Annotated in this window: 172 protein-coding genes, 1 tRNA gene and 5 pseudogenes (2 of these 178 running past the window's edge); 76 read left to right on the plus strand and 102 right to left on the minus strand. The window is 73.3% G+C overall.

The features are described 5' to 3' along the window. Positions 1-668 carry the 5' portion of a tyrosine-type recombinase/integrase gene (locus ACIQFX_RS16260; protein ID WP_402463837.1) on the minus strand. The gene continues 502 nt to the left of window position 1, outside the view, so 668 of the gene's 1,170 nt are visible here — the first part of the coding sequence; its start codon is at positions 666-668; the stop codon falls past the left edge of the window. A gap of 287 nt (positions 669-955) precedes the next feature. Between ACIQFX_RS16260 and ACIQFX_RS16265 the strand changes: the two genes are divergently transcribed. After that, positions 956-1,165 (plus strand): M23 family metallopeptidase, encoded by a 210-nt coding sequence (locus ACIQFX_RS16265; RefSeq protein WP_402463425.1) that lies wholly within the window; start codon positions 956-958, stop codon positions 1,163-1,165. On the opposite strand, the gene ACIQFX_RS16270 is transcribed toward ACIQFX_RS16265, so the two are convergent. The 3 genes from ACIQFX_RS16270 to ACIQFX_RS16280 all read right to left on the minus strand — a co-directional run bounded on the left by ACIQFX_RS16270 (position 1,134) and on the right by ACIQFX_RS16280 (position 4,402). Beyond that, positions 1,134-2,015 (minus strand): alpha/beta fold hydrolase, encoded by an 882-nt coding sequence (locus ACIQFX_RS16270; RefSeq protein WP_402463428.1) that lies wholly within the window; start codon positions 2,013-2,015, stop codon positions 1,134-1,136. The genes ACIQFX_RS16265 and ACIQFX_RS16270 overlap by 32 nt on opposite strands. Positions 2,016-2,141: 126 nt before the next feature. Then, positions 2,142-2,849, minus strand: a complete 708-nt coding sequence (locus ACIQFX_RS16275; RefSeq protein WP_402463431.1) for an ABC transporter ATP-binding protein — start codon at positions 2,847-2,849, stop codon at positions 2,142-2,144. 77 nt (positions 2,850-2,926) lie between these two features. Continuing rightward, positions 2,927-4,402 (minus strand): ABC transporter permease, encoded by a 1,476-nt coding sequence (locus tag ACIQFX_RS16280; RefSeq protein ID WP_402463434.1) that lies wholly within the window; start codon positions 4,400-4,402, stop codon positions 2,927-2,929. Positions 4,403-4,509: 107 nt separating this feature from the next. Between ACIQFX_RS16280 and ACIQFX_RS16285 the strand changes: the two genes are divergently transcribed. Next, positions 4,510-5,331, plus strand: coding sequence for an MBL fold metallo-hydrolase (locus tag ACIQFX_RS16285; protein WP_402463437.1), 822 nt, complete (start codon positions 4,510-4,512; stop codon positions 5,329-5,331). A 192-nt stretch (positions 5,332-5,523) separates the two neighbouring features. Here the strand turns inward: ACIQFX_RS16285 and ACIQFX_RS16290 are convergent, their stop codons facing one another. Beyond that, complete coding sequence (locus ACIQFX_RS16290) at positions 5,524-6,732, minus strand: ROK family protein (RefSeq protein ID WP_402463440.1); 1,209 nt, start codon at positions 6,730-6,732, stop codon at positions 5,524-5,526. Between the two features lie 80 nt (positions 6,733-6,812). Here ACIQFX_RS16290 and ACIQFX_RS16295 point away from each other — a divergent pair, with 80 nt between their 5' ends. Continuing rightward, positions 6,813-7,385, plus strand: a complete 573-nt coding sequence (locus ACIQFX_RS16295) for a winged helix-turn-helix transcriptional regulator (RefSeq protein WP_402463443.1) — start codon at positions 6,813-6,815, stop codon at positions 7,383-7,385. Further along, positions 7,382-8,326: a ketopantoate reductase family protein gene (locus ACIQFX_RS16300; protein ID WP_402463446.1), complete on the plus strand. Its 945-nt coding sequence runs from the start codon at positions 7,382-7,384 to the stop codon at positions 8,324-8,326. The genes ACIQFX_RS16295 and ACIQFX_RS16300 overlap by 4 nt, the downstream gene beginning before the upstream one ends. A gap of 108 nt (positions 8,327-8,434) precedes the next feature. Here ACIQFX_RS16300 and ACIQFX_RS16305 read toward each other — a convergent pair whose 3' ends face one another. From ACIQFX_RS16305 to ACIQFX_RS16320, 4 genes are all read right to left on the minus strand, one after another. Next, positions 8,435-9,688, minus strand: a complete 1,254-nt coding sequence (locus tag ACIQFX_RS16305) for a serine hydrolase domain-containing protein (RefSeq protein WP_402463449.1) — start codon at positions 9,686-9,688, stop codon at positions 8,435-8,437. 120 nt (positions 9,689-9,808) lie between these two features. After that, on the minus strand, positions 9,809-10,039 hold the full coding sequence (locus ACIQFX_RS16310; protein WP_402463452.1) for a hypothetical protein: 231 nt from the start codon (positions 10,037-10,039) through the stop codon (positions 9,809-9,811). A 139-nt stretch (positions 10,040-10,178) separates the two neighbouring features. Continuing rightward, a complete protein-coding gene (locus ACIQFX_RS16315) occupies positions 10,179-10,763 on the minus strand; it encodes a hypothetical protein (protein ID WP_402463455.1) in 585 nt (194 codons plus the stop codon). 137 nt (positions 10,764-10,900) lie between these two features. Continuing rightward, on the minus strand, positions 10,901-12,718 hold the full coding sequence (locus tag ACIQFX_RS16320; protein ID WP_402463457.1) for an FGGY family carbohydrate kinase: 1,818 nt from the start codon (positions 12,716-12,718) through the stop codon (positions 10,901-10,903). Positions 12,719-12,829: 111 nt separating this feature from the next. On the opposite strand from ACIQFX_RS16320, the gene xylA reads away from it, so the two are divergent. The 4 genes from xylA (at position 12,830) to ACIQFX_RS16340 (ending at position 17,255) form a co-directional block, all read left to right on the plus strand. Beyond that, on the plus strand, positions 12,830-13,999 hold the full coding sequence (gene xylA, locus ACIQFX_RS16325) for a xylose isomerase (protein ID WP_402463460.1): 1,170 nt from the start codon (positions 12,830-12,832) through the stop codon (positions 13,997-13,999). Positions 14,000-14,326: 327 nt separating this feature from the next. Continuing rightward, positions 14,327-15,043, plus strand: a complete 717-nt coding sequence (locus ACIQFX_RS16330; protein WP_402463839.1) for a (Fe-S)-binding protein — start codon at positions 14,327-14,329, stop codon at positions 15,041-15,043. Between the two features lie 71 nt (positions 15,044-15,114). Beyond that, complete coding sequence (locus tag ACIQFX_RS16335) at positions 15,115-16,518, plus strand: LutB/LldF family L-lactate oxidation iron-sulfur protein (protein WP_402463841.1); 1,404 nt, start codon at positions 15,115-15,117, stop codon at positions 16,516-16,518. Beyond that, positions 16,515-17,255, plus strand: coding sequence for a lactate utilization protein C (locus ACIQFX_RS16340; RefSeq protein ID WP_402463463.1), 741 nt, complete (start codon positions 16,515-16,517; stop codon positions 17,253-17,255). Before ACIQFX_RS16335 ends, ACIQFX_RS16340 begins: the two co-directional genes overlap by 4 nt. Before the next feature lie 70 nt (positions 17,256-17,325). Here ACIQFX_RS16340 and ACIQFX_RS16345 read toward each other — a convergent pair whose 3' ends face one another. The 4 genes from ACIQFX_RS16345 to ACIQFX_RS16360 are packed head-to-tail and all read right to left on the minus strand — an operon-like array spanning position 17,326 to position 21,558. After that, positions 17,326-18,351 carry a LacI family DNA-binding transcriptional regulator gene (locus ACIQFX_RS16345; protein WP_402463466.1) on the minus strand — a complete coding sequence of 342 codons (1,026 nt, stop codon included), beginning with the start codon at positions 18,349-18,351 and terminating at the stop codon, positions 17,326-17,328. Positions 18,352-18,380: 29 nt separating this feature from the next. Then, positions 18,381-19,319 carry a carbohydrate ABC transporter permease gene (locus ACIQFX_RS16350; RefSeq protein ID WP_402463469.1) on the minus strand — a complete coding sequence of 313 codons (939 nt, stop codon included), beginning with the start codon at positions 19,317-19,319 and terminating at the stop codon, positions 18,381-18,383. After that, on the minus strand, positions 19,316-20,248 hold the full coding sequence (locus tag ACIQFX_RS16355; protein WP_402463472.1) for a carbohydrate ABC transporter permease: 933 nt from the start codon (positions 20,246-20,248) through the stop codon (positions 19,316-19,318). Before ACIQFX_RS16355 ends, ACIQFX_RS16350 begins: the two co-directional genes overlap by 4 nt. Then, complete coding sequence (locus tag ACIQFX_RS16360; protein ID WP_402463475.1) at positions 20,245-21,558, minus strand: ABC transporter substrate-binding protein; 1,314 nt, start codon at positions 21,556-21,558, stop codon at positions 20,245-20,247. The genes ACIQFX_RS16355 and ACIQFX_RS16360 overlap by 4 nt, the downstream gene beginning before the upstream one ends. A 209-nt stretch (positions 21,559-21,767) precedes the next feature. On the opposite strand from ACIQFX_RS16360, the gene ACIQFX_RS16365 reads away from it, so the two are divergent. Together ACIQFX_RS16365 and ACIQFX_RS16370 are read left to right on the plus strand one after the other, a co-directional pair. Then, positions 21,768-23,792 carry a beta-galactosidase gene (locus ACIQFX_RS16365; RefSeq protein WP_402463478.1) on the plus strand — a complete coding sequence of 675 codons (2,025 nt, stop codon included), beginning with the start codon at positions 21,768-21,770 and terminating at the stop codon, positions 23,790-23,792. Between the two features lie 226 nt (positions 23,793-24,018). Beyond that, on the plus strand, positions 24,019-25,596 hold the full coding sequence (locus ACIQFX_RS16370) for an arabinogalactan endo-beta-1,4-galactanase (protein WP_402463481.1): 1,578 nt from the start codon (positions 24,019-24,021) through the stop codon (positions 25,594-25,596). Positions 25,597-25,657: 61 nt separating this feature from the next. Here the strand turns inward: ACIQFX_RS16370 and dgoD are convergent, their stop codons facing one another. From dgoD to ACIQFX_RS16395, 5 genes are all read right to left on the minus strand, one after another. Further along, positions 25,658-26,803 carry a galactonate dehydratase gene (gene dgoD / locus ACIQFX_RS16375; RefSeq protein ID WP_402463484.1) on the minus strand — a complete coding sequence of 382 codons (1,146 nt, stop codon included), beginning with the start codon at positions 26,801-26,803 and terminating at the stop codon, positions 25,658-25,660. Beyond that, a complete protein-coding gene (locus tag ACIQFX_RS16380; protein WP_402463487.1) occupies positions 26,800-27,552 on the minus strand; it encodes an SDR family NAD(P)-dependent oxidoreductase in 753 nt (250 codons plus the stop codon). Before ACIQFX_RS16380 ends, dgoD begins: the two co-directional genes overlap by 4 nt. Positions 27,553-27,599: 47 nt before the next feature. Further along, positions 27,600-28,610 (minus strand): sugar kinase, encoded by a 1,011-nt coding sequence (locus ACIQFX_RS16385; RefSeq protein ID WP_402463490.1) that lies wholly within the window; start codon positions 28,608-28,610, stop codon positions 27,600-27,602. 68 nt (positions 28,611-28,678) lie between these two features. Then, the gene (locus ACIQFX_RS16390) at positions 28,679-29,317 is read right to left on the minus strand and encodes a bifunctional 4-hydroxy-2-oxoglutarate aldolase/2-dehydro-3-deoxy-phosphogluconate aldolase (RefSeq protein ID WP_402463492.1); all 639 of its coding nucleotides are present in this window, start codon (positions 29,315-29,317) and stop codon (positions 28,679-28,681) included. Positions 29,318-29,343: 26 nt separating this feature from the next. Continuing rightward, positions 29,344-30,330 carry an SMP-30/gluconolactonase/LRE family protein gene (locus ACIQFX_RS16395; protein WP_402463495.1) on the minus strand — a complete coding sequence of 329 codons (987 nt, stop codon included), beginning with the start codon at positions 30,328-30,330 and terminating at the stop codon, positions 29,344-29,346. Positions 30,331-30,484: 154 nt separating this feature from the next. On the opposite strand from ACIQFX_RS16395, the gene ACIQFX_RS16400 reads away from it, so the two are divergent. Next, on the plus strand, positions 30,485-31,762 hold the full coding sequence (locus ACIQFX_RS16400; protein WP_402463498.1) for an ROK family protein: 1,278 nt from the start codon (positions 30,485-30,487) through the stop codon (positions 31,760-31,762). A 133-nt stretch (positions 31,763-31,895) separates the two neighbouring features. On the opposite strand, the gene ACIQFX_RS16405 is transcribed toward ACIQFX_RS16400, so the two are convergent. Beyond that, positions 31,896-32,669, minus strand: a complete 774-nt coding sequence (locus ACIQFX_RS16405) for an IclR family transcriptional regulator (protein WP_402463501.1) — start codon at positions 32,667-32,669, stop codon at positions 31,896-31,898. Between the two features lie 118 nt (positions 32,670-32,787). On the opposite strand from ACIQFX_RS16405, the gene ACIQFX_RS16410 reads away from it, so the two are divergent. Next, a complete protein-coding gene (locus ACIQFX_RS16410; RefSeq protein WP_402463504.1) occupies positions 32,788-32,961 on the plus strand; it encodes a hypothetical protein in 174 nt (57 codons plus the stop codon). 232 nt (positions 32,962-33,193) lie between these two features. Here the strand turns inward: ACIQFX_RS16410 and ACIQFX_RS16415 are convergent, their stop codons facing one another. Then, entirely contained in the window at positions 33,194-33,496 is a 303-nt protein-coding gene (locus ACIQFX_RS16415; protein WP_402463507.1) for a hypothetical protein, read from the minus strand. A gap of 259 nt (positions 33,497-33,755) precedes the next feature. On the opposite strand from ACIQFX_RS16415, the gene ACIQFX_RS16420 reads away from it, so the two are divergent. Continuing rightward, positions 33,756-34,814: a LacI family DNA-binding transcriptional regulator gene (locus ACIQFX_RS16420; protein WP_402463510.1), complete on the plus strand. Its 1,059-nt coding sequence runs from the start codon at positions 33,756-33,758 to the stop codon at positions 34,812-34,814. Between the two features lie 94 nt (positions 34,815-34,908). Here ACIQFX_RS16420 and ACIQFX_RS16425 read toward each other — a convergent pair whose 3' ends face one another. The 5 genes from ACIQFX_RS16425 to ACIQFX_RS16445 are packed head-to-tail and all read right to left on the minus strand — an operon-like array spanning position 34,909 to position 43,198. Then, a complete protein-coding gene (locus ACIQFX_RS16425; RefSeq protein ID WP_402463513.1) occupies positions 34,909-37,116 on the minus strand; it encodes a glycosyl hydrolase family 95 catalytic domain-containing protein in 2,208 nt (735 codons plus the stop codon). After that, complete coding sequence (locus tag ACIQFX_RS16430) at positions 37,113-39,284, minus strand: beta-galactosidase (RefSeq protein ID WP_402463516.1); 2,172 nt, start codon at positions 39,282-39,284, stop codon at positions 37,113-37,115. Before ACIQFX_RS16430 ends, ACIQFX_RS16425 begins: the two co-directional genes overlap by 4 nt. Positions 39,285-39,318: 34 nt before the next feature. Beyond that, on the minus strand, positions 39,319-40,347 hold the full coding sequence (locus ACIQFX_RS16435) for a carbohydrate ABC transporter permease (RefSeq protein ID WP_402463519.1): 1,029 nt from the start codon (positions 40,345-40,347) through the stop codon (positions 39,319-39,321). After that, positions 40,344-41,498 carry an ABC transporter permease gene (locus tag ACIQFX_RS16440; protein ID WP_402463521.1) on the minus strand — a complete coding sequence of 385 codons (1,155 nt, stop codon included), beginning with the start codon at positions 41,496-41,498 and terminating at the stop codon, positions 40,344-40,346. The genes ACIQFX_RS16435 and ACIQFX_RS16440 overlap by 4 nt, the downstream gene beginning before the upstream one ends. A gap of 2 nt (positions 41,499-41,500) precedes the next feature. Then, positions 41,501-43,198: an extracellular solute-binding protein gene (locus tag ACIQFX_RS16445; protein ID WP_402463524.1), complete on the minus strand. Its 1,698-nt coding sequence runs from the start codon at positions 43,196-43,198 to the stop codon at positions 41,501-41,503. A 341-nt stretch (positions 43,199-43,539) separates the two neighbouring features. Between ACIQFX_RS16445 and ACIQFX_RS16450 the strand changes: the two genes are divergently transcribed. Next, positions 43,540-46,515, plus strand: a complete 2,976-nt coding sequence (locus ACIQFX_RS16450) for a glycoside hydrolase family 3 C-terminal domain-containing protein (RefSeq protein ID WP_402463527.1) — start codon at positions 43,540-43,542, stop codon at positions 46,513-46,515. Positions 46,516-46,674: 159 nt separating this feature from the next. On the opposite strand, the gene ACIQFX_RS16455 is transcribed toward ACIQFX_RS16450, so the two are convergent. Further along, complete coding sequence (locus ACIQFX_RS16455; RefSeq protein ID WP_402463530.1) at positions 46,675-47,346, minus strand: response regulator; 672 nt, start codon at positions 47,344-47,346, stop codon at positions 46,675-46,677. Then, on the minus strand, positions 47,343-48,536 hold the full coding sequence (locus ACIQFX_RS16460; RefSeq protein WP_402463533.1) for a sensor histidine kinase: 1,194 nt from the start codon (positions 48,534-48,536) through the stop codon (positions 47,343-47,345). The genes ACIQFX_RS16455 and ACIQFX_RS16460 overlap by 4 nt, the downstream gene beginning before the upstream one ends. Before the next feature lie 133 nt (positions 48,537-48,669). Between ACIQFX_RS16460 and ACIQFX_RS16465 the strand changes: the two genes are divergently transcribed. Beyond that, positions 48,670-49,581: an ABC transporter ATP-binding protein gene (locus tag ACIQFX_RS16465; protein ID WP_402463536.1), complete on the plus strand. Its 912-nt coding sequence runs from the start codon at positions 48,670-48,672 to the stop codon at positions 49,579-49,581. After that, positions 49,578-50,459, plus strand: coding sequence for an ABC transporter permease (locus ACIQFX_RS16470; RefSeq protein ID WP_402463539.1), 882 nt, complete (start codon positions 49,578-49,580; stop codon positions 50,457-50,459). The genes ACIQFX_RS16465 and ACIQFX_RS16470 overlap by 4 nt, the downstream gene beginning before the upstream one ends. Positions 50,460-50,709: 250 nt before the next feature. Here the strand turns inward: ACIQFX_RS16470 and ACIQFX_RS16475 are convergent, their stop codons facing one another. The 3 genes from ACIQFX_RS16475 to yicI form a co-directional block, all read right to left on the minus strand. Continuing rightward, positions 50,710-51,144 (minus strand): YdeI/OmpD-associated family protein, encoded by a 435-nt coding sequence (locus ACIQFX_RS16475; RefSeq protein WP_402463542.1) that lies wholly within the window; start codon positions 51,142-51,144, stop codon positions 50,710-50,712. A 558-nt stretch (positions 51,145-51,702) separates the two neighbouring features. Continuing rightward, a complete protein-coding gene (locus ACIQFX_RS16480; protein WP_402463544.1) occupies positions 51,703-51,981 on the minus strand; it encodes a hypothetical protein in 279 nt (92 codons plus the stop codon). A 43-nt stretch (positions 51,982-52,024) separates the two neighbouring features. After that, a complete protein-coding gene (gene yicI, locus ACIQFX_RS16485) occupies positions 52,025-54,274 on the minus strand; it encodes an alpha-xylosidase (protein ID WP_402463547.1) in 2,250 nt (749 codons plus the stop codon). Between the two features lie 230 nt (positions 54,275-54,504). Between yicI and ACIQFX_RS16490 the strand changes: the two genes are divergently transcribed. The 12 genes from ACIQFX_RS16490 to ACIQFX_RS16545 all read left to right on the plus strand — a co-directional run bounded on the left by ACIQFX_RS16490 (position 54,505) and on the right by ACIQFX_RS16545 (position 68,457). Continuing rightward, entirely contained in the window at positions 54,505-55,134 is a 630-nt protein-coding gene (locus ACIQFX_RS16490; protein WP_402463550.1) for a GntR family transcriptional regulator, read from the plus strand. A gap of 120 nt (positions 55,135-55,254) precedes the next feature. Next, entirely contained in the window at positions 55,255-56,157 is a 903-nt protein-coding gene (locus tag ACIQFX_RS16495) for a dihydrodipicolinate synthase family protein (RefSeq protein ID WP_402463553.1), read from the plus strand. Continuing rightward, positions 56,154-58,037 carry an L-arabinonate dehydratase gene (araD, locus tag ACIQFX_RS16500; protein WP_402463843.1) on the plus strand — a complete coding sequence of 628 codons (1,884 nt, stop codon included), beginning with the start codon at positions 56,154-56,156 and terminating at the stop codon, positions 58,035-58,037. Before ACIQFX_RS16495 ends, araD begins: the two co-directional genes overlap by 4 nt. A gap of 118 nt (positions 58,038-58,155) precedes the next feature. Continuing rightward, entirely contained in the window at positions 58,156-59,094 is a 939-nt protein-coding gene (locus ACIQFX_RS16505; protein WP_402463556.1) for a carbohydrate ABC transporter permease, read from the plus strand. A gap of 14 nt (positions 59,095-59,108) precedes the next feature. Then, complete coding sequence (locus ACIQFX_RS16510; RefSeq protein ID WP_402463845.1) at positions 59,109-60,020, plus strand: carbohydrate ABC transporter permease; 912 nt, start codon at positions 59,109-59,111, stop codon at positions 60,018-60,020. 26 nt (positions 60,021-60,046) lie between these two features. Then, positions 60,047-61,210, plus strand: coding sequence for a Gfo/Idh/MocA family protein (locus tag ACIQFX_RS16515; RefSeq protein WP_402463559.1), 1,164 nt, complete (start codon positions 60,047-60,049; stop codon positions 61,208-61,210). Next, on the plus strand, positions 61,207-62,154 hold the full coding sequence (locus ACIQFX_RS16520) for a PmoA family protein (protein ID WP_402463561.1): 948 nt from the start codon (positions 61,207-61,209) through the stop codon (positions 62,152-62,154). Before ACIQFX_RS16515 ends, ACIQFX_RS16520 begins: the two co-directional genes overlap by 4 nt. Before the next feature lie 41 nt (positions 62,155-62,195). Beyond that, a complete protein-coding gene (locus ACIQFX_RS16525; protein ID WP_402463847.1) occupies positions 62,196-63,821 on the plus strand; it encodes a family 43 glycosylhydrolase in 1,626 nt (541 codons plus the stop codon). Between the two features lie 50 nt (positions 63,822-63,871). Beyond that, a complete protein-coding gene (locus tag ACIQFX_RS16530; protein ID WP_402463564.1) occupies positions 63,872-65,212 on the plus strand; it encodes an ABC transporter substrate-binding protein in 1,341 nt (446 codons plus the stop codon). Beyond that, entirely contained in the window at positions 65,209-66,009 is an 801-nt protein-coding gene (locus tag ACIQFX_RS16535; RefSeq protein ID WP_402463567.1) for a rhamnogalacturonan acetylesterase, read from the plus strand. The genes ACIQFX_RS16530 and ACIQFX_RS16535 overlap by 4 nt, the downstream gene beginning before the upstream one ends. Positions 66,010-66,011: 2 nt before the next feature. Continuing rightward, complete coding sequence (locus ACIQFX_RS16540) at positions 66,012-67,307, plus strand: polysaccharide lyase family 1 protein (RefSeq protein WP_402463570.1); 1,296 nt, start codon at positions 66,012-66,014, stop codon at positions 67,305-67,307. A gap of 19 nt (positions 67,308-67,326) precedes the next feature. Further along, on the plus strand, positions 67,327-68,457 hold the full coding sequence (locus tag ACIQFX_RS16545; protein WP_402463573.1) for a pectinesterase family protein: 1,131 nt from the start codon (positions 67,327-67,329) through the stop codon (positions 68,455-68,457). Positions 68,458-68,513: 56 nt separating this feature from the next. Here ACIQFX_RS16545 and ACIQFX_RS16550 read toward each other — a convergent pair whose 3' ends face one another. The 7 genes and pseudogenes from ACIQFX_RS16550 to ACIQFX_RS16580 form a co-directional block, all read right to left on the minus strand. Next, positions 68,514-70,079: a carboxylesterase/lipase family protein gene (locus ACIQFX_RS16550; RefSeq protein ID WP_402463576.1), complete on the minus strand. Its 1,566-nt coding sequence runs from the start codon at positions 70,077-70,079 to the stop codon at positions 68,514-68,516. A gap of 267 nt (positions 70,080-70,346) precedes the next feature. Next, a pseudogene (locus ACIQFX_RS16555) lies at positions 70,347-70,445 on the minus strand (hypothetical protein); the annotation flags it as partial. Between the two features lie 38 nt (positions 70,446-70,483). After that, positions 70,484-70,876, minus strand: a pseudogene (locus tag ACIQFX_RS16560) (MerR family transcriptional regulator); the annotation flags it as partial. 86 nt (positions 70,877-70,962) lie between these two features. Continuing rightward, the gene (locus ACIQFX_RS16565; protein WP_402463579.1) at positions 70,963-71,634 is read right to left on the minus strand and encodes a hypothetical protein; all 672 of its coding nucleotides are present in this window, start codon (positions 71,632-71,634) and stop codon (positions 70,963-70,965) included. Then, on the minus strand, positions 71,634-72,173 hold the full coding sequence (locus tag ACIQFX_RS16570) for a SigE family RNA polymerase sigma factor (protein WP_402463582.1): 540 nt from the start codon (positions 72,171-72,173) through the stop codon (positions 71,634-71,636). The genes ACIQFX_RS16565 and ACIQFX_RS16570 overlap by 1 nt, the downstream gene beginning before the upstream one ends. Continuing rightward, the gene (locus tag ACIQFX_RS16575; protein WP_402463584.1) at positions 72,154-73,209 is read right to left on the minus strand and encodes a LacI family DNA-binding transcriptional regulator; all 1,056 of its coding nucleotides are present in this window, start codon (positions 73,207-73,209) and stop codon (positions 72,154-72,156) included. The genes ACIQFX_RS16570 and ACIQFX_RS16575 overlap by 20 nt, the downstream gene beginning before the upstream one ends. 212 nt (positions 73,210-73,421) lie before the next feature. Further along, complete coding sequence (locus ACIQFX_RS16580; RefSeq protein ID WP_402463587.1) at positions 73,422-76,331, minus strand: glycoside hydrolase family 48 protein; 2,910 nt, start codon at positions 76,329-76,331, stop codon at positions 73,422-73,424. Positions 76,332-76,605: 274 nt separating this feature from the next. On the opposite strand from ACIQFX_RS16580, the gene ACIQFX_RS16585 reads away from it, so the two are divergent. Together ACIQFX_RS16585 and ACIQFX_RS16590 are read left to right on the plus strand one after the other, a co-directional pair. Continuing rightward, positions 76,606-78,159: a cellulase family glycosylhydrolase gene (locus ACIQFX_RS16585; protein WP_402463590.1), complete on the plus strand. Its 1,554-nt coding sequence runs from the start codon at positions 76,606-76,608 to the stop codon at positions 78,157-78,159. 17 nt (positions 78,160-78,176) lie between these two features. Next, on the plus strand, positions 78,177-79,931 hold the full coding sequence (locus ACIQFX_RS16590; protein WP_402463593.1) for a glycoside hydrolase family 6 protein: 1,755 nt from the start codon (positions 78,177-78,179) through the stop codon (positions 79,929-79,931). Between the two features lie 95 nt (positions 79,932-80,026). On the opposite strand, the gene ACIQFX_RS16595 is transcribed toward ACIQFX_RS16590, so the two are convergent. Beyond that, a complete protein-coding gene (locus tag ACIQFX_RS16595) occupies positions 80,027-81,058 on the minus strand; it encodes a LacI family DNA-binding transcriptional regulator (protein ID WP_402463595.1) in 1,032 nt (343 codons plus the stop codon). Positions 81,059-81,415: 357 nt separating this feature from the next. Here ACIQFX_RS16595 and ACIQFX_RS16600 point away from each other — a divergent pair, with 357 nt between their 5' ends. The 4 genes from ACIQFX_RS16600 (at position 81,416) to ACIQFX_RS16615 (ending at position 86,289) form a co-directional block, all read left to right on the plus strand. Next, positions 81,416-82,765 (plus strand): ABC transporter substrate-binding protein, encoded by a 1,350-nt coding sequence (locus ACIQFX_RS16600; protein WP_402463597.1) that lies wholly within the window; start codon positions 81,416-81,418, stop codon positions 82,763-82,765. A gap of 91 nt (positions 82,766-82,856) precedes the next feature. Beyond that, positions 82,857-83,861: a carbohydrate ABC transporter permease gene (locus ACIQFX_RS16605; RefSeq protein ID WP_402463599.1), complete on the plus strand. Its 1,005-nt coding sequence runs from the start codon at positions 82,857-82,859 to the stop codon at positions 83,859-83,861. A gap of 4 nt (positions 83,862-83,865) precedes the next feature. Beyond that, positions 83,866-84,777, plus strand: coding sequence for a carbohydrate ABC transporter permease (locus ACIQFX_RS16610; RefSeq protein ID WP_402463601.1), 912 nt, complete (start codon positions 83,866-83,868; stop codon positions 84,775-84,777). A 69-nt stretch (positions 84,778-84,846) separates the two neighbouring features. Beyond that, entirely contained in the window at positions 84,847-86,289 is a 1,443-nt protein-coding gene (locus tag ACIQFX_RS16615; protein ID WP_402463603.1) for a GH1 family beta-glucosidase, read from the plus strand. A 65-nt stretch (positions 86,290-86,354) separates the two neighbouring features. Here ACIQFX_RS16615 and ACIQFX_RS16620 read toward each other — a convergent pair whose 3' ends face one another. Continuing rightward, entirely contained in the window at positions 86,355-86,825 is a 471-nt protein-coding gene (locus ACIQFX_RS16620; RefSeq protein ID WP_234439527.1) for a hypothetical protein, read from the minus strand. Between the two features lie 179 nt (positions 86,826-87,004). Next, complete coding sequence (locus ACIQFX_RS16625) at positions 87,005-87,715, minus strand: IclR family transcriptional regulator (protein ID WP_402463606.1); 711 nt, start codon at positions 87,713-87,715, stop codon at positions 87,005-87,007. Between the two features lie 253 nt (positions 87,716-87,968). Between ACIQFX_RS16625 and ACIQFX_RS16630 the strand changes: the two genes are divergently transcribed. After that, complete coding sequence (locus ACIQFX_RS16630) at positions 87,969-88,898, plus strand: glycerophosphodiester phosphodiesterase (RefSeq protein WP_402463608.1); 930 nt, start codon at positions 87,969-87,971, stop codon at positions 88,896-88,898. Positions 88,899-88,902: 4 nt separating this feature from the next. Here ACIQFX_RS16630 and ACIQFX_RS16635 read toward each other — a convergent pair whose 3' ends face one another. The 5 genes from ACIQFX_RS16635 to ACIQFX_RS16655 all read right to left on the minus strand — a co-directional run bounded on the left by ACIQFX_RS16635 (position 88,903) and on the right by ACIQFX_RS16655 (position 94,309). Then, on the minus strand, positions 88,903-89,967 hold the full coding sequence (locus tag ACIQFX_RS16635) for a CU044_5270 family protein (RefSeq protein ID WP_402463610.1): 1,065 nt from the start codon (positions 89,965-89,967) through the stop codon (positions 88,903-88,905). Then, positions 89,964-90,608 (minus strand): RNA polymerase sigma factor, encoded by a 645-nt coding sequence (locus ACIQFX_RS16640; RefSeq protein WP_402463612.1) that lies wholly within the window; start codon positions 90,606-90,608, stop codon positions 89,964-89,966. Before ACIQFX_RS16640 ends, ACIQFX_RS16635 begins: the two co-directional genes overlap by 4 nt. 50 nt (positions 90,609-90,658) lie before the next feature. After that, complete coding sequence (locus ACIQFX_RS16645; RefSeq protein ID WP_402463614.1) at positions 90,659-91,159, minus strand: HD domain-containing protein; 501 nt, start codon at positions 91,157-91,159, stop codon at positions 90,659-90,661. Between the two features lie 30 nt (positions 91,160-91,189). Continuing rightward, the gene (locus ACIQFX_RS16650) at positions 91,190-93,466 is read right to left on the minus strand and encodes an MMPL family transporter (RefSeq protein ID WP_402463616.1); all 2,277 of its coding nucleotides are present in this window, start codon (positions 93,464-93,466) and stop codon (positions 91,190-91,192) included. A 138-nt stretch (positions 93,467-93,604) separates the two neighbouring features. After that, complete coding sequence (locus ACIQFX_RS16655) at positions 93,605-94,309, minus strand: DUF2470 domain-containing protein (protein WP_402463618.1); 705 nt, start codon at positions 94,307-94,309, stop codon at positions 93,605-93,607. Between the two features lie 138 nt (positions 94,310-94,447). Between ACIQFX_RS16655 and ACIQFX_RS16660 the strand changes: the two genes are divergently transcribed. The 3 genes from ACIQFX_RS16660 to meaB are packed head-to-tail and all read left to right on the plus strand — an operon-like array spanning position 94,448 to position 99,413. Further along, complete coding sequence (locus ACIQFX_RS16660) at positions 94,448-96,259, plus strand: methylmalonyl-CoA mutase family protein (protein WP_402463620.1); 1,812 nt, start codon at positions 94,448-94,450, stop codon at positions 96,257-96,259. After that, entirely contained in the window at positions 96,259-98,433 is a 2,175-nt protein-coding gene (gene scpA, locus ACIQFX_RS16665; protein ID WP_402463622.1) for a methylmalonyl-CoA mutase, read from the plus strand. The genes ACIQFX_RS16660 and scpA overlap by 1 nt, the downstream gene beginning before the upstream one ends. Next, a complete protein-coding gene (gene meaB, locus ACIQFX_RS16670) occupies positions 98,430-99,413 on the plus strand; it encodes a methylmalonyl Co-A mutase-associated GTPase MeaB (RefSeq protein WP_402463624.1) in 984 nt (327 codons plus the stop codon). Before scpA ends, meaB begins: the two co-directional genes overlap by 4 nt. Positions 99,414-99,518: 105 nt before the next feature. Here the strand turns inward: meaB and ACIQFX_RS16675 are convergent, their stop codons facing one another. Beyond that, entirely contained in the window at positions 99,519-99,959 is a 441-nt protein-coding gene (locus ACIQFX_RS16675) for a MarR family winged helix-turn-helix transcriptional regulator (RefSeq protein ID WP_402463626.1), read from the minus strand. A gap of 134 nt (positions 99,960-100,093) precedes the next feature. Here ACIQFX_RS16675 and ACIQFX_RS16680 point away from each other — a divergent pair, with 134 nt between their 5' ends. Continuing rightward, entirely contained in the window at positions 100,094-101,593 is a 1,500-nt protein-coding gene (locus tag ACIQFX_RS16680) for an MFS transporter (RefSeq protein ID WP_402463628.1), read from the plus strand. Between the two features lie 59 nt (positions 101,594-101,652). On the opposite strand, the gene ACIQFX_RS16685 is transcribed toward ACIQFX_RS16680, so the two are convergent. The 6 genes from ACIQFX_RS16685 to ACIQFX_RS16710 form a co-directional block, all read right to left on the minus strand. Beyond that, positions 101,653-102,537, minus strand: a complete 885-nt coding sequence (locus tag ACIQFX_RS16685) for a geranyl diphosphate 2-C-methyltransferase (RefSeq protein ID WP_402463630.1) — start codon at positions 102,535-102,537, stop codon at positions 101,653-101,655. A 14-nt stretch (positions 102,538-102,551) separates the two neighbouring features. Next, a complete protein-coding gene (locus tag ACIQFX_RS16690; RefSeq protein ID WP_402463632.1) occupies positions 102,552-103,859 on the minus strand; it encodes a family 2 encapsulin nanocompartment cargo protein terpene cyclase in 1,308 nt (435 codons plus the stop codon). Between the two features lie 302 nt (positions 103,860-104,161). Beyond that, the gene (locus ACIQFX_RS16695; RefSeq protein WP_402463634.1) at positions 104,162-105,574 is read right to left on the minus strand and encodes a family 2B encapsulin nanocompartment shell protein; all 1,413 of its coding nucleotides are present in this window, start codon (positions 105,572-105,574) and stop codon (positions 104,162-104,164) included. A gap of 334 nt (positions 105,575-105,908) precedes the next feature. Continuing rightward, on the minus strand, positions 105,909-106,205 hold the full coding sequence (locus ACIQFX_RS16700; RefSeq protein ID WP_402463636.1) for a hypothetical protein: 297 nt from the start codon (positions 106,203-106,205) through the stop codon (positions 105,909-105,911). Between the two features lie 189 nt (positions 106,206-106,394). Beyond that, positions 106,395-108,602, minus strand: a complete 2,208-nt coding sequence (locus tag ACIQFX_RS16705) for a hypothetical protein (protein WP_402463638.1) — start codon at positions 108,600-108,602, stop codon at positions 106,395-106,397. Between the two features lie 117 nt (positions 108,603-108,719). Beyond that, a complete protein-coding gene (locus tag ACIQFX_RS16710) occupies positions 108,720-109,952 on the minus strand; it encodes a serine hydrolase domain-containing protein (protein WP_402463640.1) in 1,233 nt (410 codons plus the stop codon). Between the two features lie 268 nt (positions 109,953-110,220). Here ACIQFX_RS16710 and ACIQFX_RS16715 point away from each other — a divergent pair, with 268 nt between their 5' ends. Then, a complete protein-coding gene (locus ACIQFX_RS16715) occupies positions 110,221-113,040 on the plus strand; it encodes an alpha/beta hydrolase family protein (RefSeq protein WP_402463643.1) in 2,820 nt (939 codons plus the stop codon). A gap of 92 nt (positions 113,041-113,132) precedes the next feature. On the opposite strand, the gene ACIQFX_RS16720 is transcribed toward ACIQFX_RS16715, so the two are convergent. The 8 genes from ACIQFX_RS16720 to ACIQFX_RS16755 all read right to left on the minus strand — a co-directional run bounded on the left by ACIQFX_RS16720 (position 113,133) and on the right by ACIQFX_RS16755 (position 121,375). Further along, the gene (locus ACIQFX_RS16720; protein WP_402463645.1) at positions 113,133-114,344 is read right to left on the minus strand and encodes a glycoside hydrolase family 6 protein; all 1,212 of its coding nucleotides are present in this window, start codon (positions 114,342-114,344) and stop codon (positions 113,133-113,135) included. 222 nt (positions 114,345-114,566) lie between these two features. Next, the gene (locus ACIQFX_RS16725) at positions 114,567-115,115 is read right to left on the minus strand and encodes an MOSC domain-containing protein (protein ID WP_402463647.1); all 549 of its coding nucleotides are present in this window, start codon (positions 115,113-115,115) and stop codon (positions 114,567-114,569) included. Beyond that, complete coding sequence (locus ACIQFX_RS16730; protein ID WP_402463649.1) at positions 115,112-115,660, minus strand: Clp protease N-terminal domain-containing protein; 549 nt, start codon at positions 115,658-115,660, stop codon at positions 115,112-115,114. The genes ACIQFX_RS16725 and ACIQFX_RS16730 overlap by 4 nt, the downstream gene beginning before the upstream one ends. A gap of 2 nt (positions 115,661-115,662) precedes the next feature. Further along, positions 115,663-115,905, minus strand: coding sequence for a hypothetical protein (locus ACIQFX_RS16735; RefSeq protein WP_402463651.1), 243 nt, complete (start codon positions 115,903-115,905; stop codon positions 115,663-115,665). A gap of 106 nt (positions 115,906-116,011) precedes the next feature. Further along, positions 116,012-117,286 (minus strand): FAD-dependent oxidoreductase, encoded by a 1,275-nt coding sequence (locus ACIQFX_RS16740; RefSeq protein ID WP_402463653.1) that lies wholly within the window; start codon positions 117,284-117,286, stop codon positions 116,012-116,014. A 216-nt stretch (positions 117,287-117,502) separates the two neighbouring features. Beyond that, positions 117,503-118,921 carry a Re/Si-specific NAD(P)(+) transhydrogenase subunit beta gene (gene pntB / locus ACIQFX_RS16745; RefSeq protein ID WP_402463655.1) on the minus strand — a complete coding sequence of 473 codons (1,419 nt, stop codon included), beginning with the start codon at positions 118,919-118,921 and terminating at the stop codon, positions 117,503-117,505. Between the two features lies 1 nt (position 118,922). Beyond that, positions 118,923-120,449 (minus strand): Re/Si-specific NAD(P)(+) transhydrogenase subunit alpha, encoded by a 1,527-nt coding sequence (locus tag ACIQFX_RS16750; protein ID WP_402463657.1) that lies wholly within the window; start codon positions 120,447-120,449, stop codon positions 118,923-118,925. A 347-nt stretch (positions 120,450-120,796) separates the two neighbouring features. Then, entirely contained in the window at positions 120,797-121,375 is a 579-nt protein-coding gene (locus ACIQFX_RS16755) for a TetR/AcrR family transcriptional regulator (RefSeq protein WP_402463659.1), read from the minus strand. A 247-nt stretch (positions 121,376-121,622) separates the two neighbouring features. Here ACIQFX_RS16755 and ACIQFX_RS16760 point away from each other — a divergent pair, with 247 nt between their 5' ends. Together ACIQFX_RS16760 and ACIQFX_RS16765 are read left to right on the plus strand one after the other, a co-directional pair. Beyond that, positions 121,623-126,506, plus strand: a complete 4,884-nt coding sequence (locus ACIQFX_RS16760; protein WP_402463661.1) for an RHS repeat-associated core domain-containing protein — start codon at positions 121,623-121,625, stop codon at positions 126,504-126,506. Between the two features lie 10 nt (positions 126,507-126,516). Further along, the gene (locus ACIQFX_RS16765) at positions 126,517-126,891 is read left to right on the plus strand and encodes a DUF6193 family natural product biosynthesis protein (RefSeq protein ID WP_402463663.1); all 375 of its coding nucleotides are present in this window, start codon (positions 126,517-126,519) and stop codon (positions 126,889-126,891) included. Between the two features lie 120 nt (positions 126,892-127,011). Here the strand turns inward: ACIQFX_RS16765 and ACIQFX_RS16770 are convergent, their stop codons facing one another. The 6 genes from ACIQFX_RS16770 to ACIQFX_RS16795 all read right to left on the minus strand — a co-directional run bounded on the left by ACIQFX_RS16770 (position 127,012) and on the right by ACIQFX_RS16795 (position 134,472). Beyond that, a complete protein-coding gene (locus ACIQFX_RS16770) occupies positions 127,012-129,564 on the minus strand; it encodes a discoidin domain-containing protein (RefSeq protein WP_402463665.1) in 2,553 nt (850 codons plus the stop codon). Positions 129,565-129,750: 186 nt separating this feature from the next. Beyond that, a complete protein-coding gene (locus ACIQFX_RS16775; RefSeq protein WP_402463667.1) occupies positions 129,751-130,416 on the minus strand; it encodes a potassium-transporting ATPase subunit C in 666 nt (221 codons plus the stop codon). A 6-nt stretch (positions 130,417-130,422) separates the two neighbouring features. After that, entirely contained in the window at positions 130,423-132,561 is a 2,139-nt protein-coding gene (gene kdpB / locus ACIQFX_RS16780; protein ID WP_402463669.1) for a potassium-transporting ATPase subunit KdpB, read from the minus strand. Further along, the gene (kdpA, locus tag ACIQFX_RS16785; protein WP_402463671.1) at positions 132,558-134,222 is read right to left on the minus strand and encodes a potassium-transporting ATPase subunit KdpA; all 1,665 of its coding nucleotides are present in this window, start codon (positions 134,220-134,222) and stop codon (positions 132,558-132,560) included. The genes kdpB and kdpA overlap by 4 nt, the downstream gene beginning before the upstream one ends. 8 nt (positions 134,223-134,230) lie before the next feature. Then, on the minus strand, positions 134,231-134,320 hold the full coding sequence (gene kdpF / locus ACIQFX_RS16790) for a K(+)-transporting ATPase subunit F (RefSeq protein WP_402463673.1): 90 nt from the start codon (positions 134,318-134,320) through the stop codon (positions 134,231-134,233). Then, positions 134,317-134,472, minus strand: a complete 156-nt coding sequence (locus tag ACIQFX_RS16795; RefSeq protein WP_402463675.1) for a hypothetical protein — start codon at positions 134,470-134,472, stop codon at positions 134,317-134,319. Before ACIQFX_RS16795 ends, kdpF (ACIQFX_RS16790) begins: the two co-directional genes overlap by 4 nt. Positions 134,473-134,876: 404 nt before the next feature. Between ACIQFX_RS16795 and ACIQFX_RS16800 the strand changes: the two genes are divergently transcribed. The 4 genes from ACIQFX_RS16800 to ACIQFX_RS16815 all read left to right on the plus strand — a co-directional run bounded on the left by ACIQFX_RS16800 (position 134,877) and on the right by ACIQFX_RS16815 (position 137,433). Continuing rightward, a complete protein-coding gene (locus tag ACIQFX_RS16800; protein ID WP_402463677.1) occupies positions 134,877-135,596 on the plus strand; it encodes a hypothetical protein in 720 nt (239 codons plus the stop codon). Between the two features lie 82 nt (positions 135,597-135,678). Next, positions 135,679-136,308: a hypothetical protein gene (locus ACIQFX_RS16805; RefSeq protein ID WP_402463679.1), complete on the plus strand. Its 630-nt coding sequence runs from the start codon at positions 135,679-135,681 to the stop codon at positions 136,306-136,308. Then, the gene (locus ACIQFX_RS16810) at positions 136,305-136,964 is read left to right on the plus strand and encodes a polymorphic toxin-type HINT domain-containing protein (RefSeq protein WP_402463850.1); all 660 of its coding nucleotides are present in this window, start codon (positions 136,305-136,307) and stop codon (positions 136,962-136,964) included. The genes ACIQFX_RS16805 and ACIQFX_RS16810 overlap by 4 nt, the downstream gene beginning before the upstream one ends. A 1-nt stretch (position 136,965) precedes the next feature. After that, on the plus strand, positions 136,966-137,433 hold the full coding sequence (locus tag ACIQFX_RS16815; protein WP_402463864.1) for a hypothetical protein: 468 nt from the start codon (positions 136,966-136,968) through the stop codon (positions 137,431-137,433). 39 nt (positions 137,434-137,472) lie between these two features. Here ACIQFX_RS16815 and ACIQFX_RS16820 read toward each other — a convergent pair. Then, positions 137,473-137,649: pseudogene (locus ACIQFX_RS16820) on the minus strand (IS5/IS1182 family transposase); the annotation flags it as partial. 235 nt (positions 137,650-137,884) lie between these two features. On the opposite strand from ACIQFX_RS16820, the gene ACIQFX_RS16825 reads away from it, so the two are divergent. Then, a complete protein-coding gene (locus ACIQFX_RS16825; protein ID WP_402463681.1) occupies positions 137,885-138,370 on the plus strand; it encodes a DUF1877 family protein in 486 nt (161 codons plus the stop codon). A 129-nt stretch (positions 138,371-138,499) separates the two neighbouring features. Here ACIQFX_RS16825 and ACIQFX_RS16830 read toward each other — a convergent pair whose 3' ends face one another. The 3 genes from ACIQFX_RS16830 to ACIQFX_RS16840 all read right to left on the minus strand — a co-directional run bounded on the left by ACIQFX_RS16830 (position 138,500) and on the right by ACIQFX_RS16840 (position 139,788). Next, positions 138,500-138,793, minus strand: a complete 294-nt coding sequence (locus tag ACIQFX_RS16830; protein WP_402463866.1) for a hypothetical protein — start codon at positions 138,791-138,793, stop codon at positions 138,500-138,502. 96 nt (positions 138,794-138,889) lie between these two features. Beyond that, positions 138,890-138,979 (minus strand): K(+)-transporting ATPase subunit F, encoded by a 90-nt coding sequence (gene kdpF, locus ACIQFX_RS16835; protein ID WP_402463683.1) that lies wholly within the window; start codon positions 138,977-138,979, stop codon positions 138,890-138,892. A 380-nt stretch (positions 138,980-139,359) separates the two neighbouring features. Further along, entirely contained in the window at positions 139,360-139,788 is a 429-nt protein-coding gene (locus ACIQFX_RS16840; RefSeq protein ID WP_402463685.1) for an SAV_915 family protein, read from the minus strand. A gap of 568 nt (positions 139,789-140,356) precedes the next feature. On the opposite strand from ACIQFX_RS16840, the gene ACIQFX_RS16845 reads away from it, so the two are divergent. Beyond that, positions 140,357-140,773 carry a VOC family protein gene (locus ACIQFX_RS16845; RefSeq protein ID WP_402463687.1) on the plus strand — a complete coding sequence of 139 codons (417 nt, stop codon included), beginning with the start codon at positions 140,357-140,359 and terminating at the stop codon, positions 140,771-140,773. A gap of 336 nt (positions 140,774-141,109) precedes the next feature. Further along, a pseudogene (locus ACIQFX_RS16850) lies at positions 141,110-142,080 on the plus strand (MFS transporter); the annotation flags it as partial. A gap of 196 nt (positions 142,081-142,276) precedes the next feature. On the opposite strand, the gene ACIQFX_RS16855 reads toward ACIQFX_RS16850, so the two are convergent. The 3 genes from ACIQFX_RS16855 to ACIQFX_RS16865 all read right to left on the minus strand — a co-directional run bounded on the left by ACIQFX_RS16855 (position 142,277) and on the right by ACIQFX_RS16865 (position 146,084). Beyond that, positions 142,277-143,536: an acyltransferase gene (locus tag ACIQFX_RS16855; RefSeq protein WP_402463689.1), complete on the minus strand. Its 1,260-nt coding sequence runs from the start codon at positions 143,534-143,536 to the stop codon at positions 142,277-142,279. A gap of 2 nt (positions 143,537-143,538) precedes the next feature. Next, entirely contained in the window at positions 143,539-145,689 is a 2,151-nt protein-coding gene (locus ACIQFX_RS16860; RefSeq protein ID WP_402463691.1) for a bifunctional polysaccharide deacetylase/glycosyltransferase family 2 protein, read from the minus strand. A gap of 158 nt (positions 145,690-145,847) precedes the next feature. Continuing rightward, the gene (locus ACIQFX_RS16865) at positions 145,848-146,084 is read right to left on the minus strand and encodes a hypothetical protein (protein WP_402463693.1); all 237 of its coding nucleotides are present in this window, start codon (positions 146,082-146,084) and stop codon (positions 145,848-145,850) included. A gap of 353 nt (positions 146,085-146,437) precedes the next feature. Between ACIQFX_RS16865 and ACIQFX_RS16870 the strand changes: the two genes are divergently transcribed. Then, on the plus strand, positions 146,438-147,400 hold the full coding sequence (locus tag ACIQFX_RS16870; protein ID WP_402463695.1) for a glycoside hydrolase family 16 protein: 963 nt from the start codon (positions 146,438-146,440) through the stop codon (positions 147,398-147,400). Between the two features lie 270 nt (positions 147,401-147,670). Further along, positions 147,671-148,468: a hypothetical protein gene (locus ACIQFX_RS16875; RefSeq protein ID WP_402463697.1), complete on the plus strand. Its 798-nt coding sequence runs from the start codon at positions 147,671-147,673 to the stop codon at positions 148,466-148,468. On the opposite strand, the gene ACIQFX_RS16880 is transcribed toward ACIQFX_RS16875, so the two are convergent. Further along, positions 148,427-149,317, minus strand: a complete 891-nt coding sequence (locus ACIQFX_RS16880) for an IS5 family transposase (protein WP_402463699.1) — start codon at positions 149,315-149,317, stop codon at positions 148,427-148,429. The genes ACIQFX_RS16875 and ACIQFX_RS16880 overlap by 42 nt on opposite strands. A gap of 64 nt (positions 149,318-149,381) precedes the next feature. Here ACIQFX_RS16880 and xerC point away from each other — a divergent pair, with 64 nt between their 5' ends. Beyond that, positions 149,382-150,506, plus strand: coding sequence for a tyrosine recombinase XerC (gene xerC, locus ACIQFX_RS16885; protein WP_402463852.1), 1,125 nt, complete (start codon positions 149,382-149,384; stop codon positions 150,504-150,506). A gap of 198 nt (positions 150,507-150,704) precedes the next feature. Continuing rightward, entirely contained in the window at positions 150,705-150,983 is a 279-nt protein-coding gene (locus ACIQFX_RS16890; RefSeq protein ID WP_402463701.1) for an FAD-dependent oxidoreductase, read from the plus strand. Positions 150,984-151,063: 80 nt separating this feature from the next. Here the strand turns inward: ACIQFX_RS16890 and ACIQFX_RS16895 are convergent, their stop codons facing one another. The 9 genes from ACIQFX_RS16895 to ACIQFX_RS16935 all read right to left on the minus strand — a co-directional run bounded on the left by ACIQFX_RS16895 (position 151,064) and on the right by ACIQFX_RS16935 (position 176,199). Continuing rightward, the gene (locus ACIQFX_RS16895; protein ID WP_402463703.1) at positions 151,064-152,755 is read right to left on the minus strand and encodes a hypothetical protein; all 1,692 of its coding nucleotides are present in this window, start codon (positions 152,753-152,755) and stop codon (positions 151,064-151,066) included. Between the two features lie 4 nt (positions 152,756-152,759). Then, on the minus strand, positions 152,760-157,529 hold the full coding sequence (locus ACIQFX_RS16900) for a hypothetical protein (RefSeq protein WP_402463705.1): 4,770 nt from the start codon (positions 157,527-157,529) through the stop codon (positions 152,760-152,762). A gap of 106 nt (positions 157,530-157,635) precedes the next feature. Beyond that, entirely contained in the window at positions 157,636-162,882 is a 5,247-nt protein-coding gene (locus tag ACIQFX_RS16905) for a DUF3892 domain-containing protein (protein WP_402463707.1), read from the minus strand. 175 nt (positions 162,883-163,057) lie between these two features. Beyond that, a complete protein-coding gene (locus ACIQFX_RS16910; RefSeq protein ID WP_402463709.1) occupies positions 163,058-166,633 on the minus strand; it encodes a DUF6603 domain-containing protein in 3,576 nt (1,191 codons plus the stop codon). Then, positions 166,630-171,201, minus strand: coding sequence for a peptidoglycan-binding protein (locus ACIQFX_RS16915; protein ID WP_402463711.1), 4,572 nt, complete (start codon positions 171,199-171,201; stop codon positions 166,630-166,632). Before ACIQFX_RS16915 ends, ACIQFX_RS16910 begins: the two co-directional genes overlap by 4 nt. A gap of 192 nt (positions 171,202-171,393) precedes the next feature. After that, on the minus strand, positions 171,394-172,098 hold the full coding sequence (locus ACIQFX_RS16920; protein WP_402463713.1) for an IclR family transcriptional regulator: 705 nt from the start codon (positions 172,096-172,098) through the stop codon (positions 171,394-171,396). A 478-nt stretch (positions 172,099-172,576) separates the two neighbouring features. Then, positions 172,577-172,849, minus strand: a complete 273-nt coding sequence (locus ACIQFX_RS16925) for a hypothetical protein (protein ID WP_402463715.1) — start codon at positions 172,847-172,849, stop codon at positions 172,577-172,579. A 476-nt stretch (positions 172,850-173,325) separates the two neighbouring features. Next, positions 173,326-173,399: transfer RNA gene (locus ACIQFX_RS16930), tRNA-Pro, on the minus strand. A gap of 85 nt (positions 173,400-173,484) precedes the next feature. Continuing rightward, complete coding sequence (locus ACIQFX_RS16935; RefSeq protein WP_402463854.1) at positions 173,485-176,199, minus strand: AAA family ATPase; 2,715 nt, start codon at positions 176,197-176,199, stop codon at positions 173,485-173,487. A gap of 261 nt (positions 176,200-176,460) precedes the next feature. On the opposite strand from ACIQFX_RS16935, the gene ACIQFX_RS16940 reads away from it, so the two are divergent. Continuing rightward, positions 176,461-177,063, plus strand: coding sequence for a DUF309 domain-containing protein (locus tag ACIQFX_RS16940; protein WP_402463717.1), 603 nt, complete (start codon positions 176,461-176,463; stop codon positions 177,061-177,063). 214 nt (positions 177,064-177,277) lie between these two features. Here the strand turns inward: ACIQFX_RS16940 and ACIQFX_RS16945 are convergent, their stop codons facing one another. Both ACIQFX_RS16945 and ACIQFX_RS16950 read right to left on the minus strand, forming a co-directional pair. Then, positions 177,278-177,652, minus strand: a complete 375-nt coding sequence (locus ACIQFX_RS16945; protein WP_402463719.1) for a DUF488 domain-containing protein — start codon at positions 177,650-177,652, stop codon at positions 177,278-177,280. A gap of 29 nt (positions 177,653-177,681) precedes the next feature. Next, the gene (locus tag ACIQFX_RS16950) at positions 177,682-178,284 is read right to left on the minus strand and encodes a TetR/AcrR family transcriptional regulator (RefSeq protein ID WP_402463721.1); all 603 of its coding nucleotides are present in this window, start codon (positions 178,282-178,284) and stop codon (positions 177,682-177,684) included. 150 nt (positions 178,285-178,434) lie between these two features. On the opposite strand from ACIQFX_RS16950, the gene ACIQFX_RS16955 reads away from it, so the two are divergent. The 7 genes from ACIQFX_RS16955 (at position 178,435) to ACIQFX_RS16985 (ending at position 189,237) form a co-directional block, all read left to right on the plus strand. Then, entirely contained in the window at positions 178,435-179,259 is an 825-nt protein-coding gene (locus ACIQFX_RS16955) for a phosphatase PAP2 family protein (RefSeq protein WP_402463723.1), read from the plus strand. Beyond that, positions 179,256-180,509, plus strand: coding sequence for a DMT family transporter (locus ACIQFX_RS16960; protein ID WP_402463725.1), 1,254 nt, complete (start codon positions 179,256-179,258; stop codon positions 180,507-180,509). Before ACIQFX_RS16955 ends, ACIQFX_RS16960 begins: the two co-directional genes overlap by 4 nt. 107 nt (positions 180,510-180,616) lie before the next feature. Beyond that, complete coding sequence (locus ACIQFX_RS16965) at positions 180,617-181,636, plus strand: SPFH domain-containing protein (RefSeq protein WP_402463727.1); 1,020 nt, start codon at positions 180,617-180,619, stop codon at positions 181,634-181,636. Further along, positions 181,633-182,532 (plus strand): hypothetical protein, encoded by a 900-nt coding sequence (locus ACIQFX_RS16970; protein WP_376485016.1) that lies wholly within the window; start codon positions 181,633-181,635, stop codon positions 182,530-182,532. Before ACIQFX_RS16965 ends, ACIQFX_RS16970 begins: the two co-directional genes overlap by 4 nt. A gap of 218 nt (positions 182,533-182,750) precedes the next feature. Further along, a complete protein-coding gene (locus tag ACIQFX_RS16975; protein WP_402463729.1) occupies positions 182,751-183,617 on the plus strand; it encodes a GNAT family N-acetyltransferase in 867 nt (288 codons plus the stop codon). A 715-nt stretch (positions 183,618-184,332) separates the two neighbouring features. Continuing rightward, a complete protein-coding gene (locus tag ACIQFX_RS16980; RefSeq protein WP_402463731.1) occupies positions 184,333-186,132 on the plus strand; it encodes a S8 family serine peptidase in 1,800 nt (599 codons plus the stop codon). A 225-nt stretch (positions 186,133-186,357) separates the two neighbouring features. Next, complete coding sequence (locus ACIQFX_RS16985; RefSeq protein WP_402463733.1) at positions 186,358-189,237, plus strand: AAA family ATPase; 2,880 nt, start codon at positions 186,358-186,360, stop codon at positions 189,235-189,237. A 36-nt stretch (positions 189,238-189,273) separates the two neighbouring features. Here ACIQFX_RS16985 and ACIQFX_RS16990 read toward each other — a convergent pair whose 3' ends face one another. Next, on the minus strand, positions 189,274-189,732 hold the full coding sequence (locus ACIQFX_RS16990) for a hypothetical protein (RefSeq protein ID WP_402463735.1): 459 nt from the start codon (positions 189,730-189,732) through the stop codon (positions 189,274-189,276). A gap of 104 nt (positions 189,733-189,836) precedes the next feature. Between ACIQFX_RS16990 and ACIQFX_RS16995 the strand changes: the two genes are divergently transcribed. The 3 genes from ACIQFX_RS16995 (at position 189,837) to ACIQFX_RS17005 (ending at position 197,287) form a co-directional block, all read left to right on the plus strand. Beyond that, positions 189,837-190,739 carry a DNA/RNA non-specific endonuclease gene (locus ACIQFX_RS16995; RefSeq protein ID WP_402463737.1) on the plus strand — a complete coding sequence of 301 codons (903 nt, stop codon included), beginning with the start codon at positions 189,837-189,839 and terminating at the stop codon, positions 190,737-190,739. Positions 190,740-190,867: 128 nt separating this feature from the next. Continuing rightward, the gene (locus ACIQFX_RS17000) at positions 190,868-196,201 is read left to right on the plus strand and encodes a trypsin-like peptidase domain-containing protein (protein WP_402463739.1); all 5,334 of its coding nucleotides are present in this window, start codon (positions 190,868-190,870) and stop codon (positions 196,199-196,201) included. Between the two features lie 6 nt (positions 196,202-196,207). Continuing rightward, positions 196,208-197,287, plus strand: coding sequence for a trypsin-like serine peptidase (locus tag ACIQFX_RS17005; protein WP_402463741.1), 1,080 nt, complete (start codon positions 196,208-196,210; stop codon positions 197,285-197,287). Here ACIQFX_RS17005 and ACIQFX_RS17010 read toward each other — a convergent pair. Then, positions 197,284-197,955, minus strand: coding sequence for a 1,4-alpha-glucan branching protein (locus ACIQFX_RS17010; RefSeq protein ID WP_402463743.1), 672 nt, complete (start codon positions 197,953-197,955; stop codon positions 197,284-197,286). The two genes, ACIQFX_RS17005 and ACIQFX_RS17010, sit on opposite strands and share 4 nt — an antisense overlap. 306 nt (positions 197,956-198,261) lie before the next feature. On the opposite strand from ACIQFX_RS17010, the pseudogene ACIQFX_RS17015 reads away from it, so the two are divergent. The 3 genes and pseudogenes from ACIQFX_RS17015 to ACIQFX_RS17025 form a co-directional block, all read left to right on the plus strand. Beyond that, a pseudogene (locus tag ACIQFX_RS17015) lies at positions 198,262-198,738 on the plus strand (serine hydrolase); the annotation flags it as partial. 184 nt (positions 198,739-198,922) lie between these two features. Beyond that, entirely contained in the window at positions 198,923-199,384 is a 462-nt protein-coding gene (locus tag ACIQFX_RS17020; protein WP_402463745.1) for a GreA/GreB family elongation factor, read from the plus strand. A 5-nt stretch (positions 199,385-199,389) separates the two neighbouring features. Beyond that, positions 199,390-200,214 (plus strand): hypothetical protein, encoded by an 825-nt coding sequence (locus tag ACIQFX_RS17025; protein ID WP_402463747.1) that lies wholly within the window; start codon positions 199,390-199,392, stop codon positions 200,212-200,214. Between the two features lie 24 nt (positions 200,215-200,238). On the opposite strand, the gene ACIQFX_RS17030 is transcribed toward ACIQFX_RS17025, so the two are convergent. From ACIQFX_RS17030 to ACIQFX_RS17040, 3 genes are read right to left on the minus strand one after another with little or no spacing between them, the layout of a single operon-like run. Beyond that, the gene (locus ACIQFX_RS17030) at positions 200,239-200,874 is read right to left on the minus strand and encodes a DUF1345 domain-containing protein (protein WP_402463749.1); all 636 of its coding nucleotides are present in this window, start codon (positions 200,872-200,874) and stop codon (positions 200,239-200,241) included. A 3-nt stretch (positions 200,875-200,877) separates the two neighbouring features. Next, entirely contained in the window at positions 200,878-201,693 is an 816-nt protein-coding gene (locus ACIQFX_RS17035) for a family 1 encapsulin nanocompartment shell protein (RefSeq protein ID WP_402463751.1), read from the minus strand. Positions 201,694-201,697: 4 nt separating this feature from the next. Beyond that, entirely contained in the window at positions 201,698-202,684 is a 987-nt protein-coding gene (locus ACIQFX_RS17040) for a Dyp-type peroxidase (RefSeq protein ID WP_402463753.1), read from the minus strand. Positions 202,685-202,896: 212 nt separating this feature from the next. On the opposite strand from ACIQFX_RS17040, the gene ACIQFX_RS17045 reads away from it, so the two are divergent. Continuing rightward, positions 202,897-205,227 carry an FdhF/YdeP family oxidoreductase gene (locus ACIQFX_RS17045; protein WP_402463755.1) on the plus strand — a complete coding sequence of 777 codons (2,331 nt, stop codon included), beginning with the start codon at positions 202,897-202,899 and terminating at the stop codon, positions 205,225-205,227. 31 nt (positions 205,228-205,258) lie between these two features. Here ACIQFX_RS17045 and ACIQFX_RS17050 read toward each other — a convergent pair whose 3' ends face one another. Together ACIQFX_RS17050 and ACIQFX_RS17055 are read right to left on the minus strand one after the other, a co-directional pair. Beyond that, positions 205,259-206,977, minus strand: coding sequence for an FUSC family protein (locus ACIQFX_RS17050; RefSeq protein ID WP_402463757.1), 1,719 nt, complete (start codon positions 206,975-206,977; stop codon positions 205,259-205,261). A gap of 20 nt (positions 206,978-206,997) precedes the next feature. Continuing rightward, entirely contained in the window at positions 206,998-209,541 is a 2,544-nt protein-coding gene (locus ACIQFX_RS17055; protein WP_402463759.1) for an ATP-dependent Clp protease ATP-binding subunit, read from the minus strand. A 140-nt stretch (positions 209,542-209,681) separates the two neighbouring features. On the opposite strand from ACIQFX_RS17055, the gene ACIQFX_RS17060 reads away from it, so the two are divergent. Next, positions 209,682-210,977 carry a YhgE/Pip domain-containing protein gene (locus ACIQFX_RS17060; RefSeq protein WP_402463761.1) on the plus strand — a complete coding sequence of 432 codons (1,296 nt, stop codon included), beginning with the start codon at positions 209,682-209,684 and terminating at the stop codon, positions 210,975-210,977. Between the two features lie 36 nt (positions 210,978-211,013). On the opposite strand, the gene recQ is transcribed toward ACIQFX_RS17060, so the two are convergent. Continuing rightward, positions 211,014-213,116: a DNA helicase RecQ gene (gene recQ, locus ACIQFX_RS17065; RefSeq protein WP_402463763.1), complete on the minus strand. Its 2,103-nt coding sequence runs from the start codon at positions 213,114-213,116 to the stop codon at positions 211,014-211,016. A gap of 222 nt (positions 213,117-213,338) precedes the next feature. Here recQ and ACIQFX_RS17070 point away from each other — a divergent pair, with 222 nt between their 5' ends. Further along, positions 213,339-213,590 carry an EF-hand domain-containing protein gene (locus ACIQFX_RS17070; RefSeq protein WP_402463765.1) on the plus strand — a complete coding sequence of 84 codons (252 nt, stop codon included), beginning with the start codon at positions 213,339-213,341 and terminating at the stop codon, positions 213,588-213,590. 161 nt (positions 213,591-213,751) lie between these two features. Here the strand turns inward: ACIQFX_RS17070 and ACIQFX_RS17075 are convergent, their stop codons facing one another. From ACIQFX_RS17075 to ACIQFX_RS17085, 3 genes are all read right to left on the minus strand, one after another. After that, positions 213,752-214,288, minus strand: a complete 537-nt coding sequence (locus ACIQFX_RS17075) for a hypothetical protein (protein ID WP_402463767.1) — start codon at positions 214,286-214,288, stop codon at positions 213,752-213,754. A 209-nt stretch (positions 214,289-214,497) separates the two neighbouring features. Next, entirely contained in the window at positions 214,498-214,677 is a 180-nt protein-coding gene (locus tag ACIQFX_RS17080) for a hypothetical protein (protein WP_402463769.1), read from the minus strand. A 740-nt stretch (positions 214,678-215,417) separates the two neighbouring features. Beyond that, a complete protein-coding gene (locus ACIQFX_RS17085) occupies positions 215,418-218,777 on the minus strand; it encodes an AfsR/SARP family transcriptional regulator (RefSeq protein ID WP_402463772.1) in 3,360 nt (1,119 codons plus the stop codon). A gap of 141 nt (positions 218,778-218,918) precedes the next feature. On the opposite strand from ACIQFX_RS17085, the gene ACIQFX_RS17090 reads away from it, so the two are divergent. Continuing rightward, positions 218,919-220,205 (plus strand): alkene reductase, encoded by a 1,287-nt coding sequence (locus ACIQFX_RS17090; protein WP_402463774.1) that lies wholly within the window; start codon positions 218,919-218,921, stop codon positions 220,203-220,205. Here the strand turns inward: ACIQFX_RS17090 and ACIQFX_RS17095 are convergent. From ACIQFX_RS17095 to ACIQFX_RS17115, 5 genes are all read right to left on the minus strand, one after another. Next, on the minus strand, positions 220,198-221,694 hold the full coding sequence (locus tag ACIQFX_RS17095; protein ID WP_402463856.1) for a TerD family protein: 1,497 nt from the start codon (positions 221,692-221,694) through the stop codon (positions 220,198-220,200). The genes ACIQFX_RS17090 and ACIQFX_RS17095 overlap by 8 nt on opposite strands. Before the next feature lie 188 nt (positions 221,695-221,882). Continuing rightward, entirely contained in the window at positions 221,883-223,280 is a 1,398-nt protein-coding gene (locus ACIQFX_RS17100) for an APC family permease (protein ID WP_402463776.1), read from the minus strand. A gap of 552 nt (positions 223,281-223,832) precedes the next feature. Beyond that, positions 223,833-225,005: an oxygenase MpaB family protein gene (locus tag ACIQFX_RS17105; protein WP_402463778.1), complete on the minus strand. Its 1,173-nt coding sequence runs from the start codon at positions 225,003-225,005 to the stop codon at positions 223,833-223,835. Between the two features lie 20 nt (positions 225,006-225,025). Beyond that, positions 225,026-226,072 (minus strand): polyprenyl synthetase family protein, encoded by a 1,047-nt coding sequence (locus ACIQFX_RS17110; RefSeq protein ID WP_402463780.1) that lies wholly within the window; start codon positions 226,070-226,072, stop codon positions 225,026-225,028. Continuing rightward, on the minus strand, positions 226,065-226,343 hold the full coding sequence (locus ACIQFX_RS17115; RefSeq protein WP_402463782.1) for a polyprenyl synthetase: 279 nt from the start codon (positions 226,341-226,343) through the stop codon (positions 226,065-226,067). Before ACIQFX_RS17115 ends, ACIQFX_RS17110 begins: the two co-directional genes overlap by 8 nt. A gap of 252 nt (positions 226,344-226,595) precedes the next feature. Here ACIQFX_RS17115 and ACIQFX_RS17120 point away from each other — a divergent pair, with 252 nt between their 5' ends. From ACIQFX_RS17120 to ACIQFX_RS17135, 4 genes are all read left to right on the plus strand, one after another. Next, positions 226,596-227,492 carry a serine protease gene (locus ACIQFX_RS17120; protein ID WP_402463784.1) on the plus strand — a complete coding sequence of 299 codons (897 nt, stop codon included), beginning with the start codon at positions 226,596-226,598 and terminating at the stop codon, positions 227,490-227,492. A gap of 154 nt (positions 227,493-227,646) precedes the next feature. Beyond that, positions 227,647-227,991 (plus strand): SCO0607 family lipoprotein, encoded by a 345-nt coding sequence (locus tag ACIQFX_RS17125; protein ID WP_402463786.1) that lies wholly within the window; start codon positions 227,647-227,649, stop codon positions 227,989-227,991. A gap of 311 nt (positions 227,992-228,302) precedes the next feature. Beyond that, on the plus strand, positions 228,303-228,911 hold the full coding sequence (locus ACIQFX_RS17130; RefSeq protein ID WP_402463788.1) for an RNA polymerase sigma factor: 609 nt from the start codon (positions 228,303-228,305) through the stop codon (positions 228,909-228,911). 50 nt (positions 228,912-228,961) lie between these two features. Beyond that, a complete protein-coding gene (locus ACIQFX_RS17135) occupies positions 228,962-229,273 on the plus strand; it encodes a hypothetical protein (protein ID WP_402463858.1) in 312 nt (103 codons plus the stop codon). A 7-nt stretch (positions 229,274-229,280) separates the two neighbouring features. Here the strand turns inward: ACIQFX_RS17135 and ACIQFX_RS17140 are convergent, their stop codons facing one another. Further along, a complete protein-coding gene (locus ACIQFX_RS17140; RefSeq protein WP_402463790.1) occupies positions 229,281-229,850 on the minus strand; it encodes a HutD family protein in 570 nt (189 codons plus the stop codon). A gap of 455 nt (positions 229,851-230,305) precedes the next feature. Here ACIQFX_RS17140 and ACIQFX_RS17145 point away from each other — a divergent pair, with 455 nt between their 5' ends. Next, positions 230,306-230,686: the start of a S8 family peptidase gene (locus ACIQFX_RS17145; RefSeq protein WP_402463792.1), read on the plus strand. Its footprint extends 2,976 nt past the window's final position; the window shows 381 of its 3,357 coding nt (coding positions 1-381); its start codon is at positions 230,306-230,308; the stop codon falls past the right edge of the window.

A 230,686-nucleotide genomic window follows, 5' to 3' on the forward strand; every position in this document is an offset into this window, starting at 1 on the left:
TCCTCCCGGCGCAGACCGACCGCTTCCCCGCGGCGCAGACCCGCGCGCGCCATCAGCAGCACGATCAGCCGATCCCGTGCCGTCCGGCAGGCCCGCAGCAGGGCCACCACCTCGTCGTCGCTGGCCCGGTCGACCGGTGCGTCCGGGACCGCGGCCCGATGCCGGGCCCGGGCGTAGTAGCGGGGACCACTCGCCTCACCTCGAACCTCGACAGGAAGGTCACGATCATCAGCGACTTCGTAGAGCATGCCCAGCACCGCCACCGGAGCGTTGCCCACGGCGACCTGGTGCTTCAAAAACTCTCGCACCCCGGCCAGGATCGTGTTCACCCGGCGGGGGCCTCGAACCGGCTGTTGCCCCGGGCCGGGGACCACCGGGTCCCCATCCAGCCGGGCGTGCCGCAGCCAGAACATGAACGACCCGAGACGACCCGCGCACTCCCGCCAGTGGAGACCTGACCGGGCACACCAGGTCAGGAACAGCTTTATTGCGCCCGCGTACGTTGCGGTCGTCGACTCGGCCTGGTCCCGGCCGAACCGCACGTGCCGCAGGAACTCATCCACCTCGGCAATCGGCGCGAGCTCGTCTTCGTCCAGCACCGTCCAGTACCGGTCACCCGACGGCATCCGCACCACGAACGGCCGCAACCGCACTTTCTCGTTCTCCATCACGGGCGCATCTCAGCAACACCTGCGACGTCCGCGACACCGGTTCAGGAACTGTCGGCCACAGGTTCACCGTCCAGGGTGACGCGACAGTGCACGACACCTACTGGAACCAAAGGGAACCGGGCGACGTACCTCCGGCGCACGACCGCCGCGGCCACCACGGCGGCCCCCGGCGGCGGGCGCGCGACCGACGGGAGCCGGCAGGTCGCGGCCACCGGGGGCGGCCGGCCGCCGGCGGCCGCCAAGGGACGCGCCGAGAACCCGGTGTTCCGTTCTCCCGGATCGACGTGGCACGGGGGCAGAGCGTGTCGGGCGGGCAGCGGATCGCGCGGTCGGGGGCGACGGGCCGGGTGACGGGTCCGCAGCTGCACTTCGAGGTGCGGACCACGCCGTACTTCGGCTCGGACGTGAACCCGCTCGCCCATCTGCACGGGCACGGCGTGCCCGCGCAGGGACGGAGGGGGCTCAGCCCGTCACGCGCTCGATCCAGTCGGTGAGGTCGGCGACGACCTCGTCCCGGTTGGTCTCGTTGAGGATCTCGTGGCGGGCGCCTTCGTAGGTGCGGTAGGTCAGGTCGGTGAGGCCGGCCTGGCGGTACCGGGAGACCAGCAGGTCGGAGAGGGTGAGCCGGGTGTTGAGGGGGTCGTGGTCGCCGACGAGGACGCAGACCGGCAGGTCCGCGGGGATGCCGTGCGGGGCGGCGAGGCGGGCCGCCGCCGCCCCCATGTCGGCCATTCCCCGGTCGTCGGCGCCGAAGCCGCAGAGCGGGTCGGCGAGGTAGGCGTCGACCTGCCGCTCGTCGCGGCTGAGCCAGTCCGCTTCGGTGCGGTGGGGTGCGAAGGCGGCGTTGAAGGCGTCGAAGACCCCGCCGCCCTCGACGTTCCCGCCGCCCTCCTCCGCGGCCCGGCGGGCGGCGTCCGCGAGTCCGGCGAGGAAGCCGTCGAGGGCCGTGGTGCCGGAGAGCGCGACGCCGTCGACGAGGGAGGCGTGGTCGAGCAGGTACTGCTGGGCGGCGAAGGAGCCCATGCTGTGGCCCACGAGGACCACGGGGGCGCCGGGGTGGCGCTCGCGGGCGATCCGGGTGAGCGCGGCGACGTCCTCGACGAGGAGGTTCCAGCCGTTCTTCCCGAAGTGGCCGGGGCCCGCGTGCATGGAGAGGCCGTGGCCGCGGTGGTCGGCGGCGTAGACGGCGTAGCCGAGCCCGGCGAGGTGCCCGGCGAGCGGGGCGTAGCGGGCGGCGTGCTCGCCCATGCCGTGCGCGATCTGGACGACGCCGCGCGCCTCCCCTTCGGGGAGCCACGTGTGGACGTGGAGGACGACGCCGTCCTGGGAGGTGAAGGTGAACATGGCGGCTCCTGACTCCTGACTGCCGGCTCGACGCCACCGGGTCCGTGGTGCCGGCCCGATGGCGCCGCGGCCACCGTAGTGACGTTCGGTACGGCCGAGCACGGCGGGAGCGGAGTGATCCCCGTCTCACCCCACCGGGGACCCCGGCACGGTCGAGGGGCGGTTCTCCCGGATCGTGATGCGGCCCTTGCGCAGGGTGGCCAGGCGGGGTGCCCGGCGGGCGACGGCGCTGTCGTGGGTGACCATGACGAAGGTCAGGCCGTGCTCCTTCCAGAGGCCTTCGAGCAGGTCGACGATCTCGTCGCGCATCGACTCGTCGAGGTTGCCGGTGGGCTCGTCGGCGAGCAGCACCTTGGGGCGCTTCACGAGTGCGCGGGCGATGGCCACGCGCTGCTGCTGACCGCCGGAGAGTTCGGAGGGCAGGTGTCCGAGGCGTTCGCCGAGACCCACGGACTCCAGCGCCTCGGCGGCCCGGCTCCGCCGCTCGGCGGTCCTGACGCCGAGCGGGACGAGCGCGGTCTCCACGTTCTCCTGGGCGGTGAGGGTGGGGATGAGGTTGAAGCTCTGGAAGACGAAGCCGATGTTCTCGCCGCGGACGGCGGTCAGCCGGCGTTCGGAGAGCCCGGCCAGGTCGGTTCCGTCGAGCAGGACCCGGCCGGAGGTGGGGCGGTCGAGGCCGCCGAGCATCTGGAGGAGCGTCGACTTGCCGCCGCCGGTGGGGCCCTGGATGACGAGGCGGTCGCCCTGCTCCAGGGTGAGGTCGATGCCGGCGAGGGCGTCGACTCTCGTCTGTCCCCGCCGGTACTGCTTGGTGACGCCGATGAGTTCGTACATGCTGCGACTCCTGTGGTGCGTGAAGGGGTTCGGGCGCGTCCGGCGGCTCGGGGCCGGACGCGCCCCGGGGCGGTCCGCTACTCGACGCGGCGCAACGCGTCCGCGGGGCGCAGCCGCGAGGCGCGCCAGGCGCCGAAGGCTCCCGCGACGAGGCCGCCGCCGAGGGCGAGGAGGACGGCGAGGCCCACGGTGGTGGCGCTCACCGGCGCGGTGAGCGCGATGTCGACGGTCCTGCCGACGGCCGTACGGGCTCCGCCGGCCGGGCCGCCGAAGGCCATGCCGCCGCCCCGGCCGCCGAACCCGCCGGCGCTCGCGCCGAGTTCGGCGGTGAGGGTGGGGCTGACGGCGGTGACGGCGTACGCGCCGGCCAGACCGATCGCGATGCCGAGGGCGCCGCCGATGACGCCGTTGACGAGTGCTTCGCCGACGACCTGGCGGGTGACCCGGCCGCTCTTCCAGCCGAGTGCCTTGAGCGTGCCGAACTCGCGGACGCGGCGGCCGACGGCGGCGGAGGTGAGCAGCCCGGCGACCAGGACCGCGGCGAGCAGGACCGCGTACGAGAGCCACTTGCCGACGTTCGACGCGAGGCCGGCGGCGGTGTCGAGGGAGCCGGAGACCGTCTGGGCGAGGTCGGCGGAGGTGGTGACGGTGGTGCCGGAGACGTTCTTCTGGATGGCGGTCTTGACCGCGTCGATCCGGGTGGAGTCGGTCGCCTTCACGTAGATCGTGGTGATCTTGGCGGCGGAGGCGGAGAGCGTCTGCGCCTGCTTCAGGGGCAGGTAGACCTGGGCGGCGGACTGGCCGCTGTCGGCGGTGGCGATGCCGATGATGTCGAACTTCACTCCCTTGACGGTGAGTTGCCCGCCGACGGCCAGGCCCTGCTGCTGGGCGTAGGCGCTGTCGAGGACGACGGCCTTCGCGTCGGTCTCGGTGGTCTTGAAGGTGCGGCCCTGGGAGATCGTGGAGGTGGTGAGGGGGCCGAGGCCGGGGGTGGTGACGTCGGTGCCGTAGAGGGTGAAGGAGTCGACGTCGAAGGCCGCGCCGCCGCCGGTGACCGAGTCGCCGGGACCCGAGCCGCCGGTCCCGCCGCCGCCCGGGCCGCCGGGCTGGGCCTGCTGCCCCTCGCCGCGCTGGATCTGACCGCGCTTGAACTCGCCGTTGATCTTCAGGTTGACGAGGCTCAGGCCGCCCACGGCCTGCTCGACGCCCGGCTGCTTCGCGACCGTGGCGACGGTGGAGTCCGCGAGGGTCTGGAAGCCCTGGACCATCAGCCGGTCGCTGCTCTGCTCCTCCCCGTCCTCCCTGCCCTGGAACTCGAAACGGGGCCGCTGGGCCTGCCCGCCGCTCCCGGGCCGCTCCTGGGCCTTGGTCACCGTCAGGTCCGTGCCGAGGCCGTAGAGCGATTCCAGGACCTTGCCCTGCGCCCGGCTCATGCCGGAGGAGACGGAGTTGACGACGATGACCAGCGCGATGCCGAGGGCGAGCCCGGAGGCGACGACGAGCGCCGCCTTTCTGCGGCGGCGCAGTTCGCGCCGGAGGTAGGTGAAGAACATGAGCGCGAAGGTAGGGGCGGCGCGTGATGACGGGATAAGGCCCGCGTGAGAGCCGGATGAGAGCGGAAGCTCGCCTACCGCCCGCCCGTGGTGGGAGAGTCGGCGGCATGACCGACCGTACGCCGTTCGCCCGGATGGATCCCGTGACCGCGCTGGTCGACGCCACCGGGACGTTCTTCACGTCGGCGCGGGACGCGTTCCCCGGGGCCGTCGCCGCGGACTGGGAGCGGGCCGCCGCGCTGGACCCGGGCGCGTTCGGGCCGGAGGGGGCGTGGCGGCTGGACTTCCGGTGCTTCGCCGTCGCCGACCCGGACGGTGCGGGCTGGACGCTGGTCGACGCCGGGGTGGGCCCCGCCGAAGGACCGGGGGCGCCCTGGTGCCCCGTGCCCGGCCGGCTGCCGGGCCTGCTCGCGGAGGCCGGGATCGACCGGGACGACGTGCACACCGTGGTCCTGACGCACCTGCACGAGGACCACACCGGCTGGGCGACCGGCGCCGACCGCCTGCCGTTCTTCCCGCGCGCCCGGTACGTCGTCCAGCGCGCGGAGACCGCCGCGCTCGACCGAGAGGACCCGGTGTGGTCCTGGGTGGTGGAACCCCTGCGCGCCGGCGGGCAGTTGTGGGAGGTCGAGGGAGAGCGGCGGCTGCGCCCGGGCGTCACCCTGCTGCCCACGCCCGGGCACACCCCCGGCCACCAGTCGGTGCTCGTCGAACGGCCGGACGGTCGCGACGTGCTGGTCACCGGCGACCTGCTCGTGCACGCCGTCCAGCTCGCCGACCCCTCCGTGGCCTACGCCCACGAACGGGACCCCGCCGCCGCCCGGGCCTCCCGCGAGGAGTGGCTCGCGCGGGCCGCCGCACGCGGCGCGGTCCTGGCCACCGCGCACCTGACGAGGCCGTTCGTGGAACCGCCGACGGCGGCGCCGTAGCGCGGCCGGGGGCGGCGTAGCGGGGGCGGGGGCCGGAGCGCGGGCAGCGGCCGGAGCGCGGGCAGCGGCCGGAGCGGCGGACCCGGAATCCCGGAGGGCGGCGCCGTCGGTGGGACTCCCGTGAGGCGAGGCCGCGCGGCGAGGAGCTCGTACGGGCGCCGCCGCGCGGGCGGTCGACCGTCACCGTGCCGGTCAGCCGGCCGCCGCCGGGGCGTAGGCCAGGGGGTCGGCGAGGACGTCGTGGAGGACGAGGGCGGCGGCGCCGCGGGACGCGTCGGTGGCGGGAGAGGCGGGGCGCAGGCGGCCGGCGTCGGGGTTCCAGAGGCCGGAGACGACGCGGGCGGAGAGTTCGGCCGCGAGGGCGGGCGCGAGCCACGGCATCAACTGCGGGTAGATGCCGCCGAGGACGACGGCCTCGGGGTCGAGGAGGTTCACGGCGCCGGAGAGGGCGCGGCCGAGCATGCGGCCCGCGGCACCGAGGGCCGCCAGGGCCCGCGGGTCCGCCGCCTCGGCGCGCCGTACGAGGTCGGGGACGCCGGTCGCCCCGGCCGCGCCGACGAGGGCGGCCTGGCCCGCGTACTGCTCCAGGCAGCCGCGGGAGCCGCAGCGGCAGCGGGGGCCTTCGGCGTCGACGACCAGGTGTCCGATCTCGCCGGCGAACCCGTGGGCGCCGCGCAGGAGTTCGCCGTGGACGACGATCGCGCCGCCGACGCCGATCTCGCCCGTCAGGTGCAGGAAGGTGCGGAGGTCGCCGTGCGTGCCGAAGCGCAGCTCGGCCAGGGCCGCCATGTTGGCCTCGTTGTCGGAGGTGAGGGCGAGGCCCTTCGTGGCGGGGCGGAGCGCAGTGAGGGCGTCGCCGAAGAGGCGTTCGGCGTCGACCTCGTTCCAGCCGAGGTTGGGGGCCTGCCGGACGGTGCCGCCGGAGACGAGGCCCGGCAGCGCGAGTCCGGCGCCCGCCGGGGCGAGCCGCAGCCCCGCGGCCGTGTCGAGGACCTCCGCGGCGATCCGGGCGGCGCGGGAGAGGACGTCGGCGGCGGAGGCGCGGTTGTCGAGGCGTTCGGTCCGGCGGACGCGGTCGGCGCCGGTGAGGTCGACGACGCAGACGGTGACGTAGTCGACGTTGATCTCGACGCCGAGTCCGGCGCAGCCGGTGTCGGCCGGCTTCAGGACGGTGCCGGGCCGGCCCGCCTGCCCGCTGAACGTCTTCCCCGACTCGACGAGGAAGCCCAGGTCGAGGAGCTGCTCGACGAGGGACGAGACGGCGGGCCGGGTGAGCCCGACGCGGGCCGCGACGGCCGCGCGGGTCGTCTCGCCGGCCTCGTGGACGGTCCGCAGGACGAGGCTCAGGTTGTGCCGGCGCACTCCCGACTTGTCGGCCTTGGGTTCCGTGGGCTGGTTCATGGTGAGCGAGAGCCTAGTCGCCCGTTTCGCTCGCGCGAAAACAGTTCGGTCACCGAACTCTTGTCAGCTAGGCTCCGGCCATGACGCTTCCGCGTGACTACCGCGGCCAGGCCTGCGCACTCGCCCGCTCGATGGAGATCGTCGGTGAGCGCTGGACCCTGCTGATCCTGCGCGACGCGTTCCACGGGGTACGCCGGTTCGGGGAGTTCGCCGCGCACCTGGCCGTGCCCAGGGCCGTCCTGACCGACCGGCTCACCACCCTCACCGAGGCGGGCGTCATGGAGCGCCGACCCGAACCGGGAACCGGCCGCCGCGAGGTGTACGCGCTCACGCCCAAGGGCGTCGCCCTCTGGCCCGCCGTCCGCGCGCTCACCGCCTGGGGCGAGGAGTTCTACGCGGCGGACGGCGGCCCGCGCCGCGTCTTCCGCCACGCCGCCGACGAGGCCCCGCTCACCCCCGAGGGCCGCTGCACCGGCTGCGGCGACACCGTCCCGGTCGCAGACGTCCTGGTCACCCCCGGCCCCGGGCTCGCCCCGCCGGGCCCGGACGCCGACCCCGTCACGGCGGCGCTCGCCCGCCCGCACCGGCTGCTCCACCCCCTGATCGCCACCACCGCGCCCGCGGGGCGCCCCACGAGAGGTCCACAGCCATGAAGATCCTGGTCGTCGGCGCCGGTGCCACCGGAGGCTACTTCGGCGCCTTCCTCGCCCGCGCGGGCGAGGACGTCACCTTCCTGGTGCGGCCGGCCCGCGCGGCCGCGCTCCGCGCACGCGGGCTGCGGGTCGTGGGCCGCGACGAGGAGTGGGTGCTGACGCCCCGCCTGGTCACGGCCGACGAGCTGGACAGCCCGTACGACCTCGTCCTGCTCTCGGTGAAGTCCACGGGGCTCGACCGGGCCGTCGAGGACGTCGCCCCCGCCGTCGGACCGGACACGGCCGTCGTACCCCTCCTCAACGGCCTCGCCCACCTCGACGCCCTCAACGCCCGCTTCGGCGGCTCGGCCGTCCTCGGCGGCGTCGCGAAGGTCGTCACCACCCTCGACGACGAAGGCGACATCCGGCGCCTCGCCCCGCTCGCCCACCTGGCGTTCGGCGAGCAGGACGGCACGGTCTCCCCGCGGGTGGAGAAGATCCGGGCCGTCCTCGAAGGCGCCGGGATCGACGCGCCGGTGCCGGAGCGGGTCCTCACGGCGATGTGGCACAAGTGGGTGTTCATCACGACCTTCGGCGCCGTCACCAGCCTGATGCGCGGCACCGTCGGCGACGTGTACGACGCCCCGGGCGGACCCGCCCTCGGCCCCGCGGTCCTCGACGAGGCCTCCGCGGTCGCCGCCGCGGCCGGCCACCCCGTGCCGGAGGCCGAGCGCGCTGCCACCCTCGCCGTCGTCTCCGCCCCCGGCTCGCCGCTGGTGCCGTCGCTCTACCGCGACCTCGTCGCCGGCCGCCCCACCGAGGTCGAGCACCTCTTCGGCGACCTGACGTCCCGGGCCCGCACCCTCGGCGTCGCGACCCCCCTCCTCGACCTGGCGACGCTGCACCTGCGGATCCACCAGCGCAGGGTCACGGCGGTGGCCGACGCCGGGCCCGGAGCCTGACGCCGGGCCCGGATTCCGGGCCCGGCGTCGGATTCCGGCGGGGGCCCGGGAGACGAGCCGGGCCCCGGTGGGCCGCGGGTCGGACGCCGGCCCGGCCCGGGGGCTTCCTCAGGTGATGGACAGCGGGACGCCCGGGGCGAGTTCGGCCGCGATGCGCTGGGCGACGACCTCGGCGGTGTTGCCGTCGGGCGTCGTCGCGGTCTTCGTCGTCGAGACCGCGATGGCGAGGCGCTTCGACGGCAGGTACGCCTGGATCGCCGCGTACCCCGAGAACGACGGGTTCTGGAGCACCCAGCCGTTCACGACGATGACGCCGAGGCCGAAGTGCTTGGCGGGGGTCTGCTTCAGGCAGATCGACGCGGGGCAGGTGGGGCTCTGGCCGCCCAGGCCGACCGTGCCCGGGTTCAGCAGGGTGCGGTAGGCGCGGTGCGAGAGGAGCTCCCCGCTGCCGATGGCCTCGGCGGAGCGGGCCAGGTCGCAGATGTGCGTGGTGATGACCGCACCCGGCGCGGTGGTCCACGACGGGTTCCAGAAGGTCGACTCCTCGTAGAACCCGCGGTCGGAGGTGAACGCGTGGAGGACCGGGCGCGGGATGTCGGGCGTGAAGTTGTTCCGGGTGTCGTGCAGCCCGAGCGGTCCCGTGACCCGCTCCTCGACGAACTCTTCGATCGGGACGCCGGTGATCTTCTCCAGCGCGGCGACCAGGAGGAGGTAGTTCGCGTGCGAGTAGCTCCAGCTGGTGCCCGGGTCGTACCAGAAGGAGTGGCGGAGCGGGTACGCGAGCAGCTCCTGCGGGGTCCACGCGCGGAAGGGGTGGGACCCCAGCACGGCCCCGAAGGCCGGGTCGGTGACGTAGTCGTGCAGACCGCTGGTGTTGGACGCGAGCATCCGCAGCGTGATCTCGTCGGCCCTGGGCAGGTCGGGGAGCCAGCGCTCCACGGTGTCGTCGAGGCCGACCTTCCGCTCCTGGACCAGCTGCAGCAGGGCCGTACCGATGTGGGCGAAGGCCACCGAGCCCGCCCGGAAGTGCATGTCCGGCTCGGCGGGGACGCCGGTCATGGACTGGCCGAGCGCGTCGGTGACGACCTCCCGCCCGTCGACCGTGACCCGCAGCTCCACGGCGTTCAGCCGCAGGTCCTCCTTCGCCTTGCGAGTGATGTCCAGGACCTTGCGCGCCTGCCCGTCGAGCGGGCGTTCGGTCCGCACGCAGTCACGTCGGCCGTGGCCGCCCGGCCCGGCGGCGAACGCCGGTGCGACGGTGGTGGTCTGCGCCGTGACGGCGAGCAGCGCGGCGCACAGGAGCGCCCTGCGGGTGCCCGTACGGACGCGTGGTCGTCTACTGAGGAAGGAGGTGCGTGTCATGGCCGCACTATGTCCGCAGGCGCGCGCCGTCCCGTCCGAACACTCCGCACGACGGGTCGGACCCGCCCGTGCGGGGCAGCCCGGAGTGGCGTTCGGCGGTACCCGCGGGCGGATCCCCCGCTACGGTCGGACGTCGCGGCGGCGGTACGAGTCGCTCGCCGTCGGGGTGGAGTTGTGGACGGCGGTCGTACCGAACGACACGCGGTCGTGGCGGGCCCGGCGCAGGGCCTCCTGCTCGACGAGGAGGCCGTCGGCCGTCTCCGTGCGGCCGGTGCCACGACGCAGCAGCACGACCATCAGCAGGACGCCGATGCCACCGAGCACCCCGAACGCGATCAGTAGAGCAACCACTGTGCCTCCCCCGTCGATACCTCCGCCACGATAGCCCGGACTCCCCGCCACCGCCCCGGGAACCGGGCAACGGACTCTCGGTGGGTCAGCGGTAGCCCGCTCCCGGTCCCGTGCGGCAGGCGAGCAGACTCCCCGCGGGTCAGCGGTAGTCCTCGGGATGCCCCTGCATCCACGCGTTGATCTGATCGCGGGTTCCGATCAGCAGGCTCCGGTGCTTCTCGAGGTTCCCCGGGGAGCGGTCGCCTCGGAGCTCGCCGTCGAGCTGCCCGATCCGGGCGATCGGCTCGGCGAAGTGGCCGGGCCCCTGCGGGTCGGCCTTCATGGCCCGGTCCAGGGACTTGAGCTCGTCGTAGACACGTGCGAGGACGTGCGAGCAGTCCGCGGAGGCGTCGCACGACTCGAACCGGGTCGCCTGGAGCCCGGCGAAGGCGTCGCGGACCAGCTCGGGCGGCCCCGAATCGGACGCCGGGGCCGAGCTCGGCGCCGTGCCCGCCTCGCCCGTGCCGCCCGCGTCGGCGGCCGGTCCGCCGGTCTCCTGGGCGGTCGGCGACGTCTGGGCGGGTACGGCGGTCGGGGCGGGCGCGTTCGTCGTCGCGGTCGTGCCGGCCGGGGAGCTCGCCGTCGGCCCGCCCGCGTCGTTCTTGTCGGCCGTGCCGCAGGACACGCTCAGCGCGGCCAGGGCGACGGCGACGACCACCGCGCCCGGCATCGCGGACTTGGACATGGGACTCCCCCCTCGCACGGAACTCCCCCTGGCCCCCTGCTTCCTGATGACTGATCAGTCGACCCTAGAGCAACGGGGCCCGGCCGAGGCAGGAGGTCGGGGTTCTGGCCTGATACCGACGCGGGGCGGGCCGGACGTCAGCGCAGCAGGGTCGGCGCCGCGGCGGTCAGCACGTCGTCGATGCGCTGCCAGGCGACGTCGTCGCGGGCGAGCGGAGGCAGGACCTCGCCCGCCCCGGCGCCCCAGGCGGCGGCCACGGCGACGGGGTCGGCACCGGTCACGGCGCCGTGGGCGAGGGCCGCGGCGCCGAGGGCGACGAGTTCGTCGGCGGCCGGGACGACGACGGGGCGCCCGGAGAGTCGGCGGACGGTCTCGGTCCAGGCCAGGCCGCGCGCACCGCCGCCGACGAGGCGCAGCGGGCGGGCGCGCACCTCGGGGTCCGAGGGGTCGAGGCCGCAGGCGGCGAGGAGTCCGTCGAGGGCGCGGAGCACGGTGAAGGCCGCGCCCTCGTAGGCGGCCCCGAGGATCGCGCGGGGGTCCGTGCCGTGCCGGAGGCCGGTGACGAGCCCGGCCGCGTGGGGCAGGTCGGGCGTGCGCTCGCCGTCGAGGTACGGCAGGACGACGACTCCCTCGCCGGGCAGGGCGTCCTCCCGGTCCAGACCGAGCAGGGTGGCGAACCGGTCGACGGCGAGGGTGCAGTTGAGCGTGCACCCGAGCGGCAGGTACGTGCCGTCGGTGGCCGCGAACCCGGCAAGTCCGGGGTCCGTCGGGCGGGTCCGGGTCGCGGCGAAGACCGTGCCCGACGTGCCGAGGCTGACGACCGGGTGGTCGAGCAGCCCCGCCCCGCCGAGCCCGAGGCCCACGGCGGCCGCCATGTTGTCCCCGGTCCCGGCGGCCACGACGACGCCGCGCGGCAGACCGAGGGCGTCCGCGGCCGCCGCGGTGAGCGTGCCGACGCGGGTCGCGCCGGACGGGGCCACGGCGGGGAGCAGGGCCGGGTCGAGGCCGAGGAGGTCGAGGATCTCGGGGTCGTAGGCGCCGGGGGCGGCGGCGGGGGCGGATCCGCCGGACGCGGCGCCTGAGGCAGGGGCGGCGGCGGACGCGGCGCCTGAGGCAGGCACGGCGGCGGATGCGGCACCGGAGGCAAGGGCGGCGGCGGGTGCGGTGGCGTCTCCCGCCCCGGATCCGTAGGCGCCGGTTGCGCCGGGGGCGGGCGCGGTGCCGGTGCCGGCCTCGCCGGCGAGGCCGGGCGCGCCAGGGAAGCCGGGCGGGGCTCCCCCGCCGGAAGCGCTCCCGGGGCGGGAGCCACTACCCGGGCCGCCCGAGCCGCCCGCCCCTCCCCCCGCGCCGTCCGCTCCGTCCGTGCCGCCCGCGCCCCCTCCCCCCACCCCGTACCAGCAGGTGCCCGAGGCGTCGCCGGGGTCGGTGACGGCGAGGCCGGTGAGGCGTTCGGTGAGGTGGTCGTGGGGGAGGCGGACGGCGGTGGTGGCGGCGGCCTGGGTGGGTTCGTGTTCGCGGAGCCACTGCCATTTGGCGGCGGTCATGGAGGCGACGGGGACGGAGCCGGTGCGCGCGGACCAGGAGGCGGGGCCGCCGAGGCGGGCGGCGAGGGCGGCGGCCTGGGGGGCGGAGCGGGTGTCGTTCCAGAGGAGGGCGGGGCGCAGGGGGCGGCCGTCGGGGCCGAGGGTGACGAGGCCGTGCTGCTGGCCGGCGACGGCGATGCCGGTGACGGAGGCGGCGGGGACGCCGGCTTGCCGTACGGCCGCGCGGACGGCCGTGACGAGGGCGGTCCACCACTCGTCGGGGTCGCTCTCGCGGGCACCCCCGGTGCCGGTGACGGTGTGCGGGGCGCGGCCCACGGCGAGGAGTTCGCCGGTCTCCGCGTCGACCGCGGCGGCCTTGGTGGACTGTGTGGAGCTGTCCACGCCGATCACGACAGAGCGGCTCACGGGCACGCCCTCACCTCATCTCTCTGCTCGTCGGGGCTGGCGCCGAGCGGCCCCGTCCCGTATTAGTTATCTCAGAAAACAAATCCGGCGGCCAGAGCAAGGATGCAAGGAGAGACCATGACGGAGCCCTTCTCCCCCACCCCCGAGGACCGGTTCACCTTCGGTCTGTGGACCGTCGGCTGGCAGGGACGCGACCCGTTCGGCGAGGCCACCCGCCCCGCCCTCGACCCGGTGGAGGCGGTCGAGCGGCTCGCCGGACTGGGCGCGTACGGCATCACCTTCCACGACGACGACCTCATTCCCTTCGGCGCCGCGGAGGCCGAGCGCGACACGGCCGTCAAGCGCTTCCGGGCCGCCCTGGACCGCACCGGGCTCGCGGTGCCGATGGCGACCACGAACCTCTTCACCCACCCCGTCTTCAAGGACGGCGCCTTCACCGCCAACGACCGGGACGTGCGCCGCTTCGCGCTGCGCAAGACGCTGCGGAACATCGACCTGGCCGTCGAGCTGGGCGCCACCGTCTACGTGGCGTGGGGCGGCCGGGAGGGCGCCGAGTCCGGCGCGGCGAAGGACGTCCGGGTCGCGCTCGACCGCATGAAGGAGGCCTTCGACCTGCTCGGCCAGTACGTCACCGAGCAGGGCTACGACCTGCGCTTCGCGATCGAGCCGAAGCCGAACGAGCCGCGCGGCGACATCCTGCTGCCCACCGTCGGGCACGCGCTCGCCTTCATCGAGCGGCTCGACCGCCCCGACCTGGTCGGCGTGAACCCGGAGACCGGTCACGAGCAGATGGCCGGCCTCAACTTCCCGCACGGCATCGCGCAGGCGCTGTGGGCGGGCAAGCTCTTCCACATCGACCTCAACGGCCAGTCGGGCATCAAGTACGACCAGGACTTCCGCTTCGGGGCGGGCGATCTGCGGCAGGCGTTCTGGCTGGTGGACCTGCTCGAGTCGGCCGGGTACGAGGGGCCGCGCCACTTCGACTTCAAGCCGGCGCGCACGGACGGCTTCGACGGGGTGTGGGAGTCCGCGCGGAACTGCATGCGCAACTACCTGGTCCTCAAGGAGCGCGCGGCGGCCTTCCGCGCCGACCCCGACGTCGTGGCGGCGCTCGCCGCCTCCCGGCTGCCCGAGCTCGCCGTCCCCACGGCGGCCGACGGTCTCGCGGGGCTGCTCGCCGACCCCACCGCGTACGAGACGTTCGACCCGGACGCGGCCGCGGCGCGCTCGATGGCCTTCGAGCACCTCGACCAACTGGCCCTGGAGCACCTGCTCGGGGTGCGCTGAGGGGCCTCGCGCCGAGGGTCGGCAGAGGGCAGGCGGCGGCCGGCGGGCGCGGACGGCCGGTTCCGGCCGGAGCACCACGTGCCGGTGCCGGTGCCGGCGCCCGGTGGTCGGCCGCCCGGCCGCCCGGTCGCCCGCCCCGTGGCGGCCACCGCGCTGGGCACCGTCCTCGTCCGGGCGCGCGCCGCCGGCCCGGTCGGCGGCCTCGTCGCGATGCGCGCGCCCGTGGCGCGTACCCGGCCGACGCGCCGTCGCGTACCGCAGAATGGCCCTGCCGCCCGTGCCGCCCGGGACGCGGGCGCCGCCCGAGCCGTCCGCGAGGAACCCGTGATGCGCGTCGCCCTCTTCGTCACCTGCGTCAACGACGCCGTCTTCCCGACGACGGGCGTGGCCACGGTCCGGCTCCTCGAACGGCTGGGCGTGGACGTCGACTTCCCCGCCGCGCAGAGCTGCTGCGGGCAGCCCCAGTTCAACACCGGCTACCGTGCCGAGACCGCGCCGCTGGTACGCCGCACGGTCCGGGCCTTCGAGGGGTACGACCACGTGGTCACCCCGTCCGGCTCGTGCGCGGCGATGGTCCGCCACCACTACCCGGGGTTCGGGGCGGAGGCGGCGGGACTGGGCCCGCGGACGTACGAGCTGACGGAGTTCCTCGTGGACGTCCTGGGGGTGACGGACGTCGGCGCGTACTTCCCGCACAAGGTCACCTACCACCCGTCCTGTCACGGACTGCGGATGCTCGGGCTCGGGGAGCGGCCGCGGCGGCTCCTCGGAGCGGTGAAGGGCCTGGAGCTCGTGGAGCTGCCCGGTGCCGAGGAGTGCTGCGGCTTCGGCGGCACCTTCGCGGTGAAGAACCCGGACGTCTCGGCGGCGATGGGCTCCGACAAGATCGCGAACGCGCTGTCCACCGGCGCCGAGGTGCTGTGCGGCGCGGACAACTCCTGTCTGCTGCACGTGGGCGGGATGCTGAGGCGGCGGGCGGCGCCGCTGCGGGCGCTGCACCTGGCGGAGATCCTGGCGAGCACCGAAGAGGAGCCCTGGCGATGAGCGACGGGAAGGGGCGCGCGTCGGCCCACAATGAGGGGCGGTGGTCGGGCGACGGGCGGGCCTTCGTCGGCATGCCGTCCTTCCCGGAGGCGGCGCGCACGGCGGTCGGCGACCCGACCCTGCGGGCGAACCTCCGGCACGCCACGCACACCATCCGGGACAAGCGTGCGCGCGCGGTGGCCGAGCTGGACGACTGGGCCGCGCTGCGTCGGGCGGGGAAGGAGATCAAGGACCGGACGCTCCGTCACCTCGACACGTACCTGCTCCAGTTGGAGGAGGCGGTGACGGCCGCCGGCGGCACCGTGCACTGGGCGGCGGACGCCGCCGAGGCGAACCGGATCGTCACGGAGCTGGTGAGGGCCACCGGCGAGACGGAGGTCGTCAAGGTCAAGTCGATGGCCACCCAGGAGATCGGGCTCAACGAGCACCTGGAGGCCGAGGGCATCGCCGCGTACGAGACGGACCTCGCGGAGCTCATCGTGCAGCTCGGCGACGACCGCCCGTCACACATCCTGGTGCCCGCGATCCACCGCAACCGCGGCGAGATCCGCGACATCTTCCGCGAGAAGATGGGGAGTTGGGGACGTCCCGCGCCGGAGGGACTGACCGACGCCCCGGCCGAACTCGCCGAGGCCGCGCGGCTGCACCTGCGGGAGAAGTTCCTGCGGGCCAAGGTCGGGATCTCCGGGGCGAACTTCATGGTCGCCGAGACCGGCACCCTCGTCGTCGTCGAGTCCGAGGGCAACGGCCGCATGTGCCTGACGCTTCCCGAGACCCTCGTCTCCGTCGTCGGCATCGAGAAGGTGGTGCCGACCTGGCGCGACCTGGAGGTGTTCCTCCAGACGCTCCCCCGCTCCTCGACGGCCGAGCGCATGAACCCGTACACCAGCATGTGGACCGGCACGACGGACGGCGACGGGCCGCGCGCCTTCCACCTGGTCCTCCTCGACAACGGCCGCACCGACGCCCTCGCCGACGAGGTGGGACGGCAGGCCCTGCGCTGCATCCGCTGCTCGGCCTGCCTCAACGTCTGCCCGGTGTACGAGCGGGCCGGCGGACACGCGTACGGCTCCGTCTACCCCGGACCCATCGGCGCCATCCTCACCCCGCAGCTCCGGGGCACGACGAGCGCGGTCGACGCCTCCCTCCCCTACGCCTCCTCGCTCTGCGGCGCCTGCTACGAGGTGTGCCCGGTCGCCATCGACATCCCCGAGGTCCTGGTCCACCTGCGCGAGCGGGTCGCCGACCAGGGCGGCCGCGGCCACCGACCGGAGAAGGCCGCCGTCAAGGCCTCCACCTGGCTCCTCGACCACCCGAACGCGCTCGCGGCGGCCGAGCGCCTCGCCTCCGCCACCCGCGCCCTCCACCCCAAGCGGCTGCCGGGCCCCGGCGTCGGCCCGTGGTCAAACCACCGCGACCTGCCCGACGTACCCGCCGCACCGTTCCGCGACTGGTGGAAGAGGAACCGCACATGACGGATCCGCGCACGAACGAGGCGCGCACGAACGAGACACCCGTGAAGGAACCGCGCACGGACGAACCGCCCGTGGAGGAACCGCCAGTAAACGAACCTCGTGCGGCCGACTCCCGCGCGCGGATCCTGGCGCGGATCCGCGCCGCCGTCGCCGACGCCCCGGAGGCGCCCGAGGTGGTCCGCGCCTACCGCACCGAGCACGTCGCGGACGACCCGGACGCCGTCCTCGACCTGCTCCACGAGAACCTCGCGGACTACCGGGCCCGTGTGCACCGGACGGCGCCGGACGGACTGGCCGGGCTCGTCGCCCGGCTGCTCGCGGAGCACGGCGCGCGCAGTGTCGTCGTCCCGCCGGGGCTGCCCGACGCGTGGCTCGCGGCGACGGAGGCGGAGCGGCGGACCGACGGGCCCGAGCTGAGCCCGTACGAGCTCGACGCCGCCGACGCCGTGGTGACGGGCTGCGCGCTGGCGGTCGCGGAGACGGGGACGATCGTCCTCGACGGCGGTGCGGGGCAGGGGCGGCGGGCCCTCACGCTCGTGCCCGATCTGCACGTGTGCGTGGTGCGGGCGCCCGCGCAGGTGGTGGCGTCGGTGCCACGGGCGCTTCCCCGGCTCGACCCGGGGCGTGCGCTGACGTGGATCTCGGGGCCGTCGGCGACGAGCGACATCGAGCTGGACCGGGTGGAGGGGGTGCACGGGCCCCGCACGCTGGAAGTGGTCCTGGTGGTCGGCGGATGACGGCGCACGGCCGGGCTCCGTGAGGAGTCCGGCCGTGCGCCGCGCGGGTGCGCCGGGGGCGGCCCGCCGGTCAGGCGGACTCGCGGCGGACGAGTTCCGTCGGGAGGATGACGGCCGCCGGTTCCTCGCCCGCTATGCGGGCCAGGAGGGTGCGGACCATCTCGGTGCTGATCCGGTCCCAGGGCTGGCGGATGGTGGTCAGCGAGGGGCGGGACGAGACGGCGGCCGGGGAGTCGTCGAAGCCGCCGACGGCGATGTCCTCGGGGACGCGCCGGCCGGCGCGGGCGAGGGTGTCGAGGACGCCCTGCGCCATGAGGTCGGAGGCGACGAAGACGGCGTCGATGTCCGGGGCGCGCTCCAGGAGGTCGCGGGCCGCGTCCTCGCCGCTGGCGCGGCTGTAGTCGCCGGTGGCGACGAGGGTCTCGTCGACGGGCAGGCCGACCTCGGCGAGGGTCTCGCGGTAGCCGGCGAGGCGCTCGACGCCGCCGGGCGTGTCGAGGGGGCCGGTGACGGTGGCGATGCGGCGCCGGCCGGAGGCGTACAGGTGGCGGACCATGTCGCGGGCGCCGTCGCGGTCGTCGGCGGCGACGTAGCCGATCTTGGCGGTCTGGCCGAGCGGTTTGCCGCAGGCGACGACGGGGACGCCGGCCTCGTGCAGCCGGGCCACCACCGGGTCGCCGGAGTGGCTGGAGACGAGGAGGACGCCGTCGACGTGGCCGGCCTCGATGTAGCGGAGGTTGCGGCGGCGCTCGTCCTCGGTGCCCGCGATCATCAGGAGGAGCGGGATGTCCTGGGCGGCGAGGGCCTGGGTGCAGGCGCGGAGGAGGACGTTGAAGTTGGGGTCCTCGAAGAACCGCTCCTGCGGCTCGGTCAGGAGGAAGGCGACCGAGTCGGACTTGCCGGTGATCAGCGAGCGGGCGTGCCGGTTGACGACGTATCCCGTTCTTCGGATCGCGGCGTCGACGGCCGCCTTGGCGGTCGGGCTGACGTAGTGGCCGCCGTTGAGGACACGGGAGACGGTGCCGCGCGAGACTCCTGCCTCGCGGGCCACGTCGTGGATGGTCGCCGGTCGGCGCCTTCCCGCTGGTGTGCTCATGCTGTGTGTTTCCCCTCGATCCCCTGTGGTCAGGACTTTACGGCGCCGGAGAGCAGATCGAGGCTCCAGAAGCGCTGGATGACGAGGAAGAGCGCGATGAGCGGGACGACGGCGAGGAGGGCTCCGGTGATGACGAGGGTGTACAGGGCGGGCTGGCTGGCGCCCTGCTTGAGGAGGGTGAACAGGCCCACCGTCATGGGGAACTTCCCGTCGTCGCCGAGCATGATGAACGGCAGCAGGAAGTTGTTCCAGATGGCGACGAACTGGAAGAGGAAGACCGTCACCAGGCCCGGGGACATCATGGGGACGGCGATCCTCAGGAAGATCCGCCATTCGCCCGCGCCGTCCATGCGTCCGGCCTCGACCAGTTCCCCGGGGATGGCGGCCTCGGCGTAGACGCGGGCGAGGTAGACGCCGTACGGGGAGAGGATCAGCGGCAGCAGCACCGACGCGTAGGAGTCGGTGAGGTCGGCCTCGGCCATCAGCAGGTACTGCGGGATGGCGAGGATGACGGGCGGCATGAGGACGCCGGTGAGGATCACGTTGAAGAACGTCTCGCGGCCGGGGAAGCGGTACGTCGCGAAGGCGTAGCCGGCGAACGCGGAGACGACGGTGGAGAGGACGGCGCCGAGGCCCGCGTAGAAGACGGAGTTGGCCATCCAGCGCCAGTAGATGCCGTCGCGGTACGTGTTCAGGTCGGCGACGTTGTCGGCGAGGCCGTCGCCGGGCAGGAACGTGAAGGTGGAGAAGAGGTCCTGGCCCGACTTGGTGGCGGCGACCACGACCCAGGCGACGGGCAGCAGGCAGTACAGCGCGCCGAGGACGAGGGCGGCCGTGGGCAGTAGGGCCGTGCGGCGGGGGCCGGGGGTGCGCCCGGCCGGGGCGGGGGGCGGGCCCTGGGAGGTGCCGGGGGTGGTGCCGGCGGCCGGGGCCGTCGCGCGGCGGGACGGGGAGGCGAGCCCGGTCATCGGCCTGCTCCTTGTGTGGTGCGGCGGTTGGACGCCCTCAGGAGGGCGAAGGAGAGCGCGAAGGTCGCGAGGGCGAGCACGACGGCGGTGGCCGAGGCGGCGTGGATGTTCCCGCCGGTGAAGGCGTCGCTGTAGACCTTCATCAGCGGGCTCCAGTCGGAGGGGATGCCGTTGGTGAGCGGCTTGAGCGTCATGGGCTCGTTGAAGACCTGGAGGGTCGCGATGATCGAGAAGAAGAAGGTGAGCACCAGCGAGGGCGCCACCATCGGGATCTTGATCCGGAGCGCGATCCGGAGTTCCGAGCAGCCGTCGAGCTTCGCCGCCTCGTAGACCTCGGCGGGCAGCGAGCGCAGCGCCGTGTAGATGACGATCATGTTGAAGCCGGTGCCGCCCCAGACGGCGATGTTGGACATCGCGAGGTAGAGCGGGCCGCCGTCCATGAGGTCGGGCTGCGGCAGCCCGAAGGCGTCGAGGAGGTAGTGGAAGGGGCTGACGGCCGGGAGGTAGAGGAAGCCCCACAGGACGGCCGCGATGACGCCGGGGACGGCGTACGGCAGGAAGATCGCGAGGCGGGCGAAGGAGCGGGCCCGGACGCGGTCCGAGTCGAGCAGCAGCGCGAAGAGCAGGGCGAGGCCGAGCATGACCGGGACGACGACGGCGCCGTACCCGAGGACGCGCAGGGCGCTGTGCAGGAACGCGGAGTCGGTGAGGGCGGAGGTGTAGTTCTCCAGGCCGGCCCACACCTCGCTCCTGGCGCCCTTGCCGAGGCCGAGACCCTTGATCTCGACCTTGTGGAAGCTGAGCCAGACGGCGTAGCCGATGGGCAGCGCGAAGAAGAGGGCGAAGAGGACGGCGGCGGGGAGGAGGAAGCCGTACGGGGCCGCCTTGACCCCGTACGACCGGCGCGCGCCCGGGGAGGGCTGGGTCACTTGGCGACCTCGAAGCCCTGCTTCTTCAGGTCCGCGACGGTGGTGGCGTGCAGGGCGGTGAGGGCCGTGTCGAAGCCGGACCTGGCCTTGGCGGCCTTGCCGAACTCGTCCTTGAAGGCGGTGTAGGCGACGTTGACGTTGGGGCCCCAGGCGCCCGGGGCGGTGGTCTTCGCTATCTCGGCGGCGCGGGTGTAGAAGTCCGGCTGGTTGGTGAAGTAGTCGGGGGCCTTGGCGAGGGCGCCGCTGGTCTGGGCGGCGGTGGCGGCCGGGTAGATGCCGCTCTCCTTGACGAGGGCTTCGAGGGCCTTCGGGTCGGTGTTCAGCCAGACGGCGAACTTCGCGGCGGCCGCCTTGTGCTTCGAGTCGGAGGTGACGGCGGTGGAGGAGCCGCCCCAGCTGCCGGTGGTGTTCTCGCCCTCGGTCCACTGCGGGAGCGGGGCCATGGCCCACTTGCCCTTGCCGTCGGGGGCGGCGGTGGTCAGGACGCCGGGGGCCCAGACGGCGCTGACCCAGGCGAGCTGGTCGCCGGAGTTCATGGCCTTGTTCCAGGCGGGGGTGTACATGGGCTGGTTGTCGACGGCGCCTTCGGCGACGAGGCCGCCCCAGAAGTCGGTGACCTTGCGGGTGGCGGCGTCGTCGATGCCGACCTTCCAGGTGTCGCCCTCGAAGCTCCACCACTTGGCGCCGGCCTGCTGGGAGAGGCCGGCGAAGAGGCCGGAGTCGTTGGCGGAGAAGGTGGTGAGGGACTTGCCGGGGGCCTTCTTCTTGAGGGTGCGGGCCGTGGCGGCGAACTCGTCCCAGGTGGTGGGGACGGTGAGGCCGTACTGCTCGAACAGGTCCTTGCGGTAGAAGAACATCAGCGGGCCGGAGTCCTGGGGCAGGGCGTAGACGGCTTCGCCGCCGAAGGTGGTCTGCTGCCAGATGCCGGGGGCGAACCTGTCCTTGACACCGGGGACCTCGGAGGCGATGTCGGCGAGGGAGTCGTTGCTGACCAGGGTCGGCAGGGCCTGGTACTCGGCCTGGACGAGGTCCGGGCCCTTGTGTGCCTTCGTCGCGGTGATGATCTTGGTGACCAGGTCGTCCCCGGAGGCCTGCTTCTGCACGGTGACCTTGATGTCGGGGTGCTCGGCGTTCCAGAGGGCCGCGACCTTGTCCATGCCGGGCGCCCAGGCCCAGTAGGTGAGCGAGACGGGGCCGGAGTCGGCGCCGGCCTTGTCGTCCGGGTCGGCGGATCCGCAGGCGGTGAGCGCGGTGGCGCCGAGGAGGACGGCGGTGGCGGCGGCGAGTCCGCGGCGCGTGATGTGAGGCATGGGGTGCTTCTCCCTGACCGAAAGAGGGGCCTCTCCCTCGAACGGGGAGGCCGGTCATGCGTCTGTGAGCGTTCACAGTAGAGAAACGTTCCAGACACTTGTCAATGGTTGTTCCTGTGCGGTTATGTTGCGTTGCCACATCGAGATCGAGTGTGTGCACGTTCCCAATCGACCACGACTTCCCTCGTTCGAGGTTTCAGGAGAGACTCATGCCGCAGACCACTCCCAAGGGCCTGCACCGGCTCGCGTTCGGCGGGGACTACAACCCCGAACAGTGGCCGGAAAGCGTCTGGCAGGAGGACGTCCGGCTGATGCGGGAGGCCGGCGTCACCCTGGTGAGCGTCGGCATCTTCTCCTGGGCCCTCCTGGAGCCCGAACCGGGCCGCCACGACTTCGGCTGGCTCGACCGCCTCCTCGACCTGCTCCACGAGCACGGCATCCGGGTCGACCTGGGCACGCCCACCGTCGCCCCGCCCGCCTGGTTCTACCGCGCCCACCCCGAGGCCCTGCCCGTCACCGCCGAGGGCGTGCGCTTCTCGTACGGCTCACGCGGGGCGATCTGCCACAGCTCCCCCGCCTACCGCGCCGCCGCCGCCGACATCACCACCGCACTCGCCCGGCGCTACGGCAGCCACCCCGCGCTCGCCCTCTGGCACGTCCACAACGAGTACGGCGTCCCCGTCAGCGCCTGCTACTGCGACCACTGCGCCGCCCACTTCCGCCGCTGGCTCCGGCGGACCCACGGCTCCGTGGAAGCGGTGAACGAGGCGTGGGGCACCGCCTTCTGGGGGCAGCGCTACTCCTCGTACGACGAGATCGACCCGCCCCGCGCCACCCCCACCGTCGGCAACCCGGCACAGCAGCTCGACTACCGCCGCTTCGCCGACGCCACCCTCCGGGAGAACTTCCGCAGGGAACGGGACATCCTGCACGAACTCGCTCCCGGCATCCCCGTCACCACCAACTTCATGACCGCGCTCAGCCAGTGCGACTCCCTCGACTACTGGGCCTGGGGCCGCGAGGTCGACCTCGTCACCAACGACCACTACCTGATCACCGACGGCCGCCGCACCCACGTCAACCTCGCCATGGCCGCCGACCTCACCCGCTCCGTCGCCGGCGGCGCGCCCTGGCTGCTCCTGGAGCACTCCACGTCCGGGGTGAACTGGCAGGCCCGCAACCCGGCCAAGCGCCCCGGCGAGATGGCCCGCAACTCGCTCGCCCACGTCGCCCGCGGCTCCGAGGGCGCCATGTTCTTCCAGTGGCGCCAGTCCCGGAGGGGCGCCGAGAAGTTCCACTCCGCGATGCTCCCGCACGGCGGCACCGACACCCGGGTCTGGCGCGAGGTCGTCGCCCTCGGGGCCGACCTCGACGCGCTGGCCGAGATCCGCGGCACCCGGACCGTCCCCGACGCCGCCGTGCTGTGGGACTGGCACTCCTGGTGGGCGCAGAACCTGGAGTGGCGGCCGACCGAGGCCCACGAGGCCCGCGAGCGCGCCGACAGCTTCTACGAGACCCTCTACGACCGGCACCTCACCGTCGACTTCGCCCACCCCGAGGCGGACCTCTCCGCCTACCCCCTGGTCGTCGTCCCCGCGCTCTACCTCACCACCGAGGCCGCCGGGCGGAACCTGCGCGAGTACGTCGAGAACGGCGGCACGCTCGTCGTCTCGTACTTCTCCGGCATCGTCGACGAGCACGACGCCGTGCACCCCGGCGCCTACCCGGGCGCGCTGCGGGACGTCCTCGGGCTCACCGTCGAGGAGTGGTCCCCGCTCCTCGACGACCAGCGCGTGACGGTCTCCGGGCCGGACGGCGCCACGCTCACCGGCGACGTCTGGACGGAGTTCGTCCGGCCGCGCGGGGCCGAGACCGTGTGGACGTACGCCGACGGGCCGGCCGCCGGCGGCCCCGCCGTCACCCGGCACCGGCTCGGCCGGGGCACCGCCTGGTACGTCTCCACCCGCCTGGACGCGGCCTCGCTGGACCCGATCGTCGCCGCCGCCTGCGCGGACGCCGGTGTCGCCGCGCACACCACGCTCCCGCACGACGTGGAGGTCGTGCGGCGCGCCGGGGACGACGGGCGGCGGTACCTCTTCGCGCTCAACCACTCCACCGAGGACGCCGTGGTGCCGCTCGACGGCGCCGGGACGGAACTCCTCTCCGGCACGCCGGTCGACGGGAGGCTCACCGTCCCGGCCGGTGCCGTCGGCGTCGTCCGCCTGGACGCCTGAGTCCGTCCGGACGTCCGAGTACGACCCGGCCGCCCGGCCGCGTCCCTCACCCGCCGGCCCGTCACCCCTCGGTGACCGGCCGGTCACCGGCCCCTGCCCCCGGCCGGACCTCCTGATCTCCCCGGGGGCGGCGGTACCCGCTGCGCCGCCCCCGGGTGAGCCGTACCACCCGTAAGGAACCACCCGCACCACATTCCTCGTTGGCCACCGTCGAAGGGACTCGACGATGCATCCCGTACGAAGCCGCATCCGCCTGCGAGCAGCGGCCGTCGCCGCGGCGCTCGCCGCTCTGCTGCTGGCCCCGCTGCCCGGGGCCCAGCGGGCCGAGGCAGCCGCCGCGCTCACCAACACCGGGTTCGAGAGCGACGCCACCGGCACCGCCGCCCCGGCCGGCTGGTCCACCTACTCCGCCGCCGGGCAGAACGCCGCCTCGTTCACCGAGGCCGGCGGCCACAGCGGCGGCTACCGCCTGAGCCACTGGGCGTCCACCGCGTACAAGGTGGAGACGTACCAGTACCTGTCCGGGCTCGCCGACGGCGCGTACACGCTGAGCGCCTGGGTCCGCTCGGGCGGCGGGCAGAACTCCGCCTACCTGGCGCTGCGCAACTGCGGCTCCGCCGAACAGCGCACCGACCTGCCGGTGACGTCGACGTGGATACGGATCGTCACGCCGATCAAGGTGACGGGCGGCGCCTGCACGATCAGCGTCAACTCCGACGCGAACGCCGGGAACTGGATCAACGTCGACGACCTGACGTTCACCAGCGGCACCACCGGGCTCACGGTCAAGGGCGTCGACCTCTCCGCGCTCAAGAAGAGCGAGGACCTCGGCGGGACCTACCGGTCGAGCACCGGCACCACCGGTGACGCGGTCGCGCTCCTCAAGGGGGCGGGCGCCAACTACGGGCGCCTCAAGGTGTGGGTGAACCCGGCCGACGGCTACAACGACAAGGCCCGCGTCCTCGCCACCGCCCGGAAGATCAAGGCGCAGGGCATGAAGCTCCTCGTCGACTTCCACTACTCCGACATATGGGCCGACCCCGGCGCCCAGACCAAGCCCGCCGCCTGGTCGGGCCACTCGTACGGCCAGCTCAAGACGGACGTCTACGACCACACGTACGACGTCCTCAACGCCCTCAAGGCGCAGGGCACCACGGCCGACATGGTGCAGATCGGCAACGAGATCAACACCGGCATGCTCTGGCCCGAGGGCTCGACGTCCAACTGGTCGCAGCTCGCCGGGCTGCTGAAGTCCGGCATCTCCGCCGCCAAGACCGTCTCGTCCAGCACCCAGATCGCGCTGCACCTCGCCCACGGCGGCGACAACGCCCTCTACCGCACCTGGTTCGACAACGCGACTGCGCAGGGCGTCAGTTACGACGTGATCGCCCTGTCCTTCTACGGCTACTGGCACGGCGCCCTGTCCTCGCTCCAGGCCAACCTGGACGACATCTCCGCCCGCTACGGCAAGAAGGTGCTGGTCGCGGAGACCGCCTACCCGTTCCGCCTGGACAGCGAGGACGGCCACGAGAACATCATCGACCTGGCGGGCGAACTCGTCGCCGGCTACCCGGCGAGCAGCGCCGGCCAGTCGGCGTGGCTGCGGGACGTCATGAACGTCGTCGAGGCGGTGCCGAACGGCCGCGGCCTCGGCGTCGTCTACTGGGAGCCGGCGTGGACGGCCGTGACGGGCAACGGCTGGGACCCGGCCGACCCCGCGTCCGGCAACGGCTGGGAGAACCAGGCCCTCTTCGACTACGACAGCAGGCTGCTCCCGGCGGCGGCCTGGCTGGCCCACCGCTGATCCGCATCACCGAGAGAAGGGGCGGGCTCCTCCCGGAGCCCGCCCCTTCCGTACGTCCTGGTTACCACTCCGCCAGCGAGCCGTCGTCCCGGCGCCAGGCCGGGTTCCGCCAGCGGTGCCCCGTCTCGGCGGCCCGCTCGACGGCCTTCGCGTCGACCTCGATGCCGAGACCCGGGCCGGTGGGCAGGCCCACGTGCCCGTCCTCGTACCGGAAGACCGACGGGTCGACGAGGTAGTCCAGCAGGTCGGAGCCGGTGTTGTAGTGGATGCCGAGGCTCTGCTCCTGGATCAGCAGGTTCGGCGCGGCGAAGCCGACCTGGAGGCAGGAGGCGAGCGCGATCGGTCCGAGCGGGCAGTGCGGGGCGAGGGAGACGTCGTACGCCTCCGCCATGGCGGCGATCCTGCGCACCTCCGAGATGCCGCCGGCGTGCGACAGGTCCGGCTGCGCGACCGCGATGCCCTGGTCGAGGACCTTCTTGAAGTCCCAGCGGGAGTAGAGGCGTTCGCCGGTCGCGATGGGTATGGAGGTGGAGCGCACGATGTCGCCGATGCGGTCGCTCAGCTCCGGGACGACCGGCTCCTCCACGAAGAAGGGCAGGTACGGCTCCAGGAGCGGCAGGACCCGGCGGGCCATCGGCGCGGTGAGGCGGCCGTGGAAGTCGATGGCGATGTCGAACTCGTCGCCGACGGCCTCGCGGATGGAGGCGACCCGGTCGACGATGCCGTGGACGGCCGCCGGGGTGTCGATGAGCCGCAGCTGCGCGGAGGCGTTCATCTTGATCGCGGTGAAGCCCTCGTTCTTCCGGGCCAGGGCCTCCGAGGCGACCTCGTCGGGCCGGTCGCCGCCGATCCAGCTGTAGACCCGCGCGCGGTCGCGGACGTTGCCGCCGAGCAGCTGCCAGACCGGGACGCCGAGGGCCTTGCCGGTGATGTCCCAGAGGGCCTGGTCGATGCCGGCGACGGCGCTGGAGAGGACGGGGCCGCCACGGTAGAAACCGCCCTTGGTGAGGACCTGCCAGTGGTCCTCGATCTTCATCGGGTCCTGGCCGATCAGGTAGTCGGAGAGCTCCTCGACGGCCGCGGCGACGGTGTGGGCGCGGCCCTCGACGACGGGCTCGCCCCAGCCGGTGATGCCCTCGTCGGTGTCGATGCGCAGGAAGCACCAGCGGGGGGCGACGAGGTAGGTGCGCAGGGAGGTGATCTTCACTTGGAGTCCTTCTTCACGGTCCAGCCGCCGTCGACGACCAGGTTCGTTCCGGTGATGTAGGCGGCGTCGGAGGAGGCCAGGAAGGCGACGGCCGAGGCCACTTCCCCGGGGAGGCCGAGCCGGGCGAGCGCGGTCGCGTCGGCGGAGAGCCGGCGCCCCTCCTCGTCGACGTCGTTCCAGACGTCGGTCAGGATCGGGCCCGGCAGCACGGAGTTGAAGCGCACCTCGGGTCCGTACTCGACGGCGAACTGGCGGACGAGCGCGCACATGCCGCCCTTGGCGGCTGCGTACGCGGGATAGCCCGGCAGGCCGAAGTCGGCGTGGACGCTCGACGTGGCGACGACGCTGCCCCCCTCGGCGCGCAGGTCGTCGAGGAAGGTGCGGGTGGCGAGGTACAGGGCCCGCAGGTTGACCGCCATCTCCCGGTCCCAGACGGCGACGGGGAGTTCGTGGGCGGCGCCCGGCGTGTGGATGAAGGCGTTGCTGTGGAGGACGGCGACCGGCCCGAAGCGGGTGTGCGCCGCCTCGCGCAGGGCTGTCCAGTCGTCCTCGGAGGCGACGTCGCAGCGTACGTACGCCGCTCGGCCTCCGGCGGCGCGGATCGCCGCGGCGACGGCCTCACCGGCCTCGTCGGCGATGTCGGAGACGACCACCGAGGCGCCCTCGGCGGCGAGGCGGACGGCGCTGGCCGCGCCGATGCCGGAGGCCGCGCCGGTGACGACGGCTGTCCGACCGGAGAATCGGTTCATGGGTTCGGGTTCCTGTGTGCGGGGACGAAGGGGCCGGGAGCGACGGCTCAGCGGCTGATGTCCTGGGCGGCGAGAAGGTCGAGTTCGGCGCGGCGCGGGAGGCCTTCCCAGTCACCGGGGACGGAGACGGCGAACGCTCCGCAGAGGGCGGCGAGGTGGAGGCGTTCCTGGACCGGGGCGCCGTCGAGGACGGCGGCGAGGTAGCCGGAGACGAAGGCGTCGCCCGCGCCGACGGGGTCCACGGCGCTGACGGGCACGGCGCCCTGGACGTGCAGCTCGTCGCCGGCGGCCGCGAGGGCTCCCCTGGCGCCGAGTTTGAGGACCGCCTGCCCGGGGCCGAACCGGGTCAGGGCCCGGGCCATCCGGTCGGGCTGGTCCTCCGGGACGAAGAGGGTGGCCTCCTCGGGTCCGGCGAAGACGATGTCGGCGTACGGCAGGAGGCGGCCCAGCACGTCGGCCGCCTCGGCCCGGCTCCAGAGCCGCTCCCGGTGGTTGACGTCGAACGAGACGGTGACCCCGGCGGCCCTGGCGACCACGACCGCGCGCTCGACGGCGGCGCGGGCGGTGGGGCCCAGCGCCGGGGTGATGCCGGTGACGTGCAGGATCCGGGCGCCGGCGAGGCGGGCCTCGTCGAGGTCGCCCGGGGCGAGCCGGGAGCCCGCGAGACCGGCCCGGTAGTACGCGACGCGCAGCCGGTCGGCGGTGCGCCGCTCGCGGAGCATCAGCCCGGTGGGCACCGCCGGTTCCGTGCGGGCGCCGGAGACGTCGACGCCCTCGGCGCGGAGTCCGGCGAGGACCATCGCGCCCACCGCGTCCTCGCCGACCCGGCCGGTCCACGCGGCCCGGTGGCCCAGGCGGGCGACCCCGATGGCGACCGTCGCCTCCGCGCCCGCCCAGCCGAGGCGGAGCGGCGCGCCGCTGGCGAGCGGGCCGGGCTGGAGCGCCGCGGCGACGGCCATGGCCTCGCCGAGGGTGAAGAGGGCGGGTGGGGGTGCTGCCGGGACGGGGGCGGCGGCCGGGGTGGCGTGGGGGGCGGACTGGGTGGTGTGGGCGGCCACCGGTGCGGGATCGGCGGCCGGTGCGGGAGGTGCTGCCGGCGAAGGTGTCGCGGGCTCGGGCGGGCGCGTCACCGGCGTATCCCGTCGAGGAAGGCGGCGGCGCGGTCGGCCAGCGCGGCGAGGGAGCCGCCTTCGCAGGCGTCGCCGACGAGGGGGCTGCCGATGCCGAGGGCGGCGGCGCCGGCGGCGAGGTAGGCGGGGGCCTCGGTGGTGCCGATGCCCCCGGTCGGGACGAGGGGGACGTCGGGCAGGGGGGCGCGGACGGCGCGGAGGTACTCGGGTCCGCCGGTGGCGGCCGGGAAGAGCTTCACCATCGTGGCGCCGGCCCGCCAGGCCGTGAGGATCTCGGTGGGTGTGTACGCGCCGGGGAGCACCGGCACGTCGAGGCGGGCGGCCTCGGCGATGACCTCGGTGGAGGTGGTCGGGGTGATGAGGTAGGAGGCGCCTGCTTCGACGGCGGCCTGGGCCTCGGCGGGGGTGGTGACCGTGCCGGCGCCGAGCGCGAGGCCGGGCGGGGCGTCGGCGGCGTACTCGCGGAGCGCGTCGAGCACGCCCGGGGTGGTGAGGGTGAACTCGGCGGCGCGGACGCCGGACGCCACGAGGGTGTCGGTGACCTCGGCGAAGCGGTCGGCGGAGGTGGAGCGGAGGATCGCGATGACGGGGGCGGCCGCCAGGGCGGCGAACAGCCCCTCGTGCGGGGTGGTCATGGGGAGGTTCCTTGTCGGGGTGGGGCTCAGTGGTCGGCGTACGGGGTGGTGGGCAGGCCGGTGGCACCGGGGCGGCAGACGAAGAGGCGGCCGGCGTCGGGTTCGGCGCGCAGGCGTTCCTCGTCGAGGCCCTCGGTGGCCGTGGTGATGACCAGGACGTCGAGCCCGGGTCCGGCGAAGGCGCAGCTGGTCACGTGGGAGGCGGCGACCTCGATGCGCGCGTGGAGGGTGGCGTCGGGCTCGAAGGCGAGGACTTCGCCGCCTCCCCAGACGGCGACCCAGACGCGGCCCTCGCTGTCGACGGTGAGGCCGTCGGGGACGCCGCGGTCGAGGACGGCGAAGGGCCTGCGGTCGCTCAGGGCTCCGGTGCCGGGGTCGTAGGCGAAGACGTCGACGCGGCCGGTGGGGCTGTCGGCGTAGTAGAGGCGGGTGCCGTCGGGGCTCCAGGCGAGGCCGTTGGAGATGGTGACGGAGTCGAGGAGGGTGACCAGGCCGTCGCCGTCGAGGCGGTAGAGGGCGCCGGCGCCGGGGCTCTCGTCGTACGCCATGGTGCCGGCGAGGAGGCGGCCGGCGGGGTCCACGGCGGCGTCGTTCATCCGTCGGGGCAGGCCGTCGTCGGGGAGGACGGGTGCGGCGAGTTCGACGGCTTCGGCGACCGGGCGGTCCTCGGCCAGGTGCAGGAAGGAGGTCCCGGCGGCGGCGAGCAGGGCTCCGGACGCGCAGGGCACGACGGCGCCGACGGGGCGGTCGAGCCGGAGCGTCGCGACGGGCGCGAGGTCGGGCAGGTCGCCGCCGGTGTCGCCGGGTCGGCCGGGTCCGCCGGAGCTACCGGGGCCGCTGGGCCCACCGGAGCTACCGGGGCCGCTGGGGCCGCCGGGCGTCAGGGCGGCCCGGTGGACGAGCCCGTCGGGGATGTCCACCCAGAGCAGTTCGCGGCGCCGGGGGTCCCAGACGGGTCCTTCCGTCAGACGTCCGGGCGGGGGGGAACAGGGCACGGCCCTGAGGTGCTGCATCTGGCCTCCTCGGTCGACCACGGGTGCGGTGCGGGTGCGGCGAGAGAAAAGCTACGGGTTCGTCTAACGGTTGTAAATAATCCCCGCCCGCTTCTTCCAACCCTTTGAATAAGATCGTCACGGACGGGACGGCCTAGCGGAGGACACAGCACAGATGATCAAGCGGACATCACAGGACATCCGCCGCCTCAACCGCTTCGAGGTGCTCCGGCGCTTCTACGCCGGGACCGGCGCGATGAGCCGCCAGGACCTCGCGGCGGCCACCGGCCTCTCCTTCGCCACCGTCGCCAACCTCACCGCCGAGCTCCTGGAGGCCGGCGTCCTCGTCGAGGCCGGCCACGAGGACTCCAGCGGCGGCCGCCCCCGGGCCCGGCTCGCCGTCAACGCCGAGCGGGGCGCGCTCATCGGCATCGACATCGCCGAGACCTCGGTCCACGCCGAGCTCTTCGACCTCGCCCTGGAGGTCCGGCACTCCGTCGAGCGCCCGCTGCCGCCGGGCGACGTCCGGCCCTCCGACGTCGTCGACCAGCTCGCCGCCTGCGTCGAGGAACTGCTCGGCGCCTCCGGGGTGCCCCGCGAGCGGGTGCTCGGGGCCGGCGTCAGCGTGCCCGGCATGGTGGAACGCGAGGGCGGCGTCTCGTCGTTCTCCCCGTACTGGTCCTGGCACGAGGTGCCGCTGCGGGCGCTCCTCGACGAACGCCTCGGACTGCCCCTCCGGCTCGACAACCCGCTGCGGGCCAGCACGGTCGCGGAGTTGTGGTTCGGCGCCGGCCGGGAGGTGGACGACCTGGTGGTGCTGACGCTGCGCGCCGGCGTCGGCGCCGGGATCGCGATCGGCGGGCAGCTCTACCGCGGGTTCACCAACAGCGCGGGCGAGTGGGGCCACACCTGCCTCGCCCTCGACGGTCGGCCCTGCACCTGCGGCAACCGCGGCTGCGTGGAGGCGTACGTCAGCACCCGCGGGATCGCCCAGACCTGGCGCGAACTCGCCCCCGGCGACGAGCGGGCCACCGGACCGGACGACGCGGCCACGGTCGCGGCCCTGGCACGCGCGGCGGCGGAGCAGGACCCGGTGGCCGCCGCCGTGATCGACCGGACCGGACGCTACCTGGGCGCCGCCGTGGCCAATCTCCTCAACCTGCTCAACCCCCGGGTCCTCGTCCTCGGCAACCAGGTCGTCGACCTGCTCGGCGAGCGCCTGCTGACCGCCACCCTCGACGCCGTCACCGGGCACGCCCTTCCCCTGCCCCACCGGGCCGCGACACTGCGGCGCAGCGCCGTCCCCCACAACGCCGTCACCCGGGGCGCCGCGGCCTTCGCCCTGGAAGGGTTCCTCGACGACCGCGAGGTCTTCGGCCCCGTCAGCCGCATGCGCCAGCCCCGCGAACGCCGGGACGGCCGGCGCGCGGGGCAGACCGACGCGGGGTCCTGAGACCCACACACACGACCGGGTCAGCGTGCGGCGGGCCGACGGCCGGGCCGGGCCCCGAGAACTCCGCGACCGCGTCAGCGTGCGGCGGGACGGTGGCCGACCGAGGCCGGGCCCCGAGAACCCCGCGACCGCGTCAGCGTGCGGCGGGACGGTGGCCGAGGCGGGCCGAGAGTTCGCCGGCGCCCCGCACGGCGAGCGCGGTGAGCTCCTCCTCGCGGTCCTCCGTCCAGCGGTGCACCGGCACCGAGACGGACAGGGCCGCGACGACGCGGCCGGACCGGTCCCGGACCGGGGCGGCGACACAGCTGACGTCGGGATGGGACTCCTGCCGCTCCAGGGCGACTCCGAGCGCGCGGACCTCTGCGAGCGCGGCGCGCAGGAGGTTCGGGCCGGTGAGGCTGCGGGGCGTCATGGCGACCAACTCGCGGTCTTCCAGGCGCTCGTCGAGCTCCGCCTCGGGGAGGGAGGCGAGGAGCATCTTGCCGACGGCGGTGCAGTGGGCGGGAAGCCGACGCCCCGCGGCCGACACCATCCGCACCGCGTGAGTGGAGTCGACCTCGGCGACATAGATGACGTCCACGCCCTCCAGGAGCGCCACATGAACGGTCTCACCGCAGCTCTCGGCCACCTCGTGCGCGACCCGTCGACCCTCGGCCGCGAGGTCGAGCTGCTCGGCGTAACGACTGCCCAACTCGTACGTCCGCACACCGAGGCGGTAGCGCCCGGGCCGTTCGGGCACCGCGACGAGGTAGTTGCGGGCGGCCAGGGTGCTGACCAGTTCGTGGGTGGTGGTGCGCGGTAGTCCGAGCCTGCGGGTGATCTCGGGGGCGGACAGGGTGCCGTCACCTTGGAGGAACAGCTCCAGTACATCGAATGCCCTGCTCACCGCGGGTACGAGTCGCCCCATGCCCCCACCTCACCCTCACGCCGTTCGACATGCCGCACCACGACCGAAATCGCGGACAGAGACTAACGCGGGCACCACGCCGTCCCGTTGACGCCCCCGCGGATCGCTGCCTACGGTCATGCACGCCGCCGCACCGAACGGCGCTCGGCCCGGCGAGCGGATCGCCGTCGTCGATGCGGGGACCCTCGACCTGCTCGCAGCCCCTCGGCTCGCCGCCGCCTCCCCGCCGAGCCGAGCGTCGTCGACCCGAGGTCCGCAGCTTCTCTGGCGCGCCCTCCGCCGCCTGGGCTGACGCGGTCCACGCGTTCGCCCTGGGACTGCTCGCGCCCGCTCGTCAGCCGCACCTTCCCGCTGGAGCGGTTCGGCGAGGTGCTCGCTCTCGTGGGCGGCGGCCCGGTGACGGGCAAGGGCCTCCTCCCGCCCCGAGCGGGGCACTCGCTCCGACACCCGGGCCCGTACGGGGTCGGGGCGCGCCGCGGGTCCCGGCGCCGTGCTCCTCGGTCGACAGCCGGCCGGCTCGCGGCTCAGTCCGTGACCGGTTCGGCCAGGAGGTCGTCGACGAGGGTGAGGCGGGTCTCGGGGAAGTACTCCGCGATGGCCTCGCGCATCATCGCCTCGCCCTCCGGGTCGGGGGTGCCGCACTTCTCCCGGGTCTCACGGTCGGGCCAGCGCGCGTAGGCGACCCAGGTGCCGTCGTCGGCGCGGTGGAGGCGGGAGCCGTAGCTGCCGCACTCCTGATGGATCGCCAGGGTCACACGGTGCCAGCCGTCGAGGAGCAGCTGCTCCCGGTCCGGGCGCACGCGCCACCGGTACACCACAGCGAACATCTCTCCGCCTCCCTCGTCCGAGCGGGGCGGTCCGCGCCGCCTCAGGGAGGAGAGGACTACACCGACCAGTTCATTGTCAAGACTGAACGGTTCGGTCCACACGTGTCACCGACCCACCGTCGAAGCGCTTCGACTTTCCCTCGTCACCGGTATGGACACGTCAACTCCCCCGCGTTACGGTCGACTCGGGCCGCCGCGACGATCGAGCGGCGCACCGCGTCGAAGCGATTCACCCCGTCACGGCCCGCAGGGAGAGCGGATGGTCACCCTTGCCGAGGTCGCCCGGCACGCCGGAGTGTCGGCCAGCACGGTGAGCTACGTCCTCAGCGGCAAGCGGCCCATCTCCGCCGTCACCCGGCAGCGGGTGCGGGCGAGCATCGAGCATCTCGGCTACCAACCCCACGCGGGTGCAAGGGCGTTGGCCAGCAGCCGGTCGCGGATCATCGCGCTGATGGTGCCGCTGCGCACCGACATGTATGTGCCGGTGATGCTGGAGATCGCGGTCTCCGTCGCCACCGCCGCCCGCGCCCACGGCTACGACGTCCTGCTGCTCACCGGCGAGGAGGGCCCCTCGGCGCTCCGCCGGGTCACCGGCAGCGGGCTCGCCGAGGCGGTGATCCTGATGGACGTCCAGCTCGACGACGAACGACTGCCCTTGCTGCGTGCGGCAGGCCCGCCCGCCGTCCTGGTCGGGCTCCCCGCCGACCCGGCGGGGCTGAACTGCGTCGACCTGGATTTCGAGGCGGCCGGCGCCCTGTGCGTGGACCACCTGGCCGGGCTCGGCCACCGCGAGATCGCGGTGGTCGGCGAGTCCCCCGGGGTGTACGCCCGGCACACGGGCTTCGCCGAACGGACCCTGCGCGGACTGCGCTCCCGGGCGGCCGAGCGCGACGTCCGGCTGCTGCACCGGCCCTGCGAGGGCAGCCACGACGCCGTGGCGGGGGTACTCGCCCGCGTCTCCGACGAACGCCCCGGCGTCAGCGCCTTCGTCGTGCAGAACGAGACCGCCGTGGAACCCCTGCTCGCCCTGCTGCGGCGGACCGGCCGCGCCGTCCCGGAGGACGTGTCGGTGGTCGCGGTCTGCGCCGACCAGATCGCGGCCCAGGCATCGGTCGCCCTCACCTCCGTCGCGATCCCCGCGCACGAGCTGGGCCGCCGGGCCGTCGAACGGCTGATCGCCCGCCTCGTCGGCCGACCCGACGGCGACTGCGACTGCGACTGCGACTGCGACGGAGTAGCGGGCGTCGAGCTCCTCACCCCCGCGCTCACCGTGCGGGACAGCTCCGGCCCTCCGCCGCCTCGCGCGCCCGGGAACTGACGGCGCACCGCAAAGGGCGGCGGACGGGGCTCCCGGGTAAGGGCGCTCCGATCCTCGCGCGGGTCGTCCCGCCCGCCGGGGCACGGGGTTCGGTTCAGCCGCCGACCACGCTCTCCTCTCCCCGGCGCAGTACGAGTCGGGACGCCCCCACGGGGCTCCGCACCTCGATGTCGGCGTCGCGGTCGGGTCGGAGGACGGCACGGTACGCCCCCGGGGACCAGGTCAGGTCCAGGCGGGCACCGAACCGGGTCCGTACGCCGGTGACGCGGCCGCGCGGGCAGTGGGCCGGCGGGGCGGGCAGCAGGACGAGTCGCCCGGGCGTCGACTGCACGAGGCACTCGATCAGCAGGGCCGGCAGGGCGTGCGCGGCGTCGGCGTTGTAGACGTCACGGGCCGGATAGTGCGCGCTCATCAGGGAGTCGTGGAAGTAGTCCCCGGTGAGGACCTGCCGGAGGGCGTCCCCGGTGCGGGCCGAGTCCCCCAACCGGGCGGCGACCAGGCCGTGGTGGAGGTGGCCGTGGGCCGAGTCGTTCTCGCTGCGGCGCAGTTCGAGGGCGCGGCGGGCGGCACGGGCCAGGTCGGGGGTGTCGTACGGGTTGATCTCGTCCAGCGGCCAGACGGGGTAGAGGTGGCTGAGGTGCCGGTGGCGGTAGTGGTCGCCGAGGCCGGGCCGGGCCCATTCGGCGAGCGCCCCGTCGTCGTTGACCCGGTACGGCGGGAGGCGGTCGGCGAGCGCCCGCCAGCGTGCCGCGTCGGGGGTCGGCGCGCGGTCGGCGGCGGCGTGCAGGGCGTGCCGGGCGGCGGCGATGTCCATCGTGGCGTTGACCGCGCCCCAGCTTCCGCCGTCCGGCCGGTTCTCCGGGGAGTAGGAGGGGACGATCGCGATCCGCCCGTCGGGGTCCGTGCGGGTGAGGAAGTCCTCGTAGAAGAGGGCGAGTTCGGCCAGCAGCGCGGAGGTGCGCGCGGTGGGCCGGCCGGTGGCCTCCTCGTGATCGAGGAGGGGTTTGAGCAGCCAGTCCGCGCCGGCCGTCCACAGGTGGAGGGGGTACTCGCGGCTGAAGTGGTACGTGTGCCCCGACGTGCCGTCCGTGTGGGAGGGCGCGACGACCCCCTGGGTCCCGAAGATCGCCCGCGCGTTCTCCCGCCACCCGTCCACCTGCCCCTCCACCAGGGCCGCGTGGGCCCGCGTCGTCTCGGGCAGGTCGGCGGCGACGGCGGAGGCGGTCTGGAGGTTCAGGTTGGCGTTGGTGGTGAACGCCCCGGACCAGGCGGTGTCCCAGTCCCCGGTCCACAGCCCGGGCAGCCGGGGCGGCAGCATCCCGGAGGAGGAGAGGAGGTGGTAGCGCCCGGCGGCGAAGAGGCGTTCCAGCAGGGCGGGGCTCTCGGGGCGCGCGAGCAGCGCCGAACCGGGGAGGGACCGTTCGGTCGCGTCGGCCCCGAGGTCGAGGGTGACCCGCCGGTAGGCCGGCTCGTGCAGGGCGGTGTGCCGGGCGAGCAGCCGGGTGTGGACGGCGGCGGGGTCCGTGACTCCGGCTCCGGCAGCCAGTGAGCGCAGCGCCGCCACCTCCCCGTCCCTGTCCCTGTCGAAGTCCCCCTCGTCACGGCGGACGCGGGTGAGGAGGAGCAGCCGGCCGGCGCCCTCGATCCGCACGCCGGAGGCGGTGAGGGTGGTGCGGCCGGTGTCGGTGACCAGGAGGGTGAGGCCGGTGTAGCCGAGGGGGCTGTCGGGGTAGCGGGCGCACAGGGTGAGGACGGTCTCGCGGCGGGCGGTGGCGACGCCCCGGCCTGTCGTCAGGCCGGCGGGAGCGCCGGGCAGCCGGTGGTCGAGGTCGATCTCGACCACCGGACCGGGCGCGGTCACGTACTGCACGACGACGTCGTCGGCGCGGGAGACGAAGACCTCCGAGCGCCGCTCCCCGCACACGCCGGTCACGACCCCGGTGGCGAAGTCCACGGACCGGCGGACCGGGAGCACCCCTGCCGCGGGCGCCCGCCGGACGCGGGTGGCGAAGCCGGGGTGGAAGGGCTGGACCCAGCGCAGCGGCCGTCCGTCCGTGAACGACTCGGCCGCGGTGGCGTCCCCGGCGAGCAGGGCGTCCTGGAGGGCGGGGAGCCGGGCGGCGAGTCGGGGCGGAGCGGTGTCGGCGGGTGGGTTGTTCGGCCGGACGAGGGTGTGGTGGGTGACGGTCACCCGGTCGTCCTCGGGGTCGCCGCCGACCAGGGCGCCGTGCCGGCCGTTCCCGGCGAGGAAGGCGTCCTCCCAGCGGGTGGCGGGCCCGGGTTCCCAGGTGCCGTGGATCACGGGTGCTCCTCGGGGACGGTGACGGCGCGCTCCTCGGTGGCGGTGTGTCCTTCGGTGCCGGCGTGCTCTTCGGGGAGGTCGGCCGGGTGCTCCTCCGGGACACCGCCCGGGTGGTCCTCCAGGACCGCGGCGAGCCGGGCCTCCGGGACGTCGACAGCGCGGGCTTCCGCGACACCGCCCGGGTGCTCCTCCAGGACCGCGACCCCGTACCGGTCCAGCTTCAGCGTTCCCTCGACCGGGGTGTCGGTGAGGAGGTCGCGGTGGCGGCCGGGCAGCGGCACCGTGACCGGGTCGCGGCCGTGGTGGAGGAGGAAGAGCAGTTCGCCGCGGCGGACGGCCTCGACGTCCGCAGGGAGGTCGTCGAGGACGGGGTGGACCCCCGCCTCACGGGCGGCGGTGGCGAGCAGCCCGCTCAGGGCGGCGGGTTCGGGGAGGGTGGAGAGGTACCGGGCGCGGCCGTTGCGGAGGACGGCGGGCAGGCCGTCGAGTTCTCCGCCCCGGTAGGCGGCTTCGGTCTCGGCGCCGTCGGCGGGGGCGAGTTCCTCGGACCACAGGGTGCCGCGGAAGGAGCCGCAGTCGACGTGCTGGTCCTCGTCGAGCGGCCACCACTCGTGGACGAGGTCGATGCCGAGGAGGGCGCGGAGCCGGGCGTCCATGCCGCCGGGCCTGACGCGGTCGTCGCGGTCGGCGACGCCGGTGAGGAAGCCGCAGACGAGGGTGCCTCCGCCGTGGACGTACGCGACGAGGTTCTCGATCGCGGTGTCGTCGAGGAGGTAGAGGTGCGGGACGAGGACGAGTCGGTGGCCGGTGAGGTCGTGGTGGGGGTGGGCGAAGGAGGCGGGGAGGTGGGCGTCGAAGAGGGCGCTGTGCCAGGCGCGGACGAGGCCGGCGTGGTCGACGCGCCGCGAGGGGGCGCCTTCCTGGTCGCCGGCCCACCAGGAGTCCCAGTCGTGGAGGAGGACGACGTCGGTGGTGACGCGGCTGCCGGCGACCCGGGGGCCGAGCCGGGCGAGGTCCTCGCCGATGCGGACGGTCTCCTGGAAGACGCGGCCGCGTTCGCCGGCGTGGCCGAGCATGCCGGAGTGGAACTTCTCGGCGCCCTGGCGGGACTGGCGCCATTGGAAGTAGCAGACGGCGTCGGCGCCGTGGGCGACGGACTGGAGCGCCCAGAGCCGGTTGAGGCCGTACGGCTTGGGGTGGTTGACGCCCCGCCAGTTGACGGCGCCGGCTGCCTGTTCCATCACCATCCACGGCCGGCCGTCGGCCTGGGAGCGGGTGAGGTCTCCGATCATCGCGTTGTACCGGCCGCCGTCCGGGTCGCGGGGGTCGGGGTAGACGTCGACGGAGACGACGTCCTCCTCCGCCGCCCAGGCCCAGCCGTCCTGGCCGGACCAGAAGGGCATGAAGTTGGTGGTGACGGGGAGGTGCGGGGTGTGGCGCCGGACGATGTCGCGTTCCGCGCGGTAGCACTCCAGGAGCAGGTCGGAGGTGTAGCGGCGGAAGTCGAGGACGTGTGCCGGGTTCCTCAGGTAGTGGGCGCGGCGCGGTGGCAGGACCTCGTCCCAGTCGCCGTACCGCTGGCCCCAGAAGTCGTTGCCCCAGGCGGTGTTGAGGGCGTCGAGGGTGCCGTGGCGGTTCCGGAGCCAGCGGCGGAAGGTGCGGGCGGCCTCGTCGCCCCAGTCGTGGGTGCAGTACTCGTTGTTGATGTGCCACATGGTCAGGGCGGGGTGCTCGGCGTAGCGGGCGGCGAGGTCCTCGGTGATCGCGGCCGCGTGCCGCCGGTAGACCTCGCTGGAGTGGGAGAAGTGCTGGCGCGAGCCCCACCACTCGGTGCGGCCGTCCTCGTCGCGGGGCAGGGTCTCGGGGTGGAGCCGCCCCATCCACGGCGGGGGCGAGGAGGTGGGGGTGGCCAGGACGACCCCGACGCCGTGGGCGTGCGCGAGGTCCATCAGCCGGTCGAGCCATCCGAACTCCCTCGCTCCTGGCGCTGGTTCGAGGCGCGACCAGGAGAAGACGCCGAGCGTGACGGTGCCGACGCCGGCGCGGCGCATGAGCCGCAGGTCGTCGGTCCAGGTGTCCTCGGGCCACTGCTCGGGGTTCCAGTCGCCGCCGTACAGGATGCGGGGCGGTCGGCCGGGCGGCCGGGTCACGTCGTCGAGGCTCGGCATCTGACTCTCCGTAGGGGGGTGGGGACTTGGGGGTTCAGCCCTTGACGGCGCCGGTGAGCACGCCCTTCCTGAAGTGCTTCTGGACGAAGGGCGAGAGGACGGCGACCGGCAGCAGGGCGAGGACCATGACGGCCATCTGCACGGCGAGTCCGGACAGGTTCCCGGCCTTGACGGCCTGGCCGAGGCCGACCGGGATCTCCTGTTTCTGGACGAGCTGGATGAGGACGTTCTGCAGCGGCATCATGTTCTGGTCGCCGAGGTAGATCGAGGCGTTGAACCAGGCGCTCCAGTAGCCCACCGCGTAGAAGAGGGTGATAACGGCGATCACCGCCCTCGACAGCGGCATCACGATCCGCCAGAGGATGCGCAGGTCGCCGGCCCCGTCGATGCGCGCACTGTCGACGAGTTCGGGCGAGATCCCCATGAAGAAGCCGCGCAGCACGAGGATGTTGAAGACGCTCACCGCGCTCGGCAGGATCAGCGCGAGGTACGTGTCGGTGAGGCCGAGGGTCTGCACGAGCAGGTACGTGGGGATCAGGCCGGCGCCGAAGAACATGGTGGCCATCAGGGCGAGCAGGATGAAGCGGTGGCCGAGCGAGCCGGGCCGGGACAGGCCGTACGCGCAGAGGATCGACACCGCCATCGAGAAGACGGTCCCGGTCACGGTCACGAGCACGCTGACGATCGCCGCCCGGGTGACCTGGCCGCCGCTCAGCAGCTCCTGGTAGGCGACGAACGTGAGGTCCCGGGGGACGATCACCAGACCGCCGGTCTCCGTGATCGTCTTCTTCGACGACAGGCTGGTGACGACGACGATCCAGAGCGGGAAGAGGACCGCGAGGCAGGCCCCGAGGAGGAGGGCGCCCTTGGCGGCGAGGCCGGCCCGGCCGGGCGGCTCCTCCCAGACGGGCCGGGCGGGCGCCGACCACCAGCCGCCGCCCGGCCGGGGCCGCCCGGGCCCCGGCCTGCGTCCGGCGGGCCGGGGTGGGGCGTGCCGGGACGCGGTGCGCCGGGGCGTGGTGTTCTGGGCCGTGGTGTTCTGGGCCGTGGTGCGCTGGGTCACTTGCGGTACACCCCCTGCTCGCCCAGGAGATGGGCGGCCTTGTTCGCGGAGAGCACCAGCACGAGGCCGACCACTCCCTTGACGATTCCGGCGGCGGCCGCGTAACCGAAGTCCTGGCTGCGCAGACCGGTCCACCACACGAAGGTGTCGAGGACCTCGGCCGCCCCGGGGCCCACGGCGTCGCGCTGGAGCAGCAGTTGCTCGAAGCCGACGGTGAGCGCGTCGCCGACGCGCAGCACGAGGAGCAGCGCGATCACGGGCCGGAGCGCGGGCAGGGTCACGTGCCACATGCGGCGCCACCGGCCGGCGCCGTCCATGGCGGCGGCCTCGTACAGGTCCTGGTTGACGGCGGCGAGCGCGGCGAGGAAGACGATGACTCCCCAGCCGGCGTCCTTCCAGATGCCCTCGGCGGTGACGAGGAACTTGAAGATCCCCGGGTCGGTCATGAGGTCGAAGCCCTCGTGCCCGTGTTCCCTGAGGGTCTGCGCGATGATGCCGGCGCCGCCGAGGATCTGCTGGAAGACGGTGACGACGAGCACCCACGAGAAGAAGTGCGGCAGGTAGAGGATCGCCTGGACGAGGGCGCGGACGCGGGGCCGCAGCACGCTGTGGACGAGCAGGGCCAGCGCGATCGGCACCGGGAAGAAGAGGAGGAGCTGGAGGAGGAAGAGGACGAAGGTGTTCTCGACGGCGTGCCAGAACCCCGGGTCGGAGAAGACCCGTTCGAACTGGGCGAGGCCGACCCAGGGGCTCTCCAGGATGGCGGTGACGCCGTTGGTGGAGACGTACGGGTCGTAGTCCTGGAAGGCGACCACGTTCCCGAGGATCGGGATGTAGTGGAAGACCAGGACGAGGAGGAGCGCCGGCGCGGTCATGAGGAGGAGGGCGCGGTCGCGCCGGAGGCGCCGGCCGAGGGGGATCCTCCCGGTCCGGTGGTCCGGCGCGCGGCCCCGGACCCGGCCCCGTCCTCCGTCGGCTCGCCGACGGAGGGCTCGGCGGGATTGCGCGGTGCGGTCCGCGCCCCGGTCCCGGTCCCGCTCCACGTCCGGGTCCCGGTCAGCGTCCGCGCCCCGCTCCAGGTCCAGGTCCGGGTCCGGGTCCACGTCCGGGTCCCGGTCCGGTTCCGTCGTCTCGGTGTCGAGCGTGCTCACGGTCAACTCGCCGCGGAGCCGGTGGTGTCGAGGAGCTTCCGGTACCAGTCGCGCAGCTGGTCGCCGCCCTTGCTCCTCCACTCGGAGACCGCCTGCTGCATGTCGGAGACCTTCTTGCGGCCGCGGACGACGTCCTTCTCCAGCTGCTCGAAGTCGTTCATGAGGCCGGTCCACTGGGCCGGTTCGGTGATGGTCATGCCGTAGAAGGACGACTTGCTCGTGACGGCGCCCATCCGCTGCTGCCACTCGACCATGGCCTTCGTGACCTCGGGGGTGTCGGGGTGGGCGATGTACGGGGCGGGGCTGGCGACGAACATCCAGGAGCTGTTGACCTCCAGGTTGCCCGCGTCGTTCTTCACGGGCAGGCCGTCCTCGACGGTGTGGTGGACGCCTTCGACGCCGTAGTCGGTGAGCATCCGCTCCTTGGTGCCGTAGGGGGCGGCGGTGAAGTCGGCGACGGCGAGGACGTCCTCGATCACCGCCTTGGAGCTGCCCTTGCGAACGAAGGCCCAGATGTTGGCGGGGTTGGTGGCCCACAGCTTCGGCGCGCCGCCGGCGTGGCCGGGGATGTCCATCGCGCCCATCGCGAACGACGGGTTCTGGGAGGCCTGTTCGGAGGTCTTGGCGTACCAGTGGGAGAGGTCGTTGTTGTAGATCAGGACCTGGCCCGCGGTGAAGCGGTTGCCGGTGTCCCCCTGGTTCTGGGCCTTCTCGTCGGGGTGCACGACCCCGGCGTCGAAGAGCTTGCGGGTCCACTCCAGGGCTTCGAGGTACTCCGGCGTCTCGATGCGGTTGACCAGCCTGCCGTCGACGAGGTGCCAGCCGAGCGCCTTGTCGCTGCCGGAGAGCACGCCGAACATGTTGTACGCGGTCCAGGTCATGTCGCCGCAGGCCCACACCTTCGCCTTGGCGCTGGTGATCTCCTTGGCCAGAGCGAGGAACTCGTCGGCGCTCCTCGGGAGTTGCCAGCCCTTCGCGTCGAAGACGTCCTTGCGGTAGAAGGGCGCGATGTTGGTGACGTACGAGGCCGGCATCGGCAGGCCGCGGAGCTTGCCCCCGAAGATCGACCGCTGCCAGGCGTCGGTGGGGATCGCCGCGAGGTTCGGGTACGCCTTGACCTTGTCGCCGGAGAGGTACGGGCCGAGGTCCTCGAACTTGGCGTTGATCGCGGTGGGTATCTTGCCGCCGAGGTTCCAGCCGGGGATGACGACGACGTCGGGGATCTCGCTGGAGGCGAGGACGGCACCGAGCTTCTGGTCGTAGACGTTCCCGTCCTGGTTCTGCCACGTCACGTCGGTGCCGATGGCCTCGTTCATGGCCTTGTAGTACGGGTTGCCGGGGGCGGGCGGGGTGCCCCAGAGCGGTGCCATGACCGTGAGGGCGGCGCCCTTGCCCCTCTTCGCGGGCACGGAGGCCTTGAGCTCCGCGCTCGGGATCGCGCGGGTGAAGCCGGCGGCGGAGCCGTTCCTCGGCGTGACGTCGGGGGCGACGACGGTTCCGGCGACGAACGCGGGCAGGATCCTCGCCGCGTCCTTGCCCGTGGTGGTGCCGTCCTTCTTCCCGGTGTCCCCGCCCCCGCCGCAGGCCGCGAGCAGCGGTACGCCGCCGGCGACCGCGGCGGCCACTGCGGTGGCGGACAGGAACGTCCTCCGGCTCGGGGCGGATCTCCGGGAGCCCCTGGAGACGGCGTTCGGCGTCATTGCGTCAACCCTTCGTGGCACGCGCCAGGGCACACGGCGACCGAGGAGGTCGCCGACCGGCTGCGGTGGTGGAGATGGATCTGGCGGGGCGTCGTCCCCGGCGCCGCCGACCATCGAGTCGAAGCGCTTCGACATGGCTGCGAGGTTAAGTGAACGTCACAGGCGCGGCAAGAGTCGTTTCCGAGTTTCTCTATGTTCCGGCCACCTCTCCGACACACCAAGCCCCCTTCCCCACAGGGGAATTGGCCCGCCACCACGCCTTGACACCCACCCTCCACGCGCCGAGCATCGAAGCGCTTCGAAAACCTCCCCCCTCCCCTCCTCCGCCAAGGGACCCACCCGTGACCGCACACCGGCCGCCCTTCCGCGACCCCGCCCTCCCCGTCGCCCGGCGCGTCGACGACCTCCTCCACCGCCTCACCGCCGACGAACGCCTCGCCCTCCTCCACCAGTTCACGCCCGGCGTCGGGCGCCTCGGCCTCGCCGCCTTCCGCACCGGCCAGGAAGCCCTGCACGGCGTCGCCTGGATGGGCCCGGCGACCGTCTTCCCGCAGGCCGTGGGGCTCGGCGCGACCTGGCACCCGGACCTCGTACGCCGGGTCGGCGAGGCGGTGTCCCGCGAGGCGCGGGCCATGCGCGCCAAGGACGACCGGGTCGGCCTCAACGTGTGGGCGCCCACCGTGAACCTGCTGCGCAACCCTCTGTGGGGCCGCGGCGAGGAGGGCTACTCCGAGGACCCGACCCTGACGTCCGCCCTCGCCACCGCGTTCACCCGCGGCCTGCGCGGCGACCACCCCCTGTACTGGCGCACCGCCCCCGTCCTCAAGCACTGGCTGGCACACAACAACGAGGCCGCCCGCGACACCTCGTCGGCCTCCGTCCGGCCGCGCGTGCTGCACGAGTACGACCTGCGAGCCTTCCGCGGCGCCGTGGAGGCCGGTGCCGTCGCCGGAGTCATGCCCGCGTACAACCTGGTCAACGGCCGCCCGAACCACCTCTCCCCCTACCTGGAGACGGAGTTGCGCGCCTGGACGGAGCAGGAGCTGCTCGTGTGCTCCGACGCGGGCGCCCCCTCCAACCTGGCCGACTCCCAGGCCTACTTCGCCACCCACGAAGAGGCCGTCGCGGCAGCCCTCCGCGCCGGCGTCGACTCCTTCACCGACCACGGAACGGACAGCACGGTCATCCTGGGCCGCCTGCGCGGAGCCCTGGAGCTCGGCCTCATCACCCCGGACGACGTCGACCGCGCGGTACGGCGCCAGCTGACCGTGCGCTGCCGGCTCGGCGAGTTCGACCCGGACTCCGGCCCGTACGCCGCCGAGGACCGCTTCGACACCCCCGAACACCGGGAGCTGGCCCGCGAGGCGGCGGAGGCGGCGGTGGTGCTGCTCAAGAACGAGGCGGTGGTGTCGTCGGCCGGTGGGACCGGTGGAGCCGGCGGGGTGAGTGGAACGGGCGACGCGGACGGCTCGGACGGCTCGGACGGCTCGGACGGCGCGACCCACGCGGACACCTCCCACGGCGCCGGCCCGCTGCTGCCGCTCGCGGACGACGGGAGCCTCCGGATCGCGGTGGTCGGACTCCTCGGCGACGCCTGCAAGCTGGACTGGTACAGCGGCGGCCTGCTCCACCGCTCGTCCCCGCTGGAGGGCCTGCGGGAGCGCTTCGGGGCCGACCGCGTGGACTTCGCCGAGGGCGTGGACCGCATCCGGCTCCGTACCGCGTCCGGCACCCGGCTGCGGGTCCCCGAAGCCGGGGACGCGGAGACCGTACGCGACTCCGTCGGCGCCCTCGATCCGGCGCTGGTCACGGGCCGCACCGACCTGCCCCCGCTGACCGCCGACGCAGAGGGCTCCGAACTCGCCTTGATCGACTGGGGCGACGGGATCCTGACCCTGCGCGCGCCCGACGGCCGGTACCTCTCGGTCGCCGACGACGGCTTCGTCCGCGCGTCGGCGGACGAGCCCGGCGGCTGGGTCGTCCAGGAGACGTTCCGGCTCGAATCCCATGGGGACGGGCACCTCCTCGTGCACCTCGGGACGGGGGACTACGTCTCTGTCGCCGCCGCGGCCGTGAAGGTTGCCGCCGATCGCGACTCCGCCGAGACGTTCACCGTCGAGACCGTCGAACGCGGCGAGGACGCGGTCGCCCGCGCCGCCGCCGCGGCCGACGTCGTGGTCGTCGTCGCCGGCAACGACCCCCACGTCAACGGCCGCGAGACCGAGGACCGCACGACCCTCGCCCTCCCCGCCCACCAGGACCGCCTGTGGCGCGCCGCCCACGCCGCCAATCCCCGTACGGTCCTCGTCCTCGTCTCCGCCTACCCGTACGCGGTCCCGGAAGCCGCGGCGGCACTCCCCGCGCTCCTCTGGACCGCCCACGGCGGCCAGGCGGCCGGCACGGCCCTCGCCCGCGTCCTCGCCGGCGACGTCTCACCGGCGGGCCGCCTCCCCCAGACCTGGTACGCCTCCGACGACGACCTGCCCGACCTCCTCGACTACGACGTGATCGGCAGCCGCCAGACCTACCTCTACTTCGACGGCACGCCCCTCTTCCCCTTCGGCCACGGCCTCTCGTACACGACCTTCGCCCATACGGACCTGACCGCCACCGTCGCCGACGGGCACACCGTCCGGATCTCCTGCACCGTCACCAACACCGGCCCCGTCCCCTCGGACGAGGTCGTCCAGATCTACGCCCGCGCCGTCACCCCGTCCGTCCCCCGCCCCCACCGTGCACTCCTCACCCACGAGCGCCTCCCCCTCACCCCCGGCACCTCCTCCACCCTCGCCTTCGCACTCCCCCTGTCCGCCCTCGGCCACTGGGACGTGGCCCACGGTCGCTGGGTCGTCGAGCCCGGCGCGTACGAGATCCAGGCGGGCGCGTCAAGCGGCGACATCCGCCGCACGGTCCGCTTCGAGGTGACCGGCACGGCCCCGAGCCCCCGCCCGGTCGTCACCCACGGCCTCGCCGCGGCCGACTACGACGACCAGTCCGGCACGCTGGTCGTCGACCGCACGAAATCCTCGGGCGACGCGGTGACCCCCTCCTCACCGGACGAACCCGGCACCCTCGCCTACCGCTCCTGCGACTTCGCCGACGGCGTGACGGAAGTGGCCGTGACGGTCGCGGGCGAGGGCACGGTCACCCTCTCCCTCGCCGCCGGCACCGCCCTCACCCGGCTGGAGGTGGCCCCGACGGGCGGCCCGTACGCCTACCGCACCCTGACCGCCCCCGTGGACGCGCGCGCCGTCGCGGACCTCCTCGTCACCCTGCACGGGCCGGTACGCCTCGCACGCCTGGACTTCCGCGGCTGACCCCGCCCCGGGAGCGGACGTGACGGCTTCAGCCGTGAACGTCACGCCGTTTTGCCGCATGACCAGGCACCCCGGGCCGGGGGCCGAGCTCACCGTGACGGCGCGCTGCATGGACGGCGGGTGTGCGGGGGAGGCGGAGCCGGCACCACGTGCGCTCGCTCAGCGCGATGGCGACACCAAGCCCAGTTCGTAGGCGATGATGACCAGCTGGACCCGGTCACGGGCGGCCAGCTTGGAGAACAGCCGTCCCACGTGGGCCTTGGCCGTGGCCGGACTGATGAAGAGCCGGCCGGCGATCTCGTCGTTGGACAGGCCGCGTCCGACGAGGGTGAGCACCTCGCGTTCCCGGTCGGTGACGCCTTCGATCGCCCCGCGCCGGGGCGCGGCCGTGGGTTCGGGGCGTGCGGCGAACTCCTCGATGAGGCGGCGGGTCACGCGCGGCGCGATCAGGGCTTCGCCGGCGGCGACCACACGGATCGCGGTGAGGATGTCGTCCAGGTCCATGTCCTTGACGAGGAATCCGCTCGCGCCGGCGCGCAGCGCGCCGTAGACGTACTCGTCGTCGTCGAAGGTGGTGAGGATGAGGACCCGTGCCGTGTTCGGGTCGGCGGTGATCAGCCGGGTCGCCTCGATGCCGTCCATGCCGGGCATGCGGATGTCCATCACGACCACATCGGGCCGGACGTCCTGGGCCAGCTGGACCGCTTCGGCGCCCGTGCCGGCTTCTCCCAGGATCTCGAGATCCGGGCAGTCCGCGATGAGTACGCGCAGCCCGGCGCGCACCAGCGGCTGGTCATCGACGAGCACGACACGCACGCGGTCAGGGGTCATCGCAGCCCCGCCGGCACCGGCAGCCGCGCCGCGACGCGGAAGCCGCCTTCGGGACGGGGTCCGGCGGTGAACTGGCCGTGCAGGAGGAAGGCCCGCTCGCGCATGCCGGTGATGCCGTATCCGATGCCCGCGGGTGTGGGCCCCTGGCCGTCGTCGGTGATCTCGATGGAGAGTTCGTCCTCCTGGTAGTCGACGACCACCCGGCACTCGTGGGTGTCCGCGTGGCGCACCACGTTGGTCAGGCCCTCCTGGATGATGCGGAAGGCGGACAGTTCGATGTCCATGGGGAGCGGGCGCCGTTCTCCTCGCCACTCCACGTCGACGACCACGCCGCCGTTCCGTGTGGTCGCGACCAGCCGGTCGACGTCCGTCATGCCCGGCGCGGGGGCCAACGGCGCCTCTTCCGGCTCGGCCTTGCGGAGGGATCCCAGCATGCGCCGCAGCCCGGCCAGGGTGTCCCGGCTGGTGGTCTCGATGACGGCCAGCGCGTTGCGGGCCTCGGCCGGCTGAGTCTCGATGACCCGGCGACCCGTGCCGGCCTGGATGGCGATGATGCCGATGCTGTGCGCGACCACGTCGTGCAACTCGCGGGCGATCCGCAGCCGCTCGACGGCGACTGCTTGCTCTGCGGCCTGGACCCGCACCGTTTCGGCGTGCTCGCGGCGCTCTTGGACGAGAGAGCCGGTCAACCAGGCAAGGGCGAGCATCAGGACGAGGAACACGATGGTGGAGACGAAGGCGTCCTGCCCGCTCCGGTAGTGGGCGGCGGCGGCGATCTGCTCGGCGAGCGTCAGCGCTGCAGCGGCGAGCGCGGTCCGGCGCGTCCGGGTGGCAGCGATCCGGGCGACGGCGAGATCGGTCAGCAGAGCCTGCAGACAGCCGATCTGCCACGCCTGCCCGGGTGCCGTGAAGGGGAACGCCGAGGCCGACTTCGACGCCGCCGTCAAGGTTGCGGCGAACGAACCGGCGAGCATCAGCGTCAGGGCCGGAAACGGTCGACGCCGTAGCAGAGGAACGGCCAGAACCGAGAGTACGGCCGGCAGGAGGAGCCGTACACCGGTGGGTTCGTGTTCGTTGAGCACCGCGACGCACAGCAGGATCGGATAGGCGAGGGCCCCGCACCAGGCCAGGGCCTGTGCCCCGGCAGGCCGCGAGCGCCAGGAGAGGGAGGCGCGGGGTGAGAGGCTCATACCGCGATCATAGGTACGGGCCGGGGCCGGGGCGTCGGCCCCGGGGCGTACGCCCCGGGGCTACAAGCGGATCCGGGGGGTGTGGCCCGCTGGCCGATGCCGTGCGGGCCCGGTCCACGGCACCGTGGGCCGGGTGATCGAAGCCAACGAACTGACGAAGCGATACGGCGCCACGACCGCCGTCGACCGCCTGACCTTCACCGTCCGTCCCGGCCACGTCACCGGGTTCCTCGGCCCCAACGGCGCCGGCAAGTCCACCACGCTGCGGATGATCCTCGGCCTGAACGACCCCAGCAGCGGCACCGTCACCGTCGACGGGCAGCCGTTCCGGGGACTCCCACGAGGGCTGCGGCACGTCGGGGCCCTGCTTGACGCCCATGACGTGGACGGGGGGCGCAGCGCACGGGCGCACCTGTCGGCACTGGCGCACAGCAACGGGCTGCCGCGGCGCCGGGTGGACGAGGTCCTGGAGGAGGTGGGTCTGACCACCGCTGCACGGCGCCGCATCGGGGGGTTCTCGCTGGGGATGAAGCAACGGCTCGGCATCGCCGCCGCGCTGCTCGGCGACCCGCCCGTCCTGCTGTTCGACGAGCCGCTCAACGGGCTGGACCCGGAGGGCGTGCTGTGGGTGCGCGGCCTGTTCCACCGGCTGGCCGCCGAGGGCCGTACGGTGCTGGTCTCCAGCCATCTCATGCGCGAGATGGAGCACACCGCCCAGCAGTTGATCGTCATCGGCCGGGGCGAGCTGATCGCCGCGGAGAACCTGGCGGAGTTCGCCGCCCGCGGCAGCCGGCTGAGCGTGACCGTCCGAACGCCCGAGGTCGCCCGGCTGGCGTCCGTCCTCACCGAGGAGGGGGCGGTCGTCCGCGGCGAGGCCGACGGGGCGTGCACGGTGACCGGCATGGGCGCGGACCGTATCGGCGAGCTCGCGTTCCACAGCCGTGTCCTGCTGCACGAACTCGCCCCCCGCTCCGCCTCCCTGGAAGAGGCGTTCATGGAACTCACCGCCGACAGCGTCGAGTACGGCGCAGGAGACGCACGATGACCGCACAGACAGTCGCCGAGCCCAAGGCGTACGTGACCGCCCCCGCCTCACCCACCCGGTTCCACCACCTCCTCATCGCCGAGTGGATCAAACTGTGGTCGCTGCGTTCCACCTACTGGGTCCTCGGAATCGGTCCCCTGGCCGTCATCGGGATCAACGTGAACTCCGCCCTGTCGAATGCCGACCGGCTGGCGCATCAGCCCGAACTGCCGCCTGCCCCACCGCCAGGGCTTCCCGAGCGGCCGCAGATGCTGTTCGATCCCCTGGCGTCCGCCTTCGTCGATCCGGCCTGGCAGCTCCTCATGGTCATCGCCGGCAGCGTCGGCGCCATCGCCGTCTTCGGCGAGTACACCAGCGGACTGATCCGCACCACCTTCGCGGCCGTTCCCGCACGCCGTGCGGTGACGACGGCCAAGATGACCGTCATGGCGGCTGTCATGCTCGCCCTCGGCACGGTCACCGCCGGCGCCTCGTTCGGCGCCACCCAGGCGATCCTGCAGGATTACCACGGCATGTCCATCGGCGACCCCGGCACGCTGCGGGCCGTTGCCGCCTCCGCGCTGCTCGCGCCGCTGTGCGCCCTCGTCGGCATGGCCCTCGCCACACTCATCCGCCACGCCGCGGGCACCGTCGTCGCTGTCGTCGGCGTGCTCCTGCTGCTGCCCGCTCTGTTCATGGGCGAGACCTATCGGTGGGTCAAGGAGATCGGCAACGCGATGCCGCTCACCGCATGGCGGGCTCTCGTCCAGAACCCTGGACGGGACCACAGCGTGGACAAGTACTCGGTATCGGTCACCGAGGGGTGGATCGTGTTCGGGGCATGGTCGCTCGTCGCGGCGGCCGTCACCGTGGCCGTCGCGCACCACCGCGATGTGTGAGCGGACCCGGTGGGTTTCTTGTTTCTCACAGCGGGTGGCCGTCGATCACCTGGCGGGCCGTGCCTACGTGACCCATCACGTAGGCCGGGAGCGGCCGGGGCGGCCGTACGAGGAGCCGAAGTCGGCGCCGCCGGCCCCGCTCGCCCGGGACCGGCGGGGTCGGACGCGAGGCGCGCACCACGACCACGACGACCATGGGGTCAAGGCGGGCGGGCGCCGACGCGGCGGGGTCTCGCCGCGCTTCCCGGTGTCAGGCCCTGAGCGTGTCGATGGCCTTCTCGATGCGTCGGCGGCGTGTGTCGGCACCCTTCGCGCTCTCGATGGCGAGTACGTGCTGGCGCTTGCGGGTGTGGGAGAGGCTGTCGTAGGCGGCGCGGACGAAGGGGTCTTCGTCCAGGGCAGCGGCGAAGTCCGGGGGTTCGACGACGACGCGGGGCTCGGTGTCGAGCTCCAGTTCGACCTCGACCTGTTCGCCGGTTTCGACACCCGCGGCCTCGCGGTTGGCCTTGCTGAGGCCGAGCAGGTGGCGGCCTCGCATGATGGCGACACGGCTCTTCCAGGAATGCCCGTTGACCGTGATCGTCACCGGGGGCCGGGCGCCTCCGCCGAGCGCGTCCACCACCTCGGGCGGGACCTCCAGGCCCCGCATGCGCTCGGGCGGCTCGACTTCGGACAGAAACTTCATGGTCTTCCTCCTGTTGGTCGGCAGGCTCACCGCGGGACCGGCTCACGGCGGGGGCGACTCACCGCGGGTACAGCTCACGGTGGGTCCGGCTCCCCACGGGTCCGGACCGCCCGGCTCCGACGGCCGCTCCGGCCGGTCGGACCGGGGTGCGGCAGCCGATGACTTCGGACGTCGCCGTCCACGTCCGCGAAGGCGCCGCCGCAGCCGCCCCCCGGCAGAGCACCGGCGGGCTTGAGGATCGTAACGCCGGCCTTCCCTGCCTCGTCGGCATATCCCGGCCACGTCGTGGATCAGTTCCCTTCCTGGACGCCTCCGATCCCCAGGGTCCTTGCCTCGCAAGGAAGTTCGGCGCTCTTTGCCTCCGCGTCCCTGTCGTCCGGGGGCTGGGCCGCCCCACCCCTACAGCCCCAACCCGTCCTCCGGCATCAAGGCCGTGGACCGGTAGACCCTGGCCGGGCGTCGAGCGGCGGTCCGACGCCCGCCTGGTCACGCGGATGAACAGGCTGCTGCGCCGGGCAGGCACCTGCCCGGCGCACGCCTCGCGGTGATCCGAACGCCTCAACCCGCCAGGCGGAACGCCGTCACCGCCAGAGCGACACCCACCGCCGCACCCGCGAGCAGAGCGGTGACAGGGGCCGTCCGGCCGACACCCTGCTCGAACGGAACGCTCGGCACGACCTTGCGAAGCACGGGCGCCGCCAGCACGACGAGACCGAAGCCGATGCCGAGGCGCCAGTACGTGTCACCCGAACACGAAGCCTGGAAGCGCCCCCCGCAGCCGCTCGGTTCCACAGCGAAGCCCGTCACCACGAGGAACAAGGCGCCGGCGTACAGCATCCGGACCGAAGGAACCCGAAGGAAGCTGAAGGAACTCCCCAGGTCAGTTGACGCCTTCGACGCATCCGGGGCCCAAGTTCCTTACCTCGTAAGGCCGGTCGGTTCCCGTGACCGTCGCGGTCGGGCCCGTTTCCGTTCGTGTCACCCGGTAGACCGCGGCCGGGGCGCCCCGGTGGTCGGGGACGGTGACGGTGGTCGTGGTGCCGGGCGGGGTGCCGGGGGCGACCAGGAGGGTGAGGCCGTCGAGCCAGGCGCCGTCGGGGCGCGAGGTGTCGGCGGCGAGGGGGAGGACGGCGCCGGGGCGGACGTAGAGGGGGAGGCCGTGGAGGTCGTGGGTCTCGTGGCGCCAGGCGGGGCCGGTGACGGTCTCGCCGGTGAGGAGGTGGGTCCAGCGGCCTTCGGGGACGTAGAACTCGACCTCGCCGCCGGGGTGCATGACGGGGGCGACGAGGAGGTCGGGGCCGAGCATGTACTGGCGGTCGAGGGTGCGGCAGGCGGGGTCGTCGGGGAATTCGAGGAGCATGGGCCGCATGAGGGGGGTGCCGGTGGTGTGGGCCTCGACGGCGGCGGCGTACAGGTAGGGCATGAGGCGGTGTTTGAGGCGGGCGAAGCGGCGGGCGACGGCGACGGCGGTGTCGCCGAACTCCCAGGGCACGCGGTAGGAGTCGCTGCCGTGGAGGCGGCTGTGGGAGGAGAGGAGGCCGAAGGCGAGCCAGCGGGTGAAGACCTCGGGCTCGGGGGTGCCTTCGAAACCGCCGATGTCGTGGCTCCAGAAGCCGAAGCCGCTGAGGGAGAGGGAGAGGCCGCCGCGCAGTGACTCGGCCATGGCCTCGAAGGAGGCCCAGCAGTCGCCGCCCCAGTGCACGGGGAACTGCTGGCCCCCGGCGGTCGCGGAGCGGGCGAAGAGGACCGCCTCGCCGGTGCCGCGCTCCTTCTCCAGGAGTTCGAAGACGGTGCGGTTGTAGAGCTGGGCGTAGTAGTTGTGCATGCGGGCGGGGTCGGAGCCGTCGTGCCAGACGACGTCGGTGGGGACGCGCTCGCCGAAGTCGGTCTTGAAGCAGTCGACGCCCTGGGCGAGCAGGGGGCGCAGCTTGTCCTGGAACCAGGTCCTGGCCTCGGGGTTCGTGAAGTCGACGAGGGCCATGCCGGGCTGCCAGAGGTCCCATTGCCAGACGTCGCCGTCGGGTCGGCGGACGAGGAGGCCCCGCTCGGCGCCCTCGGCGAAGAGTGCGGACTTCTGGGCGACGTACGGGTTGATCCAGAGGCCGACGCGCAGGCCGCGCTCCTTGAGGCGGGCGATGGTCCCGGCCGGGTCGGGGAAGGCGTCGGGGTCCCAGCGGAAGTCCGACCACTGGTACTCGCGCATCCAGAAGCAGTCGAAGTGGAAGACGGAGAGCGGGATGTCGCGCTCGGCCATGCCGTCGACGAAGGAGGTGACGGTCGCCTCGTCGTAGCGGGTGGTGAACGAGGTGGTCAGCCAGAGGCCGAAGGACCAGGGCGGCGGGAGGGCGGGGCGGCCGGTGAGCGCGGTGTAGCGGGCGAGGACGTCCTTGGGGGTGGGGCCGGCGACGACCAGGTACTCCAGGGTCTGGTCCTCGACGCTGAACTGGACCTGGCCGACGGCTTCGGATCCGACCTCGAAGGAGACGCGTCCGGGGTGGTCGACGAAGACGCCGTAGCCGCGGGAGGAGAGGTAGAACGGGATGTTCTTGTAGGCCTGTTCGCTGCTGGTGCCGCCGTCGGCCTGCCAGATGTCGACGCTCTGGCCGTTCTTCACGAAGGGGGTGAAGCGTTCGCCGAGGCCGTAGATCTGCTCGCCGACGCCGAGCGCGAGCTGGACGGCCATGTGGTGGGCGCCGTCGGGGGTGGTGACGAAGGCGGTGCCCTTGCGGCCCGCCTCGGTGAGGAGTCGCCCGTCGGCGTCCGTGAAGCTCAGCGTCCAGGGCACCGCGCGGTCCAGGCGCAACCGCAGCGGCCCGGAGGCGAGTTCGACGACCGGTCCGTCCTCGTGGACCGCGCCGGCGCCCGGTCCGCCGTCGGCCAGGGCGAAGTCCGGTCCGCGGTGGGCCTTTCCGGCGTGGTGGGTGACGCGGACCCCGATGACGCCCTCGGCGCGGGCGCGGCACTCCACGGTCAGGAGGGCGGAGTTCAGGGTGTCGCCGCGGGTCAGGACCCGCTTGACGGAGGCGTAGGCGGTGAAGCCGTCGGCTTCGGTGCGCAGGTCGCGGACTTCGGTGGCGTACGAGGCGTGGACGCCTTCGCGCATGAGCCAGAAGCCGTCGGTGAACTTCATGCGGGTCCTTGGGGGCGGGGTCGGAGGGGCTCCGCGGAGCCCCCAATAGTTATCCCAGAAAACAAAACGGTGAACCAGCCCCGGCGCCCCCTCGGATCCCGCGCGATAGAAAACGCTTTCACGAACCCTGCGCGAAGCATTGACGAAACACCGACGCCCCCCTAGCTTCATGCCCGTTGCACTTCGTACGTCATATATGAGACGCGATACACGAGATCTGAGAGTGCTCCATGGCCTTCGCCCCCAGCCCCATCCCGTCCCGCACCCAGTACGTCCTGGAAGCGATCAAGCACGACATCCTCACCGGGGGCCTCAGACCCGGACAGGCACTCGTGGAGACCGAACTCGCCGCGCGCTTCGGAGTGTCGAAGACCCCGGTGCGCGAGGCGCTCAAGACCCTCGCGGGCAGCGGGCTCGTGGTGATGAACCAGTACAAGGGCGTCACGGTCCGGATGGTCGACGCGGACATGGCCCGCGCCGTCTACGACGTGCGCCTGCTCCTGGAACCCGAGGCGGTCCGCCGCGCGGTCGCCTCGGGCGCCCCGCTCGACACCGCGCACGAGGCGCTCCGCCGGGCCGCCGCGGCCGAGGACCCCGCGGAACGCTCCCTCGCCAACAGGGAGTTCCACCGCGCGCTCTACCTGCCCTGCGGCAACCCGCTGCTCGGCCGGATGCTCGACGAGGTCCGCGACCAGGCCGCCCTGGTCTCCACCGTCGCCTGGGCCGCCGTCCCCTCCTGGGAACGCGAGGCCGCGGAGCACGAGGAGATCCTGCGGCTCGCCGCCGCGGGCGACGCCGCCGGGGCCGGCCGGGCCGTACACGACCACATCGCCTCCTTCGTCGAACGCGCCTTCCCGTAGCCGTAGTCGTAACCGTCCCCTGGCGGGCGCCTTCGCCGAACGGGCGCTCCCCCTCCCCCGTGAACAGCGGGCGGGTGCCCACCCCTTGGGCTCCGGCCCGTGAACGAACTGCGAGGCACCATGGAATTCGAGACAATGAGGGCCGCCCTCGCCGACGTCGTGGCGATCCCGGTCACCCCCTTCGCCGAGGACGGCTCGGTCGACACCGCCGCCCACCGCGCGCTGCTGCGGCGGCTGCTCGACGGCGGGGTCCGCACCCTCACCCCGAACGGCAACACCGGCGAGTTCTACGCCCTCACCCCCGAGGAGCGCCGCGCCGTCACCGAGGCGACCGTCGAGGAGGCGGGCGGGCGGGCCGTGATCCTGGTCGGCGTCGGCCACGACGTGCCGACCGCGGTCGAGGCCGCCCGGCACGCCCACGCCACCGGCGCCGACATGCTGATGGTCCACCAGCCCGTCCACCCGTACGTCTCCGAGAGCGGCTGGGTCGACTACCACCGCGCCATCGCCGAGGCCGTCCCCGAACTCGGCGTCGTCCCCTACATCCGCAACCCGCTCCTGAGCGGGGCACGGCTCGCCGAGCTCGGCGCCGCCTGCCCGAACGTCGTCGGCGTGAAGTACGCGGTGCCCGACGCGGCCCGCTTCGCCGGCTTCGCGCGGGACGCGGGCCTCGACCGGTTCGTCTGGGTGGCCGGCCTCGCCGAGCCGTACGCCCCGGCCTACTTCGCGAGCGGCGCGACCGGCTTCACCTCCGGCCTGGTCAACGTCTCCCCCGGGCTCTCCCTGGAGATGCTGCACGCGCTGCGGGCCGGCGACTACCCGACGGCGATGAAGGTGTGGGAGCGGATCCGCCGCTTCGAGGAACTGCGCGCGGCGAACGGCAGCGCGGACAACGTGACGGTGGTCAAGGAGGCCCTCGCCTCCCTCGGCCTGTGCCGCCGCGCGATCCGCCCGCCGAGCCGCGAACTCCCCGAGGCGGCGCGGGCCGAGGTCGCGGCGATCGTCGGCGGGTGGCCGATATGAGCCCCGAGCCGGACGGTGGGGGCCGCGTGCCTGTCCACGCGGGCCACGCGCCCGCCGGGACGAACCACGAGCCCGCCGGGACGAACCCCGAGGCCGATGGTGGGGGCCCCGAGCCCGGCGGCGGGGGCCGCAGGCCCGAAGAGCTCCGCGGACCCGAGGAAGTCCGCAGGCCCGAACAGCTCCGCAGCCACCAGTGGTTCGGCACGGACGGGTTGCGCTCGTTCAGTCATCGGGCCCGGACCCGGCAGCTCGGGTACCTGCCCGAGGAGCACCTCGGGAAGCCGGTGATCGCGATCCTCAACACCTGGTCCGACATCAACCCCTGCCACGTCCATCTGCGCGACCGGGCCCAGGCGGTGAAGCGGGGCGTGTGGCAGGCCGGGGGCTTCCCGTTGGAGTTCCCCGTCTCCACGCTGTCGGAGACGTTCCAGAAGCCGACGCCGATGCTCTACCGCAACCTCCTCTCCCTGGAGACGGAGGAGTTGCTGCGCTCGTACCCGGTGGACGGGGCGGTCCTGATGGGCGGCTGCGACAAGACGACGCCGGCGCTGCTGATGGGCGCCGCCTCGGTCGACCTGCCGACCGTGTTCGTGCCGGCCGGTCCGATGCTGCCGGGCCACTGGCGCGGCGAGCGGCTCGGCTCCGGTACGGACATGTGGAAGTACTGGGACGAGAAGCGGGCCGGGCTGATCGGCGACTGCGAGATGGCCGAGCTGGAGAGCGGGCTCGCCCGCTCACCGGGCCACTGCATGACGATGGGCACGGCGTCCACGCTCACCGCCGCCGCCGAGACGCTGGGCGTGACGGTGCCGGGCGCCTCCTCGGTGCCGGCGGTCGACTCCGGGCACGACCGGATGGCGGCGGCCTCGGGCCTGCGGATCGTGGAGCTCGTACGGCGGGACCTGCGGCTGTCGGCGCTGCTGACCCGGGAGGCGTACGAGGACGCGGTCGCGGCGGTCCTGGCGCTCGGCGGCTCGACCAACGCCGTCATCCACCTGATCGCCATGGCCGGGCGCTCCGGGGTGGAGCTCACCCTCGACGACTTCGACCGGATCGCCCGCACGGTGCCGGTGCTGGCGAACCTGCGGCCCGGCGGGCGGTACCTGATGGAGGACTTCCACTTCGCGGGCGGCATGACCGGGTTCCTGTCGCGGCTCACCGACGTGCTGCACCTGGACCGGCCGACCGTCTCGCACGGGAGCCTGCGGGAGCAGCTCGCCGGCGCGCTCGTGCACGACGACGAGGTGATCCGGGACCGGGCGAGGCCGCTGGCCGCCGAGGGCGGGGTCGCGGTGCTGCGCGGCAACCTCTGTCCGGACGGCGCCGTCATCAAGCACGTCGCGGCCGAGCCGCGGCTGCTGAAGCACACCGGCCCGGCGGTCGTCTTCGACGACTACCGGACGATGCAGCGGACCATCGACGACCCGGCGCTCGGCATCACCGCCGACCACGTGCTCGTGCTGCGCGGCGCGGGCCCCAAGGGCGGGCCCGGGATGCCGGAGTACGGCATGCTGCCCATTCCCCGCCACCTCCTGGAGCAGGGGGTGCGGGACATGGTCCGGATCTCCGACGCCCGGATGAGCGGGACGAGTTACGGGGCCTGTGTGCTGCACGTGGCGCCCGAGTCCCATGTCGGCGGACCGCTCGCCCTCGTCCGTACGGGCGACACGATCACCCTCGACGTCGCGGCGCGCTCCCTCCACCTGCACGTCACGGACGAGGAGTTGAGCGGCCGTCGGGCCGCGTGGACACCGCCGCCGGCCCGGTACGGGCGCGGCTACGGCGCGCTGTACATGGAGCAGGTCTCGCAGGCCGACACCGGCTGCGACTTCGCCTTCCTGTCCCGGCCGGGGACCACCCCCGATCCGTACGCGGGCTGAGCCCCACCGGTCCCGCACGTTCCGGCCGTACGTCCGGCCGCACGTCCCCGCCCCGTCCGCCTGTCCGAAATCTCGAACGTCGTTCGCGAAGCGCTTCACCGAGAACGGAGCCGCCGTCATGGCCTCAGCTGTGACCCCACCGCCCCCGGCCGCACCGGCACGGGCACGCCGCCGCACGGGGGCGAATCCCCGCCGACTGCCGTACCTGCTGATCGCCCCGGCCGGACTGCTGATGCTGGGCTTCATCGCCTACCCGGTGCTCAGCGTCTTCTACTACAGCCTCCAGCACTACAACCCCACGAAGCCCTGGCGGAACGGGTTCGCGGGCCTGGACAACTTCACGCGGATCTTCACCGACGACCCGCACTTCTGGGGGACCTTGACCTTCAGCCTGAAGTGGGTCGTCGTCGAGGTGACGCTGCAGCTGCTCTTCGGGCTCGCGCTCGCCCTCATCGTGAACCAGACGTTCGTCGGCCGCGCGCTGGGCCGGGCCCTGGTGTTCTCGCCGTGGGCGGTCTCGGGCGTGCTCACCTCGGCGATCTGGGTGCTGCTCTACAACTCCCAGACGGGCATCAGTCGTTACCTCGCGGATCTGGGCATGGGCACGTACGGCACGTCCTGGCTCTCGGACACCTCCACCGTGTTCCCGGCGGCGATCGTCGCGGACCTCTGGCGCGGGGTGCCGTTCTTCGCGATCCTCATCCTGGCCGACCTCCAGTCCGTACCGAAGGACCTGTACGAGGCGGCCGAGGTCGACGGGGCGGGTCGGATCCGCCAGTTCGTCCACATCACGCTCCCCCACATCCGGGACGCGATCGTCCTGTCGACGCTGCTGCGGGCGGTCTGGGAGTTCAACAACGTCGACCTGCTGTACACGCTGACCGGCGGCGGCCCGGCGGGCGAGACGACCACGCTGCCGCTGTACGTGGCGCACACCAGCGTCGACGCCCACAACTTCGGATACGCCTCCGCCCTCACCACGGTGGCGTTCGTGATCCTTCTCTTCTGCTCGATGGTCTATCTGCGCCTGAGCAGGTTCGGAGGCGACGGCAAGTGACAGCCGAGTCGACAGTGACGGCCGAGTCCACCCCGAGCGCGGCCCCGGCCGCCCCCGCGGCCGCCCCGCCGCCCGACCGGACCCCGCCCGCCACCCCGCGCGGCCGGCACCGGGCCTGGGACGAGGTGCCCCGCTGGCAGATCTACCTGCCGCTCGGGATCTACCTCCTCTTCACCCTCGTCCCCTTCTACTGGATCCTGCTCTTCGCCCTCCGGCCCGCCGGCTCCACCTCGCTCGTGCCGTGGCCGATGACCACCGCGCACTTCGAGAAGGTGTGGAACGAGCGCAGCTTCGGCGTCTTCTTCCAGAACAGCCTGCTCATCGGCGTCGCGGTCCTGGTGATGACGACGGTCGTCGCGCTGGCCGGCGGATACGCCCTCGCCCGCTTCGACTTCCGGATCAAGAAGGGCTTCATGCTGGCCCTGCTGTGCTCCCAGTTCGTGCCGGGCGCGCTGCTCCTCGTGCCGCTCTTCCAGATCTTCGCCGAGCTGCGGATGATCAACTCGCTCGGCAGCGTCATCATCGCCGAGACGGTCTTCCAGCTCCCGCTGTCGATGATCCTCATCAGCGGCTTCATCAGGAACGTGCCGTACTCCCTGGAGGAGGCGGCCTGGGTCGACGGCTGCAACCGGTTCCACGCCTTCCGGATCGTCGTCCTGCCGCTCCTGCGGCCCGGGCTGGTCGCCGTCGGCTCGTTCGCCTTCGTCCACGCCTGGAACCACTTCCTCTTCGCCCTGATGTTCCTCAGCAGCCAGGACAAGCAGACGATCCCCGTCGGCCTCAACACCCTCATGGGCGCCGACAGCGTCGACCTCGGCGCACTCGCCGCGGGCGGCGTCATCGCCGCCGTGCCCGTCGTCGTCGTCTTCGCCTTCATCCAGAAGTGGCTGGTCACCGGCTTCAGCGCCGGGGCGGTGAAGGGATGAACGGCACCCCCACGGACAAGGAACACATGACCCCCGCACGCACCCCGCTGCCGGTCGTCCTCGCGGGCGCCCGCGGCCACGGCCGCAGCCACCTCCTCAACATCCGCCGCCTCGAAGAGCGCGGGCTCGTCCGGCTCGCCGGCGTCTGCGAGCTGCGCCCGCTGGACGCGGCCGAACTGGACGGCATCGGAGACCCCGAGCAGTCCGCCGACTTCGAGGCGCTCCTCGCCTCCACCGGCGCCCGGATCGCCGTGCTGTCCACCCCCATCCAGACCCACACCGACATGGCGCTCGCCGCCGCCCGGCACGGGGCGCACGTCCTCCTGGAGAAGCCGCCCGCCCCGTCGTACGCGGAGTTCCGCCGGATGGCCGACGGCGTCGAGGCCGCCGGGGTGGCCTGCCAGATCGGCTTCCAGTCGCTCGGCTCGCACGCCGTGCCCGCGATCCGCCGCCTGATCGAGGAGGGCGCCGTCGGTGAACTCCTCGGGGTCGGGGCGGCCGGCGCCTGGGTCCGCGACGAGGCCTACTTCCGCCGCGTGCCCTGGGCCGGGCACCGGCGGCTCGACGGCACCGACGTCGTCGACGGGGCGCTCACCAACCCGCTCGCCCACGCCGTCGCCACCGCCCTCGCGCTCTCCGGCTCCACCCGCGCGGAGGACGTCGAGCACATCGAGACCGAACTCCTCCGCGCGCACGCGATCGAGTCCGACGACACCTCCGCGGTACGGGTGGTGACCTCGGCCGGCACCCAGGTCACGGTCGCCGCCACCCTCTGCGCCGAGAAGTCCTCGGAGCCGTACGCGGTCGTCCACGGCACCCGCGGCCGCATCACCTTCTGGTACCGGCAGGACCGGGTCCTCGTCCAGCGCGCGGGACACGGACCCGAGGAGACCGAGTACGGCCGCACCGACCTCCTGGAGAACCTCGTCGCGCACGTCACGGACGGCGAGCCGCTGCGGGTGCCGCCGGCGGCGACCGGTGCGTTCATGCGGGTCGTCGAGGCGGTCCGGACCGCCCCGGACCCGCTGGCGATCCCCGACGCACACTGGCACGCCGAGCCCGGCGAGAGCGCGCCGCGCCGGGTCGTCGACGGCGTCGACACCCTGGTCGACGCCAGCGCCGACGGGCTGCGGCTCTTCTCCGAACTCGGCGCCACCTGGGCGCCGTCGCACCGGGCGGAGGCCCGATGACCCCCGAGCCGCCGGTCCTGCTGCGCTGCGCGGGCCGCACCGTCGCCCGCTACACCACCCGGCCCGACCTCGCCCCCGGCCACGCTCCGCGGCCGCATCTGCACCCCGTCACCACCCTCGCCGGCCGCGTGGTCACCGAGACCCTGCCCCACGACCACCCGCACCACCTGGGAGCGGGCATCGCCGTCGCCGACGTCGACGGCCGCAACTTCTGGGGCGGCCGCACCTTCGTCCGCGACCGCGGCCCCGTCGAGCTCGACAACCACGGCGTGCAGCGGCACGACGGGTTCAAGCTGTGCGACCCGGACGGCTTCGTCGAGGAGCTGAGCTGGATCGCCGGCGGCGAGCGGCTGCTGCGCGAGCACCGCACCGTCGCGGCCACCGCCCTCACCGACTCCGCCTGGGCCCTCGACCTCACCTTCTCCCTCACCAACACCTCGGGCCGCGACCTCTCCCTCGGCAGCCCCGCGACCAACGGCCGCCCCGGCGCCGCGTACGGCGGCTTCTTCTGGCGCGCGCCCAAGGAGACCGCGCCGCCGACGGCGTTCGGCCCGGACGGAGGCGGAGGCGGAGGCGGAAGCGGTGCGAGCAGCTCCGGCGCGGGTGGCGCAGGTGCTGCAAGCGGCCCCGGCACGGGTGCTGCTGCAAGCGGCCCCGACACGGACGGCGAGGCCGCCGTGCACGGCTTCACCGCGGACTGGGTGGCGCTCGCGGGCGAGGACTGGACCCTGGTGTTCGCCGGGGCGACCGCGCGGACGCGCAGCGACCCCTGGTTCGTGCGCGCCGCCGAGTACCCCGGCGTCGGCTCCTCGCTCGCCCACGCCGGGCGCCTCGCGGTGCCGGCCGGGGAGACCCTCGTACGGCGGGTGGTGACCGTCGTCGCCGACGGCCGGCTCGACCGGTCCGGGGCGGCGGCGCTGGTCCGCAGGGCGGTGGCGCCGTGACCGGGGCGGCCCGGGGGCGTCGACCCGGCCCCGCGAAGGACGTGGTCGCGGGTCGGGCGACCGTCACCGGCGACCTGGGCGACGGCACGTACCGCAACCCGGTCCTGGCGGCGGACTGGTCGGACCCGGACGTCCTGCGGGTGGGCGAGGACTACTACCTGACCGCGTCCAGCTTCGGCCGCGCACCCGGGCTGCCGCTGCTGCACTCCCGGGACCTGGTCAACTGGACCCTCGTCGGCCACGCGCTGGAACGGCTCGAACCGGCCGCCGCGTTCACCTCCCCGCAGCACGACCGCGGGGTGTGGGCGCCGTCGCTGCGCCACCACGACGGCCGGTTCTGGATCTTCTGGGGCGACCCGGACCACGGGATCCATCAGATCAACTCCCGCTCCGTACGCGGTCCGTGGACCAGACCGCACCTGGTGAAGGCCGGCCGGGGCCTGATCGACGCCTGCCCGCTGTGGGACGACGCCTCCGGCGAGGCGTACCTCGTGCACGCCCTCGCCAAGTCCCGCGCCGGGGTGAACAACCGGCTGGTCGGGCACCGGATGAGCCCGGACGGCAGCAAGGTCCTCGACGAGGGCCGGGTGCTCGTGGACGCCGACCGGATCCCCGGCTGGTTCACCCTGGAAGGGCCCAAGCTGTACCGGCACGACGGCTGGTTCTGGATCCTCGCCCCGGCCGGGGGCGTGGCCACCGGCTGGCAGGGCGCGCTCCGGTCGCGGTCGTTCGCCGGCCCGTACGAGGAGCGGATCGTCCTGGCGCAGGGCGACACCGACGTCAACGGCCCGCACCAGGGCGGCTGGGTGCGCACCCAGCACGGCGAGGACTGGTTCCTGCACTTCCAGCAGGCGGGCGCGCACGGCAGGGTCGTGCACCTCCAGCCGATGCGCTGGGACGGGGACGGCTGGCCGGTGCTCGGCGACGGCGGCGCCCCGGTCCGTGTGCACCGCAAGCCGGACCTGCCCGAGCAGCCCGTCGCCCGTCCGGCGGTCGACGACACCTTTCCCGGCGGGCGCCACGGCCGCCAGTGGCAGTGGACCGCCAACCCGGACGAGGGCTGGGCCACCCACCACGCCGGTGACGGCCTGCGCCTCGGCTGCGTCCGTACGGAGCGCCTGGACGACCTCCGGAGCGTGCCGCACGTCCTCACCCAGCGGCTGCCCGCCGGTGCCGGCGTCGTCGAGGTCGGTCTGCGGCTGGACGGCGAGGCGCCCGGTGCCCGCGCCGGACTCGTCGTCCTGGGCGACGCGTACGCCTGGATCGGGCTCGAACGCGCCCCTGACGGCACCGTCCGCCTGGTCCACCGCTTCGCCCCGGCCGGCGCCCGCGCCGAGCGGGACGCGGCGCACTCCCGGCCCCTGGACGGGGACCGGGTCCGGCTGCGGATCGAGGTCACGGAGGACGCGCGCTGCCGCTTCTCGTACGCCTCCGACGGCGCCGCGGAACCGGTCCGGCTCGGTCCGGAGTTCGCGGCCACGCCCTGGCGGTGGGTCGGCGCGCTCCTCGGCCTGTTCGCGGGCGCCCCGGTGGGCGCGGGGCAGGCCGGGACGGCCGTGTTCTCCGCCTTCCGCTTCACCCCCGGGCTCCCTCCCCGAGAGCCGCCCCCTGAGGGTCACCCCCCGGGCGCCCTCCCCGAGGGCCGCCCTCTGAGGTTCACCCCCTGAGCTCCCCCACATCCCCATCCTCGCAACACCCCGAGAGAAGAGAGCCGACGATGACCATCTTCCCCGGCGGACGGCGCAGAGCCGCCCTCGCCCTCGCCCTGTCCGGCGTCCTCGCCCTGACCGCCACCGCCTGCGGTGACGACGGCAGCGGCACGGGCGGCGACAAGGGCACCGAGGGATCGGGCAAGGGAAAGATCACCTTCTGGGACAACAACGGCGGTGTCCGCACCGAGGTCTGGAAGGAGATCATCGCGGACTTCGAGAAGGCGAACCCCGACATCGACGTCGAGTACGTCGGGATAGCCTCCAAGGAGGTCCAGTCGAAGTACGACACCGCCATCCAGGGCGGCGCGCTGCCGGACGTCGGCGGCGTCGGCGCGGCGATGCTCGCCGGGATCGCCGCGCAGAACGCGCTCGAACCGCTCGACGCCCGGATCGACGGCAGCTCCCTCAAGGGAAAGCTGAACGCCGGCATGCTCGCGAGCGTCAAGGCGGCCGGCGGCCGGGACGAGCTGTTCACCGTCCCCACCTCCGCCAGCAACGGCGTGCTGTACTACCGCACCGACCTGTTCGAGGCGGCCGGCCTGGAGGAGCCCGCCACCTGGTCGAAGTTCTACGCGGCGGCCGAGAAGCTGACGGCGGCGGAGAAGAACCGCTTCGGCTACACGATCCGCGGCGGCGCGGGCTCCATCGCCCAGGCCCTGGACGCCATGTACGGCCAGAGCGGCATCACGTCCTTCTGGAACGGCGACAGGACCACCGTCAACGACCCGAAGAACGTCGCCGCCCTGGAGAAGTACGCCGGCCTGTTCAAGCGGACCACCCCGGCCGCCGACGTCAACAACGACTTCACCAAGATGGTCGCCCAGTGGGACAGCGGCCAGATCGGCATGCTGAACCACAACCTGGGCTCCTACAAGGACCACGTGAAGGCGCTCGGCACGGAGAAGTTCCGCGGCATCCCCAACCCGACCCTGGACGACGGCACCCGCGTGCAGGTCTCCAACCCCGTCGACGGCCTCGGCCTCTTCTCGTCGAGCAGGAACAAGGCCGCCGCCTGGAAGTTCATCGAGTTCGCCGCCTCCCACGCGTCCAACAGCAAGTGGAACGAGTCGGCCGGCGCCATCCCCGCCAACACCGAGGCCGCCGCCGACCCGTGGCTCGCGAAGGCCGAGCCGACCAAGCTCGGCGCCGAGGTCCTCTTCAGCGGCAAGGCCACCATCGTCGAGCTGCCGTACTACCTGCCCGACTGGAACACCATCTCCAAGGCCGACAACGAGCCCGCGTTCCAGAAGGTCCTCCTCGGCAAGTCCACCGCCGAGGAGTTCCTCGACCACCTCGCCGAGCAGCTGAACGCCGCCCAGGCCGAGTGGAAGCGGCAGTCCCGGTGAGCGTCGACCGCCGCGCGGTCGTCACGACCGGGGCGGGCCTCGCGCTCGCCCTGGCCGGGGCCCCCGCGGCCCGGGCGCAGAGCCGGCCCCGCGGGCGGACGCTGTTCGTCGCCGGCGACTCGACGGCCGCGCAGAAGTACGCCGACGCGGCACCCGAGACCGGCTGGGGGACGGCCCTGCCGTTCTTCCTGCACCGGGGGATCGCGGTCGCCAACCACGCGGTCAACGGGCGCAGCACCAAGAGCTTCCTCGACGAGGGCCGGTTCGGACCGATCGCGGCGGCGCTGCGCCCCGGCGACCTGCTCCTGATCCAGTTCGGCCACAACGACGCGAAGGCCGCCGACCCGGCCCGCTACACCGAACCGTGGACCACCTACCAGGACAACCTGCGCGTGTTCGTCGGGGGCGCGCGGGCGCGGGGCGCCCTTCCGGTGCTGGCCACCCCCGTGGAGCGGCGGAAGTTCGCCGCCGACGGGACGGCCCTGCGCACGCACGGCGCGTATCCGGCGGCGATGCGGGCGGTCGCCGCGGAGGAGGACGTGCCGCTGCTGGACGTCGAGGCGCTGTCGCTGGCCCTGTGGCAGGAGCTGGGACCCGAGACGACGAAGACGTACTTCAACTGGACCGCGACCGAGCAGGACAACACGCACTTCAACCCGCCCGGGGCGATCGAGGTGGCCCGTCTGGTGGCCGCCGAGCTCCTGCGCACCCGGGTCCTGGCGCCGCGCGAACTGCGCCGCCTGGACGACGGGATACCCACCGACCTGATCACCTGGCCCGATTCCGAGGAGAGCTGACCGTGAACCGACGCAAGCGACGGGGAGTGGTGGCCGCGACCGCCCTCGCCCTGACCGTCACCGCGCCCGCGGCGAGTGCCCACGCCGGTCACCGGCCGGGCGCCGACCCGGCCCGCGCCACCCTGCCGGCCGGGGACGGCTGGGCCTCCGACGGCACCGGCACGACCGGCGGGTCCGCCGCGGCGGCCTCCCGGGTCTTCACCGTCACCACCTGGGCGGAGTTCCGGGCCGCGCTCGCGGTCGCCGGCACCGAGCCGCGGATCGTCAAGGTGGTCGGCACCCTGAACGCGACCGCCGCCGGCTGCGCCGCCTTCGAGGCCCCCGGCTACGACTTCGCCCGCTACCTCGCCGACTACGACCCGGCCGTCTGGGGGTACGAGAACGAGGTCGGCGGCCCCCAGGAGGACCTGCGGGCGGCCTCCGCCACCGCCCAGGGCGAGGCGATCAAGGTGAAGGTGCCCGCGAACACCACGATCACCGGCGTCGGCCGGCACGCGGGCATCACCGGCGGCAGCCTCCAGGTGCAGGGCGTGGACAACGTCATCGTCCGCAACCTCACCCTGGAGAGCCCGCTCGACTGCTTCCCCCAGTGGGACCCGACGGACGGCGCGACCGGGGCGTGGAACTCCGAGTACGACAGCCTCGTCGTGTACGGCTCCACGCACGTGTGGATCGACCACAACACGTTCACCGACGGGGCCCACCCGGACAGTTCGCTGCCCTCGTACTACGGCGAGGTCTACCAGCAGCACGACGGCGAACTCGACGTCGTGCGGGGCGCCGACCTCGTCACCGCCTCCTGGAACGTCTTCACTGACCACGACAAGACGCTGATGATCGGCAACAGCGACAGTGCCGGCGCCACCGACCGGGGCAAGCTGCGCGTCACGCTGCACCACAACCTCTTCGACGGCGTCGTGGAGCGCGCGCCGCGGGTCCGCTTCGGCCGGGTCGACGCGTACAACAACCACTTCGTGGTGCCGGACGGGCCGTACGTGTACAGCCTCGGCATCGGCCTGGAGTCCCGGTTGTTCGCCGAGAGGAACGCGTTCACGCTCGCCGCCGGCGTCCCCGCCGGGAAGATCCTGAAGAAGTGGAAGGACGCGCCGGTCACGGTCGCGGGCAACTACGTCAACGGCGCCCCGGTCGACCTGCTCGCCGTCCACAACGAGCAGTACCCGGGCGAGACGCTGCGCGCCGACGCGGGCTGGACCCCGGTCCTGCGCACCCGGGTCGACCACCCGAGGGCCGTGCCCGCCCTCGTCGACCACCACGCGGGCGCGGGCCGCCTCCGCTGAGACCTCCGGGAGGACCCGCATGCCCGCACACCCCACCGGGGCCGAAGGCCCCGGACGCCGCACCCTGCTCACCGCCGGCCTCGGCGCCGCCCTCGCCGCGGCGCTGCCGGCCGGGACCGCGACCGCCGCTCCCCCGGCTCCCTTCGGCCGGTTCGGTTCGCCCTCAGCCCGACTCACCGAGCGGACCCTGTACGTGCACCCCGGCGGCCTCGGCGACCACACCACCGTCCAGGCCGCGGTCACCGCGGCGGCCGGCGCCGACCGGACCCTGGTCCTCGCCGCCGGCACCTACCGCGAGACGGTCGCCGTGGGCCCGGACCGCACCGGCATGACGTGGATCGGCGCGACCGGGAACCCCGGGGACGTCGTCGTGGTGTACGCCAACGCGGCCGGCACGCCCCGGCCCGAGGGCGGCACCCACGGCACGACCGGCTCGGCGACCACCACCGTCCGGGCGGACGGCTTCACCGCCCAGGGCGTCACCTTCGCCAACGACTTCCTGCGCACCGACCTCCCGGGGAACCCCGGCACGCAGGCCGTCGCGCTGAAGGTGCAGGGCGACCGGTCGGCGTTCTTCCACTGCCGCTTCCTCGGCCACCAGGACACCCTGTACGCCGACTCGGCGTCCCTGGCCGCCGTCGCCCGGCAGTACTTCGCCCACTGCCACGTGGAGGGCGACGTCGACTTCGTGTTCGGCCGGGCCAGGGCGGTCTTCGAGCACTGCCACTTCCGTACGCTGCTCCGCCCCGACCTGGCCGCGGCCCCGCACGGCTTCGTCTTCGCCCCGTCCACGGCCCGGACCAACGCCTCCGGCTTCCTCGCCTCCCGCTGCCGGGTCACCGGCGAGGCGCCGGACGGCTTCTACAAGCTGGCCCGGCCCTGGGTGCCCGGCTCGGACCCCACGGCCTGGCCGTCGCTCGTCGTCCGGGACAGCGTCCTGGGCCCCGGGATCGACGCCACCGCCCCGTACGCGAACATGCGCGAGGCCTCTCCGTGGCAGGCGCAGCGGTTCGCCGAGTACCGCAACACCGGCCCCGGGGCCGCGATCACGGTCCCGGAGAACCGTCCCCGACTCACCGCCGCCGAGGCCGCGTCCGCGACCCGGGCGGGGTATCTGGGCGACTGGACCCCCCGGCGGCCCTGCGCCTGACGGGCGGGGCGGGCGCACCACCCGGGTCCGGTTCGGGGCCCGGGTGGCTGCCGCGTTCACGGGCGCAGGAGCGGGAAGCGGAACGGCGCCCAGAGCGCGCGGACGGCGGCGCGGTCGCCGGCCGCGAGGTCGTCGCGCGAGCGGTCGCCCCCGTCGTCACGCTCGTCGTCGTCACGCTCGTCGTCGCCCTCGTGATCGCGGGTCCTCCACACTTTGGCGGCGCCGGTGGTCCCGTCGAACGGCGGCCAGCCCGGGTCGCCGGTGGCGGCGAAGGCGGCCCAGGCCCGGACCATGCGGCGGGAGAGCGCGTGGTCGGCGGCGGTGGGGACGCCGCCGACGAGGAAGGCCACGCAGTCCTCGTCGAGGGTGCCGAAGGCGAAGGGGACGTCCGCGCAGTGCCAGGCGCGCACGGGGCCGTCCGGGCCGGTGCGCCGCCGGTCGAAGCGCGCGAGGTACGTCCGGCCGCCGCCGCGGGCGTGCCGCTCGGCGAGCCGGTCGGCGTAGGCCCCGAACAGGAGGTCGCCGAAGACGGCGAGGTACACGTCGAGCACCGGCGCGTCGGGGCGTTCGGCGCGGTAACCGGCGATCAGGCCGTCGGGGAGTCCGAAGTCCTCGGCGAATCGGGCCAGTTGCTCCTCCGTGGTGACCTTGGCGCTGCTGCCGACGGCGTCGAGCAGCCAGTACTCCTCGGTGGTGTGGCAGACCAGCAGGTCCACGTCCCGGGCGGCTCCGGCGACCGGCGCGGCGAGGGGGTCGGCGGGCAGGACGTCGCCGTCGAGGACGGGGGCGTAGAGCGAGGGGTCGTAGTGGCGGGAGCCCGACGCGGGGTCGCGCCGGTAGTCGTCGACCACGCGGTCGGAGGCGGCGACCAGGGCTTCGGGGCTCGCCGAGCGGAGGCCCGCCGCGGTGGCGGGGCGACCCGCGGCGGCGGCGACCTCGCGGGTCGTCGCGGCCGCGGTCTCCGGTGTGTGGCAGGGGCTCGCGGGGCTGTGGGCGATGGCCCGGCGGAACAGGCCGCGGGCGCGGTCCGTCGCCATCAGGCAGGCGACGGACGCGGCTCCGGAGGACTGGCCGGCGATCGTGACGTTGCCGGGGTCGCCGCCGAACGCCGCGATGTTGTCCCGGACCCAGCGCAGGGCGGCGACCTGGTCGAGCAGGCCGCGGTTGTCCGGGTACGCGTCCGCCCCGGCCGCCGGTACGTGCCCGAACCCCTCGAAGCCGAGCCGGTAGTTGAGGGTGACGACGACGAGACCGGCGCGGGCGAGGACAGCGCCGTCGAAGTCGGGCTGGGCCGAGGAGCCGAAGGCGTAGGCGCCGCCGTGGATCCACACGAGGACGGGCAGGGAGCCGCCGTCCGGGGCCGGAGTCCAGACGTTGACGGTGAGGACGTCCTCGTCGCCGGGCGACCACACGGGCGCGCCGGGCAGCTCCGCCGACTGCGGGGCGATCGGGCCGAAGGCCGTACCGTCCCGCACCCCGGCCCACGCGGGCGCGGGGGCGGGCTCCCTGAACCGGTGGGCGCCGAACGGCGGTGCCGCGTAAGGGATTCCGCGTACGGCGACGACGTCGGCGGCCGCCCGGAAACCTCGTACCGCACCGCTCGTCGTCTTGAAGATGTCCATGCGGCGCAGCCTCTCACCGCGTCCCCGACCGGCACCAACACCGAGATCACGACGATTCACGCACCGCGGGTGTCAATGCCGGGCGAGGCCGCCGGCGGGCCTTTCGACGAGCCCCGCGCGAAGCCGCGGGCGGACCTCCCGACGGATCCCGAACCGAGTCGCGGGCGGACCTCCCGACGGATCCCGAACCGAGTCGCGGGCGGACCTCCCGACGGATCCCGAACCGAGTCGCGGGCGAGCCTCCCGACGGGCCCGCCCGGCCTCGTCTCAGCCGCGCCTCGGACCCGCCCGGCCTCGGCTCAGCCGGGTGTCCGCGTAGACGGTCATCGCCTCGCACTGGTACGCGGCGAGGCCCTCGGCGATCCTGTCGAAGTTCGCGCGGAAGCGCGGGTCTTCGGCGTAGGTGCGGGCCGGAAGCCCTCGAAGAGGTTTTCGGGGCGGTTGACGCTCACCATGTCGTGGTCCTCGTTCTCCTGGAGTTCGGCGAGGGTGCGGGCGACCGTGCGGGCCGGCGTGCCGAGCCGGTCCCGCTCGGCGACCAGCCGGGCGTGGTGCTCGCGCAGGACGGCCACGCGGTCGGCCCCGCTGTCGAGGACGTCCCGGATCTCGCGCAGGCCGAGGTCCAGCTCCCGCATGAGCAGGATCTGCTGGAGGCGCAGCAGCTGGGGCTCCTCGTAGTGGCGGTGCCCGTCGCCCTCGGTCCACGCGGGTGCGAGCAGGCCGATCTCGTCGTAGTGCCGCAGCGTCCGGGACGTCACCCCGGACGTCCGGGCCACCTCCGCGATCGACCAGGCCATGACGGTGTCCTTCCCTCGCCGGGGGCCGGTGTCTCCGGCCCCGTACGAGGACGGTAGGAGTTGACGCCGCGTCAACCGCAAGCCGGTCAGGACCCCCCGGGGCCCCCGAAGCCGCCCCGGAGGGTGGTGCGGCCGCCGTCGGGGCCGGTCAGGAGGACGGTGTACGTGTCGGCCGAGGCGTCGCGCGCGCCCTCGGCGTGGTTGTACTGGGCGGCGAAGGTGTGGGGGCCGGGCGGCACCGCGCGGCCCGGCTCGAGGGTCCAGCGGTAGACGAGGGCGCGGGGCTCCTCGGTCACGGTGACCGTGAAGTCCTCGGCGGGGCGGGTGCGCCAGTGGCCGGTGCTCACCACTCCGGGCGTGCGGGCGACGCGCAGTTCGACGGTGAGCCCGGAGACGGCCGAGTCCGTCGTGAGGGCGAGGTCGCTCTGGGCCCACCAGCGGTTGCTGCCGGGGTTGATCGTGCCGGCGGCGCGGGCGGTCGGACCGGGCGCGGGCAGCGTCGCGGCGGGTCCGGCCGGCCGGTCGCCCAGGGTGGTCGCCGCGAGGCCGCCGATGCCGGCGACCCCGGCGACGGCCGCGGTGACGGCGACGGCCACGGCCCAGCGGCGGCCGGTCCACCGGCGGGACGGCCGGGTGCGCCGGCCGGCCGGGGACGGTTCGGCCATGCCCCGTTCCACCCGGGCGAGGATGCGGGCGTGGTCGGGCCGGTGCGCGTGCGCCGCGTCCCTCAGTTCGCGGCGGATCCGGGTCTCGTCCATCAGCGCCTCCCCGCGGCGAGTTCGGTGGCGGCCCGGGGGCCGAGCAGGCGCTGGAGTTCGGCCATGCCCTTGGCGGTCTGGCTCTTGACCGTACCGACCGAGACGCCCAGGGCGAGGGCGGTGTCGCGTTCGGAGAGGTCGAAGGCGTGCCGGAGCACGACGCAGGCGCGCTTGCGGAAGGGCAGGGCGCGCAGCGCCGCCCTGACGTCCACGACGGCGGGCACGTCGGGGTCCTCGGTGTGCTCGGGGCGCCGGTCCCAGAAGGCGGCGATGCGGCGCCGTTCGCGCACGGTGCCGCGGATGCGGGTGCGGACGAGGTTGGCGACGACGCCCCGGGCGTAGGCGGCGGGGTGGTCGGCGGCGCGGACCCGGTCCCAGCGGTGCCAGAGCGCGAGCATGGCGTCGGCGGCGAGGTCGTCGGCGGCGTCGGTCTCGCCGGTCAGCAGGTGGGCGAGGCGCGCGAGTTCGGCGTAGTGGCGTTCGAAGAAGGCCCGGAACTCCGCCGCGCTGTCGCCGGTGTCAGCGTCCGTCGTGGCCACGGCGGTCCTCGGCGCGGGGGGCGGGTGCGGTGCTGGCGCGCGCGGTCAGTCGGGGCGCGATGAGTTCCGTACCGCGCGCGTCCTGTCCGGCGAGGCGGGCGACGAGCCGTTCGACGGCCCGCCGGCCCATCTCCCGGGCGGGTACGGAGACGGCGGTGAGCGGCACGGAGGCGTGCACGGCGACCTGGTCGGGGCAGATGGCGACGACGGAGACGTCCTCGGGGACGGCGCGGCCCTGGTGGCGCAGGAGGGCGAGGAGGGGCTCGACGGCGGCCTCGTTCTGGACGACGAGGGCCGTGGTGCCGGGGCGTTCCTCGAAGACGCGGGTGACGGCGGCGGCGACGGCCGCGTAGGTGCCGTCGACGGGCCGGTGGAGCAGGCCGACGCCGTGGGCCCCGGCGGCGGCGCGCAGCCCGGTGAGGGTGCGGGCGGCGAAGCCGGTGCCGCGCTCGTGGACGGCGGGGGGTTCGCCGAGGACGGCGACGGCGGTGTGGCCGAGGGAGGCGAGGTGTTCGACGCAGCGGGCTCCGGCGGCCTCGAAGTCGAGGTCGACGCAGTCGAGTCCAGTGGCGTCGGCGGCCTCGACGCTCTCGGCGGGCAGGCCGATGAGGACGGCGGGCCGTTCGGCGGCCCGGAGGAGGGGGATCCGCGGGTCGTCGAGGCCGACGTCCATGACGATCATGGCGTCGGCGACGGCGCTGCCCTCGACGCGGCGGACGGCCTCGGGGCCCTCCTCGCCGGTGAGCAGCAGGACGTCGTAGCCGTGGGCGCGGGCCGTGGTGGTGACGGCCATCGCGATCTCCATCATGACGGGCACGTAGAGGCCGGTGCGCAGCGGCATCATCAGGGCGAGGATGTCGGTGCGGCTGCTGGCGAGCGCGCGGGCGCCGGCGTGCGGCCGGTAGCCGAGGGTGTCGATGCTGTGCTGGATGCGCTCGCGGGTGGGGCCGGATATGGAGCGTTTCCCGCTGAGCACGTAGCTGACGGTGCTGGCCGAGACCCCGGCGTGGCGGGCGACATCGGCGAGGGTGACCACGTGCGCGCTCCTGGACGGTTCCCGGTGTTCCGGGCGACCGCCCGACGATTCGGCTCCCGACCCTAAGCGGCGGCTCGACGAGCTGTCCAGGCGGGTCGCGAGGAGTCCGGGGCTTCGGCCGGGCGCCGGGAGCGTCCGGAGGCCGGGCGGTCCCCTCGCGGGGGCCGCCCGGCCTCGTCGTACGCGGAGCCGTCTCCATGCGGGGCGGGCTGTTATTCGAGCAGCTCCGCGTACGAGCCCATGGCCAGGGCGATGTCCGCCTGGGCCCAGAACCGGTGGTAGGTGAAGACGGGTGCGGCGCCGCCCGCCAGGTAGGCCTCGATCTTGGGCCAGGCCGGGTCGTCCTCGTAGAAGGAGCGGATCGAGGCGAAGGTCGAGGAGGAGTTCACCGCGTCGCCGTTGGGCATGGTGCCGGTCCAGCCGCTCGGCACGTAGACCGGGTCGTCGAAGCGGTTGTAGTCGGCGCGGGTCTCCGGGACGGCGATGCCCAGTGGGTCCTGGTGGTGGTCCCACATGCCGTCGAGGAGGGCCTTGGCGACGCGCTTGGCCTCGGCGTGACCGGACTTGGCCGCGTAGTAGGTGAGCGTCTTGGCGTAGGCGGCGGCGACGCCGACGTCGTCGGTGTAGTCGGCGACGGTGACGTGCAGGCCGGCGTTGGCGCCGGGGCTGGTCGCGTTCCAGGTGTCGGGCGCGCCCGACCACTGGAGGGTGGAGGGGATGCGGTAGGTGCCGTCCGGGTTGATCGTGGTCTTGGACAGCGCCCAGGAGACCCACTTGTCGAGGACGGTCTTCGCCTCTGCGTCGCCGGTCTGCTGGTAGTACTCGGCGACGCGCTCCATGGACCAGGCCTGGAAGCCGAACCACTGGTTGGACGCGGGGTCGTGGTAGACGGGCTTCTCGTCGTAGTACATGCCGTGGAAGGTCGGCGTGCCGGCCGGCGGGGTGGCGTAGCGGCCCTGCCAGCTGTTGGTGGCGCCGCCCGCGATGGCGCCCTCGTCCGACTGGAGCCAGCGGTAGAACTCCAGCTGCCGGTCGAGGCTGGTCGCCCAGTCCGCCGCGCCCGTCGTCGACTTGGGCTTGAGCGGGGCGTACGTGCTGAGCGCGTACGCGGCGAGCGGGTTCTGGTAGCCGCCGTGGGCGTGGCTGGAGCCGATCCGCCAGGACCAGCCGGCGGAGGTGTCGGTGGCGCCGCCCCAGGCGTAGTACCAGGACATCAGGTAGTGCGCGCTGTCCTTGCCGGTGCCGGCCGGGCAGGCGGTGGGGCCGACGCAGTTCCCGACCTTCTTGAAGTACTTGTCGAACATCGCGTAGCGCAGGTAGTCGCCCATCTTGGCGGCCTTGCCGACGGTCGCGGTGACCTGGCTCCCCTTGCCCTGCTGCTTGGCCCAGAGGTCGGCCCAGTAGGCGGCCTGGACGGCGCGGGCGTCGGCGTCGGGGGCGTTGGTGTACTTCCACTGCTTGGCGTAGGAGGCGTCCCCGGTGAAGAGGTCCAGGTAGCCGTTCCTGCCGCCGTAGGCGAACGTGTCGCAGGTGGGGTGGGTGACGGTCTCCCAGACGGACTCCTGGGGGCCGCGCTGGAAGGTGTTGATGTACGAGGGGCCGGTCGCCGTCGGTCCGGCGGAGCACTTCCCCGGCTCGTTGCCGAAGCCGTAGACGTTGTCGACGTCCTGGATCCAGTGCATGCCGTAGATGTCGTCGGTGCCGTAGGCGCTCTTGAGTTCGGCGGCGATCGGGTCGGAGCCGGAGGTCACGCCGGAGTCGAGCTTCGCCGGGTACTGCGACGGGAGGTCCCATTCGGGGGCGTACGTGGTCGGCTTGGAGGCGTTGTAGGAGGAGGTGGTGGGCTGGTCGGCACGGGTGGGGATCATGAATTTCTCCATGGTGTCCCAGGCGCCGTTGAACTTGGTCCAGTCGCCGGTGATCTTGCCGTACATGGCCTGGAGCCAGATGAGGTAGCTGTACGCCTCCGAGGTCGTCTCGTGCCCGTGGTCGGGGGCCTCGACGATCAGGGTCTCGACGGAGTGGTACGGGATGCCCTCGGGCGAGAAGTAGCCGTTGGCCGGGTTGGTGATCTTCCCGTGCAGGTCGAGGAAGCGGGCGTCGTACGTGGAGTCCGCGGCCAGCTGGGCGACGGTGACCTCGGCCTTGGCGTGGCCGGGGGCGGTCGCGGTGAAGACGGCGGAGCCGGTGCCGGTGGCCGCGGCGGCGACGGTCACCTTCTGGGCGGTGTTCCAGTTCGCCGGGGTGAAGGTGAGGGTCGCCGGGGTCGCGGTGAGGTTGGTGTTGCCTGAGGTGCGGGCGACGCTCACCGTGACGTTCGCGGTCGGGGCGGTGGACAGCTTCAGGTCGAAGGTGCCGGTGGCGCCCTGGCGGACGCCGAGCTGGGTCGGGGAGGCGACCAGTGCGGGTCCGGCGGCGACGGTGATGCCGACGGGGGCGGATTCGGCGGAGGCGCCGAGACTGTCGTAGGCCTTGGCGTAGAGGGAGTGGGCGCCGGTGGCGAGGCCGGCCGCGCTGTGGGTGAAGGGCGCGGTCGTGTCGGTGCCGAGGAGCGTGGTGTCGCTGTAGAACTCCACCTTGCTCACGGTGGCGTCGTCGGCCGCGGCGGCGGTGGCGGCGAGCGGCACCGCGTCGCCCTCGGTGTAGACGGCGCCCGCGGCGGGGCTGGTCAGGACGGCGACCGGGGGCTGGTGGGCACCGGTGCAGGTGGTGCCGTTGACCGCGAAGGCGGTCGGGGCGGCGTTGGTCCCGCTGTAGGTGAACTGGGCGCCGGTCGTGGTGGCGGCGCCCGCGGCGAGGGTGCCGTTCCAGGAGGCGTTGGTCACCGTCACGTTCCTGCCGGACTGGGACCAGACGCCGTTCCATCCGTTGGTGACCTTCTGGTCACCGGCGTAGGAGTACGTGAGGGTCCAGCCGTTGAGCGCGGTGGTCGCCCGGTTGGTGAGGGTGAGTTCGGCGGTGAAGCCGGAACCCCAGTCGTTCGTCTTGTAGTCGACGCTGCACTGCACGGCGGCGGCCTGGGCCGTGGTGGCACCGACGGCCGTGAGGCCGAGGGGCAGCGAGAGCGCCGCGGCCAGCGCGGTCAGCTGCCGGCGTGGTCGGCGTACGGGTGGTCGTGGCATGCGGTGGTTCTCCTCGCGGCTCGGGAGGTTGGGGGTGCGAAGAGCGAGAAGGGCGTGCGGGGACAAGCCCTGAACCAGTGGGAGCGCTCCCACTGTGCAGTTGAGCCGCAACGGCGTCAAGGTGTGTGAAGAGTCGAAGGCAGATGAGGCGGAAATTTACCCAACCCCTCTTTTGCTTGGCGCCAGTTGACGCTACGGTCTGCCCGACCAGTGGGAGCGGTTCCATCCAGTCGGCACACCATCAGGGGTGTGCCCTCGCTGTGAGGACTCGCTCATGCGACATCCCCCACGTCTGTCCGCGCTGCTCGCAGGAGCGGCGCTCACGATGGCGAGCACCGCCTTCGCCGTCGTGGGTACGGCCTCCGGAGCAGCGGCCGCACCCGCCTGCACAGTGGAGTACTCGGTCGTCGGCCAGTGGTCCGGCGGCTACCAGGGCGCCGTCACGATCACCAACAACAGCGCCGCGCTGAACGGTTGGAGCCTCGGCTTCGCCTTCCCGGCCGGCCAGGTCGTCAGTCAGGGCTGGGGCGGGAAGTGGTCCCAGTCCGGGGCGTCCGTCACGGTCCTGAACGAGAGCTGGAACGCCGCGCTCGCCACGGGCGCGAAGGTCACGGGCGGCTTCATCGCCTCCTGGACGGGCGCCAACACGGCTCCCACCGCGTTCACGCTCAACGGCACGCCCTGCAACGCCGACGGGCCCACGCCCACCCCGACGCCGACCCCGTCGACCACGACACCCACACCGACCCCCACCGACCCGACCACACCCCCTACCACCCCTCCCCCGACCCTCCCACCGCCGACCCCCGTCTCCGGCGCGCCCGAACTCGGCGTGACCGGGAACAAGTTCACCGACCAGAACGGCGCGGTCCGCCGCCTCCTCGGCGTCAACCGCTCCGGCGGCGAGTTCATGTGCGTCCAGGGCTACGGCTTCTTCGACGGTCCCGTCGACGACGCCTCGGTCAAGGCCATCGCCGACTGGAAGGCCAACACGGTCCGCATCCCCCTCAACGAGGAGTGCTGGCTCGGCCTGGACAACATCAAGCCCGAGTACCGCGGCGCGAACTACGTCAACGCGGTCAAGGACCTGGTGGCCAAGGTGCTCGCCCACGGAATGACCCCCGTGGTCGAACTGCACTGGACCCACGGCCAGTACACCGGCAACTCGTCGGGCTGCGCCGACGTGCACGCCTCCTGCCAGAAGCCGATGCCCGGCGCCCAGTACACCCCGGCGTTCTGGACCTCGGTGGCGAACACCTTCAAGAACGACCGGCGGGTCGTCTTCGACCTGTTCAACGAGCCCTATCCGGACCGGGCGACCTCCACCGCGGCACAGGCCTGGTCCTGCTGGCGCGACGGCGGCACCTGCCCCGGCATCGGCTACGAGGTCGCCGGCATGCAGGACCTGGTGGACGCGGTCCGCGCCACGGGATCGAAGAACCTCGTCCTCGTCCCGGGCATCGCGTACTCCAACGACCTCAGCCAGTGGCTCACGTACGCCCCCACGGACCCGGCGGGCAATCTGGCCGCCGCCTGGCACGTCTACAACTTCAACACCTGTTCCGACGAGACGTGCTGGAACAACACCCTCGCCCCGGTGGCCGCCAAGGTGCCCCTCCTCGCGGGCGAGATCGGTGAGAACACCTGCGGGCACGCGTTCATCGACCGCGTCATGAAGTGGTTCGACGACCGCGGCCTCTCGTACCTGGGCTGGACCTGGAACACCTGGAACTGCAACTCCGGTCCCGCGCTCATCAGTTCGTACGACGGCACCCCCACCGCATTCGGCATCGGGCTGCGCGACCACCTGCGCGACCTCACCCCCTGAAAGGAACACCCACCCGCATGAGCCGCACCAGAAGCACCAGCCGCACCGCCCTCCTGGCGGCACTCGGCCTGATCACCGCCACCGGCGCCACCGCCACCGTGTTCGGCACCACCGCCGGCGCCGCCACCCCCGGCTGCAAGGTCGACTACCAGATCACCAACCAGTGGAACACCGGCTTCGGCGCCAACGTGACCGTCACCAACACCGGTGACCCGGTCGCCGCGTGGACCGTCGAGTGGACCTACGGCGGCAACCAGCAGGTCACCCAGGGCTGGAACGCCACCATCACCCAGTCCGGCGCGAACGTCACCGCCAAGAACGTCTCCTACAACGGGACGCTGGCCACCGGCGGCTCCACCTCCTTCGGCTTCAACGGCTCCTACAGCGGCACCAACGCCGTGCCGGCCACCTTCAAGCTGAACGGGGTCGTCTGCAACGGCGCCACCGAGCCGACGACGCCCCCGACCACCCCGCCCACCACTCCCCCGACCACGCCTCCCACCACGCCGCCGCCGGCCGGGACCAAGGCCGACAACCCGTACGCCGGCGCCAAGGTGTACGTGAACCCCGAGTGGTCCGCGAAGGCCGCGGCCGAGCCGGGCGGCACCAAGGTCTCCCAGCAGCCCACCGGCGTCTGGCTGGACCGGATCGCCGCCATCAACGGTTCGAGCACCTCGATGGGCCTGCGCGCCCACCTCGACAAGGCCCTGGAGCAGAAGGGCTCCGGCGAGCTCGTCGTCCAGCTCGTCGTCTACAACCTGCCCGGCCGCGACTGCGCCGCGCTCGCCTCCAACGGCGAGCTGGGCCCGACGGAGATCAACCGCTACAAGACCGAGTACATCGACCCGATCGCCGCGATCCTCGCCGACGCGAAGTACGCGGGCCTGCGGATCGTCACCACGGTCGAGATCGACTCGCTGCCCAACCTCGTCACCAACGTCTCCGGACGTCCGACGGCCACCGCCAACTGCGACGTCATGAAGGCCAACGGCAACTACATCACCGGCGTCGGCTACGCGCTCAAGAAGCTCGGCGCGATCGGCAACGTCTACAACTACATCGACGCCGGCCACCACGGCTGGCTGGGCTGGGACGACAACTTCGGCCCGTCCGCCGAGCTGTTCAAGCAGGCCGCCACGGCCGAGGGCTCGACGCTCTCCAACGTGACCGGCTTCATCGTCAACACCGCCAACTACAGCGCCCTGAAGGAGGACCACTTCACCATCAACGACAGCGTGAACGGCACCTCCGTGCGCCAGTCGAAGTGGGTCGACTGGAACCGCTACACCGACGAACTGTCGTACGCCCAGGCGATGCGCGCCAAGCTGGTCTCCATCGGCTTCGACAGCAACCTCGGCATGCTGATCGACACCTCCCGCAACGGGTGGGGCGGCACCGCCCGGCCCACCGGTCCGGGCGCCCTGACCAGCGTCGACACCTACGTCAACGGCGGGCGCTACGACCGCCGCATCCACCTCGGCAACTGGTGCAACCAGTCCGGCGCGGGCCTCGGCGAACGGCCCCAGGCGGCCCCCGCAGCGGGCATCGACGCGTACGTCTGGATGAAGCCCCCGGGCGAGTCCGACGGCGCCTCCAAGGAGATCCCGAACAACGAGGGCAAGGGCTTCGACCGGATGTGCGACCCGACGTACACGGGCAACGCCCGCAACGGGAACAGCATGTCGGGCTCGCTGCCGGACGCCCCGATCTCGGGCCAGTGGTTCTCGGCCCAGTTCCAGGAGCTCCTGAAGAACGCCCATCCGGCGCTGTAGCACCCACCGCACGTGCCCCGCGGCCGACCCGGCCGCGGGAGCACGCGCGTGCCCCGCGGGACGAGACGTCCCGCGGGGCACCGGCGTGCCCGCACTCAGCAGGAGGACCGCACGACGAGCTCGGTCGGCAGCACGTGCCGGCGGGGCTCCTCGGGCGTCGCCGTGCCCTCGTGGATCTCCCGGATCAGCATCCGCGCCATCGTGCGGCCCATCTCCTCGATGGGCTGCCGCACGCTCGTCAGCGGCGGGTCCATCAGCCGTGCCACCGGCGAGTCGTCGACGCCGACGAGGGCCACGTCCTCGGGCACCCGGCGGCCCGCCTCCCGCAGCACCCCGCGCGCGCCGGCCGCCATCACGTCGGAAGCGGCGAAGACGGCGTCCAGGTCCGGGCGGCGGTCGAGCAGCAGCCGCATGGCCCGCCGGCCGCCCGCCTCGGTGAAGTCGCCCGCGGAGACCAGGTCCTCGTCGGGCGCGAGTCCGGCCTCGGTGAGCCCGGCCCGGTAGCCGCCGAGCCGGGCGCGCGCCACGTACATGTCGAGCGGCCCGGCGACGGTGGCGATCCTGCTCCGGCCGCGCGCCACGAGGTGGGCGACGGCGGCCCGGCCCGCCCCGATGTTGTCGGAGTCGACGTACGGCACGGGTTCGGCCTCGGCGCGGCGGCCGTTCATGACGACCGGGAGGCCCAGCTCGCGGATCCGGTCGGGCAGCGGGTCGTCGCCGTGCACGGAGGCGAGGAGCACCCCGTCGACGCGCTGGGCCGCCAGGTACTGCTCGAACCGCTGCCGCTCCTGCTCGCTGCGGACCAGGGTGAGCAGGAGCTGCTTGTCGGCCTCGGCGAGTTCGGCGCTGACGCCCCGGATGAGGTCGAGGAAGTAGGGCTCGGCGAAGAGCCTGGCCTCCGCCTCGGGGATGACGAGCGCGATGGCGTCGGTGCGGCTGCCCGCCAGGGCGCGGGCGGCCTGGTTGGGCACGTAGCCGAGTTCGGCGACGGCTCTGGCGACGGCCGTCCTGGTCTGTTCGCTCACCCGCGGGGAGCCGTTGATGACCCGGGAGACCGTGCCGCGGCCGACCCCGGCCCGGGCCGCTACCTGCTCCAGGGTGGGTCTGCCGCTCTGCCGTCCGTTCACAACTCCCGAACTCCCCTCGTAGGACAACGCGCTGCTCACCACGGCCACATAGGCATGGGAGCGCTCCCACACTAGTCCAAGACGATCCCGTCGCGCCACGCGTCCGCGTTCAGGAGATGACGCCCCGGTCACCGCAGGGTGGCGCGAAACCCCCGGAAAACCTTCCGGTAACGAATCCGCGTTCATCTCTTGACACCCGCACCCGCCAGGCAGCAACCTTCCGGCAACGACGTGGGAGCGCTCCCATCCGGGACGCGCACAGCCTGCACCAGGTCCTGCCAGGCAGCCGCCGAGCCGCGATCCGCCGGCCGGGCCTCATGGCGCACAACGAGCACCACCTTGGACGAGGAGAGTGGAATGCGCACTTCCAGCAGCAGACGCGGACGCCGTGCGGCGATCGCGGCGGTCGCCGTCGTCGTGACCGGCACGACCCTGCTCACCGGTTGCGGCAGCGACGACGACGGCGGCAAGGGCGGCAGCGGCGGCCAGGGCGCCGGGAAGATCACGCTGCGGATCGGGACCTTCGGTTCCTTCGGCTACGACAACAAGACCGGCGCCAAGCTCTACGCCGAGTACGAGCGGCTCCACCCGAACATCAAGATCGAGGAGTCGAACGTCTCCGACGGTCAGAAGTACTGGGACACCCTGAAGCTGCGCCTCTCCCAGAACAGCGGCGTCGCCGACATCCAGGCCGTCGAGGTCGGCTACATCGCCGAGGCGACCGGCACCGCCATGGCGAACAAGTGGGTCGACCTGGGCAAGGAGGGCGGCGCGAACACCGCCGACTTCCTCGACTGGAAGGTCAAGCAGGCGACGACCGCCGACAACAAGGTCATCGCCCTCGGCACCGACATCGGCCCCATGGCCATCTGCTACAACAAGGACCTCTTCGCCAAGGCCAAGCTGCCGACCGCCCGCGAGGAAGTCTCCAAGCTGTGGGCCGGCGACTGGGCCAAGTTCATCGAGACCGGCGAGAAGTACAAGGCCGCCGCGCCCGCCGGCACCTCCTTCCACGACTCCGCGAGCGGTCTCTTCAACGCCGTCGTCTCCAGCGACCCGGTGCAGTACGCCAACACCAGCGGCGAACTCGACTGGGAGAACAGCCCCGGCGTGAAGAAGGCCTGGGAGACCGCCGTCGAGGCCGCCCAGGGCGGACTCACCGCCAAGCTCCGCCAGTTCGACGAGAAGGGCACCTGGAACGCGGCGTTCAAGAACTCGAAGTTCGCCACCGTCGCCTGCCCGAGCTGGATGACCGGCATCATCAAGGACCAGGCCGGCCCCGCCAACCAGGGCAAGTGGGACATCGCAGCGCCGCCGGTCGCCGGCAACTGGGGCGGTTCCTTCCTCGCCGTGCCCAAGTCCGGCAAGCACACCAAGGAGGCCGCCGAGCTCGCGGCCTGGCTGACCGCCCCGGCCCAGCACGCCAAGGTGTTCGCGGTCAACGGCAACATCCCCTCGTCCAAGGACACGCTCGCCTCCTCGGCGGTCCAGGACGCCAAGCTGCCGTACTTCGGCGACACCCCGGTCGGCAAGATCTTCTCCAGCGCGGCGGCCGGCATCACCCCCGCCGTCATCAGCCGCTACGACGGCCAGGTGAAGACCTTCCTCACCGACAACGGCATCCTCGACATCGAGCAGCGCGGCACCGACCCGGCCAAGGCCTGGGAGAACGTCAAGAAGCTGGTCGACGACAAGATCGACCAGTAGCGGGGACCGTGCGCCGGCCCGCCGCCGCCTGCCGGGCGGCGGGCCGGCACCGTCCGCACCACCGCACGCATCGACCTGGAAGGACGCCCCCGTGGCCACCTCCGTTCGGGCGAGGCCCGACGGCTCCCCGCCGCCCGCCGCACCGCCCTCCTCCTCCGGCCCCCGGAGCCACCGCTCCTCCTCGGGCGGCTGGCGCAGCACGCTCTACCGCTGGGACCTCAAGGCGATCCCGTACGTCTTCGTCGCCCCCTTCTTCCTCACCTTCGCGGCCTTCGGCCTCTTCCCGCTGATCTACACGGGCTGGCTCTCGCTCCACCGGGTCGAGCTCGGCGGCGACCCGACGTGGAAGGGCCTGGAGAACTACACCGACCTCGCGACCAGCGAGTTCTTCTGGAACGCGCTCGTCAACACCTTCACCATCGGGGTGATCTCGACCGTTCCGCAGCTGCTCATGGCCCTGGGCCTGGCGCACCTGCTCAACTACAAGCTGCGCGGCCGGGGCTTCTTCCGGGTCGCGGTCCTCGCCCCGTACGCCACCTCGATCGCGGCGGCGACCCTGGTCTTCGCCCAGCTGTTCAACACCGACTACGGCATGATCAACGGCCTGCTGGGCTGGATCGGCATCGACCCGGTGAACTGGGAGTCGTCCAAGTGGCCGGCGCAGATCGCGATCTCGGTGATCGTCACCTGGCGCTGGACGGGCTACAACGCGCTGATCTACCTGGCCGCCATGCAGGCCGTGCCGCAGGACCTCTACGAGGCGGCCTCGCTGGACGGCGCCTCGCGCTGGCGCCAGTTCGTCAGCGTCACCATCCCCTCCATCCGGCCGACGATCCTCTTCACCATCATCGTGTCCACCATCGGCGCCACCCAGCTCTTCGGCGAGCCGATGCTCTTCGGCGGCAGCGTCGGCATCAGCGGCGGCAGCGGCAACCAGTTCCAGACGCTGAGCCTGCTGATGTACGAGAAGGGATGGGTGACCGGCGCGCTGGGGCAGGCGTCCGCCATCGCGTGGGTCATGCTGCTGCTCCTGCTCCTGATCGGCGGCGTCCAGGCGCTGGTGTCCCGCTCCAACCGCAAGAAGCTGGGGGGCTGACCTCATGGCCCGCACACTCGACACGTCGCCCGCCCCGGTCGGGGCCCCGGCGGCGGCCCGTCCGCCGCGCCGCTTCCGCCCGTCCGCCGGCCGCCAGCACCACGCCGGTCCGCTCACCTACGTGCTGCTCGTGGCGGCCGCGTTCGTCTCGCTCTTCCCGCTGTACTGGAACGTGGTCGCCGCCTCGCACACCGGCGAGCGGGTCGTCGAGGCGCCCGCGCCGCTGCTGCCCGGCAACCGCCTCCTGGACAACCTGAGCTTCGCCTGGAACCAGGTCGACATGGGCGCGGCGCTGATCAACACGACGATCGTGGCGAGCCTGGTGGCGCTGTCCACCGTGCTGTTCTCCACGCTCGCCGGTTTCGCCTTCGCCAAGCTGCCGTTCCGGGGCCGCGGGATGCTGCTCTCCCTCGTGGTCGCCACCATGACGATACCGCCGCAGCTCAGCGTCATCCCGCTGTACCAGATCATCACCGACCTCGGCTGGTTCGACCAGCTCCAGTCGGTCGTGCTGCCCTCGCTGGTCGCCGCCTTCGGCGTGTTCTTCATGCGTCAGTTCCTCGTGGAGGCGCTGCCGATGGAGCTGGTGGAGGCGGCCCGGATGGACGGGGCGCACAGCCTGCGGATCATCTGGCACGTGGTGTTCCCGATCGCCCGGCCGGCCATGGCCGTGCTCGGCATGCTGGTGTTCGTCCAGGCCTGGAACGACTTCTTCTGGCCGTTCATCGCCCTCACCCCGGACGGCAGCCCGACCCTCCAGGTGGCCCTCGCCGGGCTCGGGGCGGGCAACCACACCGTGGACCACGCCGTCGTGCTGACCGGTGCGCTGATCTCCACCGTGCCGCTGCTGCTCGTCTTCGCCTTCCTGGGCAAGCACATCGTGGGCGGCATCACGGCCGGTGCCGTCAAGAGCTGACCGGCCCCGCCGAGCCCTCACCCCCCTGTCCGTACCCCACCCCCGTACCCGCGTTGGGAGCGCTCTCCTATGACCGCGTCCGAAACCCGGCCGCTCACCGCCACCCGTTCGTTCCCGCCCGACTTCCTCTGGGGCGCGGCCACCGCCGCGTACCAGATCGAGGGAGCGGCGGCGGAGGACGGCCGTACCCCGTCCATCTGGGACACCTTCTCGCACACCCCCGGCAAGGTCTTCGAGGGCCACACCGGTGACGTGGCCGTGGACCACTACCACCGGTTCCGCGAAGACGTCGGCATCATGTCCGAACTCGGCCTGAACGCCTACCGGTTCTCCGTCTCCTGGTCCCGGGTGCAGCCCACCGGCCGCGGTCCGGCCGTCCAGAAGGGTCTCGACTTCTACCGGTCGCTCGTCGACGAGCTGCTGGAGGCCGGGATCGAGCCGGCCCTGACGCTCTACCACTGGGACCTGCCCCAGGAGCTGGAGGACGCGGGCGGCTGGCCGGAGCGCGCGACCGCCGAACGGTTCGCCGAGTACGCGGGCCTCGTCGCCGACGCCCTCGGCGACCGGGTCCGGCGGTGGACCACGCTCAACGAGCCCTGGTGCAGCGCCTTCCTGGGGTACGGCTCCGGGGTCCACGCCCCGGGCCGCACCGACCCGGTGGCCTCGCTGCGCGCCGCCCACCACCTCAACCTCGGGCACGGGCTCGCCGTCCAGGCCCTGAGGGCGGCGCTGCCGGCGGACCGGCAGATCTCGGTCTCGCTCAACCTGCACGAGGTGCGTCCGCTGACCGGCTCCGCCGAGGACCTCGACGCGGCCCGCCGCATCGACGCCGTCGGCAACCGCGTCTGGCTGGGCCCGATGCTGGAGGGCGCGTATCCCGAGGACCTGCTCGCCGACACGGCCCGCGTGACGGACTGGTCCTTCGTGCGGGACGGCGACACCGCCGCGGCGCACCAGCCGCTGGACCTGCTGGCGATCAACTACTACACGCCGACGCTCGTCTCGCACGTCCCGGAGGGTGCGGAGAAGCCGCAGGACGACGGTCACGGCAACAGCGCGTACTCGCCGTGGCCCGGGTCGGACTCGGTGGCCTTCCACCGGGCGCCGGGCGAGCCGACGGCGATGGGCTGGGCGGTCGACCCCGGCGCGCTGTACGACCTGCTGACCCGGGTCTCGGCGGCCTACCCCGAACTGCCGCTGGTGATCAGCGAGAACGGGGCCGCGTACGAGGACGTCGTCGGCGAGGACGGCACGGTCCACGACCCGGAGCGCGCCGCCTACGTGCACGCGCACCTGGAGGCGGTGCACCGGGCGATGACCGACGGGGTGGACGTGCGCGGCTACTTCCTCTGGTCGCTGCTCGACAACTTCGAGTGGGCCTACGGCTACGCGAAGCGGTTCGGCGCGGTGCGGGTCGACTACGACACGCTGGAGCGCACCCCGAAGTCCAGCGCGCGCTGGTACGCGCGGGTGGCGCGGTCGGGCGAGCTGCTCGCGCCCGACGGGGGCTGATCCTCCGACGGGGAAGGGCCGTGCCGGTCGCCCGGCACGGCCCTTCCTCATGGAGTGACGGCTGATCAGATGTCGATGACCCGGTAGCCGATGACGTAGACGCCGCCGGAGCCCTCGACGGTGCGCCACTGGGTCTCGGCGCCGACCTCGCTGCCGGTGACGAGCGTGGAGCCCAGCTTGTCGTCGCCGCCGAAGGTGTCCTTGTCCCAGAGGGTCAGGGTCCGGGCCTGCTCCTTGCCGAGGATGAGGGCCGCGTTGCCGTTGCCGTCGGCCATGGAGCGGACGTAGCCGGAGCCCATCGTCTGGTAGCTGATGCCACTGCCGGGCCAGACCTTGACGGCGTTGCCGTTGGCGTCGGTGATCTTGAGGTAGGCCTCGTCGTGGTCGCCCTCGCTGTTCTGCTGGCAGTGCAGCTCGAAGAGCTCGATCTTCACGTAGTCGATCGGCTCGGCGTGCGCGGTGCCGGCGAAGGCGCCGACGGTGCCGAGTCCGAGCAGGGCGGTGGCGGCCAGTCGGACGATTCGGTTCTTGCGCATGTGGTCCCCCCACACATCGGGTCACTGGTGTGTGACATGAGTCCCGGTCCGCCGTTCCCGGCGGGCCGTCGTGCCGTTTCCCCCCGGCACGACACTCACTGTGCCCGTCCGGCCCGGTCCGGTTCTACGCGCGTTCCGCTGGACGGAACGGGGACGCGAATCCGTCTTCCCGGGGGCGCTCAGAGCACGAGGGCGGTCGTCGGAACCGGTCTTCGCTGTCCGCCCCGGGCGAGCGCGCGGGTGATGGCGGCCCCCGCCTCGGCGACCGCCTGGGCGAGCGCGTCGAGCCGGCGGCCGGCCGGGACCATGCCGGCGAGGGCGGCGACGGTACGCCCGTCGGGGGCGCGGACCGGCAGCGAGGCGCAGCACACCCCCTCCATCACCTCCTCCCGGTCCAGGACCGCCCCGCCCCGGAGAGGGCCGCGCAGGGCCTTCCCGGCGGCGGTGTCGAGGCGGAAGGCGATGCCGTCCCGTACCGGCAGCAGCGGCTCCAGGTCCCCCGGCACCGAGCTCACCGTGATGGCCATCTCCTCGCGCATCACGGCGAGGACCACGCTGGCGCCCGTGACGCCCCGGAGCCGCTGGAGCGGCAGTCGGGCGGCGGGCACCAGGCCGGGGTGCGGCTCCCAGGCCTGGCCGAGGCGGTAGAGCTGCGGGCCGACGCGGTAGCGGTTGCCCCTGCGCTCGACGGCGCCGACCCCGACGAGCTGGTCGAGCAGTCGGTGCACGCTGCCCTTCGGTACGCCGCAGGCGAGCGCCAGCTCGGTCACTCCGGCCTCGTCGCCGCTCCGGCGCAACGCGTCGAGCAGCGCGAACGCCCCTTCGAGGACGCCACGGCCGCGCTCCGGCGCCTGCCCGCGCCCGGCCTCCCGGCCGGTCCCGATGGTCACCGCGCCGCCTTCCGGCCCACGTCCCGTACCGGTGTCCATGAGTCTCCCCCGACTCTCACGCCCCAGCCGTGGTCCCCCGATGGCACGGCTCCGGGCCCGCCTCCCACCATGCCGCAGACCCGGACGAATCGACGAAGGGCTCGTGCGGCGCGTCGTGTCGCGGGGGCTGCGGCGGGCCTGCCGCGCGGCCACCGCGCGGAGCCCCGCGGGCCTGCGCCGGGAGGGGGCGTCCGGCCGCGTAGGGTGTCCGCTCATGAGAGACGCTCATCCGTCCGCCCCCCGGTCGCGGCGCCGCAGGAACACCGCCCTCGCCACGGCGGTGCTCGGCGTGGCCGCCGTCGGCACCGCGTTCGTGGTCGCCGCGCCGCCCTCCCGGTCCGCACCCCGCCCGGCAGCGGCGGCGACGGACGACGCGAACGGCTCGACCCCCTGGCTCCGCGCGGCGGGGGCGCCGCCGGCCGTGATCGCCCACCGGGGCGCGCCGTCCGCCGCTCCCGAGAACACCCTGGTCTCGGACGAGGTGGCCCGCCGGGGCGGGGCGAAGTGGATCGAGAACGACGTCCAGCCGAGCAAGGACGGAGTGCCGTACATCCTCCACGACACGACCGTCGACCGGACGACCGACGGCACGGGCCGGGTCCGCGCCCTGACCGCCGCCCAGCTGGACGCCCTCGACGCCGGGTCCTGGTTCGCGCCCGCGTACGCGGGTGTCCGCGTCCCGACGCTCGCCGCCCAGCTGGCGGACCTGCGCGAGCGCGGCGGGAACCTGCTCCTGGAGATCAAGGGCGCGCACACCCGTGCCGAGGTCGCCCGTATCGTGCGGGACATCCGGGAGCAGGACATGAGCGACCGGGTCTTCGTGCAGAGCTTCGACGTCCCGTCGCTCGAGTACGCGCACGAGCTCGCGCCCGACCTGCCGCTCGGCCTGCTGCGGGTCACCCTGGACGCGGACCCGGTCGCGCTGGCCGAGCAGCTGGACCTCTCCGCGTACAACGTCTCGGACGCGGCGCTCGCCACCCGCCCGCAGGTCGTCTCCGAGCTGCACTCGGCCGGCGTGGCCGTGAACGTCTGGACGGTCGACCGCGCGGCCCGCTGGAAGGAGCTCGACGCGCTCGGGGTGGACGGGATCATCACCAACCGCCCGACCGAGCTGGGCGGTTGGATCTCGGGCCGGTCGAACTGAGCCGTTACGGGGTGACCTTGACGTCGTCGACGAAGGCCCGGGCCATGACGGCGGCGGTGTGGACGACGGTCCCGGGCTTGATGAGGCCACCCTCGCCGCCGTCGCCCTTCACCTGGACCGTGCGCTCTCCGAGGAAGGCGTACGTCTTGCTGTCGAAGATCCACTCGGTGCGCTGTCCGCCGACCTCACTGAGCCGCGCGACCGCGACGCCCTTGCGGCCGGCCGCGTCGGTGGCGCTGTCGACCGTCACGACGCCGGGGATCTTCGCGGCGGCCCTGTAGAGCGCGGCCGTCAGTTCCGGGGAGGGCCAGCTCTCGACGAGCAGGTCGCCGATGGTGGTGAAGGCCTGCTGGTCCTTGCCGCTGCCCTGCCCCTCGGTCTCCTTGTAGATCTTCCGCAGCAGTGCGTCGGGGTCGGTGGGGAGTGCGGCGAGGTAGTCGTGCGAGGGCGCGCCGAGGTGCGGCTTCGGGATGTTGCCCTGCTCGTCGCGGCCTTCGAGGGTGATGCCCTCGGGTCCGGTGTTGCCGGGCTCGATCAGCCAGCCCTTGAGGCCGTCCGGGGACCGCCAGGTCTGCCGGGTGTGCAGCGGCTGGCTGACCAGGGTGCTCTTGTCGCCGACGGTCTTCACGTGCGTGCCCGCGGCCCGGGTCTCGATGTAGATGTACTGGCCGGCGCGGCCCTTGGGGGCGTCCACCTCGGCGGCGGCGAGCGAGATCCGGTCGAGGAGCCCGGGCGCGCCGTGCTCGTTCACGGTGCCGATCGTGGTGGTGAGGACGGGGCCGGTGGCGCGGTCGTCGGTGCCGTTGGCGCCGCCGGGCAGGACGACGAGGGCGCCGACGGCGAGCGCGCCGGCGAGGGCGGTGGCGGCCGGGAGGAGGATCGCCTTGCGCAGGAACGGGTTGCGCGCGGGGCGGGCGGCGGTGGCGATGCGGTCTTCGTGGATCCGGTTCATCAGGCGCTCCTTGTGGAACTGGTGGCGGCCCGGAGGAAGTTCGCGTTCCTCGATCGCCGGAAGGTCTCCGCTCTCCTGCCGGTTCGCCGTTCGGGGCTGGTTCGGTTCGGGGTTCATCGGATTCCTTCCTGCGCGGGCCGGACCGCGTTCACGCGATCACCTGTTGTCTGTCGGGGGCGGGGGGCGGGTTCCCGTTTTTCTCGGGCGAGTTCTTTCTCGGCCCCGGTACGGAGCTTGGTGCGGGCGCGGGAGAGCCGGGAGCGGACGGTGCCGACGGCCACGCCGAGGGCCTCGGCGGCCTCGGTGTAGGCGAGGCCCTCCCAGAGGCAGAGCACGAGGACCTCGCGCTCGGTGCGGCGCAGCGTCCCGAGCGCGCGCAGGGTGGCGGCGATGCGGCGGCGGTCGTCGAGCCGGCCCGCGACCTCGGAGGCGTGGTCGGGTACCGAGGCCTCGGGCGGTCCGGCCGCGGCGTACGCGGCGGCGGCGGCCCGGTAGCGGCGGTTGCCCCGGCAGTGGTTGCGGGCGACGTTGGTGGCGACGCCGAGCAGCCAGGGCCGGACGGATCCCCCTTCTGGGTCCACCTTCCCCCGGAGCCGCCAGGCCTCCAGGAAGGTCGCCGCCATGACGTCCTCGGCGACCGACCAGTCGCCGGTGAGCCGGAAGGCGTGGTTGTAGACGCTTCGGGAGTAGGAGTCGAAGAGCTCGGCGAAGGCCGAGGGGTCCCCGTCCCTGATGCGTGCGCGCAGGTCGATGTTCACGTCTCTCGTCTGTCCGGCACCGGGAGCGGGTTCCCGTGACGCCGGTCACATCAGGGGGCGAGTTCTGCCAGGAGCTCGGGGTTGACGGCGCGGAGGATCGTCGCGACGTCCTCGGGGTCGGCAGCCGCCCACAACACCCGCCGCGCCTCCCGGTACTTGGCGGCGAGCCGCTCCCGCTGCCCGGGCGGGAGCGATGCCGACCGGTCCGCGCGACTGTTGTGCGCGTTGTCGGCGATCTTCACGAGCGTGGCGTCGGGATCCTCCGTGATGCGGCGGATCTTCTCCTCGTACGGCGCGCCCGGCCGGTTGGTGACGGCGTCGACGATGGCGACGACCCGGTCGGGGATCCCCGCGGCGCGGAGCCGCTCCGTCGTCCACCCGGTGTCCTCGACGACGTCGTGCAGCAGCCCCGCCATGACCAGCTGCGGGCCGAAGGCCTCCAGGCCCGCGGCGACCGCCCTCACGTGCGCGACGTACGGGACGCCGATCTTGTCGGTCTGTCCGGCGTGCGCCCGGTCGGCGAGCGCGTCCACCTCGGCGAGAGTCTTCATCCCCCCATCATCGCGGGCGCGGGGCCGGGCTCAGCGCTTCGCGGCCGCGACCGGTTCCGGCTCGCCCGCGCCCTCGCCCTCGGTGTCGAGGTGGGGGAGGATCCGGTCCAGCCAACCCGGGATCCACCAGGCGTGCTTGCCGAGGAGGGTCATGACGGCGGGCACGAGGAGGAGGCGGACCACCGTGGCGTCGATGAGGACGCTGGCCGCGAGGCCGAGGCCGAGCATCTTGACGACGATGTTGTCGGAGACGACGAAGGCCGCGAAGACGCTGACCATGATCAGCGCGGCGCAGGTGATGACCCTGGCGGTGATCTCCAGGGCGTGGGCCACCGAGGCCTCGGGGTCCCCGGTGCGCAGCCAGGCCTCGCGGACGCGGGAGAGCAGGAAGATCTCGTAGTCCATGCTCAGCCCGAAGACGATGGCGAACATCATCATGGGGACGTAGCTCTCGATGGGCACCTTGCCGGAGACGCCGAGCGCGGGTCCGCCCCAGCCCCATTGGAAGACGGCCACGACCACGCCGTACGAGGCGGCGATGGAGAGCACGTTGAGCACGGCGGCCTTGACCGCGACCAGGAGGCCGCGGAAGACGATGAGGATGACGAAGAACGCGAGGGCCACGACGACGGCGATGATCAGCGGCAGGCGGCTGGAGACGATGTCGAGGAAGTCGACCTGGGCGGCCGTGGTGCCGGTGACGTAGGTCTTCGCGTCGGTGCCGGCGACGGCCTGGGGCAGGACGTCGTCGACGAGGTGGTCGGTCAGCTGGGTGGTCTTCTCGTCCTGCGGGGAGGCGACGGAGTAGGCGGTGCCGATGAGCACGTCGCCGTCCGGGGTGGTCTGCAGCGGGGTGATGGAGGCGGCGTCCGGGACGCCGGTGAGCGCCGTCTGGAGTTTGGAGGCGAGGGCCGCCCGGTCGGCGGACGGCACGGCCGTCTGGTCGACGACGACGGTCAGCGGCCCGTTCGCGCCCGGTCCGAAGGCCGTGGAGATGAGGTCGTACGCCCTGCGGTCGGTGAACGACTCGGGGTCGGCGCCGTCGCCGATGTGGCCGAGCTGGATGAACAGCAGGGGGAAGGCCAGGATCAGCAGGGTGATGACGCCGCCGGTGAGGAACCACCAGGGGCGCTTCTGCACGCGCTGCGCGTACCGGTGCCAGGTGCCGTGGGCGGGTGTGCCGGGCTCGGCGTCGGTCTCCGCGACGGGCTTGCGCACGTGGTAGCGGTCGATGCGCTTGCCGACGAGTCCGAGCACGGCGGGGACGAGGGTGAGGGCGGCGATGACCGCGGTGACGACCGTGAAGGCGGCCGCGAGGCCGAGTTTGCCGATGAAGGTGACGCCGGAGACCCACAGGCCGGACAGGGCGATGACGACGGTGCAGCCGGACACGAGGACGGCGCGGCCGCTGGTGGTGGTGGCGAGGCCGGCGGAGTCGGCGGGATCGTGGCCGTTCATGAGGTTCTGGCGGTGGCGGGTGATGAGGAACAGCGCGTAGTCGATGCCGACGCCGAGGCCGATCATGGTGGCCAGGGTGGGCGAGACGGTGCCGAAGGTGAAGGCGGCGGCGGCGAGGCCGAGCAGGGCGAGCCCGCAGATCGCGCCGAGGAGCGCGGTGACCAGGGGCATGACCGCGCCGATGACGCTGCCGAAGCCGATGAGGAGGACGACGATGGCGACGGCGAAGCCGATCGCCTCGCTGGTGCGGTCGTCGGCCGCGGGGCGGGCGAGTTCGCCGAGCGGGCCGCCGTACTCGACGGTGACTCCGGCGTCCCTGAGCGGCTGCACGGCGGCGTCGACGCCGTTCAGGTACTCGGTCCCGAGGGTGGAGGGCGTCACGCTGAAGCGCATGGTGATGTAGGCGGTCTTGCCGTCGGTGGAGAGCGGGCCGGTGTTGGGGGTCCCGCTCGGGGGTGCCGGCGGCGTGGTGCCCGGCGGCGGCAGCGGGTTCTGGACGCTGAGGACGTCGGGGAGCTTCGCCAGGGCGGCGACGGCGGAGTTGACGGTCGACGCCTCGTCGGTGAGCGGGCCCGACGGCCGGTTAAGCACGACCTGGGCGCCGTAGCCGCCGGCGGCCGGGTCGTGTGCCTGGAGGACGTCGAGCCCTTCGGCCGACTGCACTCCGGGGAGCGCGAAGTTGTCGGAGAACTGTCCGCCGACGGCCCGGTCGGTGATCTGGAGGCCCGCGACGGCCGCCAGCCACAGGGCGATGACGACGAGGAAATGCCGAGCGCACCAGTGTCCGAGTCGGTAGAGGACGCCCTTGGACGGTGCGGGCCGGTTCGTGGCCGGACTTCCTGCGTTCATGGCGTGGCCGTGTCCGTAGAGGAGATCCCCGAGCCGATCCGGTACCTGCGTCGTGCGCGCTACTCCGTCCATTGTTCGCCTGCCGCGGCGCTCCGGCATCTCGGCCGGAGCGGGGCCGGGCGCCGTGGCCCCGGCGGCTCAGGTCAGCAGGTGGTCGGTGTGGGAGGAGCGGCGGGCCGCGGCCAGGAGGGCGTGGATGCGGGGGCCGGCCTGGTCGATGTCGGTGACGGGCGTGGGGAACGGCAGCCGGACGTCCTGGTGTCCGGTGCGGTGTTCGAGGCGCAGGGTGATGCCGTACCGGTCGAGGGCGAGGGGCAGTGCGCGGACCAGGTCCCGTCGGGGGCGCGGCCGGACGAGGCGGAGCAGCAGGGGGACGAGGGCGGCGTGGCCGTCGACGAGGTGGGTGAGCATGCCGGCCTCGCAGCCGGCCATGGGGTCGGGTTCGACGGCCTCGAGTTCGTCGAGTCCGACGAAGGCGCGTCCGTCGGCGTCCTCCAGGAGCGCCTGGCAGAACTCCATGCAGGTGCTCGTGGTGGTGTCCGAGGTGTACGGCGCGGACAGCACTCCCGTCAGGGTGACGCGGGCGCGCAGGCGTTGGCGTACGGGGGTGGGGGCGATGTCGGTGAACTCCAGGCGGACGGGGATGCGCGCGGTGCGTCCGGCGGGGCAGTCCTCCGACGGGGCGTGGAGGTGGATGCGGCCCATCGGCCCCGTGCCGTCCAGGAGGTGCACCTCCTGGTGGAGTCCGTCGGTGACGACGTTCATGGAGTGGGCGGCGGAGAGGATCGACCGGACGCGCTCGGCGGGGCTCGGCCGGCCGGCGCGGGTGCTGAAGGGACGCATGGGTTCTCCCGGGACGGGTGACGGAGACACCTTGGCTCGCCACTTAGGTAAGCCTAACCTAACTCACGATCGGGAAGAGAAGAAGGTCACAGTCGTACGCCCTCCTGCTCCTTTGTCGATCTCCCCTAGCATCCGAGCATGACGGTCCTGCCTGACGACGGCCTCTCTTTGGCGTCCGAATTCCCTGACGCGCCACACGAACAGTGGCAAAACCTTGTGGCGGGTGTCCTGCGCAAGTCCGGCAAGGAGGTCTCCGGCGCCGCCGCCGAGGACGCCCTGTCCACCCTCCTCGAGGACGGGATCGGCATCCGGCCGCTGTACACCGCGCACGACACCGCACACGACGCCGGACTCCCCGGCTTCGCCCCCTTCGTCCGCGGCGACCGCGCCGAGGGCAACACCGGCGGCGGCTGGGACGTACGCCAGCGCCACACGGCCCCCGACGCCGACGCGGTCCTCTCCGACCTGGAGAACGGCGTCACCTCCCTCTGGCTGGGCGTCGGCGGATCCGGCATCCCGGTCTCCTCCCTCCCCACCGTCCTGAAGGACGTCTACCTCGACCTGGCGCCCGTCGTCCTCGACGCGGGCGACGAGACGCCCGCCGCCGCCGACCGGCTCCTGCGGCTGTACGAGGAGCGGGGCGTCGCCCCGGAGGCGGCGCGGGGCAACCTCGGCGCGGACCCCCTGGGCTTCGAGGCCCGGACCGGCCGCCCGGCGTACGACCTCGCGGCCGTCGCCGGCCTCGCCCGCCGCTGCACCGACACCCACCCGGGCCTGCGGACGCTGACCGTGGACGCGCTGCCGTACCACGAGGCCGGCGGCTCGGCCGCGCAGGAACTGGGCTGCTCGCTCGCGACCGGCGTCGCCTACCTGCGCGGTCTCACCGAGGCCGGACTGAGCGTCACCGAGGCCTGCGCCCAGCTGGAGTTCCGCTACGCGGCCACCGCCGACCAGTTCCTCACCATCGCCAAGCTGCGCGCCGCGCGCCGCCTCTGGGCCCGGGTGGCCGAGGCCTGCGGCGCGCCGCAGGCAGGGGCCCAGCTCCAGCACGCCGTCACCTCGCCGGTGATGATGACCCGCCGCGACCCGTGGGTGAACATGCTCCGCACCACGGTGGCCACCCTCGCCGCCGGAGTCGGCGGCGCCTCCAGCGTCACGGTCCTCCCCTTCGACGAGGCGCTCGGCCTGCCCGACGCGTTCGCCCGCCGCATCGCCCGCAACACCTCCACCATCCTCATCGAGGAATCGCACCTCGCCCGGGTGATCGACCCCGCCGGCGGCTCCTGGTACGTCGAGCGACTCACCGACGAACTCGCCCACGCCGCCTGGGAGTTCTTCCGGAGCATCGAGCGGGACGGCGGTCAGGAGGCGGCGCTGCGCTCCGGCGCGATCGGCGACCGGCTCGCCGAGACCTGGTCCGCCCGCAGCGCCAAGCTGGCCACCCGCCGCGAACCGATCACCGGCGTCAGCGAGTTCCCGCACCTCGACGAGAAGCCCGTCGACCGCGCCCCCGCGCCCGAGCAGCCGTCCGGCGGCCTGCCCCGGGTCCGGCGCGACGAGGCCTTCGAGGCGCTGCGCGCCCGCTCCGACGCCCACCTGGCGGCGACCGGCGCCCGGCCCCGCGTCTACCTGGCCGCGCTCGGCCCGGCCGCCGCCCACTCGGCCCGCCTCGCCTTCGCCGACAACCTGTTCCGGACGGGCGGCATCGAGCCCGTCGCGGAGGGCTCCTTCGAGGAGAGCGGCGCCACGGAGGCGTGCCTCTGCTCCAGCGACGCGCTGTACGCGGAGCAGGCGGAGACCGCGGCCGCCGAGCTGCGGGCGGCGGGAGCCGCGCACGTGTTCCTCGCCGGCCGCCCCGCGCAGTACGCCGGCGTCGACGCGTACGCCTTCGCCGGCTGCGACGCCGTCGCCCTGCTCTCCACCACCCTTGACCGCATGGGAGTGTCCTGATGTCCATCCCCGATTTCTCCGGGATCGAGCTGGGGGCACAGGCCGCCGACGGCGGCCCCGACGCGTGGCGCACCGCCGTCGAGAAGGCGGCGGGCGGTGACGACCTGCTCTGGGAGACCCCGGAGGGCATCACGGTCAAGCCGCTCTACACCGGGCAGGACCTCGAAGGCCTCGACTTCCTGGGCACGTACCCGGGCATCGCCCCGTACCTGCGCGGCCCGTACCCGACGATGTACGTCAACCAGCCCTGGACGATCCGCCAGTACGCCGGCTTCTCCACCGCCGAGGAGTCGAACGCCTTCTACCGGCGCAACCTCGCCGCGGGGCAGAAGGGCCTGTCGGTCGCCTTCGACCTGCCGACCCACCGCGGCTACGACAGCGACCACCCGCGCGTCACCGGCGACGTCGGCATGGCGGGCGTCGCCATCGACTCGATCTACGACATGCGGCAGCTGTTCGACGGCATCCCGCTGGACCGGATGACCGTGTCGATGACGATGAACGGCGCCGTGCTGCCGGTCCTCGCGCTGTACATCGTGGCCGCCGAGGAGCAGGGCGTACCGCCCGAGAAGCTGGCCGGGACCATCCAGAACGACATCCTCAAGGAGTTCATGGTCCGCAACACGTACATCTACCCGCCCGGGCCGTCGATGCGGATCATCTCCGACATCTTCGCGTACACCTCGCAGCGGATGCCGCGCTACAACTCGATCTCCATCTCCGGCTACCACATCCAGGAGGCGGGCGCGACGGCCGACCTGGAGCTGGCGTACACGCTCGCCGACGGCGTCGAGTACATCCGCGCCGGCCGCGAGGCGGGGCTCGACGTGGACGCGTTCGCACCGCGCCTGTCGTTCTTCTGGGCGATCGGCATGAACTTCTTCATGGAGGTCGCCAAGCTGCGCGCGGCACGGCTGCTCTGGGCCAAGCTGGTCAAGGAGTTCGACCCGAAGAACGCCAAGTCGCTCTCCCTGCGGACCCATTCGCAGACCTCCGGCTGGTCGCTGACCGCCCAGGACGTGTTCAACAACGTCACCCGGACGTGCGTGGAGGCGATGGCGGCGACCCAGGGCCACACCCAGTCGCTGCACACCAACGCCCTGGACGAGGCGCTCGCGCTGCCGACCGACTTCTCGGCGCGCATCGCCCGCAACACCCAGCTCCTCATCCAGCAGGAGTCGGGCACCTGCCGGACCATCGACCCGTGGGGCGGCAGCGCGTACGTCGAAAAGCTCACCCACGACCTCGCCCGCCGCGCCTGGAAGCACATCCAGGAGGTCGAGCAGGCCGGCGGCATGGCCAAGGCCATCGACGCCGGCATCCCGAAGCTCCGCGTCGAGGAGGCGGCTGCCCGCACCCAGGCCCGCATCGACTCCGGGCGCCAGCCGGTCATCGGCGTCAACAAGTACCGGGTGGCGAGCGACGAGCAGATCGACGTGCTCAAGGTCGACAACTCCTCGGTGCGCGCCCAGCAGATCGCCAAGCTGCGCCGACTGCGCGAGGAGCGGGACGAGGCCGCGTGCCAGGCCGCGCTCGACGCGCTCACCCGGGCCGCCGGCGGCGAGGGCAACCTCCTGGAGCTCGCGGTGAACGCCGCCCGCGCGATGGCCACGGTCGGCGAGATCTCGGACGCCCTGGAGAAGGTGTACGGCCGCCACGCGGGCCAGATCCGTACGATCTCCGGTGTGTACCGCAACGAAGCAGGCGAGTCCCCCTCCGTGGACCGCACCCGGGCCCTGGTGGACGCCTTCGGCGAGGAGGAGGGGCGCCGCCCGCGCATCCTCGTCGCCAAGATGGGCCAGGACGGCCACGACCGCGGCCAGAAGGTCATCGCCACCGCCTTCGCCGACCTGGGCTTCGACGTGGACGTCGGCCCGCTGTTCCAGACCCCTGCCGAGGTGGCCCGCCAGGCCGTCGAGGCGGACGTGCACATCGTCGGGGTCTCGTCGCTGGCAGCGGGACACCTCACCCTCGTCCCGGCGCTCCGCGAGGAGCTGGCGGCGGAGGGCCGCGAGGACATCATGATCGTGGTCGGCGGGGTGATCCCGCCGCAGGACGTGCCGACGCTCCTGGAGATGGGCGCCGCCGCGGTCTTCCCGCCGGGGACGGTGATCCCGGACGCGGCCCACGACCTGGTCACCCGGCTCGCGGCCGACCTCGGGCACGCCCGGTGATCGGTCTCGACACGTACGTGGAGGGTGTACTCGGCGGGAAGCGGGCGCTCGTCGCCCGCGCGATCACCCTCGTCGAGTCCACCCGCCCGCAGCACCGGGCCCTCGCGCAGGAGCTGCTCACCGCCCTGCTGCCGCACGCCGGGAAGGCCGTGCGGATCGGGATCAGCGGGGTGCCCGGGGTCGGCAAGTCGACCTTCATCGACGCGTTCGGCACGATGCTGACCGGGCTCGGCCACCGGGTGGCGGTCCTCGCCGTGGACCCGTCGTCGACCCGTACGGGCGGCTCCATCCTGGGTGACAAGACCCGGATGGAGCGGCTGGCCGTCGACCCGGCGGCCTTCGTGCGCCCCTCCCCCAGCGCCGGGACGCTCGGCGGGGTCGCGAAGGCGACCCGCGAGTCGATGGTGGTGATGGAGGCCGCCGGCTACGACGTGGTGCTGGTGGAGACGGTGGGCGTCGGCCAGTCGGAGACCGCGGTCGCGAACATGGTCGACTCGTTCCTGCTGCTGACCCTGGCCCGCACCGGCGACCAGCTCCAGGGCATCAAGAAGGGCGTCCTGGAGCTGGCCGACGTGGTCGCCGTGAACAAGGCGGACGGTCCGCACGAGCGCGACGCCCGCTCGGCCGCGCGGGAGCTCGCGGGCGCGCTCCGGCTGATGCACGGCGCCGACGCGTTCTGGGCGCCGCCGGTCCTCAGCTGCAGCGCGCGCGAGTCGGCGGGCCTGGACGAGGTGTGGGACCGGCTCGGGCAGCACCGCGCGCTGTTGGACTCGACCGGTCGCCTCACGGCGAAGCGGCACGACCAGCAGGTCGACTGGACGTGGACGATGGTCCGCGACGAGCTGCTCCGGCGCCTCCACACGGACCCGTCGGTGCAGGAGCTGGCGCCCGGCCTGGAGCGCCGGGTCAGGGACGGCGAGCTGACGGCGACGCTGGCCGCCGAGCGGATCCTGGCGGCCTTCGGGGAACGCCGGGGCTGATCGGGGAGGGCCGGGACCGACCGGCCGCACGGACCCGGACGCCTGAGTACGGACCCGGACGCCCGAGCCGCACGCACCCGGACGCCTGAGTGGGGAACCTCCCGCTCAGGCGTCCTTCTCCATGCCCGGGCGCAGGCGCGCCAGGAGGGCGTACAGCGCGGCACTGTCCTCGGCGCCGAGCGTGTCGAGGGCGCCGTGGGTGGCCTGCATCTCCTCGCGGACGCGCCGGATGACGTCGCGGCCCTCGTCCGTGGCCACCACGTTCTTGACCCGGCGGTCGTGGGGGTCGGGTTCGCGGCGCACCAGGCCGCGGCCCTCCAGGCGGTCGACGATCCCGGTGACGTTGGACGCGTCGCAGACCAGCAGGGTGGCGAGGGCGCGCATCGGCAGCGGGCCGCTCAGCTGGGCGAGGACCTTGGCCTGCGTGGACGTGAGGCCGTGGTGGGAGGCGGCCGTGGCGAAGTCGCGCCACTGGGCCGTGCCGATGGCGGCGAGGAGCTCCAGCAGCTGGAGCTTGGTGGGCGTCTCGGGGGTGGTCGCGCTCATGGTTCGAGCGTACTCAGAATGCTTGACATTATCAATTGTTTACTTGACCCCCTCAACTATCGAGGTCTACCTTCGTCGAATTACTTGATGACATCAACGGTCCATGCCCTGAAGCACCGAGAAGGCCCCCACTCATGAGCAACGTGACTCCCCCACCCGCCGGAGAGCAGCGGCGCGAGACGCTCGTCGTCTTCGCGCTCAGCCTCGCCGCCATGGTCGTGTCGATGATGCAGACCCTGCCGGTCCCGATCCTCGGCCTCATCCGCGCCGACCTCGGCACCACGACCGCCGGCGCGAGCTGGGTGACCACCGCCACCCTGCTCTCCGCCGCCGTCTTCACCCCGCTGCTCGGCCGCTTCGGCGACCAGCACGGCAAGAAGCCCACCCTGGTCGCCGTCCTCGTCGTCATGGTCGCGGGCTCCGTCGTCGCGGCCCTCGCGACCTCGCTGCCGCTGCTGATCCTGGGCCGGGTCCTGCAGGGCGCCGCCACCGCGATCTTCCCGCTCGCCCTGTCCGTGCTGCGCGAGGAGGTCCGCCCGCAGAAGCTGCCCGGCGCGATGTCCCTCGTCAGCGGCACCCTCGCCTTCGGCAGCGGCCTCGCCCTCGTCGCGACCGGCCTGCTGACCTCCGGTTCCGACGCCGACTACCGCAGCGCCTTCTGGATGGCGACGGCCTTCGCCGTGCTCGCCCTCGTCGCGGTCGTCACGCTCGTCCCCGCGACCCGCCACAAGGCCGGCGGCCGCACCGACTTCCTCGGCGCGCTGACCCTCGGCGCCACCCTGCTCCTGCTCCTGCTGCCCGTCTCCCAGGGCCACGAGTGGGGCTGGACCTCCGGCCGCACCCTCGGCAGCTTCGCCGGCGCCGCCGTCATGACCGCCGTCTGGGTGTTCACCGAGCTCAAGGTCCGCGAACCCCTCGTCGACATGCGGATGTTCGTCCACCGGCCGGTCCTCATGGCCAACCTGGCCGGCGTCCTCGTCGGCTTCGGCATGTTCGCGAACTTCCTGGGCGTCTCCTACCTCGTCCAGATGCCCGAGGCCCTCACCGGCTACGGCTTCGGCGCGTCCATCCTGCGCGCCTCCGTCGAGTTCCTGCTGCCGGGCGCGATCGTCTCCCTGCTCGCCTCGCCGATCGGCGGCCAGCTGGTCCGCCACCGCGGTCCGCGCACGGCACTGGGTCTGGCCGCCGGGCTCGGCGCCCTCGGCTTCGCCTGGCTCGCCCTCGACCACGGCCACACCGCCTCGGTGATCGGCGCCGGCGTGGTCGTCGGCGCGGCCGTCAGCTTCGGCTACGCGGCCATGCCCGCCGTCATCATGGCGAGCGTCCCGCACCACCAGAGCGGCATCGCCAACGGCATCAACTCCATCTCCCGCTCGACCGGCAGCGCGATCGGCAGTGCCGTCGTCACCACGATCCTGGCCTCGCAGACCCTGGAGCACCTGCCCGTCGGCGTCCCCGCCCTGCCCGCCGAGTCCGGCTTCACCCTCACCTTCTGGATCGGGGCCGCCGCCTTCGCACTGGTCGCCGTCATCGCCCGGGTCGGCCTGCGGGGCGGCCACGCCCCCCGTACGGCTCCGGTGAGCACGCCCGCCCCCGCCCCGGAGAAGGCGGAGGCGGAGCCGACGGCGGTCTGACCCCGCGCGAAGGGCCGGGTCCGTCGGAGGACGGGCCCGGCCCTTCGCGCGGGTGGGGGTCAGACGCGGTCGGCCGCGATCAGGACGTACTGGAACGAGCCGTCCTTGTACGACTCGATGAACGCCTCCTCGATGCCGGTGACCAGCGACGACGTGGCGCGCAGCTCCCAGTAGGGGAGGGTGTCGGGGGTCAGGTCGATGACGGCCTGCGGCACCAGGCGGTTGTCGGCCATCGCCTTCAGGTACTCGCGGCGCGAGTGGATGTTGCACTCGAAGTGCGCGTTGATCTGGGAGACCCACTTCGACGGCTGGCCGTACTTCGGGTTCCAGCAGCCGGTGATGGTCACGTACCGGCCGCCGACCTCGAGGAACCGGGAGTGCTCGGCGAACAGGTCGTCCAGGTCGACGTACATGCTCGACTCGTTGTTCCACGAGGCGGCGATGCTGCCCTTCTCGAAGGGGGTGTCGAGCATGTTGCAGACCTGGGCGCGGACGTGGTCGTCGATGCCCAGCTCCTTCGCGCGCCGGTTGCCGAACTCGGCCTGCGTGGAGGAGAGGGTGACGCCCTCGACCTTGCAGCCGAAGCGCTGGTGCGCCATGACGCTCGAACCGCCGCGGCCGCAGCCGGCGTCGACGAGGGTGTCCTCGCCGCCGATCGGGCCGAGGTGGTCGAGGAGGACCTCGGCCTGGGCCGACTCGAGCCGGTGCAGCTCCGCGATCAGCTTCTTCTCGTACTCGCTGTCCTCGACGTCCCCGAGGGCGGCGTGGTCCACGGCGCCGATGCCGTAGTGGTGGTGGTACAGCCCGTCGACGTCACCGAGGCGCAGGTTCACGGGCCTGGCCTCGGCGTTCCAGTAACGGGCGATGTCTCCCTGGTACGGCGTCGCCGGGTGGGGAACGAACGCGGAGGTGCCGTTGACGGTGAGGAGCTCGGTGTTGGTCACAGAAGAATCCGTTCTTACCAGAAATCGGGCAGGCTGTATCGGTAGGTATTGGTCTGGTGCCAGTAGTGGTTGCCGTCGACCCACACGGCCACGCCCCGCAGGAAGCGGAGCACGCTCGGGACGGGACAGGCGGCGGCCAGCTCGGCGGAGGCCGCCTCGAAGTCGCGCATGAGGTCGTTGTGGACCTCGACCGCCTTCAGATAGGCGTCCTTCTCCGAGAGGGACTCGCGCTCGGCGAGCACCACGGGCAGGTTCATGTGCCGGCCGGGGCCGGCGAGTTCCTTGGTGTACGAGTACAGGTCGTTGACGATCGTGCTGGCGTTGCCGGCCAGCGCCAGGACCCGCTGCATGCCCGGCCGGGCGTGCAGGTCGGCGGGCAGTTCGTAGCCGCCGACGGTGTCGGTGATGGTGGGGCAGGGGCGGAAGTTGTTGAACTGGCGCATCACCAGGTACTCCCACACCTCCGGCACGTGGTTCGTCTCCGTCCACGCCGCCTCGGCGAGGTAGCCCATGTGCAGCCGGGCCATGTCGTGCCGGAAGCGGTCCGCCTGGGAGGGCGTCGCCTGCGCGGCGAAGTACTCCATCGCGGACCGGTAGGCCCGCCGGGGCGCGTCCGCGTGGAGCGACTCCGCCCAGTGCGGCTGGTACTCCGCCGTCGAGTGGAGCGGGTCGAGCGCGGTGTGCGCGAGCAGGAGCCGGCCGCCCAGACCGACGGGCGAGCCGCCGTGGTCCTCGCAGTAGCAGTCGTCGACCGCGTTCTCGGCGACCATCAGCCGGGTGGCGATCATGAGGTGGTCGACCGTCGGGGCGTCCGGGTGGCAGGCGACCATGTAGCGCCCGACGGAGAAGCCGTCGAACTCGCCCTCCCAGTCGTCGGGGAACAGCTGGACCTCGTCCACCGCCCAGGACTTGATGCGGAGGCTGACCTCGTCCACCCGTACGGGGTCGGGCTCCGGCACCGGGTGGTAGTAGAGGCCCGGGATGATCAGGGCGCCCGCGGGTGCCCCCGGGGGCGCCGCCGGAGGTTCCGCGCGCGGGACCAGGGACAGTGCCGCCGTCCCCAGGCCGCGGGGCCCGCCGAGGACCCGCCCCAGGTCGGGCCGGGGCGGGGCGGCCACGGCGGCGGCCCCGGGCCCTCCGTCGTGTTCGACCACGGAGTCGACCGCGGGTTCGACCGCGGCGGTGCCGGTCGGGACGTCGGCGGGAGCGGGCTGCGCTCCGACGAGGCCGTGCGCCGCCGCGTCGGCGAGGACGCGGGCGGCGAACTGCGCCGCCGCGGAGGGCAGGCTTGACTGCAGAGGGGAAAGCCCGGCGTCGGGCATCCGTGGCTCCTTGGAGAGGTGGGTGGGCCGCCCCGTGTTCCGGGCGCGCCGGACCGCCCGGAAGGGTTCCGGGAGGCGTTCGTGTTCCGGGGGAGGCCCCCGGGCACGCCCTGGGGCGTGCCCGGCGGATCGGGGAGAGGGGCGCGGGGGCCTTCGCGCGGGCTCCCCCGGCCCGTCGGGGCCGGGGGGCGCGTCGCGGGGCGCCGGGGGCGCCTCGACGGCGGGGGCGGTCGGGGCGTCGGGCATCGCGGCGGGGTGCCGTGCCGGTGGCCGCGCGCCCGGCCGTGGCCCGCCGGGTGCGCCTAGTCGCGCCGGCGGGCGATCTGCACGTTCTCCAGCACGCCGAGCGCGTTGGGCACCAGGATCGCGGCGGAGTAGTACGTGGTGACGAGGTACGACATGATCGCCTGCTCGCTGATCCCCATGAAGCGCACCGAGAGGCCCGGTTCGTACTCCTCCGGCAGGCCGGTCTGGCGGAGTCCGACGACGCCCTGGTTGTCCTCGCCGAGGCGCATGGCGAGGATCGAGCTGGTGTTCTCCTTGCTGATGGGGATCTTGTTGCAGGGGAGGATCGGGACGCCGCGCCAGGCCGGGACCCGCTGCCCGTGGAGTTCGACGGTGTCCGGGTAGAGGCCGGCGGCGTTCCACTCGCGGCCGATCGCCGCGATCGTCCGGGGGTGGGCCAGGAAGAGCTTGGTGCTGCGGCGGCGGCAGAGCAGCTCGTCGAGGTCGTCCGGGGTGGGCGGGCCGGAGTGGGGCTGGATCCGCTGCTTGAAGTCGGCGTTGGCGAGGAGGCCGAACTCCGGGTTGTTGATGAGCTCGTGCTCCTGGCGCTCGCGCAGCGCCTCGATGGTCAGGCGGAGTTGCTCCTCCGTCTGGTTCATCGGCCCGTTGTAGAGGTCGGCGACCCGGGTGTGGACCTTGAGGACGGTCTGGGCGACGGAGAGTTCGTACTCGCGCGGCTTGAGCTCGTAGTCGACGAAGGCGCCGGGCAGGGTGGCCTCGCCGACGTGGCCGGCGGACATCGCGATCTCGGCCTCGCCGTGCTTGTTCTGCCGCTGCTGGGGCAGCGAGCCGAACTCCTCGATGTGCGCGCCGAGTCCGGGCGCCTGGCCGACGACGGAGGCGAAGTCGGCGCGGGACAGGGTGAGCAGGGTGCCGGAGGTCTCGGCGGTGGCCGTGTAGTCCCACCTGGCGTCGGCGTCCAGAAGGGCGTTCTCTCCGAACCTGTCGCCGTCGGCGAGTACGGAGACGGCGACCTCGTCGCCGTACTTGCCGACCGAGGTCTGGCTGATCCGGCCGTGGGCGATCATGTGGATCTGCTCGGCGGGGGTGCCGCGTTCGACCAGCACCTCGCCGGCGCGGAAGTCGCGCTGGACGCAGCGGTCGGCGATGGCGGCGAGCACCTCGTCGTCCTCGAAGCCGCGCAGCAGGGCGAGTTCGCCGAGTTCGCGGGGGATGACCCGGACGCGGCTGCCGTCCTGGACGAACTCGATGCGCCCGTCGCCGACGGTGTAGCTCAGTCGGCGGTTCACCCGGTAGGCGCCGCCCTTGGTCTCCACCCACGGGAGCATCCGCAGCAGCCAGCGGGAGCTGATCTCCTGCATCTGCGGGGCGGACTTGGTGGTGGTGGCGAGGTTGCGGGCGGCCGCGGTGCTCAGGCTGGACTGCCGGGGCGTCTCCACCTGGACTTCCGGGCCGGTCTCAACGGTCATGGGGGCGAGCTCTCCTTCGCGTGCGGACGGGTCGACACGGGCGTACCGACCGGTGGAAGCGGATCGAAAGCGGGTCAATCTCTGGGAATTCGTCCAGATCCCGGGGAACAGTAACGGCCGGTAAGCACGGCTCGCCCCGAGAGCCCGAGGGCATTACCTCGATGCAGTGATCTTGGTTCGCCCGTGGTTTATCCGGGTGACCAGCGACATTCGAGCCACCTGGCCGAGCAGAGGCGCACACGGCGGTCACCCGGTACCGGAAAAGACGGCGGACCGGCAGCGTGCCGTGGCGCACGGTGCCGGTCCGGGGGGCGTCGTCCGGAGGGACGGTCGGTCAGGTGGAGATCTCGGGGAGCAGCCCGGTGGCGGGCGCGGCCAGGTCGGTGAGCTGGTGGATCTGGTTCAGGTCGTGCACGCGGTTGAGTCCGCCCAGCTGTTCGGCGATGCCGGGGAAGCGGTCGCGGGACTCCTCGGGGATGCCGGTCATGGTGAGGGAGTCGAGCTCGGTCACCGGGTTGATCGGCGGGCCGAGCGGGCCGGTGGCGGCGACGGCGGTGGTCGCGGCCCCGCCGAGGCACGAGAAGGCGGCGGCGACGGCCAGGACGGAGGAGATGCGTCGGGTTGGGATCACACCCACACAACGGGCCGGCGGGCGCCTGGACACGGTCCCGCCCCGCGCGCACCCGCCGAACGGGCGTCGTACGGAAAACCCCGGCCGCGTGGACCGGGGTGCCGTAAAGGGGCGAGGAAAGCGAAGGGGCTATTCAGGGAGTGTGAGAAGGAAGCCTCTTCATGGCCTCGCCCGGGACGACCGTAGCAGTCAGGAGGGGATCAGGTCGCGCAGGTTTTCCGGGGTGAGAACGCGTGCGCCGGCGGGGAGGCCGGCGGGGTGCTCCAGGCCGATGTACGTCACGGGGCCGTCCGGCGCGGTCCCGCCGTCCCAGGGGGTCGTCGTCCCGCCGTCCCAGAGGGTCGTGGTGGTCGCGGCGTCCGCCATCAGCTCCGTGAGGTGGCGGACCGTCAGCGGGGTGCGGGCGAGCAGGCCGCGGAGCAGGACGGCGACCGACACCCGGTTCTCCTCGACGCGGTTCGCCGACGGCTGCCCCCGGAGGTACAGGTGCAGCCAGCGCGCGTGCCAGCGGCCGTCCCCGTCGCGCTGGAAGGCGAGCGGCAGGGCGACCCGGCCGGGGCCGCGCAGGTCCGACTTCATGCGGACGGTGCGGGGTTCGAAGGGGCGGCCGGCCTGCTCGGCGTCCCGCAGCATGTAGCCGAAGAACGATTCCTCGACCTCCTCGAAGTCCTCCCCGGAGTAGATGTCGACCTGCGGGACGAGGAACGTGCCGCGGACGGCCCCGAGCCGCAGGTTGATGAACTCGGAGGCGCCGTCGGGCGCGTTGGTGATGTCGCCGGAGTGCTCGCCCTCCAGGGCGGTGAGCGCGGTGTACGAGAGCCAGGTGACGGTCTCGTAGTCGGCGTCCAGGATGAGCGCGGACAGGTCGTAGTCGGTGGTGCGGCGGGTCTGCTTCCAGTACGTGAAGAAGCGCAGCAGGTCGCCTTCGACGGGCGAGACGGAACCGCGCGGCAGGACGCCGAGGCCCGCCGCGGTCGCCCGGCCGCTGAGCGGGAGGGCGACGTCGAGGACGGCCGGGTCGACGACGAGGTGGCCCGGGGCGGGCAGCCTGCGGCGCGTCTCGTCGTCCAGGAGCGCGAGCAGCCGGTCGCGGACGTCCTCGGGGAGCGGGGGCCGGGTGTCGGCGGTGACCCAGGCGGCGCCGTTCCCGTTGACGAACACCCGCTGCCTGCCGCCCTGGTCCGCGCGGTTCTGGAGGTGTTCGCGGAGGGACAGCACGACGCGGCCTGCGACCCGCGGCGCGGCCCGCTCGGCTGCGGCCAGGACGGCCTCGCGCTGCTCGGGCCCGTCCGCCGTGCGCAGCAGCCGGTCGAGGGCGCGGAACAGGCGGCCCGGCGCGGCGGTCAGCAGCTCCGCCGCTCCGGTCACGTCGTTCCGGCCGAGGCGTTCCTCGACGAGGCTGTCGAAGGACCGCGCCTCCCGCTCGCCGCGGGCGACGGCGAAGACCTCGGCGGCGTGCGGCCACCGCGGGTACTCGTGCGGGTGCAGCCGCTCGCCGAGGCGCTTCCACCGTTCGCGGTGCGCGAAGACGTCGGAGAGCTTGGCCGGGGCGGCGGCGACGACGGCGTCGAGACCCGCGAGGAGGGCGCGGCGGACCGGGCGGGACAGGGTGCGGAACCGGGTGGGCTCCCGCAGGGTGACGTCGCCGCCGGAGAGCGCGCAGGCGAGCCGGAGGACGTCGGTGACGGTGTCGAGGAGGAGGTCCGCTCCGGCGGCGAGCCGGGCCCGGTTGACGACGGCGCGGCTCTCGCGGACCGGGATCACCTCGGGCTGGGGCCCGTCGACGCAGTGCCCGGCGAGCACGGCGAGGTCCTTGAGGCCGTCCTCGCCGAGCGGCGTCGCGCTTCCGGCCAGGGCCCGGTAGAGGGCGGCGGCCTCGTCGTCCGGGGCGCCGGCGGGGTGCAGGACCGTGACGCGGTCGCCGGCGGCGGCGAGCAGCTCGTCGTGCGCGGCGAGCATGTCGGCGTAGGTGTGGCGGTAGTCGCCGTAGGCGGGCAGGGTCAGCAGGTCGAGGACGCCGCCGCTGAGCTGCTCCAGGACGGCGGCCCGTGACTTCTCGTCGCCGAGCGCGTCGACGACGCACTCCCTCCAGAAGTCGAAGGTGTCGGGCACGTTGGCGGGGAAGTCCACGAAGTAGGGGTTGTGCCGCACGTGGTCGCCGACGATCTCGCGGACGGTGTCCAGCGTCCGGGCGGCGAGGTCGACGACCGTCTCCGGTGCCCGTCCGGAGAGCTCTTCGAGGAGTTCGGCGGACAGCTTGAACCCCACGGACATCAGCGCGGCGTCGAACCGGCGTGCCGCGACGGCTCCGCCGCCGGCTCCGTCCCGGGTGACCGCGGTCGGGACGGGGAGGCGGAGGGTGTGCCGGACGACCAGACGTTCGAGTGCGTGGACCATCCCGGCATGCTGCCAGTGCCGTACGGAGCCCCGCACGCGGATTTCGGGCCGGGGCGCGGCCACTGTTCCCGTCCCGACAGGACGGCCCGCCCCGTACCCGCGCGCCGCCCGGAGGGGTCAGCCGAAGTCGGGGATGGGGTGGTCGGGGGCGAGGGCGGCGGCGATGCGCTGGGCGATCGTGTGGGCGCTGTGTCCGCTCGCGGCGTCGGGGCCGTTCGTCGTGGAGACGGCGATGGCCAGGCGCTCGGACGGGAGGTAGGCCTGGGAGGCGGAGTAGCCGAAGAACAGCGGGTGTTGGGCGATCCAGTCGCCGAGGACGAGGAGTCCCATGCCGTAGTGGGTGGCCTCGGTCTGCGCGAGGCAGACCGTCGCCGGGCAGGTGCGGGTGGGGTGGCCGAGGCCGACCGTGCCCGGGTTCAGGAGTTCCCGGTAGCTCTCCGGGGAGAGCAGCCGGCCCGATCCGATGCCGCCGGCCGAGCGGGCCAGGTCGCAGATGTCGGTGGTCTGCACGGCGCCGGGGGCGGTGGTCCACGAGGGGTTCCAGAAGGTGGACTCCTCGTACGTGCCGCGGTCGGAGGTGAAGGCGTGCAGGGCGGGTGCGGGGATGTCGGGGGTGAAGCCGTTGCGGGTCTCGCGCAGTCCGAGCGGGCGCAGGACCTCTTGCTTCAGGAGGACGTCGAGCCGGGTTCCCGTGATCTTCTCCAGGGCGGCGCCGAGGAGGACGAAGTTGGCGTGCGAGTAGCTCCAGTTGGTGCCCGGCTCGTACCAGCGGTCCTCGGCGGCGGAGAGGGCCACGAGCTCCTTCGGCGTCCAGTGCCGGAACGGGTCGGAGACGACGGCCTGCTGGAACGCGGGGAGGCGGACGTAGTCGACGAGGCCGGTGGTGGAGGCGGCCAGCATGCGCAGGGTGATCCGCTCGCCGTCCGCCAGGTCGGGCAGCCAGCGGGCGACCGGGTCGTCGAGGCCGACCTTGCCCTGGTCGACCAGGCGCAGGAGCGCGGTGCCCATGTAGCTGATCGCCACGTTGCCGTTGCGGAAGTGCATGGCGGGGGTGGCCGGCACCCCGGTCATCGACTCGCCGAGCGCGCCGGTGACGACCTCGCGGCCGTCGGTGGTGACCCGCACGACGACCGACTTCAGGCCCATCTCCGCCTTGGCCCGCTCGGCGATCCGCAGGACGTCGCGGGCCGGGCCGCGGTCGGGCACGGAGGAGGCGGCGCAGGGCCGCGGGTGGCCCGCTCCGGCCGGCGGCGTGCCGGCGGCCTCCACCGGGGCGGTCAGGACGCCGAGGGTGAGGAGCGCGGTGAGGGCGGCGACGCGCGTCCGGGTCGAGGTACGGGCTGGACTCATGGCCGGAGTATCGGCCGGGCCGCTCCCCACGACGGGCGGGTCCCCGCCGACCCGCGCGAACATCACCCGTCAGGCCCGTACCGCCCGAGCACGGGCCGAGTATCCGATGATCTGTTCATACGTCAAAAAGCAACCGTCGTCTTCCTGTTGCCGTCCTCCGGTGACGAGAGGGGCACGAGGGGAGCGGGCGCCCCGGGAAACCGGGGCCGAAGGCAGGTGGAAGCCGCTCCCGGTGCCCCGGACAGGACCGATCGTGAGGAAGACCGCTTTGATACGTGTCACACGCGCCGCGGCCACCGCCGCGGCGTTACTCGCACTGGCGGCGGTGTCGCCCGGACCGGCCTTCGCGCAGCCGGCGCCCGGGGAGCCGTCGACGACGACGCCCGGGAGCCGCCACGGGGACCTGGGACTCCCCGACGGCTGGAGGATCACCGGGACCGGTGCGGGCAGGCAGCTGGTCTGGACGTCGCCCGAGCCGGTGCCCATGGGCGACGCCCGGGTCGAGTTCCACGCGGGCGACCGGTTGCTCGGCCACCCGACCGCGCAGCCGGACGGCCGTACGTTCCGGCTGCTCCTCGGGGGCGTGCGCCTCGACGAGGGGACGCGCCTGCGGGTGACTGCGGGCGGGCGGCCCCTGGACGGGGCCGCGCGGAGCGGCGCGGCACGACTCGGCCCCTCAGCCCCGGTCGTCCCCTCCGCCCCGGCCGCCCTGCCGGAGGCACCGCCGCCGGCCAACGGGGTCGACCCCGGGACGCCCGGGCGCTACCGGACGGTCAAGGGCTCGTACGACCTCGCCTCCGTGCGCCTGCCGGGGTACCCGGAGCCGATCGAGATGCGCGCCACCGTGGTGGGACCCGCCAATGCGCCGGGGAAGCGGCCCGTGGCCCTGTTCCTGCACGGCCGCCACGCGACCTGCTACGTCCCCGGAACCGACGAGATGGACGGCTCGTGGCCCTGCGCCGCGGGCTCACGACCGCTGCCGAGCCACGAGGGATACCTGCGCGCGCAGCAACTCCTCGCCTCGCAGGGCTACGTCACCCTCTCCATATCCGCCAACGGCATCAACGCGCAGGACCACCGCGCCGAGGACGCCGGCGCACAGGCCCGCTCGTCCCTGGTGCGCCTGCACCTGGCCCGCTGGGCGGACTGGTCGGCGCACCGCGCCGGCGCACCGGCGGCCGTGCGCGCCACCTCGCCCGCGGACCTCTCGCGCGTGCTGCTCGTCGGTCACTCCCGGGGCGGCGAGGGCGTCAACCGGGCCGCGGTCGACAGCCTCAACCCGCCGCCCGCGGACCAGGACGGCTACCGGGGCCCCGTCCGGTGGACGATCCGCGGCACCGTACCGATCGGACCCACGGTCTTCGGCCGCAACCCGGCCCCCGACGTGCCCTCCATGACGATCCTGCCGGGCTGCGACGGCGACGTCTTCGACCTCCAGGGCCAGAACTTCGTCGACGGCACGCGCGGGGTCAGCCGGGGCAGCGCCCTGCACAGCGCGGTCTACATGGTCGGCGCCAACCACAACTACTTCAACAGCGAGTGGACGCCGGGGCAGGCCAAGGCCTTCGCCTACGACGACTTCTCGTCCGACGACGGCACCGACCCGGTGTGCTCCCCCGGCACGGCGACCCGCCTCACCGCCGCCCGGCAGCAGGCCGCCGGCGCCACCTACATCGCCGCCGCGGCCCGGCTGTTCGTCGGCGGTGACGACGCGGTCCGTCCGCTGCTCGACGGCACCGGCCGCCGCGCGCCGTCGGCCGGCCCGGTCCGGGTCCTCACCCACGCCGTCGGCGGGAACCGCGCGCCCGCCTTCCTGCCGGACTCCGGGGCGACCGCCTCCGGCGCCGGCCGGATCTGCGCGCAGGTCGACACCGACGCCACCCGTTCCTGCCTCTCCCCCGAGGAGCCCGGCAGGTCACCCCACTTCGCGTCCTGGGACACCTCCACCGAACCCGGGCGCAACGCCGTCGCGCTCCGGTGGACGGCCCCCGGCGCCCGCGCCACGGTCCGCTCCGCCCGACCGGTCTCCCTGGCCGGCTCCGACGCCCTGGCCCTGCGGATCGTCGTCCCGCCCAACAGCACGGGGACCACACTGGACATCGCCGTCACCGACGCCTCGGGCCGCCGCGCGACCCTGGGCCGTACCCGTGTCGACGGACTGCCCGGCACCGAGCGGACCGCGTCCTTCTGGGCGCGCGAGGTACGGGTGCCGCTGGCCCCCGCGGCCCGCTCCGGCCTGGACCTGAAGCGGATCACGAGCCTCGAACTGACCCCCGGCGGCGGCACCGGCCGCGCCTGGCTGATGGACGCCTGGGGCTGGCGCCCCGGCACGCCGGCGGCACGCCCGGCCGCCCTCACCCGTGTCGACATCGGCCGGCTGACCGTGAAGGAGGGCGACTCCGGGGTCCGCACCTACCGCGTCCCGGTCCAGGTCTCCGGCCGGGGCAGCGGCCAGGTCCGCCTGTTCCTCCCCGACCCGGACACGGGCGCGGTCGCCTCCCGCCTGGTGACGGTCCGCCCGGGGCGCCATGACCTCGACATCCCGATCGAGGTCCGCGGCAACACCCGCTACGGCCACGACCTGTGGCACACCGCCTTCGTGAGGGCCGTGCGCGGCACCGCGGTCGGCTCGCACCGGGGCGGTGTCACCGCGCTGAACGACGACGCCATGCCGAAGGTGACCCTGACGCCCGTGGCCGACGACGTCACCGAGGGCTCGACCCTGACCTGGCGCGTCTCCCTCTCCACCGCCGCCGACGTCGACGTCTTCGGCGGCGCCTCCTTCCTGCCCGTCACCAGCGGCACCGAACTGTCCACCGCCGACGTCGACCCCGCCTGGCTCGAAGGCCAGATCGGCCACGTCCCCGACCCCGCCGTCACCCTCTCGGAGGCCGCGGCGTCCTCCGGCTTCGCCCTCGGCGTCAACATCCCCGCCGGGCGGACGAGCGCCGAGATCACCGTGCCGACGGTCCGCGACGCCCTCGCCGAACCGGCCGAGTCGCTGCGCGCCGGCCTGACCACCTACGACGGCTCGTGGGAGCCCGTCCCCGGCCCGGAGTTCACGGGAACGGTGCGGGAGGCGCCGTGAGCTGACAGCGCGGGGCCGCTCCGGAACGATCCGGAGCGGCCCCGACGCGTTCCCGGCGGACCCGTGGGGGCCTCCGGGGACGGGGTACGAGGTCACCGGCGCGGGCCGAAGGGCCCCCCGGCGGGAAGCGGCGGCCGCGCGAGACGTACGAGCTCCAGCGCCTGCTCGGGGAACCAGTGGCCGGCGTCGGGGTCGACCGCGCCGCGTTCGGGGTCCTCAGGGCCGGCGGTGCCGCGCAGGCACAGGCCGTCCGACTCGCCGGGGATCTTGATCCAGAGCTTGGCGTCGTACAGCGGGTCGCCGGTGGCGGTGGTCGGCCGGTCGCCGAGCCCGCGACCGGGCGGGTTGCACCAGTCCTGCGCGTCGGTGTACTTGCCGGGCGGCGCGGTCCAGGGACCCAGGCCGTTGCGGCTGGTGTCGGTGACGAAGTGCTTCCGTCGGGAGAGGGGCGTCGTCACGTGCTCCGCGATCCACGCCTCTGCCTCGGCCCGCGGCCGGTACTGGTCGGGGCAGTCGGCCGCCGCGCCGCCGTCCTCCACGTAGCCGACGCAGGCGGAGACCAGCGTCCCGTACCAGTGGCTGTCCTCCTCGGTGCGGTAGTTGGACGCGTTGGTGAAGAAGCCGGTGGCGTCGCCGACACCGGCGCGGACCAGGCGCGGCACGATGGATCCCACCGTGTGCCAGCCCGGGTGACCGGTGTCGAGGTAGACCTTGGCCCGGGCGAGCCCGCCCAGCGTGTCGACGGCGTACCGCACCTCGGTGAAGCGGGCGTCGGTCCTGCTGCCCCGGGCGTCGTCCTGGCCGCAGTCGGCGGGCAGCAGCGCCAGCGAGTCGGGTTCGAGGACGACCATGGCGTCGTGCCCGCCGATACCCCGCGCCACGGCGTCCACCCACGCCCGGTACTCGGCCGTCGTCGAGGCGCCCCCTCCCGAGTAGTTCGAGCAGTCGCGGCCGGGCACGTTGTACAGGGCGAGCACGGGAACGGCGCCCTTGCGGGCGGCGTCCCGGACGACCGCCCCGGCCTGGCGTTCCACCTCGGCCGGCGTCTGGTCTCCGTACCAGACCGCCTGCGGCGTGCGCACCATGGCGAGGACACCGGCCGCCTCCGCGTACCTCCCGCCCCGCACGAGCCCTGCCACCTGCTCGTACGCCTCCGGGTTGCCCTCCGGCACGTAGAGGCGGGCCCCGTGCGCTCGGGAGGGGTCCGCGGCCGCGGCCGTCCCCGCTGATGGGGGCCCCGTCAGCAGGGCGGCGGCGAGGGCCAGGGGCAGCGCGAGCGCACGGGCTGCGGTTCTGCGACGCATGGGAAGGGTGACCTCCGTCGACGGCTCGATCGGGCGGGCTCCCGGCCCGCCGTGAGGGACACACGACGGATGGGAGCGCTCCCATGAGCCTCCCGGAGGGTGTGGCGTGCCGTCAAGGGGCGTGCACGGGCGGGCCGGTGGCGACCAGGGTGGTCGGGCATCGACCGGCACGGACGCCTCGGTGGCAGGAGGTGCGGCGCGGCGGGGTGCGGGTCGATACGCCTAGACGCGCTCCAGGGGACGGTGCGGGAGGGGCGGCCATTCGACCCCGATCGGGTCGTCGGGGCGGACCGTCCCGGCCCGACGGACGACACCCATGACGCCGGACTTGAAAGTGAACGCGTCGGAATGCGGGTCCAGGGCGAACATCTCTCCCAGGAGGCCGGTCCGGAAGTCGTTGATCTTCGCGCACGGGTTGCGCAGCCCGGTCACTTCGACCACCGCGTCGGCACCGAGGTGCAGCAGGGTGCCGGTGGGCAGGGCGAGGAGGTCGACTCCGCGGGTGGTGATGTTCTCGCCGAGTTCGCCCGGGCGGACCTCGTAGCCCTTGAGCGCGAGTTCCTCGAAGAGTTCCGCGTGCATCAGATGGACCTGACGCAGGTTGGGCAGATCGGGTTCGTAGGTCATGCGGAACTGGTGCCGGATCGTCTCGCCTGCGTGGACGTCCCCCTCCACTCCGAGTCCGGCGAGCAGCCGGATCGACGGGTGGTTCGGCTTGCTGAACGCGTACGCGGCGTTGCGGCTCACGGCCGCGACGCGGCCCGCGTTCACGGACCCTCCGGGGCGGCGGACGCGGCGAGGACCGTCTCGCGGAGGCCCACGGGGTCGACCTGAAAGGCGGCCAGAACGTCCAGGGCGCGCCCTTCGGGCACGGTGAGCAGGCCGAGGAGGATGTGCTCGGTCCCGAAGGTGTCGCGGCCCAGCGCCCGCGCCTCGCCGAGGGTGTTCGTCAGCGCGGTGCGCGCTTCGGGCGAGTAGACGGGCCTGGGGAACTGGAAGGCGCCCGGACCGAAGGACGAATCGGCCTGACGCTGGATCTCGGCGACGTCGATGCCGAGCGACGCCAGGGCGTCTCGGGCGGGCCGGCCGCCCGAGGCCTCGATCCCGGACGCCTCCAGGACGCGTACGGTCTCCTGTCGGGCGCGGACCAGGTCGACGTTCCGCCCGCGCAGCACGCCGGCGGCCGTTCCGTCTTCGGCGGCGAGGAGTCCGAGCAGCAGGTGCTCGGTGCCGATGAAGTCGTGCCCCAGGGCGACCGCCTCGTCCTGGGCGGCCGCCACGGCCCGCTTCCCCTGGTCGGTGAAGAACTCGAACATCTCTACTCCTCCACGCCCATGGCCTTGCGCCTGCCCGAGTGCTTCTCGTGCACGGACTGTCTGCTGACGTTCAGGGACGTCGCGATGCTCTGCCACGACCAGCCCCGATCGCGGGCGTTGTCGACGTGCAGTCGCTCCAGTTCCTCCAAGAGGCGACGCAGGGCGACGACGGCCTCCAAGCCGACGGCGGGGTCTTTGTCGGTGACCCGTCCGACCAGCGAGGCCGGGGTGTCCTCAGCTCTCATACGCGTCAGGCTGCCCTGACACCGCGTCCGTGTCAAGAAAACCTGACATCGCCATCCGCCGCGCGTGTCCGGCCCTGTGGCGGTCCATCCGCGCTCGGCCCGCTCCTCAGCCCGGCAGGCGGAAGCCGTCGAACAGGTCGTCCATGCCCCGCAGGGCGAGGCGGGTGGGCGTGGCGCGGACCGCGAGGTCGCGGACCGCCACGGCGAGCGGGTGGCGGAGCGCGCCCAGGCGGCCGACGCGGCGGGCGCGGACGCGGACGGCGTCGGTGCGGTCGCGACGGGCGGCGGTGTAGGCGGCGAGGGCGGCCGGAACGGCGTCCGGGCGGCCGGCGTCGTCGACTCCCCCGCCACTGTCGCCTCCCCGGTCACCGCCGTCACCGCCTGTGCCGCCGACGCTGCCGTCACGGCGGCGGTCGCCGTCGCGGCCGTCCCCCGTCGGCAGGAGGTGGGCCAGGACGACCGCGTCCTCGATGGCCTGGCAGCCGCCCTGGCCGAGGTTCGGAGCCATGGCGTGGGCGGCGTCGCCGAGCCAGGCGATGCGGCCGTGGTGCAGTCGCGGGAGCGGGGCGGCCAGTTCGTGGAGGTCGTGGTGGAGGACGTCGGTGGGGGCGAGGCGGTCGACGCGGTCGAGGAGGGCCGGGATCGGGTCGTGCCACGAGCCGAAGCGGCGGCGGAGTTCGGCGCGCGGGTCGGCGAACCGGTGGCCGGCCGGCACGGCGGCGGTGGCGTAGAGGTAGAACCGGCCGTCGGTGAGCGGGGTGACCCCGAACCGCCCGCCCCTCCCCCAGGTCTCGCTCATCGCCTGGATCCCCAGGTCCGGGGCGTCCACGAGGGCCCGCCAGGCGGTCTCTCCGAGGTAGCGCAGGCCGGGGTGGGCGGGGAAGTACGCGCGGCGCAGCGGGCTGTGGATCCCGTCGGCGGCGACGACCACGTCGGCGGGCAGGTCCGGGCCTTCCTCCGTACGGACGACCGGTCGGCCCTCGGCGTCGTCGACGGCGGTCACCGTGGTGCCGTGGCGGAGGGCCTCCGCCGGCAGGGCGCCGGTCAGGGCGACGGTGAGGGCCGGGCGCGGGACGGCGATCGGCGGCATCCCGTAACGCGCGGCCAGTTCGGCCGTGTCGGTCCGGGTGAGCCAGCGGCCGTCGGTGCGGCGCACGCCCATGGCGGCGGGTACGGCGCTGCCGGTGACGCCGGTGACGTCGACGCCGATGGCGTGGAGCGCGCGCAGCGCGTTGGGCGCGAGGCCGATGCCGGCGCCGGTGACGGGGGGTTCGGGGGCGCGTTCGCACACGGTGACGTTCCATCCGCGGCGGTGCAGGGCCACCGCGGCCGTGAGCCCGCCGATCCCGGCACCGACCACGACCACGCGCCGCCTCGGCATGAAGCTGCCCCCTCCGTGCACGACTCCCCGTACCGGGCTCCTCGTACGGGGAGCCCCGTACGACGGTAAGGCACCGGTGCTCGACGCGTCCGTTCGGGCCGTACGCGCCTCACGGGCGCGAAGGCCGCCGGGCGGGGCGGCCGGAAAGGTGACGACGCCCGGGGCGCTGGTCGCGCGCCCCGGGCGTCGTCGGGCTGCCGGCGGTACGGCTCCGGGTCAGAGGGCGCCGACGATGTCCTCGACGCGGTCCTTGGCGTCGCCGAAGAGCATGGAGGTGTTCTCGCGGAAGAAGAGCGGGTTCTGGACGCCCGCGTAGCCGGAGGCCATGGAGCGCTTGAAGACGATGACCTTGCCGGCTTCCCAGACGGTGAGCACCGGCATGCCGGCGATGGGGCTGCCGGGGTCGTCCGCGCCGGCCGGGTTGACGGTGTCGTTGGCGCCGATGACGAGGACGACGTCGGTCTTGGCGAAGTCCTCGTTGATCTCGTCCATTTCGAGGACGATGTCGTAGGGGACCTTGGCCTCGGCGAGGAGCACGTTCATGTGGCCGGGGAGGCGGCCGGCGACGGGGTGGATGCCGAAGCGGACGTCGACGCCCTTCGCGCGGAGCTTCGAGGTGAGTTCCGCGACCGGGTACTGGGCCTGGGCGACGGCCATGCCGTAACCGGGCGTGATCACCACGGACCGTGCGGAGCCGAGGAGTTCGGCGGCTCCCTGGGCGGTGATCTCCGTGTGCTCGCCGTAGTCGACGTCCGAGCCCGAGGGCGCCTCGATGCCGAAGCCGCCCGCGATCACGGAGACGAAGGAGCGGTTCATCGCCTTGCACATGATGTAGGAGAGGTAGGCACCGGAGGAGCCGACCAGCGCACCGGTGATGATGAGCAGGTCGTTGCCGAGGAGGAAGCCGGAGGCCGCGGCGGCCCAGCCGGAGTAGCTGTTGAGCATCGACACCACGACCGGCATGTCCCCGCCGCCGATCGAGGCCACCAGGTGCCAGCCGAGCGCCAGCGCGACGACGGTCACCGCGATGAGCAGCCACAGCTCCGGCGCGACGACGAACCAGACCGTGAGGGCGACGAAGAGTCCCAGCGCGCCGAGGTTCAGGGCGTTCTTGCCGGGCAGGACCAGTGGCTTGGAGTCGATCCGCGCCGACAGCTTCAGGTTGGCCACGATCGAGCCGGTGAACGTCACCGCGCCGATGAACACGCCGATGAACACCTCGGCGTGGTGGATGCCCAGGGTGCCGAGCGCGTCCAGGGCGGCGGCTTCGGGACCGTCGGGGTGGTGCTCGACGTTCAGGTAGCCGTTCCAGCTGACCAGGACGGCCGCGAGACCGACGAAGGAGTGCAGCAGCGCGATCAGTTCGGGCATGCCCGTCATCTCGACACCGCGGGCCCGCTGCAGGCCGATCAGCGCACCGACCACCATGGCCAGGCCCATCAGGCCGAGGCCCGCGGTGCTGACGTCGCCGTCCACCGCGAGCACGACCGACGCGACCAGCGCGACGCCCATGCCGAGCATGCCGAAGGCGTTGCCGAGCCGTGCCGACTCGTGCTTGGAGAGTCCTGCCAGCGCCAGAATGAACAGCAACGCGGCAACGAGGTAGGCCGCTTGCGCGGCGAGAGTCGCAGACATGTCAGCTCCTGTTGAACATGGCGAGCATGCGACGCGTCACCGCGAAGCCGCCGAAGACGTTGATACTGGCCAGAAGGATCGCCACGAACGACAGCACCGTGACCGCGGTGCTCGAGTGCCCGATCTGCAGCAGCGCGCCGACGACGATGATCCCGGAGATCGCGTTCGTCACCGACATCAGCGGGGTGTGCAGGGCGTGGTGCACGTGACCGATGACGTAGTAGCCGATCACGATCGCGAGCACGAAGACCGTCAGGTGGGGCAGCAGTGCCGCGGGCGCGAACGCGGCGGCGAGGAACAGCGCGAGCGCGCCGAGCGCCACCCCGCCGAACCGCTGCGCCTGTGTCATCGGCGCCTTCTTCGGCTTCGCCGGCTCCGCCGCGGCGGCGGGGGCGGCGGCCGGGGCCGCCGAGACCTGCACCGGCGGGGGCGGCCAGGCCGACTCGCCCGCGCGCACGACGGTGATCGAGCGCTGTACCGGGTCGTCCCAGTCGAGGACGAGCGACCCGTCCTTCTCGGGCGTCATCAGCTTCAGCAGGTTCACCAGGTTCGTGCCGTAGAGCTGCGAGGCCTGGGCGGGCAGCCGGCCCGCGAGGTCGGTGTAGCCGATGATCGTCACGCCGTTCTCCGTGACGACCTTCTCGCCCTTCACCGTGCCCACGACGTTGCCGCCGTTGGCGGCGGCCATGTCCACGATCACCGAGCCCGGCTTCATGCCGGCCACCATCTCCGCGGTGATCAGCGTGGGCGCGGGGCGTCCGGGGATCAGCGCGGTGGTGATGACGATGTCGACCTCACGGCACTGCGCGCCGTACAGCTCGGCCTCGCGCGCCTTGTAGTCGTCGCCCATCTCCTTGGCGTAACCGGTCTTCGAGACCTCGACCTCGGGGGACGTGATCGACAGGTACTCACCGCCCAACGACCTCACCTGGTCGGCGACTTCGGGCCGCGGGTCGGTGGCCCGTACGATCGCGCCGAGCGACCCGGCCGCGCCGATCGCCGCGAGGCCCGCGACGCCCGCGCCGGCGACGAGCACCTTCGCCGGCGGCACCTTGCCCGCCGCGGTCACCTGGCCGGTGAAGAAGCGCCCGAAGGCGTGTGCCGCCTCCACCACGGCCCGGTAGCCGGCGATGTTCGCCATCGACGACAGCACGTCCATCGACTGGGCCCGGCTGATGCGCGGCACCGCGTCCATCGACAGCGCGGTGAACGGCCGACGGCCCAGCTCCTCGACCATCGCGGGGTCGAACGCCGGCGCGAACAGGGCGATCACCGTCGCCTCGTCCCGCACGTCGTCGAGTTGGGCCGGGCTCGGAGCGTTGACGCCCAGCACCACGTCCGCGGTCGCCGCCTCGCCGATGCGCGCGCCGGCCGCCTCGTAGGCGCCGTCCGTGAAGCCCGCCGCGACGCCCGCCCCCGAGTCGACGACCACGTCGTACCCCAGTTTGCGGATCGGCTCGATCGTCGCCGGCGTGGCCGAGACGCGGTTCTCACCCTCCCGCGCTTCCTTGAGGACTCCGACAATCACGAGAATTCTCCGTTCGCTGGTGTGCCGACAACGGCCTGCCACGACCTCGACTCCGGTTCGGGTTCAGCCCCGATCAGAATCGGGGCACCCCCGCCCCCATCGGAAGCGCCGCAGCCGTGATCAATGCCACACCACACCACCGGGTCCCCGCGAGTGACGACGCCGCGGTCACGCGCGGCTCACCGAAGGGGGTGAAGTCGGGAATTCCCTCACCTCACCCCTCAGCGCAGCCGAACAGCCGCACACAGAAAGACACAACAGCCGGTGGCGTGTGATTCATGTCGCCCCTCCCGCTCCGGCCGGTGCGGGCACGACCGGTCCCCTGGCGACGGGGCGCGGCCGGCCGCCTAGTGCTGCGGCCGCTTCGGCGCGTACGTCTCCAGGTACGCGGTCATGAGGCGGCGGGCCTCGTCGATCGTGGCCTCGTCGCCGGTACGGGAGTTCTTGAAGGCGATGCCGAAGGCACGGTCGACGGCTTCGTAGGCGATCTCCACGGCGAGCCGGGGGGTGTCGTCGGCGATCAGCTTCCGCTCGATCAGGCGGCGCCGGAACAGCTCCGCCTGGGACTTGCCCCAGGCCTCTTCGAGGTCGACGAGCACCGGGGGGCGTCCGGGGGCGTGCCACAGCTCCACCACGCTCGGGTGCTTCCGGGCGTAGGCGAGGTGGGGGTCGATCAGCGCGTCGACGACCGCGCGCAGGCTGCCGGGCTCGGACCCGCCCGCGGCCGTCGCGACGAGCTCGTCGATGTCCCGGCCGTGACGCTCCATGAGGGCGGCGTCGACCTGGTTCCGGTCGGCGAAGTAGTGGTAGACGGAGGCGGTCGGGATGCCGGCCCGCTTGCCGACGGCGCCGAGCGTGGCGGCCTCGTACCCTTCCTCGGCGAGGATCCGGTCGGCGGCGTCGAGGATCGCCTGCACGCGCTCCACGCCACGGCGCTGAACCGGCGCCGGGCGGGAAGGTATGTGCGATGCCACCGGTTTCTCGACCACCGGTCGAGAATATCAGCCGGTCAGGGACAAGATCATCGGATGAAGGGCCGACCACGGCACCCCCGACGGCCCTCATCGGGTGCCGGCGGGGAGGAGGGGCCGCGTTGATCCACTACGACTTCCCGTGACAGGGTGTTCGCACTCGCATTCTGCGAACAGATGTGCACACGGGGGGGGTTCCAGCATGGCGGTCACGGTGCCGGACTGGGCGGACACGCTGCTCGACCTGGTGGGGGTCAACTGGCCCAACGTCGACGAGGACGCGTACCGGGAGATGGCGGACGCGCTGCGGGAGTTCGCGGACGACCTCGCCGACGACGGCCAGCTCGCGAACAACCACATGGAGCGGCTGCTGTCGTCGGGGCACGGCGAGGCCATGGAGGCACTCAACGAGCACTGGACCAAGGTCAAGGGCAAGCACCTCAAGGACATGGTCTCCGCGGCCCGTACGATCGCGGACGCGCTGGACCTCGCGGCGGGTGCGATCGAGGGCATGAAGTGGAAGGCCGTCGCGGAGCTCGGGGTGCTCGCCGGCCAGACGGGTCTGGCGATGGCGCTGATCCCGGTGACCGGCGGTCTGTCCGCGCTCCTCGGCGCGGGCGCCATCGCCTTCACGAAGAAGCAGTTGCTGAAGCTCATCACAGCTGCAATGGAAGAGGCGGTCGGTCACGTCGTCTCCGTCATGACCGAGCCGGTCGTCGCGGCGCTGGAGAACATGGCGGCGGACCTGGTGGTCCAGGTGAGCATGGACGCCCTCGGCGTCCAGGACGGTGTGGACCTCGACCAGACGAAGCAGGCCGGCAAGGACGGCTTCGACGAAGGCGTGCAGGGAGCGAAGGAGGGCCTGAACCTCGCCTCCGCCGGAAGCGGAGCCGGAAGCGGCGGTGGGGGCGGTCGCCCCGGGGGCAAGGGCTTCCACATCGAGCACGACGAGCACGACACCGCCGGCACGAAGCTGAACGGCGTCAGCGCCGGCATCCACGGCAAGACCGCCGGCAAGCTCACCAAGGCCAAGACGGCGCAGGGCCGCAACAAGGGCCGCGACGACATCGCCGACGCCCTGGACCCCGTCATCGAGAAGGCCATGGGCGCACTGGTGAAGTCCGCCAAGACCATGGGCGACCACGTCGGCGAGACGCTGCCCAGGGCGGTGAAGCGGATATCCACCGACCACAAGAACAACGACGACGCCATCCGCGACCGCCTCGCCCGCGAACGCGGGAACGACGACCGCGGGGGCAAGGACGGCGGCGGCGCGGGGGCGAACGGCAAGGGGCCCCGCACGGACGCGCACCACAAGCCGGCCCCCCTCAAGGACACCGCGTCCGACCCGCGCGGCAAGAGCGTCGAGCTGGGCGGCCGCACCTGCGAGGGCGACCCGGTCGACGTCGCCTCCGGGGAGATGACGCTGGAGCAGGTGGACCTGTCCCTGGCGGGCGTCCTGCCGCTGGTCCTGCGGCGCACCCACCTGTCGACGTACCGCCACGGGCACTGGTTCGGGCCCAGCTGGGCGTCCACCCTCGACGAGCGGATCGAGCTCGCGCCCGCCGGCCAGGGGGCGTTCTGGGCCCGCGAGGACGGATCGGTCCTGTGGTTCCCCGCGCTGCCCGAGCCCGGCGCGGCGGACCCGGTCCTTCCCGTGGAGGGCCCCCGAGTGGCGCTCCGCCACGGCGGCCGGGACGGCGAGGTCACCACGTACCTCGTGACCGACCCGCGCACCGGAGTGACCCGCACCTTCGCCGGCAGCCCGTACCACGCGTCGTCGGCGTACTGGCTCACCGCGATCGAGGACCGCAACCGCAACCGGATCACCGTCGGCCGGCGGGGCGACGGCACGCCGACCGCCGTGTCCCACTCCGGCGGATACCTGGCGACGCTCGCGTCCGAGGACGGCAGGCTGCGCGAACTCGCCCTGCGCACGCCCGAGGGCCCCCGGACGGTGATGCGCTACGGCTACGACGAGCGGGGCCGGCTCACCGAGGTGACCGACTCCTCCGACCTGCCCCTGCGCTTCACCTACGACCCGGACGGCCGCGTCACCTCGTGGACCGACCGCAACGGCTCCGCGTTCCGGTACGTGTACGACGCCGAGGGCAGGGTCGTCCGGACCGTCGGTCCGGACGGCTGCCTGTCGTCGACGTTCGCGTACGACGTCCACCCCGCCACCGGCGACCGGATCACGCGCTTCACGGACTCCACCGGCGCGTCCAAGGTCTACGTCCTCAACGGCCACCTCCAGGTCCTGGCCGTGACGGACCGGCTGGGCAACACCGTCCGCCAGTCGTGGGACCGCTACGACCGGCTGCTCACCCGCACCGACGCGGCCGGGCGGACCACCACCCACACCTACGACGAGCGCGGCAACCTCACCGGAGTGACGCACCCGGACGGCACCTCCGCCGCCGTCGCGTACAACGAGCTGAACCAGATCACGGTCGTCACCGCCCCGGACGGCCGCGTGTCCCGACAGGAGTACGACGAGGACGGCAACCCGGTCCTGTTCACCCGCCCCGACGGGACGACGACCCGCCTCGCCCACGACGCGCGGGGCGGTCTCACCGCGGTCGACGACTCCCTGGGCACCGTCACCCGCGTCGAGTGCGACCCGGCGGGCCTCCCCCTCGCGGTCCGCGGCCGGCACGGCGGGGTCACCCGCTACGTCCGCGACGCCTTCGGCCGGCCGGTGCGGATCACCGACCCGCAGGGCGGCAGCACCGCGCTGGAGTGGACCGTCGAGGGCCGGCTGGCCCGGCGCACCGATCCGGACGGGGCCACCCAGTCCTGGGCGTACGACGGCGAGGGCAACTGCGTCCTGCACACCGACGCCATGGGCGGCGAGACCCGCTTCGAGTACACCCACTTCGACCTGGTGTCCGCCCGGACCACACCGGACGGGGCGCGCCACGCGTTCGCGTACGACACCGAACTGCGCCTGACGCGCGTCACGAACCCGCAGGGCCTCACCTGGTCCTACACCTACGACCGGGCCGGGCTGCTCACCTCCGAGACCGACGTGGACGGACGCACCCTCGGCTACACGTACGACGTGTCCGGACGGCTCGCCTCACGCACCAACGGGGCCGGGCAGACGGTCCGTTACGAGCGGGACGCGGACGGGCGGCTCGTCCTCAAGGACGCCGACGGGGCGGTCACCCGCTTCGCCTACGACGCCCGTGGCCGCCTGGCCTCCGCCGTCGGCCCCGACTCCGAGCTGTCCTACGTCCGCGACGTCTCGGGCCGGGCGCTCCGCGAGACGGTCGACGGGCGGACCCTGACCCGCGCCTACGACGAGGCGGGCCGCCAGGTCCGGCGCACCACGCCGTCCGGGGCGGTCAGCTCCTGGTCCTACCCGGCCGACTCCACCGCGCACCTGGACACCTCCGGGTACCGGATCTCCTTCGCGTTCGACGCGTCGGGCCGGGAGACCACGCGGAGCATCGGCACCGCGCTCACCATCGACCACGCCTACGACCCGGCGGGCCGCCTCACGGACCAGCGCGTCGAGGCGGCCGGGACCCGGCTCGTCCAGCGGCGCGCGTACACCTACCGCCCGGACGGTCACCTCACCGCCGTCGACGACCACCTCGCCGGCCGCCGGCGGTTCGAACTCACCGCACAGGGCCGGGTCACCGGCCTCACGGCCGAGAACTGGACCGAGCGGTACGCCTACGACGAGGCCGGCAACCAGACGCACGCCTCCTGGCCCGGCGCGGGCGCGGCCGAGGGCCCCCGGGAGTACACCGGCACCCGCGTCGTCCGCGCCGGCGCGGTCCGCTACGAGCACGACGCGCAGGGCCGCGTGGTGCTGCGGCAGAAGACCCGCCTCTCGCACAAGCCTGACACCTGGCGCTACGCGTGGGACGCCGAGGACCGGCTGGTCGCCGTCACCACCCCGGACGGCACGCGCTGGCGGTACGCGTACGACGCGCTGGGCCGCCGCGTCGCCAAGCGGCGCCTGGCGGACGACGGGACGACGGTCGTCGAGGAGACGCTGTTCACCTGGGACGGCGACACCCTCTGCGAGCAGACGACCCGCACGCCGGGCTCCCCGGAGAGCGTCGCGCTCACCTGGGACCACGACGGCCCCGAACCGGTCGTCCAGGTCGAGCGCCGGTTCCTGGACGGCGCCGAGGTCGACCGCCGCTTCTTCGCGATCGTCACCGACCTGGTCGGCAGCCCCCGCGAACTCGTCGACGAGTCCGGCGACATCGCCTGGCGCACCCGCGCCACCCTGTGGGGCACCACCACCTGGAACCGGGACGCGACGGCGTACACCCCACTGCGCTTCCCGGGCCAGTACTTCGACCCCGAGTCCCAGCTCCACTACAACCGCCACCGCCACTACGACCCCGCCTCGGGCCGCTACGTCTCCCCCGACCCCCTGGGCCTCGCGCCGGCGCCGAACCCGGTGGCGTACGTGGACAATCCGACGAGGTGGATCGATCCGCTGGGGCTGGCGGGCTGCCCGCACCGGGGCGCGGACCGGCCCCGCCACAGCGTCGTCCTCGGACCGAACCGGCCGCCGTCCCTCGCGTCGAACGAGCTGGCCCGCTACCTGCGCAACGACCCCTCCGACCGGAACCACGACCCGGATCGGGACCAGGACCCCGGGGCGCATACGTACAACGGCGACGACTACGCCCACGGCACGCCCCCGGACTGGATGACCAACGTCGCCGCCGCGGTGGGCGACCGCGGGACGACCCTGTCGATCACCCTGGACGGCATGCCGAACAGCCGGGGCGAGGTGGGGAACTGGAACACCCCGGAGACCATCGTGGAGGCTTTCCGCGAAGCGGCCGTGTTCGGTTCCCAGTTCAACATGCTGCACGAGGACAACTACCCGCCCGCGGGTGTCGGCGGAACCGCCTGGGAGATGAGCCTCGTCGCCATGGCCGTGCGGCAGTACGACGGCGACGCGGCCTGGGGGGAGCCGGACGAGGAGCGTCTCGGCCGCCCCTGGGAGGAGATCCACTGGTACTCGAACAATGAGAGGATCGACGTTCCCAAGCCGGACATCCCGGAGATCAAGCCCGACCTTTCGAAGCTTCCCAAGCACATGAGATGAGAGCGGACAGATGACGGACGACGCTGACGCGCGGAGTGCCGCGGACGTCGTGGCCGAGGAGTGGCGCTTCCTCCTCGGGGACACCCACGACCTGGTCGACACGGAGACCGTCCGCGCGGCGCACGCGCAGCCGCGGCTGCGGGTGCTCTTCCCCCTGGTCGCCCACGGGGTGCTGTACTTCAGCGGCTGCACCGGAATGCCCGCCGCCCACGTCGGCGGGCAGGTGTACCCGCGCGGCGCCGACGGGCTGTTCCGGGTGCGCGGGCCCAAGGGGGTGGGGACCCTCGGCCGGACGGAGACCCTGGAGGAGGCGTTCGCGCTGGTCGTCGCCAACCTCCCCGAGGACTCCGGCCCGGCCGTGCTCGGCGGCGCGGGCCGCGTCTGACCGCGGGCAGGGGGTCCCCCGGCCGCCGGACCCCTCCGGCACGCCCCGGACCGGTGCACGGCAGCGGCGCCCGGCCCCGGCAGGTGGTCCCTGCCGGTGACGGGCGCCGCTGCCGTGCCGTCAGGAGACGGTGATGAACCGGGCGGTGCTCGGGACCCCCTGGGCGTCCAGGGCGAAGAGCATGTAGGTGCCCGGCAGGACCACTCCCTTGTCGGCGGGGACGGACACCGTGTACGTGCCGGTGCCGGCGGACGTGGAGGCCAGCGGCACCCGGCGCTGGTCGTTGTCCGTGGAGTGGGTCGCGGCGGCGGCCCGCATCAGGACGAAGGAGGCGACCGGACCGCCGGTGGTGACGGTGAGCGAGGCGCCGGCGGCGGCACGGGGCGGTACGCCGCCGGTGATGACGGGACGCGGCTTGGGCGATCCGTCCGCGTTGAGCAGGTACGGCGGTGTGAACACGGCCCCGTCGGCGTGGTTGGTGGCGCAGTCGCCGCACAGGCCGCCGCCGCCGGAGAAGACCCGCCCGTCGGGCAGCAGGTTGGCCACGCTGTGGTAGTTGCGCGGGATGGCCATGGTGGCGAGCGGGGTGAAGCGCCCGGTCGCCGGGTCCCACAGTTCCGGGGTCAGCACGGACGTGGCGTCGCTGAACGGCACGGGGTAGTTCTGGCCGCCGAACACGGCGACCTTGCCGTCGGGCAGGACGACGCTGTTGCCGAAGGCGCGGGCGTTGCCCATGTCGCCCGTGCGCGCGGACCGGACCTGACCGCCGTCGACGCTCACGGTGTACGCGCGCCGGGTGGCGGGCGTGTTCTCGTACGCGGGCGAGCCGCCGAGGGTGAGCAGCTTGCCGATGTCGTACGGGACGGCGTTGCCCGTCATGGCGTCCTGGCTGTCGGCCCGGGTGCCGGCGGAGGTGATGCTCCCGGTCCCGCCGGTCGTGATCCAGTTCATCTGCTTGCTGGGGCCCAGCTGGAGCACCTTGCCGCCCGAGGTGGCGTACAGCCACATGTGGTTGTCGGCGCGGTAGGGGCCGCGGGGGTCGGCCGTCAGTGCCGGGGCGGCCGGGACGCCGGGGAGCTTGCGCCAGGTGCGGGTGTCCGGGGACCAGACCTCGCCGGCCTTGTCGCCCGTGGCGCCGCTCCAGGATCCGCCGAGGACGAAGGCCTCGCCGGTGGAGAGCAGGGTCATGGCCTGGTAGCCGCGGGCGGTCTTCATGTCACCGGTCGCCGACCAGGAATCGGTGGCCGGGTCGTAGACGCTCGCCTTCTCCGCGTTGCTGCCGCCGGTGACGAGGACCCGGCCGTCGGCGAGCATCGCTATGCCCGGGCAGAACATGTCGTGGCCGGTGTTGTCGACGCGGCGCTGGGTGACCTTGCCCGTCTTCAGGTCGAGGATCGCGGTCTGGGTGTAGCCGTTGGTGCCGCCGAAGCGGTCGAGCGCGTACGCCGACCAGGCCAGGAGCTTGTCGCCCGGCAGGACGGCGGTGGCCACCGGCACCAGCGGGAAGCCGGTGATCCGGCTCCAGGAGCCGTGGACGGCGGGGGCGGCCGGCCCGCTCAGGCGTATCTCGGCGGCGGAGGTCCAGGGCCCGCGGTTGCCGGCCTCGCCGGTCACGTTCAGGCGTACGTAGCGGGCGTTGGCGGTGCGGGTGAAGGTGGCGGTCTTGACGGTGTCGTCGTCGCGCCAGGTGCCCGCGGCGACCGGTGCGCCGAAGGTGGTGCCGTCGGTGCTGGTGGTGACGGTGTACGCGCCCGCGCGCCCGTTCACGCCGTCCTTGCGGGGCTGGTACACCAGGGCGGAGACGGCGGCCGTGCGGTGCATGTCGACGGTGATGCTGTGCGGCAGCGGAGCCGGGGTCCCGGACCACCTGCTGTGCCAGAGGGTGGCGGCGTCGCCGTCGAGGACGTTGGCCGCGCGGCCGTTCTCCTTGGCGGTCTCCTCGTCGCTCGCCGTGGCCGTCCATCCGGTCCGGGGCAGGTCGACGGTGGCCGCCGGGGTTCCGGGGTCGCCGAGCAGGTCGATCTCCGCGGCCGAGGTCCACGGGCCGCGCCTGCCGGCCTCGGTGAGGGCGGTGAGCCGGACGAACCGCGCGCCCTGCGGGGCGAATCCGAGGGTTTTGGCGCCGCCGTCGTCCGCGAGCGTGCCGGTGGCGACCGGACCGCCCCAGCTCCGGCCGTCGGTGCTCACGCTGATGCTGTACTCACCGACGCGCCCGTTGACCCCGGTGGCGCGGGGCCGGTAGACGAGCGCCGAGACCACCGTCGTCCGGTGCATGTCGACGGTGATGCTGTGCGGCAGCGGAGCCGGGGTGCCCGTCCACTTGCTGTGCCAAATGGTGGCCGTGTTCCCGTCGAGGACGTTGGCCGCCCGGCCGTTCTCGCCGACGGTCTCCTCGTCGCTCGCCGTGGCGGTCCAGCCGGTCCGGTCGAGCACCGGAGCCGTCGGTTCCATCGCGTTCGCCGGGGCCACCCCGTGGTGCGGCGACGCCTTCGCCGCGTGCGTGCCGGGGATCCCCGGCGCCGGCCTGGGCGTCGGGCCGTGGCCGCCCGGCCCCGTGCTCGCCACTCCCAGCCACGGGGTCAGCCCCACGAGCACCGAGCCGAGCGCGCAGGCGACGAGGAGTGGCGGGCGCCGGAACGCTCCGGTGAGAGCGCGGACGCGTCTGGGGTGCAATCGGACCTCCTGGGCGAAACGTGAACCGCTGCGGGCCCCTAGAACATAGGTCAGAACACCCCAACTCAACCGATGAAAAGATGAGTTGGCGCGATCCCGCACCGCCCTCCGCGCGGAACTCCCCGCTCCGGCGGGGCGCGCGAGCCCCGCCCGTGCACGAGGCGGTGGCTCGGGCCCCCACTTCCGTCAGCCCTGGGTCAGTTCCTTGAGCGCGATGTTGAGCTTCAGGACGTTGACGCGGGGTTCCCCGATGAAGCCGAGGATGCGGTCGTCCGTGTGATCGGCGACCAGCTTGTCGACCCGGGCGACGGTGAGGTGGTTCCTCTCGGCGACGCGGTGGACCTGGAGCTCGGCGTACTCCGGGGAGATGTGCGGGTCGAGGCCGGAACCGGAGGAGGTGACCGCGTCGGCGGGGACGTCGGACGGCTTCACCTCGTAGCCGGTCGTGGAGTTGTCCTTGACCACCGCGGCCTTGGCGTCCTTGACCCACTGGATCAGGTCGGCGTTGTCGCCGGAGCGGTTGGTGGCGCCGGACAGGATGATCGAGTACTGGGTGTTGACGCTGTTGGTGCCGAGGCCGTTGGACGGGCGGGGCTGGAACCAGCGCAGGTCGGGGGCCGGGGTCTCCTCCCCGTCCTTCAGGGGGAGGTCGTAGCGCTGGCCGATGAGTTCGGAGCCGACGGCCTTCCCCCCGCTCTTGACCTCGGAGCCGTTCGCCTTGCCCGGGAAGACCAGTTGGGCGACGCCGGTGACGGCGAGCGGGTAGAGGACACCGGTGATCACGGTCAGTACGAGGAGGGCGCGCAGGCCCGCCCACAGCATTCGGCCCGTGTTCGCTGCTGAGTTGTTCATCGTGGATCAACCGATTCCGGGGATGAGGGAGAGGAGCACATCGATGAGCTTGATGCCGACGAACGGGGCGATCAGACCGCCGAGTCCGTAGAGGCCGAGGTTGCGGCGGAGCATCGAGTCGGCGCTGCTCGGCCGGTAGCGCACGCCCTTGAGGGCGAGCGGGACCAGGGCGACGATGATCAGCGCGTTGAAGATGACGGCCGAGAGGATCGCGGACTCGGGCGAGGCCAGGCCCATGATGTTGAGCTTGTCCAGGCTCGGGTGGGCGACCGCGAACATCGCGGGGATGATCGCGAAGTACTTCGCCACGTCGTTGGCGATCGAGAACGTCGTCAGCGCGCCCCGGGTGATGAGGAGTTGCTTGCCGATCTCGACGATCTCGATGAGCTTGGTCGGGTTCGAGTCGAGGTCGACCATGTTGCCGGCCTCCTTCGCGGCCGACGTGCCCGTGTTCATCGCCACGCCCACGTCCGCCTGCGCGAGCGCCGGGGCGTCGTTCGTGCCGTCGCCCGTCATCGCGACCAGCTTGCCGCCGGCCTGCTCGCGCTTGATGAGGGCCATCTTGTCCTCGGGGGTGGCCTCGGCGAGGAAGTCGTCGACACCGGCCTCTTCGGCGATGGCCTTGGCGGTCAGCGGGTTGTCGCCCGTGATCATGATCGTCTTGATGCCCATGCGGCGCAGCTCGTCGAACCGCTCCCGCATGCCGTCCTTGACGACGTCCTTGAGGTGGATGACACCGAGAACCCGCGCGCCCTTGTCGTCGCGCACCGCCACGAGCAGCGGCGTGCCGCCGGCCTGGGAGATCCGGTCCGTGAGCGCCTGCGCGTCCTCGGCGACGCTGCCGCCCTGCTCCTTCACCCACGCGACGACCGAACCGGTCGCGCCCTTGCGGACCTTGCGTCCGTCCACGTCCACGCCCGACATGCGGGTCTGGGCGGTGAACTCGATCCACTCGGCACCGGACAGTTCGCCCTGGTGGCGTTCGCGCAGGCCGTACTTCTCCTTCGCGAGGACGACGATCGATCGGCCTTCGGGAGTCTCGTCCGCGAGGGAGGAGAGCTGGGCGGCGTCGGCCACCTCGGCCTCGGTAGTTCCGCGTACGGGGACGAACTCCGACGCCTGGCGGTTGCCGAGGGTGATGGTGCCGGTCTTGTCGAGCAGCAGCGTCGACACGTCGCCGGCGGCCTCGACCGCGCGGCCCGACATGGCCAGGACGTTGCGCTGGACGAGCCGGTCCATGCCGGCGATGCCGATCGCGGAGAGCAGCGCACCGATCGTGGTCGGGATCAGGCAGACCAGCAGCGCGGTCAGGACGATGAGGGAGGTCTGGTCGTCGGCTCCGGCGTAGATCGCGAAGGGCTTCAGGGTGACGACGGCGAGCAGGAAGACGATGGTGAGGGACGCCAGCAGGATGTTGAGGGCGATCTCGTTGGGGGTCTTCTGCCGGGCGGCGCCCTCGACCAGGTTGATCATCCGGTCGATGAAGGTCTCGCCGGGCCTCGTCGTGATCTTGATGACGATGCGGTCGGAGAGCACCTTGGTCCCGCCGGTGACCGCGCACCGGTCGCCGCCGGACTCGCGGATGACGGGGGCGGACTCGCCGGTGATGGCGGACTCGTCCACGCTCGCGACGCCCTCGACGACGTCACCGTCGCCGGGGATGATGTCGCCGGCCTCGCAGACCACCAGGTCGCCGACGCGCAGTTCGGTGCCGGGGACCCGTTCCTCGCCGGCCTTGGTGACGCGGCGGGCGACGGTGTCGGTCTTGGCCTTGCGCAGGGTGTCCGCCTGGGCCTTGCCCCGGCCCTCGGCCACCGCCTCCGCCAGGTTGGCGAAGATCGTGGTCAGCCACAGCCAGACGGTGATGGCCCAGCCGAACCAGTCCCCCGGGTTCTTGATCGCCAGCGCGGTCGTGACCACCGAGCCGACCAGCACGACGAACATCACCGGCGACTTGATCATCACACGCGGGTCGAGCTTCCTGATCGCGTCCGGGAAGGAGGCGATCAGCTGCTTCGGGTCGAAGAGGCCGCCGCCGACCCGGCCGGCCGACGGGTGCCCGCCGGACAGGCCGCCGTGTGGTGCTTTCGTCGAGGGGACGGAGGTGGACATGTCGTCCTCGTGCTTCTTTACGTCGATGGTCATGCCGCGAGCCCTTCGGCGAGCGGTCCCAGCGCGAGGGCCGGGAAGTAGGTGAGACCGGTGATGATCATGATGGTGCCGACCAGCAGGCCCGTGAACAGCGGCTTCTCGGTGCGCAGGGTGCCCGCGGTCTCGGGGACGGGCTGCTGCTCGGCGAGCGAGCCGGCCAGGGCGAGGACGAACACCATGGGCAGGAAGCGGCCGAGCAGCATCGCGATGCCGATGGTCGAGTTGAACCACTGGGTGTCCGCGTTCAGGCCGGCGAAGGCGGAGCCGTTGTTGTTGGCGCCCGAGGTGTAGGCGTACAGGATCTCGGAGAAGCCGTGCGCGCCACTGTTCGTCATCGAGTTGGCCGGGGTGTCCAGCACGAACGAGGCGGCGGTGAAGCCGAGCACGAGCGCCGGGGTGACGAGGATGTAGCAGGCCGCGAACTTGATCTCGCGGGTGCCGATCTTCTTGCCCAGGTACTCCGGCGTGCGGCCGACCATCAGGCCGGCGATGAACACCGCGATGATCGCCATGATCAGCATGCCGTAGAGGCCGGAGCCGACGCCACCGGGCGCGATCTCGCCGAGCTGCATGCCCAGCAGGTTGATTCCACCGCCGAAACCGGTGTTCGACGAGTGGAAGGAGTTCACGGCGCCGGTGGAGGTCAGCGTGGTGGCGACCGAGAAGATCGCGGAGGCGCCGATGCCGAACCGGGTCTCCTTGCCCTCCATCGCCCCGCCGGCCAGCTCGAACGCCGGGCCCTTCCCCGCGAACTCGGTCCACATCATCAGCGCGGTGAAACCGATCCAGATGGTGACCATCGTGCCGAGGATCGCGTAGCCCTGCCTCAGCGAGCCGACCATGCGGCCGAACGTCCGCGTCAGCGCGAAGGGGATGACGAGGATCAGATAGATCTCGAAGAGGTTCGACAACCCGTTCGGGTTCTCGAAGGGGTGGGCCGAGTTGGCGTTGAAGTAACCGCCGCCGTTCGTCCCCAGCTCCTTGATCACCTCCTGCGAGGCCACCGCGCCGCCGTTCCACTGCTGCGTCCCGCCCATGAACTGGCCGACCTCGTGGATGCCGGAGAAGTTCTGGATGGCGCCGCACGCGACGAGCACGAGCGCGCCGACCACGGAGATCGGGAGCAGGATCCGGACGACACCGCGGACCAGGTCGGCCCAGAAGTTGCCCAGCTCGCCGGTACGGGACCGGGCGAAGCCGCGTACCAGGGCGACGGCGACCGCCATGCCGACCGCCGCGGACACGAAGTTCTGCACCGCCAGGCCGCCGGTCTGCACGACGTGGCCCATGGCCTGCTCGCCGTAGTACGACTGCCAGTTGGTGTTCGCCACGAACGAGGCGGCCGTGTTGAACGCCTGGTCCGGGTCGATCGACACGAAGCCCAGCGAACCGGGCAGCGAGCCCTGCACCCGCTGGAGCAGGTAGAGGAAGAGCACGCTCACCACGGAGAAGGCGAGCACCCCGCGCAGATACGCCGGCCAGCGCATCTCCACCGATGGATTCGCACCGATCGCCTTGTAGAACCACCTCTCGGGCTTGTAGTGCTTCTCCGAGGAGTAGACCCGCGCCATGTGGTCGCCCAGTGGCCGGTACGACAGCCCCAGGGCGACGATCAACGCCAGAAGCTGGAGGACTCCAGCAAGAACAGGACTCATGTCCGTACTCAGAACCTCTCCGGCTTGACGAGGGCGAGGACGAGATAGACCAGCAGAGCGGCGGCCACCAGCAGACCGACGACGTTCTCGGCACTCACAGCTTGGCCACCCCCTTGGCGATGAAGGCCACCAGCGCGAAGACCGCGATCGTGGTGACGACGAAGGCCACGTCGGCCATCGTGAGCTCCCGGATGCAGGAAAAAGGAAGAACGGATTCTCGGACGAGACGAGGAAATCGCCTTTCAGTCACGGATCGGCCCTCGTTAACGGCCCTCATACGCACCGCAGCGCGCTCTTGACGCGTCTCGTACGGCTGCTTGGCTGCCTGGGTCCCTGATGCCCGGATCCCGGCCCCCCGGATCTCGGATCCCGGCCCCCGGCTCCCCGGCGCCGGGGGGAAAGCCATTACCGTGTGTCCCCCGCCCAGGACGCCCGGTGCCCGGCCGCGCCCGGCGGATAGAGTCATGCCAATCGCAGGAGGTGGAACACGCATGATCCAAGAGGGTTCTGACCAGCCCGAGGGCACGGCCCGCTCCTACCGCGCCACCGACCGTCTGACCTGTGCACCGCCTGTGTAAAGTCTGGCGCCGGAGATCGTGAGCGGCCGTGCGGGGCCCCGCGATCGGATGAACGGCGAGAGGGAACTCGGGGCGCATGGACCGCCGTGACCGGCGTGAGCTGAGAACGCGGTACGAGACCCTGATCGGACGTTTCCCCCTTTCTCACCCCTTCCAGGTAGACGAGCTCTGCTCGGCCATCGCCGCGGAGCGCGGCCGGCCGCTGCACCTGCTCCCGATGCCCGCCGTCACGCCCGCCGGCGCCGGAGTGTGCGGCATGTGGGTGTCGTTCGGCACCTCCGACCACGTCTACTACAACGTGGTGACGAGCCGGCCGCACCAGACGCACATCGTGCTGCACGAACTGGCCCACATCCTGCTCGACCACCGCGAACCCACGGCCCCCGAGCCCGGGATGCTCGCACAGCTCTTCCCCGTCCTGGACCCGGCCATGGCCGCCCGACTGCTGGGACGCACCCGGACGAAAGCCACGACGCGACAGGAACAGGAGGCCGAGTTGCTCGCCTCCGTGATGTGGCAGCACTTCAACGTCGCACCGGCGGCCGCCGCGGAGGGAGCACGCCAACACGGCGGCTGCCTACGCCAACACGGCCGCCGGCTGGGCCGAACAGGCCGCCCAGTCCGCCACGAGCGCCCGCAACTCCGCCAACGCCGCCGCAGCCTCCGCCTCCAGCGCCCGCGCCGCCGAGAAGGAGGCCGCCAAGGCCGTCCGCCGCGCCGACAACTCGGTCACGGCCGCCGGCGCCAGCTTCAAGGCCGCCGTCGGATACGCCGAGGACGCCTTCCGAGCCGCTGAAGAAGCCCGGGTCTCCGCCGTCAACGCCGGCGCCAGTAGCGAAAGTGCGCAGGTCACCCACAACGAGACCATCGACCGCTACATGCGGGACCAGTACCAGAAGGCGGTACAGGAGAAGCTGCGCGCGGAAGCGGAGCAGAAGCGCAAGCTCATCAAGCTCGGCTTCGGCATCGTGAACTTCCTCCTCACCAAGCAGCTCCCCGCGGACACCCCCCTCGGCGTCCGGCTGGACGTCGTGCACTTCGGCCTCGACATCCTCGGCATGATCCCGGTCTTCGGCGAGGTCGCCGACGGAATCAACTGCGGCATGTACGCGGTGGAAGGAATCGTCGAGTACTTCCACCCCATCGGCCGCGAAGGCGCATGGATCGATGCGGGACTGGCCTGCGCCTCCATGATTCCCGTCGGCGGCTGGGCCACCACCCCGTTCAAGTTCGCCCGCTACGCGGAGAAGTACGGCCCCGACGCGAAGAAGCTCTTCGACGACTTCTCCAGCTTCCTCAAGAAGGCACCCAGCTGCCCGGGGGTGAAGAACAGCTTCCCGGCCGGCACCCGAGTCCTCATGGGCGACCGGACCACGAAGCCCATCGAGCAGGTCCGTGTCGGTGACACGGTTCAGGCCGCCGACCCGGTCACCGGCGCATCCGGCCCCGTCGCGTCGAGGCCACCATCTACACCCCCGACGACCGCGACTTCACCGACATCACCCTGAACGCCGCTCGCGGCGAGAGCACGGTCACCGCCACCGACCACCACCCCTTCTGGTCCGAGAAGACCAGGACGTGGACCGACGCGGCCGACCTGAACGCGGGCGACACCCTCCGCACGGCCACCGGCGACATCGTCCAGGTGGACAAGGTCCGCCGGTGGAAGACCCTCCAGCCCGCCTACAACCTCTCCGTCAACGACCTGCGCACGTACTTCGTACTCGCGGGTGCGACCTCGGTCCTGGTCCACAACACCACGCCCTGCCCCAACCTCTTCGACCTCCACAAGGAGGCGGACGGCACCCTGTACAACGGGTGGCAGCATGTTCTGACGCGGCACATCGAGGGGAGCCCCGAGAATACGGCGGAGAAGACCTTCTTCCATCTCGAAGGACGGTCCGGCCCCCTCTCGCAGGGAGATCTCGACGACATCGCCGAGTTGATCAGGGAGACCGTCGAGGACGGAATATCCTTCCCCAACACGGGGGTGAACCCGGACGGTTCACTGAGGAACGGGACAAAGTACCAACTCGACTTCGGAGATGAAGTCATCGGCAGGAATCACGATGGCGTCGACCTCCATCACATCGAAGTGATCATCGACCCTGACGGCACACTCCGTACCGCATATCCGATCCTTTCGCGCCACTACAGGGGATGAGATGACCGCAACGCAGGAAATGGAATGGGTACTGGCCGGGGCCGGATGGGCCAGGTGGCGGTGGTCGACGGAAGGTGAGACGCACGAGTTCAGCGTCTCGTACACCGGCCAAGCGCTCGAGTGCCTTCTGGACTCCACGGCCGACCTGCGCCTGGGGGCTCGCTTCACCTACGCGACGCTGGAGTCCGAGCCCGAAGGATGGCGTGTCTTCTTCGCGGCCGCCGGGGAGGAAGTGTTCGTCCAGGTCGTCCAGTACCCGTACATGCAAGACGAGTTCCGCTGGAACGACGCCGTCCTGCTGTGGGCCAAGCGAATCGACATGCGGAGTTTCATCGACGCGGTGCGCGGCATGGTGGACGACCTCCTTGCCAAGCACGGGCGAGACGGCTACAAGCGCCAGTTCGGAAAGCCCTTCCCTGTCCGCCAGTACGAGCGGCTGACCGGAGAATTGGGCAATAAGGAGATCTGAGAGCTGTCCCGTAAATAATCTCCGAGTCGCCTCGGGCACGGTGGATCGCGGTGCGAAGACGTGCTCACCCCGGGCTCGGACCTGTTTGCGGGACTTGCCGTATCCCTCTTTCCAGCCGCGGAGTTCGGTCTGAACGCGCTCGCTGCGGTGAGGGATGACGAGCCCGGCACCCGGGTAGCCGCCGTCGGCGATCGCAGTGGTCTCGCCGACGGCGGCATGCCGGCAGGCTGCCGCAACTGCCCGGCCGGAGGCTCGCGGGTATCCCGGCTCTCGCACGGCTGCGTCCGGCCGACGTTTGCGGGACAGCCCTTACGAGCTCGTAGGCCGTGCTCCGAAAGAGTCCTGCCGGATGCCGCGAGTCGATACCGACGCCCCGCGCTGTCAGTGCCCTCGAGTAGGTTCTGCCCGTTCGACCTGACAGGTGGGTCGTCGAGCTGGGGGATTCGTCGTAGTGAGCATCTACCTGCACTTTCGTGCCGTGGCCGAGTCCGAGATCCGGGATGACCACACCTGGCTCGCTGCGTTCATGTCTGAGGCGTGGGAAAACAACGACGCCGAGTACGCAGCGGGCATCGCGCACTCGATCAACAAGGGCTGGGACGCCGTCAACGACCTCTACGCCGCAGCCGACGCCCTGTACACAGACGCCGACGAGCCCTGGAGCATGCCGATCTACGGCGGCCGCCCGGTACCCCACAGCGCTGATGCCGACCCCTCTGATCCCCCGCTGATGCTCCTGGAGCCGCCCGGCGTGTCACGGGCCGCGCGCTTCCTCACGACGGTCTCTTTCGACGAGCTGTGGAACGTCGTCGAGGCAAGGTTCAGTGCCCTCGGCTGGACCGAGCAGGAACACCTCGAACACCACAGGGCCCTCAAGAAGTTCTACGGGCAGGCGGCCTCGGCAGGCCACGCGGTGGTCAAAGCGGTGTGGGCTTGAGCCGTGGCCACGCGGTGGTCAAAGCGGTGTGGCTTGGGCCGTGGCCACGCGGTGGTCAAAGCGGTGCGGCTTGGGCCGTGGCCACGCGGTGGTCAAAGCGGTGTGGCTTGGGCCATGACCACGTGCTGATCACAGCCATTCGTCGATGGCCGCGTCCAGCACGGTCGCCTCGTACCGGACGGCGAGTTCGTCGTACCCGGTTGCGACAGCGCGGCGATCGTGCACGCCAGGCGCCACAAGCCAGGCGGGACTTTCCGGGCAGAACCTAGCGCGCCGAATCAAGGCGTCGCCCTCGGGGCCGCCGGTGAGGGCGACGACGACCCGTTCGCGGACCTCCCCCACCCCGCCGATGCCGCGCCCGGAGCAGTACTTCCGCAGGGCCTCGTCGACGCGGTCGGCCCCGCGCCGGCTCTCGCCCAGCATGCGGTAGGTCTTGCCGACCTCAGTGGCGGCACCGACGAAGACCTCGAGTCGCCCCGGACGGACCTCCGGGGCGACGGCCCCGACGACGCGGGCAGATCAGAACTTCTCCGGGCGGACGAACGCGGCCACGAGATAGCCGACGATACCGACGGCGACGATCAGTCCGACCACGTTCTCCACGCTCATGAGCACTTCACTCCCTGATGAGTACCTACGGGTGTCCTGTTGCGAGGAAACCCGGCGCGCAGCCCACGTACGAGCACCTTGACGGATCCCTTGCGGAGCGCCGTCGCATACTGACGGCGTCTTGGCGGATCCCTGGCGCGCAGCCGGTCGGTCATCGGATTCCCAGCTCGCGGCCGCTCGGTCAGCGGCACTCGGCGAGGAGCGGCCTCGGCCCCAGGGCGGCCGACACGGCGACGCCGACGAGGCAGCGGCTCTCGCCGACGTTGGCGCCATAAGCGGTCGCGCGGGCACGGGAGCGCGCGACGATCGAGTCGAAGGCGTCGCCGTCGGCCGCTCCGCCGAGGGTACGTAGCCACGATCGAACGCGGCGGGCAGCACGGTCAGGCGGTCCGGGCCGCGTGCCCGATTTCCTGGGCGGCGGCTGGCCCCTTCCACGGTGCCTGGGCAGGGGCCTCAGGACTGGTGACCGCGGGGGCGGTGAGCGTCGGGTCCACGGTCGACAGCTCTGCTCCGAGCGGCTCGGCCAACGAACGGAGGACCACCCCTGAGAGCCGGATCCAAGGCTGCCCGGGGCCGAGCGTGGTGGTCAGCCTCTCCAAGGTGGTGAACCCGACAGCGGTACGGCTTCCCAGCGGCGTACGGAAAACGCGGACCACCACCGCGCGTGTTCCCGGCCGGACCGGGACGTACAGAGGCCCGGCCGGGCTGGGTTCCTCGGGCTCGGGGTCGTCGTACTGGAAGAGGCACATGAGGCGCTCCTTGAGGAACCTCGAACGGACAGATGACCTACCGGACGACGCGGGCGCCATCCGGCACGGCACGGCACGGCACGGCACGGCACGGCACGGCACGGCACGGCATCGAAGCTATGCCCGGGTCCCCGCCCCCGTGGCAGCCCCCTGACGCGACCTTGACGGCAACCGGTCGACTTCGTGCGGATCTCTGACGCACCCGGGACGCGCAGATGAGTGCGGAGGCTCTCCGCCCCGAGGGCGAGAGGGCCTCCGCACTCGTCCTGGGAACGGCACCGTTCACCCGACGGCACCTCACCAATTGAGATGACGTCTGAACCGTGGTTCTGCAGCTCTGCCCACTGTCTCCGTATGTCTTCCGCGGTTGGATCACGGACGGATGCAATCTGGACGAACCCGATACGAGCGGAGGAATCGAAGTGCCCCGCACCGATAATGCGCACCGGATCCCGCCGTATCAGCTGCGTTGCGGCAGTGCATCCGGCGTGAGGAAGTGTCCGGAAAACCAGTCGACGGCTGCATCCGTGATGCCTCAGCGTGCGCGATGCCCGATCCGGGAACTCTCGTCTCTCCCCTGAGGCAGATCCGGGAAATCGCTTCTCCCCTGAGATACAGGAGCCGGGAAATGGACGAAGAAGAGGAAGCAACCCTTTACGCGTACCTCAGCTACTCCGACGCTGCCGCGGGTATCAGCTGGCTGGAGTCCCTGGGATTCGTCACCTTGGCGCGGCAGGAGGGCGAGAACGGCCGCGTTCTGCATGCCGAGCTCCGCATGGGCCACGCCGTGGTGATGGTCGCCGATGCGGATACGGACTATGACGTCCCCTCGCTCAAGGGGTCGTCGACAGGGGCCGGACTCTATCTGGTCACCCCCGACGTCGCCTCGCTGCACGAGCGCGCGGTACGGGCCGGCGGGCGGTCCGTGTTCCCTCCGGAGCAGACGGAATGGGGCAGCACGCGTGCCCGCGTGCTCGATCCGGAAGGCCACGAGTGGAGCTTCGGAACCTACACTCCGGGACAGCAACAGGCCGGCGATATGTGAGAGCGGGTTGCCGCGCCGGCATGACGTCCGCGAAGACGCCTCGCTTCCCATCGGGACGAAGGGGTGCGGGGCGGCCTCGGAGTCTTTGGGCAGGGTGGGGGCGTGGGAGCCGGTTGCGGAGAAGGCCGTCTGGAACCAGCCCGGCTCGGTGCGGGCGAACTCCACGTAGGCCCTGCCCAGCGCGTCGAGTCGTGCCCATGCCCAGGGCGGGGAGTGTTCGGGGCGTGTCGCCACCTCGGCCAGCCTCAGGTTCACGAGGGTGCCCAGCTCCCCCATGCAGCGGCTTGAAAAGGAATCGTTCTCGGCACGGTCCGCCTGGCCGCCCTGGCGATCGCGCTGGACACGACCATCGTCAACGTCGCGCTACCCGAGCTCAGCCGGCAGCTGGATGCCTCGACGCGTGGTCTCCAGTGGATCGTCGACGCCTACAACCTGTCCTTCGCGTCCCTGGTCCTCACCGCCGGATCGATCGGGGACCGCTTCGGCCGGCGGCCGGCGCTCTTCGCGGGATCGGCCGGCTTCGCACTGACAAGCTTCGCCGGCGGGCTGGTGGACTCCGCGAGCGCGCTGATCCTGATCCGCTTCCTCAGGGGAGCGAGCGCGGCCGTGATCTTCCCGACCACGCTGTCCATCATCACCAACACCTTCCCCCAGCGCCGTCAGCGGGCGAAGGCCATCGGCGTCTGGGGGCCGTGACAGGCCTCGGGGTCGCGCTGGGACCCGTCGTCGGCGGCGTCCCGCTCGCGCACTTCTCATGGTCGTCGGTCTTCTTCGCGCTCGTCCCGGTCGCCGTCGTCGCCTTCGTCGCCACCTGGCTCTGCGTGCCCGAGTCCAGCAACCCCGACCAAGCGCACATCGACGTCCCAGGGCTCCTGCTGTCCACAGCCGCCATCGGCCTGCTCGTCTACACGATCATCGAAGCACCCGAGGGCGGCTGGGGCGGTCCTGCCAGGATCGCCGGGTTCCTCGCTTCCGCGCTGCTCATCGTGCTGTTCGTCGCGGCGGAGGAGCGACGGAGCGCACCGATGATCGACGTGACGCTTTTCCGCAATCCGGCGTTCTCCGCGGCCAGTGGATCGGTCACCGTCGCCTTCTTCGCCCTGTTCGGATTCATCTTCCTGGTGACGCAGTACTTCCGTCTGATCCGCGGCTACGGGACGCTCTCGACCGGTGTGCGCATCCTGCCCGTCGCGCTGACCATCGCGATCGGCTCGGTCGGCGGCGCCGCCCTGGCGGTGCGCGTCGGCACACGCTCGACGGTGATGGCAGGACTGACGCTTCTCGCCACGGCCTTCGGATGGATCGCCCTCTCGCCTGCCTTCGTTCCGTACGGCGTGATCGTGGGGCAGATGGTCGTCATGGGCCTCGAAGACTGCGCTCCCAGAGGATGCGGGCAGTCGTCCCTGAAGTGCGATCCGGCTCGCGTGATTTCCGCGGGCTGGGCCGGACCCCTTTCGAGGATCCGTCGTGGCCCCGGCGCGTCCGCGGTTCGGACGGCCCGTGTCAGGCGCCGGCCCGGCGCCTGCCCCGCACGCGGCGCGGGTACGGGAAGAGCCGCGGAGAGCGCTTCGCGGCCACGTCCTCGACCCAGCCGAAGGTCAGCACCAGCAGTCCGGTCAGGGGGATCGCCACCAGCAGCGGGAACCACTGGCTCATCAGCAGCCACTGGAAGTGCTCGTAGAAGAAGCCGACGGTCCAGAGGGGGTCGATCAGCGGGATCGCGGCCACCAACGCGACCTGGTGCCAGAGGTAGACGCTGACCGCTCGTGAGTTGAGGAGGCTGATCAGGCCGTTCCAGCGTTCCAGCGGGCGGGGCCACTGTTCCCAGGAGGGACTGACGTGGAGCAGGATGGCGACGAAGCCGAAGGACCACAGGGCCTGGGCGATCGGCCAGCTCTCGATGTCGGTGTGCACGGTCGGATCGACCGGCCGGGTCTGCAGGTACCACCAGCCGGCCACCATGATCAGCGGCGCGACGGACGGCACGACGTACTGCGGGATCTTCTTGAGCAGGCCCTCCTGGTGGGCCATGCCGAGGATCCAGCAGGAGCCGAACATGGCGAAGTCGCTGAGGTTCTCCCAGACCCGGCCGTAGAGGAACTCCTGGTCGATGAAGAACGTGTTCAGCACGATCGTCAGCGCGATCGGCGCGGACAGCGTCACCACCGGCATCCGCCGCAGCGCCCACAGCAGCAGCGGCGAGAGCAGGACGTACCAGAGGTACGCGCGGAGGTACCAGAGCGGGACGACGACCTGCACCGCCCAGCCCGGCCCCACGAGGTGGTCGAAGCCGTTCAGCGATTCGGCGTACGGCGGAGTGCTCAGCGGTACGAGCCAGAACAGCAGCTTGCCCCACCACCAGTTGGGGTGCCCCTCGGCGTCGGGACCCCAGCCGTCGATGATCTCCAGGGTGAGGACGACCGCGCCGAACATCCACATCGGCGGCAGCAGGCGCCGCATACGGCCCCGGACGACGCCCAGGGCGGGGCGGCTGAGCGAGCGTGTCATCAGCGACCCGGCCAGCGCGAACATCACGCCCATCGACGGGAAGACGACGGGCAGCCAGAACCATCCGAAGTTGTGGTAGATCACCACACGGACCAGCGCCAGCGCGCGCAGCAGGTCGAGGTAGAGGTCCCGGCCGCCCTTGCGCGGGGACGGTGCCGACGGCTCCGGCACCGGCGGGGACTCCTGTCGCAGAGCGGCGGGGATCCTCAGCCGGAGGGTCTCCTGGGTTCTCCCGAACTCGAAGGACGCGGTCATGGTCAGGCCTCCACCGGTGCGGCGACCTCGCCGGTGCGCCGGAGCTTCTGCCAGCGCAGCCGGCCACCGGTCAGTGCCGTGATCGTGGACTGCAGCAGGACGATGTACATGAGCTGCCGGTAGACGAGTTGCTGGATCGGCAGGCTGATCAGGTGCAGGGGCTTCTCGCCGTCGAGCCGGAAGGCGTACCAGGACAGCACGGCCTGGAGCAGGATGAAGCCGCCCCAGCTGGCGAGGGTGATCGGGGCGTCCGCGAACAGCACCCCGTACAGCAGGAACATGTCGACCAGCGGCGCGAGCAGCGGGGCGACCACGCCGAACATCACGACGAGCGGCAGCCCGATCCGGCCGAAGCGCCCGGCCGGACCCCGGGAGATCACGGCGCGGCGGTGCTTCCACATCGCCTGCATGCTGCCGTAGCTCCAGCGGTAGCGCTGGGACCAGAGCTGCTGGATGCTGGCCGGGGCCTCGGTCCAGGCGCGGGCGCGCTCGGCGTAGACGATCCGCCAGCCGTCGCAGAGCACCGCCATGGTGATGTCGGTGTCCTCGGCGAGGGTGTCGTCGCTCATCCCGCCGACCCGCCGCAGGGCCTCCTTGCGGAAGGCGCCGACCGCGCCGGGGATGGTCGGGATGACGTTGAGCATGTCGTACATCCGGCGGTCCAGGTTGTGGCCGAGGACGTACTCGATGTGCTGCCAGGCGCCGATCAGGCTGTCGCGGTTGCCGACCTTGGCGTTGCCCGCGACCGCGCCGATCCCCGGGTCGCCGAAGGGCTGGACCAGCTCGCGCACGGTGGACGGCTCGAAGACGGTGTCGCCGTCCATCATCACGACGATGTCGTGCGACGCGGCCGCTATGCCGGCGTTGAGCGCGCTGGACTTGCCGCCGTTGACCTTGCGGATCAGCCGGACGAACGGCAGGTTCATCTCCTCGACGATGTCCGCGGTGCCGTCCGTGGAGCCGTCGTCGATGACGATCACTTCGATCGGATGGTCACTGGCGATCAGGGAGTTGAGAGTGTTCGCGATGCACTCGCGCTCGTTGTAGGCCGGGACGAGGACGGTGACCGGCTCGGTGACGGGCGGTCCCCACGCGTCCCGCCGCCGGGAGCGCCGGGCGTGGAGCGGCGCGAGGACGAGCATCAGGGCGAACCGGCCGAAGTTGAGGAAGCCGACGACGGCCAGCAGCGCGACCAGCACCGGCAGGGTGAGCACGGCGGCCTTGCTCGCCCAGATGAAGCCCTTGCCCGCCCACAGCCGGTAGCCGTGCACCGGCACGGTGGCGTCGGTGGCGCCGAGCGCCTCGGAGACGGTGGCGAAGCGGTACCCCTCGCCCTTCAGCTTCACGATGATCTGCTCGAGCGCGGCGAGGGTCTCGGCACGGTCGCCACCCGCGTCGTGCAGCAGGATCAGTTCGCCCGCGCCGGGCTTGCGCGGCATCGCCGCCTCGACGATCGCGTCGACGCCGGGACGCTTCCAGTCCTTGGTGTCGCGGTCGATGAACGCGGTGAGGTAGCCGTGGGAACCCACGTACTTGATCACCGGGTAGTTCCAGTCGTCGAGCGCCGAGGCGTCGGAGGAGTACGGCGGGCGGAACAGCGCGGTGTGGACGCCCGCGACGCCGGCCAGCGCCAGTTGCGACTGCGCCAGCTCCCAGCTGATCCGGGCCTCGGACTGGTACACCAGATCGGGATGGGTGAAGGTGTGCAGGCCGATCTCGTGGCCGCCCGCGACGATCTGCCGGATCAGCTCCGGGTGGCGCGTGGTCATCGCGCCGGTCACGAAGAAGTCCGCGCGGACGTCGTGGGCCGCGAGCACGTCCAGGATCTTCGGGGTCCACTCCGGCGAGGGGCCGTCGTCGAAGCTCAGGACCACGGTGTGGTCGGGGATCCGATAGCTCACCGGGCGCTCGTTCCTGGCGCCGCGCGCGTCGATGATCGGTCCGCCCTTGAGCAGGTTCTCCGGCACGGTCGTCTTGTCCACCGAGGTCGCGATCCGGGTGTCGTGGAACGCCTCGTTGGTGGCGAGGCCGCGCAGGACGAGGAGCGCGAGCAGGCAGGCCAGCAGGGACAGCGGCATGAAGAAGCGCAGCGGTGGCGCAGCCAGTCGGCGCGGCCTCAGCAGGGACTGCCGACGGCGCTGGTGGCGGGACAAGGGCGCTCCTGGAGATGGGTGGTGCGGACGGACGGGCACGCTCGGCCGGCCCGCAGGCGTTGCTCCGGACGACACTAAGGTCGCTGTATGTCATGGAATGTCGTGCTGTTCGGCGTGATGACCGAGCTTTTCGGGTGGGGTGTCGCAGGCCGCGCCCTCTAGAGCAAGGAGGGTGACAGGGGGCCCTTGGCCGGCAGGTACGCGGGCTTCGGCGGAATCTCCATCGCCGGGGCGTCCGACTGCACGCCGATCAGGCTGCCCCCCATGGCGGCCGCCAGGATCGCGCCGATCACGGAGACCGGCCAGCCGAAGCGCCGCAGCAGACGGCTGCGCAGACCCGACTGGTCGACGAACACCGGTGCCGGAGCAGGCTCCCACTGACGCGATTCAGCCACGTCGGGCAGTGCCGAGTGGACCGATCCGCGCCTGGGAGGTGTGTCGACGTCGTGCATTACTTGTGGCCTTTTTGTGCAGGGTGTGAAGACCGCTGAAGCGTAGAGCGGACCGTAGCGCATGGCCTGGATCGATTGGTACGTGATGTGCGTATTTGACATGATCCGATCGAGTGTCGTAACCGGATCGGTATGCCGACAGACGCCTCCGGACCCTTGAATGACCAGGTCGCGAACATGAGGCGAGATGGCTTGAATCCTTCGCTAGGATGACCGCTCGATTCACGCGACCAGCGATCGATCCGCATGCAACGGGCGTGTCCGGTCACCGCCTCTATACGCCCCAAGGAGCCCGTGTGAGCCAGCCCCGCCGCACCTCTCGTCGCACCTCTCGTCGCCGAGCACGGACCGCGCTCGCACTGCCCGCCCTCCTGTGCGTACTCGCCGCCTGCTCCGCCGCCCCCGCGACCGGCGGGGGCTCCGACGCCGCCGGTCCCGCGCGGGACGCCTCCCCGACGCCCACCGGACCGCCGGGAACCCTGTTCGACAGCTTCGACTACACCGGCGCCGACGACCCTTCCCTCGCCGCGCACGGCTGGGAGGTCCGTACCGGCGGGGGCGGCCCGGGGATCAAGGACACCTGGAGCGCCGACGGCGCCGCCTTCCCCTCCGACCCGACGGCCGAGGGGGGCAAGGTGCTACGACTGCGCTCCTCCACCGACGGCACCGCGCAGGGCACCACGCAGGCCGAGGTGCAGACCACGAGCCGGAACTTCTTCACGGGAACCTTCGCCGCCCGGGTCCACCTCAGCGACGAGCCCACGAGCGGACGCGACGGCGACCACGTCGTCCAGACCTTCTTCCCGATCTCCCCCTCGGACTCCTCCGAGAACTACAGCGAACTCGACTTCGAGTACCTGCCGAACGGCGGCTGGGGTTCGGTGGGTCCGCAGCTCGACAGCGTCAGCTGGTACAGGGCCGACCCGCCGGACCGGGTCCACAACACCCTCGAGCGGCGCCTCGGGGGCTGGCACACCATGGTGATCACCGCCATGGACGGAAAGGTCACCTACTCCCTGGACGGCAAGGAGCTCTTCACCAGCTCCGGCAAGTACGTCCCGCGCGAGCAGATGGACATCCACTTCAGCAACTGGCTCATCGACCTCCCCTTCACCGGCGGTCCGCGCGTCTGGGACATGAAGGTCGACTGGGTCTACCACAAGGCCGGCGAGGCCGTCTCCCCGGCGGACGTCCAGAAGACGGTGGACGGCTTCCACAGCGCCGGCACCGACTACGTCAACACCGTCCCGAGGCCCTGACCCCGGCAACCCCGACCCCCACGGAGCGCACCCCGACCGAGTCGAGGCGCGCTCCGGCCGGTCGAGTGCGCCGGTCCCCCAGTGGGTCCCCGAGCGGTCTCCGAAGTGGACCTCACGTCCGGCCACGCCTCCCCTTCGACGCCCTCCACCGAGATATCCGCCCCGATCAGCGCTTCTGGACCCACGTCTGCTGGCACGCCTACGGAAATCCCATCCGCTCCTGCAGTCGATCCGCGGACCATCAGGATCCCCAAGGATCCCCTCGCCGCAGTGATCAATCCCGCCTACACACGAGCCGGCGATGAAACGCAACCACTTGCCGACGAGTGGAGTGCGAGCACCCTCGCCGGGAGCCCCGAAGAGCATGGCGCCGAGAAGGCGATCCGGGACCGTATGACGTCCATGCCGGCCACCAAGGACATGGACTTCATGAAGCCCACGATCACATTCAACCAGCGGGCACAGACCGTAATGGTGACCGGCGGACCCGTCCCGCAGTTGCCAGAGGACTATCAGACCGTGTCTGAGGTCTCAATCAGTGCGGACAGGCGGCGAGGCTGCCACTGCTTGTTGTCCGAGGTAACGCCTATGGTTCCGGCTATGAGCGTTCCCGATGTCATCCCGATCAGACACGAGCCTGACTACCGCACGAGCACGATCGGGCGATGGCAGGGTGGCCAGTTCTTCGCGTCGGTCACCGCGGCCTTCCCCGAGGGCTGGAGCGGCGACGACTGGCAGCCGCAGAAGCGTTGGTGCGCGGTGCTGCATCGGTTCGACGGAGCCGGCCGGCATCTGGACTCGCGCATCCAGTTCACCGGCACCACAGCGGACGGTGAGCAGAAAGCAATCGACGCGGCCCGACTGCTACTCGATGAGTGGCTGGATGCTCTTCCGGAGCGGCAGTACCAGGACATCGCGATCGCACCTTTCGCCGTCCGGCTCGAGGGATCCCTGTTCGGTCTGGTCGTGGAGGACGACGTGGATGAGGAAGACGACGAGGTATGGGCCGAGTTCTACCCCGACGGCCTAGGCTTCAACGCACCCTGGAACGGCTGCTACGACACCTGAACCCCCGCCGACGAGGAGCCGCGGGCCACTCCGGACGGCTGCCCGGCCCCGGGCCAACCGGCGCACCATCACGCCGATCATCGCCCAGCGAATCATCGTCTCCGCGTGCGCCGGACTGCTCTCGTAGTCCCGTGCGAGGCGCCGGTGGGCGGTGATCCACGAGAAGGTCCGCTCGACCGCCCAACGCTTGGGCTGGACCTGGAAGCCCCGCTGGCCTGGGTCTTTGCGCACGATGCCCAGCTCGCGACCGAGGATCGAAGCAGTCCAGTCGACCAGGCGGCCGGCGAAGCCCTGGTCCGCCCAGATCTTCTGAACGCTCGGATGGTCGAGCCTGGTCCACAGCAACGGCCGTGTCGCGCCGTCGCGGTCCTGAATGCTTACCGCGACGACGTCGACGGCCAGGAGCAGGCCGAGGGTGTCGGTGACGATGAATCTCTTGCGGCCCTTGACCTTCTTGCCTGCGTCGAAGCACCTGGTGGAGGCGGGGACGGTGTCGGCGGTGCGGACGGACTGCGAGTCGATCAGGCCCGCGCTCGGCCCCGCGTCGCGGCCGTCGGCTTCACGGACCTTGCCGCGCATGGCGTCATGGATGCGGTCGACGGTGCCGTCGTCGTGCCACCACGTGAAGTACCAGTACACGGTCGGCCAGGGAGCAAAGTCCTTCGGCAACTGCCGCCAGGCGCAGCCGGTCCGCACCACATAGAAGATCGCGTCCACGATCCGCCGCCGCGGATGCCTCTCACGCCGCCCGCCCTTCGGCCCGACCCGCGCCGGCGGCAGCAACGGCTCCACCAACGCCCACTGCTCGTCCGTCAGGTCCGACGGATACCCGCACCCAGTACCACTCACCACAGGCTCGACGAGCGCCCCTGCCCGGCGACACGGCAGATCTCAAAGACGGTCTGACACGGCCATAGCCCCGCCCGCAGCCGCCGTCGAGGCCATCCCCATCGGCGTCCGCCTCAAGACCGACGTCGAATACCGCCCCGACCGCCCTTCTCCCTACCGGGCGCGTGTGCGCTGGTGGGACCCCGAGAGCAAGTCCCGCAAGTCACTCTCCGCCGCCAAGGAGAGCGAAGACGAAGCCCAGGAGTGGCTCACCGGCCTCATCGAAGCCGCCGAGGCCGGTACCAACCCGTCGCTCGCCACCATGCCATTGGCCGACTACGGCTCCGCGAACATGGAACTCGCCTTGCGCGAGCTCGAATTGAAAGCACGCGACCCCTACCTGTCTGGGTGGAAGCTCCGCGTGCTGCCCGCACTTGGGCATCTGCCGGTTCGGATGATCACCAACGGTGGGGTCGACCGCACCGTACAGAACTGGATCGCCGACGAGCACGGCCGGTCAACCGTCAAGAACAGCCTCGCTGTCCTCGTCCGCGTCATGGAGCAGGCGGTCCGCGACGGCATCATCAAGGTCAACCCGGCCCGGGTGACGGGCTGGCAGAAGCTCTACAAGCCGGCCGAGGACGAGCTCCTCAACCCCCGCGCGCTGGCGCTGCCCGACTGGCAGGCGCTCGTCCAGCTCGCCGACACCCTTGTCTCGGCCTCCTACGGCGAGTACCGAGGCTGGGACGAGGTCGTCCTCTTCGCCGCGTGCACCGCCGCTCGCATCGGCGAGGTCTCCGGATGTCGGGTCGGGGACATCGACACCACCAACTGGATCTGGACCGTCCGACGGCAGACGACCCCCGCTCCTGGCGGCCTGGTCGGCAAGGGAACCAAGGGCAAGCGCGCCCGCCAGGTACCCATCATCGAAGAGATCCGGCCGCTCGTCGCGCAGCGCGTCCTTGCCGCCGGTCCCGATCCCGACGCCCGTCTGTTCACGGGCCCACGTGGCGGCCGCATATCGACTGCGGTTCTCCGCGACGCCACCCACTGGGACACCGTCGTCACCAAGCTCGGGTACGAGCACCTGCGCCGCCACGACCTGCGCCACACCGGCCTCACCTGGTTCGCCGGCGCAGCACTGACCGCCCACCTCAGCGTGCTCCGCGCACCACGGTCCCTGCCCACTGCGATCGCGGCCGCCCGCTGACGCGGTCAAGGCGGGTTGGTCCCCAAGTGGTCCCCACCAGCCCCATGGTGTACTGCCATCAGGTGGTCGGTGAAGCGCGGCGTCCTGGCCGCACAGCGAGCTGCGGTCGCTCATCCGCGAACCTGTGGAGACCAGTAGGCGAGGGTGCCTCGACGACCTGGAGATCGCCGGGCGGTTTGTCTGGACGAGCCTGGCGGCATGATGGGTGCCAAGGCCCGCGCCTACCTCCACGACGCGCTGAACCGCCTCGGCGTCACTCTTGAGACCGGCGCCCGCGTCACCAAGGTGCTGCACGACGCCGTCGAGCTGGCCGACGGCCGGCTCGTCCGCTCCGACGCGTGCCTTTGGACCACCGGCGTCAAGGTGTCGCCGCTCGCAGCCGACGCCGGGACCGCCACCGCCGACCGCGGCCTCATCCTGGTCGATGCCACTCTGCGCTCGGTTTTCCCCCCCCCCGGAGATCCACGCCATCGGTGACTCCGCCGCGTCCCGCGCCCGTCGCGCCGGAGGCGGTCCGAGCGCTCCGGAGCGTCACACCGCCCGCGTGCCCCGCATGCCTACGGAGCGTGCTCCTCCGCCCGGTCGAAGACCAGGCCCGAGGACGTCTCACCGCGCCCCGGTCGGGCGCGCCGCGCCGTCCACAGCACGCCCCGCCCGTCGCGGGTCCGCGCGTACTGGTGGGAGCGGGTGAGCCGCACGCCCTCACGGGGCAGCTCCTCCGCGTACAGGTCGTAGGCGTTGGGCAGGCCCGGCGCGAGCAGCCGCCCCAGCGGAAGCCTCGGGGCGCCGTCGGGTCCGTCGAGGTGGCCGAGCCTCAGCAGGTACGTGCCGGGGCGCGGCTCCCGCGGAAGCAGCGGGAACCAGTGGTCAGGCACGTCGGTCATCAGCCGGTAGACGGCGGTGCTGCCCGCCACGGCCGGTGCCGGGTGCTGTCCCGGAGCCGTACGGGAGCGGTCGAGGGAGCCGCCCACCGGTGTCGGCACCCGGCGCTCCACCGCCCAGGCCTGGTTGGCGCCCTCGTCACGAGCGAGCAGCACCTCCTCGACGGGCTCGCCCTCCAGGCCGCCGACGGTCACCGGCGGCACGAAGAGCCCCGCGCGCCGACCGCCGTCCTCGGTGCTCAGCCGGTGCACCGACCAGTGGGCGTCCCCGGTGCCGGTGCCTGGCGCGGGCACCAGCGTCGGGCCGCCCAGCTCCGAGCTGAACGTGTCCCCGACGACCACCGAGGTGAGGGTGGTGAGCGAGCCGACCGGCACCTCCAGCGGCACCAGGTACCAGTCGTTGCCGTACACCGTGGCGAACTCGGCGACCAGCATCCGCGCCAGGTCCGACGGCGCCGCCTCGACTCCCCCGAGGTCCACCCGGGCGTCCTCGAACTCCCAGTACCGGCGCGCCGGCATGCCCGGGAAGCGCACCGGTGCGGGGAACGTGGTGCTCAGCAGCGTCTCCCGCGCGGCGGGAGACTCCAGCCCGGTGTCCCCGCCCGCAGTGAAGTCGGTCCAGTCAAGGGTGCCGCCCTGGTAGCCGGAGGCGGTGAGCGTCGTCTCCTCACCGGCCTCGGACAGGCCGACCGAGAAGCGGTGTTCGAGCCGCTGGGCGTCCCACGCGGGCTCTCCCCCGACGGCGGTGAGGTGCCGCTCGTCGTACCAGGCCAGCCAGGCGTGGAACACGTCGTACGCGGCCGGGGGCAGCCCCCAGCCGGGCTCCTCCGGCGTGGACGCGGAGGCGTGCAGGCTGAACGCGAGGGCGTGTCCGTCCGGGACCCGGCCGCGCAGCACCGACAGGAAGCGGTCCGTGGCCGCGTCGACGGCGCCTTCCTCCCCGGTGAGACCGAGCGGGAAGTCGTCCAGGATCATCGCGACGGCCTCGGCGAGGGGTTCGGCCGGCAGCCCGGCCGAGCGCAGCAGCCGCAGCAGGTGCTGACCGGCCTCCGCGCCCGACCGCAGGTCGGCGGAGGTGGCCCGGCGCCCCGCCGGCTCCGCCTCCACCAGCGCCTCCAGGGGCGTGGCGCCGTCGTAGTCGGTGCCCGCGCCCGCCGCGGGGCCGGGCCGGAAGCGGGTGATCCGGTCGGCGTGCCCACGGACCCGCACCCATACGGGCGTTCCGGCGTCGTCGCCGAGGAACTCGCCCAACTGCCACTGGCGGGCCAGCATCCAGGCGGGGTCGTGCACCTGGCCCTCCAGGGAGGGCCGGAGGTCGCCGGTGCGGGCCCGGGGTTCGAGCCGGGTCCAGCTGGTGATCGAAGACATGGTCCTACCTCGGAAGGCCGCGGGTGAAGTCGGTGGCGACCGCGTCCTCGACGCGGGTGTTCATGGCGAGCAGCGCCGCCGGGAAGAGCTGGCCGATGTCGGCGACGGCCGTCGGGCTGTCGGGGTGCAGGGCCTCGTGGTCGACGGCCCGCAGGCGGGCCAGGTCCAGGGCCGCCTCGACGGTCGCGCCGAGCAGCTCGGGCGACCAGGTCGGCGAGGCGTCCGGCGGGACGGCGAGCAGCACCGTCTGCGGCGGCGCGGCGTCCGGCGCGTCGATGTGCAGGGCGACGCCCGTCGTCTGGCGGTCGCGCGGGACGACCTCCGTCCACTCGTCGACGACGAGCCCCCGGAGCCGCCCGTCCAGGACGGCCTCCGGGTCGACGGGCGCCCCGTCGGGGCCACCCGGCACGTGCAGAACCAGGGACAGGCGCGGGCCGGGGTTCTGCCCGGTCGGGGAGGGCAGGGCCGCCCAGCGCTCGGCGTGTTCCGGGTCGTCCGGCACGGTGTACGGGGCCTGGGCGACGACCGCCGTGAGCGCGTCGCCGCACTCCAGCGCCTCCGCGTACCCCAGCGACGTGACGAGCCGCTCCACGCCCCGCCGCACCCGGCCGAGCCGGGTCAGCCAGCCCGCTGGGGCGTGCGGATCACCGGCGAGCAGTGTGTCGGCGTGTGCCAGGGACTCCGTGAGGGGCCCCGGCGGCGGCGCCGCGAAACCGGGCAGCAGCACGAGCTCGGTGCCCAGCAGTGCCGTCAGGGCTTCACGCGCCCATGCGCCCGGCGGCAGCGCGCCCTCGGCACGGGCCGCGTCGAGCGCGGACAACAGGCCCAGGCGGCGTGCCAGTTCGGGCGTCACCGCCGCCGCGAGAGCGGCGAGGAGCGCCGCGTGCTCGGCCAGCTGCTCCGGCGTGGCGCCCGGCCGCGGCCGCAGCGGCGGGGCGGACGCAGGGACGCCGACCAGGTTGGCCGTGACCAGGCCCCGGTGCAGCAGCTCGACCCTGGTCGCGACCGGTGTGTCGGCCGGCGCCGCGAGATCGGCCACGGCGCGCCGCACGACCTCGCGCACCGCGGCGGCACGCGGTTCCAGAGCCGGATCGTCCGGCGCCGCCTCGGTCCCCTCCGGGGCCCCTTCGGGCAGCGTCAGGTCGCCCGGGCGCAAGGGCCGGGCGCCACGGATCAGTTCGCGCGCCGCGCGGACCGTCTCCAGGAGCGTCCCGATCCCCTCTTCACCGGCGGGCACGGCGACGGGCCGCGAGGCGCCCGGCTCGATCGCGGCCAGCACGTCGTCGGCGTGCTGCAGCAGGTGCCGCTCCAGATCGGACCCTGGGAGCGCCTCGGGGTCCAGGCCGAGTGCCAGCCAGTCCAGCGGGGACAACCGGATCCCGGCGAGCGGTACGGGCCGGGTCGTTCCGTCCGAGAGCCGGACGGTGTACGTGACGGTGGCGGGCGCCGGCAGCAGCGCGATCAGCCACGCGGCGAGCACGGGCTCGGCGAGAGCCCGCGTCTGCGTGAAGGCGTCATCAGCCCAACCACCGCTCCCCGCACCCCAGTCGGATCCGTCACCGGTCCCCGTACCGGAGCCGTCGCCGGTCCCGTCGTCCGGGAGGTCACCGCTGCCGGGCGGCCCACCCGACCCGTCGCCCGAGTCGTCGCCGGAGCCGTCGTCCGCCGGCGGCAGGACGACGATCGGCGGCGTGTCACCCGCGCCGCCGTCACCGGGGTCGACGGCCGCGAGCGTCGGCGCCGTGGTGGTGGCCGTGCCCGTCGGGTCGGGGAGCAGGACGATCACGCGGTGGGTGATCGCGTCGCCCGCGCGCGGGGTTCGGAGGGATTCGAGCTCCGGCGGCGGGGCCTCGCCGTTGCCCATGGCGTCCAGGGTGGCTCCGGCGCGCAGGGGGTTCCCCTGGGCGGCCTGGTGGACGCCCTCCACGAGGAGTGCGTCGGCGACCGCGTCGACCGCGTCGTCGAGGCCGTCGAGGACGGCCTTGAGCGCGGCCAGCTCCGCCGCGGCGTCCGCGGGCACGCCGACGTCGCGGACGAGGTCGAGGCGGCCCGCGGCGCGGCGCCGGTGCAGCCGCAGACCGTCGACCACGTCGTGCGCGGCGATCGTCTCGCTGACGGTGCCGTCGTGGTCGACGTGGGTCGCGGTCGTCGGGGCGAGCTCACGGAACCGGTCCGTCCAGGACGGCAGGGTCCCGATCGGATCGTCCTGGAGGGCCCGCTCGAAGCGGTAGCCGAGAAGGGCGCCGAGCGGCTGGCCCTGGCGGACGCCGTCGAGGATCCACTCGGCCGTGCGGGCCCGCTCCGACGGCAGGTCGATCGCGGTGGGCGCGTCGGGCACGTCGCCGTGGGCCCGCTGAGCGGCGCGCAGCACCGCGGCCGTGGTCGCCTGGGCGAGCGACGGCGCGTGGATCGGGCCGGCCGTGTCAGCCGCCTCGTACAGGGTCCATGGCTCCGAGGTGCCGGGGGCGGCGAGCGGGTCGGTCCGCTCGCCCTCGGGGCGGCGCTCCGGCGGCACCGTGGCCGGCTGCGCGGTGCGCGGTCTCACGTCGAGCAGCCACCCGTATCCGCCGAGGTGGCAGCCGTACGGGTAGGGGGAGCCGGGCCGGCGCAGCCAGGCGAGCCGGCGGGTGGCGAGCGAGGTGATCCACGCGTCGAGGCGGTGCGAGGTGGCGTCCAGGTTCTGTGCGAGCAGCCGTTCCAGGTCTTCGGCGGGCAGCGGCGCCAGCGCCTTGAGGGCGTCCGTCGTCTGGTACAGGGGCTGGAGTTCGGGCCGGTTCCTCGCCTCCGGGGTCCACAGGTACGCGTCGACGGTGCCGCCGCCCGGCCGGATCCGCTTGGCACGCCGCCACACGGTCGCCGTGCGGTCCTCCACGTCGGTGTCGATCAGTTCGGGCTCGCGGCGCTCCGCCGGGCCCGCGCCGAGCACGAGGTCCACGGCGCGCCCGTACTCGGCGAGCAGCGAGTGCCGGGCGAGCCGGTACAGCAGCGGCGTCGCGAGCGCCTGGGCCGCCGGGTCACCGCCCGCCCCGCCGAGGTCGTGCCACCAGCGGGGCCAGGGCAGGTTCTCCCGCTCGGTGGTCCCCGGCACCCGCGCCCACGCGGGCGGGGCCAGCGGGTCGGCCAGCGCCGCGAGGTACTGGGCGGGGGTGCCGCCGGGCGTCCCCACGGGGGCGTCCGTCCACGGATGGTCCAAGGGCCACGCCTTGTTGGCGTACACGACCCGCCCGGGACCGAACTCCCAGGCGGGCAGCCCGAGCCGGGCCGTGAGGTCCCGGACGTGACCGGTGAGCCCGGTGCGCCACTCGTCGTTGAGGCTGAGCGGGCCGAACCGCCACAGCGCGGCCACGTAGTCGGTCCCGACGGCGCTGCGGGCGTGCAGCCGGCGGGCGGTCGGGGCCATGCCCAGGATCTCGGCGACGGTGCGCTGCCCGGCGGCGCCGCGGGTGATCCGCGGCACGGCGTCCGGGTCGGCGGCCGACGGCGCCCATATCCGGTCGCGCAGGGTCCGCAGGAAGCCGGGGACGGCGGGGTCGAGACGCAGTGCCCCGAGGCCGGTGCCTTCCAGATCGGCCCAGCGGTCCAGCGGCAGCACCGGCAGGATGCCGTACGGCTGGCTGCCGACGCGCAGGGCGGGCAGCGGCCCGCCCGGCCGCAGGTGGCGGCGGGCGTGTTCGCGGGCGCCGCGCACCTTGTCCTCGGGGAAGCGGTCCTCGCCGAACTGGCTCAGGTAGTAACCCCAGGTCGCGCCCCACAGAGCGGTGGCCATGTCCCGTGCGGCGGCCTCGTCGCGGCGGCGCGCGTGCCGGGCGCGGGCCAGCGGCGCCGGGCCGCCGGTCGCCCCGGTCAGCGGCAGGCCGAAGGCCTTGGAGAGGACCACCGCGTTGGTGTCCGCGTCGGTCGGCGCACTGTCGGCGTGCCGCACCTGGTACGCCTCGCGGTGGGCGGGGTCGCGGCGGCTGTACCGGGACGTGGCCGTGGCCGTGTTGTTGGAGGGTGCGCCCGGCGGCACGTAGCCGAGGCCGCGCGTGTAGTAGTGCGCCTCGATGAGGGCGTTCAGCTCGGCGGTGGCGGCGGTCGGCTCGTCCTCCAGGACTCCGTACGCGAACAGCGCGGCGTAGCCGGTGCCACGGGGCAGTCGCACCGCCATGCCGACCGCCTCGGCGGCGGCGAAGTCGACGAGCCAGCGGGTGGCCTCGTCGGTGGGCGGGGCCGCCGGGTCGAGTTCCTCCAGGTCGGCGGTGGGCGCCGGGCCGACCGGCAGCGGACCGCCGGCAGCGCCGCCCACCCCGGCGGTGACGCGCGTGACGGCCGCCGCCGCCGGGTCCTGGGGGTGACCGACCACGTACCAGCGGCTGGGCAGGGCGCGGGCGACCGGTCGGCGCGTCCAGCTCGCCTCGCGGTGCTCGCCGGGCGGCGGGAACACGGGCTGGGCGTCCGCGCCGCCCGTGCCGGGCTGGTCCATCGGGTTGCGGGGTTCCATGACGCGGGCGATCCACGCGGCCCGCTCGTCGCCGTACCGGTCGGCGACCTCGCCCCATGCGGCCTTCTCGGCCGGCGCGTCGCCGCGCGCGGCCCAGATGCCGCGCCAGTAGCGGCGCCCGTACTCCTCCTCGTCGGCGGTGAGCAGCGCCTCGTGCGTGTCGATGTGGATCTCGTCCGGATAGATCCGGACGAGCAGTTCGGTGGCGGTGAACCGGGTCTCCAGGCGGACGGGCAGCAGCACCACGGGCAACGCTGTGGGCAGGGTCCAGGCGGGAGGTGGAGGCGTGGTCATCTGGGTCCGTCCAGGTGGCGTGCGTTGGTGGGCGGCTGGGCCGCGCGGTAGAGGAAGCGGCACGGTACGTGCCGGGCGGGGCGGGCCCCCGCGCGAGGGCACCCGGTCACGAGGCGCCGTCCGGGGCCGGAGCCGGGTACGCGACCGGCGGCTGGTAGGCCTCCGCCGGGATCGTCGGGAGGGCCGACAGGTTGTCCCCCGGGTCGTCGTCGGCCACGGTCCGCAGGTAGCGCTCGCCGCTGCCGTCGGGCGTGGCGACGACCGCGGCCCGTACCCCGGGCACGTGCTCGACGTACAGCGCCTGACGGGCGTCCAGCGCCGCCAGGGCCTCCGCGCGGGACATGCGCCACCAGCGGCCGTCCGGGTGGCGGCCCGCGATCTCGCGGACGAAGACGCGGTCGCTGCCCGGCACCCGTTTGCGGACGTGGGTGACCCGCAGGCCCGGGCCGTGCAGCGGGAGCAGCGCGGAGGCGTGGTGGGCCACCCGTACCGGCCGCTGGAGCGTGATGTGCGCCAGGGTCGCCGCGTTGCGGCCCCACGAGAGCATCGGCGCTCCGGGGCCGGGGTGCAGCGGGCGCGGGTCGGCGCCGAACGCCGGGCGGGTGCCCACGTGCGTCAGGGCGGCCAGCTCCTCCGCGCTGCGGACGGTCGCCGCCCAGTCGACGTCCCGCCACGTGAAGGGCCTCGGCCCGTACACGGCGTCTCTCGGCGGTTCGTCCAGGCCGAAGGACGGCGCGGTCGGGTGCTCCTCGAACACGAAGAACCAGCCCGGGTCCGTTTCGGAGCCCAGCGCGTCCGCGACGGTCAGCGGGAAGCCGACGAAGAGCACGTCCGCGCCGATCTCTCCGGAGAACACCGGCTCGATGCGCTCGCCGCCGAGCCGGCGCGGCCCGCCCGGAGCGAGCGGCGGCAGGGCGCGGCGCGCGTGCAGACCGAGCGACGGGAACCGTCGCACGACCTCGCCGCGCACGAGCAGCACGACCGCGTCCCCGCCGCCCGCCGGCCCGCGCACGTGCCCGCCGAGCCCGGTCGTCCTCCCCCAGTCCCGCACCGGCGGCACGTCGGGCTGTTCCTGCCCCGGCTCGACCGTGCCGCGCGCGTCCCAGAAGTGCCGGAAGGCGGTGGCCCGCCGGTCCGTCGGGAACTCGCGCCACAGCAGTTCGCGGCCCAGCTCGTGGTTGGCGCCCGCGAGGAACGACTCCACGAACTTCCCGTTGGCGCACAGCAGTGTCACCGTGTCCGGCGGCACGTTCTGCACCCCCGGCAGCAGGTGGTCGCTGCCCAGCTCCGTGAGCAGCTCGGCCATGGGCTGCGCGAAGGACGGCGGGGCCAGCAGGGGCCCGAGCGGGTCCGGCAGGCCCGAGCCCACCAGGTCCGCGCCGTCGATGCGGGCCGCCACGCGGGCGGTCACCGCCGTCTCCGGCTCGGTGGCACCCCTGACCGCCTGCGCCAACTGTCTTAGCGGCACCTCCGGTTCGACCTCCTGGAGGGCGCGGTCCTGCGCCGCGAGCAGGGCGTTCTGGTGCGCCTTGGCCGCGTCCCGGAAGTCGGAGGTGATCTTGCGGCGCCGTGTGGCGACCGTGCCGGGCAGGTCCGCGAGGGCCACGCCCGCGCCCTGGTTGACCCAGCCGTACCAGGCGCCCGCGTCGGCCGCGATCGGCGCGGACCAGGCACGCGGCGCCCCGGTCCCGCCATCGACGTCCCAACCGATCCGGTAGGAGGCTGAGTTGGCGGCCGGGCCGTCCTCCAGGACCAGGACGACGAGGTCCGGCCTCTCGCTTCCGCTGAAGTCGGCGACGGTGATCGCGGCACCGGCAGCCTTCGGAACGGTCCCGGGCACCTGCACGACCGGTCCCCACGTGGTGATCCGCCCGCGGGCGTTGATGTTCCAGCCGACCCGGTACGAGGTCGTGGCCCCCGCTGCCGTCTGTTCGGTGAGCATCACGATCAGCTCGGGCCGCAGATCGTGGTTGAGATCGGCGACCGCGACGCCCAGGCCGCTGACGGCGGGCGCGTAGTCGTCCGGTCGTCCCGGCCAGGGCAGTTCGACGGAGTCCGACCAGCCGCCGCGCGCCACCCCGTTCTCGGGCGAGATGTTCCAGCCGATCCGCATGAAGAGCCGTTTGTTGCCTTTCAGGCCGCCCAGGTAGACGACGATCATCTCCTGGTTGCCGTCCCCGTCGAGGTCGGCGAGGGTGGCACTGCCCGCCTGCACGTACGCCGCCTCGGTCAGCCCGCCGGACGACGTGGTGGGCGTCGACATGGGGGTCGGCATGGCCACCGGCCCCACCCAGGACGACGCGTTGGCCTCTCCGTCGAGATCCCGGGCGATCATGTACCGGCCGAAGTTCCCGACGTGTCCGTGGTTGTTGTACTCCTCGATCCAGAACACCAGGGCGTCCGGGCGGCCCGAGTTGTCCAGGTCGGCGGTGGCGATGCCGAAGCCCTGGGTGTCCTCGGCGCTCAGCCGCTCGGTGATCCCGGGTCCGAGCTGCCAGCCGCCGCGCACCGAACCGTCGAAGTCCGTGGCCCGGCCCACCCGTAGATAGGGGGTGTTGATCCCGGCCGGCGCGTCGACGTGGCCGACGAGCAGGTGCGAGAGGAAGCCGAGCCTCGGCCGCCAGCGGATGTGAGCGGGCGGGGCTGCCGCCGGGTCGCCCTTGCCGCCGAACTCGGGCCGGCCCAGCTGGTACCAGATGTTGTCGCGCGCGCGGTCGACGACGACGAGCTGTCCGTCCACGACGGCGTGGACGAGACCCTCGTACGTGGCGCCCTGGACGCCCTGGTCGGGGCCCCAGGGGATGCGCCCGCCGCCGGGCAGGGTGCCGGTGGGCGGGTACACGAGCACCGTGGACGTGGTGGAGGAGAACACGGCGTTGCCGTCGTGGCCGAGCCCGATCATCCGGGAGAGCGGAGGCAGGCCGTTGACCGGAAGCCAGAGGATGTTGGTGCCGAAGTACCAACTGAGGTAGAGCACGCCGTCGTTGCCGACGCCGTAGTAGCGCCCGTCCTGGGCCCGTACGGGCACGCCCCGGTCGGCACCGAAGCCCTGCGGGGTCGGCTGCGCCCCGGTGAGGTCCTGGTGCACCCAGTCGGTGCCGTTGTGGGTGAGGCGCAGAAGGCTGCCGACCCGGTTGACCAGGAGCAGCTCCCAGGTGTCCTGTGTGCGGACGCCCTTGATCCAGAAGCCGCCGGGCATGCCGAGCCGCTTCCAGCCCCAGGACGCCTCGCGGCCGTGCAGCTCCCACAGGACGCCCCAGTCGTCCACGACGTACGCCGCCTGGTGGAGGTAGTTCGAGGTGGTGGTCCCGTCCGGGCGCCGGTAGCGAACGGCGGTGGTGAGCCGCCCCTCGCCGGTCACCAGCGGGCGGGTGTAACCGGAGGAGCTCTCGTACGGCATGCCGTGGTGCTGCCACACCCACTGCTCGCCGTCCCAGCGCAGCTGGTACAGGTTCCCGTTGCCGCCGATCACGAAGACGTGCAGGTCGCGGACGGCCGAGGGCGGCGAGGCGCAGGTGGTGCCGGGCGGGTAGCCGTGGTCCACCCATCCGGGCACGTCCTGCTGGGTGACCCGGGACATCAGGCGGCCGTCGCCGGTCACGACGAACACCCGGTTCGGCATGGCCGCGCCGACCCAGCGGACGGTCGGCACCGCCGGCGCCACGTCCTCCCTCGGTTCGGTCGGGTCCTTCTCCCACCAGCGGGTGGTGAGCCGGTCGGCGGACAGGTCGTCGAAGGTCTCGCTGCCGGACAGGTCGTTCACGCCGGTCAGGCCCGCGGGCGTCGGCAGCGGCGGCACCGCGGCCTCGGTACGTCGCGCCAGCGCGGCCGCGAGACCGGCCGCGGCCGCGTCGCCGCCGGACGGCGCCGTCCCGGCCGCGGCCGCCCGGCGCGCGACCGGGCCGCCCGGCCGCAGCAGCCGCCGGAACGCCGGGTCCATCGCGGCGGCGGCCTCCTTGTTGCGCCCCAGCTCGCCGGCCGCCGTGCCGCCGCCGTAGTCGACGGCGTCCCGTACGGCCGAGGTCATCTGGAGCATGCGGGCGGCGAGCCGGTCGTCCCCGGTCCCGGACCCGGTGCCCCCGCGGGGCAGCCTGCGGTGCAGGCTTTCGGCGACCGTACGGGCCAACTGGCCCTGCCGCAGGGTCTCGTTGGCACGCCGCAGCTCCGCCGCCTGGTCCCAGGCGGCGGCCACCAGGTCCTCCTGGTTGCGCCGCACCACCTCGGCGCCCAGCGCGGCCGCCACCCGGTGACGGGGGTCCAGGTTCAGCTCGCGCAGCCAGAGCGGCCCCGCCTGCGGAGAGGGCAGGCCGACGGTGCCGGCCTGCGCGGAGCCGTACACGGGCGGGGTCAGGGCGGTGTTGAGCGGCCCGGGGTCGAGTGCCGCCTTGTAGGCGGTACGGAACGCGGCGGCCGTCTCGCCGTGCCACGCGCGCGGCTCCGTGCCCGCCGAACGCAGCGCTCCTTCCAGGTCGAGGACCCGCCCCGGGTGGCCCGCGGCGAGCTCGGGCAGGCCGCCGCCGGCCGCGCCGACGTCCATCGGGCGGGTGCCGATGTCACCGGGCAGGGCCCGCGGGGTGAGGGCGCGCACGAGGGACTCGAAGTCGCCGTCGAGCCCGGTCGCGAACCGCCAGTGGTGGTAGACGGGAAGGACCCACTCCGTCTCCTCCGGAAGCTCGCCGGTCGCCGGCCACGCCGGGTGCAGCTCGCCCTCCGGCACCGGCAGCCCGAGGCCCGCGAGGCGCCCGGCGTCGAAGGCGGGCACGACGGCGGCGAGGTAGCGGGTGCTCGGGCGGAGGCGGCGCGGGCACAGCAGCCGGGACAGGGTGCGGTCCGGCTCCTCGGCCAGGATCCGGTCCACCTCCGCCTCGCCCGCCTCCTCGTCGGCCGCCACCTGGGCGTGGGCCCACGCCCAGGACTCGGCGAGGTCCGGCAGCTCCGCCCGACGGCAGCGCAGACGCGGCAGCCCGCCCTCGGAGGGCAGCACCTCGGCGTGGTCCTCCTCCACCACGACGAGGACCAGCCAGGGCCGCAGCCGGCCCAGTTCGGTGGCGGCGGCCGGGGTGAACAGCCACGGCAGGTCCGGCCGGTCGAACTCGACGGCCGGGAACAGGTGCGGCTCGGCGTCCGACGTCCCGGCCGCCGGGAACACGCGCAGCACCTGCCCCGTGTCGATCCCGGTGACGTCGCCGGGGCCGAGCAGCCGGGCCGGCACGGTGAGGGGGTCCCGCCCGGTCAGCCGGGGCCGCAGCGTCACGTTCGTACGCGCGGCCATGGGCCCGGACGTGGCGTCGACGGCGCCCCCGGCGGCGGCGAGTCCCTCACGGACCCAGGACAGGAAGGTCAGGCCGCTCAACGGGTCCCTCCGAGGGTGAAGTGATCGGTCGAAGAAAGGGGGGCGGGCCCGCAGCGGGACACGGACGGGGCCGCACCGTGGCCGCGGTGGGCCTCCCGTCCGGCTCGGGACGGGAGGCACTCCCCGGGCAGGCCGGGGGAACCCGGGGGCCGCCCGGGCGCGGGGGACCGGGGGATCAACGGACGCCTCCCACGGCGGCCCCGGCGATCTCCGGGGCGACGCGCAGACCGGCCGTGTCCAGGTCGCGGCGGTGCTCCGCGGCCTCCGTCCAGGTGGTGCCGGTCGTGACCGGGCCCTCCGGCGCCGCGCTGTCGCCTGCGAAGGCGTGCCGCAGGGCGGCCGTCTCCGGCCCCGTGACACGCCAGCGGGTGTCCCGGACGCCGAGGTCGCGGGGGGCCGTGGCGAAGCGCCGGCGGCCCGTGCGTCGGGTGGTCGCGCGGGCGGCGGGTCCGGCGGCGGTGCGCAGACCCCCCGGACCGAGGCCGAGGGTCTGCGGCTCCCCGGCGCCGCCGGGCTCGGTCACGCGGTGGGGGCCGTCCTGGAGGATCTCCTCGTAGTCGGTGACGGACGCGAACACCCCGTCCCGCTCCCTCCGGCGCGCCACCGCGCCCTCCGCCGTGGCACCCGCCGTCAGCAGGTCGAAGGAGGGGGCGGCGAGCTTCTGCTCGTCCGTGAGGTCGAGGAACTGCGCGGGTGCGAAGTACTCGCGGGTGGGCGTGAGGCGTACGGTCAGCGTCTCCGTCGCCGGGTCGGTGTCGTCCACCGTCAGCTCGGGCGCCAGGTCGAGCCGGTGGTCGCCCGCGATCGGCGAGGAGCCGAAGCGGGTCAGGGTGACGCCGAGCGGGGCGACGCGCTGCGTGAACGACAGTCCGCCCAGTGGGTGGACGACCAGCTGTCCTTCCGCGTCCGGGAGTTCTCGCAGGGTGACGACGGTCCGGCCCGCTCCGGTGAGCTGCGCGGTCCAGTTGCGGGGGTCGGCGAGGGCCTGCTCCACCCGGGCCGCGACGTCCACGGCCGCCGGCAGGGCGGCCGGGACGGCGTGCCCGCCGAAGGTACGGTCGAAGCTGATCTCACCGCTGAAGAAGAGGAGTTCGAAGCGAGCCCGGCCGCGTACGTGCCAGGGGGCCGGTCCGGACAGGGCGACCTCGACCGCGACGCCCATCAGGGTGCGGCTGCCCCTCTTGAGGGACACGTGTCCGGCGATGTCCACCTCGAACCCGAAGGGCTCGAACCGGACCAGGGCGTCGAAGGCGAGCAGCCCCTCCACGCTGAAGCCGAGCGCCGCCGCGTACAGCTCCAGACGGGCACCGAACTGCACGGTGTTGGAGGTGAGCGCGAAATATGCCTCCAGGCGGACGCGCGGGTTGTCGCCCTGGAGCAGCGACAGGTTGAGCCGCCGTAGTTCGGGGAAGCCCTCGGGGCGCTGGAAGCGGGGGTGGAAGCCGCCCGCCGACAGCGCGAACTGTGGGGTGCCCTTCCAGCGGGCCCGCATCGCCATGTCGCCGGTCAGCGCGAAGGCCGCGATCCTGGAGTCGTAGAGGGTCGCGTCCACCGACGCCTCACCGCGCTCGAAGTCGATGACTCCGAGCACGTCCATGTTGACCACGACGAGCGCGGCCTCCTCGCGCGGCAGCGCCATCCGCAGCCGTCCGAGAAGCACGAGCCGCACCGGCGTCGGCAGTTCGAGCAGCAGGCCGAGTTCGAGCGTGAGGAGGGTGGGGGTGCCCCAGCCGATCCGGGCCATCGGTCCGACCACGTGGCGTCCGGGGGTGGGCGGGAAGACGGCCCCCAGGGTGGCCACGATCTCGGGGGCCCGGGCCAGTGGGTCGCGGGGGAACAGCACCGAGTCCAGGGCCTTGCTGCGGATGCCGGCGCGCAGGGTGTCGACGGAGACGGACCGGTTGACGCCGATGAGCCCGCCGACGCCGGAGAGGGTGAATCCGAAGCCGAGCTGGATCGGGGTGAACTCCGCGGAGACGAGGACGAGGAGGGAGAAGCCCTCGGACCCGTCGGGCATCCTCGTGGTGAGCAGGCCGACGGCCTTGAGCGCGATGCTCTCCAGCTGGAGCGCCAGCACACCCGCGTACTCGCCCTTGTCCTGGTCGAAGAAGAGGTACCCGCCGCCGGTCACGGGCCCGGCGGACACCTCCAGGGCCGCTCCCTTGGGCGGGGCGAAGGCCGCGCCCAGGCCGATCGGACCGAGGTTGCCGTCGGACGTGGCGAGTCCGGCCTCCAGACCGATGCGCTCCACCGTGGCCCGCACGGGTCCCAGGTCGAGCCGGGCCGTGGCGGACACCGAGGCGGTCAGCCTGCCCTCGGCGGCGTCGGCGCCCAGTCCGAGGTGGATGGCCTGGAGTTCGACCGGTCCGAGCCGGGCGTTGACCGGCAGGGTGGCGTCGAGTCCGGCGGAGCCGGTGAAGCTGAGACCTTTGCGGCGCGACCACTGGAGCCCGAGCACGAACTCGGTGCGCAGACCTTCCGGGGGCAGCACCTGTGCGAGGAACCCGTCGCCGTCGCCGCCCGCGACGATCAGGGTGGCCTGGTCGGCGGCGATGCCGATCTCCAGGTCGTCGGCGCTCTCGGCGCCGTCCGGCACCTCTTCGAGGAGCGCCTTGATCCAGGCGCGGAACCGGCCGATCTCCAGGCGGGTGCCGCTCGCGCTGCCGAGGAGCAGGGCGGGCGTCCTGTCGTGTGCCCCCGACTTGGCCAGCTCCAGGCCGAGTTCGACGCGCCCGGCGGTGTCGGTGCTGAAGGACACCCCGCCGGGGCCGATGGCGACGGCGGGTCCGGCGCCGGACAGATCGGCGCCGAGCGCCCAGCCACCGCCGAGGAGCTGGTGCACGGAGGCCTGGCCGCGCGGGACGACGACCACGCCGAGGTCTCCCGAGGCCGGGGACGAGAGCGCCAGGGTCGCGCCGATCTCGCCGCTGACGCCCGGCGCGACGGCGATCGGTATGCCGAGGGTGAGCATCCGCCGCCCGAGGGCCAGTGACGCCTCGTCGAGTTCGGTGCCCTCCGTCTCGCCCAGGCCGACGAGAACACGGACGCCCAGCTCGTGCAGGAGGCCGCCGAGCCGGGGCAGCAGCTTCGCGGCCAGCGCGTCGGCGGTGGCCTCGTCGACGAGGCCGTCCGGCAGGTAGTCGGCGCGCAGTGCGGCGACGGGATCGGTGACGAGGTCGATCAGCCGTTCCGGGCGCAGCCGGGCACGAGCGACCGAGGTCCGTATCTCGTCGCCGTCCTGGTTGACGACGGCCGTCTGCGGTCCGGCCTCCTCGGGCAGGACGAGCACGCCGAGGAGCACCAGGACGTGGTAGAGCACGGCGTGGTGGCGCAGCAGCCAGTCGGTGACCAGGAAGTGGACGACGTCCTCGGCGAACGCGGCGGCGTCGACGGCGGCGAGGGCCGGCGGCACGTCCCGTACGAGGTCCACGGCGTCTGCGACGACGTCGAGGAGCTGGCCGAGTCCTTCGAGGTCCTGCGGCGGGTTCTCGACGAGCTGCTGGAGTCCGCCGACCGCGCCGGCGGCGGTGGTCAGCCAGTCGGCGACGTCGGCGGCGCCCTGCTCGCCGACGGCGGCGGGGTTCCAGCCGATCCGGGCGAGCAGCCGGGCGAGGTGCAGCGGGTTGGCGACGGCCTCGGTGAGCGGTTCGACGATCCGCAGGATCTCGGTGACGAGGGCGCTCTGACCGTCGGCGGGGCCCTGGGGCGCGTCGGGGTCGGCCGGCTCGCCCTCGGCGGGCAGTTCGGTCATGACGGCAGTCCTTGGGTGTCGAGCGTGAAGTCACGTGCGGTGCGCAGGGTGCGCTGGTCGGCGGGGAGGTCGGCGAGCGGCAGGGTGTAGTGCCGCGGGTTGCTTCCGCCGAACCAGTCGGGCCATTCGTTCACGACGCGCAGGGTGTGACCGGGGTCCTTGTAGCCGGCGTGGTAGCCGTGGTTCGCCGGATGCGGTTCGACGACGTCCGTGGACGAGGTCGGCGTCCGGGGGCAGGGGTTCTTGGCCAGGATGGCGGCCGCCAGGGCGGCTTCGTGGGCCGCCGTCCAGGTGGAGGGGTCGGGCCCGAAGGCGAGTCCGGAGTCTGCTGCGGCCCGCTGGACCACTTCCTGGAGCCTGACGGAGGCCCTGGCGGGAGCGCCCCGCAGGAGGACGGCCGGGGAGAAGACGTGCCAGCGGTGGAGCAGCGCGGCGGTCTTCTCGGAACGGAAGACGTCCCCGATGGTCGTGCCGGCCTGGAGCGGGAAGGGGTTGGTCGCGGTGGGGTGGTTCCAGGGCACGGACCGCAGGTCGCGCAGCCGCATCCGGGCCATGTCCCACATCGCGCGGCGGAAGCCGTCGTCGGTGCGGCCTGCCATGACGAAGCGGTAGTACCAGTGCCAGGTCTTGAAGTACTCGTGCTCGGCGTACTGGCCGTACACCTGGGTGACGCCGGGTCCGGGCGCGGGGAAGCCGTGCAGGGGCGCGGTGCTGCCGTCCTGGCGGGTGAGGACGCCGCGGGCCGCGTACTTCCGCTGGCCGGCGACCCAGGGCGCGGGGTCGCCGGTCTGACCGTCACCGACCCAGGCGCGGTCGGGCCGCACTCCGAAGAGTCCGGCGACCTTCTGGAACGAGGCCTCGTTGCGGGTGCGAAGGTAGGCGAGGAAGGCCCACAGCTCGCCGTCGTCCACCTTCCACAGGGCCCGTGCGGGCCGTCCGGGCTGGGTGGCGGGGACGTAGACGCGGGCCCCGAAGGTCCAGTGGCACAGGCCGAGCGAGGCGAAGGCGTGGTCGTAGCAGTTGACGGCGTCGAAGTAGCCGAGCGCCTCGACCTCGGCGACCGCCCGGATCACCTTGTACGTGGCGAGGGTGTCGGCGTCCAGGTCGCGCAGCGGTGTGCCGATGAGGGCCTCGGGGGTCATCTCGGCCTCGGGCGCCCAGGTGTGCCCGCGCTCGGGGTAGCCGACCGGGCCGGACATGGGGCGGTACGGGTCGCCGGCGGCCAGCGACGGGTCGTCGTACGGCACCCGCTGGCCGATCGGCGTCCTGCGGTCCGGCTCCCAGCTGTCGGCGGGCCGGGTGGCCGGGCGCGTCCAGTGGTCGGTGAAGTCGCGCGCGAACATCTTCGGCGAGGTCACCGAGTTGTTGGCGGTCTCGTCCCAGCGCCAGACGTTGTCGGCGAGCCGGGCCGGGCGGGTGCCGGTGGCGGCGATGACGGCGACGGCGGACGGGGTGGAGCCACTGGCGTTGCGCCATGCCTCGACGACGACAGGGCAGCGCAGGCCGTCCGCCTTCCAGCGGGCGATGACCTGGCGGGTGGCGGTGTCGGCGACGCCGGAGACCTCGCCGGTGAAGCGGCGGGCGGCCGGAACCTCGACGCCCTCCAGGGCCGACGCCCAGCGCTGGTCGCGCAGCACGGTGACGGCGTCGCCCGCGGGGTGTGCGGCGGCGCCGGTGCCGTCGGAGGCGCGGGAGACCGTCCAGGTGGTGCCGGACACGGCAGTGACGGTGAGGTTCTCGTCACCGACGCGGGCCTTGAAGGGCAGTTCCGGAAGGGTGCCGCCGGCCGGGGCGGTGAGCGTCGCCGTGGTCGCCGTGTCGGTGAGCGGCTGGGCGAGGCGCACGACGGCGGTGGCGACCCGGGCGACCCGGGCCATCTTCGCGTACGCCTGCAACTCCCGCACGGCCCAGCGCACCTCGCGCCCGAAGGAGCCGTCCCGTGCCCCGACCACGCCGAAGCCGAGCTCCTGGAGGTCGCGTTGCAGTGCGGTCACGTGGGTGGCGGCGGTGAGTCCGGTGGTGCCGCCGCCGGTGGAGGCGTCGGTGTCTCCCTCGCGCAGGGTCGTGCCGCCGTACAGGTCGGGCAGGGTCGACGGCGGGGCGCCGGTGGTCTGGCCGACGTCCAGCGGGACGACGAGCCGGGTCAGGGGGGCGCCGTTCTGGTTGCCGGGCAGGTGCCACCAGAGCGTCTGGACGACCGACTTGGCGTCCTGGCCGTCCCAGGTGAACTGGACCTCGCCGATGTTGTTGCGGCCCACGATCTCCCGGCCGCTGCCGGTGACCCGCAGGTAGTCCAGGTGGTTGTCGGCCGCCTGCACGTACTGGGCGAGGGCGGCCCGGCGGTCACCGGTCGCCGGGAAGGAGACGGGGGCGGGTCCGCCGGGGCGGGGAGCGGTGCCGTCCGGGTCGTCGTGCCGGTAGTACGCGAGCTCGTACTCCCACTCGGGCTGCGGGCTGTACACCGTGGTGCCCTCGACGAGGTCGAGGACGGCCGGGCTCTCGTGCGCGTATGTGACCCCGGAGGGTTCGCCGGCGTGGTCGTAGGTGCGCACCTTGAGCGGGTCGCCCGACGGGTTGGCCCAGCCCGCCCGGCGGGCGGAGGGCAGGCTGATGTTGCTGAGGTTGAAGCCCATGTGGTGCAGCAGCATCGTGCCGGTCGCCTGGTTCTTCAGCGAGCTGGCGGTCAACTGGGCCAGCACACCGCGGACCTGCCCGGGGGCCGAGCCGAACGGGGCCGCCGCCCGGTAGGCCATGCGCGCGGCGAAGCCGTAGTGGACGTCGCCGCCGAGCGAGACCACGCGGCGCCGCCGCACCCCGTCCGCGCCGGGTGCGGCGTGGCCGAGCACCCGGGCGATGAACTTCTCGAAGGCACGCGGGTCGTGGCCCCACGCCTCGTAGTCCTGGTCGAGCTGGCCCGCGTAGCCCTGGATGCGCCGCACGGCGGGCTGCGCGAACTCCTCGATCACCGGGTCTCCGAGGACCGGGCACGGCGACAGGAGCACGGTCACCTTCTCAAGGCCCTGGTCCGCGGGTGCCTCGATCATCGAGGCGAAGGCCGCGTCGGAGTAGACGAGGGACGGCGGATCGGTGAAGCCGCCGCGGAACACCCGCTGCGTGCGGGTGTCCACGCAGACGAGCTGGTGGGCCGCCCAGGTGATCGCGTAGTGCCAGGTGAGGGAGCCGTCCTGGCGGACGATCCGGCCGGCGGGGTCGACATCGGAAGGCGTCCCGGTGCGCCGGGCGATCACCGCGGCCGGGCCGGCCGCGGTGTGGTCGGGCGCTGCGAGGGCGGTCAGGAGCTCCCGGCCCGCCTCGCCGCGCGGACCGTCGGCGAACTGCTCGGGCGTGTTCCCCCATCCCTGGCAGACCGCGTACGCGGCCATTCCGTTGCCGAGGAACTGCCGCCCGTGCACGGTGCCGCAGACCTCGTGGACCCACTTCTTGGAGATGAACCAATCGTCGGTGATCTCGTGGTCGTCGAACATCATGTACGTGGCGGTGTTCGCGAGGGCCCTGCGGACCATGCCCAGGGTGCCGCGGAATCCGTCCACGCGGTCGCACTCGGCGACGTAGTCCATGAGGCGCTCGTGCGCCTTCTTGTACTGCGGCTTGTCGCGCAGCCCGAAGAACTCGGTGTGGTCAGGGTCGCCGAGGGCGGCGGACTCCTTCGGGAACAGCTCGGCGAAGAACCGGACCGGGGAGACCGCCGGCCACAGCGCCGGTGACCAGACGAAGAGGTACATGGCGAGGAACTCGGACAAGCGCAGCAGATGGCTGCGGGCCGCGGTGCTCGTCATGTGGAAGTCGGTGAGGATCATCTCCTGCCGCCAGCCGGGCCGGAACGACCACTTCTGGGAGGCGGGATGGACCGTCGGGAAGGTCTCGTCGCGTCCGAGCAGTGCCTTGCCGTACTCCGTGCACATGTGCAGAAGGCCGTCGGCGACGTCGTCCGCGTAGATTTGGTCGCCTGTCAGGATCAGTTGCTGTGGCCGGCGTTCGGCCGAGCCGGCGTCCGCCTTCAGTACCTCGTCGAGGATCGACAGGGCGTCCGTGCCCTCGGCGTGCGGTTTGCGGCACGAGGCGTGGAAGAGCCGGAGCGCGCCGGGACGGTCCGGCGGGGTGACGAAACTCGGCAGTGTGGGGGCACCCGAGGTGCCCTGGTAGAGCAGGGCCGCGCGGGCCGCGTCCTCGGTCGCCGCTATCACCTGGGGGGTGAAGAGCCCCGGAGAACCCGCGGCCACCGGGACCGTGGGCGCGGACAGGTCCTCACCGAACCGGAGCGCGTATCGGTGGATCGCGCCCGGCCTGAGGGTCCCCCCGGAGGGGACCGTGGCGGTGACCGCGACGATGTGCAGGTGCTCGCCGATCCGCGCGGTGACCCGGGTACCCGTGAGTGTGGGCGTCGCGGGCAGCGGTCCCGAAGCCCCTTCGTACACGTCGAGCGTCACCTTGCGCGGCGCCTTCAGAGCCAGCCACACGGTGGCGCTGCTCTGGTCCACCCGCCGCACGATCGGCCCGGCCAGCACCAGCGGCAGCCCCGCGACGTCCAACGACGGCAGCTCGGACACAGCCCCTCCCCCGCTCCCCCACCCACGTCCCCGCACGGGCGACACGTCTCGTCACCGACGACACCGACCGCACCATGCCGATGCCACCGGGTGGTGCGCGGGGCATGCAGCGGCGACGGAAGGGCGGGCGATTCGGCGCCCGCGCACATGCCCCCGGCACGTCACCACTGTGCCGGACCGGTCGGCCCGGCTCTACACGCGTTCCGCTGGGTGGAACAGCGCTGTGAAGGTCGTCGGCGTGGCTCCCGCCACCATCGCGCGCGTGACGGCCGTGGCAGCCTCGGCCAAGGACTCGACGAGAGGTTCGAGGCGGCGTCCCGACGGCACCACGGCAGCGAGTGACGCCACCGTCCTGCCGTCCGGTGCGCGCACGGGCAGCGCCGCGCAGCACACCCCTGGGACCACGTCCTCCCGGTCGAGGGCTGCCCCGGGGCGCACGGGGCCGCGCAGGGCCTTGCCGGCCGCCGTGTCCAGGCCGAACGCGATCCCGTCGCGTACCGGGAGGACCGGTTCGACCTCACCGGGCACCGAGCCGACGATCAGGGCCAGGTCCTCCCACATGACGGTCAGCACCGCGGTGGCTCCCGTCATGGCACGCAGCCGGTGCAGGGGCAACCGGGCCGCGGCCCGCAGGCCGGGGTACGGTTCCCAGGCCTGGCCCAGCCAGTAGAGCTGTGTGCCGACCCGGTAACGCCTCTCATGCCGCTCGACGGCTCCGGCGGCCGCGAGTTGGTCCAACAACCGGTGCGCGGTGCCCTTGGGAACACCGGCGGACTTCGCCAGTTCGGTGACCCCGGCACCGTCCGGGTACGACCGCAGGCACTCCAGCAGGGCAAAGGCCCCCTCCAGCACCCCTCGGCCCCGTCCACCCGCGCCACCGGCTCTGTGTACGTCCATATACCCCCCTGCGATCCCCACCCGCGCCAGAATGGCTCCGAATGCAGGGTAACGATGCGTCAGACCTGATGTCTCGACAAATCGTTCCACGGGAGGATGTACGCGGGTCGTCCTGCTGCGGACCGCGCCGAGCCCCCTGATGGACGGCTGCGGCCCGTGCGCCCGCCCCGTGCCCCCGCCTGTTCCGGCTGACGGGCATCGTGCTGTTCGCCGTCGGTTTCGCTCCGGCGCCCGGGGGGGGGGGGGGGGGGGGGGGGGGGGGGGGGGGGGGGGGCGGGCCGGGGCCCCGGCGGGGGGGGGGGGGGCGGGGGGGGGGGGGGGGGGTGGGGGGGGGGGTGGGGGGGGGGGGTGGGGGGGGGGGGCGCCGGCGGGGGGGGGCGGGGGGGGGGGGCGCGCCCCCCCCGCCCCGCCCCCCCCCCCCCCCCCCCCCCCCCCGGGCGCCGTTGTACAGCCGGCGAGAGGCGGGGCTGCCGCAGAGTCAGTTGATGCTGTTTCTCGGGCGGGCAGGGCGCTCGGGCACGGCTGTGCGGATGCCGAGCAGGAACTGGTCCGAGTCCTGGTCGAGGCCGAGCCTGTACATGGCCGGAGGAATCGTCATGTCGTTCGTCGCGCGACCCAGCCCGGAGGCGCCCAGCATCCTGTTCACCTCCGCCTGGGTGCGCCCGTTACCGGTGATCACCAGGGCGAACGGCCGGTCGTACGGTGTCCGGCCCTGTGTGCGCACGGTCTTGTTGTTGATCGGGGCGCCCACGGAGGTCCACAGGAGCGGGCTGGCGTCGGTCGGCGGAGAGGGTTTCCCGTCGGCCGAGGCCAGGGATTCCGAGACGGAGAGGGCACCGCGGGAAGGGGGCTGGTGGCGTGGCTGCCATCGCGGTCGGTGCGGCCAGGAGCACGGCGGCGGCCAGGCCGAGGAGAGCAGGACGTCGGCGCGGGGAAACCGTCATCTGCACGCTGGAACCGCACTGCCAGCCGCTGGGACTCGGACCGGTCCCGGCGGCTCCTGGCTGCACGGCGGCTCCGGGGTACCGAGAGCCACACCAGCCTCCGGCTCCCGTCCGTCCTGGGCCGGCCCCTTCCCGTCTGACGGCGCTGCGGAGCTCACCTCGACCGAGTCAAGGGGAGCTCCGGTCGGCCAAGTGTGCGCTGCTCCCCGACTGGTCCCCAAAAACGATCAAGGGGCCGTTTCAGATTGCTCTGAAACGGCCCCTGATCTGCGACTCTTTCGAGTCGGGACGACAGGATTTGAACCTGCGACCCCTTGACCCCCAGTCAAGTGCGCTACCAAGCTGCGCCACGTCCCGATGCGCGTCTCCGCGGGGTTTCCCCTGCGTCGTCGTGCAGGGGAAACATTACCTCACTCCGGAGGGTGGGATGACGCACGGGTAGTCACCGGCCCGGCGGCGCGGGATCGGCGCCGCAGGTGGCGGCGAGGGCGGTCGCGTGGGCGAGGGCGTCGGGGGAGCCGGTGGCGCGGGCGAGGTCGAGGCGGGCGCGGGCCTCCTCGTAACGGGAGGGGGATTCCGCGAGGTGGGCGACGGCCCGGGTGAGGAGGCGGACGGACTCCGGCGGGTCGGCGAAGAGGGCGAGGCAGCGGAGTGCTTCGCCGAGGGCGGTGGGGGTGCCGAGGCGTTCCGCGTGGGCGTGGGCCTCGGCGGCGATGCGGGCGGCGCGGTCCGGGTCGGTGGGGGCGACGGCGCGGGCGAGGTCGAAGGGCCAGGGCGCCCAGACGACGTGGTGCCGCCCGCGGCCGGTGAGGGCCTCGGCGGCCGCTTCGAGCGTGTCGACGGCCTCCTCGCGGCGGCCTTCGGCCAGGAGCAGCCGGCCGAGCACGCTGGGGCCGTCCGGGAGCACGATCGCGCCGGGCCAGGGCGGCCCGAAGGCGTAGCGGTCGGCGACGGCGCGCGCCTCGGCCGTGCGGCCGCGGGCGAGGAGCGTGTCGACGAGCAGGCAGGCGGTGTCCCAGTGGACGGGGAGCCCGCCGCCCACGCGGTCGGCCAGCCGGAGCCCTTCCTCCAAGTGCCGCTGGGCGCGCACCAGCTGGCCCCGGCGCCGGTGGACCAGCCCCAGGAGCGTGTGGGCGAAGGCCAGGTGGGCGCCGCTCCAGCCCGAGATCTCGAAGGCGCGGACGGCCTCGGTGAAGAGGGCCTCGCCGCGGTCGGGCCGGTCCGCGAAGACGTATGCGATGCCCGTGAGCGCCGGGATCTCGAAGCCCCAGGTCACGTCGGTCCAGCCCAGCCCCCGGGCCGGCACGCCGTCGACGAGCGCGCGGTCGCAGAGCCGGACCACCTCGGCGGCGGGCTCGCCGCGGAGCATCGCGTCGAAGCCCCGTACACCGATCAGGGCCCGCTCGGAGTTGTCGGCGCCGGTGAAGGCCGCCGTGAGCTCCGCGAGGCGGCCGGAGCGGCCCGGACCGTCCTCCTCCGCGGCCTGGAACCCCTCGAACATGAAGTGGGCCGCCTGCAGCCGCCGTCGGCCGGTGCCGGGCGGGGTACGGAGCGCCTCGGCGGCGACGGCCCTCGCGGCGTCCTGGAGCTGGTTGTTGTGGGCGAGGGCCTGGGCGAGCCGGTAGGTGGCGTCGATCCGGAGCTGGTCGTCGAGGCCCGGCAGGTCCAGCGCGGACCGCAGGTGCCGGACCGTGGCCGCCGGCGACGTCAGCAGCGACGCGCAGCCGAGCTCGTACAGCACCCTGGCGTACGTCTCCGGGCGCGGCGGTTCCGTGAGCGCCCGCTCCAGGCAGCGGCGCGCGGCGTCGGGCGCTCCGACGGCGAGGTGCTCGGCGGCCGCCGCCCGCAGCCGGCCGACGACCTCCTCGTCCTCGTCGGGATGCACCTCCAGGAGGTGCCGGGAGACGGCGGCGGGCCCGTGCCCCGCCCCTTCGAGCGCCCACGCGGCGCGCCCGTGCAGCGCCGTCCGCACGGCCGTCGGCACCGAGCCGTACACGGCGGTCGCGATGAGGGGGTGCGCGAACTCCAGCGGAGCCTCGGGGGTGCTCCCGACGGGGGTGGGCCCCGGCCGGCCGGCGGGTGCGCCGTCCGTCGCCGGGGGCACCGCGGGTGAGGCGGGCGGCGTGGGGGACGGCGTGATGATCCTCGCTCGGCGGAGGAGGGCCGTGTCGTCGGCGACCTCCGCCGGCTTCATGCCGGTGAGGGCCGTGAGGAGGTGCGGCGTGCTGTCCGTGCCGAGGACGGCTATCGCCCAGGCGAGTCGGGTCGGGCCGGTGCCGAGTTCCTCGAGGCGGGCGACGAGGCCGCCGCCGCGGGCGCCGGCGCCGAGGTCGCGGAGGAGTGCGGCGGAGCCGGCGACGGGTTCGAGCATCCGGTCGCGGGCCTTGGCGAGGAGTTCGACCGTCTCGTACGGGTTGCCGGAGGTCACCGTCCACAGCTCGCGGCAGAACGGTTCGTCCGCGTGGCCGCCGAGCATGTCGCGGGCGAGCGCGGCGGTCGCCGCGGGCGTGAGGGCGTGCAGGCCGAAGGTCAGGACCGCGCGGTCGGCGAGTGCCGCGAGCGTGGCGGCCGCGCCGGGCCGGTCGGGGTTCTGCGCGGGCGGACGGTGGGCGAGGACGACGAGCACGGGCAGCCGCCGGTCCTGTCCGTCCCGGGTGAAGGCGTCGAGCCAGGCCAGGGACTCGGCGTCGGCCCACTGCGCGTCGTCCACGAGCAGCAGCAGCGGCCGGTCCGGCAGCCGCTCGGCGAGGCGGCCGAGGAGTCCGGCCAGCCCGTCCCGTACGCCCTGCGGGTCCGCGGGGGCCGCCGACGGGGAGAGCGGCGCGGCGATGCCGAGCGCGGGCGCCAGGAGGTCGTGGTGGTCGCCGAACAGGCCGCGCACGTCCTCCGGCCCGAAGGCGTCGAGCGCCGGCTGGAGGAGTTGCCGGGTGAGGTGGAAGGGGACCGAGACGAGCGTCTCGCCGCCCCGGGCGGTCAGCACCGTGCAGCGCTCCCGGGCGATGCGGTGGATCGCGGCGAGGAGGGTGGTCTTCCCGATGCCCGCATCGCCCCGGAAGACGAGTATGCCGCCGCGCCCGGGACCGCCCGCCGCCGCTCCGGCGACGAGCGCGTCGACGGCGTGCGCCGCCGCGGTGAGTTCCGGGTCGCGTTCGAGCAGCCCGTCCGGCTCGGGCCCGCCGGGGTGCGGCGCGACGAGGTCCAGTCCGGCGGGACGCGGAACGCGCCGCTCCGACCGGACGGGGTGCGGCACGGCGACGTCCGTGATCGGCCTTGCGGACGGCGGCTGTTCGGCTTCCGACGGCACCGGCGACTCACTCCCCACACGAACTTGCGGCCTGATGCGACCCACGCGGAACAGGCTCGGTACTGGACCGTCGAGCCTAGCGTCCCTGATCGCCGTGGGGGCGACAATGGGCGGGTGAACCGGACAGCGAATGAGGACGGCAGGGATCGCGACGCGGCGGGAAGGGCCCGGAGCGGCCGCCCGCGCGACGGGCTCGGGCGGCCCCTGCCGTACGGCGCGGAGGGCGTGCCGCGGCAGCCCGAGGGGGTCGTGCGGGTACCGGCCGAGACCCTGGGCGAGGCGCAGCGGCTGCTGGACGCCGGGATGCCCTTCCACGCCCACGAGGTCTTCGAGGACGCCTGGAAGTCGGGCCCGGAAGCGGAGCGCGACCTCTGGCAGGGCCTCGCACAGCTCGCCGTGGGCCTGACGCACGCCGCCCGCGGGAACGCGGCGGGCGGTGCCCGGCTGCTGCGCCGGGGCGCCGCCCGTCTCCTGGACGCGGCCCCGGAGGCCGCCGCGTACGGGATCGACGCCGACGGACTCGTCATCTGGGCACGGGATTTGGCCGACCGTACGGAGGCGGGGCGCGGGGCGGACGCGGGTGGCACGGGGGAGACCGAATCCGGTACGGGCGGGCGCCGGTCCGCGGTTGCGGAGACCGAGTCCGCCTCGGGCAGCCGGTCCGCGGGGGTGGACCCCGTCGCCGAGGCACCACGCCTGCGCCGGGGCGTCGCCTGAGGACGCGTACGGCCGGGCAGGGCGCCGGGAGGGCTTGGGGGGACGGCGCCGGGCAGGGCGCCTGGAGGGCTCGGAGGGGCCGGTGGCCGGTGATGGTGTCGAGCCGGGCGGGGCGCTCCGGGCGGGCGCTCCAAGCGGGGCGCTCCGGACAGGACTCCCCGAAACTCCCTGGATTCCCCGAACTCCCCGAACTCCCTGAACTCCCCGGCGGGGCCTACGGGCCAGGGCGTTCGAGTTCTCGCCGGAGCACGGAAGTGTGGCTGAGGGTGGGGTCCTTGGTGGCCGTGAGGAGGGTGACGGTCTCCCGGGCGGCGATGCCCCTGAGGTGGTCGAGGGCGGCGGCGGCGTCGGGGGCGGCGAGTTCGGCCTCGTAGCGGCGGCAGAACTCCTCGTACGCGCCGTCGGGGCCGTGGTACCAGTGGCGGAGCTCGGTGGAGGGGGTGAGCGCCTTGGGCCATTCGTCGATGTGGGCGTCGGCCTTGCGGAGTCCGCGCGGCCAGAGGCGGTCGACGAGGACGCGTACGCCGTCGTCGGGTGACGGCGTGTCATAGACGCGGCGGACGCGGACGGTGGGGGTGCTTGCGGCCATGCCGCCAGGGTGCCGGACGGCGCGCGGGCTCAGCCGCCGACGCGCAGTGCCGGCAGGAGGACGGCGTCCACGAAGGTCCGCATGGTGGAGGCCTCGGGGAAGCGGTCCTCGAAGACCCGCTCGACGCGGAGCATGCCCATGAAGCAGGGCGCGACGAAGGCGATGGCCGGATTGTCGGCGGCCACCTCGCCGCGTTCGACGGCGCGGGCCACGACGGCGTCGATGGCGGCGACCTCGGGGGCGATGACGGTCTCGCGGAGCGCGGCCCGCAGGTCGGGGTGCTGGACGAAGGCCTGGGTGACGGCCTCCATGAGCTCGGCGTCGCGCTCGCGGTGGGAGGCGGCGATGCGGGCGGCCTCGCGGAGGTCCTCGGCGAGGCTGCCGGTGTCGATGCCGGCGAAGACGGTGCAGCGCCGCTGGGCGAGTGCGGCGGTGACGAGCTGCGGTTTCGTGCCCCACTGCCGGTAGAGGGTGGCCTTGCCGCACTTGGTGCGGGCGGCGACGCCCTCCATGGTCACCGCGTCGTAGCCGCCCTCGCGGAGGAGGCAGAGGACGGCGTCGTACAGCTCGGTCTCGCGCTCCGGCGTGATCTTGCTGCGACGGGCGGCGGCGCTCGCGGCCTGAGTGGACATCGATCCCTCCTGGACACCTCTGTCTCTGCACATACGAGAGTAGGGGGTGCACAATCGAGACGCAAACGTATCGATACGCTTGCGTCTCGATTGAATCGGATCTAGGCTCACTGCGTTTGTTGCCGATTTGACGGATTAGAGGGCCGCACGATGGCTGCCGGGTTGAGCGGGATACGAGGACCACGTCCTGCTGGACGGGGGGCGACACCCACCCCCGGCCCGGCCAGGCCTCCGCTGCTGCGGGAGCTGCTGCTCGTCACCGCGCTCTTCCTCGCCTACAAGTTCGGCCGGCTCTTCGCCAACGGCCACGAGGCCCGCGCCTTCCGGAACGCCGACCGCGTCTGGGACGCCGAGCGTGCGATCCACCTGCCGGGCGAGGAATCGATCCAGCAGCTGTTGCTGCACGGCGAACCGCTGGTCAAGGCCGCCAACACGTACTACGCGGCCGTGCACTTCCCGGCCACCCTCGCCTTCCTGGCCTGGCTGTACTGGCGCCGCCCCGCCCACTACGTGTGGTCGCGCCGCGTCCTCGCGCTCGTCACCGGGGCGGCGCTCGCCCTGCACCTCCTCATGCCGCTCGCCCCGCCCCGGATGCTCTCCGCGACCGGGCTCGTCGACACCGCCCGGGTCTACGGCCCCTCCGTCTACGGCGCGACGCCCGAGACCGACTCGATGGCGAACCAGTTCGCCGCCATGCCGTCGCTGCACTTCGGCTGGGCGCTGATGGTCGCGATCGGCCTCATCGCCGCCACCCGGTCCCGCTGGCGGGTCCTGTGGCTGCTGCACCCGCTGCTCACCCTGCTCGTCATCGTCGGCACCGCCAACCACTACTGGTTCGACGCGCTCGCCGCCGCCGTACTGCTCGGTCTCGCGCTCCTCTCCGTCCGCACCCCCGGCCGGAGCCGCACCGCGTCCCCGCCACCGGTGGGCCGCACGCTCGGCGCGACCGCCCTCCCGGCCGGAGCCCTCCGATGAGCCCCGCCGCCGGCACCGTGCTCGCGGTGCTCCTCTCCCTCGTCTCCGCCGCCGGGTACGCGCTCGCCGCCGTCGCCCAGTCCCGGCTCGCCGCCGCCTCCCCCGCCGCCGACGACGGGCGCGGCGCACTGCGCGCCCTGCTCGCCCGCGGCCAGTGGTGGGCGGCCGTCGGCCTCAACGCCGCCGGCGCGCTCGCCCACGTCGCCGCCCTGCACTACGGGCCCCTCACCCTGGTCCAACCGCTCGGCGCGCTCACCCTCGTCGCCGCGCTGCCGCTGGGCGCGCACCTCGCGCACCGGCGGGTCACCAGGACCGAGTGGCGCGGGGCGCTCTGGACCCTCGGCGGACTCGTCGGCCTGGTCGCCGTGACCGGCCCGACGGCACCCGGCGAGGCGCTCAGCCTCCAGGAGTCGCTGGCCGTCGCGGCGGCGACGGCGCTCCTGATCGCCACCCTCGCCTCGGGCCGCCTCACCGGACGCGGCGCGTCCGCCACCGGCGGCCGGACCGGGCGCGGTCTCGGCCACGCCACGGCCTCCGGGATCGCCTCGGGCGTCGCCTCCGCCCTCACCCAGACCCTCACGGCCGCGCTCGCGCGCGAACTCCCCGGCGACGAGCCCGTCTGGTGGCAGACCGCCCTGCTCGCCGTCCTCATCTCGGCCTTCGCCACGGGCGGCCTCCTCCTCTCCCAGGCCGCCTACCGCGGCGGCCTCGCCGCCCCCCTGGCCGTCGTCAACCTCTCCAACCCGGCCGCGGCCGCCGTCATCGGCGTGGCACTGCTCGGCGAGTCCTTCCGGGCCGGCGCCTGGGGCTGGCTCGTCGCGGCCGCCGCCTCGCTCGTCGCGGCGCGGGGCGTGGTGCTGCTGACGAAGGGCGGGACGGCGGAGGCGGGCGCGGGAGCGGGTGCGGGGACAGGTGCGGGTGCGGGAACGGGTGCAGGTGCAGGAACGGGTTCGGGGACGGGTGCCGGCGCGAGCGCGGCCCTGAGGACGGACCTGGAAGCGGTCGCGGAAGCCCCCTCGGCCGACACCGCGGAGGCGTTCCCGTCCCTGCCGGTCGCCGTCCCCCTGCCGGTGCCCGCCGGAGCGTCGGCGCCGCCGGCCGTCGCCCCGGTGGCCTCCGTGCCCGGCGTGGTCACGCTGGGCGCCGTGCCCTCCCGCGGGTCAGGGCCGGACGCCTCGCCCGAGCCGGTCGTCATCCCCGCGCCGTCCCTGCCCATGCCCTCGGCGCCGCCGCACATGGTGTGCCCCTGACCGGGGCCGCGCGCGGCAAGCGTCGACGGACGGCGAACCTCCCCTTTCGTCACCTTGACGACAACCGACGGAACCCCCTATCGTCATGATGACGACAAGGGGGTTCCATGGCTGACATCACCCGGCGGGCCGGCTGGCGCCATCTGCGCTCCGCGCCCACCGCGCACATCCGTCACCAGCGCAGGGGCAGGCTCGTCCACGACGGCGAGGGGCTGAGCTTCTGGTTCCGGCCGCTCACCGCGGCGCTCTCCGAGGTGCCGGTGAACGACCGGGAGCTCGCGATGGCGTTCCACGCCCGCACGGCGGACTTCCAGGACGTCAGCGTGCAGTCGACGGTGACGTACCGGATCGGCGATCCGGCGACGGCGGCCGCCCGGCTCGACTTCTCGATCGATCCCGACACGGGCGCGTGGCGGGGCACTCCGCTGGAGCAGATCGCCACGCTGCTCACCGAGACGGCGCAGCAGCACGCGCTCGACGTCCTGGCGCGCACCGCGCTGGCGGCGGCGCTGGTCGACGGCGTGGCGGCGGTACGGGACCGGATCACGGCCGGGCTCGCGGCCGAGCCGCGCCTGCCCGCCACCGGGATCGAGGTCGTCGCGGTCCGGGTGGTGGCGATCCGCCCCGAGCCCGAGGTCGAGCGCGCGCTGCGCACCCCGGCCCGCGAGCAGATCCAGCAGGAGGCCGACCGGGCCACCTACGAGCGCCGCGCGGTGGCCGTCGAGCGCGAACGCGCCATCGCCGAGAACGAGCTCGCCAGCAAGATCGAGCTCGCCCGGCAGGAGGAGCGGCTCGTCGAGCAGCGCGGCACCAACGCGCGCCGCGAGGCCGAGGAGAACGCCGCCGCCGACGCCGTACGGGCCGAGGCCGAGGCCGTACGGAAGGTCAGGCTCGCCCGCGCCGAGGCGGAGGCGGCCCGGGAGGTCGGCGAGGCGCGCGCCGGAGCGCAGTCCGCGTGGCTGCGGGCGCACGGCGAGGCGACACCCGCCACCCTGCACGCCCTGGCCGTGCACCGGGCCGCCGAGAACCTCCCCCGGATCGAGCACCTGACCCTCTCCCCCGACGTGCTGACCGGCCTGCTCGCCAAGCTGGGCGAGGGCGGGACCGGAGCCGGGGCACGGTCGTGAGTCTCGCGCCGCGCGCCGTCCTCGTGCACCGGACGACGGAGTACGAGGAGCTGCTCGCCCGGCACGGCACCCACGGTCAGGCCGCGTTCTTCCTCTCCGCGCGCGGCCGCTCGGTCGAGGCGGTACGGGAACGGCACGAGCGCACCCGCCGGGCGCTCGCCGAGGTGGCGGGCGCGGTCCCGCTGACGTGGCGGCAGACGCGGGTGGAACGCGCCGATCTGGACCGCTTCCTGTTCGGGCCCGAGGACGTGGTCGTCGTGGTCGGCCAGGACGGCCTCGTCGCCAACGCGGCGAAGTACCTGACCGGCCAGCCGGTCGTCGGCATCGACGCCGACCCGGGGCGCAATCCGGGCGTCCTGGTCCGGCACCGCGCGGCGCAGGCGCGGCGGCTGCTGCCGTACGCGGTGGGGGCGGGCGCGGCCGTCGACGAGCTGACGATGGTCGAGGCCGTCACCGACGACGCGCAGCGGCTCCTCGCCCTCAACGAGATCTACGTCGGCCCGCCCGGCCACCAGACCGCCCGCTACACGCTCGGGCTCGACGGCACGGACGTCCCGCCGGAGCCCCAGGCCTCGTCGGGCGTGCTCGTCGGCACCGGCACCGGGGCCACCGGCTGGCTGCGGTCCCTGTGGGAGCAGCGCTCCAGCGCGCTCGCGCTGCCCGCGCCCTCGGACGCCCGGCTCGCCTGGTTCGTCCGCGAGGCCTGGCCCTCGCCCACCACCGGCACCACCCGCGTCGAAGGCCTCCTCACCCCCGGTCAGGGCCTCCGCCTCACCGTCGAGTCCGACCGCCTCGTCGCCTTCGGCGACGGCGTCGAATCCGACGCCCTCGACCTGACCTGGGGCCAGACCGTCCACCTCACCGTCGCCACCCCCCGCCTGCGCCTGGTCGGCTGACCCCGGGCCACCGCCGGCCAGGACCCAGGAGACCCGGCACCGCGCCGGACCGCGCGCGCCCACCCCGCGCACGCCCGCAGAAGCGCCGCAGCCGCCCCGCGCGGGCCCGGCCGAAATCGATCGGCGTCCGGCGGCGGGCGCGCGGAACGGCGCTATGCTCGGCGCGCTTTGCCCCGTTTCCGCACGTCCGCCCCGCTCCCGGCCGCCGAAGGAACCCCATGACCTCCGCCTCCACCGGTTCGCTCTCCGTCGCGCCCGCAACGCTGCGGGACTGGGACCTCGTGCGTTCCTGGGCCGCCGAGGAGGGGTGGAACCCCGGCCTGGCGGACGCGCCGGCGTTCTTCGCGCAGGATCCCGGGGGCTTCTTCCTCGGGCGGGTCGACGGGGAGCCGGTGTCGGCCATCTCGGTCGTGAACTACGACGAGGCGTACGCGTTCCTCGGCTTCTATCTCGTACGCCCCGAGTTCCGCGGCCTCGGTCACGGCCTGACCACCTGGCGGACCGCGCTCGCCCACGCGGGCGGGCGGTCCGTCGGACTCGACGGGGTGCCGGCGCAGCAGGACAACTACCGCCGGTCCGGGTTCACGACGGCGTACCGCACGGCACGGTACGTGGGCGAGGTCCCGGCGCCCGACGGTCCGGTGGCCGGTGTCGTCGGCGCCGAGCTGGTGGATCCGGCCGCGCTCGCCGCGTACGACGCCGCGTGCCACCACGCCGACCGCCCGCGGTTCCTCTCCGCCTGGCTGGGCACGTCGGGCCACCGCACCCTGGTCCGGGTCACCGAAGGGCGCCCGACCGGCTACGGGGTGGTCCGCCCCGCGCAGGACGAGGCCCGGGTCGGGCCGCTCTTCGCCGACACCGCCGCCGACGCGGCCGCCCTGCTCGACGCCCTCGCCGCCGCCGCGCGGGACTTCGGTTCCGACCGGATCGCGGTGGACATGCCGGAGGCGAACCCGGCGGCCGCCCGCCTCGCCCTGGAACGCGGCCTGGAGCCGACCTTCGAGACGGCCCGGATGTACACCGGGCCCGTCCGCCCCGTCGCGCGGGAGCGCGTCTTCGGCGTCACCACCCTCGAACTGGGCTGACGTCTTCGAGGGGTGGGCTCCCTCGGAACGCGCCACCCCAAGGGCTCGCCTCCCGGGTCCTGTTACCGTCGGAAGCTCCACCATCTCCCCGCGATTCACCATGATGTGCGGTGAATCGTCACAATCCGCCTCAGCACCCCCAGAACGGTCACCATCCCTCCGCGTGCGGACATGCGGCCCAACCGGCCCCACCACCCCGGAAAGAGGGTCGAGGTCGCCCCGGGCCCTCGGAATGAGGGGGTGACCCCGCCGTCGTGCCGCCGGAAGGAAGGCCGTATCGTTCCGGGCGACGGCACTCCGGAATCAATGGTTCCGGTGTCCGCCCAAGTCGTCGCGCGGACCCTCGGGATGGCCTCGCACTCTCCCCCGCCGGGAACCGGGCCGCCTCCCCTCACCGCACCCCCGCAGCCCTGTGAGGGGTGACAAGGGTTTTCCCCGTATCGGGTTCACCCACCCGTTCCCTACTGTCCTCCGCACCGGCAGATATCATCCCCCCACCGCACCCTGACAGGTGCATGCGGAGGGTGATGTCCGCCGGTGACGGCCTTGACCCGGGCCGTCGCGCCGGTGGCGGCGCACGGGCCCCCCAAGCCCAGGGAACCTCGGACGCGACCCCACTTCGCCCCGTGTGACCCGCGCCGCCGCCACTGCTCCGCAGTTACGTCGTACTCGAAAGGGCCACACCTTGAACGGTTCCAGGCGGAGAGTCATATCCGTGGTCGCGAGCGCCGCGATCCTCGGCGCCGCTGCCACGACCGGGGCGATCGCCGCCGCCCCGAGCGCTGCCACCCCGAAGCCGATTCCGGCTTCGCAGACGATGCGGGCGCTTCCCAACGCCCCCGTCGAGAAGGTCATCGTGACCTACAAGAGCCAGGCCGCCGAGGCCGGCTCCAACACCGCCGCGAAGAGCGACACGGCCGAGAAGGCCGCGAAGACGGGCGAGAAGCTCTCCTTCGAGCGCCGCCTCGCCGGCGGTGGCGCCCTGGTCGACCTGGGCGACAGCACCACCAAGCAGGACGTGACCGAGGTCATGGACGCGTTCCGCGCCGACCCGTCCGTCGCGTCGGTCGAGCCCGACATCCGCGCGTACGCCATGGCCGTCACGCCGAACGACACCGACTACGCCAAGCAGTGGGACCTCTTCGAGCCCACCGGCGGCATGAACGTTCCCGCAGCCTGGGACAAGACGACCGGCACCGGCGTCACCGTCGCCGTGATCGACACCGGCTACGCCGCCCACTCGGACCTGGCGGGCAACATCGTCGCCGGCTACGACTTCATCTCGACCTCCGCCGACGCCCGCGACGGCAACGGCCGCGACGCGGACGCGAAGGACGAGGGCGACTGGAACGCCACCGCCGGCGAGTGCGGCACCGGTTCCACCGCCTCCAACTCCTCCTGGCACGGCACCCACGTGGCCGGCACCATCGGCGCCGTCACGAACAACACCAAGGGCATCGCGGGCATCGCGTACAACGCGAAGATCCAGCCCGTGCGCGTGCTCGGCAAGTGCGGCGGCTCGTCCTCCGACATCGCCGACGCCATCACCTGGGCCTCCGGCGGCACCGTGCCGGGCGTCCCGGCCAACGCGAACCCGGCGAGGGTCATCAACCTGAGCCTGGGCGGCGCCAGCTCCACCTGCCCGAGCGTCTACCAGACCGCCATCAACGGCGCCGTCTCGCGCGGTACCACCGTCGTCGTCGCCGCGGGCAACAGCAACGCGAACGCCTCCGGCTTCACTCCCGCGAACTGCTCGGGCGTCATCACCGTGGCGTCGACCAGCCGCGAGGGCAACCGGTCGTACTACTCCAACTACGGCACCATCGTGGACGTGGCCGCGCCCGGCGGCGAGACCCGCCGCTCGACCGACACGCCCGGTACCGTCACCACCCCCGAGAACGGCATCTACTCCACGCTGAACTCGGGTCTGACGACCCAGTCGACCGAGAACTACAAGCCCTACCAGGGCACCTCGATGGCGGCGCCGCACATCGCCGGCCTGGCCGCGCTCCTGAAGTCGGCCAAGAGCACCCTCACGCCGGCCGAGATCGAGTCCGCGATCAAGACCAACGCCCGCCCGCTGCCCGGCACCTGCACCGGCGGCTGCGGCACCGGCATCGCCGACACCGCGAAGTCCGTGGACGCGGTCCTCGGCACCACCCCGCCGAGCGGCAGCGTGTTCACCAACGCGACCGACGTGACGATCTCCGACAACACCACCGTGTCGTCCTCGATCGCCGTCACCGGCCGCACCGGCAACGCGCCCGCCGCCCTCAAGGTCGGCGTGGACATCAAGCACACCTGGCGCGGGGACCTGGTCATCGACCTGATCGCCCCCGACGGCACGGTGCGCAACCTGAAGGCGTCCTCCTCCTCGGACAGCGCCGACAACGTCCTGACCACGTACACGGTCGACGCGTCGAGCGAGGTCGCCAACGGCACCTGGAAGCTCCAGGTGAAGGATGTGGCCTCGGGTGACACCGGCTACATCGACTCGTGGAGCCTCACCTTCTGATCCACCGGTGACATCCCACTGAACCACCCCCCACATCAGCATCCTTGCTGGTCAGCGACGCGCTCGTGGTCTACACCACGGGCGCGTCCTGGCATGTCCGGGGCGGCTGCCGCGCAGGCCTCCTGTCCGTATGCCGGACAGGAGGCCTGGACTCCTCCGGTGGGCTCCGTATCCTCTGCCCACGGGGCTCATGGGTCGGGACCCGAGGGCCGGAGGTGGGGGACAGTGACGACAGCACCGCACCGCGCTGCCCCGGTGGGCCGCGAGGAGCTCCTCGCCCGCATCGAACGCGCCCTGCACGCACGGGGCCGCGCCCTGCTCACCGGACCCGCCGGCGTCGGCAAGACCGAACTCGCCCTGGCCGAGGCGGCCCGCGCCGAGGCGCGCGGCGAGACCGTGCTGTGGCTGGCACCGCTGCCGTCCGACCGGGACATACCCGGCGCCGCCGCGGCCGCGCTCGTCGCCTCCGCCGCGGCGACGGTGACCTCCCCGGCGCCCGGACCCGCGGCACCGGACCCCGGGATCCTCGCCTCCGGCGCCTTCGACGAACTGCCCGGACCCCAGCGCACCGCCGTCGCCATGCTCTGCCGCGAGGCGCCGATCGACGCCGGCGGCTGGGACCCGATCGCCCTGCGCCTCGGCATCGCCCGCATCCTGCGCGCCCTGACCGGCCGCGGCCCCGTCCTGCTCGTCGTCGACGGGGTGCAGCACGTCGACGCGGACAGCGCGGACCTGCTGCGGTTCGCCCTCCACCTGGCGCCGCCCGCGCTGCGGGTGGTGGCCGTGGAGACCCCGGAACCGTACGGCGAGGGCCACGAGCCCTACCGCGAGCCGCACCGCCCGGAGGACCCGCACGCCACGCACCTGTGGGTGCCGTCCGAGGCGGACGTGCTGCTCGTCCCGCCGCTGGCCGCCGACGAGATCGCCGAACTCCTCATCCACCACCGGCTGCCCTCCCGGATGGCCGGCCGCATCCACCGGGCGAGCGGCGGCAATCCGCGCCTCGCGCTCGCCGTGGGGCGGTCCCTCGCCGACGCCAGGACCCCGCTGCACCACGCGGAGGCGCTGACGCTCTCCGGCCGGGCCCGCGACCTCGCCCGCCAGCTCCTGGGCGCCGCTCCCGCCGCCGTACGGGAGACGCTGCTGCTCGCCGCGCTGGCGCTGCGCCCCTCGGCGACCCTGGTCCGCCGGGCCGGGCGGCCCAACGCGGAGGCGGACCTCGCGGCGGCCGAGCGGGCCGGCCTCGTGTCGCTCGCCGAGGACGGGTCGGTGACGTTCACCGCCGGCCTGCTGCCCTCCACGCTGGTGCACGACGCCTGCTGGGCGGAGCGGAGCGCCGGGCACGCGGCCCTCGCCGAGGTCGTGGACGACCCCGTGGAGGCCGTACGCCACCGGGCGCTGGCCACCGACTCCCCGGACGAGGAGCTCGCCGCCGAGGTCGCGGCCGCCGCCGATCTGGCCCGGCGACGCGGGAACAACGCACTCGCCGCCGAACTCGCCCTGCTCGCCGCCGAGTCGACGCCGGGCCGGCACGGCGGGCAGCGGCTCGCCCGACTCGTCGACGCCGCCGAGGAGGCCGCGCGCGCGGCCCGTGCCGACCTCGCCATGCGGGCCGCCACCGATCTGCTCGCCCGGGACGCGGTGCCCTCCGACCGGGTGCGGGCGCGGCTCGCGGTGCTCGACACGGCGGGCCAGGGGCTGACCGGGCTCGACGAGATGTACGTCCACGCCATGGAGGACTCCGAGGGCAACACCGCGCTGCGGGCCGCCGTACAGCTGCGGCTCGCCGTCAAGTACGTGCTGGCGGACGGCGATCCGGAGCGGTCCCGGGCGGCCGCGGTCGAATCGGCCGCGCTGGCCGCCTCGATGGGCGACCCGCGCACGGCGGCGCAGGCGCTGACCGTCCAGGCGCGGATGGAGCGGGCCCTCGGCTCCCCGGACGCGGAGGCCGTGCTCGCCCAGGCCCGCGCCCTGGAGCTGGCCGAGCGCCCGCTGGGCATCCGCAACGCCGCGCAGATCCTGACGATCCGCCACGCCCTTTTCGACGGGCGACTCGTGGAGGCCCGGGACGAACTCGGCGCGCTGCTCCCGCTGGTGCAGCGGCGCGGATCCGTCGAGGACGCCATCGAGCTGCTCTCCACGCTCGCCGAGATCGAGTCCAGGATCGGCCCCTGCGGCGCGGCCCTCGCGCACGCCGGGCAGTCGCTCGCCCTCACCCTGGAGGCGGGCCTCTCCCCCGGTCCCGCCTGGTACGCGCTGGCGCTCGCGGAGACGGCGGGCGGCAGCTTCGCGCGGGCCGCGAGCTACGCGCGCCGCAGCGTGCAGGCCTCCGAGGAGGAGGGCGACCGGGTCTTCCTCTCCCGCAGCCGGTACGCGCTCGGCCGGGTCCAGCTGATCAACGGGGACGTGGCCGCCGCCCTGGAGACGCTGCGGCGGGTGCAGGCCGACGAGCGCGCCCAGTCGACCGTGGACCCGTCGATGCTGCGCTGGCACGAGGAGCTGGCCGAGGCGCTGCTCGCCCAGGACGCGGCCGACGAGGCGCTGGCGCTGCTCGCGGAGGTGCGGCCGGTGGCGGAGCGGCTCGGGCGGTCCACGGTGCTGCTCGGCTGCGACCGGGCGTACGCCCTGTGGCTCGCGGCGGAGGGGCGGACGGACGAGGCGGCGGACCTGCTCACCCGCACGGCCGACAGTTTCGGGCGGGCGGGGCTGCCGCTGGAGCGGGGGCGGGCGCTGATCGCGCTGGCCCGCGTGGAGCGGCGCCGGCGGCGGCGGTCGGCGGCGCAGAGCGCCCTGCACGCGGCGGCGGCGGTGTTCGAGCGGGCCGGGGCGGCTCCGTGGCTGGCGCTGGCGGGCGAGACGCCGGCGGTCGGGGCGGGCGACGGGCCCGGGGCGGCTTCCGGGGCGGAGGAGGCGCTGCCGGCGCTGTCCTCGCTGACGGAGGGTGAGCTGCGGCTCGCGCGGCTCGTGTGCCAGGGCGCCAGCAACCAGGAGGCGGCGGCGAAGCTGTACCTGAGCGTGAAGACGGTCGAGGCGCGGCTGACCCGGATCTACCAGAAGCTCGACGTCCGCTCCCGCGCGCAGCTGGCGACGGCGCTCCGGCCGTGAGGGCCCGGCCGGACCGCGCCCCGTGCGGGGCGGCCGTCAGATCGTGAACGGCCGCTGGCCGAGGAACGTCTCGTCGGGCGAGCCCGTCGTGTAGAGGCTCGGGCGCTGGGTCCGGGGGAGTGCCTGCTGGACCGCCTTGTGGAAGGTGCGGTAGGCGCCGTCGTCCCAGGTCCTGAGCACGGCTGCGGTGAAGGCGCCGTTGACGTCGCCGTCGGCGGCGACCTGGTCGTCCTGGCAGGCCGAGACGAGGACGGCGTCGGGGCCCCGCCCGTCGGCGGGCGCGGACCGGCCGGCGGCCTCGCCGAGCACGGCCGTCACGTTCGCGACCGTCCCGTCGGGGGTGAGCAGCGTCGTCGTCTCGAATCCGGCCGTGCGCGCGAGGCGCGCCATGTCGTGCGCGTCGTTCTCACACGCGACCAGCGTGCCGTCCCAGCCCTCGTAGCGGGCGGGGTCGACGCTGTTGAGTCCGATGTGCACGGAGAGTCCGGTGGCCACGAGGTGCCTCCAGGCGACACGCGGAGGAGCCGCCGCGAGCGTCTGATCGGGTGGCCTCTCCTCCTCAACCGCGCACGGCCCCCTCCGCGCGGTACTTCCATCCTATGAACCCTTCTCCCCCACCGCCCCCTCCCACCGACCCGGCCGTCCTCGGCGACGCCGCCGGCCGGTCCGCCCTCGCCGACCGCACCGGCTACGACGCGACCTTCCTCGGCCCCGACGTCCCGCTGCCCGTCCCGGCGCGGAACGGGGTCGCGACGGTGGTCCTGCCGTACACGCACTTCACCGTGGTGTTCCGGCCCGACCGGCGGCTCGCGGCGTCGACGGCCGTGTGCATCGAGGGGCGCGAGCTCCTGGAGGACGTACCCCGGGACGACGCCTGGCAGTTCGATCCCCGGCTGCCCGAGGAGCACCAGGCGGGCAACGACGTCTACCGGAACAACAGCCTCGACCGCGGCCACCTGGTCCGCCGGCTCGACCCGGTGTGGGGTGCGCCGGGCGTCGCGCACCGGGCCAACACGGACACCTTCCACTACACCAACGCCGCCCCGCAGGCCGACGTCTTCAACCAGGGGAAACAGCTCTGGCAGGGGCTGGAGAACTACCTCCTCGACCACGCCGCCCAGCACGACCGGAAACTGACGGTCCTCACCGGCCCGGTGCTCCACGACTCCGACCCGCCGTACCGGGGGATCCAGGTGCCGCTGCGGTTCTGGAAGGTGGCCGCGTTCCTCCAGGACGGGGCCCTGGCCGCCGCCGCGTACGTCCTGGACCAGAGCCCCGACCTGAGCAGGGACGCCGATCGGGCCCTGGCGGGCGCGAAGGCCGGCTCGCCGCCGCCGCTCGGCCCCTTCCGCACGTACCAGGTGCCGGTCTCGGACGTCGCGGAGATCACCGAGCTGGAGTTCGGACCGCTGCCGGACGTGGACGTGCTGCCGCCGTCGCGCGGCCCCGAGGAGCGGTGGCGGCGCCTGGAGTCGTACGACGACATCGTGCTGCGCTCCTGATCCCGCCCCGGTGTTCCGCCCCCGACGAGCAGCGATTGCGGGGGGTTCGGGGCGGTGGAACGATGGAAGGGATCACCTCCGGCGCCGGAGCGACCGGCGCTGCGCGAAGAGCGCCGGGCAGGTGCGGTATGCCGCTCACCGAGACGGAGTGGGGTCTCGTCGCCAGTTGGGTGCGGGACCACCTCCTGGACACCCCTGAGCCACGGGAGACGCTGCTGCGCTCCGGGCTGCCGGCGGACTTCGTGCACTACCTGCCGCTGACGCCGGACGCGGACCGGAACGCGCTGCTGGTGGTGGCGGCGGCCCGGCAGGACATCGCGCACCAGCGACGGCTGCTGGCCGTGCTCGCCGGGCTCGACGCGCTGGCGGCCATCGACGACCCGCACGCCTTCGAGCAGGGCGCGGAGGCGCGCAACCTGCTCACCCGGCTGCGGAAGGACGAGCGGCTGCGGCGGTCGCCCCGGGACCCGTTCGACAGTCTGCTCCTGAAGCACGGCACGGCGGTGTTCCTGGACCGGAGCGAACTGCGGGAGAAGCTGCGGGGCTTCCTGGCCGATCCGGAGCAGACGGTGCTGGTCGTCGACGGTCCGCCGGACAGCGGGCGGTCTTACACGTACGAGTTCATCCGGCACCTGGGCCAGCACTGCGACTTCCGTCCGGTGCGGGTGACGCTGTCCCGCACGTCCACGGCCGCGCGGCTGATGGAGCGGCTCGCGGCGTTCGTGTCGGGACCCGGGGCCGACGAGGTGCTGTTGAACCCCACACGGTTGAACGATCCACTGCCGTGCTTCGAGGACGCCGCGCACCGGATCGTCGCGCGCGCGACGGGGGCCGAGGAGCGGTTCTGGCTGGTCCTGGACGACTGCGACCAGCTGGACCCGCAGTCGGACGTATGGGACTGCATCGGCGTCCTCGCCCGGGCCGTGTACGAGTACACGCCGGTGCGGGCCCAGACCGTGCCCCGTCTCGTCCTGCTCGGCTACGCGACGACGATGCGCCAGCTCCCGTACGAGATACGCAAGAACGAGTGCCGGGACACGACCCGCCTGGTGGACGAGGGCGACCTGCGCGCCTTCTTCACCGAGTTCTTCGGCGACACGCTGCCTCCGGGGCAGGAGGACGCCGTCGGCGAGCTGACGGAGACGGCCGTCGCCGAGGTGCTCCGCGCCGTCGCCGCGCCCTCGAACGGCGACAGTTACATGCGCCGGGTCTGCACGGCCGTCGAGGACGTCGTACGGCTCCGCCGGGCGCTGCCACCGACCCCGGCACCGCTGCCCGGGGCGGCCGGACCACTGCTCCGTGACGCGCTCCGCACCGGTCTCGCCACGCCCGCCGCCGCCCTGCCCGACCTGCGCAGGTCGTACCGCGAGGCCGCCTGCCTGCTCCAGGAGTTCGACCCGGCGCGGCTGCGCCTGCCGGACGAGGAGCTGTCCACCGGGCGGGCCGTCCTCGAACTGGTCGACGACTGCACCGGCCTGCCGTCGCCCGAGGGCGCGCCGGCCACGGTGTGGACGCTCAAGCCGGAGGTCCGCGAGGCGACGCTGGCGGGCCTCGCGGGGCCGCTCGCCGCCCTGCGCGCCCTGCGGACCAACATCGGCCTCCGCCCGGCGGGCCCCGGCCCGGAACGCGCCGCCCTGACCCTGCTCACCGGCGGCTTCCCGCCCGACGCGGGGGCGGCGGGCCACCCGCTCGACGGACTGCCCCCTCCCCCGGTGCATAACCCGGTCGAGGAGCTCTCCGACATCCTTCAGGCCGTCCTGTGGCTGAGCCGGGTCCCGGGCGTGACCGGCCTGCCGGCCGTCGACGACGTCCAGCGCCGGCTGGAGAAGGCCCGGCTGCTCCAACCGATGCACCGGCTGATCCAGGGGACCTTCCACGGCCGCACCGCCGAACTCGACGCCCTGCACGCCTATCTGGCCCTGCCCGAGGAACCGGCGGAGCCACCCGTGCTGCTGTACGGGATGGGCGGCATCGGCAAGAGCACGCTGCTCGCCAAGTTCCTCGTCGACGCGCTGGCCGCCTCAACGGACGGATTCCCCTTCGTCTACATCGACTTCGCCCGTCCGACGCTCTCCATCCACGAGCCGGCCACCGTGATCGCGGAGGCGGCCCGGCAGCTGGGCGTCCAGTATCCCGCGCTCCGCGCCGAGTTCGACGCGCTCGCGGACGAGTGCGAGCGGACCGCGGCCGTGCAGCGCGGCGAGCGCAACGAACTCGACGACCTGTACCAGCTGGCAGGCGCGCGCGCCACGATGGGCCGCGACTACTCCGCCGACTTCCACGCCCGGGCCAGCGCCCGTGAGCAGGAACTCGCCGACCGGGCCGCGTCCCTGGTCGCCGAGGCCGTCCGGCCGGCCCCGGGTGAAACGGCCCCGCCGTTCCTCGTCGTCGTCGACTCCTTCGAGGAGGCCCAGTACCGGGGCTCCCCCGTCATGGCGCGCATGTGGGCGATCTGGACCGCGCTCCGCGCCGCCTACTCGCGCCTGCGGTTCATCGTCTCCGGCCGCGCGCCGATCGACCATCCGGCGCGGATCCTCACCCCCCGCTCGATGGAACTCACCGAGCTGGACCACCAGGCTTCGGTGGACCTGCTGATGTCGTCGGGGGTGGACGACGAGCCGCTCGCCGAGGACCTCGCCGACCGGATCGGCGGTCATCCGCTGAGCCTGCTGCTGGCGGCCCGTACGGCGGTCGCGCTCGGCAGCGACTCCCGCTCGCTCGGCGAGCTGCTGCGCGGACTGCCCTCCCGGCGGCGGTACTTCGACCGGCAGGTCGACCAGATGCTGATCCAGGGCACGCTGTACGACCGCCTCCTCAAGCACATCGCGGAGGACGACGTGAGGGCGCTCGTCCAGGCCGGTCTCGCGCTGCGGTTCATCACCCCCGACCTGGTCCGTGAGGTGCTGGCGGGTCCCTCGGGGCTCCGGGTGGACACCCCGGCGGAGGCGCGGCGGCTCTACGGGCTGCTGACCTCGCGCGTCGATCTGATGGAGTCGGCCGGGCCGGAGGCCATCCGGCACCGGGCCGATCTGCGGGCCATCATGCTGCGCCTCTCCGACCGGGCGCGGACCGATCTGATGCGCGCCGTGGACCACAGGGCGGTCGCGTACTACGCGGCCCGCGAGGGCGCCCGGGCGCGTGCCGAGGAGATCTACCACCGGCTCCGGCTCGGCGAGAACCCCCGTACGGTCGAGGCGCGTTGGGAGCCCGGTGTCGCCCTCTACCTGGGTGGGTCGACGTACCGGGAGATGCCGCCCCGCTCGGCCGCGTTCCTCCTCGGCCGCATCGGCGGCCACGTGCCCGACCAGATCATGACCGAGGCCGACCAGGAGGACTGGGAGCGGATCGCCGCGCGCGAGGTGGAGGACCTGCTCACCCAGGGGTACGTGGAGGCGGCGGCGCAGCGGCTGGCGGGGCGGCGGCCGTGGACGCCGTGCAGCAGGCTGCACGGGCTGCTGGCCGAGACCCTCGCCCGGTCCGGCCGGTCGGCGGAGGCCCGTGAGGGCGCCGAGCGGGCCGTGGACCGGGCGGAGGAGGCGGGCTGCGCGGAGACGCAGCTCGAACTGCTGCAGCTGTCGGCGCGGCTCGCGCAGGACGCGGGGGACTTCGCGGACGCCGACCGCGACCTCCAGGAAGCGGAGGATCTGGCGTCGGGCCTCGGGCTGCGGTACGAGTCCCTGGGTGTCCTGGTCGCCCGTTCCCGGCTCGCGGCGGTGGCCGACGTGGACGCCGCTCCGGCCGAGGAGCGGCTCGCCCGGACCCTGCGGGGCATGCCGGACGCGGACCTGGCACGGCAGCCGTCCCTGGCCCGTACGGCGGCGGCCACGGCCTGCCGGGCGGACCCCAGGCTCCTGGAGCACACCCTGCGGCTGGTGGGGCTCCCGGCGGACGAGGAGGCCGTCATCACGGAGCTCGCCCGCTGGATCGACACCACCCTGACCGACGAGCCGGGGCTGCTCGGGCCGCTGGCCCGGATCCTGGCGTCGGCGGCCGGCGAGCCCGAACCGGCTCCGGACGCGGACCGTCCGGACCTCGAACGGATCGAGCGGGACCTGCGGGAGGCGCGGCGGCGCGGCACCCTGGACGGCGTGGCACGGCAGGTGCTGACCCTCCGGGACGGCAGTGGGGACCTGCTGCTCGGGGTCGCCTCCGCGATGGACTCGGGGCCGCACGGCCCGGGCGAGGGCGGCGCGCCGGACGGCGGGCAGCCGCGTCCCCTGGCCGGGCTGCGCCCCCGGCACGGCGGCGCGGGCCTGTGGACGCGGCCGCCGCCGAACGCGGCGGGCGCGGCGCTGCGCAAGGTGCCGTTCCTGGCGCAGCCGGAGCTGGTCCGGGTCCGCAACGCGGCGATGGAGGCGGGTCTGGCCGACCGCGCCCTGCGGCCCGCGCTGCTCAGGGGCATCCCCGGATACTTCACCGCCACCCTCGAACCGATCGAGGACCCCCGGGAGCAGGCGCATGCCGACCTGAACGCGATGAACCAGGTCGAGCGGCTGCTCGACGGTCTCGTGCCGCTGGAGATCTGGCTGCACAACGCGATCGAGCACGTCCGCGAGCCGGGTCCGCGGGCCGTCCTCCAGGGCGCGCTCGACGCCGTGGCGCGCGAGATCACGGGCGAGGCCGACCTTCCGGCCGACCTCATGCCAGGCGAGCTGAAGGAGGAGATCGTCCTCCAGGACGACACCGTGCCGTACGAGTTCCTGCACGGCGGCATCCGGGCCGGTGCGTCCGTCGCGCTGCTGCGGATCCCGCCGTACGAGTCGGGGGCGCCGCTCCTCCCGTCGTATCCGCACGGCGGCACCGGGTGGATGCTCGCACCGGAACTGCTGATCACCAACCACCACGTGGTGATGGCCCGTTCGTGGGAGGCGGGCGTACGGCCCTACGTCAGCGACGAGGACCTGCGGCTCCAGGCGCTGATGTCGCGCTCCCGCTTCGACTTCGTCGAGAACGCGGCGGCGGCGCCGGAGGCGACGGCCGGGGAGCTCGCCGCCTGGGACGCGGCGCTCGACTACGCCATCGTGCGGCTCGCGCCCGACCAGGAGCGGCGGCCGACGCTGAAGGTCGCGACCCGGCCGCTGCTCGTCCGGGAGCGGCAGCGCGTGCCGGTCAACATCATCCAGCACCCGGGGGGCCTGCCGAAGCGGGTCGCGCTGCGCAACAACCTGGTCTACCGGGCCGACGAGCACGACATCCTGTACTTCACCGACACGCGCGGCGGCTCCTCCGGTTCCCCGGTCTGCCTCGACGACTGGACGGTGGTGGGGCTGCACCGCGGGACGCGGAAGGTCGACGAGGTCGAGTTCCAGGGCGGGAAGACCCGGTTCGTGAACATCGGCACGCAGATGAGCAGCATCCTGGCCCATCTGCGGGAGTTCCGGCCGGAGTTGTACGAGGAGGTCATGGCGGCCCAGTCGGGGCGGCCGGTCCCCTCCGAGCAGACGAACGGGAAGCCGAGGTGAGGGAGCATGCCGAACGGATCGCGGAACGTGTCACCGGTCGCGACGGCCACCGAGCAGATCTTCGGCGATCTGCAGGAAGTCGCGGCGCGCGTGCGCGCGGATCTGGAGGCGGAGATCGCCGAGTCCGCACAGGAACTCCCCCCCGACGTGGCGCCGGCGGCGGAGATCTCCCGCTTCGCCCGTGAGGAGCGGGCCCGCGTCCTGGAGGCGGGGGTGAGCGGCCTGGAGAAGCTGGCCGCGCACCGCGAGGACGAGCTGGATCCGGACGAGTCGTTCGGTGTGGAGGCGATCGTCCTCCTGGAGGGCCGCCCCGCGATCCTGGTGCAGCGGCAGGACTTCGCCCCGCAGCGGGACGAGTGGTCGGTGCTCGACGGGCACCGCGCGGCGATCCGCGAGTCCTTCCTGCGGGTCGGCCGGGTCGAGGTCTCCGGGCACCCCCGGCTCGACTGGATCGGCACGGCGTTCCTCGTGGGCCCGCGCACGGTCATGACCAACCGTCACGTGGCCGTGGAGTTCAGCCGGCTCGAGGACGGCCACGGTCGCTGGACGCTCGAGTACGGCATGTCGGCGCGGGTCGACCCGGCCGAGGAGCTGCCCGTCGACGGAGTGCCGAACGCGGCCACGGCCCCGTACGAGGTCGTCGAGGTCATCGGCATCCACCCGGACGTCGACATGGCCCTGCTGCGGGTCGAGCCGTCCGCGGACGGCGCCCTGCCCAGCCCCCTCGCGGTCGCCGCGGACGCCCCGGAGAGCGTGCCGGGCCGCCCGGTGTACGTGGTGGGGTACCCGGCCTGGGACGGCCGGCGCAACGAGCCCGAGTCGATGCGCCGGATCTTCATGGACGTCTACAACGTCAAGCGCCTCCAGCCCGGCGTCGCCACCGAGTTCACTCCGGGCGGCCTGGTGATGAAGCACGACTGCTCCACCCTCGGCGGCAACAGCGGCTCCCCCGTCTTCGACCTGACCGACCACCGCGTCCTCGGCCTCCACTTCGGCGGCCGCTACCGCACCGGCAACTTCGCCGTCCCGCTGTGGGAGATGATCGACGACCCGCTGCTCGCCGAGGCCGAGGTCAACTGGGTCTAGCTCAGCGGACCTTCGGCCGCCAGGACATCGACGCACGTGCCGCGGGCGGTGGTGCCGTCCGGGAGCAGCCAGTCGGCGGTGAGCCGGCCGGCGGCCGGGGCGCTGTCCGTTCCGGCGTGCAGGACGCGTCGTACGCGGAGGGTCAGTTCGGTGGCGTCGGGCGTGCCGAGGGCGCGTACGACGATGTCGGTGTGGCCGGAGCCGTCGGCGGCCCGGACCAGCTCGGCGGCGTCGGCGTCGGGGGTGTAGGCGGCGACGACGGTGGGGTCCGGGGTGTCGTCCTGCGACTGGTGCTGCGCGACGGCGTTTCCGGCGAGGAGGGCGTACAACTGGGCGACGAGGACCGGGTCGTGGGTGCCGTCGTAGATCCAGCGGGTGCCGAGGACGCCGTGCTCGGAGGTGCCGATGAGGGCGTGCTCGGCGCCTTCGAGCGGGGCTCCGCGGTAGGTCATGGGGACGAGGTGGACGACGGCGTCGTCCTCGGTGCCGTCGGCCACCGCCATGAACTCGATGCCGACCTCGCCCTCAGGGTCGTCGAGCCGGAACCCGCCCGCCTTGACCGGCCGCGGCCCGCCGTCCCCTTCGGTGTACCAGGACCGCGTGGGCAGCCACGCGGTCAGCAGCTCCAGCTTGGTGGGCTGCATCGTCGTGTGGTGGATGACGGCCATCGTGTGCTTCTTCCTCTCGACCGGGAGCGCTTGCCGGCCCTGAGGCCGGGCAGGCGCAACGTAACAGACGGGCCCCCGGGTCGGCGCGCGCGGCCGCCCCGGCCGACCTGGCCTGAAGGTGGAGTGTTGTCCCCGGCCGGCAGGAGGCCCGCCGTGAGGTACTCGCGCACAGCACGGAGCCGCCGCGCCTGCGCGGCGCTCGCGGCCCTGGGCGTCTTCGCCGCCCCGGTCGGCGCCGGCACCGCCTTCGCCGCCGAACCCCCGGTTCCCGCACCCGTGGTGGCCGGCGCCGTCCCTGCGGCCGAGTCCGACTTCCCGAGTCCGCACGCCCACGGCTACACGGTGCAGACCGCCTCGGGGAAGCTGGAGGACTCCACCGACTGGAACCCGTCCTGGGGCTGGGCGGCGGGCGCGATGATCTCCGACCTCCAGGACATGCGGTCCTGGGCCAGGACGGTCGCCACCGGGACCCTGCTGACGCCGAAGACCCAGGCCGAGCGCCTCAAGACCTATCCGTCGGGCGTCCCCGGCGCGGGCTACGGTCTCGGCATCTTCGACATCCAGGGCTGGATCGGCCACAACGGCTCCCTGCCCGGCTACGAGTCGCTCACCCTCTACCTGCCGGAGTCGCAGGCCACTCTGGTCGTCCTCCTCAGCACGGACGTCCTCCACGACAACATCGAGCCCAGCACCCTCTTCGGGCAGGCGATCACCCGCATCGTGGCCCCCGACCACGTGTTCGACATCCCGGTGGTGGCTCCGCCGCCGAGCCCGAAGGGGTGACCGTCGGGGAAGGCGGCGCGCGTACCGGCGCGGGCGACGGCCCGCGGACGCCGGAGGATCGTCCGGCCCGCGCCCCCGCCCCGCTGCGACGATCCACTGTTAGTCTCGAAATGCCCCTTTCCTCACTTTTGCCTGGCACTTTCCACCCGGCACTCCGTCGTGCCGTCGCAGAACGGGAGCAGCAATGACCGGTGGACCCGAACCCCTCAGCGCCGCGGCCGGCGAGGCGCTCCGGCGGGAGCTCGCCGATCTGCGCACGGAGCGCGCGAACGTGGCCGCCACCCTCGGCGGCCCCGACGACGAGGTCGGCGACCGGGCCGACCAGGCGGACGAGTTGCAGCGGGCCGACGAGCTCGCGCGGCTCGACGCCCGCATCGCCGAGATCGACGGACGGCTTCAGGAGGGGGCCGCCGCCGGAACGCCCTCCACCGGCACCATCGGCGTCGGCAGTTCCGTGACCGTGCGCTTCTCGGACGGCACGGAGTCGGCCTTCCACATCGGCGAGCTCGCCGACGCCGAGGACCCCGCCCTCGTGACGGCGGACAGCCCGCTCGGCCGGTCGCTCCTCGGCCACCGCGCCGGCGACACCGTGACGTACGCGACGCCCGCGGGGCGGACCACGGCGGTCGTGCTCTCGCTCGGCTGACCGCCGTGCCGGACACCGCCACCGAGGGCGAGGCCGGGAACGAGGCCAAGGAGGCCGACCGCAAGGGCGGTCCCGGACACACCGTCCTGATGGCCCTGGCGCTCGCCCTGCCCATCACCAAGGTGGCGTACACGGTCGGCGGCGGCGACGCGGTCGGCGACGTCCTCTTCGGCATGGAGCCGGGCAACTGGCCCGACGTCGTGCTCGGCATGGTCATCACCGATCCGCTCCTCGGCTCCGTCCTCGGCGTCGTCGTATCCCGGGTGGTGTTCGCGCTGTTCGCCGCGCGCGGCGCGATCCCGCTGGGCGACGGCCTCGCCGGGGCGGCCCGGCGGGCGGCCCTCACCGTCGTCAACCCGGTCGCGGTGGGGGTCGTCGACGCCTGCTTCTTCGGGCCCTGGTGGGGGCTGGCCACCGGCCTCGCGGCGTACGCGCTGCGCAAGGGCGTGGTCGTGGAGTACCGCACCGGACGGCGCCGACCGCACCACCGGCACGGGAACCCCGGCGGCGAGGACGGGAGCGACGCCTACCGGCCGCCGGCCTGGCTGCGCCGGGCCGCCTCGGTCGAGCAGTGGGCCGCGGCCTGCCTGGTCGTGGTCGCGCTGCCCCTGCTCGCCCTCGCCTCCGCCCTGAACGGGCAGTCCTGGACGACCGTCGTCACCTGCCGGGTCACCGCCGGCGGCGAGACCACGAGCGACCGCCTGATCGAACTGGGCCGCGAGGGCGACGGCGTGGTGGGCTGGAACCTGGACACCGAGGAGATCTCCAACGGCCTGGGCTGTACGAGCGACGAGAGCCGCTTCGTGCGCGAACCGTGGTGGCGGCGCTGACCCGCGGCCGCCGGAGCGTCCGGGTCAGCCCGTGACGACGCCGGTCACCAGGTTGATCGTGGTGGCCAGGATGCTCGCCCCGAAGACGTACGACAGCAGGCAGTGCCGCAGGGCGACCGCGCGGATCCCGGTGCTGGAGACGTTCGTGTCGGACACCTGGTACGTCATGCCGAGGTTGTAGCTGAAGTAGAGGAAGTCGCTGTACCGCGGCGGGACCGGGGAGTTGAAGTCGATCCCGCCGCCGGGTTTCAGCGCGTAGTAGAGGTACGCGTACCGGGTGGCGTACGTCAGGTGGAGCGCCGCCCAGGCCATGAAGACCCCGCAGAGGGCGGTGGCCGCCGCCGCGTGGCTCAGGGCGGACCGGCCGACGACCAGCATCCCGACGATCCCGACGAGGCCGCAGACCGCGGTCGCGACGACGGCGAGCTCCTCGACGACCGGCCGGAACTCCTCGCGCCGGACGTTGCGGTGGGTGGTGGTGGCGTCCATGGGCCACAGGACGAGCCATCCGGCGACGACGAAGAGGGTCTCCGCGGTGGCGATGCCCGCGAGGACGCCGAGCGGGGCGTCGGTCGGCCCGGCGACGACCGCGCCGACCACGGCCCCGACGAGCGCCGATCCGGCGAGCCTGGACACCGCGCCGGTGATCGGGCGGCGCACCGCTCAGGCCTCCAGGACGACCACGGCCTCGTCCGTGTACGTCAGGAAGGTCAGCGTCTCGTGGAAGTACAGGTGGACGCTGTTCTCGTCGTGCCCCGAGTAGCCGATCGCCACGTCCTGGCCGAGGAGGAGCTCGAAGTCGCCGCCGCGGGTCGACAGCACGAAGCCGCCACTGAGGGCGGGCGCCCAGATCGGGGAGCCGTCCAGCATCCGGCCGAGGTGCGCCGCGATCGGGTAGCCGTGGTCGGAGGTCTCGCTGACCGCCCGGTACTGGTCGGCGCCGAGGAGCAGCGCGTACGGTCCGTCGACGCCCGCGAGGCGCAGCGAGGTCAGGGCCCGGCTGACCGCGTCCGGGTAGTCGCTCGGCTCCTGGGGCAGCTGGACCACCGGGTTGGAGCTCCGGGCACGCAGCCCGTCGACGCCGGCGGCCCCGTAGCCGTCGAAGACGGCCCGGTCCTCGACGAAGGCCATGGTCCGGGCCGCGTCCTTGACGGGCTGCCAGTCGGAGTCCTTGGAGCCGCGCTCGACGTCGTCGACGGCGGCCCGGTCGACGGTGAACGGCACCCTGAGCTCCACGAGGGGCTTCACCTCGCGCAGCCGCGCGGTGACGCCCGGGGCGGGCGGTTCCATCGCGGTGAGGTGCCCGGTGCCGACGGCGGCGAGCCGGGGCCCCGCCGGGTCGGGGACGTCGACGACGCGGCGGCCCGCGACGTGGCGCCGGAAGGTGCGGCGGGCCTCCTCCTCGATCTCGGCCCAGGCGGCGGGGGTGATCGGGGCGAGTTCGCGGTGCAGGTTGTTCGTGACGTCGGGGGTCGTCATGGGCTCAGGCTCCTTTCAGGCCGCCGATGCCCAGGGAGTCCCCGGGTACGGCGGCGGCCGGCGGCGGCGCGGCGGGAAGGTCGTCGAGGAGGTCGGCGCTCGGTACGAAGAAGAGGCCGCCGGTCACGGCCCGGGAGAAGTCGAGGATGCGGTCCGTGTTGCCCGGTGGATCGCCGAGGAACATGTTGCGCAGCATGCGCTCGGTGACGGCGGGCGTCCGCGCGTACCCGATGAAGTACGTGCCGAACTCGCCGGTGCCGACCCGCCCGAACGGCATGTTGTCGCGGAGGATCTGCTGCTGGACGCCGTCCTCGTCGACGATCGTGTTGAGGGCGACGTGCGAGTTCGCGGGCTTCACGTCGTCGGGGAGTTCGACGTTGGACGCCTTGCCGCGTCCGATGACGTTCCCCTGCTCCTCGTCGGTGAGCGCGTCCCACGCGGCCATGTCGTGCACGTACTTCTGCACGATGACGTAGCTGCCGCCCCGGAAGTCCGGGTCCTCGTCGCCGATGTGGACCACGTCGAGGGCGGTGGCGCCCGTCGGGTTCTCGCTGCCGTCGACGAATCCCAGCAGGTCGCGCTGGTCGAAGTAGGTGAAGCCGTGCACCTCGTCGACGACGGTCGCCGCGGCGCCGAGTCCGTCCACGATCAGCCGGGCCAGCTCGAAGCAGAGGTCCGCGCGGCGGGCGCGCAGGTGGAAGAGGAGGTCGCCGGGCGTGGCCGGCGCCAGGTGGCGGGGACCGCGCAGGGGCACGAAGGGGTGCAGTTCGCGGGGGCGCGGTCCGCCGACGAGCCGGTCCCACCCGCCGGAGCCGATGCCGGTGATGCAGGTGAGGCGGTCGTCGGGGGCGCGGAACGCCACGGAGCGCGTCAGGCCCGCCAGGTCCCGGAGCACCTCCCGCACGGCGGGCTCGCCGCCGGGGTTGACGGTGACCACCAGGAACACGGCCGCGCGCGGCGGCGACGCCACGACGGGCTGGGGTACGGCCATGGCGCTCCCACGGAGAGGACCGGCTCCCCCGGAGAAGACCGGAAAGCGGAGGAAAGGGACAGCGTCAGCGTAGGGGGGCATGATCCGGTACGCAGCCCGGCGGAGCGGTCCCGGCACCGAGTGGCAGGCGGGGAACACCGGGCTTAGCCTGCCCAGAGGGGTCCCCGTGTCCCACCGTCCCCGCGCTTCCGCCGGGCGAGAGGGTGAAGCCCGTGAGCGCCGACCAGGACAAGAACACCGCCCAGGACGGGCAGGAGCCCCTGGAACACCGGGTGGGACCCGCGCCCGAAGGCGAACCGCGGTTCGAGCCCTACCATCACCCCGCCGCGGGCTGGGGCGCCGCCAAGAGCGTGACGAACTTCCTCCTGCGCGAGAAGGCGCTGGTGGACGGTCCGCGGGCGATCATGCGGATGAACCACGAGAACACCGGTTTCGACTGCCCCGGCTGCGCGTGGCCCGACGACACCAAGGGCCTGCACCTGGACATCTGCGAGAACGGCATCAAGCACGTCACCTGGGAGATGACCGGCAAGCGGGTCGGGCGCGACTTCTTCGCCGCCCACTCGGTGACCGAGCTGGCCGGGTGGAGCGACTACGACCTGGAGGACCAGGGTCGGCTGACCGAGCCGATGGTCTACGACCCCGCGTCCGACCACTACGTGCCGATCAGCTGGAAGGACGCCTTCGAGGTCGTCGGCCGGGCGCTGCGCGAGCTCGACGACCCGAACCAGGCGTCGTTCTACACCTCCGGCCGGCTGGGCAACGAGGCCACCTTCCTCTACCAGCTGATGGCCCGCGAACTGGGCACGAACAACCTGCCCGACTGCTCCAACATGTGCCACGAGGCCAGCGGCCGTGCCCTCCAGGCGTCCCTGGGCACCGGCAAGGGGACCGTCGACCTCGCGGACTGGGAGACGGCCGACGCGCTGTTCATCTTCGGCGTCAACGCCGCCTCCAACGCGCCCCGCATGCTCACCGCGCTCGCCGCGGCCTACCACCGCGGCGCCGCCGTCGTGCACGTCAACCCGCTGGTGGAGGCGGCGGCGACCCGCACCATCGTCCCGCACGACTTCACGGACATGGCTCTGTTCAAGTCGACCAGGACCAGCACCCTGAACCTCCAGCCCCGCATCGGCGGCGACATGGCGCTGGTGCGCGGCATGGCCAAGGCGATCCTGGAACAGTCCGCGACCGACCCCAAGGCCCTCGACCGGGAGTTCATCGAGCGGCACACCAGCGGATTCGAGGCGTACCGCGCCCTGTGCGAGGCCACGTCGTGGGACGAGCTGGAACGGCAGTCCGGGCTGACCCGCGCCGACATCCTCCGGGCCGCGCGGGTGTACGGCGAGGCCGACCGCTCCATCGTCAGCTGGTGCCTGGGCGTCACCCAGCACGAACACGGCGTGGACACCGTCCGCGAGATCGTCAACCTGCTGCTGCTCCGCGGCAACCTCGGCCGGGAGGGCGCGGGCCCCTCCCCCGTCCGCGGCCACAGCAACGTCCAGGGCAACCGCACCTGCGGCATCGACCACCGCCCGAGCGACGCGTTCCTCGACCGCCTCGCCGAGGTCTGCGGGATCGACCCGCCGCGCGCGCACGGCCTCGACACCGTCCGCACCATCGAGGCGATGGGCCGCGGCGGCATCAAGGTCTTCGTCGGCATGGGCGGCAACTTCGCCCTCGCCGCGCCCGACACCCCGGTCACGTACGCCGCCCTGCGGAACTGCGACCTCACCGTGCAGGTGAGCACCAAGCTGAACCGCAGCCACATCGTCCACGGCGCCGGGGCGCTCATCCTCCCCTGCCTCGGCCGCACGGAGAAGGACCACCAGCGCAAGGGGATCCAGAGCACCTCCGTCGAGGACTCGATGAGCATGGTGCACCTGTCGGTCGGCATGAAGCGCCCCGCCTCGCCCCACCTGCTCTCCGAGCCGGCCGTCATCGCCGGGATGGCGCGCGCCGCGCTGCCCGACAGCGCCACGCCGTGGGAGTGGTACGTCGAGGACTACGACCGCATCCGCGACACCATGGCCAGGGCCCTCGACGGCTTCGAGGACTTCAACCGGCGGGTGCGGCTGCCCCTCGGCTTCCGCATCAAGCAGCCCGCCAGGGAGCTCGTCTTCCTCACGCCCTCGGGGCGCGCCGAGTTCTCCGCCGCCGAGCTCCCCGACGTCGTCCCCGCGCCCGGCACCCTGGCCCTGGGCACCATGCGCTCCCACGACCAGTGGAACACCACCATCTACTCCGACAACGACCGCTACCGGGGCATCAGGAACCTGCGCACGCTGGTCTTCATGAACCGGGCCGACATGCGGGAGCGCGGGATCGCCGACCTCGGCCCCGTCGACATCACGAGCACCGCGAAGGACGGCAGCCGACGGTCCCTGCGCGGCTACCTCGCCATCCCGTACGACATCCCGCGCGGCTGCGCCGCCGGCTACATGCCGGAGATGAACGTGCTGTGCGCGCTGGTCGACCACAGCACCCAGAGCGACCAGCCGATCATGAAGCACGTCAAGGTCACGATCGCCCCCGCCGGCTGACGGCGGCGGGGCGGCGCCGGCCGGAGGGCGTTCACCGCCACCGGAGGAACCGCTCCAGGAGGAGGAAGGCGCGCCGTTCCGCGGCGGCGAGTTCGGTGGGGTCGATCTCCGCCTGCCAGAGCTCGCCCGCCGCGGCGTCGTCGGCCTCGCGCAGCTCCACCACGGCGGCCGCGAGGTCCGCCTGGACGGCCGGGAACGAGCCCACCGCCCGCTCGTCCAGGGCGCGTTCGGCCCGGTCGGATGCCGCCGCGCAGGCGACGAGCGCGCGTTCCGCCCGGACGGCGGCACGGTCGTGGACCACCAGGAGCGCGCAGCCCAGCGCGATGCCGACCCCGAGGACGCTGCCCAGGGCGCGGTCCGCGACGAGGGTCCCCGCCGAGGCGGGCGCGGCGAGGTCCGAGAGCAGCAGGGCGAGCGGGGTGAGGAAGACGACACCGAGCCCGTAGTTGCGGGCCACGACGTACTCGAGCAGGAACTCGAGCAGCACGATCACCAGGACGAGCGCCACCTGCCCCGGGTCCGCGGCGAGCACGCCGAAGGCGATCAGCAGGCCCGCGACCGTGCCCAGGGTGCGCTGCACGGCCCGCTGCGCCGCCGTGCGCACGTTGATCGAGTGCAGGACCGCGGCCGCGGAGATCGCCGCCCAGTAGCCGTGGCCGAGCCCCAGGAGGAGGGCCGTCCCGCCGGCGAGCCCGGTGCCGAGGGTCATCCGCAGGGCGGGCACGAACAGGACCGCTGCGCGGCTGTGGTGACGCCCCGTCACCAGCTCGGCGGCCCGCAGTTCGGCGGCCTCCCGGCTGCCGGGACCGGGCGGCACAGGGAGGCGGCCCGGGACCGGCCCGGCAGGGGCGGGCGCCGCCGGCTCGGGCAGCACGTCGGGGAGCCGGCGCCGGCGGCTCACCAGCAGCCGGGCGTGCCGGCGCAGCGGCTCCGCCAGGGCGGCGGGGTCGTCCGGGGGCCCGCCGGGCGACCCGATGAGCAGCGACCAGCACAGGTCGGTGAGCCGGAGGCAGGTGCCGTCCCGGTCGCCCCGGTCGGCGGCGGACGGCGGCGGACGGCCCAGCGTCCGGTACGCCTGGAGGACGGCGGCGGTCGCCCGGTGGCGTACGAGCCCGCTGCCCCGGCCCGCGCCCGTCGCCTCCCGCAGGTCGGCGAGCTCCCGGAGCGCGGCGGCCACCGCGAGCCGCTGCGGCCGGTCCGGATGCGTGAACCGGCCGGCCATGGCGAGGAGCCAGGCGACGGCGGCGCCGGTGGCGGCCAGGGCGGTCTGCGGAAGGACGTCGGAGGGGGTGGAGTCGCCGTTGGCGGCCACGGCGAAGGAGAAGAGCAGCAGGACGGCGCCGAGGCCGCGCAACCGCGCCGCGTCGCAGGCGAACTTGGCGGCGCCCGCCACCACCGCCGTGGCGCCCACCACCAGCGCGGCGCCCGCGCCGCCGTCCCGCGGGTGCGCCCACGCGGCGAGCGCGGCGCCGAGGCCGACGCACGCCGTCATGGCCACGGCGACGACCGCGAGGACGCGGGCCCGGCGCGCGTACGGAAGGTTGCGGCCGAACGTGGTGGTGAACGAGCCCAGCATGGCGTAGACGGCCTGGTCGGCGCGCCCCGCGAGGGCCATCGGCACGGCGGGCACCGCCATGGCGACGGCCGCGCGGACCGCGAACGACAGGGCGCCGTCGACGCTCTGCAGGGCGAGCGCGCCCCGGGGGGACAGGGCGCGCCCCGCGGCCCGCCACCGACCGGCTGCCGGCACGCCCGGAGCGTTCCGGCCGCTCAGGCGCCGGCGGCCGTCGCGGACGGCTCGTCCGCGGCGGGCCCGGCGCCCGGTTCCGGCTTGCGGACGGTGCAGTGCAGCGAGTCGTCCACGACGTCGGCGACGAGGGTGTCGCCGGGATCGGCCTCGCCGCCGAGGAGCAGCGAGGCGACCCGGTTGTCGAGTTCGGTCTGGATGGTGCGCCGCAGCGGGCGGGCGCCGAACGCCGGCTGGTAGCCGTGGGCGACGAGCAGCTTCTTCGCGGCCTCGGTGACCTCCAGGGTCATGCCCTGGGCGTGGACGCGGTGCTTGCTGCGGTCCAGGAGGTGGTCGACGATCTCGGACAGGTCGTCCTCGGTGAGGCTGTGGAAGACGATGATGTCGTCGATGCGGTTGAGGAACTCGGGCAGGAAGCGTTCCCGCAGGTCCCCCATCAGCTGGTCCTTGAGCTCGGCCGCGTCGCCCTCGTGGGCGAGGATGCGGTGCGCGCCGATGTTGGACGTCATGATGACGACGCAGTGGCGGAAGTCGACCGTGCGGCCCTGGCCGTCGGTCAGGCGCCCGTCGTCGAGGATCTGGAGCAGCGTGTTGAAGACGTCCGGGTGCCCCTTCTCCACCTCGTCGAAGAGCACCACGCTGTACGGCTGGCGCCTGACCTTCTCGGTGAGCTGGCCGGCCTCCTCGTAACCGACGTATCCGGGCGGAGCTCCGACGAGCCGGGCGACGGTGTGCTTCTCCTGGAACTCGCTCATGTCGAACCGGATCATGCGGTCCTCGTCGCCGAACAGCAGGTCGGCGAGGGTCTTGGCGAGTTCGGTCTTGCCGACGCCGGTGGGACCGAGGAAGAGGAAGGAGCCGACCGGGCGGTTCGGGTCGCCCATGCCGGCCCGGTTGCGGCGCACGGCTTCGGAGACCGCGGTGACCGCCTCGTCCTGGCCGACGATCCTGGCGTGCATCTCCTCCTCCAGCTTGAGGAGCTTCTCCTTCTCGCTGGCGGTGAGCTGGGAGACGGGGATGCCCGTGCGCCGGGAGACGATGTCGGCGATGTCTGCGGCCGTCACCGAGACGACGCCCTCGCGGCGCTCCTCGATGCCGGCGAGCTCGCCCTCCACCTCGGCGATCTCGCGCTTCAGATCGGACGCCTTCTCGAACTCCTCGCCGGCGACGGCCTGGTCCTTCTCGCGCCGCAGCTTGGCGAGCCGGTCCTCCCGGCTGACCACCTCGGTGGAGCGTCCGGTGGAGCGGAGCCGCACGCGGGCGCCGGCCTGGTCCATCAGGTCGATGGCCTTGTCGGGCAGGAACCGGTCGCTGATGTACCGGTCGGAGAGCTCCGCGGCCGCCGCGAGGGCCCCGTCGGCGAAGCGGACCTGGTGGTGGGCCTCGTACGCGTCCCGCAGTCCTTCGAGGATCTGGACGGTCTCCTCGACCGTCGGCTCCGGGATCAGCACGGGCTGGAAGCGGCGTTCGAGGGCGGCGTCCTTCTCGATGTGCTTGCGGTACTCGTCGATGGTGGTCGCCCCCACCAGCTGGAGCTCGCCGCGCGCGAGGGCGGGCTTGAGCATGTTGCCCGCGTCCATCGCGCCCTCGCCCGTCGCGCCCGCGCCGACGACCGTGTGCAGTTCGTCGATGAAGAGGATGATCTCGCCGCTCGCGTTCTGGACGTCCTCGATGACCTTCTTCAGGCGCTCCTCGAACTGTCCGCGGTACTGCGCGCCGGCCACCATGCCGGACAGGTCCAGGGAGACGACCCGCTTGCCCTTGAGGGTCGCGGGCACCTCGTCCGCGACGATGCGCTGGGCGAGGCCCTCCACGATGGCGGTCTTCCCGACGCCGGGCTCGCCGATGAGCACCGGGTTGTTCTTGGAGCGGCGGGAGAGGATCTCGACGGTCTGCTCGATCTCCTCGGCCCGTCCGACGACGGGGTCGAGCTTCCCCGCCCTCGCCTCCTCGGTGAGGTCCCGGCCGAACTCGTCGAGGCTCGTCGCCGGCTGCTGCTGCCGCGCCGCGGCGGGCGCGCCGCCGTCGCCGCGGCCCGGCTGGTCCGTGAGGCCGCGCAGTTTCTGCACGTCCACGTCGTCCGACCGGAGCAGCCGGGTGGCGCCGGAGTCGGCGTCCTCCAGGAGGGCGCCGAGGATGTGCTCGGGGCCGATGTACGACACCCCGGCGGCCTGCGAGCGGCCGTAGGCGGCGGCGAGGGTGCGCTTGGCCGCCGGGGTGAGTCCGGGCTCGGACGACGGCTCGCCGGACTCCCGCGGCAGCACCTGGTCGAGCTGGGAGGCGAGCGCGTCGGGATCGACGCCGACCTGGGACAGCAGCCTGCGGGCGGGGTCGACCTGGGTGGCCGCCCACAGCAGGTGCTCCGTGTCGAGGTCGGGCGTGCCGTCCTTCACCGCCTTGCGGGCGGCCGTGTTGAGCAGTTCGTGCGAGGACTCCGTCAGCAGCCTCCCGATGGGGACGCGCTGCACCGCCGGGGGCGACGACGCCGGTGACATGCCGAAGAACCGGTTCAGCATGTCGCTGAACGGATCGGACGAGCCAAAGGGGGAACCGAACGCCATCGACATGTCTGCTCCTGGGACGCGTGGGGGTCGCTCCCACTGAAACGCGGGCGCTCCGGGTCCGCAAACGGAGTGCCCGACACACCCACCCCGCCCGAATCGTCCGCATTCGCGGCTCCGGGGGCGCGCCGGTCGACGATGTCACCATGACCTCCCCGAACACCCCCGACCCCTCGCAGCCCACGGACGCGCCGGGACCCCAGGTCCGTGCGGGGCGCCTGCTCCGGAACGCCAGGCTGTGGCTCGTACCGGCGGTCCTCAGTGCCCTGGTCGCCCTGCTGCTGTCGCTCCTCTACACGGGCGGCGTCCTCAACCCGTCCGAGAACCTGCGCCACCTGCCCGTCGCCCTCGTCGACGAGGACCGGGGCGACCCGCTGCCGGGGCAGCCGGAGAACCTGGGGCAGCAGATCAGCGACGCGATCGTCTCGGCCTCCCGGGGGAAGGACTCCGTGGAGTGGCACCTGCTCGGCCGCGAGGAAGCCCAGGAGGCGCTCGCCTCGGGGAAGGTCTTCGGCGCGCTGGTCGTCCCCGAGGACTTCACCGCGACCGTCGCGGCCCTGACCACGAACCGGGCGACGGTACGGCCGACGCTCACCGTGCTCACCAACCCCGGCCTCGGCAGCCTCGGGTCGTCCCTGACGGCCCAGATCAACCAGGACGCCGCCCACCAGGCGTCCCTGACCATCGGCAAGCAGCTCTCGGCCACCTCCGCCGTGCCCACGACCCGGCTGCTCCTGGCCGACCCGGTCGCCGTCGTCACCCGCCCCGGGCACCCCATCGGTGCCCACAGCGGCCTGGGCCTGACCGCGTTCTACTACACCCTGCTGCTCGTCCTCAGCGGCTTCATCGGGGGCAACCTCGTCAACACCGGGGTCGACACCGCCCTCGGCTACGCGGACAGCGAGCTCGGCCCCTGGCACACGCGCCGGCCGACCGTGCCCGTCGACCGCACCCAGACCCTCGTCCTGAAGATGGTCATGACCGCCGGGATCGCGCTCCTGACCACGACGCTCGTCATGGTGGCGACGATCGCGCTGCTCGGCATGGACGCCTCGCACCTGCCGATGCTGTGGCTGTTCTCCTACTGCGCGACGGTCGCCGTCGGCCTCGGCGTCCAGGCCATCAACGCGGCCTTCGGGGGCATCGGGCAGCTCGTCTCGATGTTCGTCTTCATCGCCCTGGCCCTCCCCTCCTCCGGCGCGACCGTCCCGCTGGAGGCCACGCCCGGCTTCTACCGCTTCCTCGGCGTCTTCGAGCCGATGCACCAGCTCAGCGCCGGCGTCCGGGCGATCCTCTACTTCGACGCGCAGGCCGACGCCGGCCTGGCCCGGGGCTGGATCATGATCGTGATCGGCACGGCCGCCGCCCTGCTCTTCGGCTTCGGCATGACCCGCTACTACGACCGCAGGGGCCTCGCCCGCCTCACCCCGCAGCCGGTCTGAGCGCCCGGCCGGCTCCCGGCCGGGCGCGGGTGCCCCCTACTCCCATTCGTCCCAGGGCGGCTCGGTCTCGTCGTCGGAGAAGAGCGGCGGCTCGTCGTCGTACGGCGCGGAGGACCGCCCCGCCGGGCGGGAGGGCCCGGAGGACCCGGCCGGTGGGGAGACCGGACCGGCGACGGCGGGCGCGGGCGCCTGAGCGGAAGTGCCAGGGGTGGAGGTGGGAGCGGAGGCGGGGGCGGCCGGGGCGGGCGCCGCTTGGGCCGTCGCGTCGGCGGCCGGGGCGGCCGCCGGGGCCTCGCACTCCGCCAGGGCGGCGAGGACGCCGTCGGCGTACTTCGCGAGCTTCGCCTCGCCCACGCCGCCGACGGTGCCGAGCTCCTCGACCGTGCCCGGGAAGAGGGTCGCGATCTCGCGGAGGGTGGCGTCGTGGAAGACGACGTACGCCGGGACGCCCTGCTCGCGCGCGGTCGCGGCGCGCCAGGCGCGGAGGGCCTCGAAGACCGGGACGGCAGCGGCCGGCAGGTCGACGGGCACGCGGGCGCTCTTGCCCGAGCGCGCCCCGGGCTCCTTCCGGGACGGCGCGGCGGCCTTCTCCTTGCGCAGGAGGACGGTCCGGCGACCGCCGAGCACCTCGCCGCTGCGCTCGGTGAGGACGAGCGTGCCGTAGTCGCCCTCCACCGCCAGCAGCCCCTGCGCGAGGAGCTGGCGCACGACACCGCGCCACTCCGCGGTGCCGAGGTCGGAGCCGACGCCGAAGACCGACAGCCCGTCGTGGTCGAACTGGATGACCTTGGCGGTCTTCTTGCCCTGGAGGATGTCGATGATCTGGCCGGCGCCGAACTTCTGGCGCCGCTCCTTGGCCAGCCGCCAGACCGTGGACAGCAGCTTCTGGGCCGCGACCGTCCCGTCCCAGGACTCGGCCGGCGTCAGGCAGGTGTCGCAGTTGCCGCACGGCTCGCCGGACTGCCCGAAGTACGCGAGGAGCCGGACCCGGCGGCAGTCGACCGTCTCGCAGAGCGCGAGCATGGCGTCCAGGTGCATGCCGAGCCCCCGGCGGTGCGCCTCGTCGCCCTCCGAGCCGTCGATGAGCTTGCGCTGCTGGACCACGTCCTGGAGGCCGTACGCCAGCCACGCCGTCGCCGGTTCCCCGTCTCGGCCGGCACGGCCGGTCTCCTGGTAGTAGCCCTCGACGGACTTCGGCAGGTCGAGGTGGGCGACGAACCGCACGTCCGGCTTGTCGATGCCCATGCCGAAGGCGATCGTCGCGACCACGACGACGCCGTCCTCGCGCAGGAAGCGGGCCTGGTTGGCCGCCCGCGCCCGGGCGTCCATGCCCGCGTGGTACGGCACCGCGTCGATGCCGTGCTCCACGAGGGCGGCCGCGGTCTTCTCCACCGACGAGCGCGACAGGCAGTAGACCACTCCGGCGTCCCCGTCGTGCTCGGTCCTGATCAGGTCGAGCAGCTGCTTGAGCGGGTTGTTCTTGGGGACGATGCGGTACTGGATGTTGGGCCGGTCGAAGCCAGCGACGAAGTGCCGGGCCTCCTCCAGGCCGAGCCGCGCCGCGATCTCGGCGTGGGTGGCCTCCGTCGCCGTCGCGGTCAGCGCGATCCGCGGCACCTTCGGCCAGCGCTCGTGCAGCATGGACAGGGCGAGGTAGTCGGGCCGGAAGTCGTGGCCCCACTGGGCGACGCAGTGCGCCTCGTCGATCGCGAAGAGCGACACCGTGCCCCGGTCCAGCAGCCGCTGGGTGCCCTCGGTCCGCAGCCGCTCGGGGGCGAGGTAGAGCAGGTCGAGCTCGCCCGCGAGGAAGGCCTGCTCGACGGCCTGCCGCTCGTACGGGTCCTGCGTCGAGTTGAGGAAGCCGGCCCGCACCCCGAGCGCCCTGAGCGCGTCCACCTGGTCCTGCATCAGCGCGATGAGCGGCGAGATCACCACGCCCGTACCATCTCTGACCAGGGCCGGGATCTGGTAGCAGAGGGACTTGCCGCCGCCGGTCGGCATCAGGACGAGCGCGTCGCCGCCGCCGACGACCTGCTCGATGATCTCCTGCTGCTCGCCCCGGAAGGCGCTGTAACCGAAGACACGGTGGAGGACCCGCGCGGCGTCGGAGATCTCGGTGGATGCGTCGGAAAGGACCATTCCCGAAGCCTAGCCGCCCCCGCCGACACCCCGGGCCCGTCCGCCGCGACCTGTGGACAACCTCGGTCCGCCCGGCCGGACGCTCCGCGGACGACGGAATCCGCAGGCAACTCCGCGGGCGGGTCCCACGTCTTCCCCTACGACACGCGTCGGCCGATCCGACGCCCGCGGACCACGTACGACCCGGGGAACGCGACCAGTGGACAGCGGACAGGACACACGATGAGCGACAAGGCCCGGACCCTCTTCGACGCGCTCGACCTCGACCAGGACGGCACGCTGACGCGGGCCGAGGTCATCAGCGCCCTGCGGGCCAAGGGCCCGACCCTCGCCGCGCGTGGAGTGATCCCGGTATGGGGCGTCGGGGACGACGACGCGTCGTCGGCGCTGTTCGACGAGGCGGACCTCAACGGCGACCGCCTCCTGACCTTCGAGGAGTTCGCCGCCCTGGTGGACCGCCGCTTCGGCTGGTGAGGCCCGGGCGCCCGCCCCCACGCCGGCGGTGACGCGGCCGAGGAGCCGCGGCGGGCAGTACCGCTGACGGAACGAGCCCTGGACGACGTGGGCGGACACGACGCCGAGGGCGAGGACGGCGCCGCCGACGGGCAGCAGCAGGACCCGCCGGCCCGGTTCGGTCAGCGGGATGAGCGGTCCGAACCGGGCGGTGGCGAACTTGCAGAGGAGCATGCCGCGGGCGGTGCCGAAGCGTCGGGCCATCGGGGTGGCGACGACGGCTCCGAGGAGGCTGCCCACGCTGCTGCCCGCGAGGAGTCAGCCCACCGTGGCCTCGCCGACGTGAGTTCGCGGACGCGGAACACGGTCAGGACGGCCTGGTAGCCGGTGAGCAGCAGGTTGGTGACCGTGCCGCAGGTGGTGAGGACGCGGAGGTACGGGTCGCCCACGGTGTGCCGCAGGCCCTCCGCCACGTCCTGGCGCAGGGCCGCGGGTCTCCCGGGCCGCTTCGGCGGCGGTTCGGTGGCACGGATGCCGAGCAGGCACGGTGTGGAGGCCAGGGCGCTCACCCAGAAGGTGCTCGCGTCCAGGGTGACCACCGCGACGAGCGGCATGGCGACGCCGGTGATGCTGCTGCCGAAGCGGCTGGTGGTCACCCCCGTCCGCAGGAGCCGGAAGTCGCGCTGCCGCAGCAGCCCGTCCGGGCGGGCCGTGCTCATCGGTCCGCCACGACCTTGGCCACCTCGGTGGAGAGCCGTTCCGCGGCGTCGGCCCAGCGTTCCCGTCGGGTGTCCGACTCGGCGGTGAACAGGGCCCGCTCGTTCCGCGCCCGGACGCGGGCCCGCTGGGCGAACCGGCGCCCGGTGCCGGTGGTGTCGGGCTCGACGAGGAGCAGGAGGGGGTGCTCATGCCTGGGCCTTCGGCGTCATCACGTCGTCGAGTCCGCGGCGCGCCCGCACCGGGCGGGTCCAGGGGGCGGGGCGTCCAGCGGGTGGTCGACGGTGACGAGGTGCAGGGCCGGGGCGGCCGGGCGCGGGGCGGCGGCGAGGTCGCCGGTGGAGCCGCCGGAGCGCGGCTTGACGGCGCCCGGGAGCGTGGTCGTTGTCATGTCGGTCACCCGCCCCAGTCACCCGTCGTGAAGATCCACTGCTCGTGGAGGAGCCGAAGCCTCGGCGGAGCGGGACATCGCCCGTGAGTTCGAGGTGCCCGCCGACGGGTCCCTCGCCGGGCGGGACGCAGGCCTCGGCGGTGAGCCGTGCGGCGCGCACGGCCTTGGTCTTCCAGGCCGGGGAGACGGTGAGCTCCCCGCCCCGCGCCGGGATGAACGAGGCGCGGGTCGTGTGGACGGTGCAGGGCAGCGTGACCAGGCCCCGGGTCAGCCGGCCCCGGTGCGGGAAGACGCCCTGGAGGATTTCGCCGTGATGTACCGGGGCCGAGGCGACACCGGCCCGCCAACCGGAATGATCCACCATGTCCTTGACTTCCTCCGGGGGCCGGACCGCACCGCTCACGAGGCCTGGCCGATCGTGCGGACATCCCCCGCGCCGAGCAGCACGGCTGCGCCGAACCTGCTGGTCAGGCGGCAGTGTGAGGGCAGTTCGGCAGCACGGTAAAGGCGGGGCCCGGGCGGCGGGTAGGGGGCGCGCACACGCGGGGCCCGTACGCGCGGCCGCCTCGATCGCCCCGGGCATCCCGGCGGGCGCCGGTTGATCGGCGAGCCCGTCCCGCGATGCCCCGTCCGGCGATGCCTGCTCGGTCATGACCGGTCTCCTTGGTTCCGTGGAGGCCTCAGTGCGAGGGCCGCGAAGGAGTCGGCCTCGTGTCTCGCCCTCCCCGCGCGAGGGGGTGTCAGGCGCCGGCGGCCTCGCGGATCGCCTCGGCGAGCGGCAGGGCGGCGCCCTCGCGGAACGCGGCCCCGTACGCGGAGGGGCCGAGGCCCGCCCGTACGGCCGCGGCGATGCGGTCCACGTCGGCCCGCTCCGCTTCGGGGAGCGGGGACCCGGCACCGCGGCGGGCGGTGTCCGCCGCGCCGAGGAGGCGCGCGGCCCGGGTGAGGCCGGGGGTGTCGCCGGGGAGCGCGGCGGCTCCGGCGGTCCCCTCGAAGGAGAGCGCGAGGGCGCGCGGGTCGGCCAGTCCCCGGGCGAAGGCGAGGCCGCGCGCCTGGTACGCGGCGGCCCGGTCGGCCCGGCCCCGGAGCTCGGCGGTGAAGCCGAGCTCGACATGGATCAGGTGCTTCCCCGCGGCCGACGACGGGTACGCGTCGCGCATCGTCCGCAGGTGCCGCTCGGCGGCGTCGAGGTAGCCCGACCGGCGGGCGCCGAGGGCGAGACCCATGAGCGCGAACACCTCGCCGAACACGTGGCCCTGGTCGGCCGCCTCGCGGCGGGCCCGCTCGTGCAGGACGCGGGCCTTCTCCCACGCGCCGTCCAGGAGCGCGAGCCGCCCCAGGCCGGCGAGCCGTGCGGACGCCTCCGCGGGCAGGCCGAGCCCTTCGGCGAGCCGTAGCCCTTCGGCCTGGCGTGCGGTGGCGGCGGCGTAGTCGCCTTCGATCTCGGCGAGTGCGGCGAGTACGGGCACGGTCTGCAACTCGCCCCAGCCGTCGCCGAGTTCCCGGAAGGCCCGGGCCGCGCCGACGCCCTCGTCGCGCGCGGCGACCAGGTCCCCGGCGGCGAACGCGGTGTGTGCGCGCAGCGCCCGGGCGGCGGCGACACCCCACGGATCACCGGCTTCGGTGAACCGTGCGAGGGCACGCGCGTTGACGTCCCGCGCCGCCGCCGGATCACCCGCGTGGTGGAGGCCGTACGCGAACAGCCACAGCGCGCGGCCACGACGTACGGGATCGGCGATCTCCGCCTCGGGGCAGTCCGTGTCGGGCACACGCTCACCGGCCATCATGGCGAACGCCCCGTGCAGAAGCCGGAGTTCGGCCGCACGGCCGCCGGGAACGGCCTCCAGGGCGGCGGCGAGCGTCCGGCGCGCCTCGTGCAGGCGTCCCCGCAGCAGCCACCACGGGCACAGGGCGGTGGCCAGTCGCTCGGCGCTCGCGGTGTCGCCGGTGCGGAGGGCGTGGTCGAGGGCCGTGCGCGTGTTGGGGGACTCGGCGTCCAGGCGGGCGAGCCAGGCCCGCTGCCCGCTGCCGCGCAGGTGCGGCGCGGCGCGCTCGGCGAGGTCGAGGTGGTACCGGAGGTGGCGCGCCGACGCGCTCTCCCACTCCCGTGCTTCGTGCAGCCGGTCGCGGGCGTAGACGGCGACCGATTCGAGGAGGCGGTAACGCGGCCCGGCCGCGGTGGCGACGGTCATGACGAGGGACCGGTCCACCAGGCGGCCCACCAGGTCCAGGACGTCCTCCCGGGCGATGCCGTCGCCCGCGCAGACCGTCTCCGCCGCCTCCAGCGCGCAACTCCCCGCCGGGACGGCCAGTCTGCGCAGCACGGCCCGCTCGTCCGGTTCGAGCAGGTCCCAGCTCCAGTCGATGACCGCCCGCAGGGTCTGCTGCCGGGCGGGCAGCCCCCGCTGCCCCGACGCGAGCAGCCGGAACCGGTCCCCGAGCCGCGCCGCCAACTCCCGTACCCCTACGGCGCGCACCCGCGTGGCGGCGAGCTCCAGGGCGAGGGGAAGGCCGTCGAGTCGGCGGCAGATCTCCGCGATGGCGTCCCGGGCGCTCCCGGGCCCGTGGCCGAAACCGTCGTTGTCCCCGCCGTCCCCGCCGCCGCCGGCCTCTCCGTGCTCGTACCCGTCCTTGTCCTCGCCCTTGCCCTCGTCCTCGCCCTCGGGCGTGAAGCCCGGCGCCGCCGCCACCGCCCGTTCCGTGAACAGCCGGGCGGCGGCAGCGGGATCGAGGGGGTCGACCGCGTACACCGCCTCACCGGGCAGCCGCAGCGACTCCCGGCTGGTCGCGAGGACGCGCAGCCCCGGCGCTCCGTGCAGCAGGGACCCGACCAGCTCGGCGGCCGGTTCGATCACGTGCTCGCAGTTGTCGAGGACGAGCAGCACCTCGCGGTCCCTCAGCGCGGCGAGCAGCGCCTCCGACGGGCCGGCCGCGCCGCGTCCGGGCGACGCCGAGTCGCGGACGCCGAGCGCCGCGGCCACCGCCTGGACGAGATCGGCGGTCCCCGCCGTGTCGGCGGGCAGCCCGGCGAACTCGACCAGCCACACGCCGTCGGACGTCCCGCCGTCCGGATCACGGGAGAGCCGCTCGGCGACCTCCAGGGCGAGCCGGGTCTTCCCCACACCGCCCGGCCCCGTCAGCGTGACCAGCCGCCCGGCCCCGACGAGCCGCCCGACCGCCTCCAGGGCCGCCCCGCGCCCGATCAGCTCCGTCGCCGCGACGGGCAGGTTCCGACGGCGCGACCCGCCTTCGTACGGGTCCGGGGCGTGCGGAGGGGAGACGCGGGAGTCCGGGACGGCCCCTGATGAGCGTGCGGACGTCGGCCGGAGCGCAGCCGTCGGCTCGGGTGCGGGCGCGGCGGAGGGGGCGAGTCCGGCGTCCTGGCGCAGGATCGCCTCGTAGAGGGAGGCGAGTCGGGGGCTCGGGTCGAGGCCGAGCTCGTCGGCGAGCAGGGTGCGGAGTTCCGTGTACGCGGCGACCGCCTCGCTCTGGCGTCCGGCGCCGTACAGGGCGCGGATGCGCACGGCGCGCAGGCGCTCGCGGAGCGGGTGGTCGGCGACGAGCGCGGCCGTCTCGCCGAGCAGCGAGGGGTCTCCGAATTCCAGCCGCGCCTCGGCCTGTTCCTCGATGACGGCGAGGCGTTCCTCGGCCAGGCGATGCGCCGACGGGCGGGCGAACTCCTCGTCGGCGAAGTCCGCGTAGGCGGGCCCCCGCCACAGGTCGAGGGCCTCCGCGAACAGGGCGGCCCGGGTGCGGGGTTCGGTGGCGAGGCGGGCCTCGGCCGCGAGCGCGCGGAAGCGGTCGGCGTCGACCTCGACCGTCCCGTCGTCGAGGCGCAGCCGGTAGCCGGCCGGCTGGTGGGAGACCCGGTCGCGGCCGATGGCCCTGCGCAGCTGGGAGACCTTGGCCTGGAGTGCGTTGGCGGGGTTGCCGGGGGCGGCGTCGCCCCAGATGTCGTGGACGAGCCGGTCCGTCGGCACCGGGCGGCCCTCGTGCGCGAGGAGGTCGGCGAGGAGGGCCCGCACCTTGGTCTCGGGCACCCGCACCGGCTTGCCGTCGGCATCCCACACCGCGACCGGACCGAGCACCCCGAACCTCATGGCGGGAACCCTACACACCCATGATCATCCGACTTTCGGAGGACCGTCAGCGAACCGTCAGCGATCCCGAAGCGTCCCGCGCGACCTTTGGTCCAGCGGGGCCCGCCGGCCCCGAAGGAACAAGGACGAGGGAGCACGACCATGAGCACGACCATGAGCACGACCACCACCACCGCCACCGCCACCGCCACCTCCACCGCCACCTCCACCGCCACCGCCACCGCCACCGCCACCAAGGTCACGCCCACCGACGCCGGCAGCCCCACGAAGGCCACCACGCTCGCGACGACCGGCACGCTCACGCCCTCGCCCGCGGCCACGGCCGACACGGCCCCCTCGGGCCACGAGGCCTCCCCGCTGTTCCGGCCCGCCCGCCTCGGCGCGCTGCGCCTGAAGAACCGGCTGGTCATGGCCCCGATGACGCGGAACCGTGCGGGCGCGACCGGGGTACCTGAGCCGATCATGGCCACGTACTACGCCCAGCGCGCCTCGGCCGGGCTGATCATCGCGGAGGCGGCGACGCCGAACGCGGTGGGGGCCACGTACCCCCACATCCCCGCGATCTACGACGACGCGCACGTGGCCGGGTGGCGGCGGGTCACCGAGGCGGTGCGGGAGGCCGGCGGGCAGATGTTCCTCCAGTTGCAGCACGGCGGGAGGGTCGGGCATCCCGGGACGAGCGGGCACCACCCGCTGGCCCCGTCGCCGGTGCCGCTCCCCGACACGGTGTTCACCCCCTCCGGGCACCAGGAGGCAGTGGTCCCACAGGAGATGACGGAAGCTCAGATCGCTTCCACCGTCGCCGACTTCGCCGCCGCGGCGCGCCGGGCCGTGGACGCGGGGTTCGCGGGGGTCGAGGTGCACTCCGCCAACGGCTACCTGCTGCACCAGTTCCTGTCCGGCGCCACCAACCGGCGTACGGACGGATACGGCGGCTCCGTCGCACACCGCATCCGCTTCACGGTGGAGGTCGTCCGCGCGGTCGCCGAGGCGATCGGCCCCGAGCGGGTGGGCGTGCGGATCGCCCCCGGCGTCACCGCCAACGGCATGTCGGAGGACGACGTCGACGCCGTCTACCCGGCGCTCCTGGACGCGCTGCGCGACCTGGGCCTCGCGTACCTGCACGTCGTGTTCGCCGACCCCGACCAGCCGCTCTTCCACACGCTGCGCGCCGCCTGGCCGGGCACGCTCATCGCGAACCCGGCCCTGCCCTGGCCCGGTCCCCTGCCCGCCGACGGCGGGCGAGGCGCCGGCGAGCGGCTCCTCGCGGCAGGCGCCGACCTGGTCTCCCTCGGCCGTTCCTTCCTGGCCAATCCCGACCTGGTCGCCCGGATGCGGATCGGCGCCCCCCTCAACCCGATCCGCGACGCCCACCTGATGTACGTCGGCGGCGAGACCGGCTACACCGACTACCCGACGCTCACCTGAAGCGCCCCTGCCGGGTCGGCGGCTGCACCCGCTTCAGGTGGGCCCGCCACGGGCCGTCCGCCATCTCGAACTGCACCACGAGCGGCCCCTCGGGCAGCGGAACGGTCTCGCGGCGCTTGCCGATCTCGTTGACGACGTTCTCGTCCTCGGGCAGCTCGGTGTGGTCGTCGTGCCCGTGGAGTTCGAAGACGTTCACGATGAGGTTCTCGTCACCGCGGTAGTGGATGGCCAGGTCGGCCACGCCCCCCGTGTGCAACAGCACCTCGGGGCCCCGGAAGTCCGTCTCCTCCTCCGTCAGCCGCCGGGCCGCCGCCAGCGGCGACACCTCCAGCCGCCACGGCCCCTCCGCCTCCACCTTCAGCCGCAGGGTCCCGTTCTTCGGCACCTTGGCGAGCACCCGGCCCCGGAAGTCCTCCTCCGTGCTGTTGACGAGGAAGTCCTTCTCCTTGTTGCGCCAGTTGAGGACCGACATCCCCGTGTACCCGTCGCCCTCGACGTCCAGCTGGACGACGACCGGCCCCGGCGGCAGCCCGTCGACCGTGATCACGTCGTTGTCCCGGCCGATCTGCGTGTACGGCTCGAACACCGGCCCGTACGACCACCAGCCCGACCCGGACCCTGCGGCGGGCACCGGCACCGGCACCTGCGTCACCGGCGGCGTCGGGACTCCGAAACCGGGCGCCTGCGGGGCCCCGTAACCCGGAGCCTGAGGGGCCGCGTTGTAACCCGGAGCCTGCGGGGCTCCGTAACCCGGAGCCTGCGGGGCGCCGTAGCCCGGGACCTGCGGGACACCGGAGTCCTTCGGCAGCGGCGGCCCGAAGCCCGGCGCGGGGGCAGGAGCCGGCGGAGGCGCGAAGTTCGGCGCAGGAGCCGGAGCGGGGGCAGGAGCCGGGGCAGGCGCAGGAGCCGGAGCGGGGGCAGGAACCGGGGCGGGGGCAGGAACCCCCGTGGTCGGCACCGCCCCGGGAGTCGGTCCCGAGGGAACGCCCGATGTCGGGGCGCCCGCGTCCGCCACGTCGACGCCGTGGTCGGTGGCCAGGCCGGCGAGGCCGTTCGCGTAGCCCTGGCCGACGGCGCGGAACTTCCAGCCGCCGGCGCGCCGGTACAGCTCGGCGATGACCATCGCCGTCTCCTCGGCGGCGTCCGTCACGTCGTACCGGACGACGGAGGTGCCGTCGGGCGCGAAGGCCTCCACGGCGGGTCCGACGACGTCGCGCAGCGCGCCGCGATCGGTCGAGCCGACGACCAGGACGCGGGTGATCTGCTCCTCGACGGACGGGAGGCCGACGTCGAGCCAGGCCGTTCCGCCGCCCGCCGCCGTGAGCCGTACGGCGCCGGACGGATGCGCGGGAGCGCCGTGGAAGACGACGTCGCCGTCCCCCCGGACCACCCCGTGCTCGGTGAGCAGCAGCGCCATCGCGTCCAGGCCGCCGTGCACGGCGATCCGCAGCGGCACGGACGGCACGTAGCCGTTGCCGCCCTTGGTCATCTCCCCCACGACGCACCGGTCCTTTCCTTCATGTCCCCACCCTCGTCGTCCACGGAACGATCTTGCAGCGGGCGGCGGCCGCGGACAAGCCCGTGCGGGAAGACGGAACTCGGGGGAACGACGAAGCCCGGGGGCCGGGGCGGTGGTGCACCGCCCCGGCCCCCGGATGGGATGCCGGGTCCGGAGGATCAGGCCTGCTCGTCCTCGGGGATGCTGACCAGCCAGCGGGTGTCCTTGCGCGGCCGCAGGTACAGGGCCCAGTAGAGGGTGGCGACCGCCGTGATGCCGCCGGTCCACAGCAGGTACTCGGTCTCCTGCATGGAGAGGACGTACGCGAGGACGCCGATGAGCAGCAGCGGGACGGCCGGCCACAGCGGCATGCGCCAGGCGGCGACCTCGCGGTGCGCGCCCCGGCGGCTGAACAGCGCCGCCACCGCGACCAGCAGGTACATGCCGGTGACGGAGACGCCGGTGACGCCGTAGAGGGTGTCGAGGTTGACGAAGCACAGGGCCGCGCCGGGCACGCCGACGAGCAGGGTCGCGACCCACGGGGAGCCGAAGCGGCCCAGTCGGGACAGGGCGTTGTTGACGGGCTCGGGCCAGGCCTTGTCGCGGGCGGAGGCGAACAGGACGCGGGAGTTCTGGATGACCATCACGATGCCGGCGTTGATGATGGCCAGTGCGACGCAGAGGCTGATGAAGGTGCCGACGGCGGAGTTGGACCAGGCCGCGATCATGCCGCTGATGTCGCCGCCGGTGAGGGTCTCCAGGTCGCCCGCGCCGAGGGTGATGGCCACGACGGGCACGAGGATCACGACGGTGGAGATGGCCAGGGTGGCGAGCACGGTGCGGGCCACGCTCTTGCGCGGGTTCTCCAGCTCCTCCGAGAGGTAGACGGCCGTGGAGAAGCCCTGGGTGATGAAGAGGGCGATGGCGAGGCCGGAGACCACCATGGCGCCGGTGACGAGCGAGTGCGTGCCGCCCTCGCCGGCGACCTGGCCGTGGACGAGGGCGCCGACGCCGCGCTCCGAGTGGGCGAAGCCCAGGACGGCGACGATGCCGGCCGCGACGACCTCGAGGACGAGGAAGATGCCGGTGATCCAGGCGTTGGCGCGCAGGTCGAGCAGGCCCGCGAGGGTCGCGAGGAGCATCACGCCGGCGCCGGCGATCGGGGCCGGGATGTGGACCAGGGGTGCCAGGTAGTCGGCGGTCCCCATGGCGATCACCGGGGGCACGATCATCACGACCAGCAGGGAGAGGACGAACACCAGCCAGCCGGCCAGGCGGCCCGCCAGGGTCGAGACGATGGCGTACTCGCCGCCCGCGCTGGGGACGAGGGTGCCCAGCTCGGAGTAGCAGAACGCCACGCCGATACAGAGCAGCGAGCCGATCGCGATGGTCAGCGCGGCGTAGGTGCCGACCCCGCCGAACAGGTCGGGTACGACCACGAACAGCGTGGAGGCGGGGGTCACGCACGACAGCGTGAGCAGGGTGCCGCCCAAGACACCGATGGAACGCTTGAGCTTCTGCGGCACGGGGCCGGTCGGCGGGGCCAACGCGTGCGGCGCGCTGAGGGTGTCGGTCATCAGACGGTTCCGATCGGTGAGCAAGGTGTTTCCGAATGGGAGCGGTATCGCCTCCGAGGCGGCCGGTGATCATGTGGGTCCGTGGCTCCCGGGCTGAATGGAAGCGCGGGCAGAACCGCAGGTCAATGGCACACCTGCTGCGGAATCCGTTGTTCCGACACGCCTTTCGGGAGCCTCGGGACGCTAAGAACGCGTCAAGACCGCGCAATCGCTCCGTACGGGAACCGCAGCCCGGCCGCCCGGAATTTTCCCGCGCTTTACCGCCGGTCCGGGGGATGGACACCGCGCCGGAGCCGTGCCCGGCCTGCGACGCTTACGACACGGCCGCCTCACAGGGAAACCGGAAAGGGCCGGGAAACCCGAAGGGAGGGGACCGGCCGGCGCAGGCGGTCCCCTCCCCGGGCGGCCGTTTCGACGGGATGCCGGAGGCAGGCGGTGATCAGCGCGGCGGCGTGCTCCTCGCCGCGGGCGTTCTCGGTGCGGGTCTCCTCCGGCAGGACCTGCAGGGCATCGATGTCGTACTCCGCGGGCCGAGGTCCGCCCCCGGCCGGGTCAGTGCGCGGCCGTGGGGACGGTGGCGGCCGGCGGTGTCCACCGGCCGTTGCGGGGCGGTCCCGCCGGAACGCCGTAGTCCTTCCTGAGGTGTTCGGGGATGGCGTAGTGCATGACGCGGCCGCGGGTGAGGGAGGACAGTTCGAGGACGGTGGCGAGGTGGCCGAGCCGGTCCAGCGCCCAGGCGCCCAGCGGGGAGCGGTCCTCGATGGTCTCCAGGACGCCGAGGAGGTGGGGGACGGCCTTGACGACGGTGTCCCAGCGGGTGCGGGGCACGTCGAGCCAGTCGGCGCAGGTGTCGCCGACGAGGTGGCGGATGAGGGCCGAGACGATCGGGTCGAAGAAGGTGCCGGGCACGACCTCCTCGTACAGGTCGATCAACTGCCGGGTGAGGTGGGCGCCTTCCGGCGAGGGCCCCATGTGCCGGATCATGTACAGGTCGAGGAATCCGCGGGCCTCTTCGAGGGTCTTGGGCACGGCGTCCTGGTCGACGCCGAGCATGGCGCCGACGACGCGCCAGGCGTAGTAGTAGGCGTCCGCCCCCTCCGTCGACATGTGGATGCCGAGGCGGTGCAGGCTGTCGAGGACGAGCATCGAGAAGAACATCTGCCCGCCGATCATGTCCTCCTGACAGATCGGCACCCCCAGCGACGCGGTGTCCCAGCGGTTCTCGCGCTCGAGGTGGTGGCGGATGGAGGCGTGGAGGAGGCGGACCTTCTGGGCGGCGGGGATGAAGCGGCTGCCGGCCTCGAAGGCGTCGGGCTGCATCAGGTGGACGGTGAACTGGCCCGTCTCCGCCATGCGCTTGGAGGGGTACTTCAGGCCGTGCGTCGCCGACAGCAGTCGCGCCACGTGGGGGACGACGTAGCAGGCGGGCATGGAGGCGAAGGAGAGGGCGGTGGAGATGTGGACGTTGTTGTCGATGAAGAACAGCCGGGCCTTCTCCATCTCGCCCCAGTCGACCCAGGCCGGCGGGGCGGCGGTGGCTTCGAGGTACTCGCGGGCGACGTCGGGGAGCCCGTCCGGCAGCGGGGAGCCGGCGGTGGACACGTACCGCATGAGGGTGTTGAAGGTGCCCACCTCGCCGCGTTCGAAGAGGGTGGCGACGGTGGCGTCGGCGAGTTCGTCGCCGCTCTGCCGCAGGGCGTCCATCGACGCCTCGGTGTGGGTCATGGCGGGTTCCTCGTTCTGCGTCAGTGGCGGCGGACCGCGGCCGAGTGGGCCAGGGCGGTGAGCGCGGTGGCGGGGGCCTGGGGCAGGTTCAGCTCGTCGAGGGCGCTCAGGGCCCCGTCGACCCGTGCGGTGATCATGGCCTCGACGCGTTCGGGTGCCCGGAGGCGCCGCATCAGCGCGCGTACGGCCTCCGGCGCGTCCGGGGCGGGCCGGTCGAGGAGGTCGCGCAGCAGGGCGCGGTCCTCGGCTCCGGCGAGCCGCCAGGTCTCGGCGAGCAGGGCCGTCGGCCGGCGGCCGCGGACGTCGTCGGAGCAGGCCTTGCCGGTGGTCTCCTCGTCGCCGAACAGGCCGAGCAGGTCGTCCCGCAGCTGGAAGGCCTCGCCCAGCGGGAGGCCGTAGGCGGAGTACCCCTCGCGCAGCCGCCGGCCGGCGCCGGCCAGGGCGCCGCCGATCAGCAGCGGCTGCTCGACGGTGTACTTGGCGGTCTTGTAGCGGATGACCTTGAGCGAGGCCTCGGTGTCCGGGGCGGCTCCGGTGTGGAGGATCTCCAGGCACTCGCCCGCGACCAGGTCCCGGGCGAGCGCGGCCCACAGGGGGCGGGCGCGGCCGAGGTAGGCGGCGGGCAGGCCGCTGGTGACGAAGAGCTGCCCCGCGAGCGACATGAGCAGGTCCCCGACGAGCATCGCGAGGGACCGGGCTCCGGCGTCGACCCGCGGGTGGTGCGCCACGGCGTCGCGCAGGGCCATGTGCGCGGTGGGCCGGCCGTGGCGCAGGGGGCTGTCGTCGATGAGGTCGTCGTGCACGACGGCGGCCGCGTGGACGAGTTCCATGGACGCGGCCGCACGCACGAGGGCGTCGCCGTCGGGTTGCCCGACCGCCCGCCAGCCCCAGTAGCAGAACGCCGCCCGCAGCCTCTTGCCGTCGGCGACGGCCGCCTCCAGCTGCTCGGCGACCGGTCCGAGCGCCGGGTCGACCGCCGTCAGCCGGTCGGCCTCCTCGGCCGCGTACCGCCGCAGGACCTCGTCGACGCGGGCCTTGAACGCGGCCGCGTCCCACCGCTCAGCCACCGTCGGCGGCCCGTCGGGCGAGCGCGTGCCGGGCGAGGACCTCCAGGTGGGCGGGTGGCGGGGAGGCGTACTTGTCGAGCACGAGGCGTCCGCGGGCCTCCAGGTCCCGCCCGGCGTCGGCGGCGACGTCGGCGGCGTCCGACCGCCTCAGCAGCCCCCGTACGATCCCTAACCCCGTTCCCAGCGTGTCCGCGGCCAGGCCGGCGAGACCCGCCGCCACCAGCACCACGCGCTCGTCCAGGCTCTCGCGGGATCCCGATTCCTTCGTCACGCCCACTCCCCCACCCGCGGCACGGCCGCGGCATCGGCACTTCTCGCCTCCAAGCTCGCACCGGTCGGGCGGCGGGACCGGCGGAACTCACCAACGAGTGATCGATTCGAACAGGATTGACGATCACCGCCGCGTCTCGGCCGCCCCCCTTCAACTCGCGACGCCCTCTTGCTCGTTGACCCCATCTTTCTCAGAATGCTCATGACAACCGAAGGATTTTCGGCTGTACGGTCCTCAGAGGGGAACCCCCACATGAACAAGCCTCTCGCCGGCGCCCTGCTCGCCCTGCTCCTGGCAGGCGCGGCGGCGGCCCCCGCCGCGGCGTCCGCGCCCCGGGAAGCGGTCGCGCAGGCCCCGGCCCCCACGACCCGGGCCCAGGCCCCGGCCCCGGCCCCGGCCACCGAACAGGCCGCGGTCACCGTCGACTTCGCGGGAACGGTCGCGCTCAGCAACTGCTCCGGCTCCCTCGTCCGCGCGCCCGGCTCCCTGCCGAGCGACCCCGCACTCGTGCTCTCCAACGGCCACTGCCTGGAGACCGGCTTCCCGGCCGCCGGCGAGGTCGTCAAGGACCAGCGGTCCACCCGCTCGTTCTCGCTGCTCAACTCGGCCGGCACCAAGGTCGCGACGCTGCGGGCCAGCAAGATCGCGTACGGCACGATGACCGACACGGACATGGCGGTCTACCAGGTCACCAAGACCTACGCGCAGATCCAGAGCCAGTACGGCATCAACGCCCTGACCCTCGAAGCCGCCCACCCGGTGCAGGGTTCGTCGATCAAGGTGGTCTCCGGCTACTGGAAGCGGATCTACAGCTGCGACGTCGACGGCTTCGTCTACCGCCTCAAGGAGGGCGGCTGGACCTGGAAGGACTCGCTCCGCTACACCTCGTCGTGCAACACCATCGGCGGCACCTCCGGCTCGCCCGTGATCGACACGACCACCGGCCGCGTCGTCGCCGTCAACAACACGGGCAACGAGAGCGGCGAGAGCTGCACCGTCAACAACCCGTGCGAGGTCGACGAGAACGGCACCGTGACCGTCCGCCAGGGCATCAACTACGCCCAGCAGACCTACACGCTCGTCCCCTGCATCGGCCCCGGGAACGTGATCGACCTCAACCGCGCCGGCTGCACCCTGCCCAAGCCGTGACCCCCGGCCCCGCCGGACGCCCGCCCCGGGCGCCCGGCGGGGCCCTCCGCGCACTCACCCCGGTACGCACCACGACCGGGGTGAGTACGCGTACTCATCACGGGCTCCTCGCCCCCCGCAAGACTGTGCGGACCAGCGAGAGAGGCCACGATCCATGCAGCAGAACCGACGCCCCCGACCGTCCCGCCGCCCGGCCGGCGCCACGCCCGCCCGTCGCGCCCTCCCCGGCCTCGCCGCCGGAACCCTGGCGGCGGCCCTCCTCCTGACGGGCTGCGCGGGCCAGGAGCGCGTCTGCGGCTCCGGCCGCTACCCGGTCAAGGCCGTCGGCAACACCGACGGCCAGGACTGCGCGGCCGACGGCCAGGAACCCCCGCAGGGCTACGTCCGCTACCCGGCCGGCATGGTCCCCGAGTACGTCGGCGACAAGTGGGACCGCCACTGGGGCACCGTCGTCGTGGACGCCGAGGGCCGCCCGGTGAGCCCCACGCCCACCCCGTAGGAGCCGACGGGCCGACCGGGCCGGTACGCGCCGACCGATCGGCGGGGCGCCACCAGGGGGCGGGCCTCGGTGGACCGCCGGACCTCCGCCGAAAGAAACCGGGCCCGCGGCGAATCCTCTTCGGGCCGGTGCGCCTCTTGTCCACGTACCGGCCGAGAGGGCCGGCGGAGACGGAAGGACACACCATGATGATCACCGGCATCGTAGTGATCGGAGCCCTGCTCGTGGGCGCGTGCAGCTGGCACCTGACGCGGCGCCACCGGAGCCGGAACTGACGGACCCGCACCGAGCCTTCCGGATACGAGGAACAGATGAACCCACGCTTTCGCTGGCCGGACGAGCAGCTGATCAGGGCCGCTCAGGACGGCGACGTCACCTCGCTCGCCACCGTCGTCACGGAGTCGCAGCCCCATGTGCGCAAGTTCGCCCGGTCGCTGTGCGCCTCCCCGCAGGACGCGGAGGACGCGGCGCAGGAGGCGCTGATCATCCTCTACCGGAAGATCGGCAGCCTGCGGGCCACGGGCGCGCTCGCCTCGTGGATGTTCCGGATCGTGCGCAACGAATGCCTCCGGCAGGTGCGGTCGCTCGTCGCGCGGGGCGACGGGGCGCCGACCGGGCCGGAGGCGCCCGCGGAACCGTCCGCCGAGGAGACCGTGCTGCACCGGCTCGAGGTGGCGCGGATCGCGGCGGCCGTCGGCGCGCTCCCCCGCGAGCAGCGGCAGGTCCTGGTCATGCGCGACATCCAGGGGCTGCCCGGCAGGACCGTCGCCCACGCGCTCGGTCTGAGCAACTCGGCGATGAAGTCCCGCCTGCACAGGGCGCGCATCGCGCTGCGCCACTCGCTGGCGACGAACGAGCCGGCACCCGCCACCACCGTCGACCGCACCGTCGAAGGAGACCCATCGTCGTGGACACCCTGAACACCGTGAAACCCGTGGAGCCCGCGAAGCCCGTGCTGACCGCGAAGCCCGTGCCACCCGTGCCGGGCGGGGCGGACCTGGTCACCGTGCGGTCCGCGGCGCCCGCCGCGAACTTCGCCAGCAAGTCCGTCCCCCGCCACCTGGCGCGCGGTGCCATCGGCTTCGGGCTGATCATCGGCTCGATCGCCCTGGTGCCCGTCGCCGGCCCCGCCACCCTGCTCGCGGCCCCGCTGGCGCTGATCGCCTTCCGCGGCTGCCCCACCTGCTGGATGGTCGGCCTGGCGCAGACCGTCTCGCGCGGCCGACTGGAGCGGCAGTGCGTGGACGGCGTGTGCACGCTCGCGAAGGCGCCGGTCGACTGACCCCGCGTCACCCCACGGGAACGACGTCCGCCCACAGGGCGGCGGCGCCGGGCGAGAGCGGTGCGACCGCTCGGCCCGGCGCGTCGTCGTCCCCGTCCCACCACACGCCCTGACCGGCGTCCAGGGCGGGACCGTCGGCCCCGGCCCGCCAGTGACCGCCCAGCACGTACAGCACACCGGCGTGCCCGGCAGCCGGTACGACCGGACCGGTGACCCGGCCCACCCGGGCCGTACGACTGCCCCGCCGCACCATGATGTTGAGCACCCGGCAGGCGCCGCCCGGCAGTTCGGCGCTCAGCGCGAGGTCGCCGGAGAAGGCGAAGGGCTCGCCCACCCGCTCCAGGAGCCGGTCGAACGCCCCGGGGGAGGTCAGCCGCACGCCGTCGCCCGCCAGCAGGGTGAGCGTCCGGTCGACCCCGGGGAACGCCGAGAACGGCCCGTCCCGGTCGATGTCGGCGATGCTCGCGCGCCACGCGAACCCCTCGTCCGCCACCGGCCGCGACACGATCTCCCGGGTGGCTCCCCCACCGTTGCGCCAGCGGCCGGCCGTCAGGGTCTCGACGTCGAAGGGGTGCATGCGCGGGCTCCTGAACGGGGAAGGCGATCCGGGTGCGGAGTCTATGCGGCCCTCCCCGACGGCCCGGCGACCGCACCCGGACGCGGAGCCGTTCCCTTCGGGTCGGATTACGGCCAACAGGAGGGGGCCGCTCCGGCCGTGGGGCCGCCGGCCCCCGGAATCCGGGCGGGGGCGGCCCCGAAGAGCGATCCGGCCGGCCCCCCGTGCGGCGCCGTCGCGGAAGGATCGCCTCGGGATCGCGGTGCGGTCACACCGCTGTCGTCGTCCCATCACATTCCGGGGCGCCAGGATGGCCGGAACCCGCACGCCGCGGCCCCTCCGGCCCGGACCTGCGTTGATCACGTCATGCCCGCCTCACATACTGCGCTGACCGGCGGCGGGCGCCCCCGCGCCATCGCCCCGGAACCGACCACTCGACCTCATCCCAAGCTCCTGGGGGAGACTTGCGCGCACATGTGAAGCGAGCACGCGCCTTCACCGTCACAGCCGCCGTCTCGGTGGCCCTCGTCGCAGGCACGACCGGCCCCGCGACGGCGATCCACACGAACACGGCGACGACACCGGACACCCTGCGCCTCGACGGCGACCGGCGGATCCCGCTCGTCACCGGCGACCACGTGATCGTGGACGCCGAGGGCCGGATGGTGGGCTTCGAGCCCGCCGAGGGCCGCGAGCGGATACCCGTACAGGTGCAGCGCACCGGGGACAGGACCCTCGTGGTCCCCGCCGACGCACAGAGCCTGATCGCGACCGGCCGCCTCGACGAGCGGCTCTTCGACCTCGGCGTGCTCACCGACCCGCGCCTGCGCAAGAGCCACCGCGCCGGGCTCAAGCTG

It is taken from the genome of Streptomyces sp. NPDC093089 (genome assembly GCF_044754405.1).
GTDB lineage: Bacteria > Actinomycetota > Actinomycetes > Streptomycetales > Streptomycetaceae > Streptomyces.

What these genes read in the sequence shown, in the direction of transcription:
- ACIQFX_RS16270 (WP_402463428.1), bottom strand. Translation starts at nt 2,015, where the DNA reads ATGTTCACCTTCACCTCCCAGGACGGCGTCGTCCTCCACGTCCACACG.
- ACIQFX_RS16275 (WP_402463431.1), bottom strand. Translation starts at nt 2,849, where the DNA reads ATGTACGAACTCATCGGCGTCACCAAGCAGTACCGGCGGGGACAGACG.
- ACIQFX_RS16280 (WP_402463434.1), bottom strand. Translation starts at nt 4,402, where the DNA reads ATGTTCTTCACCTACCTCCGGCGCGAACTGCGCCGCCGCAGAAAGGCG.
- ACIQFX_RS16285 (WP_402463437.1), top strand. Translation starts at nt 4,510, where the DNA reads ATGACCGACCGTACGCCGTTCGCCCGGATGGATCCCGTGACCGCGCTG.
- ACIQFX_RS16290 (WP_402463440.1), bottom strand. Translation starts at nt 6,732, where the DNA reads ATGAACCAGCCCACGGAACCCAAGGCCGACAAGTCGGGAGTGCGCCGG.
- ACIQFX_RS16295 (WP_402463443.1), top strand. Translation starts at nt 6,813, where the DNA reads ATGACGCTTCCGCGTGACTACCGCGGCCAGGCCTGCGCACTCGCCCGC.
- ACIQFX_RS16300 (WP_402463446.1), top strand. Translation starts at nt 7,382, where the DNA reads ATGAAGATCCTGGTCGTCGGCGCCGGTGCCACCGGAGGCTACTTCGGC.
- ACIQFX_RS16305 (WP_402463449.1), bottom strand. Translation starts at nt 9,688, where the DNA reads ATGACACGCACCTCCTTCCTCAGTAGACGACCACGCGTCCGTACGGGC.
- ACIQFX_RS16315 (WP_402463455.1), bottom strand. Translation starts at nt 10,763, where the DNA reads ATGTCCAAGTCCGCGATGCCGGGCGCGGTGGTCGTCGCCGTCGCCCTG.
- xylA (WP_402463460.1), top strand. Translation starts at nt 12,830, where the DNA reads ATGACGGAGCCCTTCTCCCCCACCCCCGAGGACCGGTTCACCTTCGGT.
- ACIQFX_RS16330 (WP_402463839.1), top strand. Translation starts at nt 14,327, where the DNA reads ATGCGCGTCGCCCTCTTCGTCACCTGCGTCAACGACGCCGTCTTCCCG.
- ACIQFX_RS16335 (WP_402463841.1), top strand. Translation starts at nt 15,115, where the DNA reads ATGCCGTCCTTCCCGGAGGCGGCGCGCACGGCGGTCGGCGACCCGACC.
- ACIQFX_RS16340 (WP_402463463.1), top strand. Translation starts at nt 16,515, where the DNA reads ATGACGGATCCGCGCACGAACGAGGCGCGCACGAACGAGACACCCGTG.
- ACIQFX_RS16345 (WP_402463466.1), bottom strand. Translation starts at nt 18,351, where the DNA reads ATGAGCACACCAGCGGGAAGGCGCCGACCGGCGACCATCCACGACGTG.
- ACIQFX_RS16350 (WP_402463469.1), bottom strand. Translation starts at nt 19,319, where the DNA reads ATGACCGGGCTCGCCTCCCCGTCCCGCCGCGCGACGGCCCCGGCCGCC.
- ACIQFX_RS16360 (WP_402463475.1), bottom strand. Translation starts at nt 21,558, where the DNA reads ATGCCTCACATCACGCGCCGCGGACTCGCCGCCGCCACCGCCGTCCTC.
- ACIQFX_RS16365 (WP_402463478.1), top strand. Translation starts at nt 21,768, where the DNA reads ATGCCGCAGACCACTCCCAAGGGCCTGCACCGGCTCGCGTTCGGCGGG.
- ACIQFX_RS16370 (WP_402463481.1), top strand. Translation starts at nt 24,019, where the DNA reads ATGCATCCCGTACGAAGCCGCATCCGCCTGCGAGCAGCGGCCGTCGCC.
- ACIQFX_RS16380 (WP_402463487.1), bottom strand. Translation starts at nt 27,552, where the DNA reads ATGAACCGATTCTCCGGTCGGACAGCCGTCGTCACCGGCGCGGCCTCC.
- ACIQFX_RS16390 (WP_402463492.1), bottom strand. Translation starts at nt 29,317, where the DNA reads ATGACCACCCCGCACGAGGGGCTGTTCGCCGCCCTGGCGGCCGCCCCC.
- ACIQFX_RS16395 (WP_402463495.1), bottom strand. Translation starts at nt 30,330, where the DNA reads ATGCAGCACCTCAGGGCCGTGCCCTGTTCCCCCCCGCCCGGACGTCTG.
- ACIQFX_RS16400 (WP_402463498.1), top strand. Translation starts at nt 30,485, where the DNA reads ATGATCAAGCGGACATCACAGGACATCCGCCGCCTCAACCGCTTCGAG.
- ACIQFX_RS16405 (WP_402463501.1), bottom strand. Translation starts at nt 32,669, where the DNA reads ATGGGGCGACTCGTACCCGCGGTGAGCAGGGCATTCGATGTACTGGAG.
- ACIQFX_RS16410 (WP_402463504.1), top strand. Translation starts at nt 32,788, where the DNA reads ATGCACGCCGCCGCACCGAACGGCGCTCGGCCCGGCGAGCGGATCGCC.
- ACIQFX_RS16415 (WP_402463507.1), bottom strand. Translation starts at nt 33,496, where the DNA reads ATGTTCGCTGTGGTGTACCGGTGGCGCGTGCGCCCGGACCGGGAGCAG.
- ACIQFX_RS16420 (WP_402463510.1), top strand. Translation starts at nt 33,756, where the DNA reads ATGGTCACCCTTGCCGAGGTCGCCCGGCACGCCGGAGTGTCGGCCAGC.
- ACIQFX_RS16430 (WP_402463516.1), bottom strand. Translation starts at nt 39,284, where the DNA reads ATGCCGAGCCTCGACGACGTGACCCGGCCGCCCGGCCGACCGCCCCGC.
- ACIQFX_RS16445 (WP_402463524.1), bottom strand. Translation starts at nt 43,198, where the DNA reads ATGACGCCGAACGCCGTCTCCAGGGGCTCCCGGAGATCCGCCCCGAGC.
- ACIQFX_RS16455 (WP_402463530.1), bottom strand. Translation starts at nt 47,346, where the DNA reads ATGACCCCTGACCGCGTGCGTGTCGTGCTCGTCGATGACCAGCCGCTG.
- ACIQFX_RS16460 (WP_402463533.1), bottom strand. Translation starts at nt 48,536, where the DNA reads ATGAGCCTCTCACCCCGCGCCTCCCTCTCCTGGCGCTCGCGGCCTGCC.
- ACIQFX_RS16470 (WP_402463539.1), top strand. Translation starts at nt 49,578, where the DNA reads ATGACCGCACAGACAGTCGCCGAGCCCAAGGCGTACGTGACCGCCCCC.
- ACIQFX_RS16475 (WP_402463542.1), bottom strand. Translation starts at nt 51,144, where the DNA reads ATGAAGTTTCTGTCCGAAGTCGAGCCGCCCGAGCGCATGCGGGGCCTG.
- ACIQFX_RS16480 (WP_402463544.1), bottom strand. Translation starts at nt 51,981, where the DNA reads ATGCTGTACGCCGGCGCCTTGTTCCTCGTGGTGACGGGCTTCGCTGTG.
- yicI (WP_402463547.1), bottom strand. Translation starts at nt 54,274, where the DNA reads ATGAAGTTCACCGACGGCTTCTGGCTCATGCGCGAAGGCGTCCACGCC.
- ACIQFX_RS16490 (WP_402463550.1), top strand. Translation starts at nt 54,505, where the DNA reads ATGGCCTTCGCCCCCAGCCCCATCCCGTCCCGCACCCAGTACGTCCTG.
- ACIQFX_RS16495 (WP_402463553.1), top strand. Translation starts at nt 55,255, where the DNA reads ATGGAATTCGAGACAATGAGGGCCGCCCTCGCCGACGTCGTGGCGATC.
- araD (WP_402463843.1), top strand. Translation starts at nt 56,154, where the DNA reads ATGAGCCCCGAGCCGGACGGTGGGGGCCGCGTGCCTGTCCACGCGGGC.
- ACIQFX_RS16505 (WP_402463556.1), top strand. Translation starts at nt 58,156, where the DNA reads ATGGCCTCAGCTGTGACCCCACCGCCCCCGGCCGCACCGGCACGGGCA.
- ACIQFX_RS16515 (WP_402463559.1), top strand. Translation starts at nt 60,047, where the DNA reads ATGACCCCCGCACGCACCCCGCTGCCGGTCGTCCTCGCGGGCGCCCGC.
- ACIQFX_RS16520 (WP_402463561.1), top strand. Translation starts at nt 61,207, where the DNA reads ATGACCCCCGAGCCGCCGGTCCTGCTGCGCTGCGCGGGCCGCACCGTC.
- ACIQFX_RS16530 (WP_402463564.1), top strand. Translation starts at nt 63,872, where the DNA reads ATGACCATCTTCCCCGGCGGACGGCGCAGAGCCGCCCTCGCCCTCGCC.
- ACIQFX_RS16545 (WP_402463573.1), top strand. Translation starts at nt 67,327, where the DNA reads ATGCCCGCACACCCCACCGGGGCCGAAGGCCCCGGACGCCGCACCCTG.
- ACIQFX_RS16550 (WP_402463576.1), bottom strand. Translation starts at nt 70,079, where the DNA reads ATGGACATCTTCAAGACGACGAGCGGTGCGGTACGAGGTTTCCGGGCG.
- ACIQFX_RS16565 (WP_402463579.1), bottom strand. Translation starts at nt 71,634, where the DNA reads ATGGACGAGACCCGGATCCGCCGCGAACTGAGGGACGCGGCGCACGCG.
- ACIQFX_RS16580 (WP_402463587.1), bottom strand. Translation starts at nt 76,331, where the DNA reads ATGCCACGACCACCCGTACGCCGACCACGCCGGCAGCTGACCGCGCTG.
- ACIQFX_RS16585 (WP_402463590.1), top strand. Translation starts at nt 76,606, where the DNA reads ATGCGACATCCCCCACGTCTGTCCGCGCTGCTCGCAGGAGCGGCGCTC.
- ACIQFX_RS16590 (WP_402463593.1), top strand. Translation starts at nt 78,177, where the DNA reads ATGAGCCGCACCAGAAGCACCAGCCGCACCGCCCTCCTGGCGGCACTC.
- ACIQFX_RS16600 (WP_402463597.1), top strand. Translation starts at nt 81,416, where the DNA reads ATGCGCACTTCCAGCAGCAGACGCGGACGCCGTGCGGCGATCGCGGCG.
- ACIQFX_RS16610 (WP_402463601.1), top strand. Translation starts at nt 83,866, where the DNA reads ATGGCCCGCACACTCGACACGTCGCCCGCCCCGGTCGGGGCCCCGGCG.
- ACIQFX_RS16615 (WP_402463603.1), top strand. Translation starts at nt 84,847, where the DNA reads ATGACCGCGTCCGAAACCCGGCCGCTCACCGCCACCCGTTCGTTCCCG.
- ACIQFX_RS16620 (WP_234439527.1), bottom strand. Translation starts at nt 86,825, where the DNA reads ATGCGCAAGAACCGAATCGTCCGACTGGCCGCCACCGCCCTGCTCGGA.
- ACIQFX_RS16630 (WP_402463608.1), top strand. Translation starts at nt 87,969, where the DNA reads ATGAGAGACGCTCATCCGTCCGCCCCCCGGTCGCGGCGCCGCAGGAAC.
- ACIQFX_RS16635 (WP_402463610.1), bottom strand. Translation starts at nt 89,967, where the DNA reads ATGAACCCCGAACCGAACCAGCCCCGAACGGCGAACCGGCAGGAGAGC.
- ACIQFX_RS16645 (WP_402463614.1), bottom strand. Translation starts at nt 91,159, where the DNA reads ATGAAGACTCTCGCCGAGGTGGACGCGCTCGCCGACCGGGCGCACGCC.
- ACIQFX_RS16650 (WP_402463616.1), bottom strand. Translation starts at nt 93,466, where the DNA reads ATGAACGCAGGAAGTCCGGCCACGAACCGGCCCGCACCGTCCAAGGGC.
- ACIQFX_RS16655 (WP_402463618.1), bottom strand. Translation starts at nt 94,309, where the DNA reads ATGCGTCCCTTCAGCACCCGCGCCGGCCGGCCGAGCCCCGCCGAGCGC.
- ACIQFX_RS16660 (WP_402463620.1), top strand. Translation starts at nt 94,448, where the DNA reads ATGACGGTCCTGCCTGACGACGGCCTCTCTTTGGCGTCCGAATTCCCT.
- scpA (WP_402463622.1), top strand. Translation starts at nt 96,259, where the DNA reads ATGTCCATCCCCGATTTCTCCGGGATCGAGCTGGGGGCACAGGCCGCC.
- ACIQFX_RS16675 (WP_402463626.1), bottom strand. Translation starts at nt 99,959, where the DNA reads ATGAGCGCGACCACCCCCGAGACGCCCACCAAGCTCCAGCTGCTGGAG.
- ACIQFX_RS16680 (WP_402463628.1), top strand. Translation starts at nt 100,094, where the DNA reads ATGAGCAACGTGACTCCCCCACCCGCCGGAGAGCAGCGGCGCGAGACG.
- ACIQFX_RS16690 (WP_402463632.1), bottom strand. Translation starts at nt 103,859, where the DNA reads ATGCCCGACGCCGGGCTTTCCCCTCTGCAGTCAAGCCTGCCCTCCGCG.
- ACIQFX_RS16695 (WP_402463634.1), bottom strand. Translation starts at nt 105,574, where the DNA reads ATGACCGTTGAGACCGGCCCGGAAGTCCAGGTGGAGACGCCCCGGCAG.
- ACIQFX_RS16705 (WP_402463638.1), bottom strand. Translation starts at nt 108,602, where the DNA reads ATGGTCCACGCACTCGAACGTCTGGTCGTCCGGCACACCCTCCGCCTC.
- ACIQFX_RS16710 (WP_402463640.1), bottom strand. Translation starts at nt 109,952, where the DNA reads ATGAGTCCAGCCCGTACCTCGACCCGGACGCGCGTCGCCGCCCTCACC.
- ACIQFX_RS16720 (WP_402463645.1), bottom strand. Translation starts at nt 114,344, where the DNA reads ATGCGTCGCAGAACCGCAGCCCGTGCGCTCGCGCTGCCCCTGGCCCTC.
- ACIQFX_RS16730 (WP_402463649.1), bottom strand. Translation starts at nt 115,660, where the DNA reads ATGTTCGAGTTCTTCACCGACCAGGGGAAGCGGGCCGTGGCGGCCGCC.
- ACIQFX_RS16735 (WP_402463651.1), bottom strand. Translation starts at nt 115,905, where the DNA reads ATGAGAGCTGAGGACACCCCGGCCTCGCTGGTCGGACGGGTCACCGAC.
- ACIQFX_RS16740 (WP_402463653.1), bottom strand. Translation starts at nt 117,286, where the DNA reads ATGCCGAGGCGGCGCGTGGTCGTGGTCGGTGCCGGGATCGGCGGGCTC.
- pntB (WP_402463655.1), bottom strand. Translation starts at nt 118,921, where the DNA reads ATGTCTGCGACTCTCGCCGCGCAAGCGGCCTACCTCGTTGCCGCGTTG.
- ACIQFX_RS16760 (WP_402463661.1), top strand. Translation starts at nt 121,623, where the DNA reads ATGGCGGTCACGGTGCCGGACTGGGCGGACACGCTGCTCGACCTGGTG.
- ACIQFX_RS16765 (WP_402463663.1), top strand. Translation starts at nt 126,517, where the DNA reads ATGACGGACGACGCTGACGCGCGGAGTGCCGCGGACGTCGTGGCCGAG.
- ACIQFX_RS16775 (WP_402463667.1), bottom strand. Translation starts at nt 130,416, where the DNA reads ATGAACAACTCAGCAGCGAACACGGGCCGAATGCTGTGGGCGGGCCTG.
- kdpB (WP_402463669.1), bottom strand. Translation starts at nt 132,561, where the DNA reads ATGACCATCGACGTAAAGAAGCACGAGGACGACATGTCCACCTCCGTC.
- kdpA (WP_402463671.1), bottom strand. Translation starts at nt 134,222, where the DNA reads ATGAGTCCTGTTCTTGCTGGAGTCCTCCAGCTTCTGGCGTTGATCGTC.
- ACIQFX_RS16800 (WP_402463677.1), top strand. Translation starts at nt 134,877, where the DNA reads ATGGACCGCCGTGACCGGCGTGAGCTGAGAACGCGGTACGAGACCCTG.
- ACIQFX_RS16805 (WP_402463679.1), top strand. Translation starts at nt 135,679, where the DNA reads ATGCGGGACCAGTACCAGAAGGCGGTACAGGAGAAGCTGCGCGCGGAA.
- ACIQFX_RS16815 (WP_402463864.1), top strand. Translation starts at nt 136,966, where the DNA reads ATGACCGCAACGCAGGAAATGGAATGGGTACTGGCCGGGGCCGGATGG.
- ACIQFX_RS16830 (WP_402463866.1), bottom strand. Translation starts at nt 138,793, where the DNA reads ATGCTGGGCGAGAGCCGGCGCGGGGCCGACCGCGTCGACGAGGCCCTG.
- kdpF (WP_402463683.1), bottom strand. Translation starts at nt 138,979, where the DNA reads ATGAGCGTGGAGAACGTGGTCGGACTGATCGTCGCCGTCGGTATCGTC.
- ACIQFX_RS16840 (WP_402463685.1), bottom strand. Translation starts at nt 139,788, where the DNA reads ATGGCGCCCGCGTCGTCCGGTAGGTCATCTGTCCGTTCGAGGTTCCTC.
- ACIQFX_RS16845 (WP_402463687.1), top strand. Translation starts at nt 140,357, where the DNA reads ATGGACGAAGAAGAGGAAGCAACCCTTTACGCGTACCTCAGCTACTCC.
- ACIQFX_RS16855 (WP_402463689.1), bottom strand. Translation starts at nt 143,536, where the DNA reads ATGACCGCGTCCTTCGAGTTCGGGAGAACCCAGGAGACCCTCCGGCTG.
- ACIQFX_RS16890 (WP_402463701.1), top strand. Translation starts at nt 150,705, where the DNA reads ATGATGGGTGCCAAGGCCCGCGCCTACCTCCACGACGCGCTGAACCGC.
- ACIQFX_RS16895 (WP_402463703.1), bottom strand. Translation starts at nt 152,755, where the DNA reads ATGTCTTCGATCACCAGCTGGACCCGGCTCGAACCCCGGGCCCGCACC.
- ACIQFX_RS16900 (WP_402463705.1), bottom strand. Translation starts at nt 157,529, where the DNA reads ATGACCACGCCTCCACCTCCCGCCTGGACCCTGCCCACAGCGTTGCCC.
- ACIQFX_RS16910 (WP_402463709.1), bottom strand. Translation starts at nt 166,633, where the DNA reads ATGACCGAACTGCCCGCCGAGGGCGAGCCGGCCGACCCCGACGCGCCC.
- ACIQFX_RS16920 (WP_402463713.1), bottom strand. Translation starts at nt 172,098, where the DNA reads ATGGACGTACACAGAGCCGGTGGCGCGGGTGGACGGGGCCGAGGGGTG.
- ACIQFX_RS16945 (WP_402463719.1), bottom strand. Translation starts at nt 177,652, where the DNA reads ATGGCCGCAAGCACCCCCACCGTCCGCGTCCGCCGCGTCTATGACACG.
- ACIQFX_RS16950 (WP_402463721.1), bottom strand. Translation starts at nt 178,284, where the DNA reads ATGTCCACTCAGGCCGCGAGCGCCGCCGCCCGTCGCAGCAAGATCACG.
- ACIQFX_RS16955 (WP_402463723.1), top strand. Translation starts at nt 178,435, where the DNA reads ATGGCTGCCGGGTTGAGCGGGATACGAGGACCACGTCCTGCTGGACGG.
- ACIQFX_RS16960 (WP_402463725.1), top strand. Translation starts at nt 179,256, where the DNA reads ATGAGCCCCGCCGCCGGCACCGTGCTCGCGGTGCTCCTCTCCCTCGTC.
- ACIQFX_RS16965 (WP_402463727.1), top strand. Translation starts at nt 180,617, where the DNA reads ATGGCTGACATCACCCGGCGGGCCGGCTGGCGCCATCTGCGCTCCGCG.
- ACIQFX_RS16975 (WP_402463729.1), top strand. Translation starts at nt 182,751, where the DNA reads ATGACCTCCGCCTCCACCGGTTCGCTCTCCGTCGCGCCCGCAACGCTG.
- ACIQFX_RS16995 (WP_402463737.1), top strand. Translation starts at nt 189,837, where the DNA reads ATGAACCCTTCTCCCCCACCGCCCCCTCCCACCGACCCGGCCGTCCTC.
- ACIQFX_RS17000 (WP_402463739.1), top strand. Translation starts at nt 190,868, where the DNA reads ATGCCGCTCACCGAGACGGAGTGGGGTCTCGTCGCCAGTTGGGTGCGG.
- ACIQFX_RS17005 (WP_402463741.1), top strand. Translation starts at nt 196,208, where the DNA reads ATGCCGAACGGATCGCGGAACGTGTCACCGGTCGCGACGGCCACCGAG.
- ACIQFX_RS17010 (WP_402463743.1), bottom strand. Translation starts at nt 197,955, where the DNA reads ATGGCCGTCATCCACCACACGACGATGCAGCCCACCAAGCTGGAGCTG.
- ACIQFX_RS17020 (WP_402463745.1), top strand. Translation starts at nt 198,923, where the DNA reads ATGACCGGTGGACCCGAACCCCTCAGCGCCGCGGCCGGCGAGGCGCTC.
- ACIQFX_RS17035 (WP_402463751.1), bottom strand. Translation starts at nt 201,693, where the DNA reads ATGACGACCCCCGACGTCACGAACAACCTGCACCGCGAACTCGCCCCG.
- ACIQFX_RS17040 (WP_402463753.1), bottom strand. Translation starts at nt 202,684, where the DNA reads ATGGCCGTACCCCAGCCCGTCGTGGCGTCGCCGCCGCGCGCGGCCGTG.
- ACIQFX_RS17055 (WP_402463759.1), bottom strand. Translation starts at nt 209,541, where the DNA reads ATGTCGATGGCGTTCGGTTCCCCCTTTGGCTCGTCCGATCCGTTCAGC.
- ACIQFX_RS17060 (WP_402463761.1), top strand. Translation starts at nt 209,682, where the DNA reads ATGACCTCCCCGAACACCCCCGACCCCTCGCAGCCCACGGACGCGCCG.
- recQ (WP_402463763.1), bottom strand. Translation starts at nt 213,116, where the DNA reads ATGGTCCTTTCCGACGCATCCACCGAGATCTCCGACGCCGCGCGGGTC.
- ACIQFX_RS17070 (WP_402463765.1), top strand. Translation starts at nt 213,339, where the DNA reads ATGAGCGACAAGGCCCGGACCCTCTTCGACGCGCTCGACCTCGACCAG.
- ACIQFX_RS17075 (WP_402463767.1), bottom strand. Translation starts at nt 214,288, where the DNA reads ATGAGCACGGCCCGCCCGGACGGGCTGCTGCGGCAGCGCGACTTCCGG.
- ACIQFX_RS17080 (WP_402463769.1), bottom strand. Translation starts at nt 214,677, where the DNA reads ATGACAACGACCACGCTCCCGGGCGCCGTCAAGCCGCGCTCCGGCGGC.
- ACIQFX_RS17085 (WP_402463772.1), bottom strand. Translation starts at nt 218,777, where the DNA reads ATGAGGTTCGGGGTGCTCGGTCCGGTCGCGGTGTGGGATGCCGACGGC.
- ACIQFX_RS17090 (WP_402463774.1), top strand. Translation starts at nt 218,919, where the DNA reads ATGAGCACGACCATGAGCACGACCACCACCACCGCCACCGCCACCGCC.
- ACIQFX_RS17095 (WP_402463856.1), bottom strand. Translation starts at nt 221,694, where the DNA reads ATGACCAAGGGCGGCAACGGCTACGTGCCGTCCGTGCCGCTGCGGATC.
- ACIQFX_RS17100 (WP_402463776.1), bottom strand. Translation starts at nt 223,280, where the DNA reads ATGACCGACACCCTCAGCGCGCCGCACGCGTTGGCCCCGCCGACCGGC.
- ACIQFX_RS17105 (WP_402463778.1), bottom strand. Translation starts at nt 225,005, where the DNA reads ATGACCCACACCGAGGCGTCGATGGACGCCCTGCGGCAGAGCGGCGAC.
- ACIQFX_RS17120 (WP_402463784.1), top strand. Translation starts at nt 226,596, where the DNA reads ATGAACAAGCCTCTCGCCGGCGCCCTGCTCGCCCTGCTCCTGGCAGGC.
- ACIQFX_RS17125 (WP_402463786.1), top strand. Translation starts at nt 227,647, where the DNA reads ATGCAGCAGAACCGACGCCCCCGACCGTCCCGCCGCCCGGCCGGCGCC.
- ACIQFX_RS17130 (WP_402463788.1), top strand. Translation starts at nt 228,303, where the DNA reads ATGAACCCACGCTTTCGCTGGCCGGACGAGCAGCTGATCAGGGCCGCT.
- ACIQFX_RS17140 (WP_402463790.1), bottom strand. Translation starts at nt 229,850, where the DNA reads ATGCACCCCTTCGACGTCGAGACCCTGACGGCCGGCCGCTGGCGCAAC.